This is a genomic window from Microbacterium meiriae (genome assembly GCF_032364335.1).
Lineage (GTDB): Bacteria > Actinomycetota > Actinomycetes > Actinomycetales > Microbacteriaceae > Microbacterium > Microbacterium meiriae.
On record NZ_CP133984.1, the window covers coordinates 2542854 to 2766059 of the forward strand.

The window sequence follows — 223206 nt, forward strand, 5'->3', positions numbered from 1 at the left end:
GCCCAGGGCAGGAACTCCAGCACGGGGAGGTCGCGGATCCCTCCGCGGCCGATCTCGCGGAAGCTGTCGGCCGGGTTGCCCGTGGCCGCGCCGCCCGTCCACCACATCACGCCGCCGAGCAGGGCGAGCATCATGCCCAGCGTCACGATGAACGACGGCACCTTGAGCAGCGTCGTGAGGACGCCGTTGACGAGCCCGACGACGATACCGAACACCACCATGAGCAGCAGCACCGGGAGGGTGCGCGCGTCGTCCTGGCCGACGAGGTTGCCGGCGATGATGACCTGCGCCGTGATGAGCGACCCCTGGGAGAGATCGAACTCCCCGGCGATGATCACGAAGTACTGCCCGATCGCGACGATCGCGATGGGCGCGACGCGCTGCAGGTATCGCATGAACTGGCCGGGCTCGGCGAAGCTCGGGTTGAGCACGGCGACCGCGACGAGCAGGATCACGAGCAGCAGGAAGACCGCCCCGCGGGGGCTGACGAGCGTGCGCAGCGCGTTCATGAGCGTCCTCCTTCCCGCACGGAGGCGGTATCCCCTGCGCTGTCGACGGCGGCGACCTCGATGGTCGGATCGGCGAGTTCGGCGGCCGCCCCCGCCATGTCCCCTTCGGCCGCCTTCGCGGCGTCGTCTCCCCCGGTGCGCGTGCCCCCGGCCCCGAAGCGCGGCCGACGGCGCACGATGGCCCGCCGACTGTAGACGGCGACGGCGGCGACGATGACGATGCCGCGCACCACATCCTTGAGGAAGGGGTTCACCTGCAGCACGCTCATCACGTTGTCGACGACGGCGAGGATGGCGACGCCGCCGATGGTGCCCCAGATCGAGCCGCGCCCGCCGAGGAGCAGCGTGCCGCCCAGCACGACCGCGGCGATGGAGAGCAGCGCGTAGCCGCCCTGCTGACCGACCGTCGGGCTGCCCACGCCGAGACGGCTGGCGAGCAGGAGGCCGGCGAGGCCCGCGAACACGGAGCACAGCACGTGCGCCCAGACCAGCGGCAGGCGGGTGCGCACGCCGCTGAGCCGCGCGATCTCGGGGTCGCCGCCGACGGCGTAGAGATGGGCGCCGGTGCGGGTGCGGTTCAGCAGCACCCACACCAGCACGGCGAGCGCGATCATGATGAGCGTGGACACCGGGATCGGTCCGACCCCGGTCGCGCCGATGAGCTGGAACGTCCACGGGACCTCGCCCGCCGAGCCCTCGAAGTTCGTGTTGAGGATGCCCTGGAGGATCAGCCCGACGCCGAGCGTCGCGATGAAGCCGTTGACCTTGAGCACCGTCACGATGAGCCCGTTCACGAGCCCGATCCCCGCGCACACGAGGAGCGTCACGATCACCGCGAGCGGGATGTTGCCGGCGTTCCCGGCCATCATCGTCGCCGCGAGCAGGCTCGACAGGCTGATGACGTAGGTGACCGACAGGTCGAGCGAGGCGCCGAGCACCACGAGCGTCTGCCCGATGGCCACGAGGCCGAGCACGCTCATCCCGGTCAGGATGTCGCGGATGTTCCCCGGGCTGAGGAAGTTGCGACCGACCGTGGCGACGAGGATCGCGCCGACGACGAGGGTCAGCAGCAGGATGCCGAGCACGATGACGGTCGAATCGATGCGGAGACGGGCTCCGGGGCGGCGGCTCATCGCGCGCCCCCGTTCGTCGAAGGACCGCGATCGGCGCCGGTGGCCGCCGTGAGGATCTCGTGCTCGGCCGCGCCGGCCGGCAGCTCGGCGACGAGCTCGCCGTCGTGCATGACGAGGATGCGGTCGCTCATGCCGATGACCTCCGGCAGCTCGCTCGAGACCATGAGCACGGCCTTCCCCTGCGCCGCCAGCTCGCGCATGAGTTGGTAGACCGCGTACTTGGCCCCCACGTCGATGCCCCGTGTCGGCTCGTCGAAGAGCACGATTTGCGGCTGGGTGAGCAGCCACTTGGCCAGCACCACCTTCTGCTGGTTGCCGCCGGACAGGAAGCGCACCTCCTGGTCGAGACCGCGCGAGGACACCTCCAGCGTGCGGAGCACCCCCGGCACCTCCCGGCGCGACGCCGCGGTGCGCCCCGCGAACACGTTCCGCACCACGAGCAGGGTGTTGTCGAGGATCGACTGCCCCAGCGCGAGCCCCTGCGCCTTGCGGTCCTCCGAGACCAGGGCGAGTCCGGCGCGCACGGCCGCACGCGGCCCCGTGATCCGCACCGGCTCGCCGTCGATCCGCACGGCGCCGCGGGTGAACGCCTGGATGCCGAACACCCCCTCCACGAGTTCCGTGCGTCCGGAGCCCTGGAGCCCGGCCACCCCGACGATCTCCCCGGCGCGGAGCGTCAGCGACACCCCGTCCACGTAGGCGTTCCCGCAACCGTCCAGTTCGAGCCGGGGCGCGCCGACCGCGGTGCCGGCGACCGGGTCGGGGAAGTAGGACTGGATCGACCGGCCCACCATCCGGCGGACGAGCTCGTCGGTGGTCAGGGCCGCGGTCTCGTCCGTGGAGACGAGGGCGCCGTCCTTGAGGATCGTGATCCGGTCGCAGAGGTCGAAAATCTCCTTCAGCCGATGGGAGACGTAGATGACGGCGACACCACGGGAGGTGAGCCGACGGATGATCGCGTACAGCAGCTCCACCTCGCGGTCGCTGAGCGCCGCGGTCGGTTCGTCCATCGAGATCACCTGCGCATCGAACGACAGCGCCTTCACGATCTCGACGATCTGCTGCTCGGCCACCGTCAGCGAGCCCACCCGGGCCTGCGGGTCGATGAAGGAGACTCCGAGGTCGCTGAGCAGCTCCGCGGTGCGCTCGTTCATCGCCCGCACGTCGATGAGTCCCGCGCGCCGTGGCTCCCGGCCGAGGGAGACGTTCTGCGCGACCGTGCGCTCCGGGAGCAGGGTGAACTCCTGGAACACCGTAACGATGCCGGCGTCCATCGCCTGCCGGGGGTGCGCGTGGCGCACCTCCGCGCCGCGGTAGGCGATCGTGCCCTCGTCGGCCGGCTGCACGCCCGCGATGATCTTCATGAGCGTGGACTTGCCTGCACCGTTCTCGCCGACGAGGCCGTGCACCTCCCCCGGTCGCACGTCGAAGTCGATGCCCTTCAGCACCTCCACGCCGAAGAACGCCTTGCGGATCCCGGCCACCTGCAGCACCGGCTGCGTCGTCGTCGCGGTCATGCCGGCACCTCCGTCCAGCGGCCCTCATGGGCGGCGGAATCGAGCACGGCCTCGGTCAGGACCGCCGCACGACGGCCGTCCGCGAACGTCGGCATACCGTCGGGCACGTCGCCCGCGATCGCGGCGTAGACGTCCGCGACGAAGCCGTTGAAGGCGTCCTGGTATCCCATGGCGTGCCCGGCGGGGACGCGCTGCAGCCGGGCGGACTCCGGGTCGGCCGTGGCGGGGTCGCGCAGCAGCAGCCGCGACTCCTCCCGCATGCCGACCCAGAGCTCCTCCGGCCGTTCCTGCTCGAACCGCAGACTCTGCCGCGTCCCGTGCAGCTCCAGGGTGAGGGCGTTCTTGCGGCCCGCCGCCATCTGCGAGATGAGCAGCGTGCCGAGTGCCCCCGCCGAGGTCTCGACGAGCACGGCGACGATGTCCTCCGTGTCGACGGCTTGCCCCGCCCGCTCGGCGAACACCCGGCGGGTGCGGGCGCTGAGGGTCCGGATCCGATCGCCCGTGACGAACTCGAGGAGGTCGCACAGATGCGAGCCGATGTCGGCGAAGGCGCGGGAGGCGCCGCCGGACGAGGAGCGCACCCGCCAGTCGTCGTCGGTGGGCCGCAGCATCCAGTCCTGCAGGTACGAGCAGTCCAGCGTGAGCAGCTCGCCGGCCTCCCCGCGGGCGATGCGCGCCCTGGCCTCGCGCACCATGGGGTGGTAGCGGTACACGAAGGGGACGGCGGCGACGAGTCCGGTCTCGGCGGCGACCTCGGCGAGGGTGGCGGCGTCGGCGGCGCTCGTGGCGAGCGGCTTCTCGCACACGACGTGCTTGCCCGCTCGCAGCGCGCGCAGGGCGAGGTCGGCGTGCGTGGCGTTGGGGGTGCAGATGTGGACGACGTCGATGTCGTCGGCGTCGAGCAGGGCCTCCGCGTCCTGCTCGGCGCGGGCGGCGCCGAGCAGGTGCGCGGCATCCCTGGCGCCTTGGGCGGACCGGGTGGCGACGGCGCGCAGTGCCCCGCCTGCGTCTCGGGCGGCCGTGCGGTGCACGCGGGCCATGAAGCCTCCGCCGAGGATCCCGGTCCGGATCGTCCCGAGACCGGTGTCAGTGACATCCGTTGTCATGCCGGTGAGTCTGACACAGCGCTGAGGACTTTTGCTAGTCCTTCGTCAAAAGTTGTGTGTAACGAATTCGAAGTCGCACCACGGAGCGGAGGAAGTGCTGTGCTTTACTGACGCCATGGTTGACGTGCTGAGACCGCTTGCGACGCCCTCCCCCGGGACCGGCGAGATCTTCCAGATCCTCCGCGACGGGCACGCCCGCACCAAGGCGGAGCTCGCCGCCCTCACCGGACTGGCCCGCTCCACCGTCGCCTCCCGGGTCGATGCTCTGCTGGCCGCCGACCTCCTGCGCCCCGCCGGTGAAGCGGTGTCGACCGGAGGTCGTCCTCCCGCCCGCGTGGCGTTCAACCCGCGCGCCGGGCTCGTCCTGGCCGTCGACCTCGGAGCCACCCACGCGACCGTCGCCGTGGCCGACCTCGCCGGCGTGATCCTGGACGCACGCACGCGCGGGATCGACATCGGCGAGGGGCCGGAGGCCCTCCTCGACGCGATCCTCGCGGAGGGCAGCGCCCTGCTCGCCGCGACCGCCGGCGGCCTCCCCCTCGTGGGCGTGGGCATCGGCGTGCCCGGGCCCGTCGAGCACTCCACGGGGCGCCCGACGAACCCGCCGATCATGCCGGGCTGGGACCGCTTCGACGTCCCCGGCTACGTGCAGCGCACGTTCGACGTGCCGGTCCTCGTCGACAACGACGTGAACATCCTCGCCCTCGGCGAGCAGGCCACGAGCTGGCCGCGGGTGGACGACCTCGTGTTCGTGAAGGTGTCGACGGGCATCGGCGCCGGGATCATCGCCGGCGGGCAGCTCCAGCGCGGCGCCCAGGGGTCGGCGGGCGACATGGGCCACGTCCAGGTGCCGATGAGCGCGGGCTCGGCGCGGCAGCCGGGCGACGAACGGGATCTCGAAGCCCTCGCGAGCGGGTCGGCCCTCGCCGTCGCGCTGCGCGCCGAGGGGCATGACGTGCACACTGCCTCCGACGTCGTCGGCCTCGTCCGCGCCGGCAATGCGGCAGCCATCGAGGCCACCCGTCAGGCCGGCCGCGACGTCGGCGAGGTGCTCGCGACGGTCGTGAACCTGCTGAACCCGTCGATCATCGTGCTCGGCGGCAGCATCGCCCGCGCCGGCGAGCATCTGCTCGCCGGGGTCCGCGAGGTCGTCTACCGCCGCTCGATCCCGCTCGCCACCCAGCACCTCGCGATCGTGCAGTCGCAGGCAGGTGACCGCGCGGCGGTGCTGGGGGCGGCGATCATGGTCGCCCGCGAGGTGCTCTCCCCCGCGAACGTCGACCGCTACGTCGCCGCGAAGGGATCGAAGTCGGCGGGCAGCGCGCCCACCTGATCCAGCGTGCTCGCGACCTCCACGAAGGTGCGCCGCGCCGCCGCCTCCTCGATCGAGAGCAGGGTGTCGAGCACGTGGTAACCGAACTCACCGGTGGCGACGTGCGGCCGGCCCTCCGCGATCGCGCGCGCCATGTCGAGCAGCCCGAGCCCGCGCCCCGCGAGCACGCCCTCCGGCACGACGTCGATGACCTCCTGCACCACCGGCTCCGGCGGCACGAAGTGTCGGGACAGCGGCCGGGTGATCGTGATCGGCCCGCCGAACGTGTTCGGGTCGGGGATGACCAGGGTGCCCTCGGTCCCCGTGATCTCCACGATCCCCTGCCGCACCAGCGGTGAGTCCGTGCTGTAGAGGCTCTGCGCCTGACCGCCGCCCTCGAAGTCCATCAGGACGCTGAGCGTGGACGGGATCTCGACCGGGAACTCCTCCCCGGCGCGGTCGCCGACCTGCACCCGGCGCGTCGGCGACCCCTGCAGCCCGAGCGCGGCCACCGCGGCGACCGGCCCGAAGACGTGGACCAGGGTCGAGACGTAGTACGGTCCCATGTCGAGGAGCGGCCCCGCGCCCTTCGCGTAGAGGAACGCGGGGTTCGGGTGGAAGATCTCCGGCCCCTGCCACTGGAAGGTCGTCTGGCCGAACAGCGGACGGCCGATGTCGCCGCGGGCGATGGCACGCTTCGCGGTCTGCACGCCGGGACCGAGGACGGTGTCCGGCGCGACGCCGACGCGGAGTCCGGCCGCCGCGGCCGCCTCCAACAGGCGTCGCGCCTCCTCGCGGTCCACGCCGAGCGGCTTCTCCGTCCACACGTGCTTCCCCGCGGCGACGATCGCCTCCGAGACGGCGACGTGCGCGGCGGGGATCGTGAGGTTCACGACGATGTCGATGTCGGGATCATCGAGCACCACCTCGACGCCCCCGGCTCGCGGCACCCCGTACGCCGCGGCCTGCGCGCGTGCACGCTCCTCGACGAGGTCGCCGATCGCCCGCACCTCCACGTCCGGAAAGCGCGTGAGGTTCTGCAGATACTGGTCGCTGATGTTGCCCGCGCCGATGAGGCCGACGCCGACGACGTCGCCGCCGCGCACCATCAGCGCGCCGCCTCGGCGTCGAGGAAGACCCGGCTGCGCTCGATGGCGTCGAACAGATCGCCGTCGTAGTGGTCGAACTCGACGATGGCGAGTTCGAGCGCCGGCGCGGCGGCGATGGCCTCCCGGAGCGGCACCGCCCCGTCGCCCGCGGGCACCTGATCCGCGGGCGGGTAGGCGTCCAGCAGCGCGGGGTCGAGGGTGCCGTCCTTCGCGTGCACGGCGATCACCCGCTCGCCGAGACGCTCCACGAGGGTCACCGGGTCGACACCGCCGCGGGCCACCCAGTACAGGTCGACCTCCAACACGACGCGCTCATCGAGGTGCTCCGCGAGAACCTCCAGCCCGGTCACCCCGTCGAACACCGCCTCCAGCTCATGCGCGTGGTTGTGGTAGCCGACCCGGACGCCGGCCTCGGCGCCGATCTCCGCCGCCTCGTTGAGCAGCCGGGCGGTCTCGACGATCTGATCGACCTGTTCCCAGCGCGCGGGCTCGGTGTACGGATCGATCACCGTGTCCATGCCGAGCGCCTTCGCGGCCGCGAAGACCTCCGCCGGCGAAGGGACGGGGGCCGTCGTGCCGGAACCGTCCGGGCGCACGAAGGTCGGCGTGGCGAGGAAGGCATGCCCGGAGGGGGCCGTCAGTCCAGCGGCCGACACCGCGGCCGCCATCGCCTCCGCCCGGCGGACGAAGTCGTAGGGCTCGACCGCGCTGAATCCGCGCGCCGCGACGGCGGCGAGCGTGCCCTCGAGGTCGGCCTCCAGCTGCTCGCGGATCGTGAACAGCTGCAGAGAGGTCTGGATCGTCATCGGTCGTGCTCCTCGGTCGTCGGTGACAGGCGGGCGTCGGGTGCCCCGGAGGCACGCTAGCACTGAATACCTCCACATGGAAGTTTCCTGTCGATAGACTCGGGACATGCCCACGCCACCCCCCGAGGACTCCGAGCGCCCGCGTCCCCGCGGGGCCTACGCCAAGGGCATCGCGCGGCGCCGGGAGATCCTGGACCGTGCGATCGAGGTGTTCGCGGCCCGGGGTGCGGACCGCACGAGCCTGCGGGCGATCGCGAAGGAGGTGGGGGTGACGCATGCCGCCCTCACCCACTACTTCGGGTCGCTGGAGGAGCTGCTCGTCGCGGTCTACGTCGAGAGCAACGCGCCGGAACGGAAGACCGACCCGGAACCTGCGAACCCCGTCGAGGGCATGATCCGGTCGGCCAGGGCCAACCGCGAGGTGCCCGGTCTGGTGCAGCTCTACTCCACGCTCGTCGCCAGCGCTCTCGAGGAGGGCCACCCCGCCGCCCGCAGGTTCGCGACCGAGCGCTTCGCCCGCCTGCGGGCCGACATCGCCGAGACGGTCCGGGAGCAGCAGAAGGACGGAAGCATCCGTACGGACGTCGATCCGCTCGCGGTCGCCGCCCTCGTCGTCGCCGCCTCGGACGGCCTGCAGACGCAGTGGCTCCTGGACGACACCGCTCCGCAGCATGAGGCCCTCGCCCTCCTCGACCGCTTGCTCCGCCCGACCGACGACGCGGGCCGGGAGGAGTCCTCCGCGGGCTAGGCTCGAAGCGTGACGCCCGTGCCGCAGTCCCCGTACGCGAGGGCTCTCGGCGCGCGTCTCACCGAGCTGCATCCCCGGCTGCGGGCCTACTTCCAGGCGGTCCCCGACGGGATGGTCGGCGTCGGCGAAGGGACGTTTCAGCGCGTCGGCACGCCCCGCCGGGCCCTCTGGCCCCTGCTCCGCCGCCTCGAACGGCGCGGGGTGATCGCCGCCCGGTGGGAGCGCGACGTGCCGTTCCGCATCGAGAACCGCACCATCGCCTCCCGGGCGATCGCCGAGCGCACCTTCCGATTCGCGGGCGGGCCGTGGGTGATGCGCGATGCCGTGGCCCCGACCAGGCACGGCCGCATCGTCGACGAGCTCGGCGAGCCCGGCCTGGTCGTGGCCTGCTTCGACGTGGAGCCCCGTGCCGGCGCCCTGCACCTGACGAGTCGCGCGGTGGGCATCCGCGTCGGGCGCTTCCGGCTCCGCATCCCGCGGGTCGTGGCCCCTGTCGTCCGGCTCGTCGAGCGCTGGGACGAGGAGGCCGAGCGGCAGCGCGTGCGGCTGACCGTGGATGCGCCGCTCCTCGGGCGCCTCTACGAATACCGCGGCGACTTCAGCTACATCCTGGAACCGGATCGGAAGGACGACGACGCATGAGCACGGACCGGGTGGTCATCGGCGGAGCGACGGGCTTCATGGGACGGTATCTCGCTGCACGCCTGCGGGATGCCGGGCGCGAGGTCGTCACGATCTCCCGCTCCGGCAGCGATCTGTCCTGGGGCGACCAGGGCGGCATCGATGCCGCCGTCGATGGGTCGTCCCTCGTGATCGGCCTCGCGGGCAAGAGCGTGAACTGCCGGTACACGCCGCGCAACCGGGCCGAGATCTTCCGCTCCCGACTGGACACGACCGCAGCCCTGAGCCGCGCGATCTCCCGCGCCGCCACTCCGCCGCCGCTGTGGGTCAACTCCTCCACGGCCACCATCTACCGACATGCCGAGGACCGACCGATGACGGAGTCATCCGGCGAGATCGGCACCGGCTTCTCGGTCGAGGTCGCCAAGGCGTGGGAGCGCGCGCTCTTCGCCGACGCCCTGCCCGGCACCCGTCGCGTGGCTCTCCGCAGCGCCATCGTCCTCGGCGACGGCGGCGTGCTGGAACCGCTCCGCACGCTCGCCCGACTGGGCCTCGGCGGCCCGCAGTACGACGGGTTCTGGCCGGTCGGCCCCGCGCGCCGGGCCGCCGGGACCGCACACCTCCCCGGCGCCCGTCGCGGTCGGCAGCGCTTCAGCTGGATCCACATCGAGGATGTGGCGCGCATCATCGAGTTCCTCGAGGAGACCCCGGCGCTGGAGGGCCCGGTCAACGCCGCCTCGCCGCACCCCGTCGACAACGCCGCCTTCATGGCCACCGTGCGCCGGGTGCTGGGGGCGAAGGTCGGCCCGCCGATGCCGCGCTGGATGCTCGAGCTCGGCGCGATCGGCATCCGCACCGAGACCGAGCTCGTGTTGAAAAGCCGCTGGGTCCTGCCCGAGAAGCTCACCGCCGCCGGCTTCACCTTCCGCTACCCCGACCTGGAAGAGGCCGTCCGCGCCTCGTTCGCCGTCGCCGACGTGAGCTCCGGACCGCGCGCGGCCTGATCCCGACCGCGTGAAGAGGCCGTCAAGCCGATTCCTGAAGCGTCGGGAACGTCCAGCTGCCGTCGAGCACCTCGGGACGGGGGCGATAGAGCCGGACCAGGTAGTTCCAGCCCTCCGTGATCGGCAGAACGTTCGGCAGGCCTTCCGGGTGGTCGCCGAAGCGGACGGTGAGCGTGCCGTCGTCGTTGCGGACGCCGGTGATGTCGTTGATCGTGTAGGCGTCGCGATCGTTCGGCTCGAAGAAGCCGTCCGCGTTGTACACGGAGATCGACCAGAAGCCGTCGACGGGAACGTCGCCGACCGTGAGCTCGTACCGCCCCACCGGCAGACGCGGGTCGACGCCGATGTAGCTCGCCTCGGACGAGGGAAGCCCTCCCCAGCCCGCCGCCGTGCCGATGAGGTGCCGCACCGGGTCGACCTCGTCCTCGCTGCCGAACATGCGGTCGAAGCCCCGGAGGTTCCGGGCCAACGCGAGCAGCGCCTGGCGGGTCTCGTCGAGGCTGGCGGAGTCGTAGTCCGGCATCGTGAAGGGCGTGGCCGCCCCGCTGCGCAGGGCGATGCGGTCCTGGAGAGCGGTCACCGCCGCCACATCCGTCGGGTCGGTGGGGTCGACGAGGATGCGCACGGCGAGCACGACATACGGCGTCCCGAACTGCGCCGTCGTGAGGGTGTGCTCGCCCGCCTCGTGGAAGATCGCATCCACGTAGTGATGCTCGTTGACGACCATCGCCGAGAGGTAGCGGTCGCCGTGCTCCGGGATCGTGAAGGCGGCTCCCTCGCTGATGTCCAGGACGGCGAAGCTGTAGAGCGTGTCCCGGTTCAGCCGGATCACGGTCTGCCGGTCGATCGCGGCGGGAGCCCTGTTGTGCAGGAACCGATCCACACCCCCGGCCTCCTTCTGGAGGTCGCGCATCATGCGGTGGGTCTCGGCGAGGGCGAAGTTGTCGACGTTCACGAGGATGCTCATGACGGCATCCTGACAGCCCGGAGCGGTCGATCGCTAGGACTGCGGGAGGGCGTCGTCTCCGCGTTCGCGACGGCGCTTCTCGATCTCCTCGCGCAGCCGCCACTCCTCGATCTCGCGGTCGAGGTCCGCGATCTGCTGCTCGGTCGAACGGGTGTCCACCGACGGCGCAGGCCGTGCGACGGTGGCCGTCGGGGCGGACGGACGCTCGGCTCGCCGCATCCGCGGGAGGGGGACGCCGGCGTCCCCGTACTCGCGGCCGATCGCGAACCACAGCGCACTGCCGATCAACGGCAGGAGGATCACGATGATGATCCAGACCATCTTCGGCAGGTACTTCACCTGCGAGTCGTCGCGCGTGATGATGTCGATCAGTGCACCGATCATCAACGCGATGACCAGGAGCGAGAACAGGAACGGCATGGGTTCAGGGTAGACGACGCGCGGGCCGGAGCGGAGGGATCACGGCAGCAGGTGTCCCGCGGCGCGGAAGAGCTCGTACCACTCGGCCCGGGTGAGCACGACATCCGCCCCGGCCGCGGCCTCCTGGACCCGGTGCGGTGTCGTCGTCCCGAGGACCACCTGCATCCCGGCGGGGTGACGGGTGATCCAGGCGGTGGCGATCGCCGTCGGCGTCACTCCGTGGACCCCCGCCAGGCGCTCGATCACGGCGTTGAGCTCGGGGTAGTCCGGGTGCCCGAGGAAGACGCCGCCACCGAAGCCGCTCTGGTACGGCGACCACGCCTGCACGGTGATGCCGTGGATCCGGCAGTAGTCGACGATGCCACCGCCGTCCCGTCCGATGCTCTGGTCGTGGCCCGCCATGTTCGCGGCCACGGGCTGCGCGATGATCGGCGCGTGCGTGAGGGACAGCTGCAGCTGGTTCGCGACCAGGGGCTGCCCCACCGCGGTCTTCAGCAGCTCGATCTGCGAGGGCGTGTGGTTGGACACCCCGAACGCCCGCACCTTGCCCGAGGACTCGAGATGATCGAAGGCGCGCGCCACCTCGTCCGGCTCGACCAGGGCGTCCGGCCGGTGCAGCAGGAGCACGTCGATGCGGTCCGTGCGGAGGGCCGCGAGCGAGCCCTCGACCTGCGCGACGATGTGGTCGTAGGAGAAGTCGAACATGCCCTGCGCCGGCACGATGCCGCACTTGGTCTGCAGCACGACCTCGTCCCGCTCCGCGGCGCTGAGCTGGAGGGCATCGGCGAATCGCGCTTCGCAGCGGTGCATCTGCCCGCCGTAGATGTCCGCGTGGTCGAAGAAGTCGATGCCCGCGCCGCGGGCGGTCGCGTACAGGTCGCGGATCTGCTCGTCGTCGAGGCTGTCGATGCGCATCATCCCGGCGATCAGGGCCGGAGCGGTCGTCGATCCGAAGGAAACGGTCTTCATGCGCCCACGCTACTTCATCGCATCGCCCGGTCCGAGGCGCGAGCGGGCATCGTCTACGGCGCGCAGGGAAGCAGCCGCGTGACGGGGACGCCGAGGACCGTCGCGATCCCCGCCAGATCCTCCATCGTGAAGTCCGCACGCTCGTCGAGGAGGTCGGCCAGCGCGGCCGTCGCGATTCCGGCCCGCTCCGAGAGCTCGATGAACGACACTCCGGCGTGCAGGCGCGCAGCCTCCACCGCCGATGCCACCAGATGACGCAGTTCTGTCCCCATGCGCCTACGGTACCGCCACGCACGGACACTCGTCGGGTCACGAGAGACCAATATGACGGCATCCTGCTCTCGGCCCGCTGCTAAGGTGAGCCGGATGAAGACACCAGCCGAGGATTTCAACGAGGCGGTCGGCCGTCAGATGCGGGCGGAGATCGCGGCGGCACGAAGCAGCATCGCCGCCATGGCACGCGACGTGGGCATCGCCCGGAGCGCGCTGGACAACTACGTGACCGGCAAGCGCGCGATCCCGGTGCCCGTCGTCTACGCGGTGTGCGCCACGCTGGGAGTCGAGCCGCACATCCTCGTCGCCCGGGCCGAGGAGCGTCTGGCCGCCGACGGCACGTCGGCGATCGTCACTCCCCTCCGGCGCCGCACCGATGTCGCCACCCCACGCGATAATGCCCGCGAGGTCGCCTTCGAATCCGGATCCACCGGCGAGACGGACACCGACGACCTCTACGAGTAGACGACACCGACCGGACGGAGGCCCATGCAGCAGCTCCTCCGTCTGGCCGACGACCTCGGGCTCCGCGTGGTCGAGCGCCCCGGGCCCACACCCGGCGGCTTCCAACCCGCCACCCGGACGATCCGGCTCGCTCCGGGGATGAGCAGGCGCACCGCCCGCAGCGTGCTCGCCCACGAACTCGGTCACGCCCACCTCGGCCACGTGCCCACACGGCACCCCGCCTTTCGCGCTCGGCAGGAGCGGCAGGCCGACGAGTGGGCCGCGCGACGCCTGATCACGCCGGCGGCCTACGCGGCGGCGGAGCAGCTGCGCGGCACACATCTGGCCAGCCTCGCCTTCGAGCTGGACGTGACGATCGAGATCGTCCTCGCGTTCCAGCGCGTGCTGAGCCGGGAGCACCTGGCCGTCCCCGCCTGAGGGCCGGGCGCAGCGCCCGACGCTGGTTGAATGACCTCATGGCCTTCCACGTCGCCCCCGCCCCCGTCACTCTCACCGGTGAGCTCGTCGAGCTCCGCCCTCTCGACCGGTCGCACGTCGACGGGCTCGTCGAAGCGGTCACCGAGGGCGACCTGTGGAAGACGGCCTGGTACACCTCTGTTCCTGCACCCGATGGAGTCGCCGCCGAGGTCGACCGGCGCCTGGGCCTCGTCGCCACCGGCGAGATGGTGCCGTTCACGGCCTTCGACGCCGCCGGTCGCGTGCTGGGGCTCACCTCGTACTACGACATCGTCGCCGACGTCCCCCGGCTGCACATCGGATACACCTGGAACCGCCCGTCCGCCCACGGCACGGGTACCAACGCGGAATCGAAGCTACTGCTCCTCCGCCACGCCTTCGAGACGCTCGGGGTCTTCCGGGTCGGGCTGACGACCCAGTGGGTGAACTTCCAGTCGCGCGCCGCGATCGAGCGACTGGGCGCGAAGCAGGACGGCGTGATGCGGGCCATGAGCCGCTACCGCAACGGCGCGCTCCGGGACAGCGTGGAGTACTCCATCATCGAGCCGGAGTGGCCGGCGGTGCGGGCGAACCTCGAAGCGAGGCTCGCCCGGCGACGGTGAGCGCGGGGCGCAGCCCCGCGGCGATCACTCGGTCGGGCTGCCGGTCCAGTTCTTGGAGCGACGCGTGGCGGAACCGCGCTGACGCATCGCGAACCCGAGGGCCAGCGAGACGAGCAGGATGCCGCCGACGAAGGTGAGCGCGGCGAGCGTGTCCGGCATCTCGTGCGCGATCCCCAGCAGCCAGAAGCCTCCGAGGAACATGATCATGAAGAAGAGGAAGCTGAGGATCACGGGATCTCCTGTCGTCGGTGCTCTACCAGGATAGCCCGGACCCGGAAAGGCCCTGTGCCGCCGCCGGGATCTCTGGTGGGGTCGGAGCATGAACACTCCACTCACCGCCGTCGCGATCTCCTGCACGCTCAAGCCCTCCCCCGCGTCGTCGAGCTCGGATCTGCTCGCGCGTCAGCTCCTCGATGCCCTCGCCGAGCACGGCGTGACGGGCGACCTCGTCCGAGCGGTCGATGTCGACATCCGACCCGGCGTCGAGAAGGACATGGGTGACGGCGACCAGTGGCCGACCCTGCGACAGCGCGTCCTCGACGCCGACATCCTCGTGTTCGTCACGCCCACGTGGATGGGACAGCACTCGAGCGTCGCCCAGCGCGTGCTGGAGCGCCTCGACGCCGAGCTCAGCGAGACGGACGAGCAGGGCCGCCCGATCCTGTTCGACAAGGTCGCCATCGCCGGCGTGCTCGGGAACGAGGACGGCGCTCACCACATCTCCGCGATCCTCTTCCAGGCGCTGAACGACATCGGGTACACGATCCCCGCGCAGACCTCGGTCTACTGGAACGGCGAGGCCATGCAGACCGTGGACTATAAGGACCTCGACGAGACTCCGGAGGCCGTGAGCTCCGCGATCACGACGGCAGCCCGGAACGCGGCGCACCTCGCGCAGCAGCTCGCCACACAGGCGTACCCCGCCGAGTAGCGGAGGCGCTCAGTCGGCCGGGCCGTCGATGACCTCGTCCACGAGGCTGATGCCCCCCGACGAGCTCGCCTCGACCATGAGGGCCTGGACCCACTTCACGTTCAGCTCCGGCGTCTCCGGCTCGCCGAAGGTGAAGCGCAGCGGGATCGACGGATGCAGCCAGATCGTCGAGCGCCCCGGCACATCCCCGTCGGGGTGCTTCCAGGACAGCGTGAAGCTCTCGTTCCGACGGAGTTTGGTCGCGATCGCGACCTTCAGATGGGCCAGGGCGCGGTCCTCGATCTGGATCTCGCTGCCGGAGCCGTACTGCATGGTTCCCATCCCACGACTTTACGGCCCCGAGCGGCGCTGACGCGAGGAGCGACACTCTCCCGCATCCGGTATCAGCGGTGGAGACCCGCGCTCACCGCAGCCGTCAACCGGCGGCCCGGCGCTGCAGAAGCCGGCGCACGTGCTCCTCGATCTCGGCGTCGTCGACGAATCCCATACGTGCGTACGGCGATTCCGTCGATGCCGCCGGGAGGGTGACCGGCGCCGGCGGCGCCATCTCCTCGGCACGGGCACGGAGCGCGGCCACTCGGGCGGCCTTGCGGCGCTCCTCCTGCGCATCGATCTCGGCGCGAGCCGCCTGTGCGCGGGATCCTGTGACCGACACCATCGGCTCCGGAAGCGGACGCGGAGTCCAGGTGGCGGGGCCCTGGTCGTGCAGGACCGGGGCCTCTCTCCTCTCGACGGTCTCGACCGCCGCGGCCTGCGGCCGACGGGCGGCGCGCACCGCGACCGACGCCATCCGCTGCAGGACCATGGTCGCCACGAGCGCCGTGGCTCCACCGCTCCAGAGGAGCACGGCGCCCCCGGTGGCGAGGAGCTGCCAGATGCCGAGACCGACGGCGACGAGTCCGAGCACGAGCGCGCCGGTCGCCGCCAGACGCACGCGGCGGCGGGCGCGGGCCTGACGGATCACGGGATCGGCGCGGGTCGCAGCGAGCTCCTGGCGGAGCGCTTCGAGCTCTGCGGCCTCCCGCTCGGCCTGCAACCGCTTCGCGAGCTTCTGCTGCGCGACGACGGTGCGGGCGTTGAGTTCCATGTGCACCTCGCCGGGAGTCTCACTCGTCTCGGCGAGGATCCGCAGCGCCTGATTCAGCCGCACGGCGTTGCGCTCAGCGGCGTTGTACTGGAAGCGGCCACGCCAGGAGGGCAGGAGATACAGCATCCACAGGAGCACGGCGACGAGCACGATCACTCCCCCACTCAGCACCGGCCCGTCCATAGGTCAACGGTAACGGCGGCGGACCGGCCGCGCCGTGCAGTCGGGGCGCGTGTCGCGGCGAGTCCTCCCGCGACGGGGGCGTCAAAGGGTGAGACGGTCCGCCGGCGGGATCGTCGCCGCCTGCGGCGGCACCTGTCCGTGGATCCACCGGGCGAGGACACCCTGCGGAACCTCCTCCTGCGTGAGGGCGAAGGCGTAGTGATCACGCCAGTCCCCGTCGATGTGGATGTACCGGCGGCGCAGCCCCTCGTATCGGAAGCCGAGCTTCTGCACGACCCGCAGACTCGCGGCGTTCTCGGGGCGGATGCAGATCTCCATCCGATGCAGCCCGTACTCCGTGAAACAGGCGTCCGTGGCGAGCGCGACCGCGGTCGGGGTGATCCCCCGACCCGCGAACCGCTCACTCACCCAGTAGCCGATCGTCGCCGAGCACAGCGAGCCCCGGGCGACGCCCCAGACGTTCAGCTGTCCGGCGACCTCGCCGTCGTACTCCATCACGAACGGGTAGCCGCCGCCGTCCCGATACTGCTGGAGCAGGCGACGGATGCTGACCCGCATGTCGAAGGAGACCGCTCCGTGCGGGATGGTCGCCTCCCACGGCTGCAGCCACGCGCGATTGGCGAGCAGCTCCTGCTGCAGAGGCCGCGCGTCCTTCGTCCGGATGAGACGCAGCTCGACCGGTCCGTGCCGCATCCCCGTCGACAGCTCCACGCCGCACCTCCGACGACCGCGAGGCGCCTAGAGGCGCTCCGCGAAGTCCTTGAGCCAGGGGCGGAGCTCGGAGCCCAGGTCGTCACGGTCGGCCGCGAGCTGCACGATCGCCTTGATGTAGTCCACGCGGTCACCGGTGTCGTAGCGGCGGCCTCCGAAGACGACGCCGACCACGCCGGGTCCGCCGTCCGCCGTCGCCAGCTCCTGGAGCGCATCGGTGAGCTGGATCTCGCCGCCCTTTCCGGGTTCGGTGCGCTCGAGGATCTCGAAGACCGACGCCGGGAGCACGTAGCGACCGATGATCGCGAGGTTGGAGGGTGCGTCCTCCTTGGCAGGCTTCTCGACGAGGCCCGTGACACGAACGGCGTCGGAGCCCTCGATCGCCTCGACGGCGGCGGCGCCGTACATGTGGATGTTGTCCGGGTCCACCTCCATGAGGGCGATGACGGCGGCACCCGTGCGCTCGTGCTCCGCGATCATCTCCGTGAGCAGCGGGTCGCGCTCGTCGATGAGGTCGTCACCGAGCAGCACCGCGAACGAGCTGTCGCCGACGTGCGTCCGAGCGCGGAGCACGGCGTGGCCGAGACCCTTGGGCTCGCCCTGGCGGACGAAGTGGATGTCGGCGAGGTCGCTCGACTTCATCACGCGCTCCAGGCGACCGGTGTCGCCCTTCTCCATGAGCTTCACCTCGAGCTCCGGCACGGAGTCGAAGTGGTTGGAGATGGCGTTCTTGTTGCGCCCGATGATCACGAGGATGTCCTCGATCCCGGCGTTCGCCGCCTCCTCGACGACGTACTGGATCGCCGGCTTGTCGACGACGGGGAGCATCTCCTTCGGCATCGCCTTCGTCGCGGGCAGGAATCGTGTCCCCAGCCCGGCAGCGGGAATGACAGCCTTGATCTTCTCGTGAGCCATTCCCACAGCCTACCCGTGGGTGCCGCCCTAGACTCGGACCATGGCTAACGACGTCGAGCACGCCAAGCGAGCCCTCCGCGCGGAGCTGCGCGAGCGGCGTCAGCTCCTGTCCGATCCGCAGCGCGAGGCCGCTGCCGAGGCGATCGGCGAACGCCTCGACGCCCTCGTCGACGAGCTCGGGGCCCGCTCCGTCTCCTGCTTCCTCTCCACCACCACGGAGCCGGGCACCAGGGAGTTCGTGACTCGCGCGGTCCGCCGCGGGATCCGGGTCCTCCTCCCGGTCACCCGCTCCGACGGACTGCTGGACTGGGCCGTCGCCGACGACACCGAGGAGATCGCGGAGGGCCTGTACGGGCTGCCGGAGCCCACCGGCGAGGTGCTCGGTCCGATCGCGGTGAACGATGTCGACCTGATGATCGTCCCCGCCGCCGCCGTCGACCGCTCGGGGATGCGGATGGGCTGGGGCCGCGGCTACTTCGACAAGACCATCGGCTCCATGGAGAAATGCCCTCCGGTGTACGCGGTGATCTATGATTCCGAGGTACTCGACGAACTGCCGCGTGAGGTGCACGACCAGCCGGTCGACGGCATCGTGACCCCGTCGCAGACGCTGCATCTGTCGCCCCGGCGACGCTGACCCGCAAGGACCGCCATGCCCACCTACGCCTATGCCTGCACCGCGTGCGGGCACCAGTTCGACGCCGTCCAGAGCTTCTCCGACGACGCGCTCACGGTCTGCCCCGAATGCGGCGGCGCCCTGCGCAAGCAGTACGGCTCGATCGGCGTGACCTTCAACGGCTCCGGCTTCTATCGCACGGACTCGCGCGCCAAATCCGGGGGTTCGAAGGATGCTTCGGCATCATCGAAGTCGGATTCGACGACGAGCGCCAAACCGGCTGCTGCGTCGACTCCCGCCTCGAACTGAGGCCCAGTCGACTTGGGGGTTTCCATGCTCAAAGGATTCAAGGACTTCCTGCTCCGCGGGAACGTCATCGACCTGGCCGTCGCGGTCGTCATCGGCACCGCTTTCACGGCCGTCGTGACGGCCGTGGTGAACAGCGTCATCAACCCGCTCATCGCGCTCTTCCTCAAGGCCGATGCCGCCGGCAAGTTCGGCATCCAGATCACGAACATCTACGGCGAAGAGGTCACCTTCCCGATCGGCGACCTCATCTCGGCGATCATCAGCTTCCTCGCCGTCGCGGTCGTGGTCTACTTCGTCTTCGTCCTGCCGATGAACACGTTCAAGGCCCACGTCGAGGCCCGCAAGGGCACGCCAGCCGAGGAGCCGGAGGAGGAGCCGGCCGCCGCGACCGAGGCGGAGCTGCTCGTCGAGATCCGCGATCTGCTCAAGACCCAGCAGGGCCCGCGCGGCGTCTGACCGCACCGCCCTCACGACCCACGGCTCTCCTCGGAGGGCCGTGGGTCTTCCTCTTTCCGGTCGCGGACGCGTCAGTAGTGCGGGGGCACGTCGCGGAGGAGCTGGTCGTCGTTGGGGCCCTTCCGGTCGCCGGGCGCCGACCGCTGCGGCGCGCCGCCCTCCGGGACCTCCGGTGCCGGATCGCTGCCCTCGACCGGCGTCAGCCGCGCCCGCCGGGAGCCCGGCACCCGGACGACCCGCTGCCGCGGCTCGTCCCGGCCCTCAGTCATTCCGGTGATCGCCGAGATCGAGAGGCTGCGTGTCGTTCTCCGCGCGCGGGGCCGTCTCGGAGATGCCGAGCACCGTCGCGATCCGGGACGCCACGGTGCGCGGGTCGCTGTAGAGGTCGAACGCGTGCACGCGGACGTAGTGCCAGCCGAGGCGACGGAGCACATGAGGGCGCAGCCGCAGCGTCTCGCGCAGGGATTCTCCCCGGGACTCCGGATCGGACTCGATCACGACCGCCTTGCCGTTGTGCTGCGCCACGAGCGGCAGGAGTCCCCGATAGTCGACGTCGACGGAAGCCCCGAGACGCCGGAGCTCCCTGGCCAGTGCGAGGGTGAGCGGGTCGGCCAGGTCCTCCAGTCGCGCGTCGCGGGCACGGGCCGCGAGACCGCCGAGGATCGACATGAGCGTGGCCGCGCCGTGCTCGAGGCGCCCGTCGTCGAAGGCCGAGGGGCGGATGGACGAGACGATGACCATCGAGCGCCGTGCGCGGGTCATCCCGACGGTCAGCAGTCGCTCGCCGTCGGGCGTCGACAGGTCGCCGAAGTCGCTGAGGACACGGCCGTGCTTCGTGAGCCCGAAGCCGAGGGAGAAGATGACGCGGTCGCGGCTCTCCGCGACGGACTCCTCGAGCGTCAGCACCGCGAACGGCTCCGCGGTGTCGCGGGCGACGAAGTCGGCGACGTCGGAGCGTCCCGCGAAGGCGGCGGTCACGGCGGCGCGCACGCGCTCGGCATGGCGAGTGCTGGCGGTGACGACCATGAGCGATTCGGTCGGGCGATGCACCGCATGCTCGACGACGAGGGTGACGACGCGGGCGACCTCGGCGTCCGGGCTCTCGACGGCGCCCGAGACGGGGTCGGGCGCGCCGGTACCGCCTTCGACGTAGTCGACGGTGAGGCTGCCGCGCCCCAGGTACGAACCGGCCCACGGGAGGGAGACGATCTCGCCGCCGTAGAACGCGTCGTTGATGAGCTCCGCGAGATCCTCGCCGCCGGCCCGGTAGCTGCGGGTCAGGGTCATCACCGGGAACAGCTCGGACAGGCGCTCGAAGACCGAGACGTCATCGAACGGAACCTCCTCCTCCCACTCCTCGGCGGGGTCGACCGCGATGCGGAAGGGAGAGGGACGCTGCGTGACCGGATCGCCGAACGCCACGACCTGACGGGCGCGGCGGATGGCCGGCGCCGCCTCGGCGAGGTTGATGGCCGCGGCGTCGACGAGGAGCACGGTGTCGAACTCCACCGCATCCGGGATCTCCGGCACCAGATAGGGCGACGAGATCCAGACCGGAGCCAGCACGTCGACGAGGGTCGGCGCGGCGCTGACGACCTCCGCGGCCGTCGTCGCGGACTGGGTCAGGGCGCGGCGGAGGTTCTGCGACTGCTCGGGCTCGTCGACGATGGCGATGCGCCACTGGTTCGCGAGCTGCCACGCGAGCAGCGGCCCTGCCATGGCCGCATGGGCCTCGTCCACCAGCCGGAAATCGCGCTCGAGGCGGTCGACCACGGCGGTGTTCGCGCCGAGCAGCGCCCGGTTGTCCTGCAGTGCGCGCTCCAGGAGGGACTGCCACCAGGCGTACTCGAGCTCCTCCCCCACCCGCGCCTCGGAGACGTGCCGCACCGAGAGCTCGGTCAGCAGCGGCTCCAGGCCGAGGAGGGCGAGCTTGTCGCGCAGCTGGGCACGCTCGACGAGGTTCTCGAAGACGTCCGACTTCGCGGCGAGGCCGGCGAGCATGCGCACGAGCCGTGCGACCGGCAGGGACGAGAGGGGCTCGCGGCGGCCGAGGGCGGCATCGAGCTCCGCCAACTCCGCTTCGACCCGCTGCCATGCGGTGGACACATCGGCCAGACCGAGCGGGATCTCCGGAGCGACGCCCGCCTCCACGTACCGCTGCCACTGGGTGCGCTGGGTCTGGATGCGCAGCAGCGCCTCGTGCATCTCCGTCACGTGCACGCCCGGGCGGACGTATTCCTTGGCCAGGCGACGAAGTCGACGACGATTGGCCCCCGACATCCCTGGCGCGTCCCGTCGCGAACCGTGGGCCTGGATGAGCTCCCCGAGCGGCCGCTCGAACACGGTGGGGCTGAAGCGGTCGAGCGTGTCGCGGATGCCCTCCAGCAGACCGAGGTACTCGCCGAGTTCGTCGATCGTCGAGAAGGGCCGCATGTGCGTCTGCGCGATCAGCTCGTACCCGCGCTCGAGCAGGGCGGGCACGCTGTCGGCGTGCAGGCGTCCGGCGAGCTCGTGCGCGGCGCGGGCCGCCTCGGTGCTGCCGAAGGTGACGCCGTACCAGGGCGAGTCGTTCGGCCCGACGCGGAACTCTCCGAGGCGCGCGGCCTGCGCCAGAGCCGCGGCCGCATCCGTGCGGTCCCGCGCCAGCCTGCGCAGCGCATCCACGCTCAACCGCGCTGTCGTCGACGGGGGGACGGGAAGCGAGGCGAGGCGGGTCAGGTGTCGGGTCGCGTCCAGCACGGAGGCGTCGAGACCGGGGACGGGGACGGTCAGCGCGTCGCGGTAGTCGCGCAGCACCGTGCGCAGCCGCACCAGCGCGTCGTCGACCTCGCTGACCTTCGGAGCCGTCGCCTTCTCGTTGCGTCCGATCGCGCGGACGAGATCGCGGCGCAGGCTCCCCGGCGACACCGCGAGGCTGTCCAGCCCGATACCGGCGAGGCGATGACGAACACCGTCGAGCGTGGACCGCCGGGCCGAGACGACGAGGACCTTCTTCCCGGCGCGGACCAGCTCCCCGAGCGCGTTGATGACGGTCTGCGTCCCTCCGGTGCCCGGAAGGGTCGCCACGGTGAGGGAGTGCCCGGCGGCGATGCGGGCCAGCACGGCCTCCTGCTCCGCATCCGCATCGAGCAGCAGGTTGTCCGAGGCGGGCGCACGGTCGTCGGGCCCGACGTGGTGCGGAACGGCGCGGGGTGCCGTGACCTGCTCACGATCGCCGACGTGGCCGCCGAGCGCGTTGAGGACGGGATGATCGAGGCTGCCGCCGTCCTGGGCCATGGCGCCGGCGACGTCGGCGAAGGTGGAGACCACGAGTCGCGGTTCGACGGAGAACGTCTCGATGGATCGGGTCAGCGCGCGCAGGCTGTCGATCACGGGCTGGGGCTTGAAGATGCCGCCGTCGTACGCGAGTGCGGCGAGCGCCGACGCATCGAGGGTCAGTCCGAAGTGCTCGCGGGCGACCCGCACGAGCTCCGGGTTCACCTCGAACGCCCCCTGCAGCTTGAGCTCGAAATCGGTGTGATGGCGGCGGATCGCGAGCGGCCGCAGCAGGACGGGGGCGGCGAAGGTCGCCCCGCCGATGAGCCACCGTGCGACGCCGACGGCGAGGTGGACCGCTTCGATGCCGCGGACGGTGCGCAGCTCGGTGTTCTTGGCCGTGATGCGCTCGGCGGCGAGCCGCGCGGTGCGCAGACCCACCTCATCGCGGAAGAGGTTGGACAGGAGCGTCGACTTGCCGGTGATGAACTGCGGGAGGCTGCCGGGGTGCGCCTTGGAGATGTCGATGCCCGACTCCGGGCCGTCGCGGAAGCTGCTCAACGGCGAGGGTCCACCCAGATCAGCCGCCTCCGCCCGCAGCCGCGTGCGCTCCGCCTCCGCGGCGTGCGCGATGCCGACGCCGGTGGACGAGTCGCGCAGGTCGCCGAGGGACACAGCGTTGTCCACCGCCGTGTTGTTCGCAGACCTGCTTTCCCGTCGCCACACACTGACACCCTAGGCGCGACACCGCCGGAGATCGGTATCCCCGGCGGGTTTCCGGTGAAAAACCGCCGGTGCGGCACTCGCTCGGACTACTCCTGCCCGCATGGTCGTGCGCTCTCGTTGTCCACGGAACGCGCGACGAACCCGGCGACCAGTTCTCCGCCGTCGACCCGGACGGTCAGGATGGGGACATGACCTTCCGCTACGACTTCGCTCCGACGCCCTTCGGCGACGCCCTCGCGGTCTTCTCCGACGACGGCATCGTGCGCTTCGACCTGTCCGAGTCCGCGGATCCGCAGGTGCCGTGGCTGCTGGAGGGCGTGTCTCGGCAGCTCGGCGCCATCCCGGAGCCCGAGCCCGGAGCTGCCGACGAGCTCGTCCCGCTCCTGGAGGCGTACTTCGACGGAGAGCCCGTGCGCTTCGACGAGCATGTCGCTCTCGACTGGCGCCTCGTGGACGGCTTCCACCGGGCGGCGCTGCGCACCGTCTGCGAGATCCCGTGGGGACAGACACTGAGCTACGGGGAGGTCGCGGTCCTCGCCGGCCACCCCGGAGCGGCCAGGGCCGTCGGCACCGCCTGTCGGCTCACACCGTTCTCCCTCATCGTGCCCGTGCACCGGGTGGTGCGGTCCGACGGCTCCGCAGGGCACTACGGCGGTCACCCGGAACGGAAGAGGTTCCTGCTGGACCTCGAGTCCCGGTGAGTCCCCCGCTCCTCGGGTGCGGGCCCGGCGAGTAGGCCGCCGGGCCCGCACCCGAGGGGTGACGCGTCAGTGGTCGACGGCTTTCTCCGCACCGAAGCCGGTGAGAGAGCGCACCTCCATCTCGGCGGCCAGCTGGGGCGACTCGCGCCGGGTGCTGGTGATCGTCCCGAGCCAGCCGAGCGCGAACCCGAGCGGGATCGAGACGATGCCCGGGTTGTTCAGCGGCCAGATCGCGATGTCGATGCCGGGGATCATCGACGTGGGTGTGCCGGAGAACACCGGCGACAGGATGATGAGGATGATCGCCGAGCCGAGCCCGCCGTACATGCTCCACACCGCACCGCGCGTCGTGAACCGGCGCCAGAACAGCGAGTAGAGGATCGTCGGCAGGTTGGCGGACGCCGCTACGGCGAACGCGAGGGCCACGAGGAAAGCGATGTTCTGCCCCTGCGCCCCGATGCCGCCGACGATCGCGAGGATGCCGATGACGATCACCGTCCGACGGGCGACCCGCACCTCGCCGTTGGGATCGGGCTCGACGGGCTTCCCCTCCGCGTCCTGGCGTCCCTTCTGGATGACGTTCGCGTAGATGTCGTGGGCGAACGACGCCGCCGCGGTGATCGTGAGTCCCGCGACGACGGCGAGGATCGTGGCGAACGCCACCGCGGAGATGAACCCGAGGAGCACCGGACCGCCGAGCTTGAGCGCCAGCAGCGGAGCCGCGGAGTTCACGCCCCCGGGTGCCGCCGCGATTACGTCGGCGCCGACGAGCGCGCCGGCGCCGTAGCCGAGCACGAGCGTCAGCAGGTAGAAGCCGCCGATCAGCCAGATCGCCCACACCACCGAACGCCGCGCCTCCTTGGCCGTCGGCACGGTGTAGAAGCGCATCAGCACGTGCGGCAGGCCCGCGGTGCCGAGCACCAGGGCCATCCCCAGCGAGAGGAAGTCCCACGGGTTCGCGCCGTACTGCAGGCCGGGCGCCAGCACCGCCTCTCCCTTGTCGGAGTTCGCCACGGCGGCCTCCAGCAGGGTGTTCAGGCTGAAGCCGTTGATCGCGAGGACCCAGATGGTCATCGCGAGGGCGCCGCCGATCAGCAGCACCGCCTTGACGATCTGCACCCAGGTGGTGCCCTTCATACCGCCGATCAGCACGTAGACGATCATGAGGATGCCGACGACGGCGATGACGACCGACTGCCCGACCCTCCCGTCGATCCCCAGGAGCAGCGACACGAGACCGCCTGCCCCGGCCATCTGCGCGAGGAGGTAGAAGAAGCACACCGCGAGCGTGGTGATCGCCGCCGCCATTCGCACCGGCCGCTGCTGCAACCGGAACGAGAGCACATCCGCCATCGTGAACTTGCCCGTGTTGCGCATGAGTTCGGCCACCAGCAGCAGGGCGACCAGCCAGGCGACGAGGAAGCCGATGGAGTACAGGAATCCGTCGTAGCCGTTGATCGCGATGGCACCGCAGATGCCCAGGAAGGATGCGGCGGACAGATAGTCGCCCGCGATCGCGAATCCGTTCTGAGGTCCGGTGAAGGACCTCCCCGCCGCGTAATAGTCGGCGGCGGTCTTGTTGTTCCTGCTGGCGCGGATGACGATGAACAATGTCACCGCGACGAAGGCCAGGAAGATCGAGATGTTGAACACCGGGTTGATGTCGAGCGCGACATCCTCGGTGGCCGTGCGGATGATGCTCATGCGTCGGCCTGCGCCTTCTCGAGTTCTTCACGGATCTCCGACGCCAACGGATCGAGCTTCCTGTTGGCGAACGCGACATATGCCATCGTGATGGCGAACGTCGTCACGAACTGCCCGAGCCCGAAAAGCAGCCCGACGGTGATATCCCCCCATACGCGCTGCGCCATGAAATCGCGGGCGAATGCGGCCAGCAGCACGTAGACGAAATACCACACCAGGAAGAACGCGGCGAGGGGGAAGATGAATGACCGCTGCGTCCGTTTCAACCGCAGGAATCGAGGGGATTGCTCGACGGCGACGTAATCGATCGCACCGTTCTGAGGGGTCGGAACCTGTTCGCTCATGGGGCCTCCTTGCCACATGTCCGCTGCACGCGCGGCCGTCGCCGCCCGAGTGGTAGGGTCGACGCTACGAAACGGGGAACACCGCCGTCACCCCCGAAAGTAGGTATTCGTGAGCTCTCCGATCACCGTCGAACCCGAGGCGGAGCTCGTCGCCAACGCGGTGCGCGAGCTGGCGCGGCGCACGCGCTTCCCGGTGGCGTTCGGTGGGCTGATCGAAGAGGGCGTCGTGAGCGTCACGAGCATCGTCGGAGCCCGCACACGCGCTCTCGACGGTCTCCGCGTACGCCCCGAGCGCGGTCTCGGCGGGCGGGCCATGATGGAGCTGCGTCCGCGGATGACGAGCGACTACGGCTCCTCCCGCCAGATCACCCACGACTACGACGTCTTCGTCCTCGGCGAAGGCCTGCGGACCCTGCTCGCCCTGCCGATCGTCGTCCAGGGCCGCCCTCGCGGCGTGCTCTATGCCGGCGCGTGGGCGGAGGAGAGGATCGGCGGCGTGACGACGGCCCCGGCCATGCAGGTCGCCCAGTCCGTCGCAGACGAGCTGCGCATCCGCGACGAGGTGCAGCGGCGCCTCCGTGCCGCATCGCCGACACCCGCAGCGGTCGCGCCGGCACAGCGCGAGGAGCTGCGGGAGAGCTTCGCCGAGCTCCGCAGCATCGCCGCGACCGTCGACGACGCCGGCATCCGCGCACGGCTGGCGCAGGTCGAGCGCCGACTGCTGACCCTCGCCGGAGACGACCTGCCGACGACCACGACCGGCCCGGTCCCCGTCGTCCACCTCTCCCCGCGCGAGACGGATGTCCTGGCCTGCGCCGCCCTGGGATCGACGAATGCGGAGATCGCCGCGCACCTCGGTCTGCGGGAAGGGACGGTCAAGGCCTATCTCGGCACCGCGATGTCGAAATTGGATGCGTCGACGCGGCATGCCGCCGTGACCAAAGCGCGTCGCGCCGGCCTTCTCCCCTGAATCGACATTCTCGGCGGCTGCGTCATTGTTCGCCATGACGGAACGGCCTTTGTTGTGCGCATTCCCGCACCCGCGATAAAGTCGGCCCCATGGCGAGACGAATTGTGCACCAGCTGGTCGACGACATCGACGGCACCGTCCTGGAGGTCGGGGAAGGCGAGACCGTGCATTTCTCGCTGAACGGCACCTCCTACGAGATCGATCTGAATTCCGCGCACGCCGAGGAATTGCGACAGGCACTCGAGCCCTACATCACGGCCGGGCGTCGGGCCGGATCGGGAGCGGCGTCCGGCGGCGGACGGTCCTCGTCCTCGTCCTCGTCGCGGAAGCGGCCCTCACGCAACCCGGAGGTCGCCGCGATCCGCGCCTGGGCGAAGGAGAACGGCTACACGCTCTCGGAGCGGGGTCGCGTACCGGCTCCCATCCTCGAGGCCTACCGCGCCGCGCATTGACCCGGTCCCGCCCCACCTCACGGTCGGGCGGGATCTTCTTTCGCACCCTCGAGCGCCCACGCCTCATCGCGGAGGGTGATCTCCTCCGTCATGTCCAGGAGGAAGCGGATCACGACCTCCCGCTCCGCCGCCGACAGACGCGCCGCCGCGTAGAAGCGCTTGGCCTGCTGCCGCCCGACCGTCTCCATCGCGGCGTGCCTGGTCTCGGGGGTGATGGTGATCGCGAGGGCTCGTCGGTCGGTGGGATGCGGCGAGCGCCGGATGTGCCCACCCTTCTCCAGCCGGTCGAGCAGCTTCGTCGTCGCGGCGGTGGAGACCCCGAGATGGTGGGCGATCCCGCTGGGCGTCGCCACGACCGTTCGGTTGTCGCACACGATCAGGTAGTGCAGCGCGCGCATGTCGGTCTCGTTCAGCTGCATGTAGCGCCGGGACGCCTGCGAGAGACGCTGCTCAGCCTCGCGCAGCCCGCCGAGCGCCTCCATGAGGCGTCCGATCTGACGCAGATCCTCCGGGGCGACGCCCGAGCGATCGACGAGCGTACTGCGCGGGTCGCTGGCGTCGACGTCGTAGATGGACCCCTGAGCGAGTTCGTCCCGCTCCGCCGCCGCCGTCGCGTGGGCGACCGGGGTGGTGCGGGGCTCGGAGGGCATGCGATCATGTTACACACGAACAGCTTCATGCTAAGTTGATATTTCGCCAGGTTAGCTAAACGACGAGAGGACGCCATGGACAACGTCACACTCCTCGCCGAAGACGGGACTGCCGTCGGCATCCTGCCCAAGAGCGAAGTCCACACGACCGACACTCCTCTCCACCTCGCCTTCTCCTGCTATGTGCAGGATCGAGAGGGACGCCTCCTCGTCACGCGTCGCGCGCTCGGCAAGCGCACCTGGCCCGGGGTCTGGACCAACAGCTTCTGCGGGCACCCGCAGCCCGGCGAGGACATGGCCGATGCGGTGCGACGGCGCGGCTCCGACGAACTGGGGGTCCAGGTGACCGAGATCCGCCTCGCTCTCCCCGACTACCGCTACCGCGCCGTGGACGCGAGTGGCATCGTGGAGAACGAGATCTGTCCGGTGCACGTCGCGGTGGTCGACGAGCAGCCGTCGGCGAACCCGGACGAGGTGGCGGAGTGGGAGTGGGTCGATGTCGATGACCTGCTCGCCGCGGTCATCCGCACCCCGTTCGCCTTCAGCCCCTGGCTCGCCGAGCAGCTCCCTCTCCTCCGTCGACACGGGGAGGTCTGAGCCATGGCGGTCATGGTGACAGAAGAAGACCTCGGCACCAGGATCGAGGCGGTGCTGCGACGACGGTTCGCCGAGCGCACTGCCGCCGCCGAGCACTACGGGGCGGAGTTCGCCGCCCTGTGGCACACGGCCGCCGAGCACGCCCTCGGCGGGAAGCTCCTGCGCCCGCGCATGCTCATGGACCTGCTGTCCGCACTCGCCACGACCCCCCTCACGGAGAAGGACACGGCGCGGGCGATCGACGTGGCCGCTCATGTCGAGCTGCTGCATTTCGCGTTCCTCCTGCACGACGACGTCATCGACGGCGACCTCACCCGCCGCCGCCGTCCCAATCTCATCGGCTCCCTGGTCTCCCGTCGCCCCGACGAGGCCGGCGATACGGCGCTGCACTGGGGCCGCTCGAGCGCCATCCTCCTCGGAGACCTCCTGCTCTCCACCGCCGTGCTCGGCTTCGCCCGTGCCGACGTCCCCGCGCCGCGACGGGAGCGGCTCCTCGCTCTCCTCGAGACGACCGTGTTCGAGACCGTCGCCGGGGAGCACTCCGACGTCGCCCTCAGCGACGGCATCATCGCGGCCGACCTCCGCACCATCCTCGCCACCAGCGCGTCGAAGACCGCCGCCTACTCGTTCGTCCTCCCGCTCCGCGCGGCGGCTATCCTGTCCGGCGCTCCGACCGCCGCCGAGGAGCAGCTGACCGAGATCGGCGGCCACCTCGGTCTCGCCTACCAGCTGCAGGACGATCTGCTGTCGGTGTTCGGGGACCCGGACGCTCACGGCAAGGACCCGTATTCCGATCTCCGCGAGGGCAAGGAGACCGCGATCATCGCGTACGCCCGGATGACCAGCCACTGGCCCGGCATCGAATTGCGGTTCGGCGAGACCGACCTCAGCATCGACGACGCGGCGGAGATGCGCGACCGCCTCCGCGAGTGCGGCGCGGAGGGATTCGTCCGAGGACTCGTGGAGGAGCAGCTCGCGGCCGTGTCGACGATCCTGGCGGAAGCCGAGGAGGCGGGCACGCTCTCGGCCGACGCCGGACGCATCATCCTCGCTCTGGCCGACCGGATCGAGGGCCGCAGCCGATGACCGCGACCCCTTCCGAGCCCCGCGACGACGCGGCGCTGCGACGCTTCAGCCGGACTGCCGAGATCGCGACATCCGACGTCATCCGCACCTACTCGACGTCGTTCGGACTGGCGACGCGTCTTCTCGGGCGACGCCATCGCCAGCACGTGCGCAACATCTACGCCATGGTGCGCATCGCGGACGAGATCGTCGACGGCGTCGCCGCCGAGGCCGGACTCGATGCGGGTGCACAGGCCGCGGCCCTGGACTCCTACATCACGGAGACCCATCGCTCCATGCGGACCGGCTACAGCAGCGATCTCATCCTGCACGCGTTCGCGCGAACGGCGCGCGAGTGCGGGATCGGCGAAGACCTCACCCAGCCGTTCTTCGACTCGATGAGGGCCGACATCGCCGGCCCGTCCGGCTTCACGGCCTATGACGCCCACGCACACGCCGCGTACGTCTACGGCTCGGCGGAGGTCGTCGGCCTGATGTGCCTGCGGGTCTTCCTGCGCGACGCCACGCGGACGCCGGAGGAGCTCGACATCCTCGACCGCGGAGCGCGTCGGCTGGGCGCCGCGCTCCAGAACGTGAACTTCCTCCGTGACCTCGCCGACGACACCGACCGCCTGCAGCGCGGCTACCTCGGCGGCACGGAACCTCTCACCGACGCCGACCGCGACGCCTGGGTCGACACCGTCCACCGTCAGCTCGCCGACGCGAGAGCCGCGATCCCGCTGCTCCCGAAGGACGCCCGTGCCGCTGTCCGGAGCGCCCTCGCCCTCTTCGCCGCCCTGACGCACCGCGTCGCACGCACGCCGGCTGCGGAGCTGTACCGCCGCCGGGTGCGCGTGCCGGACCCGATCAAGGCGCTGCTCGCTGCGCGCGCCGTCCTCGTCACGGCCCTGGAGCGGGACCGATGAGCCGCGTCGTCGTCATCGGCGCGGGCGTGGCCGGTCTGGCCACGGCTGGGCTGCTCGCGCGCGACGGACATGACGTCGTGGTGCTGGAGAAGAACGACCGCGTCGGCGGACGGGCGGGCACCATCGAGCGCGATGGTTTCCGATTCGACTCCGGCCCGTCGTGGTACCTCATGCCCGAGGTCTTCGACCACTACTTCGCGATGATGGGGACCAGCACCGAGGAGCAGCTCGACCTGACGCTGCTGGATCCGGGGTACCGCGTCTTCCGCTCGCCCGAGTCCGGCGACGACCCCGTGACGGTGCCCGCCGGGCGGGAAGCCGTGTCCGCGCTGTTCGAGTCGATGGAACCGGGCTCCGCCGCGGCACTCGAGACCTATCTCGCCTCCGCCCACGATGCCGGCTCCATGGCGAGGCGGTACTTCCTCTACAATCCGTTCACCCGCACCAGGACGCTCGCCGCTCCCGAGGTGGTGCGCGCGCTGCCGCGACTGTTCTCGCTGCTCGGCACCCGCCTCCAGGCTTTCGCCGCCCGGCGCTTCCGGCACCCGGTGCTGCGGCAGATCCTCGGCTACCCCGCCGTCTTCCTGGGCACCGACCCGCGGACGGCGCCGGCGATGTACCACCTGATGAGCGCTCTCGACCTCGACCAGGGCGTGCTGTATCCGCAGGGCGGCTTCTGGCGTGTCGTCGAGCGGTTGGCGGCGCTGGCCCAGGATGCCGGCGCGCGGATCGTCACGGGCGCCGAGGTCACCGGGATCCGCACGCAGGACGCAGACGGTGCGACCCACGTGACCGGCGTCGGCTGGACGGACCGAGACGGCCATCAGCACGTCGAGGACGCGGACATCGTCGTCTCCGGCGCCGACCTCCACCACACCGAGACGGCGCTGCTGCCTCCCACGCTGCAGTCCTATCCGGAGTCCTGGTGGGCGCGGCGCACGAGCGGACCCGGCGGCGTGCTCGTGATGCTCGGCGTCCGCGGGACCCTGCCCGAGCTCCCCCATCACTCGCTGTTCTTCACCGACGACTGGGATGCGAACTTCGACGCGATCTTCGGTCGCACCCCCGGCGTCCCCACGCCGGCGTCCACCTACGTCTGTCGGCCCAGCGCGACGGACGCGGGGGTCGCGCCGGCCGGGCACGAGAACCTCTTCGTCCTGATCCCGGTCCCGGCCGACGTCGAGCTCGGCCACGGCGGGAGCGACGGCGCCGGCTCGCCGAAGGTCGAGAAGGCCGCGGACGCCGCGATCGACATGATCGCAGCGTGGTCGGGGATCCCCGACCTGCGCGAGCGGATCGTGGTCAGGGAGACGGTGGGTCCGGCCGACTTCCGCGACGACTACCACTCGTGGCGGGGCGGGATGCTCGGCCCCGCGCACATCCTCTCGCAGAGCGCCATGTTCCGCGCACAGAACGCCTCCCGGCGCGTGCGGGGGCTGTACTACGCGGGAGCGACCACCGCGCCCGGCGTCGGCGTGCCGATGTGCCTCATCAGCGCCGAGATCGTGCTCAAGCGCATCCGAGGCGACCACTCGCCCGGCCCGTTGCCGGAGCCGGCCACCCGAACCGCCACACCCGAGAAGGCATGATGGGCGCGATCTACCTGACCGCCCTGCTCGTCTCCCTCGGCTGCATGCTGCTGCTCGACTGGCGGTTCCGTCTCTTCTTCTGGCGGGATGCCGTGGCGGCGGCCATCGTCACGATCGTCGGACTCGCCTTCTTCCTCGTCTGGGACGTGGCCGGCATCGCGGCGAGGATCTTCTTCCGCGGCGAGGCGGCGATCGCCACGGGTATCGTCCTGGCTCCGGAGCTCCCCCTGGAGGAGCCGATCTTCCTGATCTTCCTCGTCGTCTGCACGATGGTGCTCTACGGCGGCGCCGTCCGGCTTCTGGATCGCCGTCGGGTCAGCGCCGGGGAGGGAGCGGCGCGATGACCTACCTGCAGCTGTCCGCCGTGTTCCTCGCCGTCGCCGCTCTGGCCGCGGTCGCCCTCTGCGTCGGAGCGCGGCGCACCCCGCACCTCGGCGCCCTCACGCTCACCGCGCTCGCTCTCCTCGTGCTGACCGCCGTGTTCGACACCATCATGATCGCCACCGGGCTGTTCCACTACGCGCCGACGCAGCTCGCCGGCGTGCACATCGGTCTCGCGCCGCTCGAGGACTTCGCGTATCCGCTGGCCGGGGTGCTGCTGCTCCCCGCGCTGTGGACCGCCCTGCGCGCGCGCCGATCCCGGACGCGCACCGCCGCAGACCGGGAGGAGCACGCATGACGGAGAAGACCTCCCGCGGCGGCGGCATCGGCCACGACATCGCCCAGATCGTCCTCTCGTCCCGGCCGATCAGCTGGATCAACACGGCCTTCCCCTTCGCCGCCGCCTACCTGCTGAGCACCAGGGAGATCGACGCGACCTTCGTGATCGGCACCCTGTACTTCCTGGTGCCGTACAACCTCGCGATGTACGGCATCAACGACGTCTTCGACTACGCCTCCGACCTGGCGAACCCCCGCAAGGGCGGGATCGAGGGCGCGCTGCTGTCCCCGCGCATCCACCGCGCGACGCTGTGGGCGGCGGCCGCCACGAACGTGCCGTCCCTGGTCTACCTCTTCGCCGTCGGCGCCCCGGCGTCGTGGCTGTGGCTCGCCGTGAGCGTCTTCGCCGTCCTCGCCTACTCGGCTCCGGTGCTGCGCTTCAAGGAGCGCCCGTTCCTGGACTCCGTGACCTCCAGCACGCACTTCGTCAGCCCCGCCCTCGTCGGCCTCTCCCTCGCCGGAGCGCCCGTCACCACGACCAGCGTCCTCGTGCTCGTCGCGTTCTTCCTCTGGGGCATGGCCGCTCACGCGTTCGGTGCCGTGCAGGACATCGGGCCCGATCGCGAGGGTGGCATCTCCTCCATCGCGACCGTGATCGGCGCCAGGGCGACCGTCCGGCTCTCCCTCGTGCTGTGGGCCGTCGCCGGCGGTGCGATGCTGCTGACCCCGTGGCCGGGACCGCTCGCCGCCGTGCTGGCGCTGCCCTACATCGTCAACGCCGCGCCGTGGTGGAACGTCACCGACGAGACCTCGGCCGGCACGAACCGCGCCTGGCGCCGGTTCATCGCACTGAACTACATCGCCGGTTTCCTCGCCACGATGATCCTCAGCCTCGCCTGGGTCTCCTGACCCTTCGCGCCCCGCCCCTCTCCCGAAAGGACCCCGATGTCCCGCCCCGCCCCCGCACCGACGCCGCCGACCCGCGAGCGCACCCGACGCCACTCCTGGCTGCGCGTGTTCCTGCCGGTCGCCCTCATCCTGGTGTGGCTGGCGGGTGCCTCCTTCGGCGGTCCGCTGTTCGGCAAGGTCGACGAGGTGTCGTCCAACGATCAGACGACGTACCTGCCGGAGTCCGCGGACGCCACGACGGTGCAGCAGCTCCTCGGTGAGTTCACCGACAGCGACGCGATCCCGGCGATCGCGGTCTTCACCTCCGAGGAGGAGCTGACGCCGTCCGAACTCGAGGCGATCTCCGCCGCCGTGGCGGACGCCCCGGACGTGGAGGGGGTCACTGACGACGTCTCCCCCGCGCTCCCCTCCGAGGACGGCCGGGCCGTGCAGGCCTTCATCCCGATCGACGGCGACGCCGAGCTCAGCGATGCCACCGCCGCTCTCGGCGACGAGCTGCGCGCGGCGGTACCGGACGACATCACGGTCTACATCACGGGGCCGGCAGGCTTCACAGCCGACCTCGCCGCCGGGTTCGCCGGCATCGACGGACTCCTGCTCGGTGTCGCCCTGCTCGCCGTGCTCGTGATCCTCGTCCTCGTCTACCGTTCGTTCCTGCTGCCGCTCGTCGTGCTCTCCACGAGCCTGTTCGCGCTGTGCGTCGCGCTCCTCGTCGTGTGGTGGCTGGCGAAATGGGAGATCCTGCTGCTCAGCGGGCAGACCCAGGGGATCCTCTTCATCCTCGTGATCGGCGCCGCCACCGACTACGCGCTCCTGTTCGTCGCGCGGTTCCGGGAGGAGCTGAGGGTCGCGCAGGACAAGGGCGTCGCCCTCCTCGCCGCGTGGAAGGGATCGGTCGAACCGATCGTCGCCTCCGGGGGCACCGTGATCGCGGGACTCCTGTGCCTGCTGCTCAGCGACCTGAAGTCGAACAGCACGCTCGGCCCGGTCGCGGCGATCGGCATCGTGTTCGCGATGCTCTCGGCCCTCACGCTCCTGCCCGCGCTGCTGCTGTTGTTCGGACGCGCGGTCTTCTGGCCCCGGCGTCCCCGGTTCGAGCCCGAGGTCGTGGCCGAGGAGCACGGCATGCGCACCACCGGCCTCTGGGCGCGACTGTCGGGCCTCATCAAGAAGCGCCCCCGCGTCATCTGGATCGCGACCACCCTCGTCCTCCTCGCCGGCGCGGCCGGCGTCACACAGCTCGACGCACAGGGCGTCCCGCAGTCCGACCTCGTGCTCGGAGCGTCGGAGGCGCGCGACGGTCAGGTCGCACTCGGTGAGCATTTCCCCGGCGGCTCAGGGAGCCCCGTCTCCGTGATCGTGGACGAGGACCGCCTGCAGGATGCCGCCGACGTGCTCCTCGCGAACGACGGGATCGACGGGGTGACCGTCACCGCGGCCGATTCCCCGAGCGGGTCCGCCCCGGTGACGACGGACGGGATCACGGCCGTCGGCCCTCCCGGGACCCCCGCTCCGGAGCCCACGACGGTCGACGGCCAGGTGCTCCTGCAGGGGACGCTGACGGATGCGGCCGATTCCGCCGCGGCCGCCTCCACCGTGCGCGAGCTGCGCGGAGAGCTCGACGACATCGGAGCCGTGGTGGGCGGGGTGACGGCCACCTCGATCGACACGAACGACGCGTCCATCCACGACCGCAACCTCATCATCCCGGTGATCCTCGTCGTCATCATGATCATCCTGATGCTGCTCCTGCGCTCGATCCTGGCGCCGGTGCTGCTGATCCTCACGACGGTGCTGTCCTTCGGTACGGCGATGGGCGTCTCGGCGCTGGTGTTCAACGGCATCTTCGACTTCCCCGGTGCCGACCCCGCGGTCCCGCTCTACGGCTTCGTGTTCCTCGTCGCCCTGGGCATCGACTACAACATCTTCCTCATGACGAGGGTGCGGGAGGAGTCGAAGCAGCACGGGACGAGGGAGGGCATCCTCCGCGGGCTCTCCATCACCGGCGGCGTCATCACCTCCGCCGGGCTGGTGCTGGCGGCGACGTTCGCGGCACTGTCGGTGATCCCGATCCTCTTCCTCGTGCAGCTCGCGTTCATCGTCGCGTTCGGCGTGCTGCTGGACACGTTCGTGGTGCGTTCGCTCCTCGTGCCCGCACTCGCCTACGACATCGGGAAGACGATCTGGTGGCCGTCGAAGCTGTGGCGGCGCGGGCAGCCCTGACGCATGCGGAAGCGGGAGTGCCCTCGACAGGATTCGAACCTGCGACCTGCCCTTTAGGAGAGGGCTGCTCTATCCTGCTGAGCTACGAGGGCGCACAGCCAGTCTACGGGACCACGGCTGCGCGCCCTCGCGCTGGCTCTCACGCGGCCAGGGCGAGGTAGGGCTCCCAGCGGGGGTCGCTGCGCTCCACCCCGCGCACCGTCCACGCCGTCCCGTGCGGCGGGCGCGGCGTGAACCGCAACTGCCACCGCATCTCCTGCGGGGTGCGGTTGCTCTTGAGGTTGTTGCAGCGCAGGCAGCAGGCGACGAGGTTCTCCCAGGAGTCCGCGCCGCCGCGCGAGCGGGGCAGGACGTGGTCGATCGTCGCCGCGGCCTTGCCGCAGTATCCGCAGCGATGCCCGTCACGCCGCAACACGCCGCGACGGGTGACCGGCACGCGACGGCTGAGGGGGACGCGCACGTAGCGGGAGAGGATGATCACCGCCGGGCGATCGTAGACGCCGTGGGTTCCCCAGACGGGGTCGTCCTCGACTCTCTCGATGACCGTCGCCTTGTCGTTCATGACCAGGACGAGGGCTCTCTTGAAGGACACGATCGCCAAGGGCTCGTATCCGGCGTTCAGGACCAGTGTGCGCATTCGTCATCCTCTCGATCCGCCGGGACGGCTTCCCGGCACTCTCGACTCACACGACGTCGTGCAGGAGGAGGAGTGTTCGCAGGGATGAGAAAAGGCGCCGTCTACAGACGGCGCCTTTCGCGCGCGGCAGCACCGCGGCATCCCTGCGGGCAATGCCGAAGGACGTGACGACCGAGAGCGTCCATGGTTCGGATGCTCGGTGTTCGCTCCATCAGCCTCTCCCGCCTGTATGACGACGGGTTCAGGCTAACCCATCCCGCGAGGACCGAGGCGGAACGGGAGATGAATGCTCGAGAACGTGTCCCGGTCAGCCGGCGTTGACGGAGAGCCAGGACATCGGCTCGACGAGGCCGCCGTTGATCCAGACCTCGAAATGGAGGTGATTCGCGGTCGACCGCCCCGTGCTGCCCACATAGCCGATCAGCTGTCCGGCGGCGACGGTCTGCCCGGCCTGCACCTGGCGCGACCCGTAGAGCATGTGTCCGTACGTGGTCTGGACCTGCTGACCGCCCACGACGCTGTCCAGCATGACGGCGACGCCGTAGCCGCCGATGCTCTCGGCGGAGGCGCGCACGACGCCGGCCGCAGCGGCGTAGATCGGCGTGCCGGCGGGCGCGAGCATGTCGGCGCCGTTGTGGCCGCCGCCGACGGTGCGGCTGACGTTCCAGGAGCCGAGCGGCAGCGGGTAGCGGACCTGGCCGGAGCCGGGAGCGACGAGTGCGTAGCCGGCCGTGTTGAAGGTGCCGGACGAGGGTGCGGACGCGGACGCGGAGGCAGCGGCAGCGGCGGCCCGCGCCGCGGCGGCGGCGGCCTCTTCGGCCTTCTTCTTCTCGATCTCCTCCGGCGTGGTCGCGCTGAAGGCACCACGCACGAGCGGAGCGGCCGTGGCCTCCGACGCGACGACGAGCGACTGCGCGTCGACCGCGGCGAGCTGCTGCACGGTCTGCGCCGTGGCGTCCGTCGGCTTGGACGCCGCGTAGGCGGGCAGCGCGACAGCGGCGACGAGAGCGCCGACAGCACCGAAGATCGCCACCGACCGGAGGGGGGCTGCGATCTTCCGAGCACTGACCGGTGCACCGGTGCGCCGGGCGGGTACTCGATCTTCAGATGTCTTCGCGGTCGGTTCGATGTCTGCGGCCAAAACGTGGTCCTCCTGAGCCCTCGCACCTCGGGTGGTGCTGGCCCGTCGACGTTCTGCCCCAGGGCAGAGATGCACTACTCGGGTTCGAGTGCGTCCCTGTCGGGAAGACGACGAGCCGGAAGGCGGATCTTCGCGGTTCGCCCCCAGCGGGCTTCTTCGCTGAGGACCTGACCGAGGTTACCGGAAGATAACGATCATGTCACCCTGGGAAACTGACAATCCTCGGTGAGGCCTTCTCAGGCCGGTTCGCCGACGAGGAAGATGTGCGAGGCCAGCTCCACGGGGAGCTCGAGACCCTCCTCCTTGCCGTCCATCTGGATGAGCACATAGCCCTCGTTGAAGCGGAAGTCGCCGCGGGCCCCGGGCACGACGCCCGCGTCACGCAGCTGCTCCAGGAGCTCCGGGTCGACCTGGGCCGGCTCGGCGAGACGGCGGACCGTCCCCTCGACCGGCTCGCCTGCGGCGTTCAGCCGCTGCACGAGACCGATCACACCCTCGTCGAAGGTGCGGGCGGGAAGGTCGCCGAGCTGGTCGAGACCGGGGATCGGGTTGCCGTACGGCGACTCGGTGGGGTGCCCGAGCAGCTCGACGAGACGACGCTCCACCTGCTCGCTCATGACGTGCTCCCAGCGACAGGCCTCCTCGTGCACGAAGGCCCAGTCCAGCCCGATCACGTCGGACAGCAGGCGCTCGGCGAGGCGGTGCTTGCGCATCACGTCGACGGCCTTCCGGCGCCCGGCGTCGGTGAGCTCGAGCGTGCGGTCCTCGGATACCACGACGAGGCCGTCGCGCTCCATGCGACCGACGGTCTGCGAGACCGTCGGTCCGGAGTGCCCGAGGCGCTCCGAGATGCGCGCCCGCAGCGGCACGATGTTCTCCTCCTCGAGTTCGAGGATGGTGCGGAGATACATCTCCGTGGTGTCGATCAGATCCGTCATGTGGGCCCTCCGGAAGTTCTTAGGCAAGCCTACATTCCTCCGGCGACATCGGACGGGGTCGCGGACGGGAGGAACGGCGGGATCCCCCTAGAATCTAGCCATGGCGATCGAGATTCCCCATGACCTCCTGCCCACAGACGGCCGCTTCGGCTGCGGCCCCTCGAAGGTGCGCGGCGCGCAGCTCGAGGCGCTCGTCACGACGGGGGCCTCCGTCCTCGGGACCTCGCACCGCCAGGCACCGGTGAAGAACCTCGTCGGCAGCGTCCGCGAGCAGCTCGCCGCTCTCTTCCGTCTCCCCGAGGGCTACGAGATCATCCTGGGCAACGGCGGCTCGACGGCGTTCTGGGACGCCGCGGCCTTCGGCCTGATCGAGCGACGCAGCCAGAACCTCGTGTTCGGCGAGTTCGGCGGCAAGTTCGCCAAGGCGGCAGGAGCCCCCTGGCTCGAGGCGCCGGATGTCCGCTCCGCCGAGCCCGGATCGCGGAGCGCGGCCGAACCTGTCGACGGCGTCGACGTCTACGCGTGGCCGCACAATGAGACCTCGACCGGCGTGGCCGCGCCGATCGAGCGCGTCCGCGCCGACGGTGCCCTGACGGTGATCGACGCGACGAGCGCCGCGGGCGGCATCGACGTCGACATGACGCAGGCCGACGTCTACTACTTCGCCCCGCAGAAGAACCTCGGCTCGGACGGCGGGCTCTGGTTCGCCGCCGTGTCTCCGGCCGCGATCGACCGCATCGAGCGGATCGCCGCCTCGGGACGCTACATCCCGGAGTTCCTGAGCCTGAAGCACGCGGTGGACAACTCGCGGCTCAACCAGACGCTCAACACCCCTGCGCTCACGACGCTGCTCCTCCTGGACGACCAGCTGCGGTGGATCCTCGGCAACGGCGGTCTCGCCTGGGCCGCTGCGCGCACGGCGGAGTCGTCGTCGGCGCTGTACGACTGGGCGGAGGCGTCCGCCGTCGCGACCCCCTTCGTCACCGACCCGGCGCACCGCTCACCCGTGGTCGCGACGATCGACTTCGACGACAGTGTCGACGCCGCGGCGATCGCCAAGGCGCTCCGCGCCAACGGCATCGTCGACACCGAGCCGTACCGCAAGCTCGGCCGCAACCAGCTGCGGGTGGCGACGTTCGTCTCGATCGAGCCGGACGACGTGCGTCAGCTCATCCGGGCCATCGACTTCGTGCAGGAGAACCTGGGCGGCTGAGCGTCCGCCTCACTCCTCTTCGTCGCCGGCGTCCGCATCGCGGGCGTCGGCGTCGTCGTCTTCGGAGTCCTCTGCCTCGTCGTCCTCGTCGTCCTCATCGGACGCGTCGAGTTCGTCGTCCTGATCGGACGGGTCGAGCTCGTCGATGTCCACGCCGTCGAGGTCTCCGGCATGGAGGATGTCGGAGCCGTCCTCGTCGAGTTCGTCATCGTCGATGCCGTCGTCGTCGAGGTCGCCGTCGGCGTCCTCTTCTTCCCCGTCGGCGTCCTCACCACCGGCAGCGGCGGCCTCGGCCAGCTCCGCCTGGTGTGCGCGGTACTCGGCGAGGCGTTCCGCCCACGGCACCCACTCCGGGGCCAGCAGAGCACCATCGCCGGGGAGCAGCTCGACCTCGAGGACGGTGGGCTCCTCGTCCTCGACACGGGCGACCGTCACCGTCCAGTACCAGCCGGGGTAGCCGGGGAGCCGGTTCTCGAATCGCAGGGAGACGGATCCGTCCTCCTCCGGCGTGAAGCCGGCAGCCGGCCCGACCGTGGCGGCAGGGGTGATCTCGCGCAGGGCGGCGAGCGCGAGGTCGTGCGCCCCGACGAGCCGCGCGTCGGCGTCAGGCTTCGAGGTCATCGGCGACCTTGCGCAGGACGGCCGCGATCTTGCGGCCGTGGCTCGAGGAGGGGTAGCGGCCGCGGCGCAGGTCGCCGCCGATGCCGTCGAGGAGCTTCACGAGATCCTCGATGATGATCGCCATGTCGTCGGCGGGCTTGCGCTTCGCCTTCGCGAGACTGGGCGGCGCTTCGAGCACCCGGACCGACAGCGCCTGGAGACCGCGCTTGCCGTCGGCCACGCCGAACTCCACGCGCGCACCCGCCTTCACCGCGGTGCCGGCCGGCATCGCGGAGGCGTGCAGGAAGACGTCCTGGCCGTCATCGCTGGCGATGAAGCCGAAACCCTTGTCTTCGTCGTAGAACCTGACCTTGCCGGTGGGCATGGGAGAACCTCGCTGGATCGAATGCGGACGGAGCGCGCTCGTGCGCGTGTCCCCCAGCCTACCGGTCACGGGCGGAACGGAACCGCTCCCGCGCGTGCGAGTAGGCTGGGGCGGATGAGTACGCAGAGTCCCGGACCGGAGGTCCCCATCCGTCGGATCGACCGCATCCTGGCGTTCACCGCGCTCGGTATCGCGGCCGCGTCGGTGATCTGCTTCTTCGTCATCATCATCGGCACCGCGCTCGGCATGGACAGGGCCGCGTTCGGTGAGGGCCTGTGGCCGGTGATCGCCGCGATCCCCTACTGGGGGCTGCCGCTCGCCTTCGTCATGATCATCGCGCTGCTGGTGATGAGCTTCGTGCGGAAGGGTCGCGCCGAGTCGCGTCGCTGAGGCCGCATCGATGAGCACGCACGCACGCCCGTTGGCCGACGACCTGGCCGCGGCGAGCGATGACGAGCTGACGGCGCTGCTGACCGCGCGCGGTGTGCGTCCCGATGTCGCCTGGCAGGATCTCTTCGACGCGGCCGAGGCCCTGCTGGACGCCGCGTCGATCGGCCGTGCGCTGCCCGCCCTGACCGCCGCGGAGGCCGCCGCGCTCGTCGACGCCGTGGCGGGAGACGGAGCCGGCGCCGGCCGCGAGCGTCTGACCGCGCTCGCCCTGCTCCGCGCCGACGGCACACCGCACCCGCCCGTCGCCGAGGCGGTGGCCGGGAGGTCTCGGCCTGCTCCCCTCGACGAGACCCCCGCACCGGCAGCGGAGGAGTCCGTCTCCGCGCACGCCGCGGAGCGCGCCTTCACCACCGTCGGCGTGCTCGCCGACATCCTGCTCCTCGCCAGGGAGCAGCCGTTCACCCTCCTCATGGGCGGTGCGGTGAGCGCGGGCCAGAAGCGTCAGCTCACCGAGACGGGCCTCGATGTCGAGAGCGTCGATCCGCTGGTGGCGCTCGCCGTGCGCGCCGGTCTCGCCGCTCCCGTCGAGCGCCTGCTGCGCACCACCCCGGCCGCTGAGGACTGGCTCCGTTCCCCCGCGCCCGCACGCTGGAACCTCCTGGCCACCGCCTTCCGTGACACGCTCCCCCGCGGGATCCGCACGGCGACGGGAGGGTGGCTGCCGCCGAGTCAATGGCCCCTCGCCCATCCCTGGGATCCGGCCTGGCCGGAGGAGGCGGTTCGGCAGTTCGAGGCCGCTCGTCTTCTCGGCCTCATCGCGGAGGACGGCTCCGAGCCCCCGTGGTCCGCGGCGCTGCGGCGCGGCGAGGCGGCCGAGCCCTCCGCCCTTTCGGCGCTCCTACCCGCGGAGGTGGACCGGATCTTCCTCCAGAACGACCTCACCGCGATCGCCCCGGGCCCCCTGCAGCCTGCACTGGACGTGCGGCTGCGGACCATGGCCCGTCGGGAGTCCGCCTCCCAGGCCTCGTCGTACCGCTTCACCGCGGAGTCGGTCGCACATGCGTTCGCCGCAGGGGAGGACGAGGCCTCGATCCTGGGGTTCCTCGGCGAGATCTCGCTCACGGGCATTCCGCAGCCCCTCGGCTACCTCGTCGCGCAGACCGGCCAGCGCCACGGGCTCGTGCGGGTCTCCGTGGACGAGGAGACGGGGCGCACGCGGGTGGAGAGCACGGATGCGCACCTCCTCGAAGCCATGGCGGTCGACCAGTCGCTCCGGCCGCTCGGGCTCACCGCGCACGTCGGCTCGCTGACGACCAAGGTCGGGCAGGACACGGTCTACTGGGCGCTGACCGACGCCAGGTACCCCGCGACCCTCGTCGATCGCGACGGGACCGTCGCTGTACGCACGCGACACCCGGCTGCCGTACCCGACCCCGCCCCCGCCCCCGACTACGCACCGCTGATCGCGCGGCTGCGCGAACGCCAGGGACCCGACGCGGACGCCGCGTGGCTGGACAGGGAGCTGGAGGCGGCGGTGCGCGCGAAGGCCGTGCTGCGGGTGACGGTCGGCATGCCGGACGGATCCACCAGGGACCTCCTCCTCGAAGCCACCGGGATCGGCGGCGGGCGGCTGCGGGGAAGGGACAGGGCGGCCGATGTCGAGCGCACCCTGCCCGTGTCGAGCATCCGCGCCGCGACCGTCGTCCCGACCTAGGCCCCGTGCAGCCAGGGGCCGGTAGACTGGTCAGCTATGTCTGATGGCCCCCTGATCGTCCAGAGCGACCGCACCGTGCTCCTCGAGGTCGCCCACGCCGACGCCGAGAGCGCCCGCCACGAGCTCGCGATCTTCGCCGAGCTGGAGCGTGCGCCCGAGCACATCCACACGTACCGGATCACGCGGCTCGGGCTGTGGAACGCCCGCGCCGCCGGCCACACCGCCGAGGACATGCTGGAGACGCTCGACCGCTGGTCGCGCTTCCCCGTCCCGCCCTCGGTCGCCGTCGACCTGCGCGAGACGGTCAACCGGTACGGCCGCCTGGTCATCGAGCGCGACGACGAAGGCGTGCTCATCCTGCGCTCGACCGACCCCGCCGTGCTGGCCCAGGTCGCGAACAACAAGCGCATCCAGCCGCTGCTCATCGGGCACCCGACGCCGGACACGTTCGTCGTGGACGCCTGGGCACGCGGTCAGATCAAGCAGGAGCTGCTGAAGATCGGCTGGCCGGCGGAGGACCTCGCCGGGTACACGCCAGGCACGCCTCACGAGATCGAGCTCGCCGAGGACGGGTGGGCCATCCGCCCATATCAGCAGGACGCCGTCGACGCCTTCTCGAAGGACGGCTCGGGCGTGGTCGTGCTCCCCTGCGGTGCGGGCAAGACGATCGTCGGCGCCGGGGCCATGGCGGCCACCAAGACGACGACCCTCATCCTCGTGACGAACACGGTGTCCGCGCGGCAGTGGCGGGACGAGCTGCTCAAGCGCACCAGCCTCACCCCTGAGGAGATCGGCGAGTACTCCGGGCAGGCCAAGGAGGTCAAACCCGTCACGATCGCGACGTACCAGATCCTCACCGCGAAGCGGAAGGGAGAGTACGCGCACCTCGCCCTCCTCGACGCGCTGGACTGGGGCCTCATCGTGTACGACGAGGTGCACCTGCTGCCGGCGCCCGTGTTCAAGCTCACCGCCGACCTCCAGGCGCGGCGCCGGATCGGCCTCACCGCCACCCTGGTCCGTGAGGACGGCCGCGAGGGCGACGTCTTCAGCCTGATCGGCCCGAAGCGCTTCGACGCCCCGTGGAAGCAGATCGAGGCGCAGGGCTTCATCTCCCCCGCCGCCTGCTTCGAGGTGCGAGTCGACCTTCCCCCGGCGGACCGCCTGGAGTACGCGGCGGCCACCGACGACGAGCGCTACCGACTCGCGGCCTCCGCCCCGGCGAAGATCGATGCGGTGCGCGAGCTGATCGCGGCTCACCAGGGCGAGCAGATCCTCGTCATCGGCCAGTACCTCGACCAGCTCGACGCGCTCTCGCAGGCGCTCGATGCCCCGCAGATCACCGGGTCCACTCCGGTCGAGGAGCGGGAGGAGCTGTACCGGGCATTCCGGGAGGGCGACATCTCGCTGCTCGTGGTGTCCAAGGTCGCGAACTTCTCCATCGACCTCCCCGAGGCATCGGTCGCCATCCAGGTGTCCGGCTCGTTCGGCTCCCGGCAGGAGGAGGCCCAGCGTCTCGGGCGCCTTCTCCGTCCGAAGCAGTCCGGCCACACCGCGAGCTTCTACACGCTCGTGGCACGCGACACCATCGACCAGGACTACGCGCAGAACCGGCAGCGGTTCCTCGCGGAGCAGGGCTACAGCTACACGATCATGGACGCCGAGGCGATCGCCGCCTGACGGCGGTGCGGGCACTCAGCCGCGCAGCATCCGCGGGAGCTGATGCGTGCCCGCGGCGCCGTCGGTGATCGCTGCGGTCCGCTCGATGCCCCGGCGGCGGGCCCAGCGGTCGACGACGCCGGCGAAGACGAGCATCGCCAGCGCGGATCCGAGGAGATCGACCGGCGTGCCCGAGGTCGCATTCGCATCGACCACGGCGACGGAGCCGAGCAGGAAGATCAGCAGATTGTTGACGATGTGGAGCGAGATCGCCGCCTCCAGACCGCCCGTGCGCCACGTCAGCCAGGCGGCGACGACGGCGAAGAGGCCGACGCTCGCCGCACCCCAGACGTCGTAGCCGTGCCCCAGCACGAACAGCGGCACCGGCAGCAGGATCGCGAAGGCGGGGTGCCTCAGCCAGCTCCCGACGAGCTGCATGAGGTACCCCCGGAAGACGTACTCCTCCGCTGCGGCCTGGAACGGGATCAGCACGAGCAGGAGCACCACCATGAGCAGCAGCCCCGGGTGGGAGAAGTCGGGCGTCACCGCGTCGCCGGCGGCGGCCGACCAGCCGAGCACCACGGCGAAGTAGACCAGGAACACGGCGAGTGCCAGCACGAGGGTCCGGCCGAGCCACCCCATCCGCAGCCGCCCGGTGACCGAGGAGAGCAGGCCGACGCCCCGCCCCTGCACCACCCGCGAGGCGAGCAGCAGAGCCGGGATCATGAGGATAAGCGGGAGCACCAGCGCCACGAGGAGCCACGGACGATCGAGCTGGAAGTAGGCGGTGGTCCGGAACAGCATCTGCAGTTCCGCCGCCCAGCCCGGGACGAGGGCGGACACGATGACCAGCGGCACGATCACGAGCACGAGGATCGCGAGGTAGAACGCGATGCCGAGGAGTCCGGTGAGCAGCGGCTTCCACCACCGGGGGCGCGGGCGGAGGAGCGCCAGACGGTGGTACTCGAGCCCTCCGTCGGACCCCTCAGGAGACGCGGCGGACGGGGTGACGGGGGCGGCGGTGGCGTCCTCGATCGAACTCATGCCTCGATCCTCCCCCGACCGCCTGTGCAGCACATCCACCTGCCGACGGATCGACCGCATCCACGCCGTTCCGCAGGATAATCAGCCCGCGCATGGCCGAAGTCACCATAATGGGGTCATGACTGCTGCGCGCATCCTGGTCGTCGACGACGAGCCCAACATCCGCGACCTGCTCTCCACGGGTCTCAGCTTCGCCGGGTTCCAGGTGAAGACGGTGGCCAACGGCGCCGCCACGATCTCCGCTGTCCTCGAAGAGGAGCCGGACCTCATCATCCTCGACGTCATGCTCCCCGACATGAACGGGTTCAGCGTGACCAAGCGCCTCCGCGGCGCCGGCTTCACCGCACCCATCCTCTTCCTCACGGCCAAGGACGGTACGGAGGACAAGATCGAGGGACTGAACGCCGGTGGCGACGACTACGTCACCAAGCCGTTCAGCCTGGACGAGATCGTCGCCAGGGCCCAGGCCATCCTCCGCCGCACCATGCAGGCCGACGAGGAGTCGATCATCCGCGCGGGCGAGCTCTCGATGGACCAAGACACGCACGACGTGCACGTCGGCAAGGAGCCGATCGACCTGAGCCCGACCGAGTTCAAGCTCCTGCGCTACCTCATGCTGAACCCGAACCGGGTGCTGTCGAAGGCGCAGATCCTCGACCATGTCTGGGAGTACGACTTCAACGGCGATGCCGGCATCGTGGAGAGCTACATCTCGTACCTCCGCCGCAAGATCGACCCGCACACCGAGGAGTCGCTGATCCAGACGAAGCGCGGCTTCGGGTACATGCTCAAGGTGGGCAAGACGGTCTGAGACCGTCGAGCCCGCAGCCGCCGTCCCCGGACGGCACCGCCGTCGCAGCAGGGAGGACCGCATGGCGCACAAGCCGGATGCGGTCACCGCGTGGTGGCGGCGCATCAGCCTCCGCGCCAAGGTCACCGGCGTCACCGTGGCCGTCCTCGCGCTCGGCCTCCTCGTCGCGGGCATCGGGACCGTACCGCTGCTGCGGAACGCCCTGGTGGAGAACATCAACGCGCAGCTCCCTGCGCTGGTGACCAGCGACCTCGTCAACCGCTACTTCGACACGACGACGATCGACGGCGTCACCACATACACGCCGAGAGACGAGAAGCCGCGTGACTTCTCGTTCGCGGTCTACGACGCGGAGGGCGCCCTCCGCGCGACCGCGCCGAGCGCGTCGGGCCGAGCTCCAGTCTTCCCCGCCGAGTACTCGCTCTCCGACGCCCAGGCGAATGAGGAGCAGGTCCTCGCGCTCGAGGACGCGGACGGCGGCGTCTACCACGCTGCTGCCGCGGTCGTGCAGCAGGAGGGCGACCCGCTCAGCATCCAGATGGTGGCGCTCCCCCTCGCCGAAGCCGACCGCATCATCAGCCAGTACTTCGGCATCTACATCACCATCGCCCTCTTCACGATCTTCGTCGCGGCGCTGCTCACCCGCGGCCTCGTGACGCTGACCTTCCGCCGGCTCGGCCAGGTAGAGCAGACCGCCATGTCGATCGCGGCCGGCGACTTCCGACAGCGGCTCACCGACCTGGAGCCGACCACGGAGGTCGGCCGCCTGAACGCGGCCATCAACACGATGCTCGACCGCGTGGACCGCTCCCTCGCCCAACGCGACCGCACGGTGCAGCACATGCGCCGGTTCATCGGAGACGCCAGTCACGAGCTGCGGACCCCGCTCGTCAGCGTGCGCGGGTACGCCGAGCTGTACCGCATGGGCGCGATTAAGGGCGAGGAGGACACCGCTCGGGCGATGGAGCGCATCGAGAAGGAGGCGATCCGCATGGGCGTGCTCGTGGAGGATCTCCTCGCGCTCGCACGGCTGGACGAGGAGCGCGAGCCGGAGATCGTCCCTCTCGACCTCCGCCCCATCGCCCGCGACGCCGCCCTCGACGTGCGCGCCGCGGCGCCCGGACGCGTGATCTCCGTGATCGACAGGACGGTCGAGAACGTCCCGACCGCCCCCATCCGCACGCCCGTGGTGCCCATCGCCCAGGACCCCGCACCCAAGACCCGGCCCCGGGCCACCCTGTCGCGGCTGCGCCGCCGTCCGCGCACGCCGGAGCAGCCCCCCGCCATCGACTTCACCGAGGTCGCGGACATCCCGGTCCGGACACCGCCGATCGTGCTCGGCGAGGAGAACAAGGTCCGCCAGGTGGTCACGAATCTCCTGGGGAACGCGCGCCGCTTCTCCCCGGAGGACAGCCCGATCGAGATCGTGGTGGACTCGGACCGCGTCGCCGGGACCGCGAGCATCTCGATCGTCGATCACGGCGAGGGTGTCCCCCCGCAGATCCGGGAGCAGATCTTCGAGCGGTTCTGGCGCGCCGACACGTCCCGGGCACGGGAGACCGGTGGATCCGGTCTCGGGCTCGCCATCGTCGCCTCCATCCTCAAGGCTCTGAACGGCGACATCACGGTCTCCGAGAGCCCTGGAGGCGGAGCCACCTTCACCGTGACGCTGCCACTGGCGCCGGCGCGCTCGACCCCGGAGCATCTCCTCGAGGACACGCAGCCGCTCGACCGCCTCGACCTGCCGTAACCGCCTCTTCTGCACAGTCGGCTCGCACCGCGGCGTTCTCCCGTCCGCGGTGCCGCGCTCCCTCTCCGGGCGCCCCGGGACTGCCGCCTGCGTATCGTCGGGGTTTCCTCGAAGGGAGTTCCCATGACCGTCTTCACCGTCGACACCGACGCCGTCCACGCGGCCGAAGCCGCGACGCGCGCCACCATCGAGCGTCTGCGCGCCGAATCCGCCACCCTCATGTCGCAGCTCAGGCACCTGCAGACCGCCTGGGTCGGCACCGCCGCCACGGCGTTCCAGGGATGCGCGGAGGAGTGGCAGGGCGCCCAGCAGCACGTCGAGCTCGTCCTGGACGGTATCGGCACCTCGCTCGGCGCCGTGGCCACCCAGTACGCCGACGCAGATCAGTACTCGGCGAGCCTGTTCCGCTGAGGGACACGCAGAAAGCCCCCGGCCGGAGCCGGGGGCTTTCTGTCGGTGAGACCGGGGTCTCCGATCCTGTCAGAGGATCAGAAGTCCATGCCGCCCGTGGGGTCACCCGCGGGAGCAGCAGCCTTCTCCGGCTTGTCGGCGACGACGGCCTCCGTCGTCAGGAACAGACCGGCGATCGACGCGGCGTTCTGCAGCGCGGAACGCGTGACCTTCGCCGGGTCGATGATGCCCTGTGCGAACATGTCGCCGTACTCGCCGCTGGCGGCGTTCAGGCCCTGGCCCGCGGGGAGCTCGGAGACCTTGTTGGCGACGACGCCCGGCTCGAGACCGGCGTTCAGCGCAATCTGCTTCAGCGGTGCCTCGATCGCGACGCGGACGATGTTCGCACCGGTCGCCTCGTCGCCCTCGAGCGAGAGAGCGTCGAGCGCCTTCGTGCCGGACTGGATGAGCGCGACGCCACCACCGGGGACGATGCCCTCCTCGACGGCCGCCTTCGCGTTGCGGACGGCGTCCTCGATGCGGTGCTTGCGCTCCTTGAGCTCGACCTCGGTCGCAGCGCCGGCCTTGATGACGGCCACACCACCGGCGAGCTTCGCCAGGCGCTCCTGCAGCTTCTCGCGGTCGTAGTCGCTGTCGGTGTTCTCGATCTCGCGACGGATCTGCGTGACGCGGCCCTCGATCTGGTCGGCCTCGCCGGCACCCTCGACGATCGTGGTCTCATCCTTGGTGACGATGACCTTGCGCGCACGGCCGAGCAGGTCGAGCGTGGCGTTCTCGAGCTTGAGGCCCACCTCTTCGGTGATGACCTGGCCGCCCGTGAGGATCGCGATGTCCTGCAGCTGCGCCTTACGGCGGTCGCCGAAGCCGGGAGCCTTGACGGCAACCGACTTGAAGATGCCCTTGAGCTTGTTCAGCACGAGGGTCGCGAGGGCCTCACCCTCGACGTCCTCGGCGATGATGACGAGCTCCTTGCCGTCCTGGATCACCTTGTCGACGATGGGCAGGAGGTCCTTGATGTTGGAGACCTTCTGGTTCGCGATGAGGATGTACGGGTCCTCGAAGACGGCTTCCTGGCGCTCCGGGTCCGTGACGAAGTATGGGTTCAGGTAGCCCTTGTCGAAGCGCATGCCCTCGGTGAGCTCGAGCTCGGTGCCGAAGGTCTGCGACTCCTCGACGGTGACCACACCCTCCTTGCCGACCTTGTCGATGGCCTCGGCGATGAGCTCGCCGATCGCCGGGTCGGCGGCCGAGATGGAGGCGGTCGCGGCGATCTGCTCCTTGGAGTCGATCTCCTTCGCCGTGCTCAGCAGCTCCTCGGTGATCGCGGCGACGGCCTTCTCGATGCCGCGCTTGAGCGAGATGGGGTCGGCGCCGGCCGCGACGTTGCGCAGCCCCTCGCGGACCAGGGCCTGGGCGAGCACCGTGGCGGTCGTCGTGCCGTCACCGGCGACGTCGTCGGTCTTCTTGGCGACCTCCTTGACGAGCTCCGCGCCGATCTTCTCGTACGGGTCGTCCAGCTCGATCTCCTTGGCGATGGAGACACCGTCGTTCGTGATCGTGGGGGCGCCCCACTTCTTCTCGAGCACGACGTTGCGACCACGCGGGCCGAGGGTCACCTTGACCGCGTCGGCGAGGATGTTGAGGCCACGCTCGAGGCCGCGGCGGGCCTCCTCATCGAAGGCGATGATCTTTGCCATGAGTTTTGTCGTCCCTCCTGGACGTAGACGGTGGGTTTAGCACTCAGAGTGAGAGAGTGCTAACGCCATTCTGGCACTCGACACCATCGAGTGCAAGCCGCACAATCCGGGAGGGAGACGGGCGTCAGGGCGCGGGAGTCTCGGGCACCGACGCGGCCCGGTCGACGCCGATCACGATGGTGAGCTGCTTCTGCCCGTCCTCCGTCTGGCCGGCGTAGTAGTCGCTCTGCTGCACCTCGGCACCGCCGATGACGCCGGCGAGGCCCTTCGCCGCCTCCTCGTCCTCGGCGCTGACGTAGTAGACGGTCGTCGTCTCGAAGTCGTCGCTGGCGCTGTCGCTGGCGAGCACGGTCGCCGCCGCCCACCCGGCGTTGATGAGGGTGTCGCGCATCTGATCGTCCAGCCCGCTGTCCGGGGTCGCGTTGAGGATGAGCACCGAATAGCTCGGGTCGATCACCCCGGTCTGCTCAGGCGTGGGGGCCGCGGACGGCGCCGCCTCCGGGAAGAGGTCGATCCGTCCCATGACGGCCAGGGCGCCGAAGATGCCGGCGATGATGAGCACGAGAGCGGCGACGAAGGACCACAGCAGCACGACCCAGCCGTTCATGCCCGGGGCTTCGGCGCGGTGTGCTCCCACGCGTCCGGTGGAACGGGGGACCTCGTCGAAACGGTCACGGGGGGGCTTGGACACCCCTCGATGCTAGCGGCACGTCCCTGGCAAACCGTTCCGCGACGAGCCTGATCGCGTGCCGCGGGTCGGGTCAGCCCGTGAAGCCGGGGACCCGCGCCGATCGCCGGGCGCTCCTGGCATCCCGCAGCCGACGCAGGCGGCCGACGAGGATCGGATCGAAGGCGAGGGCCGCCTCCGAGTCGATGAGCCGACCGAGGAGCTGGTAGTAGCGCGCCGCGCTCATCCCCAGCCGCGTACGGATGACCTCCTCCTTCATGCCGCCGTGGCGCGGCCAGGCGGCCTCCAGGGCGAGGATCGCGCGATCGCGCTCCGTGAGGTGGTCTGCGGGCATGCCCTCAGGTTAGGTCGTGGTCGGCGTTTCGCCCGCGCGCCACTCCCACCGGGCGCCGAGCGGATCGGCTGCGGCGCGCACCCGACCGTCGAGCGCGACGACGAACCCGGGCCACGTCTCCGCGGCGACCGGCGGATCCCAGACGTCGAGCAGGGCGGGCGGGTCGATCGTGACCCAGCGCGCGGGGAGCGCCGCGATCCTCGCGACCAGCGCCTCGCGCTCCGCCCGCGGGATGTGCACGAGAACGCCCGGCGTCGTGATCACCAGCGTGGCGTCCGCCGGGGCGGCCCGCGCCAGGTCCTCCAGGTGGACAGCCGCGTCTCCGGCGACGAGAAGAGGCGGGTCGGCGGCCGCGATGTCGAGAGCGGCCGTGATGCGCTGCTCCCTCCCCTCCTCCCCCGGCCACACGAGAGCGCGCAGCCAGCGCCGATCCTCGTCGTCGGCGGCGTCGAGCGGAGCGAGGTCGATCCCCGCACGCCACACGACCTCGGGCATCCGCAGCGACGGCAGGTCGCCGGAGACGACGCTCTCGAGCACCACCGACGAGGGGCCGTCGAGGGGATCGAGCGCCTGACGGACGAGTCCGTCTCCGTCGATGACGCGATACGAATAGCGATCGGGGTACAGGCAGAGGCCGGCGGAGGCACCGACCTCCAGCAGAGCGAGGGGTCCGTCGATCTCGGAGAGCACCGGGAGCAGCGCGGCGGTACGCAGCGGCTCGTTGGTCTGGAGCGCGCGCCGCGTGCATTCCTCGACGAGCCGGTCGGCGTGCGCGAGGACGAAGCGACGCCACTCCGAGTACGGCCCATGACCGGCGCCGAGCAGGCGGGACACGGCGAAGACGAGGGGAGGCTGACGTCGGGTCGCGGGGATCCGCTGGAGGAGGTGTGTGATCTCCTGGTCTTCGGCGACCCCCGCCGCCCACTCCGCATACAGCGCGCTGCGCGCCGGCGCCTCCATCGCGGCGAATCGGGCATAGCGCTCGTGCACGGCGTCGGTCATTCGTCCATTCTGACGCGGAGCGCCACGAAGGCTCCGCACAAGGGAGAATGGAAGGGACTCAGGAGGACACGATGCCCTACAGCGTGAACAAGACCGAAGACGAGTGGCGCGAAGAGCTCGGCGAGGAGCAGTACGCCGTGCTGCGCCAGGCGGCGACCGAGCGCGCCTGGACCGGTGAGCTGCTCGACGAGGAGCGCGCCGGCCTCTACACCTGCGGCGCCTGCGGTGCGGAGCTCTTCAAGAGCGGCACCAAGTTCGACTCTGGCTGCGGCTGGCCGAGCTTCTACGAGTCGGTCCGCCCGGATGCGGTGGAGCTGCTCGAGGACGACAGCCTCGGCATGGTCCGTACCGAGGTCCGCTGCGCGTCGTGCGGCTCGCACCTCGGCCACGTCTTCCCCGACGGCTTCGGCACGCCCACCGGTGACCGCTACTGCATGAACTCGATCGCACTGAACTTCACGCCCGACGAGTCGTGAGCGCCCTCGACGCCGTCCGCGCACGGCAGTCCTGGTCGAAGGTCGGCGACACCGCTCCCGGACGTGAGGAGCTGGTGACGCTCGTCGGCGCTGCGGGCCGCGTCGCCGACCACTCGTCGCTGCGCCCCTGGCGTCTGATCGAACTCCGCGGCGCGGACCGTGAGGCGCTCGGCGCCGCGATCGCCGAGGCGCAGGGGGACGCGGAGCCGTCCACGAAGCCGCTGCGTGCTCCGCTCCTCATCGCGGTGGTCGCGAGCTACCGCCCGAGCGAGAAGGTACCGCGCTGGGAGCAGGAGGCGGTGGCTTCCGGCGTCGCCCATGTGCTGAGCCTGCTGCTCGATGAGGCGGGGTGGGGCGTCATCTGGCGCACCGGGCACTACACGCGCTCGGAGCCGGTCGCGCGGATGCATGGACTGGGTCCGGACGAGGAACTCCTCGGCTGGCTCTACGTCGGCGCGAAGCCGGAGGGCAAGAGCCCGGGCCGACGCAAGACCGTCGACGCCCGCGCCCTCCTGACCCGCCCGCCGAAGCTCTCCACCGAAGCCCGGGCGGCTGCGGAGGAAGCCGCGCGGGAGGCCGCGGACAAGAAGGCCGCCACGGCGGAGAAGAAGGCCCGCAAGAAGGCGAAGAAGAAGGCGAAGAAGGCCGCCAAGAAGAGCGGTTCCTAGAGCCGGCGGCGACGCCAGGGCACCGCGACGAGGACTGAGCCGACCGCCACGATCACCATCGCGATCACCTGCCACAGTGCCGGTCCCGCCTGCGCCGGCCAGAGCAGGTCGATCACGACGGACGTGACGAGCTGCCCGAGCACCGAGCCCAGGCCCATCAGCAGCACGCCCGTGTGCGCGACGATGAACGCGCCGAGCAGGATGTAGCCGGCCCCCAGGAAACCGCCGAGATAGAGCCAGGGCTCGGTCGGCAGCGCGGCCGGCCACCCCCGCACCGCGACGCTGGTGCCGGCGGCGACCGCCAGCACCAGGGTGCCAGCGATGAAGCTCATCAGGGTGGCGGCGATCGGCGACTGCACGCGCTGGGCCAGCCGCCCGTTGGTCGCCGCCTGCCAGGCGATGCCCACGCCGGCGGCGAACGGAAGCAGCAGCATCCACAGCGGGGCGGTCGCGAGCACATCGCCGGAGAGGGAGATGCCGACCGCGGCGAGGGCCAGCACGCCGCCCATCACGCGACCGGGGGTCACGGCCACGACGCCGGCCGGGCCGAAGCCGATGCGGTCGAGGACGAGGCCGTGCAGGGTCTGTCCCGCGACGACGCCGACGGTGAAGAGCGAGACGCCGAGGATCCCCGCCGTCAACCCCTGAGTGGACACGGTGAGCGCACCGCAGGCACCGCCGAGGAGCATCCAGAACGGGATGCTGCGCTCCCGGATCCCCCGTCCGAGGCGCATTGCGCCGCGCCGGGCGAAGGGCAGGAACGAGATGACCACGGCGAGCGCCACGAGCCCGACCGCGAAGGACAGGAAACCGGCGACGATGCCGTTGTCGACACGCACGCCCAGCACGCCGTTGATGCGCGCCTGGACCGCGGTCATGACCCCGATCGCGACGGCTCCCCCGAGGGCCAGAGGAGCGGGGAGTCGGCGGGCGGGGGTCACCTGTCGACACTATCGGAGCGACGCAGCCCACCCGTCCTCCCCCACACGGTCCTCCCGGAGGACGATCCCACCGCTTCCGGGAATCGTCCTCCGGGAGGACGCGCCGCGACCCGCCGATCCGTAGCGTGGAACCCATGATCACCGCAGAAGGCCTCACCAAGAGATTCGGGGACAAGACCGCCGTGGACGGCGTGTCCTTCACCGTGCAGCCCGGCAGCGTCACCGGCTTCCTCGGACCGAACGGCGCAGGGAAGTCGACGACCATGCGCATGATCGTCGGGCTCGACCGTCCGACGGCCGGGACGGCGACCGTCGCCGGGCGGGAGTACCGCAAGCTCCGCGCACCGCTCACCGAGGTGGGCGTGCTGCTGGACGCGAAGGCGGTGCACACCGGACGGACGGCGCGCGATCACCTCCGCGCGATGGCCGCCACGCACGGCATCCCCACCTCCCGCGTCGACGAGGTCATCGAGCTCGCCGGCATCGGCTCGGTCGCCCGGAAGCGCGCCGGGAAGTTCTCCCTCGGCATGGGGCAGCGCCTGGGGATCGCCTCCGCACTGCTGGGCGATCCGCACACCCTCATCCTCGACGAGCCCGTCAACGGCCTCGACCCGGAGGGCGTCCGCTGGGTGCGGCAGTTCGTGCGACACGCCGCCTCCGAGGGCCGGACGGTGCTGCTGTCCAGTCACCTCATGAGCGAGATGGCGCAGACCGCCGACCATGTCATCGTGATGGGACGGGGCAAGGTCCTCGCCGATGCCCCGCTCGCCGAGCTGGTCCGTTCGTGGACGACCAACCGAGTGCGCGTGCGGACGCCGCGCCCGACCGACCTCGTGGCCGCCGTGGGCGGTCCCGACGTGGAGATCGTCAGCGCGGCTCCCGATCTGCTCGACATCGCGGGGCTCCCGGCGGCGCGCATCGGCGACCTCGCCGCGGAGCGGGGGATCCCGCTGCACGAACTCACCCCGACCACCGGATCCCTCGAAGAGGCCTACCTCGCCCTCACCGGCGACGCCGTCGAGTACCGCACGAAGGAGCTCTCATGACCGCCGCCCCCGCCGTGACGACCCCGGCCGTCGCACCCCCCGTCGCCGACTCCGGCCGGCGCCTCACGTTCGCGCGCGCCGTGCGCGGCGAGGCCATCAAGCTCACCACCCTCCGGTCGACGTGGTGGTCCATCGCGATCGCCGCCGTGCTCACGATCGGCATCGCCGTCCTCATCGCCCAGGCGATCGACGCCCCCGGGTTCGACCCGATCCAGGCCGTCGTCATGCCTATCCAGTTCACGATGCTGCTCGCCGGTATCATCGGCGCGATCTCGGTGACCGGGGAGTACTCCACGGGCATGATCCGCTCGACGCTGACAGCCGACCCGATCCGCGGGTCCGTGCTGCTGGCGAAGTCGCTCGTGCTCGCGGGCTTCCTGTTCGTGTCGTCGCTGGTCATCTTCGGTGCCGCGGCGGCGGCCGTCTCCGCCGTGGTCGCGGGACGCGAGCGGGGCATCGACTGGTCGGACCCCTCGAGCTCCGTCCTGCCGATCGTGGTCGCCTCGCTCGCCATGGCCGTCTTCGCGCTGATCGGTGTGGCCTTCGGCTTCATCCTGCGCTCGGGCGCCGGGGCGATCGCGGCGACGGTCGGTCTGCTGTTCGTGCTCCCGATCGTCGCGAGCTTCTTCTCGATGGCCGGCGAGGCCTGGGCCTGGGTGATCGACGCCTCGGCCTACCTGCCGGTCGCCGCCGCGCAGAACGCGATCCTGCCCGGTGACACGGCGACGCTCGACGCTCCGGTCGCCTACCTCACGCTGGGCTGCTGGGTGGTCGGCGGCCTGCTGGCCGCCTGGGCCGTCCTCCGCACGCGCGACGCGTAGGAGACCGGGTGCCGGCGACGCGACGCAGAACGGACACCGTCCGGGAGGACGAGGGGCTGCGGCTCCCTCGTCCTCCCGGGGTGTTCCGTCGTTTCTGGGCGCGCCATCCCGTCCTCGCCGACGTCCTGCTCACCCTGCTCTGCATCATCCTCACGATCACCCCCGCCGCGCGCATCGATGACGCCGACCGCGGGCCCGTCGGGCTCGTGCTCGCCGCCCTGCTGCCGCTGTGCGTGATCGCGGCGTGCGCCACCCTGCTCTGGCGTCGACGGAAGCCCTGGCTTCCCGCGGTCGCGGCGATCCTGCTCGAAGCCTTCCTCCTGTTCACCGCCCTGCCCGGGAGCAGCCCGCTCCTGCTGATCGCCGGTTACTCCCTCGCCGTCTACCGCTCCGCCCGCGCGGCGTGGACGGCCTTCGGCATCGGGGTCGCGACGACCGCCTCCGGGGCCGGGCTCCTCCTCTGGGCCGGCGTCTTCACCCTTCAAGAGGCGGTCAACGCGCTCCTCGGCACGGTCGTACTCGGGCTCATCGGCACCCTGATCGGCGCGAACGTGGGCAACCGCAAACGCTATCTGGACGCCGTCATCGATCGCTCGCGGCAGCTTCTCGTGGAGCGGGATCAGCAGGCGCAGCTCGCCGCAGCCGCCGAGCGCGCGCGGATCGCGCGGGAGATGCACGACATCGTGTCGCACTCCCTGACCGTGGTCGTGGCGCTGTCCGAGGGAGCGGCCGCCACCCCGGACCGAGAGCAGGCCCGCGCAGCCGCCACCTCCGCGGCGGACACCGCCCGCAGCGCGCTCACCCAGATGCGGGCGATGCTCGGCGTGCTGCGAGACGACGACGCGCCGCTGCTCCTCGCGCCGGTGTCTCCCGCGTCACCGCAGGAGACCGTCGCGGCGGCGCAGCGGACCGGGTATCCGGTCACCCTCGCCACAGCCGGTCAGGCGGAGGTGTCGTCCGACGTGGCCCATGCCCTCGGCCGGATCGTGCAGGAGGGGCTGACGAACGCGATGCGGCACGCGCCGACGGCGACCACGGCGTCCGTGCGCCTCGAGTACACGCCCGCTACCGTGAGGGTGGAGATCGTCAACGACGGCGTGGCCGGGGCTCCCACTGAGGGCGGCTTCGGACTACGAGGGCTCACGGAGCGCGCCGCGCACGTCCGCGGCACCCTGGAGTCCCGGCCGGATGGCGAGGGGCGATGGACCCTGCGGGCTGTCCTGCCGACGTCGGCCGAGGCCCCGGCCGTGTCGCCGGGCGGAGAGGAGAACACATGACAGCGCCGATCCGCGTGCTCCTGGTCGACGATCAGGAGCTGATCCGTCTGGGTTTCCGCATGGTCCTGGAGGCGGAGCCCGACATCGTCGTCATCGGAGAAGCCGCCGACGGGAACGCCGCGATCGCCCAGAGCGCTGCCCTCGCCCCTGACCTCGTGCTCATGGACATCCGCATGCCGGAGCTCGACGGGATCGCCGCGACGAGAGCCATCGTCGGCGCGCATCCCGAGACGAGGGTGCTCGTCCTCACGACGTTCGATCTCGATGAGTACGCCTTCGGTGCGATCCGCGCCGGCGCCAGCGGCTTCCTCCTGAAGGACGCCCAGCGCCACGAGATGCTCTCCGCGGTCCGTGCCGTGCACCGCGGTGACGCCGCCCTGGCGCCGCGGGTGACCCGCATGCTGTTGGAGCATGTCGGTCCGCAGCTGGGAAGCGCCGCGCCGACGGCCGAGGCAGTCGACGACGCCGGATACCGTTCCCTGACCGACCGCGAGCAGGAGGTCTTCTTCGCGATGGGAAGGGGTCTCTCCAACGCCGAGATCGCGGCGACCCTCTACGTCGGCGAGTCCACGGTCAAGACGCACGTCGGCCGCATCCTGGCCAAGCTCGGGGCACGGGACCGGATCCACGCCGTGATCCTCGCGCACCGGCTCGGGCTCGTCGGGCGGTGAGGCCGGGTCAGCTCTGAGGCGGCGTCCAGGCCGACACGCGGTTCAGGCGCTCGACCTCCTCGGACGACAGCTCCAGCCGCGCTCCGGCGAGCAGATCCGGAACCTGATCCACCGTCCGAGCACTGGCGATGGGCGCCACCACGGTCGGCTGCGCCCGCAGCCAGGCCAGAGCCGTCGCGGCGACGGATGCGTCGTGCGCGGCGCCGATCTCATCCAGCGCGTCGATGATCCGAAGTCCAGCCGCGGTGGCGTACTTCGCGGCTCCGGCGGCGCGCGGCGACCCTTCTCCCCCGGCATCCGTCGAGCGGTACTTGCCGGTCAGGAAGCCGCTCGCCAGCGCGTAATACGGCACGAGGCCCAGCCCGAACTCCTCGGCGACGGGGATGATGGTGTCCTCGACGTCGTTGCGGTGCACGAGGTTGTAATGCGGCTGGATGGCGACGGGGCGCGCGACGCCGAGCCGGTCGGCGATGTCGATCCACTGCCGGATGCGGTCGGCCGTGTAGTTCGACACCGCCACGTGCCGCACGAGTCCGTCCGTGACGAGGGCGCCGAACGCCTCGACCGTCTCCTCCAGCGGCACCGACTCATCGTCGAAGTGCGCGTAGTAGAGGTCGATCTCGTCCACGCCGAGGCGAGCGAGGGACGCCTCCGCCGCGCGGCGGACGTTCCCGGCCGAGAGGCCGCGGAAGTCGGGATGCTGGCTGACCTTGGTCGCGACGACGACGCCCTGGGGCCGCCGCGACGCGAGCCACGCCCCGATGATCGTCTCGCTCTCGCCGCCCTCGTTGCCCGGCACCCAGGCACTGTAGGAGTCCGCCGTGTCGATGAAGTCGCCGCCCCCGTCGAGGAAGGTGTCGAGGACGGCGAACGACGCGTCACGGTCGGCGGTCCAGCCGAACACGTTGCCGCCGAGGGCGAGGGGGAAGACGTCGAGGTCACTGGAGCCGATGCGGGTCATGTCCGAGACAACCGCAGCGAGCGGCGCGAACATTCCCACGGGGGATCGGAAAAGATGCGCAGGTGGCCGGGGCGGGGTGCCGACCACCTGCACCCCAGTAACATAACACCCTCCGACGTGCTACGCGATATGCGGGCGCGCAGTGCGCCTCGGGGTCAGACGTTGCCGAAGTTGAGACTCACCTTCGCCACCTTCGTCTGACTCACTCCGCCTTGTGGACTGCGCGCGGCCACAAAGAGGTGGTTTCCCGACGGAACCGGAATCATGGTGCTGAATTCAATCTGAGCGATTCCCCCGACGACACCGGGGAAGGTGCCTGCGAACCCCCCGCTATAGACACCGGTGGACGCGTTGAGCAGGTAATACTGAAGAAGCAGGGTCTTCTCGGGCGTGAGGCCCGTGAAGTACGCATGTGTCGTCACCTGGTAGAGGCCGGCGCCGCCCGCTCCGGCGGCCATATCGAACACTCCGGATGAGAAGTAGAGTCGCGTGTTCGCACTCGTGCCGATAGGGGCGGTGTATTCGCCCTGGCGGCGATGGTAGATGGGCACGATGTCCTCCGGTTGTGTAGATGGCGGTGTGTTCGATCCCGTGTATTCCCAGTGCCACGCCTCCGGGTGGGCTCCGGCCGGCTCAGCCCATGCCGGGTGAGTCCACCCATAGGCTGCCGCGTGGCCCTTCATCCAGACGTAGATCGGATTCGTCCAGGCGGTCCGGGGCACGCCGATGTCGATTGCGAGGGCCCAACCGTGGTTGGACGTTCCGGGAACAGCCGCGAACCCGCAGTTCCCCTGGCTGCACCAGTAGTTCCGCGCCTCGACCTGGCCGGCATAGTCCCTGTACGCATCGTTGAGCGGCAGGTCTCGACCAAATGCGGCGCGAAACGCCTTGTTGAGTTCACCCAACGCCTGAACCGCATCCGAGCGGAGTCGACGCGCCGTGTTCCATGGCACTGTCGAGAGCGATGAAAGCGGGATCCTCCCGTTCGCGTGCCCTCCCCACGCTCCGCTCCGCAGCAGAAGCGGGGCGGCGGTTGCGGGCGTTGCCAGCACCGCGTTCGCGCCCAGCGACCCAGTGGCAATCGCTAGACCTGCGGTTGTCAACAAGCCGCGTCGCGAGATTCCGTGAAGAGTGAGCTTCGGTACCGTCATCGACGGAGAAGATTCGGCGTCAACCATCTGTGGCTCGCATTCGTCGTAGGTCGGTCTGATCGTGTTCACATGTCGCCGTAGTCGAAGGCAGGCGCCTGCAGCTGGGCGACGGCGGCATCCGCCAGACGAAGTCGCACGAAATCGAGCCCGACCGCGCCCGGGCGCGTCAGCGATTGTGCAGAGGGGACCTCGCGGATCGAGATCCCCAAGGAGTCATCTCCTTCGCCGACGTCCACGGCCCCGGCGGCCACTGCCGCTGCACGAACGGCACCGACGGACACACCCTCCAACGTGCCGATCTCGACACCGCCCACGGAGGCTTGTGAAACCGATACTGTCGCGCCGGCGCCCATCGGCTTGAGCACGCGAATGCCGTCCCAGTCGAAGTAGGTCACTTCGTAGCCGTTGGGATCCTCCGTCACCGCGGGTGCGCCACCGAGGATCCCGCCGAGGGCAACGACGAGGGCATCGGCGTCCTCATAGATGAAGGTCTCCTCCTGGCCGCCCGAGACAAAGGTGATCGCTCGATTGCCTAACGTGAGAGAAGTCATGCTCGAAGCGTATGGATGGCGAGCCCATCCTGTCTGTCCCCACTTCGGCCTACAGACAAGTGCCGCCGGTGCCGATACGGTCAAAGGGATGGTTATGAATCTGCTAGACCATCGAGCATCTCGATCGACTAGCGACCCTCTCACGCGCACACTTCTCCACCGGGCCTGACGAGACCTTCTGCTGAGGCACGCGTCGAAGGCATACTCGTTACAGCCCTTCGAGCACTGGAAACTAGAGAGCCGACTACGGGACTCGAACCCGTAACCCCCGTATTACAAGTACGGTGCGCTACCAATTGCGCCAAGTCGGCGGATGCCATCACAGCTTAGCGATGGCGGGGACGCGCGGCGGTCTACTCCGCCGGCGCCGAGGTGGCGGTCGGGGTCGGCGTCGGGGACGTCGACTCGTAGTACGCCTCGCTGGCGACGGACATGACGAACGTCGACAGCTCCTGCGGGTCGTCCAGCGCGCCAACATAGGCCTCGCCGTTGACGACGATCATCGGAGCGGCGGTGAGCACGAGGTCGTCGGAGCCGGGGAGCGGCCCCTTGAGCGCACGCGTCGTCGCCTCCTTCGCCCAGTTGACGTAGTCGCCGTCCTCGATGCACGAGCGCACGGTCTTCCCATCGTCCACGCCGACGGCGCCCGCGAGGTTGGCGAGCTCCTCGTCGGACATCCCGTCGCTGCCCACGTCGGGCTGGTCGTCGAGGAGGTCGTGGTTGAACGCGTAGAACTGGTCCGGCGAGTGCGTGGCGACGCAGGCGGCGGCAGCAGCGGAGCGCAGCGAGTACTTGGTGCCGTTGGAGCTGGCGGTGAGCAGGGCGACCGGGTGGTAGCTCACGGTCGCGGCGCCGTCCTCGATCCACTGCGCGAGCAGGCGGGCGTTGGCGCGCTCGAACTTGCCGGCGTCGGGTGAGAGGTAGTCGACGTACACGTGCACGTCCACCGCACCGGCCGCGGTGGGCTCCGGTGCCGGGGTCTCGGTCGCACCGGCCTCCGTGGGCTCGGGCTCCGGCGTGGCGGATGCGCTGCCGGCGATGGCGGCGGAGGCGATGTCCGTCACCACGACGCCGTCGGCCTCCATGCCGCTCGGGCTGAGCTGCGGCTTGGACGTCTGCGAGGTCACGGCGAGCGTCACCGCGGTCCCGATCGCGCCGACCGCGATGATCGCGACCGCGCCGATGATGATCCGTCGCATCAGACGCGCCCGCGACTGCTGGGCGTGAACCTTCTGTGCCTTCTCCCGCACGGCCTCGCGCGAATTGCGAGGGGCGGGGACGTTCGGCGTTTCGTCGCTCGACATCGTTCCTCTTGAGTCTCAGGGGGTCCGGGTTGGCCCCGACCACCGTCGGGCGGTGATCGCCGCTGCGCACGGCCGGATTCGATGCTAACCAGTGAGGCTGAGAAATACCCAGGTGCGGCCGTTCGTGCCATACTGATCCCGACCCGATGGAGGGTCACGGCGGGTCGCTCCGCCGCTTCATTCACTACGGATCGTCCGGCACGTACCTGCCGGTGAAGGAGAAACACGATGGCATCTGTGACTTTCGACGAGGCCACCCGCCTGTACCCCGGCGGCACCCGTCCGGCTGTCGACAAGCTCAACCTCGAGGTGGGAGACGGCGAGTTCCTCGTCCTGGTCGGTCCCTCCGGTTGCGGTAAGTCCACCTCCCTCCGCATGCTCGCCGGCCTCGAAGAGGTCAACTCCGGCCGCATCCTCATCGGCGACCGCGACGTCACCGATGTGCCGCCGAAGGACCGCGACATCGCGATGGTGTTCCAGAACTACGCGCTGTACCCGCACATGACCGTCGCCGAGAACATGGGCTTCGCGCTCAAGATCGCCGGCGTGGGCAAGGAGGAGCGTGCCGCACGCGTCCTCGAGGCCGCGAAGCTCCTCGACCTGGAGCAGTACCTCACCCGCAAGCCGAAGGCGCTCTCCGGCGGTCAGCGTCAGCGCGTCGCCATGGGTCGCGCGATCGTCCGTCAACCCCAGGTCTTCCTCATGGACGAGCCGCTGTCGAACCTCGACGCCAAGCTCCGCGTCCAGACCCGTACGCAGATCGCATCGCTGCAGCGCCGCCTCGGCGTCACCACGGTCTACGTCACGCACGACCAGACCGAGGCGCTCACCATGGGTGACCGCATCGCCGTGCTGAAGGACGGTCTGCTCCAGCAGGTCGGTTCGCCGCGCGACCTGTACGAGAAGCCGGAGAACGTCTTCGTCGCCGGCTTCATCGGCTCGCCCGCGATGAACCTGTTCTCGGCCGACCTGGCGGACGGCGGCGTGCGCTTCGGTACCGAGGTCGTCCCGCTCGACCGCGACACCGTTGGCCGTGCCAACGGCTCCCAGGTCACCGTGGGCGTCCGCCCCGAGGACATCACCGTCGGCCCGGCCGACGGTCAGGGCCTCTCGGTCGTCGTCGACCTCGTCGAGGAGCTCGGCGCCGACGGCTACCTCTACGGCCACACCGAGATCAACGGCAAGCGCACCGACCTCGTCGCCCGCGTCGACGGCCGCAACCACCCGAACGCCGGGGAGACCGTAACCCTCGCCGCGAACCCGGGTCACGTGCACGCGTTCGACCTCGAGTCCGGCGACCGCCTGAACGACAAGCCGGTCGTCTCGGCCTGATCGGACACCTCCACCGCGGCGCGGGCTGACTTCGGTCGCCCGCGCCGCGTCTTTTCCCCGGCACCCCTCAGGAGTCCCCATGCAGGAATCCCTCCGGATCACCGCCAAGACGGTCGACCCCGGGCTGCTCGCCCTGCCGTGGTCGACGCCCCTGGAGAAGTGGCCGTCCGAGCACATCGTCTCCCTCCCCAAGGGCCTCTCGCGCCACCTCGTCCGCTTCGCGGACCTCTCGGGTCGCGTGGTGGCCGTCAAGGAGACGACGACCGAGATGGCACGGCGGGAGTACGAGATGCTCGGCAACCTCGCGCGCCTCGACGTGCCGTGCGTGGAGCGGGTCGCGGTGATCGCCGGCCGCACGGACTCGTCGGGTGATCCGTTGCCCGCGGCGCTGGTCACCTCGCACCTGCGCTTCTCGATGCCCTACCGGGCGCTCTTCACCCGGGTGCTCCGCCCGGACACGGCCACCCGCCTCGTCGACGCGCTGGCCCTGCTGCTCGTGCGTCTGCACAACGTCGGCTTTTACTGGGGCGACGTCTCCCTCTCCAACACCCTGTTCCGCCGGGACGCCGGAGCGTTCGCGGCGTACCTCGTGGACGCGGAGACCGGGGAGCTGCACGAGGAGGGCCTGACGGACGGACAGCGCGCCTACGATCTCGATCTCGCCCGCACGAACATCGCCGGTGAGATCATGGACCTCGCCGCGGGCGGTCGCCTGGAGCACGGCGTCGACGCGGTCGCCATCGCGGACGGCATCGTGTCCTCCTACCGCTCGCTGTGGGCCGAGCTCACCGCGCAGGAGTCCTTCTCCGCCGCCGAGACCTGGCGCATCACCGAGCGGGTCGAGCGGCTCAACGCCCTCGGCTTCGACATCGACGAGATGTCGATGTCGACGACCGCGGACGGCACCGTGGTGGAGATCCAACCCAAGGTCGTCGACGCGGGACACCACCAGCGCCGACTCATCCGCCTCACCGGTCTCGACGTCGAGGAGAACCAGGCGCGACGGCTCCTCAACGACCTCGACGAGTTCCGTGCCCGCTCCACCAAGCAGTGGGCGGACGAGGAGATGTACGCGCACGAGTGGCTCACGCGCGTCTTCGAGCCCGTCGTGCGCGCCATCCCGTACGACCTGCGCGCCAAGCTGGAGCCGGCCGAGGTGTTCCACCAGGTGCTGGAGCACCGCTGGTATCTGTCGCAGGCGCAGGGACGCTCGGTGTCCCTCGCGGAGGTGCTGACGAGCTACATCAACGACGTGCTCCGCCATCGCCGCGACGAGGCCACCATCATGGGACCCCCGACGGAGACGATGGGCCTGCCCGTCGTCACCGGCACGCTGGCGCTCGGCGACGACGACGAGGTGGACTGGCGCGACCTCGTCTGAGGCCGCCCCTTCGGTTCCGGACGGCGTCAGTAGCCGACGGTGAACCGCTCGCGGTGGTGGTTGCCCTGCTCGATCTCGTCGACGATCGCGACGGCGAAGTCCGCCCCGGAGATGTAGGACTTGCCGTCCTCATCGCGGACGAGCACGTCACCGCCGTCCCGATAGCGACCGGTGCGCTCCCCCTCGGCCCACGGTCCGAAGACCTCGGCCGGGTGCACGAAGAACCAGTCCAGGCTCTCGGCCGTGCGCTCCAGGAGCGCCAGCGAGTCGATGCCGACCTGCGCCTCGTGCTTGTACTCCTCCGGGAAGCCCTGATCGAACAGACGGGGACCGCCCGGCGCGACGAGGCTGCCGCCCGCGCCGCCCACGACGCCGAGCCGCGTCTCGGTGCCGTCGATCAGCGCGACCACGTTCGTCAGCGCCTCGAGGACGCGGTCCTCCATGTCACCGCGCGGCGAGAGCGCGGAGACCACGGCGTCCGCTCCCGCGAACGCCTCGGTCAGCGTCGCGGGGTCGAGCGCCGACCCCTGCACGTAGGCCGCACCCGCGACCGGATCCGCGGGGGTCGAGCGCGAGATGGCGACGACCGCGTGATCACGGCTCACCGCCTCCGCGACGATGTGGCGTCCGGCGTAGCCGGTTCCTCCCAGGACGATGATGCGGGCCATGCGTGTTCCTCTCGGTCAGTCCGCGGCGCGGACGGTCGCGACCTGGTACAGCGCGACCGAGGCCGCGATGCCCGCGTTCAGCGACTCGGTCGCCGCGGAGATGGGGATGGAGACGATCTGGTCGCAGGTCTCGGTCACGAGGCGGGACAGGCCCTTGCCCTCCGAGCCCACGACGATGACGACGGGGCGGTCCGCCAGCTCCAGCGCCGGCAGCGACACGTCGCCGTCGCCGTCGAGCCCGAGCACGAAGACGCCCTGCTTCTTGAACTCCTTGAGCTGGGTGGTGAGGTTCGATGCCAGGGCGACCGGGATGCGCGCCGCCGCGCCCGCGCTCGTCTTCCACGCCGCGGAGTTCACGCCGGCGGAGCGACGCTGCGGCAGGATGATGCCGTGGCCGCCGAACGCCGCCGTCGAGCGGATGATCGCGCCGAGGTTGCGGGGGTCCGTGATGCCGTCGAGGGCGACGAACAGCGGCATCTCGCCGCGGTCGATGACCTCCTCCAGCAGGTCCTGCGGGTGGGCGTACTCGTACGGCGGCACCTTGAGCGCCACGCCCTGGTGCACGCCGTCGAAGCCGGCCATGCGGTCGAGCTCCTGGCGGGTGACCTCGAGCACCGGGATGTCGCGGTGGGTCGCGATCGACAGCATCTCCTTGACCCGGTCGTCCATCTCGACGCGCTGCGCGATGTACATCGCGGTCGCCGGGATCTTCGCCCGCAGCGCCTCGAGCACCGAGTTGCGGCCGGTGACCGTCTCGGTGTCGTTGGTGTTGTCCTTCGACCTGGCGGTGCGGTTCGGGTTGCCCCCGGAGGCCGGACGCCCGCCGGGCTTGCCCTTGCCCCCGGCCGCGGCGAAGCGCTCGGCCGCGGCCTTGCGCTTACCGGCGGGGTGCCACGCGCGGTCCTCCGCCTTCGGCGTCGGGCCACGCCCCTCGAGCGCCTTGCGCCCGAGACCTCCCGTGCCCTTGGTGGGGCCCTTCTTGTTTCCCTTGCTCGCGCCGGGGCGCCCTGGCTTAGCCATCGATACTCCAATGAGTTCCGGCCGGAGTGTCCTCCAGCGTGATTCCTGCGGCGGCGATCGCGTCTCGGATGCGATCCGCCGCCGCCCAGTCCTTCTCCGCGCGCGCGGTGGCGCGCTGCGCGATCATCTCCTGCACCAGCGCATCGAGCGCCGCTGCCTGCGCATCCCCGGCCTTACGGGAGCCCGCGTCCTCGACGAGGCCGAGCACACCGGTCATGCCGAGCACCGCCCGCGCCGCGTCCAGGGCCGTTGCGGTGTCGCCCGCGTCCAGAGCCGAGTTCCCGGCCCGCACGCTCTCGTGCACGACGGCCAGCGCCTGCGGCACACCCAGGTCGTCGTCCATCGCATCGATGAACGCCGAGGGCAGGCTCTGCGCGTCATCGGCGCCGATCCCGTCGCCGGCCGCGCGGAGCGCCCGCTCCAGGAAGGAGCGGATGCGGCCGAGCGCCGCCTCCGCTTCCGACCAGGAGGATTCCGAGAGGTCGAGGCTCGATCGGTAGTGCGCCGCCGCGAGGGCATAGCGCACGACGAGCGGATCCCGCTCAGCGAGCACGTCCCGCGCGAGCGTGAAGTTGCCGAGCGACTTCGACATCTTCTGTCCGTCGACGGTCACGAGGCCGTTGTGCACCCAGTACCGGGCGAAGCCGTCGCCCGCTGCACTCGACTGCGCGAGCTCGTTCTCGTGATGCGGGAACCGCAGGTCCAGTCCCCCGCCGTGGATGTCGAACTCCGCACCGAGGTACCGCTTCGCCATGGCCGAGCACTCGATGTGCCAGCCGGGGCGCCCGGCACCCCACGGCGACGCCCAGGTCGCGTCGGCGGGCTCGTCGGCCTTGGCACCCTTCCAGAGGGCGAAGTCCTGCGGGTTGCGCTTGCCGCGCGGGTCGGCGTCCTGCGCCGCTTCCATCGCGTCCACGGACTGATGGGTGAGGTCGCCGTAGGACGGCCAGGAACGCACGTCGAAGTACACGTCTCCCGAACCATCGGGGGCGGGGTACGCGTGGCCTCGGTCGATGAGCAGCGCGATGAGCTCCTGCATCTGCGGCACGGAGGCCGTCGCACGAGGTTCGTAGGTCGGCGGGAGGATGCCGATGCCGGCGTAGGCGGCGGCGAACTCCTGCTCCATCCGGTAGGCGAGTGCCCACCACGGCTCGGAGTCCGAGGCGTTCGCGAGGACCTTGTCGTCGATGTCGGTGACGTTGCGCACGAAGGTCACGCGCCCGTGGCGGTATGTCAGCCACCGGCGAAGGAGATCGAAGCTCAGAGCAGCTCTGACGTGACCGATGTGCGGTCCGGACTGCACCGTGGGTCCGCAGACGTACATCGTGATGTTCTCGGGATCGAGAGGCACGAAGTCGCGCAGCAGCTGTGCGCGGGTGTCGTAGAGGCGGAGAGTCACCGCTCAAGCCTACTCGGCGGGCGCTGGGAGACCCCGCTCCGGTCGCGGGATGACGACCGCGACGGCCGTGACCGCGATCCCCTCGCCCCGCCCGGGGAACCCGAGACCGTCCGTCGTCGTGGCCGTGACCGTCACCGGGGCGCCCCCGAGCGCCGCCGACAGCGCCGCCTCGGCCTCCCCGCGGCGCCCGCTGAATCGCGGACGGTTGCCCTGGAACTGGACGGACACGTTGCCGATCGCGAACCCCGCCTCCGCCAGGAGCTCCCCGGTGCGGGAGAGGAAGACGTCCGCGTGAGCCCCCGCGTACTCCGGATGGGCCGTGCCGAAGTGCTGCCCGATATCGCCGAGCCCTGCAGCCCCGAGCAGCGCGTCGACGATGGCGTGGGCGACGGCGTCTCCGTCGGAGTGCCCGGAGAGCGCGGGCTCCCCCGGCCATTCCAGCCCCGCCAGCCACAGCGCCCCGTCGCCGCCGAAGGCATGCACGTCCGTGCCGATCCCCACGCGGGGAGCGTCGACCACGACCGCCGACGGCCGCGCCGCCGCGGAGGGCGCCCCCGGAGTCGTCGCCACGAGGAGGCGCGCGCGCTCGAGGTCGGCGGGGGTGGTGATCTTGAACGAACGCTCCGAGCCGGGCACCAGCCGCACCGCATTCCCGACTGCGGCGAAGAGCGCGGCGTCATCCGTGTACTCGGCGCCCTGGGCTGTCGCCTCCGCGTACGCCGCTTCCAGCAATCGGCGCGGGAATCCCTGCGGCGTCTGCGCGGCCGCGAGCTCCGCGCGATCCACGGCGCCGACGACGAGGCCGTCGGCCACCCGCTTGAGCGTGTCGACCACGGGCAGACTCGGCACCGCTCCGGCGTCGCCGACCACGGCCGCCGCCACGGCATCGATGACGGTAGGCGGCGTGAGGGCGCGTGCCGCATCGTGCACGAGGACCGTCGTGATGTCCCCCCACAGGGCGGCGAGCCCCGCGGCGACCGACTCCTGCCGCGTCGCTCCTCCCGTGACCACGCGGCCCAGGTCGGCGCGATCGCCGGCGGCCGCCAGCAGCTCCGTCTGCGCGTCACCTTCGTAGCCCGCCGGGGCGACCACCACGACCTGCATCGGGGCCGCCGCGAAGACACCGTCGAGGGCGTGCCGCAGGATCGTGCGCCCGTCGATGCCGACGAAGGCCTTGGGCGCCCCCGCCTCGAGACGGGTGCCGGAGCCGGCGGCGACGACGATGATCGCGGTGTGCGGGACGGGGAGGATGCTCACAGCTTCACGTTACCCGCGGGAACGACGAAAGGCGGGTGCCGCAGCACCCGCCTTTCGTGGAGGACGTCTCAGGACGCGAGGACCTCGTCGAGCAGTGCGCCCGCCTTGTCCTCATCGATCTTCTCGGCCAGCGCCAGCTCGGAGATGAGGATCTGCCGGGCCTTGGCCAGCATCCGCTTCTCACCCGCGGACAGGCCGCGGTCCTGGTCACGGCGCCAGAGGTCGCGCACGACCTCGCTCACCTTGATGACATCGCCGGACGCGAGCTTCTCCAGGTTCGCCTTGTATCGGCGCGACCAGTTGGTGGGCTCCTCCGTGAACGGCGCGCGCAGCACCTCGAACACGTGGTCGAGGCCCTCCTTGCCGATCACGTCGCGAACGCCGACGAGGTCGACGTTCTCAGCCGGGACCTCGATGATGAGATCACCCTGCGTGACGTTGAGCTTCAGGTACTTCTTCGCCTCGCCCTTGATGATGCGCTCCTTGACCTCGATGATGGTCGCAGCGCCATGGTGCGGATAGACGACGGTCTCGCCAACCTCAAAAAGCATAAAAACATGTCCTTTCGGCAACCTCAAGGATACCACAGGGGATATGCGCTAAGGTTCGCGCTCCCTGTTCCCTGCGCGCTCCGGACTTACCCATAGAATGGGGAGGGATATCCCGTCGGACCTCAGGAGGACCCGTGAAATCGCGCCTTGCCGCGTCTGCCGCCATCAGCGCCCTCGTTCTGCTCGGCGCGACCGGGTGCACGTTCATCACCCCTCAGGCGACGAAGACCGAATACGCCGCCTCCGACGGCGTGAACGTCTCCGATCAGGACGGCCCCATCGCCGTGCGCAACGCCCTGATCATCGCGAACGAGGACGGCTCGGTCGGCAACTTCGTCGGCGCCGTGGTCAACCCGTCGCAGGACCGCGCCACCCTCACGGTCTCGCTGGAGGGCGGCGACCCCTTCCAGATCACCGTGCCTGCCGGCGGAAGGATCAGCTTCGGCGCCGACGAGGAGCCCGTGGAGATCACCGGCCTCGACACGATGCCCGGCGCGACCGTCGCGATGCACTTCCAGTCCGGCGACTCCGCCGGTGTGACGACCGAGATCCCGGTCCTCGACGGCACGCTGCCGTACTACTCGGACCTCGCTCCGCAGGACTGAGTCCGCAGACAAACAGAAGAGGCCGGCACCCGCGGGTGCCGGCCTCTTCTGTCTGTCGTCAGCCCTCGAAGCGATATCCCAGGCCGCGGACGGTCACGAGCATCACCGGCTCGCTGGGGTTCTCCTCGATCCGCGAGCGGATGCGCTTGATGTGGACGTCGAGCGTCTTGGTGTCGCCGAAGTAGTCGCTCCCCCAGACGCGGTCGATGAGCTGGCCGCGCGTGAGCACCCGACCGGAGTTGCGCATCAGCACCTCCAGAAGCTCGAACTCCTTCAGCGGCATATTGATCTGCTCGCCGGCGACCGACACCGTGTGCCGATCGATGTCGAGCGAGACGCGCCCGCCCTCCAGCACCCGTTCGTCCAACTCGCCCTCGGCCTGCACGACGCGTCGCAGCACCGCCCGCATCCGGGCGAGGAGCTCCCGCGACGAGTAGGGCTTGGTGATGTAGTCGTCGGCGCCGAGCTCGAGCCCGACCACGATGTCGACCTCGGAGTCCTTGGCGGTCAGCATGATGATCGGCACGGCGGACGTCGAACGGATCTGACGGCATACCTCGGTCCCCGGCATCCCCGGCAGCATGAGATCGAGCAGCACGATGTCGGCGCCGCGCTCCCGGAACGCCGTCAGCGCACCGGGACCGTCCTCGGCGATCTCGACCTCGTAGCCCTCGCGGCGCAGCAGGTACGCGAGGGGGTCGGCGAGGTCGGGCTCGTCTTCGACGAGAAGGATGCGGGTCATGCGGTCTCTCCGTTTCGGACGCGCGTCGCCCCGGTCGCGGGGGCGCCCTTGCGTGCGCGCTTCTTCTTGCTCTTCTTGCCCTGCCCGCTGTTCGCGGGGGCGTCGATGCGAGGCAGGCGGATGGTGAACGTCGATCCTCGGCCGGGGCGCGACCACAGCCGCACCTCTCCCCCGTGCCGCTGAGTGGCGTGCTTGACGATGGACAGCCCGAGGCCGGTACCGCCGGTGCGCCGCGAGCGGGCTTCGTCGGCACGGTAGAACCGCTCGAAGATGCGCTCGCGATCGGCCTCGACGATCCCGATGCCCTGGTCGGACACGGCGATCTCCACGACGTCGTCGTCCGCCTTCACGCCGACGCCCACCCGGGAGCCGCGGGGCGAGTAGACGATCGCGTTGGCGATGAGGTTGCCGACGGCCTCGATGAGGATCTGTGCGTCGCCGCGGACCCACACGCCGCGGTCGCCGCCGCGGGCGAGTTCGACGCCGGCCGAGTCCGCCTGCACGACATGGGCCTCGATCGAGGCGGCGATGACCTCGTCGATCGAGACGGGCGCGACCTCGGTCAGCCCGTCCTCCGCCTGCAACCGCGACAGGCTCATGATGCGCCCGGTGAGCTGGCCGAGCCGGCCGGCCTCCGCCGAGATCCGGGAGGCGAACGCACGGACCTGGGCCGGATCGTCGGCGGCGGACTCGATGGCCTCGGCGAGCAGGCTCACCGCGCCGACGGGAGTCTTGAGCTCATGGCTCGTGTTGGCGACGAAGTCGCGGCGCATCTGATCGAGGCGCTCCTGCTCCGTCACGTCGCGGATGATGAGGAGCACGAGGCGCGTGCCGATCGCGCTCGCCCTGGCCGACACGAGCCGGGGGTCGAGACTGAGACCGCCGCGGGTGATCCGCATCGAGGCCGTCGCCGTCTCCCCCGTCGAGCGCACACCGCGCACGAGCTGCCGGAGCTCGGGATTGTCGAGCGTCGACCCGACCTCGATCCCGAAACGCGCCGCGGCTTTCGAGGTGGCCAGCACGAGCCCCGAGACGTCCACGACGCACGCGGCATCGTCCATGCTGCGCAGCACGTCGGTGATCCCCGTCGGGATGACCATCGAGGTCTCCTCCTCCGCCCGCGCCCGGGCACGGTACGCCCAGACGACGAGGAGCGAGAGGCCCACGCCGATCGCCAACCCGATGGCGAGGGAGGACAGCGCGAGCTGCGGCAGGGTCATGACTCCAGCGTAGAGCGCGTTCACCGTCGATCCGGCGGGTTTCCGCGCCATCACGGGGAGCGGAGACGTACTATTCACTCGCTGGGCACCGTTCGTTAACCTTCGGAGCAGACAATCGCTTCAGGCCTGCGCGCGCGCAGTCCTCCCCCATGCGGACGCCCCGCCGCCCCGCGCTGGACCGTCAGCCGGGATCCGAACGAAAGGTTGCGCCCACCATGCGCGAAGTCTTCCACCAGTCCCTCGAGGACCTGCAGTCCCGCCTCGTCGAGATCGCCGAGCTCGTGACGGTCTCCATCGACAAGGCCACCCGCGCCTTCGCCACGAGCGACGTCGCGCTGGCCGAGGAGGTCATCGCCGACGACGCCAAGATCGACGAGCTCGCCGTCGCGCTGGACGAGCAGGCCATCGAGATCCTCGCCCGGCAGCAGCCAGTCGCGCGGGACCTCCGCATCGTCGTCACCGCGCTGCGCGTCAGCGCCTCGCTGGAGCGGATGGGAGACATGTCCGAGCACATCGCCCAGCTCGCGCGGCTGCGGTTCCCGGAGCGCGCGATCCCGAAGGGCCTCAAGGGCACCTTCGTGAAGATGGGCGAGCTCGACGTGGAGATCTCCCGCACGCTCGCCGAACTCCTGCGCACGCAGGACCTCAAGTTCGCGGACGCCATCCGCAACGCCGATGACGACGTCGACGAGCTGCACGCCAGCGTCTTCGAGAAGGTGCTCAGCGACAACTGGAAGGGCGAGGCTGTCGCCACGGTCGACGCGACGCTCGCCAGCCGCTACCACGAGCGGTTCGCTGACCACGCGGTCGCCGTCGCCAAGAAGGTCGTCTACCTCGCGACGGGCGACTGGCACGTCGAGGAGGAGGACATCGCCCTCGCGGTGGAGCAGCAGGAGCAGCTCGGTCACGCCTGACCCGAAACCCCGCCTTATCGTCGAGACCCCCTGCTGCAGTCGACTGCAACAGGGGGTCTCGACGTGAAACCGGGGTCTCGGTTACTTCTTGCCCTGGGCGGCCACGGCCGCGGCACCGGCGGCGGCGGCCTCCGGGTCGAGGTAGCGGCCGGGACCGGTCGGCGCGTTGTTCTCGTCGAGCTCGTACACGAGCGGGATGCCGGTCGGAATGTTCAGGCCGGCGATGTCGTCGTCGCTGATCCCCTCGAGGTGCTTGACGAGGCCGCGCAGCGAGTTGCCGTGTGCCGTCACGAGCACGGTCTTGCCGGCTTCGAGGTCGGGGACGATCTCCGCGTCCCAGTACGGCAGGAGGCGGTCGATGACGAGCTTGAGCGATTCCGTGCGCGGCACCTCGCCGTCGATGCCCTCGTAGCGGGCGTCGCCCACCTGGCTGAACTCGCTCGCGTCGTCCAGCGGGGGCGGCGGGACGTCGAACGAGCGGCGCCACAGCTGGAACTGCTCCGGGCCGAACTCCTCGAGGGTCTGTGCCTTGTCCTTGCCCTGCAGAGCGCCGTAGTGACGCTCGTTGAGGCGCCACGACCGCTTCACCGGGATCCACAGCCGGTCGGCCGCATCCAGCGCGATGTCGGCGGTCTGGATGGCCCGGCTCAGCAGCGACGTGTGCAGCACGTCGGGCAGGATGCCGGACTCGGCGAGCAGCTCACCGCCGCGACGGGCCTCGCCCTTGCCCTGCTCGGTCAGGCGGACGTCCACCCAGCCGGTGAAGAGGTTCAGTTCGTTCCACTCGCTCTGGCCGTGGCGGAGCAGGATCAGGGTGCGCTTCGCAGTCATGTCGCCAGTTTATCCGGGGGCGCGGAGCGGGCGCAGCGGCGGAGGAGGGAGGATGGACGCATGGCGTCATCTCCCCTCGGTCGGCCGACCCGCGGCACGACCGGGACGAACCGGCTGCGTCGGAACGACCGGTGGATCGCCGCCTCCCCCGCCTTCCGTCGCGCCGCGGACCCGCTCGTCGTCGACCTCGGGTTCGGGGCGAGCGGGGTGACCGCGTTCGAGCTGGCCGCACGACTGCGACGAGTGCGGCCGGACGCGGAGGTGCGCGGTCTGGAACTCGATCCGGAGCGGGTGTCCACCGCAGAGCAGCAGCTCGGCGAGGTCCGAGCCGGCCGGACTCCATTCCCCGCCGACCTCCGCGTCTCCTTCGCCCGCGGCGGATTCGAGGTGCCGCTCCCTGACGGCCGGCGCCCCGCCGTCATCCGGGCGATGAACGTCCTGCGGCAGTACGACGAAGCCGAGGTCGCGGGCGCCTGGCGGACGATGGCGCACCGCCTCTCTCCGGAGGGCCTGCTGGTGGAGGGGACCTGCGACGAGATCGGGCGCGTCGCGAGCTGGGTGGATGTCGATCCCGTCGGCGCTCCCCTCCGTTTCTCCATCTCCCTTCGCCTCCGCGGACTCGAGGTCCCGAGCATCGTCGCGGAGCGGCTGCCCAAGGCCCTCATCCATCGCAACGTCCCCGGCGAGCGCATCCACGCACTGCTCGTCGACCTGGACCGGGAGTGGGAGCGCGCCGCTCCCCTGTCGACCTTCGGAGCCACGCAGCGCTTCCTCGCCGCGGTGGCCGCCCTGCGCGCGCAGGGCTGGCCCGTGCAGGGCGGACGGAGCCGCTGGCGACTGGGAGAGCTCACCCTGCCGTGGGAAGCGGTGGCACCGGCCTGACGGTGCGTCCCCGCGGCATCCGTGTTGTATACCGGTGCACACCGAACCGCAGGCCCATGCACCGCTAGCGTCATACGCGGCGGGCCGTACCGACGCGTGCGCCGACTCGATCGCCATGCGTTCCCAGGGCAGGAGAGGCGATGGCGACGAGAGCGCGAAGGCGGAAGGATCCGCGGAGGCACAGGAGAACGACCGCGAACGGCTCGGCGACGTCTTGACGTCGGCACAGGACTTCGCACACGAGCAGTCCGGCTACCGGACAGCGCTGAAGGCGCGGCACCTGCAGATGATCGCTCTCGGCGGCGCGATCGGGACCGGCCTGTTCATGGGCGCCGGCGGACGACTGAACACCGCAGGCCCCCTGCTGGCCGTCTCCTACCTCGTGTGCGGGGTGTTCGCGTTCTTCATCCTCCGCGCCCTCGGGGAGCTCGTCATCCACCGTCCTTCCTCCGGATCGTTCATCTCGTATGCGCGGGAGTTCTACGGCGAGAGGCTGGCGTTCGCCGCCGGCTGGCTGTACCTGCTGAACTGGGGCATGACGGCCATCGTCGACTCCACGGCCGTGGCGCTGTACGTCCACTACTGGTCGGCGTTCCGCGTCGTCCCCCAGTGGCTCCTCGCGCTGATCGCCCTGGTCGTCGTCGTCGGCCTCAACCTCGTCTCGGTCCGGCTGTTCGGAGAGATGGAGTTCTGGTTCTCGCTCGTGAAGGTCGCCGCGCTCGCACTGTTCCTCGTGGTCGGCGTGGTGTTCCTCGCGGCCGGCTGGCAGACCGACCAGGGAGCGACGGGGATCGCGATGCTCGCCGCACACGGCGGGTTCGCACCGGAAGGCGTCCTTCCCGCCGTGATCGTCATGCAGGGGGTCGTCTTCGCCTACGCCTCGATCGAGCTCGTCGGGACCGCCGCGGGCGAGACGGAGAACCCGGAGAAGGTGATGCCCCGGGCCGTCAACTCGGTGATCCTGCGCATCGCGGTGTTCTACGTCGGGTCGGTGCTGCTCCTCGCCCTCCTGCTGCCGTACACGGTGTACCGGGCTGGCGAGAGCCCGTTCGTGACGTTCTTCTCGCACGTCGGCGGACCGGACGTCGGGACCGTGGCCGGCAGCGCCATGAACTTCATCGTGATCACCGCCGCGGTCTCGGGCCTGAACGCCGGCCTCTACTCCACAGGTCGGGTCTTCCGCTCGCTCGCCGCCTCGGGGGCCGCACCTCGCGCGACCGGACGGATGAGCCGCCGCGGCGTTCCGATCGTCGGCATCCTCGTCACCGCCGTGTTCGCGCTCACCGGCGTGCTGCTGAACGCGATGGTGCCGGGTCAGGCCTTCGAGATCGTGCTGAACATGTCCGCACTGGGGATCGTCGCGGCCTGGGCGACCATCATCCTCTGTCAGCTCCGCCTGTACCGCCTGTCGCGACGCGGCCTCGTCGAGCGGCCGTCGTTCCGGCTGTTCGGCACGCCGTACACGTCGTACGTGACGCTGGTGTTCCTCGCGTCCGTCGTCGTGCTCATGGCCTTCGACTACCCGACCGGCACCTGGACGGTCGCCAGCCTCGGCGTGCTGATCCCTGCGCTCATCGGCGGCTGGTTCCTGGCCCGAGGACGGATCGCGGAGCTCGCCGCGCAGCGCTCGACGGCCGGACCGGAAGACGTGGGCTGACCGGCGCCCGTCAGCTCAGACTCCGGCGTCGCGAGGATCCGGCGCTGTGGGACGGCGGGACAACCGCGTCAGTCGCGGCACATCCGCGGTGGCGCCGGCGTCCGCGGGCACGATGATCTGCTGGGACGCGGCGATGTCGATCCCCTCGGCGCGGACGACGAGGTCGCCGACGGGGGCACGGCGGGACAGGAGGGCGAGGGCGATCGGCCCGTCCTCGTGATGCCGCGCGGAGGAGGTGATGTGCCCGACCTCGTCATCACCCGCGAACACCGGAGCACCGGGTTCCGGAAGCACGGCGTCGCTGCCGTCGAGCTGGAGCAGGGCGAGACGCCGCGGCGGATGCCCGAGGTTGTGCACCTTCGCGACCGTCTCCTGGCCGCGGTAGCAGCCCTTGTTCAAGTGCACGGCACTGCGGAGCCAGTCCGACTCGTGCGGCAACGACCGCTCGTCGACCTCGGCCGCCCAGCGCGGACGCCAGGCGGCGATCCGCAGGGCCTCGGCGGCGAGCAGCCCGGCGACGTCCTCGCGGTCGAGGTCCGCGGCGAGTGCGCGCGCCGCCGTCTCGGGCACGATGCCGATCCGCCAGGCGAGGTCCGCCCCCGGGTGGGAGGGCACAGCGGCGTACTGGTGGCCGCCCACGCTGATGCGCTGCCAGGGGTCGACCCACACCTGCGCACCGTCGAGGCCCCGTACGCGGTCGGCAGCGGAGCCGCCGTCGACGAATCCGAGCAGCGCGAGGTCGGGGCGCAGCTCGACGGTGGCCTGGGTGCGGAACTTCATCCGTGTCAGCCACGTCGCGAGCCCCTCGGCGTCGCCGGCATCCGCGAGGAGCCAGGTCGAGATGCCGTCGTCGAGGACGCCGGCCGCGTGCTCCACCCGCCCCTGCGGGTCGAGCACGAGGAGCTCGGTGCTCTCCCCTGCGCGCAAGCCGCTCACCGCCTGGGACGTGATGGAGTCGAGCCACGGGAGGCGTTCGGGGCCGGACACCTCGATGACCGTCCGATCGTCGAGGGGCGCGATCGCCGTTCCGGCCGCGAGACGCCGCTGCTCGCGGAAGGGGTCGCCGAAGTGGGCGATCCCGCGCTCACCCGTGATCGCTCCGGGGACGCCGTCGAAGACGCTGCTGCTCACGGTGTGCTCCGTTCAGACGCGGGCGAGACGCGCCGAGGCGTGCGCCCGCAGAGGTGTGCCGAGCGCCGCGATGTCCCACGCCCACAGCAGGTGCCCGTCGACGAGCCCGTACATCCGCGAGGCGGAGGCGTAGTCCTTGGCACCGGCGCCGCGCACGATGGCGTCGGACGAGAGGTCGACACGAGGACCGTTGATCTCACCGACGTAGTACTCGAGCATGCCGTCCGAGCGGGCCAGCGACACCTCGAGTGGGAAGGCGCCGTTGGGCGATCGCAGCGTCTCGACGTCGTCGACGGTGCGGGTCACGGGCGTCGCCGTCGGCGGGAGCAGGGCAGGACCCGCATCGGTCGCCGCAGCCGGTCGCGCCAGTCGCCAGAACCCGGACTCGGCGGTCAGCGGGACGGCGGGTGCGGCATCGTCGCCGACGAACGTCGCGGTCGCCGCGTAGTTGAGGAACGGTCCGCCGTCATGGCTGAAGCTCACGCGATGGGTGAACTCCCCCTGCAGCCGCTCCTCCCCGACGGGGTAGTCGATCACCCCGGAGCCCTCCCACACGCCGATCAACCACGCCAGCGGGGCGAGGTCGGCGGGGAGGTCTGTGGGGAGCTCGATCACGATGTCGTCAGCGCTGGCCGCGGAAGAGGTTGCGCAGCACCACGGCCGAGACGAACACGATCGCGAGGCTCGCCAGGCCCAGCAGGCCGATGAAGAAGATTTCGAGCGCCATGATGTCCATGACCTCCACCTTACCCCCGGCGATCCGGCTCAGGCAGGGATGAGGGCGGCCAGGCCGAAGCCGACGGAGATGATCCCCATCAGCAGCAGGGAGCCCGTCACGCTGCTCGCGACGCGGAAGATGAAGCCCTGCGTGCGGCCGTACCAGAGCTGCACCGCGAAGGAGAGGAGCACGACCGCACCGAAGCCCACGAGCATCCAGGGGATCCGCCACTCCTCCGGGGCGAGGATCCCGATGACGACGCTGCCGACGAACGCGGTCGCCCAGACCGCGATCACGCCGGTGAAAGCGTTGCGGGGCGCGAGAGCCGGTTCTGACATGTCACCATTCTTGCGCATCGGCGGCCGCTATCATGGCGGCACGGCGTCGATCCCCCCGCCGGTGAGGAGTGCGCGTGGCCCTGGTGCTGGTTCTGACCAATGCTCCGCTCTCGGAGCAGGTGCTGCCCGCCCTCGAGCTGCTGAGTCATCGCACACGACAGATCCCCGCGGAGCCGGCGCAGCTGATCAACGCCCCGGAGTACGACATCGTGATCGTCGACGGCCGTCACGACCTCGTCGGGGCGAAGTCGCTGTGCCGTCTGCTGCGGGCCACCGGGCAGGATGCACCGCTCCTGCTCGTCGTGACCGAGGGCGGCATGAGCGCGCTGTCGGGCGAGTGGGGCATCGACGATGTGCTGCTGGCCACCGCCGGCCCCGCCGAGATCGACGCCCGCGTGCGCCTGGCGCTCGCCCGACGGGACGAGGTCGCGGAGCCGGCGCGCGTGCAGGCCTCCGGGGTCACGATCGACGAGCAGTCGTACTCGGCGAAGCTGCACGGGCGACCGCTCGACCTCACCTACAAGGAGTTCCAGCTCCTGCACTTCCTCGCGACCCATCCCTCGCGGGTGTTCACCCGTGAGCAGCTGCTGAGCGAGGTGTGGGGGTACGACTACTTCGGCGGTACCAGGACCGTCGACGTGCACGTGCGGCGGCTGCGCGCCAAGCTCGGCGATCAGGAGCAGATCATCGGCACGGTGCGCAACGTCGGTTACCGCTTCAACGTCTACGAGGACGACAGCCTGGTCGGCTCGCGTTGACCGCTGTTCACACGTGCGACACCTGCCGGTGCTTAGATGTACCCCATGATCGATCCCGCACTCGCCGACGCCGGCCTCGGTGACGCCGAAGACGACGACTTCGACGACGCCGTCGAGGCGCCGGACTCGCAGCTCCCCGACCACCGCTATCTGGACCGCGAGCTGAGCTGGCTCGCGTTCAACCAGCGCGTGCTGGAGCTCGCGGAGGATCCGTCGCTGCCGGAGCTGGAGCGGGCGAACTTCCTGGCGATCTTCGCCAGCAACCTCGACGAGTTCTTCATGGTGCGTGTCGCCGGACTCAAGCGGCGCATCATGACCGGTCTCGCCGTGCCGACCAACATCGGGCGCTCCCCCGTCGACGCCCTCGCCGACATCTCGCGGGAGGCCCACGCGCTCCAGCTCCGCCACGCGGACGCGTGGACGACGCTCGTCCGTCCCGCTCTCGCCGACTCCGGCATCGAGATCACCGAGTGGTCCGATCTCACCGACGACGAGCGCCGGGCGCTGTCGGACTACTTCGGGGCGCAGGTCTTCCCGGTGCTGATGCCGCTCGCGGTCGACCCGGCGCACCCGTTCCCGTACATCTCCGGCCTCTCCCTGAACCTCGCCATCCGCATCCGCAACGCGCGGACCGGCCGGCAGGAGTTCGCGCGTCTCAAGGTGCCGCCCATGCTCCCCCGCTTCGTCGAGGTGCCGGGCGGCGGGGAGATCAAGCGCTTCCTGCGGCTGGAGGAACTCATCGCCAACCACCTCGGCGACCTCTTCCCCGGCATGGAGGTGCTGGACCACCACGCCTTCCGCCTCACCCGCAACGAGGACGTGGAGATCGAGGAGGACGAGAGCGAGAACCTCATCCAGGCACTCGAAGCCGAGCTGCTGCGTCGTCGGTTCGGCCCTCCGATCCGGCTCGAGATCACCGATGACATGGACGATGTCACCATGGACCTGCTGGTCCGGGAACTCGACATCACGGACCTGGAGGTCTATCGCCTCCCTGGTCCCCTCGACCTGCGCGGCCTGTTCGACCTGTCGCGGATCGACCGTCCGGACCTGCGGTACCCGCCGCACCTGCCCACCACCGCCGTCGCCTTCCAGCCCGCGGGGTCGAGCAACCGAGCCGACATCTTCAAGGCGATCCGCAAGTCCGACGTCCTCGTGCACCACCCGTACGAGTCCTTCACCACGAGCGTGCAGGCGTTCCTCGAGCAGGCCGCCCGCGACCCGCACGTGCTCGCCATCAAGCAGACGCTGTACCGGACCTCCGGAGACAGCCCCGTCGTGCAGGCCCTCATCGACGCGGCCGAGGCAGGCAAGCAGGTGCTCGCGCTCGTCGAGGTGAAGGCGCGATTCGACGAGGCGAACAACATCGTCTGGGCGCGCAAGCTGGAGAAGGCCGGCGTGCACGTGGTGTACGGCCTGGTCGGCCTCAAGACGCACTGCAAGCTCGCCCTCGTGATCCGCGAGGAGGACGGCAAGCTCCAGCACTACTCGCACGTCGGCACCGGCAACTACAACCCGAAGACCAGCCGCATCTACGAGGACTTCGGGCTGTTCACCGCCGACGCCCAGGTCGGCAAGGATCTCACGCGGCTGTTCAACGAGCTCAGCGGCTACGCGATCGAGAAGAAGTTCAAGCGTCTGCTCGTCGCCCCGCTCCACCTCCGCAAGGGGCTCGTCCGGCTGATCGACGCGGAACGCCGGATCGCCGAGTCGGGAAAGCCCGCGCACATCCGCATCAAGGTCAACTCGATGGTCGACGAGGAGATCATCGACGCGCTGTACCGCGCCAGTGCCGCCGGGGTGAAGGTCGACGTGTGGGTGCGCGGCATCTGCAGCCTGCGGACCGATCTCGACGGGATCAGCGACAACATCACGGTCCGCAGCATCCTCGGCCGCTACCTCGAGCACTCCCGCATCTTCACGTTCGAGAACGACGGCGACCCGCAGGTGTACATCGGCAGTGCCGACATGATGCACCGCAACCTCGACCGTCGCGTCGAGGCCCTGGTGCGGGTCACCGACCCCGCGCACCTCAAGGAGCTGACCGCCTTCTTCGACCTGGCGATGGACGACCAGACCTCGTCGTGGCATCTCGGCCGCGACGGAGTGTGGGAGCGCCACGCCGTGGATGCCGATGGCAAGCCGCTCGTCGACCTGCAGGATAAGACCATGGGGATGATCCAGCGACGTCGTCGGGCGCGGGCGGTTCGATGACGGCGCGGCAGGTCCAGCTCCCGGCGTCCGCGGCGGACGCGAAGTGGGCGGACAAGGCCGTGTACGCGGCCGGGGCCGTCGTCTGGCGTCTGGTCGACGGCAAGCTGCGCATCCTGCTCATCCACCGCACCAAGTACCGCGACGTCACCCTCCCGAAGGGCAAGGTCGACCCGGGCGAGATGCTCGCGGAGACCGCCGTGCGCGAGGTGCACGAGGAGACCGGCATCCGGGTGGCCCTCGGCGTCCCCGTCGGGATCAGCCGCTATCACCTCGCGTCCCGCAAGCAGAAGGTCGTCCACTACTGGGCGGCCGAGGCCACGGATGCCGCGATCCGCGCCTCGACGTTCGTGCCGAACCGCGAGATCGCCGCCCTCGAGTGGGTCAGCGTGAAGAAGGCGCGTGCCGCGCTGAGCTACCCGGTGGACCTCGAGATCCTCGATGCGTTCGCGGCGCTGGTGGACGACGGCGTGCTGCGGACCTTCCCGGTGATCGCCCTCCGGCACGCGAAGGCCCTGCCCCGGTCGGAGTGGGACAAGGCGGACGCGGCCCGGCCGCTCACCGACCGCGGGAAGCGGCAGGCCAAGGCCATCGTCGGACCGCTCCGCGCTTTCGGCGTGCGCAAGATCGTCACCAGCGACGCGGTGCGCTGCGTGCAGACCGTCACCCCGCTCGCCAAGGCCCTGGACCGCAAGCCGGTCCTCACCGAGAAGATCAGCCAGGACGCATGGGAGGACGGCGTCGCCGACCTCCGTTCCGTCGTCGGTCGCCGCATCCGTGCAGGCAAGCCCGCGGTGCTCTGCAGTCACGGCCCCGTGCTCCCCGCGCTCCTCTCAGAGATCGCCCTCGCGACCGGCACCGTGCACGGCTCCTACGTCAGCAGCGCCGCCGATCTGGAGACCGGCGCGTTCTCCGTGGTGCATGTCTCGGCGACGAACCCCGGCTCCGGCATCATCTCGATCGAGACCCACGCGCCGAAGGTCTGACCCCTCCCTCGTTCGAGTCGCTCACGTGGCTGCATCCGGGCCGGGGATGGCGCACAGTGGGCGATTCGAACGGAGGAGGCGCCCCTGGGACCCGCACAACGACGGGGATCGGCCCCAGAGAGTCGCTGGCCGTTCACCTGCCGTTCACCTGCGCGGGAGAGTCTCGTTAACCGTCGCCCCTAGCGTCACTGTGTGCCCTGCACCGGGCCCCACCCCTCCAAGATCGAAGGATCCACAGTGAAGATCTCCCGAATCGCACGAATCGGCGCCATCGGCGCCGTCGCCGCTCTCGCCCTCGCCGGCTGTGCCGCGAACGAAGGCGGAACCGGCGGCTCCAGCGAAGAGCCCTCGGAGTCCACGCTCTCCGGCACGATCGACGCGACCGGCGCGTCCTCGCAGACCGCAGCCCAGGAGGCCTGGGTCGCCGCCTTCCAGACGGCCAACCCCGACGTGACGGTCAACTACGAGCCCACCGGCTCCGGCACCGGCCGCGAGAACTTCCTCGAGGGCGGCAGCAACTTCATCGGCTCCGACCGCGCGTTCAACGACGAGGAGATCGCCGCCGGCGGCTTCGGCGCCTGCACCACCGACGACATCGTCGAGGTCCCCCTCTACATCTCCCCCGTCGCGGTCGCCTTCAACCTCGAGGGCATCGACACGCTGAACCTCGACGCCGCCACGATCGCGGGCATCTTCGCCGGCACGATCACCAACTGGAACGACGAGGCCATCGCGGCCCTCAACGACGGCGTCGAGCTGCCCGACCTGGCCATCTCGCCGGTGCACCGCTCCGACCCTTCCGGCACGCAGGAGACCTTCGCCAAGTACCTCAGCGCGACGGCCCCCGACGTCTGGACCTACGAGGTCTCGGACGAGTGGCCGATCCAGGGCGGCGAGGCTGCTCAGGGCACCTCGGGTGTCAAGCAGGCTCTCACCGCCGGCAACGGCGCCATCGGCTTCCTCGACGCCTCGCAGGCGGACGGCCTCGGCCAGGTCGCCGTGGGCGTCGGCGAGGACTTCGTCGCCTACTCGGCCGAGGCCGCCGCGAAGCTCGTCGAGGGCTCGCCGCTCGCCGAGGGCCGTGGCGAGGGTGACCTCGTCTTCGACGTCGACCCGGCCGCTGCCGCGGACGGCGCCTACCCGATCGCCCTGGTCAGCTACCTCATCGGCTGCGAGCAGTACGAGGACAGCAACGTCGCGGAGCTCGTGAAGGAGTACTTCACGTACGTCGCGAGCGCCGAGGGCCAGGATGCCGCCGCGGAGAACGCCGGCAGCGCCCCGATCTCGGACGGCCTGCGCGAGCAGGTCCAGGCCGCGATCGACCTGATCCAGGTCGGCTGATCCTGCCGATCCACTGACGACGGTGCCCCCGCGTCCCCGAGCGGGCGCGGGGGCTCCGCCAGGTCAGCACCCGATCCATCTCCACCCGGCCCGAAACAGGGAGATCATGAGCACGACCGCGCAGGAGCCGACAACGGCACCGGCACCGACACCGGCGCCGCCCACACCGATCAAGGCCAAGCAGCGCCTCGGCGACCGGGTCTTCTCCGGCACCGCGCTGGCGGCCGGCATCATCATCCTGGTCGTGCTGGCGCTCGTCGCCGCCTTCCTCGTCATCCAGAGCCTGCCGGCCTTCCAGCTCGACACCACCGACAACCACATCCTCCGGGGCGAGTCGTTCTGGGTGTACGTGTGGCCCCTCGTCTTCGGCACGCTCTGGGCGTCGTTCATCGCCCTCCTGATCGCCGCGCCCATCGCGATCGGCATCGCCCTCTTCATCTCGCACTACGCGCACCGCCGACTCGCCGCCTTCCTCGGCTACATCATCGACCTGCTCGCCGCGGTGCCCTCCGTGGTCTTCGGCCTCTGGGGCGGCCTCGTGCTCGCGCCCATGCTGCAGCCGATCTACGTCTGGCTCAACGAGAACGCGTCGTGGGTGCCGTTCTTCGGCGGTCAGGTCTCCGCGACCGGGAAGACCATCCTCACCGCCGCCCTCGTGCTCGCCGTGATGTGCATCCCGATCATGACCGCCATCTGCCGCGAGGTCTTCCTGCAGACCCCGAAGCTCCATGAGGAGGCGGCCCTCGCCCTCGGCTCCACCCGCTGGGAGATGGTCCGCATGGCCGTCCTCCCCTTCGCCCGCGGCGGCATGGTGTCGGCCGCGATGCTGGCCCTCGGCCGTGCGCTCGGCGAGACCATGGCCGTGACGATGGTGCTCTCCCCCTCCGCGGTGGTCAGCTTCCTCGTGCTCACCGCCACCAACCCCACGCCGATCCCCGCCAACATCGCGCTCGCCTTCCCGGAGGCGCACGGCACCGGCGTGAACACGCTGATCGCGACCGGCCTCATCCTCTTCGTCGTGACCTTCGCGGTCAATGCGGTGGCGCGCTGGATCGTCGCCCGCCGCGCCGAGTTCTCGGGAGCGAACTGACATGACCGCCCTCACCAGCGCTCCGCCCTCCGCGAGCACCACCGCCCTCACCTCCGGCCGTCTTCCGAAGTGGGCGCCGTGGGCCCTTCTCGGCGTCTCCTTCGTCGTGTCCGCCGCGGTCTTCGGCGTCGCCGCCGCCGGGTCCGACACCCCGCTCGCCGACTTCAACATCGCGGGCACCGTCATCGTCGGCATCCTGCTCTACATGGTGATCATCACCGTGATCTCCTCCATCGCGGAGAGCCGCCGGAAGGCCGTGGACCGCCTGATGACGGCCCTCGTCGCCACCGCCTTCCTCATCGCCCTGCTGCCGCTGATCTCGCTGCTGTGGACCGTGGTGGCGAACGGCATCGAGCGCTTCGACGCCGAGTTCTTCTCCTACTCGATGCGCAACGTCGTCGGCGACGGCGGCGGCATCGTGCACGCGATCTGGGGCACCGTCCTCATCACGCTCACGGCCACGATCATCTCGGTGCCGGTCGGCCTGATGACCTCGATCTACCTCGTCGAGTACGGCCGCGGCAAGATCGCCAAGGCCATCACGTTCTTCGTCGACGTGATGACGGGCATCCCCTCGATCGTCGCCGGTCTGTTCATCTACGCGGTGTTCGCGCTCCTGATCCGCCCCGGCATCTCGATGGGCTTCATGGGCGCGCTCGCGCTCGCGGTGCTGATGACCCCGGTGGTGGTGCGAGGCAGCGAGGAGCTGCTGCGGATCGTTCCGAACGAGCTGCGCGAGGCCTCCTACGCCCTGGGCGTGCCGAAGTGGCTCACGATCCTCAAGGTCGTGCTGCCCACCTCGATCGCCGGCATCATGACCTCGGTGATGCTCGCCATCTCCCGCGTGATCGGCGAGACCGCCCCGCTGCTGCTCACCGCCGGCTTCACGCAGAGCCTGAACACGAACATCTTCGACGGCCAGATGATGACCCTCCCGGTGTTCGCCTACAACCAGTACATGAACCAGGGCACGAGCCCGGACGCCGCCGTCGCGCGCGCCTGGGCCGCCGCCCTCACCCTCATCCTCATCGTCATGGTGCTGAACCTGCTCGCGCGCCTGATCGCGAAGCTGTTCGCCCCGAAGGTCAACGGCCGCTGAGCGCCCGACCACTCAGAATAGGAATCCACGTGTCCAAGAGCATCGAAGTCAACGACCTCAACGTCTACTACGGCAACTTCCTCGCGGTCGAAGGCGTCTCCCTCGACATCCAGCCGCGCAGCGTCACGGCCTTCATCGGCCCGTCCGGCTGCGGCAAGTCCACCTTCCTCCGCACCCTCAACCGCATGCACGAGGTCATCCCCGGCGCCCGTGTGGAGGGCGAAGTGCTCCTCGACGGCAAGGACCTCTACGGCGCCGGCGTCGACCCCGTGCTCGTGCGTCGCCAGGTCGGCATGGTGTTCCAGCGCCCGAACCCGTTCCCCACGATGTCGATCAAGGAGAACGTGCTCGCGGGTGTGAAGCTCAACAACAAGCGCATGTCGAAGAGCGAGCAGGACGACCTCGTCGAGAAGTCCCTCACCGGCGCGAACCTGTGGAACGAGGTCAAGGACCGCCTCGACCGTCCCGGCTCCGGACTCTCGGGCGGCCAGCAGCAGCGCCTGTGCATCGCCCGCGCGATCGCCGTCTCCCCCGAGGTGCTGCTGATGGATGAGCCGTGCTCGGCGCTCGACCCCATCTCGACCTACGCGATCGAGGAGCTGATCGGCGAGCTGAAGAACGAGTTCACGATCGTGATCGTCACGCACAACATGCAGCAGGCGTCCCGAGTCTCCGACAAGACGGCGTTCTTCAACATCGCCGGCACGGGGAAGCCCGGCAAGCTCATCGAGTACGACGACACCACCAGCATCTTCACCACTCCGTCCGTGCAGGCCACCGAGGACTACGTCTCCGGCCGCTTCGGCTGACCCGCACTCTCTCGACCTTCGGGCCCGGACGCCTCGCGTCCGGGCCCGAACCTGTCCCCCGCCCCGTCCCCGGGCCCGTCCCCCGCCCCGTCCCCGGGCCCGTCCCCGGGCCTGTCCCCGGGCGCAACTTCGGAGATGCCGCGCGACACGCCGTCGCCCGGGCTCCGGCCACGGCGTGTCTCCTTCGATCTCCGAAGCTGTGCACGAGTCGGGGCTCCTGCACAGATCGCGAGTCGGGAGGACCGTCCACAGGCGGTGGGCTACCGAGGCGAGTCGCGGCCGGGGAGGCCGAGACGGCGCGAATGATGGCGGGATGTGCACGGGGCGAGGGACGCAGGTGTGGACGTATGCCGCGCTCCGCTCACGACACGGACGACGGCAGATCGAGCGTCGGGTGCGCGGCGGCACCCTCCTCCGGGTGCGGCGCGGGGTCTACGCAACGGACCGCGCCTGCGTGGAGGTCGTGACCGCCGCCGCCCACGGCGGGGTCCTCGGCTGCGAGTCCGCAGCGCGGCATCTCGGGCTCTGGGTGCTCGACGAGCCGGCCCTGCACGTCTGGATGCACCACGACCGCCATCAGTATCCGCACGAGGGCTGCCGGTGCGTGACGCACTGGGATGCTGCGATGTCGAGCAGTGCCTTCGAGCAGCCGGGGGTGCCCCTCGTGCTCCGGCGGATCTACGGCTGCCGAGGGCCGGAGGCGTTCTTCGTCGCCGTGGAGTCCGCCCGCCGGCTCGAACTCATCGACGAGGTCGGGCTGCGCCGGCTCGGTGACCGGCTCGGAGCCGAGGGACGCGACCTCATCGCGTTCTCGCGGGCCGACGCCGACAGCGGGCTGGAGTCTCTGGTGCGGCTGCGGATCCGGCGGTATGGGTGGCGCGTGCGGACGCAGGTCGGCGTGGTCGGAACAGGCCGGGTGGACCTCCTCATCGACGGCTGGCTCATCATCGAGACCGACGGACGCGCCAACCACGAGGAGAGCTCGCTCCGGCACCGCGATCTGGTCCGCGATGCGACCGCTGCGGGCTGGGGTCACCCCACGCTCCGCTTCGACTACGCGATGGTCCTCCATGACTGGCCCCTCGTCGAGCGCGCCATCGTCGAGACCATGGGTCGCCGCCCCTGACCCCGACCCAGCATCTTGCCGCCCTGTGCCGTGCACAGCTTCGGAGATCATCGAGGACACGCCGGTATCGGGCGGTGAGTGTCGGCGTGTCGTCCGGGATCTCCGAAGCTGTGCCCGGGAACCCAGGGACCTCAGTCGCGCGGGGAGAGGAGGTAGGTGTTGAGGTCGTCGGTGAGGGCGGTGTCCACGGGAACCGGCGTGCCGTCGATCGCGGTGATGGCGGTCGCGAGACGCACACTCGACACGAGCCACGCGGCATCGGCCTGCGTCAGATCGGCGGCGGGGATGCGATCGTAGCCCACTTCGAAGCCGCGTGCGAGGAGGTGGTCGTAGACGCTGAGCTGCGTGGTCCCGTGCAGGATGCCGCCGTTCGGGGCCGGGGTCGTGAACCGGTCGCCGACGCGCAGGATGAGGGAGGCCGTCGGAGCCTCCAGCACGAAGCCGTCGCTCGACAGGAAGATCGCGTCGTCGGCTCCGCGGCGCTTGGCCTCGCGCAGGGCCGCCATGTTCACGGCGTAGGACAGCGTCTTGGCCCCGAGCAGCAGCCAGGGGGCGCGTTCCGCGGCGCCGAGGTCGTATCCGCGGTCCAGGGTGACGACCTTGACGCCGTTCCGCCGCACCGCCGCGAAGTCCGCCGCCGGAGCCGCCGTGACCCACGCGGTCGGCGTCGGACCGTGCTCGACGCCGCGGCTGAGGATCAGCTTGATGACCGACTCCCCCGCCCCGAGCTGTGCTGCGGCCTGCTGGATCGCCTGACGCCACTGCTCCTGGTTCGGCACCGGGAGGTCGCAGAGTCGCGCCGAGTGCGCAAGGCGTTCCAGATGCGGGACGACCTCCTGCGCATGTCCGTCGATCACGCCGATGGACTCGAACACGCCATCGCCCCGTTGCGTGCTCAGCTCGCCGACGCTGAGGGCGGGGGCCGCGGCGTCCACCTGCGTGAACGTGTCGGCGTAGTCGTCACGCTGCTCGTAGGCGGCGACGGGATCGATCATGAGGGCGAAGCGACGGGTCATGTGACGAGCCTAGGCCGCCGGGAATACCCACCGCGTCCTCGCGTTACACTGGAGTGGCCGGGCCGCATAACCCCGGGCTCCAATTTTCGCCGCTGCGAGCGGCCTTCCGCCGAGAGGCGTTCTTGCGGCCCGGTCTTTCTCTGTCCGGATGCCGTCCCGACAGAGCCGAACTCAGGCCAGCGCTCCGGTGCGCCACAGAGCCGCCGACGCTGCGAGGTCCTGGGCATAGCTGCTCAGCCGCTGCGCCCGCGTGGTGAGCTCGCTGGCACGGGCGGGCTCCGTCGGCTCGTAGTCGTCGGCGGTGTGCGTCGCGCCGGAGGCCTGGACGCGGCAGAACGCCGCCGCGCGCTCCAGCGCGACGGCGAAGTCGCCGCGGAAGGCGCCGCGCAGGATCGTGTCGATGAGCGCCACGAGCTCGTCCGGGCTCGCCGGCACCGGCGCTCCGGCGACCACGGCATCGGCCGACGGCAGCTCGACCCGCCCGCGGTCGTAGAGGAGGGCCGCCGTGCGCGGATCGCCGTGGATGGCGAGCTGGAGGACGTACAGCCGCCACAGCGACCCCGGGAGGGTGCGCGACGGCGCCTTCGACCACAGTTCGGCGATCTCGTCGATGCCGTGCTCGCTCGTGAAGGCGATCAGCCGTTCGACGCTCGCCCCGCTCTCGTCCTCGCGGACGCGGGTCAGCAGCGCGGAGGCGGTGGCGTGCGCGACGCGCGTCTCCTCGGCGGGGTCATGGGCGCCGACGATGTTGTCGAAAGCGCTCGTCGGTCGACGCACGGGACGGTGGTGCTGCTCGGGCATCCCTCCAGGGTACGCCGGACCGGGGCCTCTCAGGCCGTCGGGATGACGATCACCGGGTCGGTCGTGGGCAGTCCGGACGGCGATCCGCCCTCCTGCTCGATCGTCACCGCGATGGCATCGCCGACCTGCATCTCGCCCTCGAGGAGCGCGGTGGCCTCCCCACCGTCGACATCGAACACGCCGGCGGCGATCGGGTCCTCCCCGCGCACGAACCACAGCTCGTACGTCTTCCCGTCCGCGACCTCGGGCAGCCCATCCGTGACCAGCACGGCCTTGCCGACCGAGCCCGACCAGTGCGCGGTGGCCGTCGCACCGTCGTCGAGCTCCACCGTGGCCTTCTGCGCATCGCCCGCGGATTCGATCTCCTGCAGCGCGACGACGCTCTCCGGCCGGTTCAGCTGATCGTTGAGGGCGACGGCACCGATACCGACACCCACCAGGAGCGCGAGACATGCGGCGAGCGCGAACGCGAGCCGGGTCCAGCGTCGGGGCGTGCGGGGCGCCGTCTCATCGGCGGGAATCGAACTCGCCGCCGCCGGGACCTCCGGGTCGGCCTCGGGGTCCGTGGCGTCATCCTGCGGAGTCTTGGCGATCTGGGCGAGCAGGGCCGCGCGGATGCCGGCGGGCGGAGCGACCGGAGCCATGCCGTCAGCGAGGAGAGCAGCAGCCTCGGCGTCGGCGTCGTGCTGCGCCGCCCACTCCGGATGCTCGGCGAGGGCGCGTCGGTACCGACGCTCGTCGTCCGCCGACAGCGCGTGGAGCGCGGCACCTGCCGCGAGTTCTGCGAAGTCCTTCTCGTTCATGCCGTCACCCCCATCGCCGTGCGGAGCCGGGTCAGCCCGTCTCTCATCCGTGTCTTGATCGTGCCGAGCGGTGCTCCCACGAGCGCCGCGATCTCGTTCTGACTGTAACCGCCGTAGTAGGCGAGGACGAGCGCCTCCCGCTGCGCCTCGGGAAGCCCCGTCAGCGCTGCGACGACCCGCTCTCCCTCGATCCCCAGTTCGACCCGTTCCGCCACGCTGTCGTGCGCGACGCCGAGGTCTCGATAGCCCGCACGCACGTCCCGGTCCGCACTCGACTGCGAAGCCCGCACCCGATCCACGGCCCGGCGATGCGCGATCGTCATCACCCAGGTTCGTCCCTGTCCCTTGTTCGGAGCGAACCGGGAAGCGGATTGCCAGATCTCGAGGAACACCTCCTGCAGCACCTCCTCGCTCTGCGCGCGGTTCACGAGCACGCGGAGGATGAGGCCGAACACACGGGAGGAGAGGGAGTCGTACAGCGCGGCGAAGGCAGCCTGATCACCGGAGGCGACGCGGACGAGGAGGTCGGCGACAGCATCCTGCGGCGCCGCCCCGTCCTCGGGGACGTCCATCCCATCGATGACCATCTCCATAAGCATGCCGTATCTCCTCCCTCTTCCCGTGCAGACGTCACCCGAATGTGAACGAATACACCTCGACGCCGGTGGGGACCTCGAGCGTGAACGTGCCCTTCTCGATGTCGCCCTCCTCGAGCAGGCCGTACGAACGCGGCGTTCCGTCGATCCGGATCGTCTGTTCGTTCCCGTCGGCGTCCGTGACCACCACCTCACCCGACCCCGCGACGACCATGCGCACCTCGGCCGCGCGATACTGCAGCCGGATCCGCGCGTCGTCAGCCGTCGGCGTCACGTACTGGGTGTCCACGGTCCAGTCCCCGTCCAGCGCGAAGCTGTCGTCCGGCTGGTCGTCGGGGAAGGTGAAGCTGCCGTCGCCGCGACGGTACTCGCCGCCGCCGCCGTAGTTGACGTCCTTCGAGGAGCCGAGGAAGGTCTCCCGGGTCGTGGCGCCCACCTCGGGGGTCTCGTCCTTCACGTCCGTGGCCGCGGGAAGCTCGACGTCGGGGTCGGCGTCCTGCAGCAGCTCCCTGATCATCTTCTCGGTCGCGGCGTAGTTGCCCTCACCGAAGGAGATGTGGCGCACGGTGCCCTCCGCGTCGATGAGGTAGTGCGCGGGCCAGTACCGATTGCGGTAGTTGGTCCAGGTGGAGAGCGAGTTGTCGAGCGCGACGGGGTACTCGATGCCGAAGTCGCGTGCGCCGGCGGCGACGTTCCCCGGATCCTTCTCGAACGCGTACTCGGGCGAGTGGACGCCGATCACCTGCAGCCCCGCATCACGGTAGGTCTCATCCCAGGCCACGACGTGCGGGATGGAGCGCTGGCAGTTGATGCAGGAGTACGCCCAGAAGTCGATGAGCACCACCTGCCCGCGCAGATCCTTCAGATCGATGGCCTCTCCGTCCGGCGTGTTGAGCCACTGCTGGATGCCCTTGATGGACGGCGCCGTTCCGCAGGACTCGAGTTCGGTCGCGCCGTTCGTGCACTGGTCGAGGTCCTTGTTCTCCTCGTTGACGAGGCCGCCGAGATCGAGGGCGTCCTGCACCTGCTCGGAGTCGGCGATCTGCTCCTGCAGCGGCGCGGTGTAGTCCGGGAGCAGCCGCTGCAGCGCCTGGGGGACGTTGAAGACGAGACCCACGGCGAGCGCGATCATCGCCACCCCGGCGGCGATCCGGAGCGCCCGTTCCTTCGTGCGGAAGGCCCGGATGCGCTCGATGACGCTGCGACCGGCGAGCGCGAAGACCAACAGGGGCACGGCGACGCCGATCGCGAAGGAGACGGTGAGCAGCACGGTGCCGACGCCGATCTGCCCGGTGGAGCCCGCGACGATGATGGCCGCGAGGACAGGACCCGCGCACGGGACGAAGACCGCCCCGAGGGCGAGACCGACGCCGAACCCGTTACCGCGGTTCTTCACCTCTCGCTGCCCGAAGCGCTGAAACGGCCGCTCCAGGATGTGCTGGAACCGCGGCACGATGAGTCCCACCCCGATGATGACCAGCACCGCGATGCCGACCCAGCGGATGATGTCCTGCGGCAGGTTCAGCAGGCCCAACAGGAGCGACCCGGCGAGCGTCACGAGCGTGAAGCTGAGCACGAGCCCCGCGATGACGAAGTAGGGGCGGCTGCGTTTCGCCGGCACCGCCTCCCCCTCGTACGACGCCGACTGGGCTCCGCCGGTGAGGAAGATCACCGGGAGCACGGGCAGGATGCACGGCGAGATGCCGGTAATGAGCCCGCCGAGCAGGCCGATGATGATCAGGTCCATGAGGTCCTCGTCTCTGTCGGGTGCTGTTCGCGCCGACCCCCCGCAACGGATTGGATCGGATCCGATTTCGGAGAATCTCGAAATTCTTCCCATCCGATCCGCGGAGGCTTCCGAACAGCCCTCGACGCCACGGAGAGGCCGTGGCCGGAGTTTCGAAGGAGCTCGACATGTTCAGCACCAAGAAGAAGGTCACCGCAGCAGTCACCCTGGGTCTGGCGAGCGCATTCCTGCTCTCGGCATGTTCCATGGGCAGCGGGACGAGCACGGAGGAGTCGTCGGAGCCGACGACGCCGGAGTCGTCGGAGTCGACGCCGATGGAGATGGATCCCGCCGCGAACCTCGTCGGTCCCGGCTGCGCGGCGTACGCCGAAGAGGTCCCGGACGGCGCCGGTTCGATCCAGGGCATGTCCCAGGACCCGGTGGCGGTCGCCGCCTCGAACAACCCGATGCTGACGACGCTCGTCTCGGCCGTCAGCGGTGAGCTGAACCCCGACGTGAACCTCGTCGACACGCTCAACGGCGACGAGTTCACCGTGTTCGCACCGGTCGACGACGCCTTCGCGAAGATCGACGCCGCGACGATCGAGACCCTGAAGACCGACAGCGACCTGCTGACCTCGATCCTCACGTACCACGTGGTCCCCGGCCAGATCGAGCCGTCCGACATCGAGGGCATGCACACCACCGTCCAGGGCGCCGACCTCGAGGTGACCGGCAGCGGTGACGAGTGGATGGTCAACGACGCCAACGTCATCTGCGGCGGCGTGCAGACCGCGAACGCGACCGTGTACCTCATCGACTCGGTCCTGATGCCCCCGGCTGAGTAAGCCAGGGACGGTGCCGGTGACCCGACCGGCACACGGCCTCCCCTGTTGTCAGGAGGGACACGGGGCAGGTGAAGGGGCCGTCGGCGGCTGTGGCGCCGACGGCCCCTCGTCGTGCGCCCCCTAGACTGGGAGCACGGGCCTCTAGCTCAGTTGGCAGAGCATCGGACTTTTAATCCGCGGGTCGTGGGTTCGAGCCCCACGGGGCCCACCGCATCCTCAGTCGTCGCCGCCGGCGTTCCCGGCGAGCAGGTCGTCGCGGATCCCGGCGACGCCGTCCGGCAGCGTCTCGCCGTGCATCACGAAGTCGGGAGCGTCAGGGCTCCCCCCGATGCCGCAGACGGCGACGTTGTCCTGACCGTCGATCGTCTCCGGGACGGCCACGAACCACACCGCTGACTGTTCCAGCCACTCGGTGGTCGCCATGTCGGCGAAGAACGTGGCGTTCGGCGAGATCGTGCGGATCTTGTCGGTGCAGAGGGAGACGAGCTGCACCTTCGTGAAGGCACCGGCGGCCGGCGGCGACGACGTCTCCGCGGGCGTCGGGGTCGGCGTGGGGGCGGGCGAGGACGACGGCGTCCCCGTGTCGCTGGAGGTCGCGGTCGGCGTCGGTTCCGGGGCCGGCGTGCAGCCGGCGAGGACGACCAGCACCGGCAGGAGGAGGAGAGCGGGACGGAGGCGCATGTCTGGATCGTATCGAGTCGCCGATGCCCTTCCCTCCAGCGCGGCCGCTCTGTATCACCGTCGTCTCCGGCTGGCCACCCCCTGGCGACGCCCGGAGCCCTGCGAGAGGCTCGAGGAGTCCCCGGAACAGGGCGACTTCCCACCGAAAGGACGGACCATGACTCTCACCGGAAACCGCGTGGCATTCCTGGCGACGGACGGCTTCGAGGACAGCGAGCTCACGAGCCCCTGGGAGGCGGTGACGACGGAGGGCGCGAGCGCCACTCTCATCGCGCCGGACGGTGCCGCGATCACCGGCAAGAACGGACACGAACAGGCTGTCGACCTCAAGGCCGCCGACGCCTCCGCCGACCAGTTCGACGCGCTCGTGCTGCCGGGCGGCGTGGTGAACGCCGACCACCTCCGCATGGATCAGGCCTCCATCGACCTGGCCCGTGCGTTCTTCGAGCAGCACAAGCCCGTCGGCGTGATCTGCCACGGCGCCTGGATCCTCATCGAGGCCGGTGTCGTCGACGGTCGGACGATCACGAGCTACCCCAGCCTGAAGACCGACCTCCGCAACGCCGGAGCGAGCTGGGTGGACGAGGAGGTCGTGGTCGACGAGGGTCTCGTGTCGAGCCGCACCCCCGACGACCTCCCGGCGTTCAACGCCAAGCTCGTCGAGGAGATCGGCGAGGGCAAGCACGCGGGGCAGACCGCCTGACGCTCAGCTGACGCGCGCCCGATGGCGCCGCACGGCCGCCCGGTTCGCGCACCTCACGGAGCAGAACCGCTGGCGGCCGTTGCGCGTCACATCCGCGACGACGTTCGTGCACGGCGGAGCGTCGCAGCGTCCGAGACGGTTCATCCCTCTCGTCACGAGGTGCAGCGCGGTGCCGAGGTTGATGATCGCGCGCAGCACGAAGGGCAGCGAGCGCACGTCGTCGCGATAGTGCAGATGCCACCCCTCGTCATCGTGGTTGGTGAGCCGCGGATAGGCCCCAGCGGCGGCGAGCTGATCGTTGAGCAGAGCGGCCCGTGCATCGGCGTCCGGTTCGTCGACGATGGCCAGCCAGTCGTCGATCACCGCGCGCACCTGCGCGTGGTCATCGGGTGCCGGGGGAAACGTCTGCGTCATCCCCAGCGCGAGCGTGCGCTCCTCGATCCCCGCGCGGTCCTCCGGCCAGTCGTTCGCGAGGGAGGTGGCGAGGAGCACCGCATACTCGCCGTAAGGGTTGAGATGCATAAGACCATTACACCACGCTGGTCCCATGACCTCCTCCGACACCCTCCCGATCCCCCGGCTCGCCTCCCCCGCCGACACCCACGAGCACGCCTGGCTCGTGGAGTCGCGCCATCCCACGAGCGAGGGCGTCGTGATGTACGTCCGTTGCGTCGGCTGCGATTCCCGCCGGGTCGACCTGGCCGCGCACGCTCAGGTGCCACCGGCCGCGCTGAGCCGCGCGGCGGTCATGCCGTCAGGGCGATGAGCTTCCGCACGGTGCGCAGGTTACGGGCCGTCCCGGCAGTCCCGAGCGCACGGTCGAGCACCGCCTTCGTGAGTCTGGTCGTGTGCACTCCCCCGGCGGCGTAGTCGATCCACAGATCGTGCCCGACCAGGGCGAGACGCTCGCCCGGCACGAGACGTCCCTGCAGGGCGTCGAGGGCGCCGGCCGCCGGAGCACCCTCGAGGAACATCGCGTGCACCAGCTTCAGATCCCCCTCCGGGAAGGGCTGGGCCGCCTCGGAGTCGGCGAGCTCGGCGTGCGTGCGGTGGATGACCGGGGTGTCGACACCGAACTCGGCTGCGATCAGCGCGCGCACCGTCGCGCAGGACGCCGCCGGGTCTCGCGGGGTCGCGCAGACGATGTTGCCGCTGGCGATGTAGGTGGAGACGTCCTGCAGGTCGGTCTCGGCGTCGAGGACTTCCCGCAGCCGGGCCATGGGTACGCTGCTGCGTCCGCTGACGTTGACCGCGCGGAGGAGGAGGACGCTGCGACTCACGCCTCCGCGCTCTCGAGGAGTTCGGCACCGGCATGCGCGAGTTCGGCGAGGGCCGCGGCGCTCGATTCGGGGGCGACTCCGGCGATCAGGTCCGTGAGGATGCGGACGTGGACACCGTGGGCGATCGCGTCGAGCCCCGAAGCGCGGACGCAGTGGTCTGTGGCGATGCCGACGACGTCCGCCGTGACGACCCCCGCGGCGCTGAGGACCGCGGCGACCGTCGCGCCGTCGTCGGACACCCCCTCGAACATCGAGTACGCCGGGCGCCCCTGACCCTTGCGCACGTGATGGGTGACGCCGTCCGTCACCAGCAGCGGATCGTAGTCCGCCCCCGCGGTGCCGGCGACGCAGTGCACGGGCCAGGAGTCGGTGTAGTCGGGGGTGGAGGAGAAGTGCCCGCCGTTGTCGCCGTCCGCGTCGTGCCAGTCCCGGGAGGCCACGATGACCTCATAGTCGGCGGCGTGCGACGCGAGGTGGGCGGATATCGCGGCGGCCACCGCGTCACCACCCTGGACGGCCAGGGCGCCGCCCTCGGTGAAGTCGTTCTGCACGTCGACGATGAGAAGCGCTCTGCTCATGCTCCGAGCGTACGCCCCACGGCCGGGCCCGGAGACGAGGAAACCCCCGGGACCACGAGGGTTCCGGGGGTTTTCCTGAGCCGCTTGTCAGAATCGAACTGACGACCTTTTCATTACGAGTGAAATGCTCTGCCGACTGAGCTAAAGCGGCGTGCGACGCGTGAGCGGCGCGATCACCGATATTACCCTGTCTCGCGCTCGCTCGCGAATCGAGGCGCGCTCACTCGCAGCGCAGGCCGTCCTCCGGCACCACGTCTTCGAGCAGGAAGGCCTCCACCGCGTCATCCACGCAGACGTTCCCCTTGTTGTAGCCGGTGTGCCCCTCGCCCACACGGGTGATGAGGACGCCCTCGGAGAGCTGGTCGGCGAGCGACTCCGACCACTCATACGGGGTCGCGGGATCGTTGGTGGTGCCGACGACGACGATGGGCCCCGCGCCTTCCGCGGTGATCTTCTCGCGAGTGCCGGTAGGCGGATACGGCCACACCTCGCACGGGTCGGGTCCCGACCAGTACGGAGCGATGGTCGGCGCCCCCTCCGCGATCTTCTTCTCGGTGGCCGCCTCTGCCGCAGGGTCGTCCTCGACCGGGTAGTCCATGCAGTTGTACGCACGGAAGGCCTCGGTCGAGTTGTCGATGTAGGCGCCGTTCTCCCGACCGTTGTAGAAGTCGGTGAGGCGGAAGGCCGTCGACGGGTCGCCCTGCAGCGCCTCGTCCAGGGCCTGGGTCAGGATCTCCCAGCTGTCCTCCGAGTACAGCGCCGCGATGATCGCCGTCATCAGGGTGTCGGCGCCCATGAGCCGGCCGTCGCCGTTCTTCAACGGCGTGCGGTCCGCGCTCGCGAGCAGGGCGCCGAGATCGGCCATCGCCTCGTCGACCGTCCCGCTGAAGGGGCAGGAGCCGGAGTCGAGGCAGTTCTGCATGTAGGCCCGCAGTGCCGACTCGAAGCCGAGTGCCTGCGTGGCGCCGACCTCGAGACCGGGCACGGAGGGGTCGATCGCCCCGTCGAGCACGAGCCGTCCGGCCTTCTCCGGGTAGAGCTTGGCGTAGGTCGCGCCGAGGAACGTGCCGTACGAGTACCCGAGGTAGTTGAGCTCCTTGTCGCCGAGGACGGCGCGGAGGAGGTCCATGTCGCGGGCGGCGTTGACCGTGGTGATGTACGGCAGGATCCCCTCGCTGTTCGCGTCGCACGCCTCTCCGAAGGCGCGAGCGGAGTCGAGCAGCTCGGACTCCCACTCCGGGGTGCCCCGCGGCGCGGCGGGGATGCCGTAGAGGTAGTCGTCCATCTCCTTCGCGTCGTAGCAGGTGACGGCGGTGGAGGCCCCGACACCGCGCGGGTCGAAGCCGATCACGTCGTAGTTCTCGATGAGCGCCGGGCCGACCGCGTAGTCCAGGCTGCTCTGGATGAGGTCGACGCCGCTGGAACCAGGCCCTCCGGGGTTCGTGAGCAGCGAGCCGATCGCCTCGCCCTCGGCGCGGTGCCGCACCACGGCGAGCTCGATCTCTCCCGCGCTCGGGTCCTCCCAGTCGAGCGGCGCGGTGACGGTCGTGCAGTCGAAGCCCTGACCGCAGTCGGTCCAGTCCAGCTCCTGGGAGTAGAAGGGCAGCAGATCCTCCGCGACGCCCTCGGTGTCCGGCGTCTTCTCCACGGCCGGCTTCGAGGACTGCTCCGGGATCATGGCGTAGAGGCATCCGGAGAGCGCGACCGAGGCCGCGGCCAGACCGGCGATGAGCGCCGCGGTGCGACGGAGGCGGGGCAGGGATCGAGTCTTCACGGTTTCCTCCCGCTCGTGACGGTCACGAGCAAACTCTCGAGCGCGAGCAGCGGGGCGACGTTGCGCTCCAGCGCCTCACGGGTCTCGGCCAGGTGGTCGAGCACGACGAGCGTGCGCTCCACGCTCCATGCGGACGCGAGCCCGGCCAATTCGGCATGGAGCTCGCGGTTGATGAGGTCGTCGCCGCGACCGTACTGCAGCATCACGACATCGCGGAAGAGCGACTGGAGGTCGGTGAGGACGCGGTCGATGCCGTCCCGCAGACTCCGCGTGGCCCGCTTCTTCTGATCGTCCTCCAGCGCCGACACCTGAGCGCGCAGCGCCGGAGGCACCGCCTGACCCTCGGCGACCCCCACGGTGCGCAGCAGGGCGGCGCGTTCGGCCGCGTCCCGCTCGGCGGTGAGGGCCTTGGCGTCTTCCGTCGCCGCTTGGATGATGCGCCCGGCGACCTCGACGGCGTCGTTGACCCCGCGCACCCCCATCACGGCACGGAGCGTCTCGTCGCGGCGTCGGCGCGCGGCATCGTCGGTGGCCAGACGCTGAGCCATGCCGATGTGCCGCTGCGCGTGTCGAGCCGCCTGCTCGGCGACCGCCTCGTCCACACCCGTGCGGAGGCTGATGAGGCGGGACACGTCCGCCACGTCTGGTTCGCGGAGACGGAGCGACCGCACGCGCGACCGGATCGTGGGGAGGAGATCGGCCTCACTCGGCGCGCACAGGATCCAGACGGTCTGCTCCGGCGGCTCCTCCAGTGCCTTGAGCAGCACGTTGGAGGTGCGCTCCACCATCCGATCGGCGTCTTCCACCACGATGACCCGGTAGCGACCGGCGGACGGGGCGAAGTAGGAGCGTTCGACGAGGGCGCGCGCCTCGGCGATGGTGATGATCACCTTGTCGGTGCGCAATGCGGTCACATCGGGGTGCGTCCCGGCGAGGACCTGCCGCATCGTGGCCTCGTCGTCGGGGCCCTCGGCGATGAGCGCGGCGGCGAAGGCATAGGCGAGGGTCGACCGTCCGGACCCCGGAGGGCCGGTGATCAGCCAGGCGTGCGAGAGTGCGGCCGGATCGGATGAGGCGGAGCGCAGCGTCTCGACGGCGGCTTCCTGCCCCCAGACGTCTGCCCACGGAAAAGGCGGGGCGAGGGTTGAGGGCATGCACTCAGCCTAATCGGCACCGCCGACGCTCCCACCACCCGGCGGCGACTCTGCGTCCGTCCGGATGACGATGTCTCCGGGGAGGATCAGTCGAAGAGTGCGGAGACCCGGGCGCGGATGCGGTCGGCGATGCGCTCGGGTGCGTCAGCGGCGTCGATCACGAGGAACCGCCCAGGCTCCGCGCGGGCCAGGTCGAGATAGGCCTCGCGCACGCGGGAGTGGAAGGCCTCCTTCTCGGCCTCCAGCCGGTCGAACGGCTTGTCGGCCGAATCGAGGCGCATGCGCGCGGTGGCCGGATCGAGGTCCAGCAGGACGGTGAGATCCGGAAGAGCCCCTTCGGCGGCCCAGAGCGACAGGTCGCGGATCTCCGTGGCGTCCAGAACACGTCCGGCGCCCTGGTAGGCCACCGAGGAGTCGAGGTAGCGGTCCTGCAGCACGATCTCACCGCGAGCGAGTGCGGGTCGGACGACCGTGGCGACGTGGTGTGCGCGGTCGGCGGCGTAGAGCAGCGCCTCCGCACGCGGGGCGATGTCGCCGCGGTGGTGGAGCACGATGTCGCGGATGAGTTGCCCGACCTCGGAACCTCCCGGCTCCCGGGTGCGCACGACCGTCTGACCGCTCTGCTCCAGCCAGGTGGCCAGGAGGTTCGACTGGGTCGTCTTCCCGGAGCCGTCCCCGCCCTCCAGCGTGATCCAGAGGCCGGAGCCTGCGGTCACGAGTCCGCCTTCTCTGCCGCCTTCGCCGCCGCGTTCGCCGCCCGGGTCGCCGCCGCCTTCTTCGCCGCCGCCGAGCGGGCCGCGGAGGTGGTCGACGTCTTCGCCGTGGACTTCTTCGCGGTGGAGGCGGCCGTCTTCGCCGGAGCCTTCTTGGCTGGAGCCTTCTTCGCGGGGGCCTTCTTGGCCGGTGCCTTCTTGGCCGCTCCACGCTTGGGCGCCGGACCCTTGTCGCGCTTGTCCGCGAGCATCTGCACGGCGATCTCGAACGTGATGTCGTCCGGGGTCTGTCCGCGCGGGATCGTGACGTTCGTCTCACCGTCGGTGACGTACGGCCCGAACCGGCCGTCGCGCACACGGATAGGCTTGCCGCTCACCGGGTCGGCGTCGAACTCGGCCAGCGCGCTCGACGCCCGGCGGGCGCCGTACTTGGGCTGCTGGTAGATCTCCAGAGCCTGCTCCAGAGTCACCTCGAAGATCTGCGACTCGCTCTCGAGCGACCGGGAATCGGCGCCCTTCTTCAGATACGGACCGAAGCGCCCGTTCTGCGCGGTGATCTCGTCACCCGTCTCCGGGTCGACGCCGACGACGCGCGGCAGGCTCAGCAGCTGCAGCGCGGTGTCGAGGTCGATCGTGTCCACCGACATCGAGCGGAACAGCGAGGCGGTGCGGGGCTTGGGCGCCGCTTCCTTCTTCGCGCCGCGCTTCCCCTTCGCGCTGGGTGCCTGAGCCTGTCGAAGGTCGACGACCTCACCGGTGGCCTCGTCGACGGCGGCATCCTCGGAGACCGGATCGTTCTCCTGCACGTAGGGACCGAAGCGTCCGTCCTTGACAACGACGACCTTGCCGTTCTCCGGGTTCACGCCGAGGACGCGGTCACCGGCGACCGGCGCATCGATGAGCTCCTGGGCCTTCTCCGCCGTGAGCTCGTCGGGCGCGAGGTCTTCGGGGACGTTGACGATCCGCGGCTTGGCCTCCGGATCCTTCGGGTCCGCCACCTCGAGATAGGGACCGTACTTGCCGAAGCGCAGCGTCGCGGTGTCGGTGATCCGCGTCGAGTTCAGCGCGCGGGCGTCGATCTCGCCGAGGTTGTCGACGACCTGGCGAAGACCCACGTGCGAGTCGGAGCCGAAGTAGAACGACTTCAGCCACTCCACGCGGTTCTGCTCGCCGCGCGCGATGGTGTCGAGATCGTCCTCCAGCGCGGCGGTGAAGTCGTAGTCGACGAGCTCGGCGAAGTGCTCCTCGAGCAGGCGCACCACGCTGAACGCGAGCCATGTCGGCACGAGGGCCTGTCCGCGCTTGACCGCGTACCCGCGGTCGAGGATGGTCTCCGGGATCGTGGCGAAGGTCGAGGGCCGGCCGATGCCCTTCTCCTCGAGCACCTTCACCAGCGAGGCCTCGGTGTAGCGCGGCTTCGGCGTGGTGCGGTGCCCCTTCGCCTCCGCGGCGGACACGGCCAGCTCATCCCCGACGGAGACCGCGGGCAGGGACTGGTTCTCGGCGGCGTCCGCGTCGCTGCGCTTCTCGTCACGCCCCTCTTCGTACGCCTCCAGGAAGCCCTTGAAGGTGTAGACGGTGCCCGAGGCAGTGAACTCGGCGGTCTGGCCGTCCGCCTCGACTGCGATGGTGACGGTCGTCGTCTCGTACTTCGCGTCCGACATCTGGCTCGCGACGGTGCGCTTCCAGATGAGGTCGTAGAGCCGCTGCTCCTCGCGGTCGAGCTCGCCGGACAGCGAGGACGGCGTGCGGAAGTTCTCCCCCGAGGGACGGATCGCCTCGTGCGCCTCCTGGGCGTTCTTGCTCTTCGACTTGTACACGCGCGGCTTCAGGGGCACCGCGCTGTCGCCGTAGAGAGCGACGGCCTGGCTCCGCGCCGCCTGCACCGCCTGGGTGCTCAGCGCCGTGGAGTCGGTACGCATATAGGTGATGTACCCCTTCTCGTAGAGGCGCTGGGCGACGCTCATCGCCTGCTTCGCACTCATCGAGAGCTTGCGGCCCGCCTCCTGCTGCATGGTGGAGGTGGTGAACGGCGCGTAGGGGCTGCGCGTGCCGGGCTTGGCCTCGACCTTGGTGACGGTTCCTGCCCCCGCGGCGTCGACGGCTCGCGCCAGGGCAGCCGCCTTGGCCTCGTCGAGGACGACGACCGCCTTCTTGAGCTTCCCGGTGTCGTCGAAGTCGGACCCCCGGGCGAGCTGTCCGCCGTCCACGCGCACGAGGCGGATGCGGAAGGAGGTGCCGGTCGCCGCGGCGTCGGCATCCACGTCCCAGTACTCCGCGGACACGAAGGCCATGCGCTCGCGCTCACGGTCGACGATGAGGCGCGTCGCGGCGGACTGCACCCGGCCGGCGGAGATCCCCGTCTTGACCTTGTACCAGAGCACGGGCGAGACGTCCCACCCGTAGAGGCGGTCGAGGATGCGCCGGGTCTCCTGCGCGTCGACGAGGGCATGGTCGAGCTCGCGGGTGTTGCCGACCGCGGCCTGGATCGCGTCCTTGGTGATCTCGTGGAACACCATGCGCTTGACCGGCACCTTCGGCTTCAGCGTCTCCAGCAGGTGCCACGCGATCGCCTCGCCCTCGCGGTCCTCATCAGTGGCGAGCAGGACCTCGTCGGCGTGCTTGAGCGCGCGCTTGAGTTCGGCGACCGTCTTGGTCTTGCGGTCCGACACCACGTAGTAGGGGTCGAAGCCGTTCTCGATGTCGATGGAGTACTTGCCGTACGCCTTCTTGTCCTCGGCCGGGATGTCCTTCTTGTCGGCGAGATCGCGGATGTGGCCGACGGAGCTGAGCACCTCGTAACCGTCGCCGAGGTATCCCTGAATAGACCGCATCTTCGTCGGGGACTCGACGATGACGAGCTTCTTGCCTTCAGCCAAGGGGCGTCCTTTCTTCGAAGCACACCATACACACCGCTATTCGGGGTCGTTCACAGCGGGCGAGGGGTAAGGCCGTCGTCATGATTCCTCGGGTGGCCCGGCGCGGGCTCGGGAGACGGCGGCGAGTCCAGCGTACGCCGCCTCCACAGACACGGTCGCCACATACCCTTCCAGCGAACAGCTCGTCAACGCCGCCCCGCCTGCCGCGGCGACCCTCGCCGCGAGCGCGCACGGCTCATCCGCCGTCGCCACGGCACCGCTGGCGGCATCGGCCGCGGCGAGTGCGGCGGCGTCGGCCGCACCCGCCGCGCGCTGTGCCGTGACCGCCGCACCGCCCACCGCCGCGAGCCCGACGGACAAGGTCGCGCTCACGACGAGGAGGGCGGCCGCGAGCGCCGAGCCCGCCATCAACGGCCCCCATCGAGAGCGCAGCTCGAGGCGCGCAAGGGGAAGCTGATGACGGCGCCGACCGAGACCCGGACGGTCGCCGTGGCGCACACCAGGTCCCCGGTGGAGGCGAACGAGGCCCCGGCGCCGGGGACCGCCGCGTGCACGATGCGCGCAGCCGTCGCCGTGTCCTCGCCCCGTCCGAGCAGGCGGGCTGCGTCCGCTGCCGCATCCTGGAGCGCCACCTGCCGGGACGCGGCCGCGAGAGCCCCGGCCCCGAGCAGCAGCACCAGCACGACGGCGGGCAGCGCCATGGCGAGCTCCGCCGCGACGGCGCCTCGTTCGCTCCCGCCCCGCGGTCGCTCGCGAAGGGCCGTCACGACACGGTCAGGGCGCGGCGGACAAGCCCCGTGAGGATGCCCCGCACCTCATCCGAGCGCATGATGGCCACCAGCAGTCCCGCGAACGCGACAGCGGCCATCGTGGTGATGGCGTACTCGGCGGTCGCCGCGCCGGTGTCGTCCCCGAAGAGAGCGAGGGCGCGGCGTCGGTTCAGGGTGGGAAGGGTGTCATTCATCTTCGGTACCTCTTTCTTCATCGGTGTGGAGGGGGTCGTCAGGTCGGCAGCGGTGTGGCGGCGAACACGCTGAGCAGCAGCGGTGCCACGCCGAGCAGGAGGAATGCCGGCAGTGTGCAGACGCCGAGCGGAAGCAGCAGGCGCGTGGAGAGCCGAGCAGCGCGAAGACGACCGTGGACCCGTGCCCGGTGCCGGTCCTGCGCCGCGGTCGCGCGGAGGAGTTCGACGGCGGGGACGCCGGCCGCGCGGGAGAGATCGAGCACCTCTTGCACACGGTCGCGTCCGGCCGCATCGACCACCCTCGTCTCTGCCACCAGTTCGACAGCGCGGTCGATCGGTGCGCCTCCCGCCAACGCCACCCCCACGAGCTCCGCAGCCATCCCCGGGGTCCCCGGCTGCGGCCGCGCGCGGCGCAGCAGAGCCTGCGTCCAGAGCCGGGCGAGGACGACGAACAGCAGACCGGTGACGACGCAGGCGGCCCCCAGAGGGTTCCCGACGATGACGCCCCAGGCGTCGAATCCCAGCGCGACGCCGAGCAGCAGACCGGCCAACGGCATCCAGAGCAGCAGGCGCGCCGTGCCCGCAGGCTCGGCGAGCGCGACCCGCACGTCGTCAGCGGCGGATGCGGCGTCGCGCAGAGCCTCGGCGATCGAGCGCAGCACATCGGCCAGTGGGGCCCCGACGGTGGTGGCGATCTCCCACGCCGCCGCCAACTCCGTCCACATCCCGCCCTGCTCCTCGATCGCGGAGACCAACGGCACACCCTTTTCCGTTCGTGCCAGCACCGCCACGGCCACCGGGTCTCCGGTGCGCGCCAGATGACGCCAGGCGACGAGCGGGACCGCGCCGGCCTGGAGCAGCACCGCGAGCGTCTGCACGGAATCGGCGACGTCGGATCCCTGCTCCGCCGACGGTGCGTGCGCGACGAGCCTCACCACGGCTGCACCTCCTCGATCGCGAGACGATCCCTCGCCATCACGAGCCGGCCGGCCTTCGCGAGTCGCCGCGTCCCGCCCGGCGCCCGCTCGAGATGGAGCACCATGGTGAACGCGCTCACCGCCTGACGCCCGAGGGCCACCGCGTCCATACCGGCGAGCGCTCCCAACGCCTCCAGCCGCGCCGGCACGTCGGCCAGGCCGCTCGCGTGCAGTGTGCCGGCCCCGCCGTCGTGTCCGGTGTTGAGAGCAGTGAGGAGTTCTCGTACCTCCTCGCCCCGGCACTCTCCCACCACGAGCCGATCCGGTCGCATCCGCAGGGACTCCCGCACCAGCCGCGCGAGATCGATCCCACCCGCTCCTTCCAGGTTGGCCTGACGCGCCTCCAGCGCCACGTGGTGCGGATGCCGGGGTCTGAGCTCCGCCACGTCTTCGATGGTGACGATCCGCTCACCGGGTGGGGCGGCGGAAAGGAGCGCCGACAGCAGCGTCGTCTTTCCGGTTCCCGTCCCCCCGGTGAGGAGGAGGTTCGCCCGGTCGCGCACGAGTCCGCCGAGCCATCGCTGCTGCCGGGCGTCGAAGGCTCCGCGTTCCGCCAGGGCGTCGAGGTCAGCCACGTGTACGCGAGGAACCCGGATAGAGATGGCGGTGCCCTGCGCAGCGATAGGGGCCAATGCGGTATGCACGCGCACCCCGGAACCGAGCCGCACATCGACGCACGGCGTCTGGTCATCGAGATGGCGGCCGCCGAGGGCCACGAGGGCGACGGCGAGGTCACGGACTTCACGCTCCGTGGCGCGCCAGGACGGCACGCGCTCCGCGCCGCTTCCCCGGTCCACGAACAGCGTGTCCGCGCCGTTCACGAACAGGTCCGTGACGTCCTCGTCGAGGAAGGCGGCGAGCGGAGCGAACGCCGGCTCGTTCCGGAGCGCCTCCTGCGGGGCGCGCACCGGATCCGTGGGCCCTGAGGGCCGCGGGTGGATGACGAATCGATCGGGCATACGGCGACGCTAGGCGGCCTGCGGACCTCAGCCAGCGGACGTGCGCGGGCGCTCACAGAGCATGTGCACAACCCCACAGACCGATCCGCAGTGGAGGAGCGAGCGGAGGGCATCGAACCAGAGAGAGCGCTCCCATGAGAAAGGGCGGCACCTCACGGGGGGAATGAGATGCCGCCCACGGCAGCTCTCGATCGGGGGAATCGGGCGCGCCAGGGCCGGAATGAGATTTCGGCTGTCGTCGAGTGTACGCAAGGCGACCGTCCTGACAAAACCCATCCGAGTACCGACTTTCGGCAGTATTCGGCGGTCAGGGGCGGGGATAGATTCGCCCTGACCTGGTCGCACTCCCCCTGCGGCCATGCCTGCATGACCCGAACGCCGCAAAGGAGCGCCTGCCGATGAGCAGTCAGATCGATCACCTTCTCGACGAGACCCGGCGCTTCGCGCCGTCGGAGGAGTTCGCCGCCCAATCCGTCGCCTCGCAGGAGCTCTACGAGCGCGCAGCCACGGACCGCGAGGGCTTCTGGGCCGACCAGTCACGCGAGCTCGTGCACTGGCACAAGCCCTTCACGCAGGTCCTCGACTGGAGCAACCCGCCCTTCGCCAAGTGGTTCGACGACGGCGAGCTCAACGTCGCGTACAACTGCCTCGACCGTCACGTCGAGGCCGGCAACGGCGACCGCGTCGCGCTGTATTGGGAGGGCGAGCCCGGGGACAGCCGTCGCATCACCTACGCCGAGCTGACCGATGAGGTCAAGCGCGTCGCGAACGTGCTCGAGGGGCTCGGCATCGGTCAGGGCGACCGGGTCGCGGTCTACCTGCCGATGATCCCCGAGGCGATCGCCGCGATGCTCGCCGTGGCCCGCGTCGGCGCCATCCACTCGGTCGTCTTCGGCGGCTTCAGCGCGGACAGCCTGCGCTCCCGGATCGACGACGCCGGCGCCAAGCTCGTCATCACCGCGGACGGCGGCTACCGCAAGGGCCGCGTCTCGGCGCTGAAGCCGGCGGTCGACCAGGCCCTGGCCGACCGCGGCGAGGGCGAGCAGCAGACCGTCGAGCACGTGCTCGTGGTCAAGCGCGGCGAGAACGACGTGGAGTGGACGGACGGCCGTGATCTGTGGTGGCACGACGTCGTTCCCGCGGCCTCGGCCGACCACACCGCCCAGGCTTTCCCGTCCGAGAACCCCCTCTTCATCCTCTACACCTCGGGCACGACGGGGAAGCCGAAGGGAATCCTGCACACCTCCGGCGGCTACCTCACCCAGGCGGCGTACTCGCACAAGAACGTCTTCGACCTGAAGCCGGAGACCGACGTCTACTGGTGCACCGCCGACATCGGCTGGATCACCGGACACAGCTACGTCACCTACGGCCCCCTCGCCAACGGCGCGACCCAGGTGCTGTACGAAGGCACCCCGGACACCCCGCACCCGGGCCGCTGGTGGGAGCTCATCGAGAAGTACAAGGTCTCGATCTTCTACACGGCCCCGACCGCGATCCGCTCCTTCATGAAGATCGGCCGGAGCGTCCCGCAGAAGTTCGACCTGTCGTCGCTGCGTCTGCTCGGTTCGGTCGGAGAGCCCATCAACCCCGAGGCGTGGATGTGGTACCGCGAGGTCATCGGCGCCGGCACGGCCCCCATCGTCGACACCTGGTGGCAGACCGAGACCGGCGCGATCATGGTGTCCGCCCTCCCCGGCGTCACCGCCACGAAGCCGGGCTCCGCGCAGGTGCCGCTGCCGGGCATCTCGATCGACGTGGTGGACGAGCAGGGCGTCGAGGTCGGTAACGGCAACGGCGGTCTCCTCGTGGTCACGGAGCCCTGGCCGAGCATGCTGCGCGGCATCTGGGGCGACCCCGAGCGCTTCCGCGAGACGTACTGGGAGAAGTTCGAGGACAAGGGCTACTACTTCGCCGGCGACGGCGCCCGGCTCGACGAGGACGGCGACCTCTGGCTGCTCGGCCGGGTCGACGACGTGATGAACGTCTCCGGCCACCGGTTGTCGACCGCGGAGATCGAGTCCTCCCTCGTGGCACACGAGGCCACCGCCGAGGCCGCGGTCGTCGGCGCATCGGACGAGACCACCGGTCAGGCGGTCGTGGCGTTCGTCATCATCAAGGAGAGCTACCTCTCCGCCCACGACCCGGCCGGACTCGCGCAGCAGCTGCGGCTATGGGTGGGCGAGCAGATCGGCGCGATCGCGCGTCCCCGCGACGTGTACATCGTGGGCGAGCTGCCGAAGACCCGCTCCGGGAAGATCATGCGACGCCTGCTGCGCGACGTCGCCGAGGGCCGCGAGGTCGGTGACACCACGACGCTCGCCGACACCGCCGTGATGAGTATCATCTCCGCCCAGGTCAAGTAACGCGAGACCCCGGGTTCACGTCGAGACCCCCTGCTGCAGATGTCTGCAGCAGGGGGTCTCGACGTTTGCGCGGGGTCTCGGCGGGCCGGGCGCGGGGACTACGCGAGGCGGAACGTGACCTCGACCTCGACGGGGCTGCCGAGCGGGAGCTCCGCGACGCCGACAGCAGCGCGAGCGTGCCGTCCCTCCTCGCCGAAGATCTCGCCGAGCACCTCGCTCGCGCCGTTGATGACAGCAGGCTGTCCGGTGAAGCCCTCCGCAGAGCCGACGAAGCCGCCGACGCGGACGACGCCGGCGATCCGGTCGACACCGCCCGCGACATCGGCGGCCGCGGCGAGCGCGTTCAGGGCGCACGTCCTGGCGTACGCCTTCGCGTCCTCTGCGGAGACCTCCGCGCCGACCTTGCCAGTCGCGGGGAGGGCGCCGTCGACGAACGGGAGCTGGCCCGACGTGTAGACGAGTCCGCCGTGCACGACCGCCGGCACGTAGGCGGCGACCGGAGCGGCGACGGCGGGCAGCTCGATGCCGAGCTCGGAGAGACGGGCGGCGACGCTCATGCCTGGCCTCCCTCGAACTGGCGCGAGGCCTCGGCGGCAGCGGCGAGACCGGCGTTGGCCGAGCCGTCCGTCGTCACGGGGCGCTTGAAGTAGGCGACTAGACCACCTTCGGGGCCCTGCACCACCTGGACGAGCTCCCAGCCCTGCTTGCCCCAGTTGTTGAGGATGGCCGCGGTGTTGTGGATCAGCAGCGGCGTGGTGAGGTACTCCCACGTGGTCATGGCACTCCTGTCGATCAGGGCGCGTCCAGGGCAGACCGGGCCGCGCTCATCAAAGCCGGTATTCAGGGAACTCCCCTACGATCAAGCGTATGCCCCAAAAGAACCGCACGGTGAAGGGCGTGCTCGGCGGTCTCGTCGGGCTCGTCGGACTGAGCGCCATCGCCGGTCTGCTGGTCACCGCCAGCGTCACCCCCGTCCTCGCGATGACCGGCGTCGCCGGCTCCACGGCACTGACGATCTTCGATGAGCTGCCCGAGGTGCTCAAGGTCGACACCCCGATGGAGCAGTCGACGATCTACGCGACCAACCCCGAGGGCAAGCCGGTCGTGCTGGCGTCGTTCTACGAGCAGAACCGCGTGCCGGTCACCTACGAGCAGGTCGCACCGGTCCTCTACGACGCGATCCTCTCCAGTGAGGACAAGAACTTCTACACCCACGGCGGCGTCAACCTCGGCGCGACCGTGAAGGCCCTCGTCGACAACGTGCGGGGCACCTCCAGCCGCGGCGCCTCGACGATCAGCCAGCAGTTCGTGAAGAACGTCCGCATCCAGCAGTGCGAGCAGAATGTCAACACGGCTTCGGAGACGTACGCGGACGAGCTGCAGCAGTGCTGGCAGGACGCGACCAACGCCTCCGGCGTGGACGGCATCGAGCGCAAGCTCCAGGAGATGCGCTACGCCATCCAGATCGAGAAGGACTACTCGAAGAACGACATCCTCCTCGGCTACCTGAACATCGCGAACTTCGGCGGCACCGTCTACGGCATCGAAGCCGCCGCGCGCTACTACTTCTCGACCTCGGCGGCGAGGCTCACCGTCGGCCAGGCCGCGACGCTCGCCGGCATTGTGCAGAACCCGAACACGTACCGCATCGACAAGCCCGGCGGGACCTACACGACCGACGACGGCGTCGCGCACAACTCCGCCGAGGACGGCTACAAGGACGCCAAGGATCGCCGCGACTACGTGCTCGGGCGCATGCTCACCGACGGCAAGATCACCCAGGCCCAGCATGACGAGGCAAAGGCCGCGGCGATCGAGCCTGCCATCAAGGTCCCCACCCAGGGATGCGCGGCCGCCGGCCGCAACGCGTACTTCTGCCAGTACGTGAAATCGATCGTCGAGAACGACGAGGCGTTCGGTGCGGACATCCAGGAGCGTCGTGACCTGCTCCGCCGCGGTGGTCTCAAGATCTACACGACCCTCGACTTCCGCGTGCAGGACCCGGCGGCCGAAGAGATGGCCAACGTCGTCCCGGCGAACTTCGACAACAAGTACTTCGGTGCTGCCGGCGTCTCGATCGAGGTCGGCACCGGCCGCATCCTCTCGATCACGCAGAACACCAAGTTCGCGGAGACCCCGACCACCGACCAGCAGTACTCGTCGCTCGTCTTCGCGGGCGACCAGAAGTACGGTAAATCCGGCGGCTTCCAGGTCGGCTCGACCTACAAGCTCTTCACCCTCATCGACTGGCTCGAGAAGGGCCACTCCGTGCGGGAGAACTTGAACGGCACCGTGCAGTCCAACCTGCAGATCCCGGTCTGCGGCAGCCCGCAGCCGACGGACACCGCGAAGATCGGCAACTTCGGCCGCAGTCGCGGCTATCCGGGGACCCCGATGACCTTCACCGCGCAGTCGCTCAACAGTGGCTACTTCGCGATGGCCTCCAAGCTCGACGTCTGCGACATCAACAAGGTCGCCGACAAGATGGGCGTCACCCTGGCCAGCGGCGAGAAGGTCACGGAAGAGAACGTCCCCTACGACGTCCTCGGCCCGAAGAACATCTCCCCCATCGCGATGGCCAACGCCTACGCGACGGTCGCCAGCGGCGGCACATACTGCACGCCCCGCGCGATCGACAAGGTGATCGACGCCGAGGGCAAGGAGCGACCGCTCCCCAAGGCGTCCTGCACCGAGGGTGTGCTCTCGAAGGAGGTCGCGGCGACCGCGGCCTATGCGCTGCAGGGCGTCATGGCCGGCGGCGGCACGGGTGCGCGTGCCAACCCGTTCGACGGCACCCCGCTGATCGGAAAGACGGGAACGCACGACCTCTGGTCCACGATGATGATCGAGTCCAGCACCAAGGTCGCGACCGCGGTGTGGGCCGGCCGCTCGAACGGAAACCACGACAACGTGTTCAACGTCTGGACGGGCAGCCACCTCCTCAACGAGGTGCGGTACCCGCTGGCGCGAGCCGCGCAGCACGCCGCGAACCAGGCCTACGGCGGCGACCGGTTCCCGGAGCCGGACGGCAACCTCATCCGGCAGATCCGTGTCGACGTGCCGGATGTCGTCGGGCAGACCGTCGAGGAGGCGACTGCGAACCTCGAGCGCGCCGGTTTCGATGTCTCCGTGGGCGCCCCCGTGGACAGCGACAAGGCGACGAACATCGTCGTCGAGCAGAACCCGTCCGGCCAGGCGGCCGCCGGAGCCACCATCACGATCTCGCCCAGCAACGGCAACGGCGCGACCGTCCCCGATGTGACGGGGCAGAGTCCGACCGAGGCGAACGCCGCCCTCGTCGCCGCCGGCTTCACGACGGTCGAGCGAGAAGGATCCTGTAACGCGGAAGGGGCGACCGTGACCGCGACGACCCCCGCTGCGAACTCCGCGGCCACGAAGGCCACGCCGATCCGAGTGTCGTGCAAGTAGGCGCGTCCCGCGCGGCGCACCCGGCCCTCATCGCGCTCGGCGCGGTGGGGGCCGTCGGTGCGGCCGCGGCGATCTGGGGTATCGGTATCGAGCGGCATCTGTTCACGGTGCGGGAGGTCTCGGCAGAGGCGCTTCCGTCGGGCGCGGCGCCGCTGCGCATCCTGCATCTCTCCGATGCGCACATGGCGCCCTGGCAGCACCGGAAGCAGGACTGGCTCGCGTCCCTGGCCGACCTGAAGCCCGACCTCATCGTCAACACGGGCGACAACCTCGGGCACGAAGAGGGCTTGCAGGGCATCCGCCGGGCGTTCGCCCCCTTCGCCGGCATCCCTGGCGTGTTCGTGCACGGCTCCAACGACGTCAACGGCCCCTCCCCCCGCAATCCGCTGCGGTACTTCTCCGGGCCGTCGCAGAAGCACCGCGAGCCCACGCTGCTCGACACGGCCGGGATGGACCGCTACTTCACGGACGAGCTCGGCTGGGCCGACCTGAACAACGCGGCGACGCGCCTCACGGTGCGGGGCGCCGCGGTCGACCTGTTCGGCGTCGACGACGCCCACCGCGACTGGGAGCGGCTGGACGTGCTGCCCGCGGCCCTCGAGGCGCTGGGCCCGCGGACGGATGCGACGCCGGTGCTCGGAGTCACGCACGCGCCGTATCAGCGCGTGCTCAACGGCTTCGTCGACCTCGGTGCGGACGCCGTCCTCGGCGGCCACACGCACGGCGGACAGGTCTGCCTCCCCGGCTTCGGGGCCATCGTGGCCAACTGCGACATCCCGCTGAAGCAGGCCAAGGGGCTCAGCACCTGGACGCACGGCGACCGTTCCGTACCCCTGAACGTCAGCGCCGGCTGTGGGCACTCGATCTACGCGCCGGTCCGCTTCGCGTGCCGTCCCGAGGCGACACTGCTCACCCTGACCCCGCGCGCCTGACCCGCGAGACGGATCCGCCACGCGGATGGGAGCGCTCGATTCGGTGCTGGAGGCATTTCGCTGTAGACTCGGAGGGTTGCAAAACGGGGTGTGGCGCAGCTTGGTAGCGCGCTTCGTTCGGGACGAAGAGGTCGCAGGTTCAAATCCTGTCACCCCGACCAGTGACACGAGAAGGCCGCCCGCAGGGGCGGCCTTCTCTGTATCGGGATGTCGTGCGAGAGGGGAACGCATGGGGAGGCTCCTGCCACCGCCGCGACGTTCGACGCGCGTGTGGGCCGTCGCCCTCGGACTCCCTTTCCTCATCGGCGTGGCCCTCCTGACCCTCACGCCTGCCCGCGTGGAGCAGACGATGCCCAATCTGCTCGACCTCCTCCTTCGCGCGATCCGGCGGCTCGGCTGGACGAGCCTGGACTTCACGCGCCTCGAGGTGCTGGCGAACATCGCCGTCTTCATCCCCGTCGGCGTCCTCGCCTTCCTGCTCGTCCCCCGTCGCGCCTGGCCGCTGTCGCTGCTCGTCGGCCCCGCGCTCTCCCTCGCCATCGAGACCGCGCAGTACGTGGCCCTCCCCCATCGCGCCGCCACCGTGAGCGACGTGGTGGCCAACTCCACCGGCGCGACCATCGGCGTCGTCCTCGCGATATTCTGCACGCTGCTCGCCGCCACACCGTCCTCCCGGCCGCGAACACCTACAGTGGAGGCATCATGACATCGCCCTCTCTCGTCGCCTTCGACCTCGATGACACGCTCGCGCCGTCCAAGGGCACGATCGACCCGCAGATCGCCGCGCTTCTGGGTGAGCTGCTGCGGTCGGTGGAGGTCGCGATCATCTCCGGCGGCAACGAGGCGCAGTTCCGCTCGCAGGTCGTCGCTCAGCTCGCGGATGCCGATCCGGAGGCGCTCGCCCGCCTGCACCTGCTGCCGACGTGCGGCACGCGCTACCTGCGGCATGACGGCACCGACTTCGTCGCGGTGTACGCGCATGACCTGAGCGACGACGAGAAGACCGCCGCCCTCACCGCCCTGCGCGAGGAGGCGGAGCGCCTCGGACTGTGGGAGGCGGAGCCCTGGGGGGAGATCCTGGAAGACCGCGGCTCGCAGATCACGTTCTCCGCGCTCGGTCAGCAGGCGCCGCGCGACGCGAAGCACGCGTGGGATCCGACGGGCTCGAAGCGCGGGGCGCTTCGTGATGCGGTGGCCGCGCGGCTTCCGGGCCTCGAGGTGCGCTCGGGCGGCTCGACCTCGATCGACATCACCCGCGCCGGGATCGACAAGGCCTTCGGCATGCGGCAGCTCGCCACCCACACCGGCATCGATCTGACCGCGATGCTCTTCTACGGTGACCGCCTCGACGAGGGCGGCAACGACTACCCGGTCCTCGCGCTCGGAGTGCCGTCCGTGGCCGTCGAGGGCTGGGAGGACACGGCCGCCCGCCTGCAGGAGCTGCTGCCGACCCTCTCCACCCGGGTCTGACACGCTCGCCCGCACGACTTCGACACGCCTGCACGACGAGAGGGCGGAGTCCGTCGTGCAGGCGTGACCTGGCCGTGCAGGTGGGTCAGTGCACCTCGACGCCGGCGGCGCGGGAGACGGGCACCAGGCGCGTGAGCTGGGTCACGTGGGCCGGCTCGAGCTCCGCGAGCGACGCGACGCCGAGCAGCCGCATCGTGCGCTCGATCTCGCTGCGCAGGATGGCGATCGTGCGGTCGACGCCCTGCCGTCCGCCCGCCATCAGGCCATACAGGTACGCGCGGCCGATAAGCGTGAAGTCGGCGCCCAGCGCGACGGACGCCACGATGTCGGCGCCGTTCATGATCCCGGTGTCGATCATGACCGTGAAGTCGTCGCCGACCGCACGACGGACCTCGGGCAGGAGGTGGAACGGGATGGGCGCGCGGTCGAGCTGACGTCCGCCGTGGTTCGACAGGACGATGCCGTCCACGCCCGCATCCCGCAGGCGCACGGAGTCCTCGACGTTCTGCACGCCCTTGATCACGATCTTGCCGGGCCAGATGTCGCGGATGACGGCGAGGTCGTCGTAGCTGATGGTCGGATCCATCGCCGCGTCGAGGAGCTCGCCCACGGTGCCGCCGGTCGTGCTCAGCGACGCGAACTCCAGCTTCGGGGTGGTCAGGAAGTCGAACCACCACCACGGCCGCGGGATCGCGTTGATGATCGTGCCGAGCGTGAGCTGCGGCGGGATGCTGAAGCCGTTGCGCTTGTCACGGAGACGGGCACCGGCGACCGGGGTGTCGACGGTGAACTGCAGGGTGTCGAAGCCGGCGGCCGCGGCACGACGGGCGAGCTCGTAGGAGATCTCGCGGTCACGCATCACGTAGAGCTGGAACCAGTTCCGACCGGGCACGGGCCCCTGCGGCTCCCGGATCGTCGCCGCCTTGACGTCCTCGATCGACGTGGTCCCGAGGGTGGACAGGGTGAACGGGATGCCCGCGGCGGCCGCGGCTCCGGCGCCCGCGACCTCGCCCTCCGTCTGCATGAGGCGGGTGAAGCCGGTCGGCGCGATGCCGAACGGGAGCGCGGAGGGGCCACCGAGGATGTCGACGGCCGTGTCCACGTCCGGGGCCGGCTTGAGGATCCCGGGGTGGAACTCGACGTCCTGGAACGCCTGGCGGGCTCTGCTCAGCGACAGCTCGCCCTCGGCGGCACCGTCCGTGTAGTCGAAGGCGGCCTTCGGCGTGCGGCGCTTGGCGATCTTCCGCAGGTCGTCGATGGTGAGCGCGGCGTCGAGGCGCCGCTTGCGCCCGTCGAGCTCCGGCTTCTTGAACTTCATGAGCTCCAACAGCTCGGCGGGGTTGGGGAGCTGGCGCTGGACCATGTTCTGCCTCTCAGTTCTGCGGTGTGATGGCGCGGGTGAGACCCGCGGCGGTGTAGTAGCCGGTGATATGGGCGCGGACGAGACGGCGGGCGGTGTCCGCGTCGCCGTCGTCGATCGCCGCGACCAGAGCGCGGTGCTCGGAGCGCAGGCGGGCGGCCATCCGATCCCAGTCGTCGACGGTCGCGGCCCCGGCGAGCACGTAGGACTCGATGGAGGAACGGAGCCCCGCCATCATCGCCGCGATGACCGTGTTGCCGCTGCCCTCGGCGAGGGAGAGATGCAGCTGCGCATCGAGGGCCAGGAACTCGGCCGGCGTGAGGGCACCGTCATCCATCGCGGTGAGCAGCTCGTGTGCCCGGGAGGTGTCGCGGTCCGAGGCGGCGGCCATGGCCTCGACGACCGCGTCCTCCAGCACGAGACGCGTGCGGACCACGTCGTCGAGCGGGAAGCCCTGCGCGGCCACCTGGAGCCGCAGGAGCGCGGACATGCCGCCGGTGGGCGTGGCGATGACGATGGCGCCCGACTGGGGGCCGGAGCCGGTCGCGGTGCGGATGAGTCCGAGCACCTCGAGCACCCGGAAGGCCTCCCGCACGCTCGATCGCCCGACGCCGAGGTCGCTGGCGAGGTCGCGCTCCGACGGCAGCCGGTCGCCCGGGCCGAGGCGACCGTCGAGCAGATCACGCTCGATGTGCTCGAGCACGAGTCGCCATGCACGCGCCGGCTGCTCCGTCATCCCGCCTCCTGTGGTCAGACCACAGGTTAGCGCGTGTGGTCAGACCACGCAATGCGGGACCACTGCGCCGCCGACCCACCCCTTTTCGTGCGCCCCGGCCGCTTGCGTACGCGCGCAGAGGGGTGGGTCGACCGGAAGGGGGTGGGTCGGAGGTGGGATCAGCCGAGACGGCCGCCGGACTCCTCCAGGTAGCAGGTGCCGCACAGCGACTCGTAGGTCGTGAGTTCGGGCGAGGAAGAGCCGTCGGCACCCTCGTCGATCGCGACCTGGTCGCCGTCGAACACGAACCGGCCGCCGACCACCCGCCCGTTGAACACCGCCTTGCGCCCGCAGCGACAGATCGTCTTCAGTTCCTCGAGCGAGTGCGCGATGGCGAGGAGCCGGGCCGATCCGGGGAAGGCGTGCGTGCGGAAGTCGTTGCGGATCCCGTAGGCCATCACCGGGATGCCGTCCTCCACCGCGATCCGGAAGAGGTCGTCGATCTGGGTCGGAGTCAGGAACTGCGCCTCGTCGACGAGCAGGCAGGCCACGTCGACGGGCCCCGTCGGGATGAGCTCTTCCTCCGTCGACCGACGCAGGCGCTCCCGATGGATCGCGAAGAGCGCGCGGGCGTCGTCTTCCGGTCCGATGAGGACGTCGACCGGACGCGTGACCCCGAGGCGGCTCTCGATCTCCCCCGCACCCTTGGTGTCGATCGCGGGCTTGGCGAGCAGCACGTGCTGGCCGCGCTCCTCATAGTTGTAGGCAGCCTGCAGGAGGGCGGTCGACTTGCCCGAGTTCATCGCGCCGTAGCGGAAGTAGAGCTTCGCCACGGTCCCGGGTCAGGCGTTGAGGCCGAGGACGGCGGCAGTGGCGGTGGTGGACTCCTCCGCGAGCTCCGCGTCACCGTTGAGCTTCCGGCCGAAGGTGGGGATGAGTTCGCGCAGCTGCGACTCCCAGCCCGGGTACTCGCCGGGGAAGCACTTCTTCAGCAGGTCGAGCATGATCGGCACGGCCGTGGAGGCGCCGGGCGACGCACCGAGGAGGCCCGCGATCGAGCCGTCACCGGCCGCGACGACCTCGGTTCCGAACTGGAGCACGCCGCCCTTCTTCGGGTCCTTCTTCATGACCTGCGCCCGCTGACCGGCGTCGATGAGCGTCCAGTCCTCGTCCTTCGCGGTGGGCATGAAGGTGCGGAGGCTGTCGACCTTCTTGCGGTGATTCTTCATCAGCTCGCTGATGAGGTACGTGATGAGGTCGGGGTTCGCGAAAGCCACCCGCACCATCGGCCAGAGGTTGTGCGGACGGACCTGCGTGACGATGTCGAGCATCGACCCGTTCTTGAGGAACTTGGGGCTGAACGTCGCGAACGGGCCGAACATGAGCGAGGCCTCGCCGTCGACGACACGCGTGTCGAGGTGCGGGACCGACATCGGCGGCGCGCCGACCGAGGCCTGCGAGTAGACCTTGGCCTTGTGCTGCGCGACGATCTTCGGGTTGGTCGTCTTGAGGAACTGTCCACCGATCGGGAAGACGCCGTAGCCCTTGATCTCGGGGATGCCGGAATTCTGCAGGAGCTTGAGCGCCCACCCGCCCGCGCCGACGAACACGAACTTCGCCTTGATCTCGTTCGGAGTGCGGCCGATCGTCGTGCGGTACTTGATGAGCCAGGTGCCGTCCTTCTGACGCGTGAGGGACTTGACCTCGTGGTTCGTGCGGACCGAGACGCCCGAGTCGCGGAGGTGGCCGAAGAGCTGATGCGTGAGCGCACCGAAGTCGACGTCCGTGCCGGCGGGCACCCGGGTGGCCGCGAACGGCTCACCCTTGCGGCGCTTCTGCATGAGCAACGGCGCCCACTGGTTGATGACGCGGGAGTCCTCGCTGTACTCGATGCCCGCGAACAGCGGCTGCTCCTTGAGCACCTCGTAACGCTTCTTGAGGTACGCCACGTCCTTCTCGCCGCGCACGAACGTCATGTGCGGTGTCGCGTTGATGAAGGTCGACGGCTCGTCCAGCACGCCCTTCTCGACGAGGGAGGACCAGAACTGGCGGCTCTGCTGGAACTGCTCGTTGATCGAGATCGCCTTGGCGGGGTCGAGCGGCGCGTCACCCTGCTGCGGCATGTAGTTCAGCTCGCACAGCGCGGCGTGCCCGGTCCCGGCGTTGTTCCAGGGATTCGAGCTCTCCTGCGCCACGTCCGACAGCCGCTCGAAGGCGACGATCTTCCAGTCCGGCTGCAGCTCGTGCAGCAGGGTACCCAGGGTGGCGCTCATGATGCCACCGCCGATCAGGACGACATCGACGTTTTCAGTCACTCGAACAGTCTAGTTCGCGGGCAGGACACCGCAGACCATGCGGCCGTCAGGAGACCGGGGCGAGACGCTCCGCGAGCACCTCGGCGATCTGCACCGCGTTCAGCGCCGCCCCCTTGCGGAGGTTGTCGTTGCTGATGAAGAGCACGAGGCCCTTGCCCTCCGGAGCCGACTGGTCGGCGCGGATGCGGCCCACGAAGCTCGGGTCCTTGCCCGCGGCCTGCAGCGGGGTCGGCACCTCGTCGAGCACGACACCGGGCGCCGCGCTCAGCACTTCCCTGGCGCGGTCGGGCGTCAGATCGCGGGAGAACTCGGCATGGATCGACAGCGAGTGGCCCGTGAACACCGGCACCCGGACGCACGTGCCGGCGACGCGGAGGTCGGGCAGCTCGAGGATCTTCCGGCTCTCGTTGCGGAGCTTCTTCTCCTCGTCGGTCTCGTTGTCCCCGTCGTCCACGAGGTTGCCCGCGAGCGGGATCACGTCGAAGGCGATCGGGGCGACGTACTTCTCGGGCTCGGGGAAGTCGACCGCGGAGCCGTCGTGGACCAGGCGGAGGGTGTCGCCCTGCGCGAGCACGCCCTCGACCTGGCCGAGCAGCTCCTGCGCACCGGCGAGTCCGGACCCGGAGACCGCTTGGTAGGTGGACACGATCAGGCGCTCGAGGCCGGCCTCGGCGTCGAGGACCTTCAGCACCGGCATCGCGGCCATCGTGGTGCAGTTCGGGTTGGCGATGATGCCCTTGGGGCGGTCGTCGATCGCGTGCGGGTTGACCTCGCTGACGACGAGCGGGACCTCGGGGTCCATGCGCCAGGCGCTGGAGTTGTCGACGACCACGGCGCCGGCCTCGGCGAAGCGCGGCGCGTATGCCCGGCTGGCGGCGGCACCGGCGGAGAACAGGGCGATGTCGATGCCCGACGGGTCGGCCGCCTCGACGTCTTCCACGATCACCGTCTGCCCGCCGAACTCGATCGCCGTGCCGGCGGAACGCGCCGACGAGAACAGCCGCAGCTCGCGGATCGGGAACGAACGCTCCGCGAGAATCTCGCGCATCACGGTGCCCACCTGGCCGGTGGCGCCGACGATGGCGACGGAGAGTCCTGATTCGGAGATGCGGGTCATGATGTTCCTTGGCTTCGTGCGGTACGGCGTACGAGGCTTCGGGCGCGGCGTCGGGATGCTGAGGCTGCGCCTGGCGCCGGTGTCAGGGTTTCCGCGAGTCTATCGCGCCACGCTCCCCTCGGCTCTCCTCGTACGCCGCTCGCGAGAACAGGCTGACACGCGGGCACAGGCGAGCGTGGGCGACAGAGCCTGCGTCGGCGCGAAAGCCTGCGTAGGCGCGGGTGCGGGAGATCAGGCAGACCCGCGGAAACAGGCGAGCGCGCGACAGCAGGCGAGCGTGGGCAGCACGGCCTGAACAGGCGCGAAAGCCTGCGGTGGCGGGAGAAGAGGGAGCTCGTGAGGGGGTCAGCGACCGGTGCCGGCGTGGACCGTGGCCTCCGCGTCGCCGTCGAGGCCGTAGGCGGTGTGCACCGTGCGGGCGGCCTCGGTGAGATCGGTGTCGCGGAGCACGACCGAGATGCGGATCTCCGAGGTGGAGATCATCTCGATGTTGATGCCGCCGGCGGACAGGGCCTCGAACAGGGTCGCCGAGACGCCGGAGTGCGTGCGCATGCCCGCGCCGACCACGGACAGCTTGCCGATCTGGTCGTCGTGGATGAGGTTCTGGAAGCCGACCTCGGTCTGCTCGCCGGCGAGGGCCTTGAGCGCGGCAGCGGCGTCGGCCTTGGGAACCGTGAAGGAGATGTCGGTGCGTCCCGTCGCCGACACGTTCTGGACGATCATGTCGACGTTGGCGCCGGACTTCGCGACGATCTTGAAGATCTCGGCGGCCTTGCCAGGGACGTCCGGCACCCCGGCGACGGTGATCTTGGCCTGGCTGAAGTCGGTGGCGACGCCGGCGACGATCGGTTCTTCCATGACTGCTCCCTCGGCTTCGCGAGGGTTCTTCATGCCCTCGCCCAGAACGTATGTGCCCTCGGCCGACGAGAACGTCGACCGGGCGTGGATGAGGACGCCGTGCCGGCGGGCGTACTCCACGGCACGGATGTAGAGGACCTTGGCACCGTTGGCGGCGAGCTCCAGCATCTCCTCGCTGGAGACGTGGTCGAGCTTCTGCGCCTTCGGGATCACGCGCGGGTCGGCTGTGAAGATGCCGTCGACGTCGCTGTAGATCTCGCAGACATCGGCGGACAGCGCGGCCGCCAGCGCGACCGCCGTCGTGTCCGACCCGCCGCGGCCGAGGGTGGTGATGTCGCGGGTGTCGCGGTTGAAGCCCTGGAAGCCCGCGACGATGACGATTGCGCCCTCGTCGAGCGCCTCGCGGAGCCGGACGGGCGTGACGTCAACGATGCGCGCCGCGCCGTGCTGCGAGTCGGTGATCATGCCGGCCTGGCTGCCGGTGAACGACCGCGCCTCGAAGCCCATGGAGTGGATCGCCATCGCCAGCAGCGCCATCGAGATCCGCTCGCCGCTGGAGAGGAGCATGTCGAGCTCGCGCGGAGCAGGGATCGGCGCGACCTCGTTCGCGAGGTCCAGCAGCTCATCGGTCGTGTCGCCCATCGCGCTCACGGCGACGACGACGTCGTGACCGGCGCGACGGGTGTCGACGATGCGCTTGGCGACGCGCTTGATGCTCTCTGCGTCGGCGACGGACGAGCCGCCGTACTTCTGCACGATGAGGGCCACGTTCACTCCCTGGGATGTCGGGCGGATCCGCCCACGGTCATTCTACGATCGGCGCGCATGCCGCCCCGCGCATGTGACGGCTCAGGCCGGCGCGGGCGGAACGGGCGTCACCGGACGCAGGCGTCCTCCGGTGGCGGCGAACCAGCAGCCGATGATGATCAGCGGGAATCCGAGGAGGAGACCAGGGGTGAGGGGTTCGGCGAGCACGATCGCGCCGAGGACGATCGCCACGACGGGGTTCACGTAGGTGAACAGCGGCGCCCTGACCGGCCCGACCTCGCGGATCAGCGCGAAGAAGGCCAGGAAGGCCAGCGCCGTGCAGATCACGGCGAGGGCGAGCAGGGCACCGATCGACGGGAGCGTCGGCACCTCATGCTGCGTGAGCAGACCGATCGGGAGGTAGAAGAGGCCGATCATGAGCAGCGACAGCGTGATCGTGCCGAGTGAGGGGACGTCGTTCAGCTTGCGCGCCACGATGAACGGCGCGATCGCGTAGAGCACCGCGACGAGCAGCACCTCCCCGGCCGCGAGCAGGCTCACCTCTCCCCCGAAGAACCCGGGACCCGCCACGACGATGGCCACACCGATGAAGCCGACCAGAAGACCGATGCCGCGGGCGGGACGCAGCACGCCGCGGTCGCCGCCGCCCAGCGCGATGAGGGCGGCGAACAGCGGCACCGTGGCCACGAGGAGTCCGGTCATGCCGGAGGGCAGTGTCATCTCGGCGTGTCCGAGGAGGAGGAACGGTCCGGCCATCTCCACGGCCCCGAACGCCAGCACCCATGGCCAGTGCCGGAGCGCCGCACGGAGGGCGCCGCTGCGCAGGGCGAACGGCAGCAGGAGGAGCGCGGCGATCAGCGTCCGTCCAGCGACGATCGCCGGCGGGGAGATCGAGTCCACCGCCACGCTGATGAAGAGGTAGGGCACGCCCCACAGCAGGGCCATGGCCCCGAAGAGCAGCCAGCCCCGGCGGGAGAAGCCGGACTGCGGGGTCACAGCACGCGCCGGCCCTCGAAGGCCCGGCCCAGCGTCACCTCGTCCGCGTACTCGAGGTCGCCGCCGACCGGGAGGCCCGAGGCGAGCCGTGAGACCGTGATCTGCATCGTCGTGAGGAGCCGGCTCAGATAGCTCGCCGTCGCCTCCCCCTCCAGGTTGGGGTTCGTGGCGATGATGACCTCCTGCACGGTGCCGTCGGCGAGCCGCGTCATGAGCTGGGCGATCCGGAGGTCGTCCGGCCCGATGCCCGCGATGGGGCTGATCGCGCCGCCGAGCACGTGGTACAGGCCGCGGAACTCCCGCGTGCGCTCGATCGCCGCGACGTCCTTCGCGTCCTCGACCACGCAGATCAGCGCCTGGTTGCGGCGGGGGTCGCGGCAGATCGCGCACCGCTCCTGCTCCGCGACGTTGCCGCAGATCTCGCAGAACCGGACGCGGATGCGGATCTCGGTCAGCAGCTCCGCGAGACGGGCGACGTCGAACGTCGGCGTCTGCAGGATATGGAACGCGATGCGCTGCGCCGACTTCGGGCCGATGCCGGGAAGGCGGCCGAACTCGTCGATCAGCTCTTGGACGATGCCGTCGTACATCAGGAGAACCTCGTGGGGGGCTCGTAGGGCTCTTCGCGAAGGAACGTCGCGCCGAGCACCTGGCGGATCACGGCCTCACCGTAGCGCTGCACGCCGCCCGCGGCGGGGGTGCGCTCGATGACGACCGGCGGAGCAGCCGCGGGGGCCGTGCGCGCGGCAGCCTGCGGGGCCGCCGTCGGTGTCGTCCGCGGGGAGGGAGGGCGGTCGTACGGAGCCGGGGGCTCGTAGGCCGGATCGTACGGCGGCTCCTCGTCGAACGCGGGAGCGTCGTCATCGCCGGGCAGCGGCGGCTCGTCGCGGTCGACCCTGCCGTCGGCCGGCGGGGTCGGGGCGGCGGAGGCGGCCTCGACCTCCTCCGGCTCGTCGTCGACGGCGAGGGGCGCCGCGGGGGCGGCGGCCGGTGTCGCGGCATCTGCGGTCGGGATGGGCGCGACCGCCCATTCCGTCACGGGAGCCGTGGCGGCGCGCGTCTGCGGGCGGGAGGGCCGTGCTGACGCAGGCTCCGATGCGGGAGCGGCGTCGGCCGGCGCGGTGGATCCGGACGAGGCCGGCTGCCGCGGCGCACCGCCGGGTGGCATCGGTGCCGGGAGGTACTTGACACGTACCCCGACCTCCTGCTCGATGGCTGTGCGGAGGTGGTCGGAGGGGCCGGATCCCGGCGTGGTCCCCTTGAACTTCGCGACGTCGTGCTGGCTCGTGAACCCGAGGGTCAGCACCTCGGAATCGCCGTCGTAGGCGAGGGGCTGCACGGCGGTCGCGAGCAGCCAGGACGTGCGACTGATGCCTTCCAAACGCTTCAGCACGGCCGGCCAGGCGTCGCGGACGCGCTCGAACGTGACGGGAGCGGACGGCGCGGAGGACGACTGCGGGGACGGGGTCGGAGCGGGCTGGGGCTCCGGAGCGTGGCCGGGCTCGGGAGTGCTCTCGGGCTCCGGGGTGCGCTCAGGCTCCGGAGCGGGCGCAGGCTCGGGCGCGTCTGCAGGGGCGGTCGGAGCAGATGGAGCCGACGCCGCGGGCGTCGAGGGCGCCGCCGGAGCGGGCGTCCTCCCCGTGTCGGATGCGACGGTCGGAGACGGCGTCGCGGTCGCCGGCGGGACCACCGGCGGGTGCGTGGTAGCCGGCGGGTGCAGCGCGCCCGACGCGGCGGTGCCGGACGCCGCCGAGCCTCCGGGTGCGGCGGCGAGGACACGAGCGACCATGAGTTCGAGGTGGAGCCGCGGCGATGTGGCTCCGGACATGTCGTCCAGTGCCGCGCTGACCACGTCGGCGGTACGCGAGAGGCGCGCGGCGCCGAACGACTCGGCCTGCCGGCGCATCCGGTCGAGCTCGTCCTCCGCGATGCCGCGGAGGACGGCGGAGGCACCGGAGCCGACGGCGGCGATCACGATGAGATCGCGCAGGCGCTCCAGCAGGTCGTCGACGAAGCGCCGCGGGTCCTGGCCGGTCTGCACGACGCGGTCGATGGCGGGGAAGGCGGTCGCGGCGTCGCCCGCCGCCAGCGCATCGACGATCTCGTCGAGGAGGGCCCCGTGGGTGTACCCGAGCAGCGCCACCGCGCGCGCGTAGCCGACGGTGACGGTCTCCGAGCCGGCCGGGGCGTCCGAGCCCGCGATGAGCTGGTCCAGCAGCGACAGCGTGTCGCGGGGCGAGCCTCCTCCGGCGCGGACGACGAGCGGCAGCACACCCTGCTCGACGATCACGCCCTCTTCCGCACACAGCTTCTCGACGTACTCGAGCATCGCAGCGGGCGGGACCAGTCGGAACGGATAGTGGTGGGTTCGCGAGCGGATCGTGCCCAGCACCTTCTCGGGCTCCGTCGTGGCGAAGATGAACTTGACGTGCGGCGGGGGCTCCTCCACCAGCTTCAGCAGCGCGTTGAAGCCCTGCGGGGTGACCATGTGCGCCTCGTCGAGGATGAAGATCTTGAAGCGGTCGCGGCTCGGAGCGAAGGTGGCCCGTTCCCGCAGGTCGCGGGCGTCATCGACGCCGTTGTGGCTCGCCGCGTCGATCTCGACGACGTCGAGCGATCCCCCGCCCGCCCTGGACAGCTCGACGCAGCTCGGGCACGTCCCGCAGGGGGTGTCGGTCGGCCCTTCCGCGCAGTTGAGGCAACGGGCGAGGATGCGCGCCGAGGTGGTCTTGCCGCAGCCACGCGGACCGGAGAACAGATAGGCGTGACCCACACGGTCGCCGCGCAGCGCGGTCATGAGCGGATCGGTCACCTGCGACTGCCCGATCATCTCGCCGAACGTCTCGGGTCGGTAGCGGCGGTAGAGGGCTGTGGTCACCCCTCCAGCCTACGGCGTGCCACCGACGTTGCTCCCCTCTCGCTCGACCCGGCCTCTTTCACGCGAACCACCCCGTTGCGGACGCCCGCAACGGGGTGGGACGCACGCAACGGGGTGGGTCGGCGGTCAGTCGATCGGCTCGATGACGGGGATGGCGCTCGTGATCACCGGGACCGAGGCGGAGAGCCGGGTGCCGTCGTCGCGGCGGGCGTCGGCGAACTCCTGCAGCGTCGGGCGACCGGGGATCACGGGCCCCTGGTTCGCGAGGGGGACGATGACGTCGTCCTCCAGGGTCGCGATGTAGGCGTTGTCGCGCACGCTGAACGGCACCGGAGGACCGCTGCGCACCTGCACCCGCAGCTCGTGCCGCGTGACGGTCACCTGCATCGCCGTGCCCTGCCACTGCAGCGGGAACGACAGCGAGGGCCAGGACTCCGGGAGCCGCGGGTCGAAGCTGAGGTCGCCGCCGTAGTCGCGCATCCCACCGAAACCGCACACGAGCGCCGTCCAGACCCCACCCGCCGAGGCGACGTGCACGCCGTCGGCCGCGTTGTGGTGCAGGTCGTGCAGATCGACGAACAGCGACTGCTCGAAGTACTTCTGCGCGAGGTCCTGGTAGCCCACCTCCGCCGCGAGGATCGACTGCACGACCGCCGACAGGGTCGAATCGCCCGTCGTCAGCGGGTCGTAGTAGTCGAAGTCGGCCTTCTTCTCCTCGGGCGAGAAGTGGTTGCCCTGCAGGAACAGCGCCAGCACCACGTCGGCCTGCTTGAGCACCTGGAAGCGGTAGATCACCAGCGGGTGGAAGTGCAGCAGCAGCGGGCGCTGATCGGCCGGGGTGTTCGCGAGGTCCCAGACCTCCCGCTCCAGGAACAGCGAGTCCTGCGGGTGGATGCCGAGGCTCTCGCTGTACGGGATGTACATCGCCTCCGCCGCCCGCTCCCACGACTCCGCCTCACCGGAGCCGAGGCCCGTCCGCTCCACGAGGGCCGCGTAGTCCTCCGGGTAGCTGTCGCGGATCTCCCGGACGACCTTGGCCGCATAGCGGAGGTTGTACCGCGCCATGACGTTCGTGTACAGGTTGTCGTTCACGACGGTCGTGTACTCGTCCGGGCCGGTGACGCCGTGGATGTGGAACGTCTGGATCCCTTCGCCGGCACCGGACTGCTCGACCAGACGCGAGCCCCGCCAGAAGCCGAGGGTGGCCCAGAGCCGCGCGGTCTCGATCGCGACGTCGGCACCCTCGCGACGCAAAAACGCCTCGTCCCCGGTCGCCCGCACGTACTTGCCCAGCGCGAAGCTGATGTCGGCGTTGATGTGGTACTGCGCCGTGCCGGCGGCGTAGTACGCCGAAGCCTCCTCGCCGTTGATCGTGCGCCACGGGAACAGTGCGCCGGCCTCGTTGAGCTGGGCGGCCCGGCGACGCGCGGCGGGGAGCATCTTCACCCGGGCCCGCAGCGCGTTGTAGGCCCACCGCGGCGTCGTGTAGGTGAGGAAGGGGAGCACGTAGATCTCGGTGTCCCAGAAGTAGTGGCCGCTGTAGCCGGAGCCGGTCAGCCCCTTGGCGGGGACGCCGGCGCCGTCGGCCCTTGCCGAGGCCTGCGCGAGCTGGAACAGGCACCAGCGGGTGGCCTGCTGCAGGTCGTCGCGCCCGCCGATCTGCACGTCGCTGCGCTCCCAGAACGCGTCGAGCCACTCGCGCTGACGCCGGAACACCGTCTCCACGCCCTCGTCCGCGGCCCGGTCGAGGGACCGACGGCAGCGGTCGACGAGCTCCCGCGGGGGCACCCCGCGGGAGGAGTGATAGCTGACGAGCTTGGTGATCGTGATGGGCACGCCGGCCTTCGCCTGCACGCGGAAGACGTTCTTGGCGATGTCCGGCTCGATGAGCGTCCGGACGTTGTAGTCGTTCTCCGTCTCGATGATGTGATCGGCCACGACGGCGACGGTCATCCCGGACGCGGCGACCCGATACGACAGGGCGGAGCGCAGACCGTCCTGCCAGTGCTCGGCCGGCTGCAGCACACGGTCCGCGATGCGCTCGGCCTTGCGCGGGTCGAAGGCGGCGCCCTTGGTCGTCATCGGAGAGCCGGCATACACGCCCGCCCCGTCCTGACGGTTGAGGAGCTGGCAGCTGATCGTGACCGGGGCGTTGGCGTTCTCGACGACGACCTCGAGCCGCAGCACCGCGAGGTGGCGCTCCTCGAAGCTCACGAGACGCTGATCCCGCATGCGCACCCGCTTGCCGGAGGGAGTCTCCCAGACCACGCGCCGTTCGAGCACCCCCGTGCGCATGTCGAGCGTGCGGGCGTACTCGCGCACGTCCGCGTCGTCGAGGGAGATCGGCTCGTCGTCGACGTAGAGCCGCATCACCTTGGCGTCGGGGGCGTTGACGATGGTCTGGCCGACCTCGGCGAAACCGTAGGCCTGCTCGGCGTGCCGGATGGGCCAGGTCTCGTGCAGACCGTTGATGAAGGTGCCGTGCTCCTGCGCGCCACGCCCCTCGATGTGGTTGCCCCGGAGCCCGAGGTAGCCGTTGCCGACCGAGAACAGCGTCTCGCCGACGCCCTCCTCCGAGTAGCGCGTCTCGATGAGACGCCACGGGTCGACGGGGAAGCGGTCGCGGTCGATCATGCGTTCTCCGGGGTGTCGGTGCGGGTGGCGGGAAGCAGGACGCCGAGGTCGTCGACGACGTGGGTGGCTCCGGCGGCCCGGAGGGCGTCGGCGCCCGCTCCGCGGTCGACGCCGATGACCACGGCATACCCCGCCGCGGCGGCGGAGGCGGCACCGGAGGTGGCGTCCTCGACGGCGATGCTGCGGGCCGGGTCGACGCCGAGGGCCGTGGCGCCGGCGGCGAACATGTCGGCAGCGGGCTTGGAGGCGAGGTGCTCGCGCTCGGCGACGACGCCGTCGATCACGACGCGGAAGAAGGAGCGGATGCCGGCGGCCGCCAGCACCTCCTCGGCGTTCTTCGAGCTGGAGACGACGCCGAGCGGGATCCCGGCGGCGTGCAGCGCCTCGACGACGGCGAGGGAGCCGGGGAACGGAGCGATGCCCTGGCTGCGGAGGGACGTCGCGAACGCGGCGTTCTTGCGGTTGCCGATCCCGCAGATGGTCTCGGCCGACGGGTCGTCGTCCACCGAGCCCCACGGCACCTCGACGTTGCGGCTGCGCAGCAGACTCGCGACGCCGTCGTAGCGCTTCTTGCCGTCGACGTAGGCGAAGTAGTCCTCGTCGGTGTACGGCGGGGTGATGTCCCAGCGGGCGAAGACGTCGTCGAAGACCGCCTTCCAGGCGCGCATGTGCACCTCGGCGGTCGGCGTGAGGACGCCGTCGAGGTCGAACAGCACACCGTCGGCGTGGAACAGGTCGGGCAGCGCGTGTGGCACAGAGCCTCCAGGAGAAGGACGAGGGTCGGGTCGGCACCTCTCCGTGCCACTGTGCAAGCGTAATGGCGGTGGCGCGCGCGGGGTAACCCCGGACCGGTATCAGAGCAGCTCGGCGGTCTGCCTGGCGATCTGCAGCTCCTCGTCGGTGGGGACGACGAGGACCGTCACGGCGGACGCATCCGTGGAGATGACACGGATGCCGCGCTCCTTCGCCTCGTTGCGGGTGGCATCGATCTCGATCCCCGCGAAGCCGAGCGTCGCCATCGCCGCTGCCCGCACAGGGGCCGCGTTCTCGCCCACGCCGGCGGTGAAGGACACGACGTCGACCCCGCCGAGCTGAGCGATGTAGGCGCCGGCGTAGGCCCGGAGACGGTGGACGTACACGTCGAAAGCGAGTGTCGCGGCCTCTTCGCCCGCAGCGACCCCGGCGAGGATGTCGCGCATGTCGCTGCGACCGGCGAGGCCGGCCAGCCCGCTGCGGGTGTTCAGGAGCGCGTCGAGGTCGTCGATCGTGTAGCCGGCACGGCGCGACAGGTGCACGAGGGCGGCCGGATCGAGGTCGCCCGAGCGCGTCCCCATGACGAGCCCCTCGAGCGGGGTGAGTCCCATCGACGTCTCCACCGAGCGGCCGCCGTCGATCGCGGTGACCGAGGCGCCGTTGCCGAGGTGGAACACGAGCTGCCGCAGGGAGCCGAGATCGCGCCCGAGGAAACGCGCGGCGGCCGCGCTGACGTACTGGTGGCTCGTGCCGTGGAAGCCGTATCGACGGACCCGGTGCGCGGCGGCGAGCTGCGCGTCGATCGCGTAGGTGTAAGCCGCGGGCGGGAGCGTCTGATGGAACGCCGTGTCGAAGACCGCGACGTGCGGGACGTCGGCGAACACGGCGCGGGCCGCCCGGATGCCGGCGAGGTTCGCGGGGTTGTGCAGCGGCGCCAGCACGGCGAGCTCGTCGATCTGCCGCTCGACGTCGGAATCGATCAGGGTCGGCGCGTAGAAGCGCGCCCCACCGTGCACGACCCGATGCCCCACCGCGACCGGCGGATGGGCATCGAGCGAAGGACCGTGCGCGGCGAACTGCGCGCGCATGACCTCGAAGGCCGCAGCGTGGTCGGGGATGGGCTGCTCGTCGCGGTAGGTGGCGTCGAGCATCGTGGCCGACGGTCCGTCACCCGGCTCCGGGCGCACGGTGTGGGCGACAGGGCTGGACTCCTGTCCGATGCGCTCGATGAGCCCGGTGGCGAGTTCGTCCTCGTGCGCGGTGTCGATGAGGCTGTACTTCAGCGAGGACGACCCGCTGTTGATGACGAGGATCGCGCTCACGCCCCCTCCCCCGATCGCTCGTCGCCCTGGGCCTGGATCGCCGTGATGGCCACCGTGTTCACGATGTCGTCGACGAGCGCACCGCGGGACAGGTCGTTGATGGGCTTGTTGAGTCCCTGGAGCACTGGACCGATGGCCACGGCGCCGGCGGAGCGCTGCACCGCCTTGTAGGTGTTGTTGCCGGTGTTGAGGTCGGGGAAGACGAACACGGTCGCCCGCCCCGCCACCGCCGAGTCCGGCAGCTTGGCCTTGGCGACCGCCGCGTCGGCGGCGGCGTCGTACTGGATGGGGCCCTCCACCAGAAGTTCGGGAGCGCGCTCGCGCACGAGTGCCGTCGCCGCCCTGACCTTGTCGACGTCGGCTCCCGACCCGGACTCACCGGTGGAGTACGACAGCATCGCCACGCGGGGGTCGATGCCGAACTGCCGGGCGGTGGTGGCGGACGAGATCGCGATGTCGGCGAGCTGCTCGGCCGTGGGATCGGGGATGACCGCGCAGTCGCCGTACACGAGCACGCGGTCGGCGAGGGCCATGAGGAACACGCTGGAGACGACGTTCACACCCGGCTTCGTCTTGATGATCTCGAAGGACGGACGGATCGTGTGCGCCGTGGTGTGCGCGGCACCGGAGACCATGCCGTCGGCGAGTCCGAGGTGCACCATCATCGTCCCGAAGTAGGAGACGTCCGTGACGGTGTCGGCGGCCTGCGCGAGGGTGATCCCCTTGTGGGCGCGCAACCGGGCGTACTCGGCGGCGAAGCGCTCCACGAGGGCCGGGTCGGTGGGGCTCACCACGTGCGCACCGGCGATGTCGAGGCCGAGCTCCGCCGCCCGCGCACGGATCGCGCCGTCGTCGCCGAGGATGGTGAGCTCCGCCACCTCACGGGACAGCAGCGCCGCCGCCGCGCGGAGGATGCGGTCGTCGTCGCCCTCGGGGAGGACGATGTGGCGGCGGTCGGACCGCGCGCGTTCCATCAGTCCGTACTGGAACATGAGCGGCGTGACGACGTGCGACTCGGCGAGCCCGAGCTGCTCGGTGAGCTCGGCCACGTCGACATGCGCCTGGAAGAGCCCGAGTGCCCGGTCGTAGCGACCGCGCGAGTCGGCGGAGATGCGGCCGCGGGTGCCCATCACCCGTACCGCCGTGTCGTAGGTGCCGAGGTCGGTCGTGATGATCGGCACAGAGGAGGCGAAGCCGTCGAGCAGCTGGAGGATCGGTTCGGGCAGGGGGAAGGGACCGTTGAGGATGATCCCGGCGATCCGCGGGAACGTGCCGGAGGAGTCGGCGAGGAGGGCGGCGAGCAGCACCTCGGTGCGGTCGGCGGGGATCACGACGACGGCCTCGTCGGTGAGACGCGGCAGGACGTTCACCATCGACATCCCGGCCACGACGATGGACAGCGCGACCGCGGTCAGGCGATCCTCGTCGCCCTTGAGCAGCGTCCCGTCGACGGCGGAGACGATGCCGCGGATGGACGGTGCGACGAGCGCGCGGTCCTCGGGCAGCGCCCAGACCGGGGTGCCGGCGGGCAGGACGGCGCGCACCGCGTCGACGATGGCATCGAGCCCGTCCGGGTCGGCCCTGTTCACGGCCACCGCGAACAGTTCCGCGCGCTCCTCGGCGAGTTCCGGCAGCGCGAGGGCGGCGATCTGGCCGACGGCGGCGGGCACCCGCGCGGTCGTGGTGCCGAGCTGCTCGGCCTGCCGCTGCTGGTCGCGCCCGCTCAGCACGAGCAGGACGGGGGCGCCGAGGTTCGCCGCGATCCGGGCGTTGAAGCCGAGCTCGGCCGGGCTCGCGACGTCGGTGTAGTCGCTGCCGACGATCACCACCGCGTCGCACTGCGCCTCGACGGCCTTGAAGCGGGCGACGATGGTCGACAGCGCGCCCTCCGGATCGGCGCGCACATCGTCGTAGGTGACGCCGATGCAGTCCTCGTAGTCGAGCTGGACGCCGTCATGGGCGAGCAGCAGCTCAAGGATCTCGTCGCGCTCCGCGACCGCCCGGGCGATCGGGCGGAAGACCCCGACGCGCGGCGACACGCGCATCAGCGCGTCGAGCGCCCCGAGGGCGATCGTCGACTTCCCGGTGTGGCCTTCGGCCGAGGTGATGTAGATGCTCCGCGACACGGCTCCAGCTTAGGCGGGCACCCCGACACCGCACCCCACAGCTGCCGTGACAAACGCGGGCGTCACTCGCACGGGCCGGAGAGCACGTCGACGACCGCCGTCGCGTCCTCCTGATACCGCGTGTAGTAGTCCCGATCGGTGTTCACCTGCACCCGGTGGATGGCATGCGAGGGCGCCATCGACGGCCAGTCGGGCACGCGTCCGAGGCGCTCGAAGAACAACCGGGCGGCGGTGGCCGGATCCATCCGCTGCTCCACGCTCCCCCACCAGTCCTGCTGCTGGAAGAGGCCGATGCTCGTCGTGCGCGAACCGTCCGGATTGGTCCACCCGCGCGTCTCCCAGTCGCCGTAGTCGATGTTGCGCAGGCTGCTCTCGCCCATCGCGGTCATGACGCCGAGGATCTGGCCGTCCCGCGCGAACCCGAGCTCGTCGGCGGTGCGGATGATGGTCGCGGCGTTCTCGAGCTGTTCACCGCTCCATCCGGCCACCCCCGCCTGGGGGAAGGTCGACGGCCGGTCGAGGCAGACCGGCGCCGGATCCCTCGCCAGCCCCAGCGGGATGAGCACGAGCAGCGCCGCCACCGCGGCCACCACGGCAGCCGACACGGCGACGCGTCGCAGGATCCGCTTCCGTTGTGCGCGCCGGGCGGCCCGACGGCGAGCCTCACGGCGTCGGCGGTTGGCCGCCTCGCGCGTCGCGGCGGGCCGCCTGGTCGGCGTGGACCTCTTCGCCGTCGTCCCTCCCGTGCGCGGAGCGGTCATCGTCCGACGGCGCGGCGGTGGTCGGGACGGCGTCCGGCGAGCGCGGCCGCACCGCCTCCGATGGCGCCGAAGAGGTGCCCCTGCCAGGACACGCCGTCCGCCACTCCGAACACCCCGGCCAGCATGGTGCCGCCGTAGAGGCCGATCACGACGACGGCGATCACCGCGTAGAGGATGCGATGCGCCACCCGGCCCGGGGCGAACACCCGCATCACCACGTAGCCGAAGTAGCCGAACACGAGTCCGGAGGCGCCGACCGTCAGCGTGCCGGGCGCGTTCACGAGCCAGGTCCCGAGCCCGCCGACGACCGCGACGATCACGGTGACCGCCCAGAATCGGCGCGTGCCCTCGACGGCCACCAGGCAGCCCAGCACGAGGAACGGGACGGAGTTCGCGATCAGATGCGCCCAGCTCGCGTGCAGCAGCGGCGCGAACACGATCCCGAGCAGCCCGGCGGGATCCCACGAGCGGATGCCGAGGCCGCTGAACGAGCCCGGCAGCACGGCGTCCGCGAACTGCACCGCCCACATCGCCGCGAGCAGCAGCACGGGCGACGCGAATCGCCGCAGCGGATGCTCGGGTCTGGCCGGCGGAGGAACGGTCACCGCTCGATTGTCGCAGGAGCACCCTGGGGCCGGCTGGACGCGGGCAAAAGAAAAGACCCTCCGCGCACCCAGCAGAGCCCGGTTACCCTTGCTGCGTTTCCGCCCTGGGGGAATTGGCCTGGATGCCGCCACGCGGAGAGCCGTCGTCCACTCTACCCGACGCCGACCGGCGCGATGACACACCGCACTCTTTGAGAGACTGTGCAGGTCATGGATCCGCTCGCCCACCCGCTCTCGTCGTGGCGGTTCCGCGGACCGCTGCGCACGTACCAGGCCGAGGTGCTGGAGCGCATCGAGGTCGGCTCCGACGAGAAGATGCACGTCGTCGCACCGCCGGGTTCCGGCAAGACCCTGCTCGGACTGCTGCTCGCCGCGCGGGAGGGACACCGCACGCTCGTCCTGACTCCGACGCTCACCATCCGCCAGCAATGGCTCCGGGAGGCGCGGAAGCTCGCCCCCGAGGACGACGCCGTCTCGGACGATCCGCGGCGGCTCGGAGACCTCACCGTGCTGACCTACCAACTCCTCAGCGTCACCGGCGACGGTTCGCCGTTCGAGGAGCTGGCGCGTCATCGGTGGATCGCCGAGCTCGCCGAGACCGATCGGTCCGAGGCCGATGCGGCGACCTGGCTCGCCACACTCGAGGTCGACAACCCCGACCGCTACCGCTCAGGACTGCGGCGGCGGGTACGTCGGGTGCGCCGCTCGTTCTCGCAGCAGCGCCCGGAGGAGCTGGCCCGGGTGCTGCACCCCAACGCCGTGGCGCTCATCGACGCGATCGTCGCCGCCGGAGTGCGCACGATCGTCCTGGACGAGTGCCATCACCTGCTCGACCACTGGGCGCTGGTCGTCGCCTACCTGGCGGCGCGCATCCGGGCCGCGGGATCGCCCCCGGTCCTGATCGGCCTGACGGCGACGCTCCCCTCCCCCGACGACGGTGTCGAGTACGAGAACTACACGCGCCTGCTCGGAGACGTGGACTACGAGGTGCCCGCCCCCGCGGTGGTGAAGGAGGGCCACCTCGCGCCCTATCGGGACTCGATCTGGTTCACCCAGCCGGACCCGACCGAGGCCGCCTTCATCCGCCGGCACGAAGCCCTGCTGGCGGATCTCGTCGGGCAGGTGCTGTCCTCGCCGGACGGCGTGGCGTATCTGGAGGCGACGTTGCAGCCGGAGCCGGCGGCGGGCTCCGTGCCACCGACGGGGACGGACGACCCCGACATCGCGCGGCGGGCACGGCTGGAGCACGCGCTCTCCACGGACTTCACCCTCACCCGGGCCGCCGGAGTCGTCCTCAAGACGGTGGCGCCGTGGCACCCGCTCGGCGCGCTCCTGCCGCCGGTGCTGTTCGGCCGCTGCACGACCGACGACCTCCTCACCGTCCTCACCCGTTTCGCGCAGACGCGCCTGCTCACCGACCCCACCGCCCTGCGCCAATGGGAGCACGTGCGCGGAGCTCTCGCGGATTTCGGCCTGCACCTCACCGATCGGGGGCTGCGACGCGGCCGGGACCCGGTGGAGACCACACTGACGTCTTCGGTGGCGAAGGACCGCGCAGCCGTGGACATCCTGCGCCGCGAGCTGAGCGGAGAGGCCGGCGCCCAGATGCGGGCGGTGGTCGTGACCGACTTCGTCGAGCACGGGAGCCGCCGCGGGCTCACCGGGCAGCCCGCCGGCGCACTCCGCGTCTTCGACCTCCTGGCCGCCGACGAGGTGACAGGGACGCTGCGTCCGGTGCTGCTGACCGCCCATCATCTGCGGGTGCGGGCCGTCGATGCCGCCGACCTCGCGGAGCAGCTGTCCGCGGTGCTCGGGGACGAGGTGACGGTCGTCGACGGAGCAGGAGGCGCGCGGGATCTCCGCGTCGCCGAGGCCGGACGGGGCCAGGTCGTCGCGGCCGTCTCGGAGCTGATCCGACGCGGCACCGTGCGGGTGCTCGTCGGCACCCGAGGACTCCTCGGCGAGGGGTGGGACTGCCCGTCGGTGAACACGCTGATCGATCTGACCGCGGTGGCGACGAGCACCGGCACCCAGCAGCTCCGGGGGCGCACCCTGCGTCTCGACCCCGCATGGCCGGAGAAGGTGGCGCACAACTGGTCGGTGGCGTGCGTCATCCCCGCGTCCGTCGACCTGGACAGCCCCGCCGAGACGCAGCGCCTGCGACGACGACACGGACACCTCTGGGGGCTCAGCGCCGACGACGGCACCCGGATCGTCTCGGGACTGGACCACGCGCTCCCCTCCGCCGCGATCGCCGCACTCGACGCCGTCCTCGAGAAGGTCCCCGGCGCCACGATCGAGAGGATCAACGAGGAGACGCTCTCGCGGCTCCCCACCCGCGCCCGGACCAGAGCGGACTGGCGGATCGGCGAGCCTCACGACTCCCGGGAGCGCGACGTGGTCTCCGTCCGCACGACGCCGGAGGCCCGCCTGCTGCGGACGGGACCGACCCTCGCCGCTGCCGTGCCCCTGACATTCGGATTCAGCGCGACCGGCATCGCCCTCGGAACGGCGGCGTTGGGGGCGATCGGCGCAGTCTCCCTCCCGCTGGAGGCGGGCGTCACCGTCGCGGCGCTCGGCGGCGTGCTGGCGACCGCTGTGGTGTGCGGGTCCAGCGTGCTGCGCGCGTTGCACCGCCTCCGTGACCCCGCTGCTCTGTACGGCGGCGCCGCGCTGGCCATCGCCCGGTCCCTCCACGACGCCGGACGGGTGGGGCCCTTCGATGCCTCGACCGTCCGGGTGCGCAACCGCTCCGCCGCCGACTTCTGGATCGAGATCGCCGGACCGCGGAGCGACCGCGCACTGATCGCCGACGCCCTGCAGGAGCTGTTCGCCGTGGCCGAGAGCCCGCGCTTCCTCCTGCGGGTCGACCAAGGGATCTTCGGCCGGCCCGGTCCCGTGCTCGACCGCATCCGCTCGATCGTCGACCGCGCCGTCCCCGGTCGTCGTCTGCTGCCGGTTCCCGCAGCGCTCTCGCGCCGCCGAGCCGACGCCGAGGCTTTCGCCGCGCGGTGGCGGGAGACGGTCGGGCAGTGCGAGCTCCACGAACTCCGGGGGACGACGGGTCTCGCGCTGCTCCAGGTCGCCCGCCTCACCCCTGCGCTGCTCGACCCCGCGGAGCCGCGGTACCGGATCTGGGGCTGACGGCCGACCCTGCCGTCCCCGCAGACCGGCCAGCCCGACATGGTCCCGCAGGCCGTGCGGAGCGTACGATCGATGCACGCGCATCGTTGCGCCGGACGAGAGGGAACGCATGCCAGAGAACGCCCCCCTGAGCCCGGTCGCGATCGACGCCGACGGATTCGCCGCACAGACGGCGGCCATCCTCGGCTCGATCAGCCAGGTGATCGACGGGAAGCCCGAGGCCGTGCGCAGCGCCCTCGTCTGCCTGCTCGCCGAAGGCCATCTGCTCATCGAGGACGTGCCCGGGGTCGGGAAGACCATGCTGGCGCGCGCCCTCGCCGCCACCGTCGATGCCACCGTCCGGCGCATCCAGTTCACCCCGGATCTCCTTCCCGGCGACGTGACGGGCGTGTCCGTCTACAACCCCGTCGACCGCGAGTTCGAGTTCAAACGCGGCGCCATCTTCGCGAACATCGTCATCGCCGACGAGATCAACCGCTCGTCCCCCAAGACCCAGTCGGCGCTGCTGGAGGCCATGGAGGAGGGGCAGGTCACGGTCGACGGCTCCACCCACCGGCTGCCCGATCCGTTCCTCGTGGTCGCCACGCAGAACCCGCTGGAGATGGAGGGCACGTACGCGCTCCCCGAGGCGCAGCGCGACCGCTTCATGATGCGCATCTCGATGGGCTACCCCGATCCCGCGGCCGAGGCCCTCATGCTCCGGCAGCGCGACGTCGTGAATCCGCTGGCGACCGTCACCCCCGTCGCGGACGCCGCCGCGATCTCCCAGCTCATCGCGTGGGCGCGCGCCGTGCACGTGGCGCCCGCCCTCGAGGAGTACGCCGTCTCCCTCGCCCAGGCGACGCGGAACGACCCCAGCCTGCACCTCGGCGCCAGCCCGCGGGCCACGCTGCAGCTCGTCCGCGCCGCGAAGGTCTGGGCCGCGCTGGACGGCCGCGACTACGTCATCCCGGACGACATCACCGACCTGCTGATCCCCGTGTTCGCGCACCGGCTGCTCCCCGCCCGCGGGGCCCACCGTGCCGGCGCGCAGCCGGTCGAGGCCGCACTCACCCAGATCGCCGAGCGCGTCCGCGTCCCCGTCGCGACCCGCTCCTGAGGACGCGATCATGCGCCGACGTCGACTGCTCACGCCGCGCGGCACCGGTGCGCTCGTCGCCGCGCTCGGGTGCGTGATCGCGGCCAACGTCCTCGGCGCCAGGATCCTCCTGTATCTCGGGATCCTGCTGGCTGCGCTCACGCTGTTCGCCGCCCTCGCCGTGCGTCTCCCGCGACGCTCCGGAACGGTCAGCCGACAGATCTCGACCGACCTGCTCACGGTCTCGGAGACCTCGCGGGTGACGGTCCGCTTCACGCTGCGCGCCCTCCGGGTCCCGCACGGGCTCTGGCACGACGTCCTCCCCACCGCGGTCGCCGGCGACTCGGGGGGCGAGTATCCCGGGGACACACCCCAGCTGAACTACCTCATCACCGGCGTCCGCCGGGGTGTCTGGCCGCTGGGCCCCCTCCTGCTGCGCACCGTCGACCCGTTCGGTCTCGCCCAGCGCGAGCAGGCCTTCGGCGACACGCGCACCATCACGGTCGTGCCGGAGGTCTTCGCGCTCACCCCGCTCGCCGTGCGGATCGGCGCCGCGGGCGGGACCGCGCACACCTCGTCCACCCGCCTGGGCCAGGGCAGCGACAACCTCTCCCCCCGCGGCTACGCACCGGGTGACTCGATGCGACGCATCCACTGGAGGGCGACGGCGCACCGCGGCGAACTCATGGTCCGGCAGGAGGAGGAGGAGTCGAGCCCCGACGCGGTCGTCGTGCTCGACCGCGCCGCCGGCGGCTGGACCACGGGGACCGATGCCGTCGACCCGGCATTCGAGGCCGCGGTCTCCCTGTGCGCGTCCGCCGCCGTGCACCTCGCTGCGGAGGGGTACAGCGTCGACGTGCTGGACAGCGCCGGCACGCTCCTCGGCGTGCTCCGCGGACACGAGGACGACAGGGACGGCCTGCTGGTCGCCCTGGCGATGGTGACGCCGCGCGGCGAGAGGCGCGACCTCGCCGCGCTCCTGGGCGGGACACCGCCGGGGCCGCTCGTCTACGTGACTGGTCGGCTGGACGAGGAGGACGCCGCGCTCCTGCGTCCGGCGGGGGCCGCAGCACCGCTGCTGTTCAGCACCGATCCGCTCCCAGGAACGGAGGACGCCGCCCGCCAGCACGGCTGGACCGTGACCCGGCTCGGCGTCGACGTCGCGGATGCCTGGGACGACGCGCTGTCGGCGCGGACGGGAGCCGCCGATGTTCCGCGCTGAGCGCACGCGACCCGCCCCCGTGCCCGCCGACACCCGCGCACGCTGGCATCGTGACCGGGAGGAGCCGCCGTCCGGTGTCCTCGCTCCGGCGGCCCTCGCCGGCCTCGCGGCCCTCACGGCGCTGTGGCCGTTCACCGCCGTCATCGCTCCGGGGACCTGGTCGTTCGTCACGACCGTCGTCATCATCGCGGTCGTGGGGGTCGGCGCGCTCGTGCGTCATCTCCTGCGCGGGCGTTCGGAGGGTATCGCCGGGCTGCTCGCCCTTGTGGCGCAGGTCATCGTGGCGGTCGGCGTCCTCACGCTGCTCCTCGCCGGAGGCACCGCGATCGCGGGGGTCGTGCCGACGCCCCGCACCTTCGGCCTGTTCCAGGCCCTCGCCTCCGCCGCGGCGGAGGAGATCGTCTTCGGTTCGGCCCCGCTGGAGGCCTCCCCGGGGCTTGCGGCCGCCCTCGGAGCGGGCTTCGCGGTCGTCGCGATCCTGCTCGATCTCCTGATCGCGAGTCGCTCCGCCGTGCTCACGACCGTTCTGCTGGGCGTCACCGGTGCGGTGCCCATGATCATCACCCTGGGTGCCCCGAATGTGGCCTGGTTCGCCCTCGCGGCGGTCGTGGCGCTCCTCGTGTTCCGCTTCACTGCACGTCGGCATCCGGAGTCACCGCGCCGCGCGTCGGCCGGCGTCGCGGTCGCCGTCGGTGCCGCCGCCCTCGCGACCACCCTCGTCGTGACGCCGCTGCTCCCGGTCGGCTCGACCATCACCGGCACCGGGGTCGGCGTGACCGTCGATGCCTCGCTACGGCTGGGCGACGATCTGCGGCAGCCGAGTCCGGTCGAGGTGCTGACGGTGGCCGCGAAGACCGACACCGCCCCGTATCTCCGCCTCACGACGCTCTCCCGGTTCGACGGCCGCGTCTGGCAGCCGGATCGCGGGGACCTGCAGTCTCAGGTCGACGGCTTCGGGGATCCGGAGTGGGGGGACGACATCACCACCGCAGAGCAGACGACCTCGATCCGGGTGCTGCGCATGTCGAGCTCCTGGCTCCCGCTGCCGTATCCGGCCACGGAAGTGCAGGGTCTGAGCGCCGCGTGGCGCGTGTCGCCCGAGAACCGCACCCTCTTCTCCCGCCGCGCCGATGCGGTCGGCAACGACTACACGGTCACCTCGCTCCGCGTGACGCCGACCCTGGAGCAGATCCGCGCCGCGGAGGCCGCCCCGCCCCTCGCGGACGCGGAGGACGAGGACGTCGAGCTTCCGGGGATCATCTCCCGGCTGGCGACGGAGGTCACCGCGGACGAGGAGACCGACTACGACCGCCTCGTCGCCCTGCAGAACTGGTTCCGGTCGCAGTTCGAGTACTCGCTGGAGACGCCGGTCGACGAGGGGTTCGACGGGACCGGCGCGGACGCGGTGGCACGATTCCTCGAAGAGCGGTCCGGATACTGCGTGCACTTCGCCGGCTCCTTCGCCCTCATGGCCGAGAGCCTCGGCATGCAGGTGCGCATCGTGGTGGGCTACCTCCCCGGGTCCCTCACGGACGAGAAGCGCGGAGACGAGTCGATCTTCTCGGTGTCGAGCGATCAGCTGCATTCCTGGCCCGAGGTGCTGTTCCCCGGGATCGGCTGGGTGCCGTTCGAGCCGACCGCCTCGCTCGGCGTCCCCACGGCCTTCCGGGCGGGCACGACCGCAGGCGGGACCGGCGGAGGCCCCGCCACTCCTGCGCCGACGACCGCACCCCAGACGGAGGAGACCTCCGGCCCCGAGGTCGATCGGCGGGATGCCGATGCCGGCTCGACGGACTCCGGAGAGCTGCGCCGGCTGGACCCGACGCCGGTGGTCCTCACCGTGCTCGGCATCGTGGCGCTCCTCCTCCTTCCCGCGCTCGTCCGGCTCGTCGAGCGGCGCCTCCGGATGCGCCGTGCCGCTCGCGGAGACGCCGCCGCGGCCTGGGCGGAACTGCGCGACACCCTGATCGATCTCCGGATCGCGGTCTCGGATGCGGACAGTCCGCGGATGCGGGCCGCCGGTCTCGTCAGGGATGCGGGAGCCGACGAGGCTGCGCTGGGGCGGCTCATCGCGGCAGTGGAGCGCGCCAACTACGCCCGCGCGTCCGCGGCGGAGGACGACCTCGGCGCGCCCTTGCAGTCCGTGCTCGCCAGTCTCCGCGCGCATGTCGACGGGTCGACGCGGGCACGCGCACTGCTGCTGCCGCGGTCGCTCTACGCTCCGCGCGGATCAGACGCCCGGCTCCTGGTGTGACCGTCGTCGTCGCGCCGCTCAGGCCCGCGTCGGCACGGTGGCCGCATGCGCGGGGCACGCGACGGCCTCGCAGTCCGCGCAGACGACGGACTGCACGCGGCACGACGGGTCAGGGCAGTTGGCGGTGCGCTTGGTCGCCGCGCCGCATCCCACGCACACACCGATGACCCGCGCGTGGTCCGAGAAGTCGACGGATCCACGCCCGTCGAAGACGTAGAGCGATCCGTCCCAGAGGCCGTCGTCGCCGAAGGTCTCCCCGTAGCGGACGATGCCGCCCTCCAGCTGATACACCTCGCCGAAGCCGCGGGCGACCATGAGACTCGACAGCACCTCGCAGCGGATGCCGCCGGTGCAGTACGTGACGACGGGCTTGCCCTTCAGGTCGTCGTAGGTGCCGGAGTCGAGCAGGCGCACGAAGTCCCTGGTGGTCTCCGTATCCGGCACGACGGCGCCGCGGAAGCGTCCGATCTCGGCCTCCAGCGCGTTCCGTCCGTCGAAGAACACGACCTCGTCCCCGCGCTCGGCGACCAGGGCGTGCAGCTGTTCGGGGGTGAGCCGCACGCCCCCGCCGACGACGCCGTCCGCGTCGACCCGCAGCTCGTCCGGGGCCCCGAACGACACGATCTCGTCGCGCACCTTCACACTCAACTTCGGGAAGTCGAGGCTGCGACCCGACGCGTCGAGCCCGGTGCCCTCGCTCCACTTGATGTCGGCGTCGCGGAAGGGCGCATAGGAGCGGAATGACCGCACCCATTTCTTCAGCACCGGGAGGTCGCCGCCGAGAGTGCCGTTGATGCCCTGCGACGAGATCAGCAGCCGACCGCGCAGCCCCAGCGCCTCGCCGAGATCGCGCTGCCAGACGCGGATGGCCTCCGGGTCGGCGAGCGGGGTGAACGCGTAGAAGAGGAGGATCTTGGGGGTGGCCACCCAGGAATCCTACGTCGCCTCCCGCGGGCCTAGGTCACGTCCCGCCGCAGGAACACGGCCGATCCCGCCCCCACGGCGAGGAGGATCCAGCCCGCCGCGATCGGCACGGCCAGCAGCCCGAGTCCTCCGCCCGCCGGGATGCCGACGGCGGACCCGTCGAACCGGAAGGCGTCGAGCAGAGCAGGAAGAGGCAGGTAGACGGCGCCGGCGCTCCAGAACATCGCCACGAGCAGCCCGACCCCCATCGAGAACGCGGTGACGAACAGCGCCGCGAGATGCGCCTGCACGACGATGCCGACCCCCAGGCCCCAGAGGGCGGCGGCCGCGCCGAGGGCGAGGGCGGCCATGACGGCGGACGGATGCACGGGGATCCCGCCCATCGTGACGAACAGCGCCGCGCGGCCGCCGAGGACGGCCGCGACCGCGACGACCGCGCCGCCCAGCGCCGAGGCAGGCATACGGACGACGAGCATCGCCCACCGGGACTCCAGCATCAGTCGCTGCGCGACGACACCGTCCCGCCGGTCGATCGTGTAGCGGAAGGAGCCGTAGACGGCGGCGAGGATGCCGGCGTAGGTCGCGAGCACGGCGTCGAACGGGGCCACCAGTCCTTCCCGCGCCTCCCGTGGCGCATCGCCGAGCTCCGCCGGGATGCTGGTCGCCAGGGACAGGGACAGCACGAAGGCCGCCAGCGCCATCCCGAGGAGGACGACATCCCCGGCCGCGCCGCGCGCCTGCGCCCGCAGCGCCCGACCGATCACGCGACGCTCCGGCGTCCTCGGACGGCGGCGAGCGCGACGAGGCCGATGGCCCATGCCACCCCGATGCCGAGGGCAGGCACGAAGGCGAGCAGTCGTCCCTGGTACTCCGGCACGCTCAGCGCGGCGATGGCCATCCCGGGTGAGAACCGCGCGACCTCCGGTGCCGTCCGCAGCAGCGCGAACTCCAGCGCCATCGGGAAGACGAGGACGATGATCGCCGTCGCGTAGTAGTTCCGGGTGATCCAGCCGATCGCCCCGCCGATGAGAGCACCGAGGACGACCCCGGTCACGGCCCCGGCGATGATCCGCCATGCCTCGGCGGTGAAGACGAGCGCGAGCCCGTGGCGCGCGAGCAGGAGGGAGATCGCGAGCGTCCATAGCAGGAAGACGACGCCGGCCAGCGCCAGGGCGATGAGGACGCCGGCGACCAGTTTCCCTCGGAAGGCGCGACGGAAGCCGACCGCCGTGAGCGTGCGGTCCATGGAGCCGTAGTAGTACTCCCGCGTCACCGGGTAGGCACCGACGAACGCCGCCGAGATGACCGACCACGCGAGCGGCTCCAGCAGTCGAGCCGTCGCCGCGCCGGGGTCGAGGCCGTCGAGAGCGAAGCGCGAGCCGTCGGAGAAGAGCACGAACGTCGGCATGAGGACGGCGACGAGGTACACGGCGAAGATCGACAGCCCGCTCACCGCGCGCAGCAGCTCGCTGCGGATCAGGCCGCTCACGCCGGGGCTCCCTCGACGAGGTCGAAGTACCGGCTCTCGAGCGAGTCGGCCCCGCCGGTGACCAGATCGTCCAGCCGTCCGGCGAAGAGCGCCCGACGCTTGATCACGACGACCTCGTCCACGACCTGCTCGAGTTCGGGGAGCTGATGACTGGAGACGAGGACCGTGCCGCCGCGTTCGGCGAAACCGCGGAGGAACCGGCGCAGCCAGCGGATGCCGTCGGGATCCAGCCCGTTGGCCGGTTCGTCGAGGATGAGCGTCCGCGGCGCGCCGATCAATGCGGCGGCCAGCCCGAGCCGCTGGGCCATGCCCGTCGAGTACGTCTTCACGCGCCGACGCGCATCGGCGGCCAGGCCGACCTCGGTGAGGACCTCGTCGACGCGGTCGCGGGGCGCCCCGGCGGCGAGTCGGCAGATCTCCAGATGCCGTCGCCCCGAGATGCCCGGCTCGAAGCCGAACCCGTCCATGTGGACGCCGACGTGCGCAGCGGGGTTGTCGAGCGCACCGAACGGCGCCCCGTCGATGAGGGTCTCTCCGCCGGTCGGGCGCACGAGGCCGACGATCGCCCGCAGCGTCGTCGACTTCCCTGCGCCGTTCGGTCCGAGCAGCCCGACGATCGCTCCGCGGGGCACGGCGAACGACAGGTCCTCGACGGCGGTGCGGTGTCCGAACCTCTTGGTCAGGCCGCGCACCTCGATGGCGTGCTGATTCATGGTCATCCTCTCTCCTCCTCGCTCGTGGGGGTCGCCAGCGGCGACACGGCCGCCGCCCAGAGCGCATGCCACAGCGGGGTCGTGCCCAGCTCGACCCGCGCCTGTCCGGCTGCCGGCAGGGCGCTCCTGTCCCCGGTCACCTCGACCTCCGCAACGGCCGTCGCCGCGACAGTCACCCCGGGCACCCTGACCGGGTACAGCGCCTCGATCGGGACCTCGGCCTCCGCCGCAGGGCGGACCGCGGTCCTCCCCTCGCCCCGGTACTCGTTCGCGAGGATCCCCCGCGTCGACAGGATGACGCGTGCACCGTCCGGGATGTCTGCACCGGCGTCCGCTCCTCCGCGGACCAGGACCACGCGGTCGTCGTCCACCCGGAACCCGAGTGTCGCGGCCGTCGGGACCGGGATGAGGATGCCGGCGGCCACCGTGCCGACGGCGAGCGCGGCGGTCACCGCGACGAGACGAGTCCGGGAGACACCGGATCGCCGCACACGGATCAGTGCGCGCACCAGGAGGGCGACGCCCACCACGACCACGACGCTCTCCAGGCCGAGCACGACGAGGCTCGCCCCCGGCCCGCCCCCGGCGAGCAGCTGTGCGGTCCGCACGACCGCGAACAGCACCATCACGACCGGCGCCGCCAGGCAGCACAGGCCGAACGGCACGCTCCACCACCGCTCCAGCGCCCGAGGCTGCCGCGGGCCGCCGAACAGGACACGGGCGAGGAAGCCCCCGCCGTCGCGAACCGTCCTCCCCCGGAGGTTCGGTTCGTCCAGCGCGCTCATCAACGCGATGTACCCGTCGAACCGCACGAACGGGATCAGGTTCACGAGGACGACGACAGTGCAGGAGATCGCGAGGAGCAGCAGCGTCTCGCGGGCCGTCGACGCCGGCAGGCCGAGAGCCGCGAGCATCGCCACCGCCGCCGCGGTGGCGTGGACGGCCGGACCGGCGAGCGCGATCGCCACACGATGCCGACGGTCGGCGAGCCGCCATCCGTCCGTCACATCGACGAAGAACGCGGGCGTGAGGTAGAAGAGCATGAATCCGGCGCGTCGGGGCCGGCCGCCCAGCCGGGTGAGGGTGAGCCCGTGCGCGGCCTCGTGGAACAGCGTCGCGAGTCCCAGCGCCACGACGACGACGATGAAGCCGGTGAGCGGTAGGGGGCGGGTGAGCACGTTCCCCAGATCGCCGGCCTGCAGGATCGCGGCGACGACCCCGGCGACGAGCACCGCGGCGACGGCCGCGAGGGTTGCTCGACGCGGGACGGGGACGACCAGCCGGTCCAGGCGCGCGAAGAGGGCGGGCGCACGGAGCGTCGCGAACTGCAGTGTGAACGGTGGCCGGTAGGCGACACGGCCGGGTGGGCGTGACGCGCCCCCGTCCAGGAGCCCGTTGTCACGGAAGCGCTCCACCAGTCGCAGCACGCTCTCGTCGGTCGCCTCCGGCGCGAAGCGCGCCTGCAGCGCGGAGACCGGGGTCCGGCCGTCCATCGCCGTCAGCAGGTCGACCACCGCGCGGGACAGCCGCGCGGACGGCACGCCCTGCACCGTGGCGAGCCACGCGGAGCCCTCGCCGGTCGGCTCGAAATCCACGCCGGTCGCAAGAGCGGGACACGTCTCCGCGGTGAGGGGAGCCCGTCCTCGTCCGCGCTGTCGCCACAGGGACCGGGAACCCGCGGTGGTCATCGCGCACCCCCTCGATCCCCGGAGGGAGACGTCGTGAGGAGCAGGATCTCCCCGGGGACCGGCGTCCGCACCGGAGAGATCCGGGGGGCCGTGAAGCCGGCCGCGACGAGTTCGTCGGCCAGGATCTCGGGGCTCAGCACATGCAGACGACTCGTGAGCACCGACACCTCCGCGCCCGGGGCGATGTCGGCGAGACGGACCCAGTTGACCACCCGTACGGCGCCGTCGTCCTCGATCTGCTGCGCGAACAGGTAGGGCTCGTCTCCGGCGCTTCCGGGAACCACGATCTCGCGGTCGGCCGTCACCGCGAGGCGGTCCGCCGACGCTCTGCCCGCGACGGTGAGGGCGAAGACACCGGTGGAGTCGAGATGACGTCGGACACCCGCGTAGAGACGCGCCCGGCCCTCCCGGTCGAGCACCGTGATGGAGGTCGCCCCGAGGATGACCAGACCGTACCGCCCGTCGAGCGCGAGGTCGCGCATGTCCGCGACGACGCACTCGACCGTCCCGCCGTGCGGAACGGCTCCGCGGAGGCGCGCGAGCATGTCCGCCGAGAGATCGACCGCCGTGACGTGATGCCCGGAGCGCACGAGCGGCACCGTCAGCCGTCCGCTCCCGGCGGCGAGGTCGAGGACGGGACCGGGGACCGCGCGCGCGAGCGCCAGGACCTCCCGGACCTCCGCTCGGTCCGGGCCGACGAGCCGGTCGTAGAAGTCTGTGCCGGCCCCGGCGTACAGATCCTGCCCGCGGGCGGTCGCGCCGACCAGGTCGAGCCGTGCCGCCACGGTCTCGGTGATCAGGGATGTCATCCGTGCATCGCCTCTCCTCGCAGGGATGGTCGGGGGGTGCGGGCGGACGATCCCGCCCGCACCCTCTGTCAGGTCGCGATGGCGGCGGCTCCGCCGATGATCGCGATGATGTAGCTCGCGTGCTCCCACCACTCGAGCGGGGTGTCGATCTGTTCGAGTTCCAGGAACTCCAGCGACGTGGTCTGCAACGTGCACCTCCTAGGTCAGAGCGAGAATTCCGATGATCACGCCCACGGCGAAGCCGCGGATGTAGTCGTCGGCATCGCCCGGCGCATCCATGGCCTCGAGTTCGGTGAACTCGAGCGCCGGCAGTGCTGCGGTCATGCGTCCCTCCTTCCTGTGTCTGATCCGGATGCGGCTGGACGGCATCAGGTGGCGGCTGCCGCGCCGATCCCGATGAGGACCAGCGCACCGATCACGCCCTGGTAGAAGCTGTCCCAGCTGGGCGCCTCCATCGGGTCGAGCTCCTGGAATCGGATGCTCATCTCCGTGCTGTCGTTCATTCACATCACCTCCTCTCGGCCGTTCGGGGCCGGCGATCGCCGACCGGGGGCGTGCTCCACCGGGAGTCGTGGAGCACGGCGCGGATGTCCGTGGCACGGATTCCGCGCAGCATGGGTCGGTGGTCTCCCCAGGCGGTCTCGACCGCGGCGGCGATCCGATCGATCTCCCGTGCGCTCGGGCGCGGCGGTGACGGGAGGTCTGCCTGATCGACGAGCGCGGCGATGCCGGCGGCCGGGTCACGCGGCAGTTCGGTCGCGCCCACGACGCCTGTCCAGAAGGCGTCGAGGCTGGCGCGGTCGCCCCAGCGGAGATCTCCCGCGCCGATCCGACGCCAGACCGCGGCGATGACCGCCGCGGTGGCGGTCATCTTGCGGACGCCGAGATGGAAGGCGATCTCGTTCGCGAGGTACCAGTGGCGGGCACTGTACGGATCGGGTCCGCGGAGCGCTGCCGTGCGCTGGGTGGCGGCACTCAGGCGCGCGAGACGCAGGCGCCCCGCCGCCGATATCGCTTCGCCGGCTGCGGCCTCGAGGAGAGCGCCGCCGAGCAGCCTCGCGTCGCGCTCCGCTCGCTCCGTCCGCGGGCTCGTCGACGCTCCGGCCACCCGGAGGAAAGCCTCCAGCGCCCCTTCCCGCACGACAGCGGGGCTGAGCGTGGCGAGCCGTTCGGGATCGAGGACGGCGTGACGCGGGCGCAGCGGTCGACCGATGAGGAGCCGGGACCCGTACCTGTTCCGGAGGACGGCGACGCTGTTCGTCTCCGAGGACGTGCCGAGTGTCGACGGCATCGCGATGATGTCGACGGGCGGAGGCGCGTCGGGCAGGACCGTGAGCGCTGCCGTCGCCGCGTGCCGGAGGGCGAAGTCGAAGAGGCGTCCGGGGCTGAGCGCCAGGGCCGCGATCTTGCTCGCATCGAGGACGCTTCCGCCTCCGACGGCCACGATGACCTCGGGCGGGCGCCGGATGATCTCGTCGGCGAGCAGGAGGACCCCGACCTCGTCCACCGCGGAGGCGTCCACCGTCATCCTCCGCACCTGCTGTGCGGTCGGAAAGGTGTGCGCGACGGCCGCGTCGGCGATCACGAGCGTGTCCCGCCCCGCCGTCAGACGCCCTGTCGTCTCTCGGGCGCGGGGCCCGTGCCACAGTGTGGGGACGCGGCCGGCGAAGGGCGCGCTCATGCCGCCGCCTCCCGCACGCGCGCCAGACCGGCCCGCACGGCACGATCGGTCTCGGCCAGTTCCGCCGGCGAGAAGCCGTAGGCGGGGATGAGCTGGAAGGAGCTCGGACCGGGGTGGACCACGACGCCGCTGTCGGAGATGGCGGACACCACCTCCAGGACCTCGGTGCCGGAGAGCGGGGAGTCGTCGGGCCGGCGGAGCCCCAGGCCGACGAAGCAGCCGGAGCCGGTGACATCGGTGACGATGCCCTCGTCCTGCCAGCTCCGGGCGAGGCGGTGCAGCGCGGTCGCCAGTGCCTGGGCCGTCGCCTCGACGTCGATACGGCGGAGCTCGTCGATCACGGCGAGGATCGCCGCGGCGCAGGCCGGCGTGCCCGCCTGCGTCTCCCCGTGGACGAAGGTCCACCCGCCGCGCGCGTAGGCCATCGCGATGCGGTGTCCGACGAGGAGCACGGCGGCCCCCATCGCGCCGTTCGTCAGCGCCTTCGACAGGATGAGGACGTCCGGAGCGGACGCCCAGCGGTCGGTGGCGAACAGCGAGCCGGTGCGGCCGAAGCCGGTCGCGACCTCGTCCGCGACCAGCAGGAACCCGTGCCGCTCCCGCAGCTCCAGGAGACGGTGGACGAAGGCGTCGGACAGGGCGTGGGCGCCGCTGCCCAGGACCGGCTCCACCACGACCGAGGCGACGCGGGACCCCTCGCGCTCCAGCAGCGCCGCGAGTTCCTCCCCGTCGTCGGAGTGCGACACGTGCCGCACCGTCCGCCGGTCGACGCCGTAGACGGACTGCAGCAGGTCGTCGCCGCTCAGCACGTGACTGCCGTACATCGTGCCGTGATAGCTGCCGCGGAGACCGACGACGAGGGATCGAGAGCCCGCGCCCTGCTGCGCCCAGTACTGCCGCGCGAGCTTCATCGCGGCATCGTTGGCCGCCCCGCCCGACGTGGAGAAGATCACGCGGCGGTAGCGCTCGGAACCCGCGAGGGCGATGAGGGCGTCGGCGGCATCCTCGGCGTACCGGTGCGGTGCGCGGAACAGCGACAGATACGAGGCGTTGTGCGCGGCCCTGTTCACCGCTTCGGCGACCCGGGGGTTGCCGAAGCCGAGGGGGACGTTCCACAGCCCGCTCGTCGCGCACAGACGGTGGGAGCCGTCGGCGTAGGAGATCCGATGCCCGGAGGCGCCCACCGCCACGCGATCCGGAGGGAAGGCGGTGTCGGCGGGGAGCATGGATGTCCACAGCGCGTGCGGCACGCTCATCGGGTGCCGCCGCTCTGGCCGCTCTCGACCGGACGGCCGAGATGGAGGCCGAGCACCTCCAGCGCCTCGAGGCAGAGTCGCCGCGCATGCGCGTCGGGCACTCCGCACGCCCGTGCCACGCGAGCCGCCGCCAGCCCGCGCGTCCGCGAGGTCTGGATCGCGTCGACCACGGTGGCGGTCAGCGGGGACAGCAGGTGCCGGCGCCGCGTCCCGACATCGGCGAGCAGGAACCCCTCGGCGGTGTCGAGCAGAAACGGATCGGTGGCCTCCGGCTCCGCATCCGCCAGACCGTCGTCGAGGAGCGTCCACCCGAAGCCCGCGATCCGGCCGGTGCCGTTCGGCAGGCGGAGCATCTTCCGGAGATCAGCCGCATCGAGGTATCGGCCGATCCACAGCCGGGCGTCGAGTTCGGTGATGAGGTCGGCCGAGCCGGGCACGCCGCCCAGCGCCGATGCCTCGGGCATGGCCTGCCCGAGGACGGCGGGGAGGTCGCGCACGTGACCGATCTCCTGCCCCTGCAGCCCGAGGTGCACGCCACCGTCCGCGTCGATGCGCAGGGCGCTCGGAGTCTCCACCTCGTGTGGCCGCGCGAGAACGTGGCGACCCGCGAGCAGCACCCGGGGATCGAGCATCGCGGCGGCGAAGACCCCGGTGCTGCGGGCGAGATCGGCGTCGTCGAGGAAGGCGCGCCAGCTCGCCTCGTCGAAGAAGCGCACGGCCGTCGGTCCGATGATCTGAACGAACGAGGCCGCGATGTAGTCCTGGAGCTCGACGCCGCGCTCCCCCAGGAAGAACTCGTCGCCGAGGTCGGCGAGCATTCCGCTGTAACCGACGATCCTCGCCGTCCCCGGCCGCGACGTCGATTCGAGGGGCTGGAAGATCACATCCTCGGGCCCTGCCGCCGCAGCGACAGCCTCCGCCCCCGCCTCGGTCTCCCGCAGGAACACGCGGGTGCGGGCCTCCCGCGCTCCCGTGACCCACGCCCGCAGGGCGTGCGGGCCGAGGAGCGGGTCTTCGCCCGTCGGTCCCTCGTCGCGTCGTGCCGTCCTCGCACTCGTCCCCATGATCCCCCCAGAGAACCGGATCCGCCTGACGCCTTTGCGTCTTCATATGAAGATATCTAGACCTCTGATGACGTGCAATATAACAGCTTTCACCGCCGCGCCCGGTGATCGCCGGTATGTCACGAGGTCGGCGGGACATCGGATAGGATGGACAGGTTGTTCCCTGGTGACGTGTCCGAGCGGCCGAAGGAGCACGCTTGGAAAGCGTGTGTTGTGCAAGCAACCGCGGGTTCGAATCCCGCCGTCACCGCCACAGACGAAGAAGACCTCCGCATCGCGGAGGTCTTCTCTCGTTTCGGGTGCCGTCAGCCGTCGAAGCGCACCCCGTACGTCAGACCACCCGGTCCGGACGGCAGCCGGGTCATGCCGAGCCGCTCGTAGAAGGCGGCCGCGCCGCTGTTCGCGGGGTCCATCCCCAGATGCAGGGCAGGGACACCGCGTCGGCGCAACTCGGCGAAGAGCGTCTCGATGAGACCGCGCCCCAGCCCCTGCCCCTGGGTCTCCGGCAGCAGGTCGATGTGCAGATGCGCCGGATACTCCGCCGCGTTCGGCTCGACGCCCGGCTCCCTCGTGTACCCGTACTCGATCAGCTTCTGCTCGCGTGTCTGCGGGTCGGCCGACCGCGGATAGCGCGCGTGAAGGGTGGGCCACCACTCATCACGGAACCAGGCGTAGAACGCGTCGGTGTCGTCGGTGGCGACGATGTAGCCGATGGTGCGCCCGTCCTCCGCTTCCACGACCCAGGCGAGGTCCGGGTGCCGCTCGACGTACGGCACCGCGAAGAGGTTCCCCCAGAGCTCGTCATCGGACAGCACCCCGGTGGCGTCTCCCCCGGCGTCGGCCGTCCGCAGGCAGATCTCGAACATCGCCGCGCGATCGGTCGGACGGTAGGGACGGATACGCGACACGGAGGCTCCTCGGGCAGGTCAGGTTCCGCTCAGCCTATCGGCGCGTGCGGTCGCCTCGACGTCGCGTCGCACCCACGGCACCAGCCAGGCCGCCAGCACAAGGACGACCCCGGCCCCGACGAACGCACCCCCGAGCGTGTCCGTCGCCCAGTGCACCGACAGGAAGGTGCGCGACAGAGCCATGAGCACGATCCATGCGGCCCCCACGATCGCCACCCACACCCGCGGGAAGAGCACCCACAGCACGAGGGCGATGGTCGCCGCGTTCGCGGTGTGCCCGGACGGGAACGAGCCGTAATCGCTCACGACGAGCATGTCGTGCGGTCGGGCACGGCCGAAGATGTTCTTCAGGAGCTGCACGGCGCCCGCGCTGACGAGGAAGCAGAGCGCGGCGAACAGCGCACCCCGCCATCGCCGCAGGAGCAGCAGGACGAGGATCGTCCCCAGCGGCACGGCGAGGATGGCGACCCAGCCGCCGCCGATCCAGTTCAGCGCGAGGGCGAAGCTCAGCATCCAGTCCGCGCGGACCGCGGCGATCGTGTCGTTCCACCACTGGTCGAGGCCCGGCGTCTGCGGATACACGAAGACGACGAGAGCGCCGAGGGCAGTGGCCAGGAGGAGGCAGGCGACGCCCCACCACAGCAGCATCCGTCGATTCATCGTCCCATTGTGACGGACGCCCCCGCGATCGCGGGTCGGCGTGCCGGTCAGCGGGCGATGCGGGCGAGCCCCTCCTCGAGATCCGCGATGAGGTCGGCCACGTCCTCGATGCCGACGGAGAGACGCACGACGTTCTCCGGGACGGCGAGCTCGGTTCCGCGGACCGACGCGTGCGTCATCTCCGGCGGGTAGCCGATGAGCGACTCCACGCCGCCGAGGGACTCGGCGAGCTGGAACACGGTCGTGCTCTCGGCGAAGACCCGGGCAGCGTCCGCACCCGCGGCGAGGCCCAGCGACAGCATTCCGCCGAAGCCGCTCATCTGCCGCGCGGCGATCTCGTGACCGGGGTGCGAGGCGAGGCCCGGGTAGAACACCTGCGCGAACTCCGGCCGCGCCTGCGCCCACTCGGCGATCGCCTGCGCGTTCTCGGAGTGCTGCCGCATCCGCACGGCGAGGGTCTTGATGCCCCGGGTCGTCAGCCAGGCATCCAGCGGCGCCGAGACCGCGCCCACCGCGAACTGCTGGAACTTCACGGCCTCGACGAAGCGGTCGTCGCCGAAGACGACGGCGCCGCCGAGCACGTCGGAGTGCCCGCCGAGGTACTTCGTCGTCGAGTGCACGACGAGGTCGGCGCCGAGCGCGAGCGGCTGCTGCAGAGCCGGCGAGGCGAACGTGTTGTCGACCACGACGAGCACCCCGGCCGCGTGCGCCACCTCGGCGATGAGTGCGATGTCGATGACCTTCAGCAGCGGGTTGCTCGGCGTCTCCAGCCACACGATGCGGGTCTCGGGACGGATGGCCGCCCGGATCACGTCGACGTCGGAGAGCTCGACCGTGGTCGTGTCGATCCCCCACGGCGCGAGCACCTTCGTGAGCAGGCGGTAGGTGCCGCCGTAGACGTCGTTGCCGAGGAGCACGTGGTCGCCGGGCTTGAGGATGCCGCGGAGCAGACCGTCCTCCGCCGCGAGCCCCGAGGCGAACGACAGGGCCCCGACCCCGCCCTCGAGAGCGGCGAGCTGCGTTTCCAAGGAGGAGCGCGTCGGGTTGCCCGCGCGGTTGTACTCGTAGCCCTCGCGGAACCCTCCGATGCCGTCCTGCACGTGCGTCGACGCCTGATAGATCGGCGGGATGATCGCCCCGGTGATCGGGTCGGGCGCCTGTCCGGCGTGGATGGCTCGTGTGGCGAAGGCGTGGGCGTGGTCGGACATGCTCTCAGCCTACGTCCGGGTCCGCCGACGGGTCCCGGCCTGTTACGTCCCGCGTCACCGCGAGAGGTAGCCGAGCAGATCCTGCCGGGTCAGCACCGTGTGCGGCTTGCCGTCCTCGGTGACGAGGAGGGCGTCGGCGTCGGCGAGCGCGGCCCGTGCCTGCGCGACCGGCGCATGGATGCCGATCAGCGGCAGCCGCTCCCCCACGTGCGCGCCGACGGCGTCGCTCGGCTCGGCGTCGCCACGGAAGAGCAGGTCGAGCAGGCCCTTCTCGTCGACGGTGCCGACGACCTCGCCCATCATCACCGGCGGCTCGGCGCTGAGCACGACGAGCTGCGACACCTCGTACTCCGTCATCATGCCGATCGCCTCGAGCACCGTGTCGGTGGGGTGTGCGTGCACGAGGTCGGGAAGGCCGTGGCGGGAGGACCGGGCCGCGAGCACGTCGGCGACCGTCTCCCCCTCCTCCACCTCGCTGAAACCGTAGGAACGCATCCACCCGTCGTTGAAGATCTTGCCCAGGTAGCCGCGCCCGCCGTCCGGGAGGAGCACGACCATGACCGCGTCCGCCGGGAGGTCCTTCGCCACCCGCAGCGCGCCGACCACGGCCATGCCGCTGGAGCCGCCGACGAGGATGCCCTCCTCGCGGGCGAGGCGCCGCGTCATCGCGAAGGACTCCGCGTCGCCGACCGCGACGATCTCGTGCGGGACCGCGGGGTCGTACGCCCCCGGCCAGATGTCCTCGCCCACGCCCTCGACGAGGTAGGGCCGGCCGGTGCCGCCGCTGTACACGCTGCCTTCGGGGTCGACACCGACGATCCGCACGGCATCGTCTGACACCTCGCGCAGATAGCGGCCGGTGCCGGTGATCGTGCCGCCCGTCCCCACGCCGGCGACGAAATGGGTGACCCGGCCGTCGGTGTCCCGCCAGATCTCCGGTCCCGTCGTCTCGTAGTGGCTGCGCGGCCCGTTCGGGTTCTCGTACTGGTTCGGCTTGAACGCCCCGGGGATCTCCCGTGCCAGCCGGTCGCTCACGCTGTAGTACGACTCCGGGCTGTCAGCCGGGACCGAGGTCGGGGTCACGACGACCTCCGCGCCGTACGCGCGGAGCACGTCGATCTTGTCCTCGCCCACCTTGTCCGGGAGCACGAAGACGCAGCGGTAGCCGCGCTGCTGGGCGACGAGGGCGAGCCCGACGCCGGTGTTGCCGCTCGTGGGCTCGACGATCGTCCCGCCGGGCTGCAGGTCCCCCGCGGCCTCGGCGGCGTCGATGATCCGGGCCGCGATCCGATCCTTCGCCGACCCGCCCGGGTTCAGGTACTCGAGCTTCACGAGCACCGTGCACGCGATGCCCTCGGTGACGTGCTGGAGCTTCACCAGGGGCGTGTCGCCGACGAGGTCGACGATGGAGTCTGCGTACTTCATCTGTTCAGGGTACGGCGAGGCGTCCCGCCGCCGGGGCTGTGTTTCACCCGCGCTTCGACAGGCTCAGCGACCCACGACGTGGGTCACTGAGCCCGTCGAAGGGCCCTGAGCCCGTCGAAGGGCCTGAGCCCGTCGAAGGGTCAGCCCTTCGTCGCGCCGGCCAGCAGGCCGCGGACGAAGAAGCGCTGCAGGGCGAAGAACACGATCAGCGGGACGATGATCGAGATGAACGTTCCCGCGGACTGCAGGAACCACTTGTTCCCCCAGGTCCCCGAGAGCGAGTTCAGCGCCTGGGTGATCGGCAGGGCGCCGGGCGAGGCGAAGATCGTCGCGACCAGCAGGTCGTTCCACACCCAGAGGAACTGGAAGATAGCGAAGGACGCGATCGCCGGAGCCGCCAGCGGCAGGATGATCCGGAAGAACACCTGTCCGTGTCCGGCACCGTCAACGCGGGCCGCCTCGATGATCTCACCCGGGATCTCGGAGATGAAGTTGTGGAGCATGAACGTCGCCAGCGGCAGCGCGAAGATCGCGTGCGCGATCCAGACGCGGGCGAAGCTGTACTGCACCTCGTTCAGCCCGAACCCCGGGAAGATCGGCACGTCGTTGATCGTCAGCCCGTCCGAGAACAGGCTCAGCAGCGGTACGAGGGCCATCTGCAGCGGCACGATCTGCAGCGCGAACACGAAGATGAAGAGCATGTTCCGACCCTTGAAGTCGATCCATGCGAACGCGTACGCGGCCAGCGCCGCCATCACGATCGGGAACACGGTGGCTGGGATCGTGATGGCCAGCGAGTTGATGAACGCGGTCGCGAGGGTCGTCGAGGTCCCGCCCGAGTTCCACGCCTGGACGTAGTTGTCGAACGTGAACTCCGGGTTGGAGAAGACCGTCCACCAGCCGCTGTTCTGCGTGTCGGCGCCCGGACGGAACGACGTCACGAAGAGGCCGAAGGTCGGGATCGTCCAGAAGAGCGCGATGACCGCGGCCGCGATCGTCGCCCCCTTCGAGGTCAGCTTCTTGTGGGCGGTCGCCTCATTACGACGCGTGTCGCGCGCCACCTGGCGCTTGGTGCGGTTGTCCACGACGGTGGCCTGGGTTGCACTCATCAGCGGATCTCCCTCTGCTTGGCCATCGATCGGGCGTTGTAGACGATCAGCGGCAACACGAACAGGAACAGCACGACGGCGAGCGCCGACGAGTGCCCGTAGCTCTGGAACCGCTGCTGCTGGTTGACCATCTCGAAACCGAGGACGCTGGTCTCGTCACGACCGCCGGTCATCACGGCGACGATGTCGTACACCTTCAGCGAGGCGATCGTGATGGTCGTGAGGACGACGATCAGCGACGACCGGATGCCGGGCACCGTCACGTTGCGGAAGCGCTGCCAGGCGTTCGTGCCGTCGAGCTCGGCCGCCTCCATCTGCTCGATCGGCACGGCCTTGATCGCGGCGGAGAGGATGACCATCGCGAACCCGGTCTGGGTCCAGATGAACACGATGAGCAGCATGAGCGTGTTGAGGATCGGCTTGATGGCCAGCCACTGCACGGGGTCGCCGCCGAAAGCGGTGACGATGGCGTTGAGGAGACCGATCTGGTCGCCCTGGCGGGCGTCGTACATGAACTTCCAGATGATGCCCGCGCCGACGAACGAGATCGCCACCGGCATGAACACGAGCACCTTCAGGAACTTCTCACCGCGCGCACGGTCGATGAAGACGGCGTACGCGAGACCGATGACCACCGAGATCACCGGAGCGAGCAGCGCCCAGATGATGGTGTTGATCACCGACGACGTACCGACCGGGTTGGTGAAGACCCAGATGTAGTTCTCGAGTCCGACGAACTGGTTCCCCGACTTGTCGAAGAAGGACTTGAAGATCGTCGAGATCGCCGGGTAGATGAGGCCCAGCAGCAGCATGATCGCCGCGGGAGCCATGAACAGCACGAGCTGGAACAGGTAACCGGCTCCCTGTCGGGCGCGGAAGTCGGCGAAGAAGAGGAGCGCACCGACGAGCAGTGCGATCGCGACGACGTACACCACGGCGTTCGCGTAGGGACGAAGCAGCAGCAGGGCGAGCACCGGGATGACGAGGCACGCGACCAGCCGCATGATCGAGTAGCCGCGACCGGGGCGGGGCGCGAACTCGATCAGCACGAGGATGATCGCCACGACCACGCCGAACACGAGCAGCACGGCGGGGATCTGCACCAACGGATTCAGACCGCCCAGCCACAGGAAGAAGCTGTTGAGCGAGAACCCGATCGTGATCCGCGAGGACTCCTCGGTCGGGGCGGTGAAGACGAGGAGGAGAGCGAGGGCGGCGACGACCACGAAGCCGATCGCGAGGACCGTCCGCGTGGCCTTCCTCCCCTTCTCGTCGGTGCCATGCGTCGTCGGCGGCGCGTCAGCCTCGACGGGTTTCTCGATGGTCGCGTGCGACATGAACGTCCCCTTCTGGATCGTGCTGGGTTCCCGCGCAGTACGGATCGGTGGAGCGGGGCCGGGCTGTGCAGCCCGGCCCCGCTCTGCCTACGAAGATCGCGTCGAGGCGATCAGTTCTCGTAGCCGGCCTGGATGTCGGAGAGCACCGTGTCGGTGTCCTTGCCGTCGATCCAGTCGACCATCCCCTTCCAGAACGAGCCCGAGCCGACGGTCGACGGCATCAGGTCGGAAGCGTCGAACCGGAAGGTCGTCGCGTCGTCCTGCATGATGGTCATCGCCTCCTGGAGGAACTCGCTCGAAGCGAGGCTCGGGTCGGCGTTCTTGTTGGCGGAGATGACGCCGCCGAGCTCGACACGCGCGTCGGCGAACTCGGGCGATGCCATGAACTCGAGCACCTTCTGGGTGGCCTCGTCGTCCGAGAACGCCGCGACGAACTCGCCGCCGCCCTCGACCTGGAGCTCGCCCGCGGTCTCGCCCGGCATGATGAACGCGTAGACGTCGCCGTCCGGCGCGACCTCGGGGACGTTGCCGTCCGCGGTCTCCGTGTCGAGGAAGTTCGCCGACAGGAACGAGGCCTGGTGGGTCAGTGCGCAGTCGCCCTTGGCCACCGCGTTGGCGACGTCACCGAAGGCGGTCGAGTTGATGCTCTTGACGTCGCCGTAGCCGGCGTTGACGTACTCCGGGTTGAGCAGGATCTCACCCACGGCGTCGAAGGCCTGCTTGATCTCGGGATCGGTGAACTTCACGTCACCGGCCACCCAGTCGTCGTAGACCTCGGGACCCGACTGACGCAGGACGAGGTCCTCGATCCAGTCCGTTCCCGGCCAGCCGGATGCCGCCTCGGAGGAGAAGCCCGCGCACCAGGCCGGACCGCCGGTCTTCTCGACGATCGTGTCGGTGAGGGCGATCATGTCGTCCCAGGTCTCCGGGACCTCGACGCCCCACTCGGCGAACTGCTTCGGCGAGTACCAGACGTAGCCCTTGAGGTTCGCCAGCATCGGCGCCGCGTAGAAGGTGTCGTCGAACGTGCCGTACTTCTTCCAGTCCTCGGACCAGTTCTCGTCGACGGCGGACTCGACGGCCTCGGGTGCCGGCATGACCTTGCCGGTGTCGACGAGGGTCTTGAGCAGACCGGGCTGCGGGACGATCGCGATGTCCGGGGCGTCTCCACCCGTCACCTTGGTCACGATGTTGCCCTCGAAGCCCTTGTCGCCGGTGTACTCGACCTTGATACCGGTGTCCTTCGTGAACTGCTCGAAGGACGCGTTCAGGTCGTCGGCCTCGACGCCCGTGATGCCGCCGGAGATCCGGACGGTGTCCTTGGTCTCTCCGCCCTCGTCGCCCCCGCCCTCGGCGCAGCCGGCGAGCGCGAGAGACGCGACGCCGACGAGTGCGATGGGGGCGAGCAGGCGGTATCGCTGTGACAAAGCCATGTACTTCTCCTCTTCAGGTGGATCTTCAGTCCGCCCAAGGAGAGCAATCGCCGCAACCATTGGGGAACCGATTCCAGGCCAACCTACTCGGGTTCCTTCTCGCCGTACAACTGGGGAAGGTTACAAGATCACAACCCTTTGACATCCGAGTGGACGACAAGGTGGGAGCGCTCCCAGTCCGGCGCGCCTGGAACCGGTTCCTCCCCCGGTGTGTAACGGCTACGATGGCTCCCGGCGAGTGCCCGATCGCTCGCCGTCGTGGAACCGGGTCGAGGAGGACACGATGAGCACGATCGCCGACGTCGCGATGCGCGCCGGTGTGTCCAAGGCGACCGCGAGCCGCGCGCTCAGCGGCCGCGGCTACGTCTCGGAGGAGACCAGGCAGCGAGTGGAGGAGGCGGCGCAGGACCTCGCGTACGTCGCGCACTCCTCCGCCACGAGCCTGGCCACGGGGCGTACCGGCACCATCGGCCTGGTGATGCCGCCGGTCGATCGGTGGTTCTTCGCCGAGCTGCTGGCGGGCGTGCAGGAATCGCTGCTCGCGCTCGACTACGACCTCTCGCTCTACGGGGTCCCCGAACGCTCGGAGACCAGGGAGCGGCTGTTCGAGAGCGTGCTGCCGGGCCGGAGGTTCGACGGCATCATCGCCGTCGGCATCCAGCCCAGCGCCCGCGAGCTGGAACGGCTGCACCATACGGGGCGACCGCTCGTGAGCGTGGGGCCCTACAGCGCGGGGTCGAGCGCCGTGTCGATCGACGATGCGGCCGCCGCCCGGATCGCCACCGAGCACCTCATCGACCTCGGGCACACCGACATCGCGTTCGTGGGCGGTGCCACGGATGACACCGACCTCAGCTACGGCGACGCCCGCCGCCTGGCCGGCTACCGGGAGGCGCTGCACGCGGCGGGACTCACGCCGCGGGCGCGGGTCGCCGGTTCGGCTCCCACGATGCCGGGCGGCTACGCGGCGGCGGCGGGACTCCTCGGCGACCGGCGGCACCGTCCGACGGCCATCGTCGGCGTGTGCGACGAGGCGGCCATCGGCGCCGTGATCGCGGCTCGCCGCCTGGGCATCGCGGTGCCGACCGAGCTCAGCGTCGTGGGGATCGACGACCACGAGCATGCGGAGATGTTCGCGCTCACCACCATCGGGCAGTCGCCGCGGGATCAGGGACGGGAAGCCGTGCGCCTGCTGATGCGGCGGATGAGCGAGCCGGATGCTCCGGTCGAGCGCGTCGAGGCCGCCTCGGCGCTCGTCGTCCGCAGCTCGACCGCGGCGCCGCGCTGACCCCCGCGGACGCACGAAGGCCCCGGGCGGAACCCGGGGCCTTCGCAGAAGCGCTGGTGCGCTGGAATTACTTGAGGGTGACGGTCGCGCCGGCCTCTTCCAGAGCAGCCTTGGCCTTCTCGGCCGTCTCCTTGTTGGCGCCCTCGAGGACGGCCTTCGGAGCACCGTCGACGACGGCCTTGGCCTCGCCGAGGCCGAGCGAGGTGAGCTCGCGGACAGCCTTGATGACCTGGATCTTCTTGTCGCCGGCAGCCTCGAGGATGACGTCGAAGGAGTCCTTCTCCTCCTCGGCCGCGGCCTCGCCTGCGCCGCCAGCGGCACCGGCGACGGCGACGGGGGCAGCAGCGGTGACCTCGAACTTCTCCTCGAACGCCTTCACGAACTCGTTGAGCTCGATGAGGGTCAGGCCGGCGAACTGCTCGAGCAGCTCCTCGGTGGAAAGCTTCGCCATGATGTATCTCCTAGATAGATGGGGTTTGTAGACGAGATCGCCGGTCGCTTACGCGGCCTCGGCGGTCTCCAGCTTTTCGCGAAGCGCGTCGATGGTGGCCGCAGCCTTGCCCATCGTCGCCTTCATCATGCCCGCGGCCTTCGCCAGCAGAACCTCGCGGCTCTCGAGCGAGGCGTACGTGTTGACCTCGTCGGCGGTGAGGGCCTTGCCCTCGAAGATGCCCGACTTGATCACGAGAAGCGGGTTGGCCTTGGCGAAGTCACGCAGAGCCTTGGCGGTGGCGACGAAGTCACCGTGCACGAACGCGACAGCCGACGGCCCCTTGAGGTCGTCGTCCAGCGCGGAGATGCCGGCCTTGTTGGCGGCGATCTTGGTCAGCGTGTTCTTCACCACGGCGTACTCAGCGTCCTGACGGATGCTGTTGCGCAGCTGCTTGAGCTGGGCAACCGTCAGACCGCGGTACTCGGTCAGCAGGACGGCGTTCGAGTTCTCGAATGACTTCGTGAGCTCGTTGACCGATGCATCCTTCTGCGCCATGGTCACTCCTTGGTGTGTACGAGGCGCCGCACGGTGGTGGGGCGCCGGCCTCCGACCCCCTGCAAAAGAGAAGAGCTCCGGCGCAAGCGCACGGAGCTCGGAAGTTCGTGACACCTGCGCGGGCCCCTGCGATGCAGAGCTTCGATCCTGTGCACTCACGCGCACACGATGACCAGCGGTCTTCGGTTATGACCACTGTACCCCACGCTCCCTCTCCCCCCAAATCCCCCTCCTCCTCCGCCGCCCCACCCCTTTTCGCGCGTCCCGGCCCCTTGCCGCTGCACGCAAGGGGCCGGAGGGCACGGAAGGGGGTGGGTCAGCGACTCAGCGGGCGAAGAGGCCGAGGGCACGGAAGTGCGTGTCGGCCGCGGCGAGCGAGGCGACGTCCGCGCTCGTCACCCGGACCACCCGCCAGCCGGTGGTCCCGCGCACCCAGTCCTCGCGGATCTTCTCGTCGAGCACGACCTGTGACACGGGCCGGCCGCCGCGGAGGCCCTCGTCCAGGTACTTGTCCCGGCCGTCACACTCCACGAAGGTGCGGGATTGGTCGACGGCGATGTCCATCCAGAATCGCCCGCCGCGGGGTCCGTCCACCGGCACCTGCAGACGCGGCCGACCGAAGCCGAGCTGATGGAGCCGATACCGGGTCACGCTCTCCAGCGGCAGCTGTGCGCGACCGTCGGCGAGGCTCACGATCCGACGAGCCTGCACGATGCCGCGGAGCCGTGGATGGCGGACCCGATCCGTGAGGTCCGCACGGAGAGCCTGCTCCGCGGTGTCGTCGAACTCCCACGGGTCGCCGCCGACGAGGGCGAGCGCGGCATCTGCAACAGCGAGCGCGGCTTCCGGCGCGATCGTCCGAGCGAGGTCCACCACGGTCCGGGCGAGGGAGGTGCAGCGGATCCCGTCGCGCTCCACGATGTCATCCTCCGGAACCTGTCCCTCGTGCCGCAGTATCCCCGGGGTGCTGTGCCGACGGTCCGGTGGCGCTGTCACATGCACCCTCGTCGGCCGCACCCGATATAGCGGCAGCCCCCACAGCACCGCGGCCGAGGCGTGCGAGAACACGGGCCGTGTCCCCGGGGCTGCGAGGTCGGCGGCCACCACCTCCGCACGGTGCCGGGACTCCGGGGCGAGCTCGCCCCAGGTCCGCTGCGCGAGGTACCACCCGCGTCGCACGTGATGCAGCCGCCGCCCCTCCACCGCGGCGCGAAGAGTCCGAGACCCCCAGCCCTCCTCCTCCAGCCGTCGGCGGCCGAGGAGCATCACCCTGATCTCGTCCACACTCACCTGTCTCATGCCTCGAGTCTCCGTACCCGGTCCCCTTGGACTCCCTCGTCCGTGAGTTCCTCACACCCCTCTCCTCCTTCCCCTTCTTGTGCAGGAATCGTCCGTCCTCCTCGACCCACCCCTGTGCGTGCGCCCCGGCCCCTTTCGCGCGCACGCAGGGGGCCGGGACGCACGCAAGGGGGTGGGTCGGCGGGAGGGCGGGAGGGGCGGCGTGTACGGCGGGAACGGGGGTGGGGGAGAGTTAGAGTCTTCTGGTGACCCCGGAACTCCAAGCTCGCATCGTCGCGGACTCGCGCGACCGCGTGGCGTGGATGAGGGCACGGTCCCGCGGCATCACGGCCACCGACGTCGCCGGACTCACCAGCGAACGCTCGATCGCCCGTGCCGCCGACGCCAAGCTCGGCGGGGGGCCGCGGTTCGGCGGCAACGCCTACACGGACCACGGTCGACGCCGCGAGCCCGAGATCGCCGCCTGGGTCGCCGCGACGCACGGCATCTTCCCCTCCTCCGCGTTGTTCCGCGCCGAGGTCGAGCACCGCCACCTGGCCACCCCCGATGGCATCTCGGTGGACGCGGACGGTCGCGTCAGCCTCGCGGAGATCAAGACCACCAACAAGGCCTTCCGCGGCATCCCGCGCACGTACCTGCGCCAGGTCTGGTGGCAGCAGCACGTGCTGGGCGCCGAGCGCACCCTGTTCGTCTGGGAGGAGCACGTCGACTTCTCCCCCATCCACGACGAGCCCCGCTGCGTGTGGATCGACCGGGACGACCGCGAGATCGCCAAACTCGTCGGTCTCGCGACCGACCTCATCGACGAGCTGTACCGTCGCACGACGGGACGCGCGGTGCCGACGCGCTCCGCCGCCCCGGTCGACAGCCGCCGCGAGCAGCTCCGCGAGCGCGACGCCTTCCGCGCCCTCGCCCTCGCCGACTGAGCGGACGCCGAAGGCTCCGGGACGACCACGCCCCGTCAGGGTTCGCGAGCGAGCACGCGACGCGCTTCTCCCGCGACCTCGGCCGCGATCGTGTCCAGCAGCGCGGAGCGCAGGTTCCACTGCTGCCAGTACAGGGCGACGCGCAGGGTCGGACCGCCGAGCGCGACGAGCCCGGGGACCTCCTGCAGTCGCGGCACCATCCCCCAGCCGAGGCCGAGGCCGACCGCGAGCGCGTAGTCGTGCGACGCCGGGACGTAGTGTCGCGGAACGCCCGCCGCCGGCACTCCCCGTGCCGCCAGCCACTCGTGCTGCAGGGTGTCCCGGCGGTCGAAGTCGACGAACGGCGCGTGCGCCAGCGCGGCGGGCGTCACGCCGTCAGGGAACCATCGACGGGCATAGGCAGGCTCGGCCATGGCGCGGTACTCGAGCACGCCGAGGGGCGTGACCGTGCACCCCGCGACCGCCGTGGCCTCGCTCGTCACCGCGGCCATGACGGTCCCCGATTCGAGCAGTCGGGCGGTGAAGTTCTGATCGTCGCGGTGCAGGTCCAGGTCGATGTCGTGCGCGGCGGAGAGGCGCGCCATCGGCGGGAGGAACCAGGTCGCCAGGGAATCCGCGTTGACGGCCAGGGGCACCGTGATGCGGTGTCCCCCGCCGTCCTCCTCGATGCCGACCCCGGCGAGCGCAACCTGCTCCAGGAGCGCGATCTGCCGCGCGAGGCGCACGACGGACTCCCCGGCCTCGGTGAGGCGGACCGGCTTGCTGCGCACGAGGAGGATCCGCCCGAGTTGCTCCTCGAGCGCCTTGAGCCGCTGGCTGACCGCGGACGGGGTGACGCGCAGGCGGCGGGAGGCGGCGTCGAGGGTCCCCTCGTCCGCGACGGCGGCGAGCGTGGCGGCGAGCTCCGGGTCGATCCTCACATCAGTGATGCTAATGGCGGGAAAGGAATCTTCGCTGCAACTCATGGCCAGCATCCCTAGGCTCGATGCATGCTCACCGTTCTCGGCGGCCTCGGCCTCGGCCTGTCGCTCATCGTCGCGATCGGCGCGCAGAACGTGTTCGTGCTGCGACAGGGCATCCGGCGCGAGCACGTCCTCGCCGTCGTGATCGTCTGCGCCCTCTCCGACGCCGTGCTGATCATCGTCGGCGTCGCCGGGCTCGGCTTCGTGCTGTCCGCCGCTCCCTGGCTCGTCGTCGTTGCCCGCTGGGCAGGGGCGCTGTTCCTCCTCGGCTACGGGGTGCTCGCGGCGCGACGGGCCTGGCGTGGCGGCGAGGAGCTGGTGGTCGACGGGGGCGACGCTCCGGTCCTCGAGGCGTCCGGTGGCACCGGGACCCTCACCCGCACCCGCCTCGCCCCGGTGATCCTCACGACACTGGCGTTGACCTGGCTGAACCCGCACGTGTACCTCGACACGGTGCTGATGCTCGGCTCGATCGCCGCGACGCACGGCGACGAGCGATGGCTGTTCGCGGCAGGGGCGGTCATCGCGAGCCTCCTCTGGTTCACCGCCCTCGGCTTCGGTGCCCGCTACCTCGGACGGTGGCTGCGCACCCCGCGCTCCTGGCGTCTCCTCGACGCGGTGATCGCGGTCGTGATGATCACGTTGGCGGTGAGCCTGGTGCTCCCGGTGCTGGACGCCTAGCCGCTCACGCCGCGTCGATCTGCGCCATCCGCGCCCGGACGAGGGCCCGGACCGCGTCCTCCGGCAGCGGGTGCTCCGGCTGGAACCGGATCGTCCCCTTGTCGACGCTGATATCGGGATGACCGTCGAGGAGGCCCGCCACGGCAGCGACCGCCTCGGGGCTGAACGGGTAGACGCCGATGTGGTTCTTCGCACGCATCACCGAGAGCAGAGGCTTTCCGGCGAGCACGAGCGCCGGCATCCCATACCCCTTGCCCTGCTCCGCATCCGGCACCTCCTCCGTGGCGATCGCGTACACGCGATCGATCACTGCGCGGTCCGCCGCGTCGAGGTCGGTCAGGTAGTCGTCGATGGTGCCCACGCACCGCATCCTGCCACCGATCGCCCTCGGGGTCGAGGGCTCAGGCGCCGTCGAGCGGACGCAGGATGCGGGTGAGGAACCGCTGCGTGCGCTCGTGCTGCGGGGCGCTGAACAGCTGGGCGGGCGGACCCTGCTCGACCACGACACCGCCGTCCAGGAAGAGCACGTGGTCGGCGGCCTCCCGGGCGAAGCTCAGCTCGTGCGTGACGACGGCCATCGTCCAGCCCTCGTCGGCGAGTTCCTTGATGACGAGAAGCACCTCGCCGACGAGCTCCGGGTCGAGCGCGCTCGTCGGCTCGTCGAACAGCAGCAGATCCGGCTGCAGAGCGAGGGCGCGCACGATGCCGACGCGCTGCTGCTGCCCTCCGGAGAGCTGATGCGGCCGCGCGTCCACCTTGTCGGCGAGACCGACCCGCGCGAGCAGCGTCTGCGCTTCGGCGACGACCTCGGCCTTCGGACGGCCCTGCACCCGCCACGGCCCTTCGATGACGTTGTCCAGCACGGTCAGGTGCGGGAACAGGTTGTGGTGCTGGAACACCATCGCCGACCGGTCACGCAGCGCCAGCCGCTGCTGCTTCTCCACGCGCGGTTTCGGGCGCACCTCCGGTGCGAAGTCGATCTCCGGTCCCCCGGCCATCACGATGGTCCCCGCGTCCGGCGTCTCCAACCCGTTCAGGGCGCGCAGGACGGTCGTCTTACCCGAGCCGCTGGGCCCGATGAGCACCACGACCTCGCCCCGATGCAACGTGAGGTCGAAGCCGCGGAGCACCTCGGTGGTGCCGAAACTCTTGTGCAGGCCGCGTGCGGTGAGCAGCGGCTCCGCCGTGGGGTCAGTGCGCGACACGACTGTCCAGCCTCCTCTCCAGGGCGCTCTGCCCGAAGGAGAGCAGCAGGCAGATCACCCAGTACACCAGGGCCGCGGCCAGGTAGACCACCATGAACTCGAGAGTCGTCGCGGCGATCTGCTGGGCGACCTTGAAGAGCTCGGTCACGAGGATCAGCGAGGTGAGGGAGGTGTCCTTCACGAGCGAGATGAACGTGTTGGACAGCGGCGGCACCGACACCCGCGCGGCCTGCGGCAGGATGATGCGGGTCAGCGTGCGGGTGCGGTTCATCCCGACCGTGTATGCCGCCTCCCACTGCCCCTTCGGCACCGACAGGATCGCCGCCCGCACGACCTCGGCTCCGTACCCGCCGACATTGAGCGAGAGGGCGATGATGGCGCTGGGCCAGGGGTCGAGCGTCACCCCGATGGACGGCAGGCCGAAGAAGATCACGAAGAGCTGCACGAGCATCGGCGTGCCGCGGATCACCGAGATGTAGAACCGCGCGATGCCGGACACGACCGGGTGCACCGAGATCCGCATCAGCGCCATGCCGATCGCGATCACGAGCCCCAGGACGAACGACACCAGGGCGAGCGGGATCGTCGCCGTCAGCCCCGCCCAGGCGATCGGCCCGAGCGAGGTGAAGAAGAGCTCCCAGGGATTCTGCATCGCCTACTGCGAGACGTCCTCGCCGAAGTACTTCTCGCTGATCTCGGCCAGTGTGCCGTCGGCACGGAGCGTGTCGAGCGCCTCGTCGACCGCATCGACGAGCGCCTCCTTGCCCTTCGTGAACACGAAGGCCTGCTCGCCGGCGTCGTCGGTCTCCGCGGCGATCTTCAGGCCGGTCGGGCTGTTGGTCGTCTCGTAGTCGAGGAAGGTCAGCTTGTCGTTGACGGTGGCGTCCACCCGGCCCTGGCGGAGGAGCTCCACGGCCTGCGCCCAGCCCTCGACGCCTTCGACCTTGGCGCCGGACTCGGTGGCCAGCTCGTACCAGTTGCTCGTGAGGGACTGCGCCGTCGTCTTGCCCTCGAGGTCGTCGAACGACGAGATGGAATCGTCGTCCTCCTTGACCACGATCACGCCGGGCGACACCGTGTACGGGGTGCTGAAGAGGTACTTGGCCTCGCGTTCGTCGTTGATCGACACCTGGTTCGCGATCACGTCGAAGCGGCCCGCGTCGAGCCCCGCGAAGATCGCGTCCCACTGGGTCTCCTGGAACTCGACCTTCAGACCGAGCTCGTCGGCGACGGCCTGGATGATCTCGACGTCGTAGCCGGTGAGGTCGCCGGAGCCGCCGTCGCCGTGGAAGCTGAACGGACGGTAGGTGCCCTCGGTCGCGACCGTCAGCGTGCCGTCCTTCACCAGGCCGAAGTCGGAGCCCGCGGCGCTCTCGCCGTCCGTGCTCGCGGGCGTGCTCGAGCCGCTGCACGCGGTCAGGGCGGCAGCGGCGACGACGAGTGCGGTGACGGCGATGAGACGACGGGACATGGACCCTCCTGGGGTGAGAAGCGCGGGTGCGAGTTTACGCGACGACCGCGGGAACTCCCCCACAGTACGCGTCGCTCCGGGCGTTCCCCCCATCGGATGACGCCGGATGTCGCGGGCGGCCCGGGAACGCAGAACGCCCCCGGGCGGACCCGGGGGCGTTCGGTGCGACAGGTGCGAACCCGTCGACGCGTCAGATGGCGTTGACGTCCAGCGGGATGCCGGGGCCGAACGTGGTCGACACCGCACCCTTCTGGATGTAACGGCCCTTAGCGCTGGACGGCTTGAGGCGGACGATCTCCTCGAGAGCGGCGTCGATGTTCTCGTTCAGCTGCTCGGCCGAGAACGAGGCCTTGCCGATGACGAAGTGCACGTTGGCGTGCTTGTCGACGCGGAACTCGATCTTTCCGCCCTTGATCTCCTCGACGGCCTTGGCCGGGTTCGGAGTCACGGTGCCGGTCTTCGGGTTCGGCATCAGGCCACGGGGACCGAGCACCTTGCCGAGACGGCCGACCTGGCCCATGAGCTCCGGGGTCGAGACCGCGGAGTCGAAGTTGGTCCAGCCGTCGGCGACCTTCTGGATGAGCTCGGCGCCGCCGACCTCATCGGCGCCGGCAGCGATCGCCGCCTCGGCCGCGGGGCCGGTGGCGAACACGATGACGCGGGCGGTCTTACCGGTGCCGTGGGGCAGGATGACGGTGCCGCGCACCATCTGGTCCGCCTTGCGCGGGTCGACGGCGAGCTTCAGCGCGACCTCGACGGTCGAGTCGAACTTCGCCGAACCGGTCTCCTTCGCGAGCGCGACGGCCTCGGACGGCGTGTAGAAACGGTCTGCCTCGATCTTCTCGGCGGCAGCCTTGTAAGCCTTGGACTTGGTAGCCATGATTATTCTCCTCAGCCCTCGACCGTGATGCCCATGGAACGGGCGGTGCCGGCGATGATCTTCGAGGCGGCCTCGATGTCGTTCGCGTTCAGGTCGGCCTGCTTCTGCTCGGCGATCTGACGGACCTGGTCCTTGGTGATCTTGCCGACCTTGACGGTGTGCGGGGTGGCCGAAGCCTTCTGCACGCCGGCGGCCTTCTTGATGAGCTCCGCCGCGGGCGGGGTCTTCAGGACGAAGGTGAAGCTGCGGTCCTCGTAGACGGTGATCTCGACGGGGATGACGTTGCCGCGCTGCGACTCGGTCGCGGCGTTGTACGCCTTGCAGAACTCCATGATGTTGACGCCATGCTGACCGAGCGCGGGGCCGATCGGCGGCGCCGGGTTGGCGGCACCGGCGTTGATCTGAAGCTTGATCAGGCCGGTCACCTTCTTCTTCGGTGCCATTCTCTTTCCTTTCCCTCGAGGCGGATGCGAGCATCCGCTTCTCCCACGGCTCCGGCCTCTCCGGCCCGTGGTCGTCTCTGTGCACGCCGAAGCGGCACACAAACCACGCAAGTCTACCTGATCACTCCCCTACTCGCGAGCCGGCCCCTTGCGTGCGAGCCGGCCCCGTGCGTGCGTCCGTAAAGGGCCGGGAGGCACGGAACGGGGTGGGTCGGGGAAAAGAAAACGGCCGCCCCGGAAGAGGCGGCCGTTCTCGTGACAGTGTCAGATCATCTTGGTGACCTGGTCGAACGACAGCTCGACCGGGGTCTCGCGCTCGAAGAGGGAGACGAGGACCGTGAGCTTGCCGCTCTCCGGCTTGATCTCGCTGATCGAACCGGGAAGACCCGCGAACGAGCCCTCCTTGATCGTGATGGTCTCGCCGACCTCGAAGTCGACCTCGGCGGGAAGCGGACGGGCGACGGCGACGCCGCCCTTGGCCGCGATGTTCTTGGCGGTCGGGACGTCCTTGACCTCGACGAGGGACTTCAGCATGTTGAAGGCCTCTTCGAAGCGCAGCGGCGTCGGGTTGTGGGCGTTGCCCACGAAGCCGGTGACGCCGGGGGTGTGCCGCACGACCGACCAGGTGTCCTCCGTGAGCTCCATGCGCACCAGCACGTAGCCGGGGATGCGCACGCGGGTGACCATCTTGCGCTGGCCGTTCTTGATCTCGACGACGTCCTCCATCGGGACCTCGACCTGGTAGATCTCGTCCTCGACCTCGAGCGTCGACTTGCGCTGCTCGATGTTCGCCTTGACCTTGCGCTCGAAGCCGGCGTACGAGTGGATGACGTACCACTTGCCGGGGAGCATGCGCAGGTCCATGCGGAAGGCCTCGTACGGGTCTTCCTCGGAGGCCGACTCGTCTTCGTCGGACTCGGCGGCCGGACGGTCGTCCTCGCCGTTGACGTCGGGCCCCTCGTAGGGAGTGACCTCGTCGGCGGCCTCGGCCTCCTGCTCCGCGACCTCTTCGGCCACGGAATCGTTGAGGACCTCGGCGGCGGCTTCGGACTCCGCGGCTTCGTCCAGGTTCAGAGCGTCGTTCACGATGGCGTCCGCCTCCGGGTCGTCGATGTCGATGTCGATGTCTTCCGTCTCCTGCTCGCCGTCCTCGTCCTCGACGTGGACCGCGACGTGCTCGGCAGAGGTGACCGAGAGCTCCTCGGCGGCGAGCACGTTGCCCTCCTGGGCCTCGTCCTCCTCGCTGGACTGCTCTGCGGCGGTCGCCCAGTCGGCGTCGTCGGAATATCGTTCAGACACGTTGCTTCTTCTCCATAGCTGCGGCCGATGCCGCGGGGGTCATCAGCCAGGGATTCCGAACACGTAGTGCGTCAGGAGCCCGAAGACGTAGTCGAGACCGTAGACGATGCCCATGACGATCAGGACGAAGACGAGCACCACACCCGTGAACTTGAAAAGCTCCTTGCGGGTCGGGGTGACGACCTTGCGCAGTTCGGCGATGACCTGGCGGATGAACAGGGCGATGCCCCCGAAGAACCGGGAGAAGGGGTTGCCCTTCTTCTGGCGCGTGGCGCCGGCCGCGACGACGTCGCCGCGCGGTTCGTCCTGATCCATCCTGAATGTACCTTTCGTGTGTCAGCGTGCGCTGACGCGCAGGGCGGACAGGAATCGAACCTGCAACCTGCGGTTTTGGAGACCGCTGCTCTGCCAATTGAGCTACCGCCCTAGAGACCCGGAGGTCTCGGGGATGCCCTCCCCACCCTGCCACCGGCCGATGTCGAAGACGCCAGGCACGGCGAAAGAATGCAGAGAACAACTGCTCACCAAGCATACGGCATCGATCCCGTGGTGCCGAACAGGAAGCGGAACCCGCGTTGTTGCTAGGCTCGGCGGGCGGACGAAGCAGGAAGGGACGCATGTGAGTGGGGATGTGCAGCAGTTCCAGGTGGACCTGCGCGGAGTCGTCGATCTGCTCAGCCGGCACGTCTACTCCAGTCCCCGGGTCTATCTGCGGGAACTGCTCCAGAACGCGAGGGACGCGATCGCCGCGCGCCGTGAGGTCGACGGCGGGGGCAGCCGCATCCGGATCACGCCGCTGACCGCGCAGTCGGGCGAGTTCGTGCTCCGCGACGACGGCGTGGGATTGACCGCCGCCGAGGTCGCCGATCTGCTCGCGACCGTCGGGCGCAGCTCCAAGCGGGACATCTTCGACCTCCCCCGGAGCGACTTCCTCGGCCAGTTCGGCATCGGGCTGCTGAGCTGCTTCATGGTCGCCGACACCATCGTCATCCGCTCCCGCAGCGCCAGAGGCGGATCCGCGGTGGAGTGGACGGGCAGCGCGGACGGCACCTTCCGCGTCACGGAGATCGATGACGACCTCCCGATCGGCACCAGCGTGCACCTCGTGCCGCGCTTCGACGCCGACGAGCTGCTGCGGCCGGCGGCCGTGCACGAGCTCGCGGCCACCTTCGGGGAGTTCCTGCCGGTGCGGGTGACCATCGACGCGCCCGGCGGGGACATCGATGTGACGCGCGAGCCTCCCTTCCTCGACCCCGCCTCCGACGTCGAGGCGGCCGTGCAGTACGGTCGCGACCTGCTCGGGGCCGCCCCGCTGGACGTGATCCCGCTGAGCGAGCCGGCGACGGGAACGCAGGGCCTGGCCTACGTGCTGCCCTTCGCTCCTCCGCCCGGCGCCCGGCAGGCGACCCGCATGTACCTCGGGCGCATGCTCCTGTCCGAGCGCGTCGACGACGTGCTGCCCGACTGGGCCTTCTTCGTGCGCGCCGTCGTCGACTCCACCGGCCTCGCGCCGACCGCGAGCCGCGAATCCCTCGTCGAGGACACGGCCCTGGAGCACGTCCGGGAGCAACTCGGCGCCGGGATCCGCCGCTGGGTGCTCGAACTCGGGCTGCGCGAACCGCATCGTCTCGCGCAGTTCGTCGCCGTGCACGAGGTCGGACTCAAGTCCCTGGTGCGCCACGACGAGGAGCTCGCGCGCTTCATCACCCGCTGGCTCACCGTGGAGACGACGCACGGCACGCTGCGGATCGGCGAGCTCGTGGAGCGTTACCCGCACGTGCGCTACGCCCAGACCGTCGACGAGTTCCGCCAGGTGGCGGGCATCTCCCCCTCGGACGAGGTCCTCGTCAACGGCGGCTACCTCTATGACGCGGATCTGATCCGCCTGCTCCCCGACCTCTACCCGCAGGTCACGGTCGAGAAGGTCGACGTGGCCGGGGAGCTCGATCGCCTCGACCCGCCGCCGCTGGACGACCGGGACATCGCGATGGCGCTGGAGTCCCGCGCCGGCGCCGTCCTGCAGTCCTCGGACTGCGCCGTGGTCGTCCGGGCGATCGACCGCCCGGAGCTGACCGGACTGTACGTGGCGGACCCCGAGGTGCTGCGGACGATCGACCGCGGGCGCACCAAGGGCATCGCGAGCACGCTCTGGGGCGGGGTGCTCGACCGCATAGACCAGACGCTCTCCTCTTCGCGGGACGACGACCTCACGGCGCGACTGTGCCTGAACTGGTCGAACCGCGTCGTCCGGGCCCTCGTCCGCGTCGAGGACGACGCCGTCTTCGCACGCACCGTCCAGCTGCTCTACATCCAGGCGCTTCTCGCGGGGCACCACCCCCTCTCGGACGCCGATCGGGCGCTCATGACCAGCGCCCTCTCCGACCTCGTCTCACTCTCCGCCGGTATCGAGGGGGACACTCTCCCCTTCGACGCGCGCTGACACCCCCCGACTACCCGAAGGGCCCTCCATGGCACGTCCGAAGAAGCGCTTCCAGCAGCTCATCGAGGAGATCGATCGCACCCCGTGGGGCCCGGCGGAGCAGGCCCTCGTGGCGGAGGCGGTCGCGCTGGCCATCGAGATCGGCGACGAACGGCTGGAATACGAAGCCCGGATGCGGCAGACCGCGTCGGCGAACATGGTCGGCGCCACCGACGTCATGCTGAACTCCTTCGCCTGGTGCCTCGCGCATCACGACGCCGACCCGCAGCGGTTCCCCGCCGACCTCGACAACGGCGGCGCCGACCTGATGTGGCAGTTCAAGTGGATGGCGTCTTCGCTGCGCTCCTCCCCCGCCTTCTCGCAGGAGCAGATCGCCGCGGTGCTCGACGACATGGAGTCGCACTACCGTGCCGCAGGACTCGGCCTCAGCGGCGTGCTGACCGCCCGCTTCGAGGACGCCTGGGACGCCGGCCGGTTCGACGCCGCCGAAGCCCTCCGCGTGCAGCTCGAGGCCACGCCGCGCGACGAGCACAGCCACTGCGACGCGTGCAGCCGCAGCCAGTTCGCGGGATTCTTCGCGGAGACCGATCGCGACGCCGACGCCATCCGGCTCGTCGAGGAGATGATCGAGGGCGGTTTCTCCTGCGGCGAGGAGCCGGAGCACGCGCTCTCCCGCGTCCTCCTCCCGTACCTCCGCGCCGGACGCACGGAAGATGCGAAGACCGCGCACCTGCGCAGCTACCGACTGGCCAAGGACAACCCCGACAACCTGCGCATCGTGGCCAACAACATCGTGTTCGCCGCGATCACCGGCAACGAGGCGCGGGCGCTGGCCCTGATCGAGAAGCACGTCGCGTGGCTCGCCCACGACGGCCTCAACGTCGACGCGCACTTCGCCGCCCTCACGGCGTTCGCGGTCGCTCTCGACCGCGTCACCGCCGCCGGCCACGGCGACACCCCGGTCCGCGGTGCCGACGCCCCTGCACTCGTGCCGCTGCTCGGGGCCCACGACGGCCCGTGGAGCGCCGCCGACCTGGCAGCGACCGCCTGGTCGACGGCGGAGCGCATCGGCGCGGACTTCGACGAGCGGGACGGCACCGACGGCCACGCCCGCAGCCTCGCCCGGATGCGCGCTCTCGCCGACGAGCGCTACGACGTCCCGATCCGCTCCGATGCGTTCGTCGCGCCGACCCCGGCCGCCACTCCGGCGGATCCGGAGGCCTGGTACGAGCGGGCGATGCAGCTCGCGCAGTTCGGCGCCGAGCAGGAGACCCTCGCCGCGCTCCCGCACGCCCTGGAGGTCGACGACGCCGCCCAGCGCGCGCAGCTCCTGTCGATGCACCTCGGCATCCTCGTCGCGCTCGATCGCGTGGACGAGGCCGAGCGCCTCCTCCCCGAGCGGATCGCCGCCCTGCGGGCCGCAGGGAACGACGCGCAGGCCGACCTCGAGGAGCGTCTGAAGCTCGCGACCTTCGGGCTGCACACCGACGAGACCATGGCGGCGCTCGAAGAGGAGTTGGCCGCGGCCGACCGTCTGCCGGCCTGGTCGCGCGGCGACCTGGCCATCAGCCGCGCGTCGCTGCACCTCAGGGCCGAGGAGCCGGACGCGGCCCTCGACCTCGCCGAGCTCGCGGCCCGCTCGTTCGCGGAGGCGGAGGACACCAGGCTGTCCAACACGACCACCCTTGTGGCGATCGGCGCCGTGCTGAGCAAGGGCGACCTCGACGCCGGCCGCACGCTCCTCGACCGCTTCCTCGCCCAGGACGACCTGTCCGCCGGTCATCGGGCCCACGCGCTGCAGACTCGGGCCCGCGTGCGGGGCGGCACGGGCGCGTACCAGGATGGGGCGACGGACGCCGACGAGGTGTGCCGGCTGCTCGCCGAGCTCGGCGCCACGCGGGCTCTCGCCGACGCCCATGTGCTCGCGGGCGCGCTCTGGGAGGACGCAGAGGAGCCCGAGAAGGCCGTCGCCCGCTACCGTCTGGCTGCTCGGCTGCACGATGACGGCGATCGCACCGGCGTGGACTTCCGGTTGGCCAGGGCGATGCTCCGCGCGGGAGACGCCGAGGAGGCCGCGGAGCTCTTCGGCGACGTGCTCCAGCGTGAGGAGGGCGCCGAGACGCCCGCCGGCTCCCGTGCCATGACGGCCTCTCTCCTCGCCCGGTCTCTCGCCGAGTCCGGAGAGTTCGGCCAGGCGGTCGGCGCACACGGCTACGCCGCCGAGTTGTTCGGACAGGCGGAGGCGCACGCGGACCAGGCCATGGCGATGACGGAGCAGGCGAAGATCCTCGCCCGCTTCGAGGAGCACGACGACGCCGTGCGGCTGCTGGAGGGCGCAGCGGAGATCGCTCGTCGCGCCCCCGAGGCCGTCGGCGCGCTGTCCGAGGTGCTGCACAGCCTCGGCCAGGCCTACGGCGGTCGCGGCGACGAGCGCGCCTTCCCGCTCTTCGACGAGGTCGCCGCGCTCGCCCAGGAGCATGAAGCCGGCTGGCTGCTCGCCGACGTGACCGACTCCCGCGGCCGCGCCCTGGCCCAGCTCGGCCGGATCGACGAGTCCGTCGCCGCCGCCCTCACTGCCGCCGATGGTTTCGCCGCGCTCGGGGATCAGGGCGCCGCCGGGAGCTCGGAACTGTTCGCGGGGCGCGTCCTCGCGGGGAATGACCGTCCGGCCGACGCCGTACCCGTCTACCGGAGCGCCCTGGACCATGCCGAGAGCTTCCCGCCGCTGCGTCAGGTCGCGGCACTGGAGCTCGGCGATGTGCTGGAGGCACTGGGACGGCACGCCGAGGCCGCAGAGGTCAGGGCCCTCGTCGAGAGCTGACACGCCGCCGGCTCGGGATCCACAGGGGGTCCCGAGCCGGCGTCGTCGCGGTGGTGAGCCGCGTCAGAACAGCTGACGCCAGTTCGCCCGTGCGAGGTCGAGCAGCTCGTCCCCGCGGCCCGACATGACCGTGCGGATCGCGTAGAGCGCGAAGCCCTTGACCTGCGCGGCCTCGATAGCCGGCGGCATGGACAGCTCCTGGCGCTCGGTCACGACGTCGAGCAGCGCGGGACCGTCGTGCGCGAGGACCTCCCGGACGGCGTCCGGCAGATCCTCGCTGCGCTCCACCCGACGGGCGAAGATGCCCATGGCCTCGGCGATCGCCGCGAAGCTCGGGTTGTCGAGCCCCGTGCCGTAGGTGACGAAGCCGGCGGCCTTCATCTCCAGCTCCACGAAGTTCAGCGATGAATTGTTCACCACGATCGTCTTGACCGGGAGACCGTTCTGGGTGAGCGTGAGCAGCTCGCCGAGCATCATCGCGAGGCCGCCGTCGCCGGCGAGCGCCACGACCTGACGATCCGGATGTGCGACCTGCGCGCCGATGCCGTGCATCAGGGCGTTCGCCATCGAGCCGTGCGTGAACGACCCGATCAGCCGGCGTCCCTCGGTCATGGACAGGTAGCGCGCGGCCCAGACGGTCGGCGAGCCCACGTCGGCGGTGAAGATCGCGTCGTCGGCGGCGTACTCGTCCAGCAGGCGTGCCAGGTACTGCGGGTGGATGGGGCGTGCGCCCTTCGCCGGCACCGCGAGCTCGTCGAGCTTCTTCCGCGTCTTCCGGTAGTGGGCCACGGCGTCGTCGAGGTGGCCGCGGTCGTCCTTCCGGGCGAGTCGGGGCAGCAGGGCCTCGGCGGTCGCCTTCACGTCGCCGACGAGCCCGAGGTCGAGCGGGTGCCGCTTGCCGAGCTGCGAGCCGCGGATGTCGACCTGGATGGTGGTCGCGTGCTCCGGGTAGAACTGCTCGTACGGGAAGTCGCTGCCGAGGACGAGGAGCGTGTCCGCCGCCTCCATCGCCCGATAGCCCGACGCGAATCCGAGCAGCCCCGTCATGCCGACGTCGAACGGGTTGTCGTACTCGATGAACTCCTTGCCGCGCAGCGCGTGGACGATGGGGGCACCGAGTGCGTCGGCGAGCGCGATCACCTCGTCGTGCGCGCCCTCCACGCCGGCCCCGGCGAGGATGGTGACCTTCTTGGCCGCGTTCAGCATGGTCGCGGCCTTCTCCAGCTCCGGACCGCTGGGCTGGATCAGCGGGCGGGTGCGCTCGATCACCACGGCGCGGTCATCCGCGATCTCGGACAGCGCCACATCACCGGGGATCACGAGGACCGCGACGCCGCGCTGCTCGATGGCCGCGCGCATGGCGATCTCCATCAGCCGCGGCATCTGCGACGGGTCCGCGACGTATTCGACGTACACGCTGCACTCGCGGAACAGCTCCTGCGGATGCGTCTCCTGGAAATATCCGGTGCCGATCTCGACGGTCGGGATGTGGGCGGCGATGGCCAGCACCGGTACCCGGGAGCGCTGCGCGTCGTACAGGCCGTTGATGAGGTGCAGGTTGCCGGGGCCGCATGAGCCCGCCACGACGGCGAGGTCCCCGGTGGTGCCGGCGTCGGCGGCGGCGGCGAAGGCGGCGGACTCCTCGTGGCGCACGTGCACCCAGCGGATCCGGCCGTCCTTGCGGAGGGCGTCCGTGAGTCCGTTCAGGGAGTCGCCCGGGATGCCGTAGACCCGGTCGACTCCGTTGGCGTTCAGAGTCTTGACGATGTTCTCAGCGACGTTGGCCATACCCCGACCCTACGCCCGCCGAGGCCTCCCCGGGCCGGGCTCAGTACTCCTGCGGCCCATCCCGGTCGGGCTCCGGATCGCGCCGGAACGCACGGCCGGACACCGATGCCGGAGCGATGCGCACGTACACGCGCTTGTCGGTCGGGATCCACGGGCGCAGACCCGCCGCCTCCGCCCGCTCGATGTCGGCGTCGGTCTCCAGAGCCTCCGCACGTCCGCGCACGATGACACTCCAGGCCGCGGTGTCCGTGTGGTCGTCGACTTCGAAGAGCACGTCGGCGGTGACCGTCAGCTCGAACAGCTTGCTCCCGGGGGCGGTGCGGAACAGCAGGCCTTCGCCGTCCACCGCATAGTTCACGGGGAAGATGTCGATGGTCTCGCCGACCCGGGTCACGAGCCGCCCGAGCTCCTGGCTGCGCAGGTGCTCCCAGCTCTGCTCCGCGGTGAGGGTCTGGACCGGATCCGTGTGCGCGCTCATGCCGCCATTGTGCCTCGTCCGCCCTCGACGCGCACCCCCGTCGACCCGGCCCCTCTCGTGCGAGCGGCCCCCTTGCGTACGCACGTAAGGGGGCCGCTCGGCCGCAAGGGGGTGGGTCGACGATCAGCCGATGCGGATCAGCTTCTTGTTGACGAACTCGTCGGCGGCGAGGTGGCCCAGCTCGCGTGCCGTGCCGCTGCGCTTGATGCCGCCGAACGGGAGCTCCGGGCTGTCGGCGAGCACGAGGTTCACGTAGACCATGCCCGCCTCGATCCTGTCGGCCACCCGCTCCGCCTGCGCCTCGTCCGTCGTGAAGACGTAGGAGCCGAGGCCGAACGTGGTGTCGTTGGCCAGCGCGACCGCCGCGTCCTCGTCCGCGACGCGGTACACGACCGCCGCGGGACCGAACAGCTCCTCGCGGTAGACGTCCATCTCCGGGGTCACGTCGGCGAGCACGGTCGGTGCGAAGAACGCCCCGTCGCGCGTGCCGCCCGTGAGCAGCGTCGCACCCTGGGCGACCGCCGTGTCGATCTGCTTCTGCAGGTTCTCCGCGGCCGCCTCCGACGAGACCGGGCCGAGGACCGTGTCGTCGAGCGTGGGGTCGGTCGCCTCGACGGCCGCCATCGCCGCCGTGAACTTCTCCACGAACGCGTCGTAGAGGTCGTCGACGATGATGAAGCGCTTGGCGCCGTTGCAGGCCTGACCGTTGTTGTCGAGCCGCGCGTCGACACCCGCCTGCACGGTGGCGTCGAGGTCGTCGGTGGAGAGCACGATGAACGGGTCGGACCCGCCCAGCTCCAGCGCGACCTTCTTGAGGTTGCGCCCCGCCACCTCGGCGACCGCGGCGCCGGCGCGCTCGGAGCCGGTCAGCGACACCCCCTGCACCCGCCGGTCCGCGATCATGGCCGCGATCTGGTCGTTCGTCGCGAGCACGTTCTGGTACGCGCCCTTCGGGAAGCCGGCGTCGTGGTAGATCGCCTCGATCGCGCTCGACGACTCCGGGCACTGCGGCGCGGGCTTCAGCAGGATCGTGTTGCCGACGATCAGGTTCGGCGCCGCGAAGCGCACGATCTGGTAGGCCGGGAAGTTCCACGGCATGATGCCCACGAGCGGTCCCAGCGAGGAGCGGCGGATGATCGCCGACCCCTCCCCGAGGATCTTGATGGGCTGGTCGGCCATGATGTCCTCGGCCTGGTCCGCGTAGTACTCGGCGATGTCGGCGGCGAAGTCGACCTCGCCGAGTGCGGCCTCCCGGGGCTTGCCCATCTCGCGCACGAAGATGTCGGCCAGCTCCTCGCGGCGTTCGCGGTGCAGCTCGGCCGCACGGCGCAGAAGCGCGGCACGGTCGGCGACCGTGGTGGAGCGCGACCACTCGCGGTGCGCCTCGTCCGCGGCAGCGACGGCCTCCTCGATCTGCGCGTCGGTGAACGTGTCGTACGACGCCAGGGTCTCGCCGGTGGCGGGGTTGACGACGGCGTAGTCGGTCATGTCTCTCCTCCTCTTGCCGTGCCGGTCAGGAGACCGGGATCAGCGTGTACTTGGTGGACAGGTATTCGTGGATGCCCTCGAAGCCGCCCTCGCGGCCGACGCCGGACTGCTTGACGCCGCCGAAGGGAGCCGCCGCATTCGAGACGACACCCACGTTGAGACCCATCATGCCCGTCTCCAGCGCGTCGATCATCCGCTGACCGCGCTGCAGGTTCTCGGTGAACACGTAGGAGACCAGGCCGTACTCGGTGTCGTTGGCGAGACGCACGGCCTCGTCCTCCGTCTCGAAGGTCGCGATCGCGAGCACCGGGCCGAAGATCTCCTCGCGGAGGATCGCGGAACCGGGGACGACGTCGGTGAGGACCGTGGGCTCGTAGAACGTGCCGGTGCCCTCGAGCGCCTTGCCGCCCGCGAGCAGGGTCGCGCCGCGCTCGACGGCGTCGTCGACGAGCTCGCCGGCCTTGGCCACGGCGTCCTCGTCGATGAGCGGGCCGATCGCCACGCCGTCCTCCGTGCCGCGACCGATCTTCATGCCGTTGACGCGCTCGGTGACGCGCTTGGCGAACTCGCCCGCGACGTCCTTGTGCACGATGAAGCGGTTCGCCGCCGTGCAGGCCTGACCGATGTTGCGGAACTTCGCGGCCAGCGCGCCCTCCACGGCCTTGTCCAGGTCCGCGTCGTCGAACACGACGAACGGGGCGTTGCCGCCGAGCTCCATCGACACCCGGAGCACGCCCTCGGCGGCCTGCGCGATGAGCTTGCGGCCGACCTCGGTCGATCCGGTGAAGGAGAGCTTGCGCAGACGCGGGTCGGCGATGATCGGCGCCGACAGGGCGCTCGACTTCGAGGTCTGCACGACGTTGACGACACCCTTGGGCAGACCGGCCTCTTCGAGCAGCGTCGTGAAGAAGATGGTCGTGAGCGGCGTGAGTGCCGGGGGCTTGATCACCACGGTGCAGCCGGCGGCGAGGGCCGGGGCGATCTTGCGCGTGGCCATCGCGAACGGGAAGTTCCACGGCGTGACGAAGAACGACGGTCCCACGGGGCGCTGCGACACGATCATGTGACCGGTTCCCTCGGGGTTCAGGCCGTAGCGGCCGCTGATGCGCACGGCCTCCTCGCTGAACCAGCGGAGGAACTCGCCGCCGTAGGCGACCTCGCCGCGGGCCTCGGCGAGGGGCTTGCCCATCTCGAGCGTCATCAGCAGCGCGAGGTCCTCCTTGCGCTCCTGCACGAGGTCGAACGCCCGGCGGAGGATCTCCCCGCGCACGCGCGGCGCGGTCGCGGCCCACTCGTCCTGTGCGGCGACGGCGGCGTCGAGCGCCCGGATGCCGTCCGCGGGGGTGGCGTCGGCGATCGTGCGGATCACCTGGTTGGTCGAGGGGTCCTTGACGTCGAAGGTCGCGCCGGTCTCCCCCTCGATCCACTCCCCGCCGATGAAGAGGCCGGTGGGGATGCTGTCGAGCAGCGCCTGCTCGTTCTGAGTGCTCATGGATTCTCTCTCTTTCAGACGGACGTGGGACGACGACGGCTGGGCGGAGCGTCCATACCCAGCGTCTCACCGCGGAAGAAGGCGGGGCGGCGGATGGCGTTCCAGATCATCACGGCGATGCCGACGACGATGATGAGGATGCCGAGGATGAAGACGATCCCGATGCCGCCGATCTCCGACCCGGAGCCGTAGGCCGGGTCCATGGAGTCGATCAGCGTGGTGAAGAACAGGATCGCCAGGATGATGCCGCCCACCAGCGGGAACAGGAAGGTGAAGAAGACGTTCCGCGCCGAGTCGAACCACTGCTTGCGGAAATACCAGACGCAGGCGAACGCCGTGATCCCGTAGTAGAAGCAGATCATCATGCCGAGCGTGAGGATCGTGTCCCACAGGGTGTCCTCGCTGACCACGCGCATCACGGCGTAGAACGCGGAGGCCACGATGGCCGACACGATGGTGGCGTAGCCCGGGGTGAAGAACCGGGGGCTCACCTTCGCGAACGACTTCGGCAGCGCGCCGTAGTGACCCATCGCGAGCAGGGTGCGTGCCGGGCCGACGAACGTCGACTGCAGCGACGACGCCGAGCTCGTGAGCACCGCGAGCGACACGAGGAACGCGAGCGGCCCGAGGATCGGCCCGGAGAGGTGGAAGAACACGTTCTCCTGGATGTCGCCGTTGCCGAGGCCGAGCTCCCCCGTACCGACGCCCGCGAACATGATCATCGCGACGGCGAGGAGCAGGTAGAGCGAGACGATGGTGAGCACCGTGACGGTGGCCGCGCGACCCGGGGTCTTCTCCGGGTCCTTCGTCTCCTCGTTCATGGTGAGGGTGACGTCCCAGCCCCAGAAGATGAAGATCGACAGCGACAGACCGGCGGCGACCGCGCTGAACGACGAGATCGCGAACGGGTTGAACCAGTTGAGGTCGAACGGCTGGTAGTCGAAGCCGTTGCCGCCCACGGCCTGCACGATCGCGGCGACCGCGAAGAACACGAGCACGAGGATCTGGAATCCGACCAGCCAGTACTGCAGCTTCTGCGTGGTCTGCATGTCGCGGTACGACACCCACGTCGCGCCCAGCATGAAGAGCAGGCACACGCCGATGTTGATCCAGGTGACGCCGGCGAGATCGGCGATCTCGGCGTTGCCCGTGATCTGCGACAGCAGCAGGAACAGGAAGTCGACCGCGACGCCGGCGAGGTTGGAGAGCACGAGGATCGTGGCGACCACGAGGCCCCAGCCGGCCATCCAGCCCACCCACGGCCCGAACGCCCTGGCTGCCCAGGTGAAGGAGGTGCCGGAGTCGGGCATGCGGTTGTTGAGCTCGCGATAGCCGAAGGCGACGAGGAGCATCGGGATGAAGCCGACGAGGATGATCGCCGGGATCTGCGCGCCCACCTCGGACGCGGTGGGGCCGACGGCGGCCGTGAACGTGTAGGCGGGGGCGATGCACGAGATGCCGATCACGACGGCGCCGATCAGGCCGACGGTGCCGGCGCTCAGGCCCTTCGTCGAGATTCCGGTCGTGACGCCGGATGCGGGCTCCGTCGCCCGGTTGGTGCTGCTCATCAGCGGTCTCCTGCTTCGATGCGGGTGCGCGGGACGACGATCATGGGGACGGGCAGCTCGTGCAGCATCTTCGCCGCCGTGGAGCCCAGGAAGAGACGGCGTGGCTGCGCCAGCCGGCTGGAGCCGACGAGCACGACCTCCCCGGGGAGCCAGGAGAGTCCGGCGACGGCGTCCTCCACCGTCTCGCCCGGCGCCTCCTCGACGACGGCGCCGAGGCCGTCCGGCAGGCGCTCGGCCGCCACGGCCAGCACCTGGTGCGCGTGCTCGCTGCCGGCGAGGCGAATCGCGCCGGTGTCGAGTCCCGGCGGCACGTCGAACGGCACGAGCGACACCAGCCGGAGGCTCACCTCGGCCGCGCCGGCGAGGGCGACGGCCTGGTCGAGCACGCCCTCCGCGCCGGGACGCGTGCCGACGGCGACCGTGACGCGCGGAAGCACGTGGTCGTCCTGCTGGGCGAGCCCGGAGGGTGCGAGGGCCACCGGGATCGGCGAGGAGTGCAGCAGCTCCGATGCGACGCTGCCCAGGCGATGTCGGCCGAAGAGGCCGCCGCCGGCCGTGCCGATCACGATGACGCTGGCGTCGAACTCCTCACCGGCGGCGATGAGGCCCTCGGCGAACGACTCGGAGAAGCGCACATGGCCGCTGCGCACCAGCTCCTGCGGGAGACGCACGACCGCGTCCTGCAGCCAGCTCCGCGCCTGCTTCCGGATGACGTCCTCGTAGGCGCGCTCCGGTGGCACGGCGGCGCTCCGGGTGCCCTCGGTCGGCAGCACGATCACGAGGTGGAGGGTCGCACCGATGCTGCGCGCCAGACGTGCGCCCAGCGCCGCCGCGTCCGCCCCCGCATCCGTCGCCGTGTAGCCGACGACGACCGAGCCGGTCATCAGCCGATGCTCTCGGGAGCGCCGGCCTCGCGGCGGGCGTCGACGATGTTCGCCGCGACGAAGTGGCCCATGCGGATCGCCCCGTCGACGTGCTGGTAACCCGCTCCTGCCATGTCGCTGCAGGCGAAGTGGATCGGTCCGACGGGCGTGCGCAGGTCGGCGCCGTAGCGGTGCAGGCCGCCCAGGTCGAAGCTCGCGGCGTAGGCGCCACGCGTCCACTCCTCGCTGCCCCAGTCGCTCTCGTAGTACACGACCGGGTTCTTCGCCTCGGGACCGTAGTAGTGCGACAGCGACTCGAGGATGCGCTCCTTGCGCTCCTCGGCGGACAGCTCGAACACGCCGTCGGCGTTCGCATCGGACACGAAGCCGACCAGAGTGCCGCGCTCGTCGCCGTGGTTGCTGTTGTCGTAGGCCTCGTGCGAGAGCTCGTACGGGCTGAACGCCGTGCCGCTCAGGCCCTGCTCGCGCCAGAACGGGCGGTCGTAGACGGCGTGCACCTTGATGACGAAGCCCATCGAGAGGTGCTGGTGCAGCTGGTGCTGGCGACGCGGCAGCGGCGGGACGAAGGAGATGCGGTTGTAGAGGATGGGGGCGTGCGCGAGGATCGCGTACCGCGCCCGCACCGTGAGGTCGTCGGTGGTCGCCACGACCCCGTCATCCGACCACTCCAGGCTGCGGACGGGCTGGTTCAGCAGCACGTCCTCGCCCAGGCGCTCGGCGAGGCGCAGCGGCACCTGCTGGAGCCCTCCCACGACGCGCTTGTCGAGGATGAAGTCGGCGTCGACGAGGTTCGAGTACGAGCCGGCCGAGGCCGCCATGAGCAGCGACTGCAGCAGCGAGAAGGCGTGGGTCGGCTTGGTCAGCATCGCCGAGCCGGTGGCGAAGGCGAGGTTGCGCACGGCTTCGTCGTCGTCGGTCTGCGAGCGCAGCCAGGCGTCCCAGGAGATCGAGTCCCACTCGGCCGCGTTCGGGTGCTCCCACGGCTTGTCCGGGTCGATCTCGGCGACGAGGGCGTCGAGGATGCCGGTGATGCGCGCGATCACGGCCTCGGTCTCCGCCGACACCGGGAACATCTCGCCCGTGAAGCGGTGGGCCTGCCCGTCCGGGCCGACGTAGACGCTGTCGCCCTCGCGGTACCGGCTGTAGGTCTCGAGCCCCAGCTCCTCGATCGTGTCCTTGAGCGCGTCCTGGTCGGGCGAGACCCACTGGCCGCCGATCTCCAGCATGGCGCCGTCGATCACGTCGGTCCACAGGCGGCCACCCACGCGGTCGCGGGCCTCCAGCACGGCGACCGACAGCCCGGCCTTCCGCAGGTCGTTGGCCGCCGTGAGCCCTGCGGCTCCGGCGCCCACGATCAGCACGTCGCGGGTGATCTCAGCCATCTGCAACTCCTTCGTCGTCGGGGGATGCGGGGGATGAAGTACCGGTCGCGTCCCGAAATCCCCCGATCCGGGGACGCGACCGGACAGGGTGTCAGGCGCCGGCGAGCGCCTCGGCCACGACGTCGAGGCCCTCGTTCAGCAGCTCGTCGCCGATGGACAGCGGCGGGAGGAAGCGGATGACGTTGCCGTACGTGCCGCAGGTGAGGACGATGACGCCCTGGGCGATGCACGCCTTGGCCACAGCAGCCGTGAGTGCGGCGTCCGGAGCGTTGGTCTCCGGGTCGACGAACTCGGCGGCGACCATCGCGCCGTGACCGCGGACGTCGCCGATGCGGGCGTCCTCGGCCTGGAGGGCGGTGAGCCGGCCGAGGAGGATCTCGCCGATCTCGCGGGCACGCTCGATGACGCCGTCGTTCTCGAACACGTCGATGGCCGCGAGCGCCGCGGCGCACGCGATGGGGTTGCCGCCGTAGGTTCCGCCGAGGCCACCGGAGTGCGACGCGTCCATGATCTCGGCGCGGCCGGTCACGGCGGCGAGCGGCAGCCCGCCCGCGATGCCCTTGGCGGTGGTGATGAGGTCGGGCTCGATGCCGAAGATCTCGCTGGCGAACATGTGTCCGGTGCGGGCGAACCCGGTCTGCACCTCGTCGGCGATGAAGACGACGCCGTTCGCGCGGCACCAGTCGACGATCGCGGGGAGGAAGCCGTCGGCGGGGACGATGAAGCCCCCCTCGCCCTGGATCGGCTCGATGATGACGGCGGCGAGGTTGTCGGCGCCGATCTGCTTCTCGAGCTGGAGGATCACGCGGGCCGCGGCCTCGCCGCCCTCGAGCCCGTCGCGGAACGGGTACGACATCGGCGCGCGGTACACCTCGGGGGCGAACGGACCGAAGCCGCTCTTGTACGGCATCGACTTCGCGGTCAGCGCCATGGTGAGGTTCGTGCGGCCGTGGTAGCCGTGGTCGAACGCGACGACGGCCTGACGACCGGTGTGCTTGCGGGCGATCTTGATCGCGTTCTCGACAGCCTCGGCGCCGGAGTTGAACAGGGCGCTCTTCTTGGCGAAGTCGCCGGGGGTGACGCGGTTGAGCGCCTCGGCGACGCCGACGTACGACTCGTACGGCGAGATCATGAAGCAGGTGTGCGTGAACTGCGCGGCCTGCGCGGCCACGGCGGCGGCCACCTTCGGGTGCGCGTTGCCGACCGTGGTCACGGCGATGCCGGAGCCGAGGTCGATGAGCGAGTTGCCGTCGGCGTCGACGACCACTCCTCCCCCGGCTGCGACGGCGGCGACCGGCACCGTGTGACCGACACCGGCGGCGACCGCGTCCGCCTTGCGGGCGAGGACCTCGGCCGACCGCGGGCCGGGGAGTTCCGTGACGAGGCGACGCTCCTGCGGGAGGTCGGGGCCGCCGAGGGGGACTGCGGGTGCTGCGGTGTCGAGGAGAGCCATGTCGCGAGCGTACGGCGGCAGCGGAGACGCCCGCATTCGCCGGGTCGTACAATCGGAGAATTGATTTCGCCGTCTCGTACAACCGGAGATCGTATGGCTCCCGCCGATCCCTCCACGCTGTCCGCCCTGCTGCGCCGCCGGGATCTCGACCTGCGCCTCGTCTCCACCGCAACGGATCTGCCGGACGGCGCGCTCGACCGGCCGCTGCGCTGGGTGCACAGCTCCGACCTCGCGGACCCGACGCCCTTCCTCGCGGAAGACCTCGTCCTCCTCACCACCGGCACGCAGTTCGACGACGCGGAGGCCATCGCCCCCTACGTCGTCCGGCTCGCCGAGCGCGGCGTGCTGGGGCTCGGATTCGGGACCGACGTGCATCGCTCGGGAACACCGGAAGAGTTGATCGCGGCGTGCGCGGCGCAGGGCATCCCCCTGTTCGAGGTGCCGTACCGCACGCCGTTCATCGCCGTGGCCCGCGCACACTCCGAGGCGATCGCGGCGCAGGCCTACGCCCGGCGCACCTGGGCGCTGGACACCCAGCGCGCCCTCGCCCTCGCCGCCCTCCGGCCGCGCGGGCTCGAGGCGATCATCACCGAACTCGGCCGTCGACTCGGCGCCTGGGCCGGGATGTTCGATGCGACCGGAGACCTCCTCTTCGCGCACCCCAGGGAGGCCCTCTCGGCTGCGGTCCGGGAGGAGCTCGGCGCCCGGGTCCGGGAGATCCTCGACCGAGGACTCGAGGCCGGGCAGTCCCTCACCCTCGACACGCACACCTTCATGCTGTTCACGGTCGGCCGCGGCGGCCACCTCCGCGGAGTGATCGCCGTCGCGGCCGACGCCCTCGACCAGGAGGCCAGGGCCGTCGTCACCTCGGTCATCGCGATGGCGGGACTGGCGCGTGAGCAGAGCGAGCAGCTCGCCCGCGGCCGACGCCGGCTGCACACGCAGCTGCTGCGCTCGCTCCTGGGCGACGACCCCGGCCTCGCGCGCCGTGTCCTCGGCAGCCTTCCGCCCGCCCCCGTGGTGGTGGCGGTGACCGGGGATGCCCCGGCTGAGCCTCTTCTCGACTGGTGGGAGCGCCGACGCCTTGAGCACGGAACGCCGGCCTTCCTCGCAGACTCCGAGGACGGCGTGGTCATCTGCGTCTCCGCGGCCGACGAGCCGCTCCTCGACGACGTGGCCGCGCGGTTCAGCGCGCGCGTCGGCGTCTCCACCCCGGAGGGGTACGACGCCTTCTCCCGCGCGCACGCCCAGGCGCTCATCGCTCTCCGACAGCCGGGCACGAGCGGCGCCGTCCGGTACGCCGACACGGTCGGATCCAGCCTGCTCACGGCGCTGGCGACGGATGAGGCCCGGCTCGTCGCGGAGTCGCGGCTCGCTCCGCTCCGGGAACACGACGCCGCCCACGGCACCGCGCTCGAACACGCGCTGCGTACCTGGCTCGACCACGACACGCGGGCCGAGCAGGCCGCGGCCGCCCTCGGCATCCATCGGCACACCCTCCGCTCCCGGGTCTCCCATGCCGGCGCCCTCCTCGGGGCCGACCTCACGACCTTCCCCGCCCGGGCCGAGGTGTGGGCGCTGCTGCAGACCGCCCGCGACTGACCCGGCCCCTTCCCGTCCCCGCCTCTCCCCCGCGACGCCTGCACGACCGCGCGACGCCTGCGCGACGGATCGGCCCGCCAGGTCATGCCCCCGGACCGAGGCCGTGCAGCCGGAACCGGACATCAGCCGCCGTCGGCTCCTCGCGTCGCCTCACCCTGCACGATCCGGCGACGGATGCACGACACCCCCGGCCCTCAGGGCGGTGCACGCGCAACACGGTCGTGCATGCGGACCACGTACGGGACGGGACGGGCGGATTCAGACCGGGGTCGAGCGGAGCGGCCAGGCGGGCCACCAGCCGTCGTCGAGCCCGCGCAGCAGGGCGGCCGTGCGCTCTCGCGCCTCCGGGGGCATCTCCGGAGCGGGGCCTGAGCTGCTCTCCCGCCGGTCGCCGTCCGGCGACCGGATCTCGGTGTACAGCCACGCGCGGCGACCGACGGGATACTTCTCCCGGAAGCCACCGGCGGCGACCGACAGCAGGATCCGCTCCAGCTCGTCCGCCGCCGTCTCGGCGGTCTCGTCGCAGGCATCGCAGATGCACGACGGCACGATCGCGTGGAAGTGGGCGCCCGCCTCGACGCTGACGGAGGGAACGGTCGGCGTGATGACGACTCGCGCACCGCGCGCCGGTTCGAGCACGACGCGTTCCGTCCCGTCCTCCCCCGACTCTCGCCGCGCCTCGACCTCGTACTCGCGGGAGAGGTGCGCGACGAGCGCGTCGACCACGAGAAGCAGCGGTGCGAAGCGCTCCGGGTGGCTCTCCCGAGAGTACGACTCCTCCGGCGCGATGCCATCGGGCCAGCGGCGTCCGTAGCGGATGACCTCGCCGCGGTCGTCGTGGAAGGTCAGGGGCGGGAGAGCGGGCCGGACATACGCGCGCGCCGGGACGACGACGACCGCGGGAGCGGAATCCTCCGCGGACAGCGCTCTCATCTCCTCGTCATCGATGTCGTCCTGCTCCCACGACGCGAGCATCTGCAGGAACGCATCCCGCTGGTCGGGCTGCTGCACCATCCCCTGCACGAGACCCGCGACCGGGATGGAGAGGGTGTTCGTCCCGATCTCCGGCTCGCTCGTCATCCGCCAGGTCGCGGCCGGGTGCACGACCGCGATGACGTTGCCGACGAAGCGCGCGGCGGCCGCCGCGAGGTCCGGGCGGTCGAGGATCTCCGGACGCGCTGCCACCACATCCCACGTCGCCGCGAGGTCGTCGGCCAGCAGCGCGGGGTCGATCCCGAGGCCCCGCAGGAAGTCGGCGAACGGCTCGAAACCGTCGACGAAGCGGACCGGCCGCGGGGCCTCCGCCGGCGGGGGCATCCACAGGATCGCGGCGGCACCCGCCTCGGGCATCTGGCCGAAGGGGCCGGGGAAGACGGCACTGCTCATCGACCGAGCGTACCGAGCGGGATCACCGGGGCGCGTGGGACTCCAGGAACTCGTACACATCGGTCGTGTCCACGCCGGGGAAGGCACCGGTGGGCAGCGTCGCCAGCAGCGTGCGCGGGGTCTTCACGTTGGGCCAGGAGTTCTCGCGCCACCGCTCCTCCAACTCGGCGGGAGCCCGACGGCAGCACACCTCGACCGAGTGCTTCGACACACCGCGGTGCGGGGTGTCCCTGCCGACGAACCACTTCGTGTCATCGAACCGCACCCCGACGCTCACCGAGTGCAGACCCTCGCTCGATGCCTCCACACGGGCGGTGCACCAGTAGGTGCCGTTCCCGGTGTCGGTGTACTGGTAGTACGGGTTGAAGCGGTCGTCCTCGTCGAACACCACCCGGGAGGTCCACCGGCGGCAGCACATCTGCCCCTCGATGGCGCCGAGCCGGTCGGTCGGGAAGTTCACGTCGTCGTTCTCGTACGCCTTGGTGATGGTGCCCGACTCATGCACCTTGAGGAAGTGCACGGGGATGTCGAGGTGCCGCGTCGCGAGGTTCGTGAACCGGTGCGCCGCCGTCTCATACGACACCGAGTACGCGTCACGGAGGTCTTCGATGGAGATCGCCCTCCGCTGCTTGGCATCCTGCAACGCGGGGACGACGTGCGCCTCCGGGATGAGCAGGGCACCGGTGAGGTAGTTCGTCTCCACCCGCTGCCGGAGGAACTCGGCGTAGCTGCGCGGCTCGGAGTGCCCCAGGATGCGGCTCGACAGCGCCTGCAGCACCGCGGTGCGTGCGTCTCCCTTCGCCGGGACGCTACTCGACAGGTACAGCCGGCCGTTGGCGAGGTCGGCGACGCTGCGGGTCGTCTGCGGCAGGTCGGGAGCGTAGTGGAGGGTGAAGCCGAGATGGGCCGCGATCTCGGAGGCGGTGCGCTGGGTCAGCGGTCCCCCGGGATGGCCGACGGCCGCGAGGATCTCGGCCGCCTTCGCCTCCAGCTCGGCGAAGTGGTTGTCCTGCCGGCGCATCAGATGCCGCAGTTCGACGTTGGCGCGCCGGGCCTCCTCCGGGGTCGCGGCGCGCTCGTCCTTGAGTCGGTCGATCTCCCCCTGCAGCGCCAGCAGCGCCTTCAGCGCCTCCGTCGGCACGCTCTTGGCGATGCGGAACGGCTCGATGCCCAGCGCCTGGAACGTCTGCCCCTTCATCGCGCGTTCCAGGGCGATCTCGATCGCGCTGCGCTCGTCGAGCGGCTCCCCCGTGAGCAGCGCGTCGATGGTCACCCCGAGCGCGCGGGCGATCGCCTGGAGTTGCGTGAGCTTGGGCTCGCGCTTGCCCGTCTCGATCATCGACATCTGGCTCGGCGCCCGCTCGACCGCGGCCGCGAGCTCTTCGAGTGTCAGGCCCCGCGCGGTGCGCAGCTGGCGGATGCGCCGCCCGACAGTGAGGGCGTCGGTCTCTTCCGTGGCGTCGTCCATGTCGGCTCCTCTCAGCCGCACCGCCGTCCGCGTCGGTGCGGGATCGGGAACGCTCCTCGCGAGGCCGGGCCGGGGTCCTTCCTGATACCGCGAGGCCGCGTGAGCGGTGCGTGCGGGCCGAGTCTGTCACGAAAACAGAAATTCAGGCAAACTTCTCCTCAATTCGACACCGGACAGGTGCAGAACTTCACACACAGTGGAGGCACGCCATCGGCACCGACGCCGATTCCCATCCGAGGAGACACCATGACGAACACCGCAGCGACCCCCACCCCGCGCCCCGCCGGCCTGCGCGCCGGCGATCAGGTCCAGACGGCGGCGGAGCTCCAGGAGATCTGGGACACCGACCCCCGGTGGGACGGCGTCGAGCGCACGTACTCCGCCGAAGACGTCGTCCGCATCCGCGGCTCGGTCCGCGAGGACGCCACCCTCGCCCACCGCGGTGCGGAGAACCTCTGGAACCTCCTGCACACGGAGGACTACATCCGGGCGCTCGGCGCCTACACCGGCGGCCAAGCCGTGCAGCAGGTGCGCGCCGGCCTGAAGGCCATCTACCTCTCCGGATGGCAGGTCGCCGCCGACGGCAACCTCGCCGGACAGACCTACCCCGACCAGTCGCTCTATCCCGCGAACTCGGTTCCGGCGGTCGTGCGTCGCATCAACAACGCCCTGCTGCGGCAGGACCAGCTCGAGCACGCCGAGGGCGAGATCACGCAGGACTGGCTCGCGCCGATTGTCGCCGACGCCGAGGCCGGCTTCGGCGGACCGCTGAACGCCTACGAACTCGCGCAGTCGCTCATCCAGTCCGGTGCCGCCGGCATCCACTGGGAGGACCAGCTCGCGAGCGAGAAGAAGTGCGGCCACCTCGGCGGCAAGGTGCTGGTGCCCACCCAGCAGCACATCCGCACGCTGAACGCGGCCCGCCTCGCGGCGGACGTCGCCGGCGTGCCGACCGTCATCATCGCCCGCACCGATGCCCTCGCGGCCGACCTGCTCACGAGCGACGTCGACGAGCGGGACCGGGAGTTCACCACCGGCGAGCGCACCTCGGAGGGCTTCTACCGGATCCGCCCGGGCATCGAGTCGGTCATCAGCCGCGGCCTTGCATTCGCCCCCTACGCCGACCTGCTCTGGGTCGAGACCGGGGAGCCGGACATCGCGCTGGCGCGGGAGTTCGCCGCGGCGATCCACGCACAGTTCCCCGGTAAGCTCCTGGCCTACAACTGCTCGCCGAGCTTCAACTGGAAGCGCCACCTGTCGGACGCCGAGATCGCGACGTTCCAGCAGGAGCTGGCAGACCTGGGCTACAAGTTCCAGTTCATCACCCTGGCCGGGTTCCACGCCCTGAACCACTCCATGTTCGACCTCGCCCGCGGTTACGCCGAGCGCGCCATGAGCGCCTACGTCGAGCTGCAGGAAGCCGAGTTCGCCGCCGAAGCCGACGGGTACACCGCCACCAAGCACCAGCGCGAGGCGGGCACCGGCTACTTCGACGTCATCTCCACCGCGCTCAACCCCGACAGCGCCACCCTCGCCCTCGCCGGCTCCACCGAGACCGCCCAGTTCCACTGACCCCCGTTTTCTCCCCCCCACTTCCCCCGAGACCCCAGGTACTCGTCGAGACCCCGCCCCGCACACGCCGGGAGCCCGGGGTCTCGACGACAACCCGGGGGCTCGGCATAAGGCAAAGGACAACATCATGACCACCGCACCGATGCAGACGACCCGACAGGGCCCCGCGATCGAGATCGCCGGGCCCATGCGCGACCGCTACGACGAGATCCTGACCCCGGAGGCGATCGCCTTCCTCACCGAACTCCACCACCGGTTCGCCTCCCGCCGCCACGACCGGCTGGCCGACCGGATGCGTCGCCGCTTCGAGATCGGCAACGGACACGACCCCCAGTTCCGAGAGGACACCGCGCACATCCGCCAGGACACCACCTGGCGGGTCGCCGGCGCCGGACCGGGACTCGAGGACCGCCGCGTCGAGATCACCGGGCCCACCGATCCGAAGATGACCGTCAACGCCCTGAACTCCGGCGCGCGCGTCTGGCTCGCCGACCAGGAGGACGCCACGAGCCCCACCTGGAAGAACGTCATCGAGGGGCAGCTGTCCCTCCGCGACGCGATCCGCGACGAGCTCTCCTTCACCTCCCCCGAGGGCAAGGAGTACCGGGTCACCGCCGAGCGCACCCCCACGATCGTGATGCGCCCCCGTGGCTGGCATCTGCCGGAGAAGCACCTCACCTTCATCGACCGCGCCGGCCGGCCCACGTCGGCATCCGGCTCCCTGGTCGACTTCGGTCTCTACTTCCTGCACAACGCGCAGGCGCTGATCGAGGCCGGCCGCGGACCGTACTTCTACATCGCCAAGCTCGAGTCCAGCGAAGAGGCGAAGCTGTGGGACGACGTGTTCTCCTTCAGCGAGGAGTACATCGGCATCCCGCACGGCACCATCCGCGCGACCGTGCTGATCGAGACCCTGCCGGCCGCGTTCGAGATGGATGAGATCCTCTACGAGCTGCGCGATCACTGCGCGGGCCTCAACGCCGGACGCTGGGACTACATCTTCTCCATCATCAAGAACTACCGCGGCCGCGGCGCCCGCTTCGTGCTCCCCGACCGCAGCGAGGTCACGATGACGGTGCCCTTCATGCGGGCGTACACCGAGCTCCTCGTGCAGACCTGCCACAAGCGCGGAGCCTTCGCGATCGGCGGCATGAGCGCGTTCATTCCGAACCGCCGCGACCCCGAGGTGACGGCGCGCGCGGTCGAGAAGGTGTCGGCTGACAAGAAGCGCGAGGCCGGCGACGGCTTCGACGGCACCTGGGTCGCCCACCCCGACCTGATCCCGACGGCGCAGGCCGAGTTCGACGCCGTGCTCGGCGACCGCCCGAACCAGGTCGACCGTCAGCGCGACGACGTGCACGTGGAGGCGCGCGACCTGCTCGACCTGCACATCGGTCGGCCGATCACCGCGCAGGGCGTGCGGGACAACGTGTCCGTCGCCATCCGCTACCTGGAGGCGTGGCTGCGCGGACTCGGCGCCGTGGCCATCGACAACCTCATGGAGGACGCCGCGACCGCGGAGATCAGCCGCTCGCAGGTGTGGCAGTGGATCCATCAGGACCGCACCACGCAGGACGGCACGGCCATCACGGTCGAGTACGTCGAGGGGCTGATCGCGGAGGTGCTCAGCGAGGTCGACAGGCGCGAGGGCGACCGCTTCGACGACGCCGCCGAGATCTTCCGCGAGGTCGCGCTCCGCGAGGAGTTCCCCACCTTCCTCACCCTGGGCGCCTACAGCCGGTTCCTGGTCGACGAGGACTGACGACGCGAGGATGCCGCAGGCCGTGGGGTCTGCGGCATCGCCGCGTCGTGCCCGGCCCGCCCCCTCCCCGCCGGGCGTAGCCTGGAGCCATGAGCGACGTATGGAGCAGCATCGCCGAGGAGTTCCTGCACCTCTATCCACGCGGACGACGACTGCTCGCGGTCGCCGGCGCCGATGCCGAGCGCTCCCGCGCAGCCGCGGACGACCTCGCGACAGCCCTGACCACGGCGGGCCAGACCGTCGAGCGTGCGCACACCGCTGACGGGGACGAAGCCGCCCTCCGCGCCGACGTGGTGGGCCCCTTCCGTGCCACGGACAGCGGAGCTGTGCTCCTCGTGTCCGGCCCGGGCCCGATCGTGGCTCCGAGTACGCGCGGGATGTGGAACTACGTCCTCTGGCAGCTCGCGGGAGACGAGCCCCCGCATACCGCGGCGAACGCCCTGGTCGACGTGACCGATCCGGCCCATCCCACCCGGCGTTTCGCCGACTACTGCGCGGTGCCGTCCTCGTTCGAGACCTGAGTCGCCGCCCGCCGACTCAGTGGAACGACGCGGCGACCGAGTTGCGGTGGTAATCGAACACGATGCTCGTGCGGGTCGACGCCACGCTGCTCTGCGCGGACAGGTGCTCGAGCACGAACTCGCGCATCTCCGAGGAGTCGGCGACGGCGATGTGCAGGAGGAAGTCGTCGTCACCGCCGAGGAAGAACACCTGGATCACCTGCGGCAGCGCGCGCACCCGATCGGCGAACTCGACGATGCTCTCCCGTCGGGCGGCCGGACGCAGGCTGACGCCGATGATCGCCTGGAGTCCGGCGCCGAGCTCGCGTTCGTCGACGCTCGCATGGAAGCCGGTGATGACCCCGCGCTCGATCAGCCCACGCAGCCGTGCGTGCGCCGTCGACGGCGCGACTCCCAGTCGCCCGGCGAGTTCCGCGTTCGTCATCCTCCCGTCGGCGGTGAGGAGCTGCACGATCCGCGCGTCGGTGGGGTCGAGAGCAGGCGCCCGAACGCTGTTCGGCTCGGGCGACGCGGAGGCGGTGGTCATACGAAGCATTATTCAGGATTGGAGCACTCGCCGAAGAGTCTTCATCGAATCTGTCGATGTCTCGACGTTTCTGCGATCCTTGTCTGCACCCTGCGCCCCCGAGACCTGGAGGATCGATGAAGATCGGCGTCCCGACCGAAGTCAAGAACAACGAGAACCGCGTCGCTCTCACCCCGGCCGGAGCCGATCGGCTCGTGCGGGAAGGCCACCGGGTGCTCGTGCAGTCGGGAGCCGGCGTCGGGTCGAGCATCGATGACGACGCGTACCGCGCGGCCGGGGCGGAGATCGTCGCGACCGCCGCCGACGCGTGGGGCGAGGCCGACCTTCTCATCAAGGTCAAGGAGCCCGTGGCCGAGGAGTACGGCTTCCTCCGCCCCGACCTCACGCTCTTCACCTACCTCCACCTCGCAGCCGACCGCCCGCTGACCGAGGCGCTCGTCGCGGCCGGCACGACCGCCGTCGCCTACGAGACCGTGCAGCTGCCGGATCGCACGCTGCCACTGCTCGTGCCGATGAGCGAGATCGCCGGCCGCCTCTCCGTCGTCATGGGGTCCCACTCGCTGCTGCGTTCGCAGGGCGGCCGCGGCATGCTGCTGGGCGGCATCGCCGGCACCCCGCGGGCCAAGACCGTGGTGATCGGCGGCGGCGTCGCGGGCGAGCACGCCGCCGCGAACGCGCTCGGACTCGGGTCGAAGGTCACCGTCGTCGACGTGGCGCTCCCCCGCCTGCGCGAGCTCGAGCACCGCTACGGCGGCGCCCTGGAGACGCGCGCGTCGAGCCGGTACGACATCGCCGAGGAGCTGACGACGGCGGACCTCGTGATCGGCTCGGTCCTCATCCCCGGCGCCGCGGCCCCCAAGCTGGTGACCGACGACATGGTCGCGGCCATGAAGCCGGGGTCCGTGCTCGTCGACATCGCGATCGACCAGGGCGGCTGCTTCGAGGGCTCCCGTCCGACGACCCACGACGACCCGACCTTCGCCGTGCACGACTCGATCTACTACTGCGTCGCGAACATGCCGGGGGCCGTGCCGACGACCGCGACCCGGGCCCTGACGAACGCCACGCTCCCCTACGTCTCCGCGATCGCCGCCAAGGGCTGGGAGCGGGCGGCCTCCGACGACGCTGCCCTCGCGAAGGGGCTCAACGTGCAGGGCGGGCGCATCACGCTGGACGCCGTCGCGCAGGCTCACGGCCTCTCCACCGACTGACCTGTCGAACCCGAAAGAACCTCGGATCTTGGCGGCATCCCACACCTCATCCGCCGCATCGACCCGAGTACGCTCGTAACCGTGACCGAACGCGCTCCTCTCTCCCGCAAGCTGTCCGCCATCGCCGAGTCCGCGACCCTCAAGGTCGATGCCAAGGCCAAGGCCCTCAAGGCCGAGGGCAAGCCCGTCATCTCGTATGCCGCGGGCGAGCCCGACTTCGCCACGCCGCACTTCATCGTGGACGCGGCGGCCGAGGCACTGGCCGACCCGGCGAGCTACCGGTACACCCCCGCTCCCGGACTCCCGGCGCTCCGCGAGGCGATCGCCGCCAAGACGCTCCGCGACTCCGGACTCGAGGTCTCCCCCGGTCAGGTCATCGTCACCAACGGCGGTAAGCAGTCGGTGTACCAGGCGTTCCAGGCGGTCGTGAACCCCGGCGACGAGGTGCTGCTCCCGGCCCCGTACTGGACGACCTACCCCGAGGCGATCCGTCTCGCCGACGGCACCCCGGTCGAGGTCTTCGCCGGTGCCGATCAGGAGTACAAGGTCACCATCGAGCAGCTCGAGGCCGCCCGGACCGACCGCACGACCGTTCTCGTCTTCGTGTCGCCGTCGAACCCCACCGGCTCCGTGTACACGGCCGAGGAGACGAAGGCCATCGGCGAGTGGGCCGTGGAGCACGGCATCTGGATCATCAGCGACGAGATCTACCAGAACCTCACCTACCCTTCGACGGGCTCAGGGACCGCGGTGACGGCGACCTCGATCGTGAATGCCGTGCCGGAGGCCGCGAACCAGACGATCCTCGTCAACGGCGTGGCCAAGACCTATGCCATGACCGGCTGGCGCGTGGGCTGGATGGTGGGCCCGGCCGACGCCATCAAGATCGCCGGCAACCTGCAGTCGCACCTCACGAGCAACGTCAACAACGTCGCACAGAAGGCGGCGATCGCGGCGCTCAACGGTCCGCAGGACGAGGCCGAGAAGATGCGCGAGGCCTTCGACCGCCGCCGTCAGCTGATCGTGTCGGAGCTGTCGAAGATCGACGGGCTCGTGGTGCCGAACCCGCTCGGCGCGTTCTACGTCTACCCCGATGTGCAGGGCCTGCTCGGCCGCACCTGGGGCGGCGTGACCCCGACGACGTCCCTCGAGCTCGCCGACCTCATCCTCGACCAGGCCGAGGTCGCTGTCGTTCCCGGAGAGGCGTTCGGTCCGTCCGGCTACATCCGCATGTCGTACGCGCTCGGCGACGACCAGCTCCTCGAGGGCGTCCAGCGCCTCCAGCGCCTGTTCTCCTCCTCTTCCTCCTGACCCTGAGACCCCGCTTTACCGCCGAGACCCCCTCGTACCTGCGCAGCTAGGAGGGGGTCTCGGCGTGAACCCGGGGTCTCGGGTCAGTCTTCGGGGTGGAAGCCGATCAGCCAGCGGATGCCGTAGCGGTCGACGAGGGTGCCGTCGACATCTCCCCACGGGCGCTGCTGCAGCGGATCGATGACGCGGCCGCCTGCCGCCAGCTCGTGGTACCAGCGGGTCAGCGTTCCGGGGTCGGCTGTTCCGAGGAGCGAGAGGAACATCCCGCTCATCTGGACGGCGTCGTCATCGGCTCCCGCGTCCGCTCCGGCGAGTTCGACCGGACCGCCGAGCTGTCCGTGCGCGACCGCGTCGCCCGGGCCGTCGTGGCGGCCCGCGCTCGCGTAGTCCATCAGCTGGAGCTCACCGCCGAACACATCGCGGTAATGGCCGAGGGCTTCGGCGGCGTTGCCGGGGAACAGCAGGTACGGGATCAGTCCGCTCATCCCGCGAGCGTAGTCCGCGGCGGCTCCGGTCACCACCTGCCGAGAACGACGGACGGCCGCCACCCGGAGGTGACGGCCGTTCGTGCGAGCGAGGTCAGGAGACCGGGATCACCGCGTACAGCACCCAGGTCAGCACGAATCCGGAGACCCCGAGCACCGTCGTCAGAGGCGTCCACGTGCGCAGGCCGTCCTTGACCGAGAGGCCGAGGTACCGCGTGACCACCCAGAAGCCGGAGTCGTTCACGTGGCTGAGGCCGAGGCCACCGTAGCCGATGGCGACCGCGAGCAGCGCGGTGTGCACGGTGTCGAGTCCCATCGCGGAGACCGAGGGCAGGAGGAGGCCCGCGGTCGTCGCGATAGCGACGGTGGCCGACCCCTGAGCCGCACGCATGATGAGCGAGATGAGGAAGGCCGCGAGCAGCAGGGGCATCCCGCTGGAGGCGAGCACCTCGGCGACCGCGCCGCCGATCCCGGTCTCGGTGAGGACGCGGCCGAACGCGCCACCGGCACCGGTGACGAGGATGATGACCGCCGCGGCCGGCAGCGCCGACTCCATGACCTCGCCGAGGTGCGCAGCCGACCAGCCGCGGCGCACGCCGAGCAGGTACATCGCGGCGGCGATCGCGACCATGAGCGCGAAGATCGGCTGGCCGGCCATGCTGAGGAACCCGTTCCAGAACGTGCCTGCCTCGAACAGCGGAGCCACCGCGGTGCCGAGCATGATGAGCACGAGCGGCAGGAGGATGAGGCCGAGGACCGTGCCCGCGCCCGGCGCCTTCTCGCCCTCGCCGAGCCCGCCGGCGAGCGTCGACTTCTCCGTGCCGAAGTTGTCGTACATCTCCTTGGTGGCCGCGAGCATCGCGAACTCGCGGGTGTTGATCCACTTCGCCACGAGGTAGGACAGGACCGCGAGCGGTACGGAGATCGCGAGCGCGAAGATCGTCACCCAGCCGATGTCGGCACCGAGGATCGCGGACCCGCCGACGATGCCCGGGTGCGGGGGCACCGCGACGTGCACGGCGAGCATGATGCCGGCGACGGGGAGCCCGAACTTGATCGGGTTGAGGCCGGCCACCTTCGAGAAGGCGAACACGATGGGGACGAGGATGATGAAGCCGGCGTCGAAGAACACGGGGATCGCCAGGATGCCGGCGGCGATGACGAGCGCGATGCCGACGCGCTTCGGGCCGAGCCAGCCGGTGAAGCGCCCGGCGAGCGACTCGGCACCGCCGGACAGCTCGATGATCTTGCCGAGCATCGACCCGAGGGCGACGAGCACCGCCACCGAGCCGAGTGTGCCGCCGACACCGGCGATGATCGCCTGGATGACACCGAGCTGCTCGGGGGTGTCGCCGTCGGCGGGGATCGTGGTCAGCGGCAGACCTGCCGCGATGCCGACGATGATCGATACGAGGATGAGGGCGTAGAACGCCTGCATCTTGAACCGGATGATGAGCAGGAGCAGCAGGCCGAGGCCCGCCAGGCCGATCAGGATGAGGATCGGAAGAGGAAGCATCTCTGGATCTCTTCTTTCAGTGAGGGCGCGACGTCGCGCTCAGGACAGTCGTTCGGGTGCGACGACGCGGATGACGGCGGAGTCGTCCAGGGCGCCGAGGCCCTGCGCTTCGCCGAGGAGGAACAACTGCTCGGCCGCGGCGGCGACCGGCGTGGACAGGTGCGCACGGCGCGCGGCGTCGCCGACGATGCCGAGGTCCTTGACGAAGATGTCGAGGCGGCTGAGCACCTCCGCGCCGTCCTCGTCGTACGCCTGCAGGGCGCGCGGGCCGCGGTTGCCGAGCATGAAGGAGTTGGCAGCCCCGGCGGTCAGCGCGTCGAGTGTGCGGGCGCGGTCCAGGCCGAGGGCGTCCGCGAGGGCGAGCGCTTCCGCGGCCGCGGCGATGTGCACGCCGCAGAGGAGCTGGTTGACGGTCTTCAGCGCCTGGCCGTCGCCGGGCATGTCGCCGACGATGGACAGCGTGGAGGCGAGCTGGTCGAGCACCGGGCGCGCCGTCTCCAGAGCGCTCGGGGTGGCGCCGACGACGATGAGGAGGTCGCCCTCCCCCGCCCGGACCGGACCGCCGGAGAGCGGGGCGTCCACGAGCTGCGCACCGTGCGCGGCGAGCTGGGTGGCGATCGCGTCGATGCCGTCCGTCCCCACCGTGCTGGTGAGGATCACGACCGCACCCTCGGCGAGGTGCGGGGCGAGCCCGTCCTCACCGAAGAGCAGCGCCTCGAGCTGCGCACCGGTCCGGACGGCGACGAGCACCGCGTCCGCACCGTCCACGGCGTCGGCTGCGGACGATGCCGGCGTCACGCCCGCCTCCGCCGCGAGAGCGATGCGTTCGGCGGCGATGTCGAAGCCGCGCACGGCGAAGCGCTCGGCGAGGCGGGTGGCCATCGGCAGCCCCATGGCGCCGAGTCCGATGACAGCGACGGTGGATGTCATGAGTGTCCTTCCGGGTTGTTTCCATCGTCTCCTGCGAGAGTGGCGACGACGGTGGCGAGGGAGTCCGCGTCGCCGACGTTGCCGGCGAACACGACGTACGGGATGCCGACCGCGGGGCCGGTCTCCGGCTGCCACAGCGACACGAGGCCGGGCAGCATGGGGCCGAGCACGGTGGCCCGGCGGATCTCGAGCGCTTCACTGGCGACGTCGCTCGACGTGATGCCGCCCTTCGCGATGACGAAGCGGGGCGGCGCGATGGCGAGCACTCGACGCACGAGGTCGACCACTCCGCTGGAGATGCGGCGGGCGATCGCGAGGCTCTCGTCACCGTCGGCGCCGGTGACGAGCTCGCGGGTGGTGTGCACGATCACGGTACCCGTGGCGAGGGCGTCGGCGACCGCGTGCGCCTGCGTCTCGAGGTGGGTCTCGCGATCGGGCCCGATGAGGGCGCGCACGTCGAGCTCGATCGTGCGGGTGTTCGGTCGAGCTGCCGTGAGGGCCTCGAGCTGGGCGGTGGTGAGCGGCACGTGGCTTCCGACGACCACGAGACCGCCGCGGTCGTGCGCGAAGGGGATGTCGTCCGCGCGCACCGGCTCGGCGATCTCCTGCCCGATGTGCGCGCGCACGTAGGGCGGGCCGACCCGGAGGAGCACGTCGCGGTCCCGCAGACGGTGCAGTGCGAGCGCGACCACACGCATATCGGACTCCTCGACCACGTCGACCGCGACGACCGTGCCGTCGGTCAGGGTTGCGAGGAAGCCGGCCACGGCGTCCACGCCCGCGCGGATGGTGCGGATGTCGAGGCCCGCGACCGCGGACGCCGGGATGCGGCCACCCGTCTTCTCGGCGACCCATTCGCGCAGGTCGGAGGACGCGTAGCCGAAGGTCGCATCGGCCGCGAAGGGGGTCTCGCCGACCGGAGTGGCCTCGCCGTCGGTCACCCAGTAGTGCACGGAGTCGACCGTGATCCGGCCGGCGTCGGGGAAGGCGGGCACGAGCAGGGTCAGCGCGGGGGCGCGACCGGTGCGGGAGCCGATCTCCGCGGAGAGGACGTCGGTCTCGAGCGGGAAGTGCCCGCGCAGCGTCGAGTCGCCGCGCGAGACGAACGTGACGCGCCGCCGCTGGGCCTCGGCGGCGGCGAGAGCCACGTCGACGATCTCGCGGTTGCGGGCGGCCGCGGCGTCTTCGTCGAGCGACCGGGTGTTCGTGAGCACGTATACCGCGGCGGCGCCGGTGGCGAGCGCCTCGTCCAGGTCGGCACGCTCCCACCGGGTGAGGACGGGGAGGTTCGCGACTGACTGCGTGCCGGTGGGGTCGTCGTCCAGGACGACCAGCACATCCGTGGGATCGACCTCTGCACGGACGTCGGCGGCGGTGACGGCGACAGGTGCAGGCAGGGGGGCCAGCAGGGCGTCGATGTGCACACGAACTCCTTCGTTCCGGGAGATGGTCCGTGGTGGGGGCCACGGACCAGGGGAATCTGCATCGTTATCCGATATCAGATAACGACGAGCGTACCTCACGATCATCGTGGCTCCAAACCGACGGGGAGCGCGCGGATCAGCGACCGTGAACGAAGTGCAGCAGGTCGTCGCGGGTCTGGCGCATGTGACTGCGCATGGCCTGACGAGCGGCCGCGCCGGAGCCGGTTCGCATCGCCTCCAGCACCGCCGCATGCTCGGCCAGCGCGTGCTCGCGGATCTCCGGGATGGCGCTCGTCTCACTGCGGGTCGCCTGGAGCATGGTCGTCAGCGGGCGCATCGAGGCGACGAGGATGCGGTTCTCCGCCGCGCGGATGATCACGTCGTGGAAGGCGAGGTCCGCCGCCACGAAGCCGTCGACGTCGGCCCGCTCATGGGCCGTCTGCATCTCCTCGAGGAGCGTCGCCATCTCGGCGAGGTGCTCGTCGGTGCGCCGGCCCGCCGCGAACTCCGCTGCTCCGGTCTCGAACATCATGCGCATCTCGAGCATCTCCAGCGACGAGCGCTCACGAGCGCCCGCGCTCTGGGCGTGCCGGACGACCGCGTCGAGGCCCGTCCACTCGTCGGTCGGCGCGATGCGGTGTCGGGTGCCCGGAACGGCGACGATCACGCCCTGCGCCTGCAGGAGACGGACACCCTCGCGCATCGTGAGACGGGAGACCCCGAACTGCTCCGCCAGCTCCCCCTCGGGAGGCAGCGGCTGCCCGGCCTCGAGCCGGCCCGCGATGATGGCGTCGAGCAGTCCGTCCACGACCGCCTGCGTCCGCGACACCCGCTCGACCTTCGTCACAGGTCGACGCCCACCAGCACGGGCTCCGGCTGCAGCACGAGGCCGAACTCGGCGTGCACGCGGTTCTGGATGAAACGGGCGAGCTCGGCGACCTCGGCCGCCGTGGCACCACCCCGGTTGGTGAGGGCCAGCGCGTGCTTGGTCGAGACGGACGCCCGCGAGCGGGGCAGCTTGAACCCCTTGCGGATGCCCGCCTGCTCGATGAGCCACGCGGCGCTCACCTTCACGTCGGGGGCCTCGGTCTTCGTCGGCGGCACGTGCCCGTCGTACGAGGCGAGGGGGATGACGGTGACCGCGTCGAGGTCGGGGGCCACCGGCCACCGCGGGCACTCCGGCGGGAGGGACCGGGCCTGAGCGGCCGTGACGATCGCGTTCTGGAAGAAGGAGCCGACGCCATGCGTGTCCGGGTCGTCCGCATCGAGCAGCATGCCCTTCGATGCGCGGGTGGCGAGGATGCGCTCGCGCACCCAGGTCAGCGGCACCGGGGTGTCGTCGGTCAGGCCGAGGGCGCGACGCAGCTGCTCCCCGCGCACCACGCGCTCGCGGGCGACCAGCAGATCGACCGTGACGGACAGGATCACGGCACGACGCTGCGGCTCGCTGCCGTGGTGATGCTTGAGCACCGAGGTGCGGAATCCGAGCCCGAGCTCCGTCGCCGGCACGGTGGAGATCTCGTCGGAGGCCTCATCGATCAACTCGACCTCGACGAGGGTCTCCTGGATCTCCTGGCCGTAGGCGCCGATGTTCTGCACGGGTGACGCGCCGACCGTGCCGGGGATGCCACTCATCGCCTCCAGCCCGGCGTACCCGCGCTCGACCGCGTACGCCACCAGGTCGTCCCAGCCGTGTCCGGCCTGCACGCGCAGGCGGATGCGGCCGGCGTGCGGGGACGGGAGCTCTTCGATGCCCCGGGTCCGGATGCGGATGACGGTGCCCTCGAACGGCTCGTCGCCGACGAAGAGGTTCGAGCCCCCTCCGAGCACCAGCCAGGGGTCGCCCTCCGCCCAGGTCTCGCGGAGGACCGAGACGAGCTCCGCCGTCGTCGTCGCCTCGCGCATGTGCGCAGGCGCAGCGCCGGTGCGGAGCGTGGTGAGCTCGGCCAGGCGGATCGGCTCGACCTCGCTCATCGGACGGCGACGCGCAGCTGCGCCTTGACGAGCACGGTGGTGTCGCCGGTCGTGACCTTGAGGTCGATGCGCGCGGAGTCGTCGTCCACGGCGCCGACCGTCGCGACGACGTGCACGTCGGCGCCGGTCTCGGGGTCGACCACCACGGGCTTCGTGAAGCGCACGCCGTAATCGAGGATCCGGGTCTGCGGGTCGAGCGCGGCCACGACCACCGACGAGGCGATGCCCATGGTCAGCATGCCGTGCGCGAGCACGCCGGGAAGGCCCACCGCGGCGGCGACGTCGTCGCGGTAGTGGATCGGGTTGAAGTCGCCGGAGGCTCCGGCGTAGCGGACGAGCGACTCCCTCGTCAGGTGCACGGTGCGCACGGCGAGCACGTCTCCCACGGTGAACGCGCTCATGCGGCCTCCTCCTCGGCGCCGACGAGCAGGACGCTGGTGGCGGTCACCACGTGCGCGCCCGCTTCGTCGGTGATCTCGGCCTCGCTCGTGATCATGGCGTTCCCGCCCATCATGCGGATGCCGGTGACACGCAGCTGCGCGGTCAGCTCGTCTCCCGCGACGATGGGTCGCGTGTACCGGAACCGCTGCTCGGCGTGGATCGTCCGGGCCAGCACGATGCCGGAGTCGGACTCGGCCAGCAGCTGCTGCAGCGTGAGGTCCTGCAGGACCATCGCGAAGGTCGGCGGCGCGACGACGTCGGCGAAGCCGGCCGCGCGGGCGGCGTCGACGTCGGTGTGCTGGGGGGCGTCGGCGAAGACGGCGCGCGCGAACTCGCGCACCTTCTCTCGCCCGACGAGGTAGGGGGCGGTCGGCGGGAACTCCCGGCCGACGAGTTCTTGGTTCACTGCCACCCGTCGATCCTACCGAGGCCGACCGACGGCCCGCGGCGCGCGGGCCGTCCGTAACCCTCAGGCGGCTCTGGCCGACATCGCCGAGCCGAGTAGGACGAGACGCATGGTGCGCTCGGCAGCATCACGGAGCAGCTCCTCCCCGTGCTCCACCGCCTCCTCCAGCGGCATCGGCACGGTGAGGATGGAGGCGATCGCGTCGATGCCGATGTCGTGCACGGCCGGGGCGCCGCGTCCGAGCGAACCCGCCAGACCGAGCACCGGCACCCCGGCGACGCGGGCGCGCATCGCGATCTCCGCCGGAACCTTGCCACGCGGCGTCTGGAAGTCGATCGCGCCCTCCGCCGTGATCACGAGGTCCGCCTCCGCCATCAGCGCGTCGAGGTCGTGCGGCATCAGCCCGCCGTCGAGGAGCACCTCGAAGCGAGGTGCGAGCCGGGCGCCGAAAGCGGCGGCGAGCCCCGCACCGAGTCCTCCCGAGGCGCCGGTCCCCCCGCCGGTACGCACGTCCATCCCGCCTCCGAAGGGGCTCTGCTCCTCCAGCAGCGTGGCCCAGGCGTCGAGCGCGTCCGAGAGCCGATCGACCTCCGCCGGCGACGCCCCCTTCTGCGGGCCGAACACCCTGGCCACGCCGCGGGGGCCGCAGAGCACGTTGTGGATGTTGCAGGCGAGGACCATCTCGACCTCGGCGAGCCGCGGGTGCACGCTCGAGAAGTCGAGGGACGCGGCCTCCGCAAGGTGTCCGCCGCCCGCCGGAACGACACGGCCCGCCCGGTCGAGGATGCGCACGCCCAGCGCCGTCAAGGCGCCCGCTCCCCCATCACTCGTCCCGGAGTCCCCGCAGCCGACCACGACGCGCTCGACGCCGCCGTCGAGGGCCGCGGCGATGAGCTGTCCGACCCCGGAGGTCGTGGTGGCCGCCGGATCGCGACGATCCCGCGGCACGAGTCGAAGCCCGGCCGCGGCCGCCATCTCCACCACCGCGGTCCCGCGCGCCGCCCCTCCGAGCCGCGCCCAGTGCGCCACCACCGGTTCCCCGACGGGTCCGGTCACGGTCGCGGGGACGAGCGCGCCCCCGGTGCTCGCGGCGAGCGCGGCGGCGGTGCCCTCTCCCCCGTCGGGTACGGGGAACTCGTCGACGCGCACGCCGGGGATGACGCGGCGCACGCCGGCCGCGATGGCTCGCGCCACGGCGTCAGCGCCGAGGCTCTCCTTGAAGCCGCTCGGGGCGACGAGGATGCGCTGGGGAGCGTGGATGGACATGAGGACCTCCTTCTGCGCCCGGGGGCGCGACAGCCCGGATGCGGGCACGACGGACACCGGTGCGCCGGCGGCGCACGCGGAACAGCGGTGACGGTGGTCAGCGCAGCAGCGGCAGACCCTGGAGCGGCCAGATCCAGAGGGCGAAGACGGCGACGAGGACGAACATCGCCGGCGCCAGGACCACGGACAGCCGGCGCAGGTCGGAGGCATCGAAGCCGCCGGAGACGACCTCGGGGTCGGCGAACATCGCGACCGGCTTGGCGGAGCTCGGCAGGGTGTGGCAGAAGCCGGCCGCCGCGGTCGAGGCGTAGGCCGCGGCCATCGGCTCCACGCCGAGTCCCGGCGCGAGGGCGATCACCGCGGGGATGATCGCGGCCGACCGTGCGGAGCGGGAGGGGATGAGCAGGTGCGCGAGCGTGGACAGGGCGATCACCGCGAGGACGAAGCCGACGGCACCCGCCACTCCGAACCCGCGCATCGGCTCGAGGGCGGCGGTGCTGAGCCAGGCGGCCGCCCCCGAGTCGGTGAGCGCCGTGGCGAGCGCGAGCGTCGCGGCCAGGAACAGCAGCAGCGACCAGGGCACGCGCGCGACCGCGGCCGGGAGGGTGGTACAGCCGATGCCCGGGGCGACGGCGGCGACAGCTCCGAACAGCGCGACGAGCGCCGGGGGGATCCCGTGCAGAGGCTCACTGCTCCACAGCACGATCGCCGCGCCGACGAGGAGGGCCGCGCGGCACTCCAGCGCGGTGAGGGGACCGGTCACCTGCCGGCCTGCGGCCTTCTCGATGTCGTCCGTGGTCACCCGCACCGGTGCGGTGCGGTCGTCGCGGTCGACGAAGCGCCAGAGGATGAGCTCCGCAGCCAGATGAGACGAGACCACCGCGAGCGGCAGGCCGAGCCACAGCCACGACAGGAAGGAGAAGCCGGACTCTCCCGCCGCCCGCAGGAGCTGATCCGTGATGATGTGCGCTCCGGCGCCGAGCAGCGAGGCGACGGCGGAGAGGAGCACCACCGTCGGCATGAGCAGCGCGAGGGCCCGGATCACGCGCCCTCGCCCGTCGAGCGCCGTCGACAGGGCTCCGAAGACCGGGACCGCGAGCGCCGCCCTCCCTGATGTCGCGGGTACGGCGAACGCCGAGAGGGTGAGCGCGACGGTCGTGAGGTGGAACAGGCTGCGGGGGCCGCGAGCGAACCGGACGAGGTGCGCGGCTGCGCGCAGCGGGAGCCCGGAGGTCGACACCGCGGCCGCCATCACGAACGCGCCGATCAGCAGCCAGATCGTCTCGTCTCCGAGGGACGCGAAGAACTGCTCGACCGGGAGGACCCCGGCGACGATGAGCGCGATCGCCGCGAGGAACGCGACCAGCGTGTCATCGAGGCGCGTCGCGCTCCACGCCCAGACCGCGAGGAGGAACACCGTCAGCGTGACGGCGATCGGCACCGTGATCCCGCGCCCGCTCGCCTCCGGGTTCAGCGCGCCGATGACCATCGCCGCGCCCATCGCCACGACGAGCACGAGACCGATGAGGGGAAGTGCGCGTCGCGGCTTCGCCGCATCCGGACGGCTGATGATCGGGAGGGGGCCGGTGCGCCGCGGCGGGACGGTCGCGAAGCGGGTGCGCGCCGTCGAGGCGGGAGGAGCGGCGGGATCGTTCATCGGAACCGGTACCCCGCTCCCCGCACCGTCTCGATGCGGTCGGTCCCGATCTTGCCGCGGAGCGCGCGCACGTAGACGTCGACGACGTTCGACGCGGGATCGAAGTCCATACCCCACACATGGCCGATGAGCTGGTCGCGGGAGAGCACCTGACCGGGGTTCTGCAGGAACACCTCCAGCAGCGCGAACTCGCGTGAGGTGAGCTCGCGCACCTCGCCGGCGACGGTCACCGTCCGCGACCGCACGTCCACGCTGACGTCACCGTGGGCCAACGAGGCCCCGCCGCTGCGCCCTTCCCCGTCGCCGATCCGCAGCCGCACCCGGGCGAGCAGCTCCGCGAACTGGAACGGCTTGGTCATGTAGTCGTTCGCACCCCCTTCGAGTCCCCGGACGGTGTCGATCACGGAGTCCCGTGCCGTGAGGATGACGACCGGCGTGGAAACCCCCTCGCCGCGGAGGTGGGCGAGGACGTCGAAGCCGTCCATCCCGCCGAGGCCGATGTCGAGGACGACGAGGTCGAACAGCCCGCTGCGGGCCATGAGCAGCGCGGTGTGACCATCGGTCGCGTCGGCGGTGTCGTAGCCGGCAGCACGGAGTCCGCGGCGCACGAAGGACGTGATGTGCGGATCGTCCTCCGCGATGAGGATGCGGCGCATGTCAGCTCTTCCCTTCGATGGGGTCCGTGTCTTGGACGGGTGCGGGCAGGTCGATCCCGAATGCGGCCCCCTCGCCCAGCACGCTGTCGACCCAGGCCGAGCCGCCGTGCCCGTCGGTGATGGCCCGCACGATCGCGAGGCCGAGCCCCGAGCCGCGGCGCGCACCCGCACTGTCCCCGCGGGTGAAGCGGTCGAAGATGCGCTCGGCGTCGGCCGGTGCCACACCGGGACCGGTGTCCTGCACCCAGAGCCGCAGCCGCCGCTCGGGGCCGTCCCCCTCGAAGCGCGAGCCGATCCGGATCGTGTCGCCGTCTGCGGTGACCTGGACCGCGTTGGCGGCGAGCTGGAGCACGGCCTGCGTCACGCGCTGCGGGTCGAGGGGGACGACGCCCTCGGCGACCTCCATCAACTGCCAGCGTCGTTCGCCCAGCATCTGCGCCTTCGCCTCGACGTCGAGTGTGAGGGTCGCGATGTCGCACGCGGCCAGGCGCACGAAGTCGGGCTGCTCCGCGCGCGCCAGCACCAGGAGGTCCGTGACGATACGGCTCATGCGGTCCAACTCCTCGCTGACGAGGCGCAGGGTCGCCGCGCGCTCCTCGGGGTCTTCGCTGAGGAGCTCGAGGTGACCGCGGACGATCGTGATCGGCGTACGCAGCTCATGACCCGCGTCGTCGACGAAGCGCTGCTGCGTGGCGTGCACGGCCTCCAGCCGGTCGAGCATCTGGTTGAACGTCGTGGCGACGGCGGCGATGTCGTCGCTCCCCTCGACCGGCACGCGAGCGGTGAGGTCGTGCTCGCCGATGTCCCGCGCCACCCGGTAGACCTCGCGGACCGGCGCGAGGATCTGACCGGCGACGAGCCAGGCGACACCGGAGCTGAGGAGGACCCCGATGAGGGCGACCCAGGCGATCGCCCCGAAGCTGCGGTCCACCTGCGCACGCGGCTCTGCGGTGAACTGCACGATCAGCACCGCCCCGTCCTGTCCTCCGCCCGTGAAGTCCATCCGCCCCCAGCGGACCGGGCCGGTCTCGGGCGTGGCCAAGGCTCCGGAGACCGCGATGTCCGTGAGCATCCGCTCCACCAGCGTCGCGTGGGTCTCCAGAGTGCGCGCGCCGCCGTCTTCGGCGACCGCCACCGGGATGCCGTCGAGGGCCGCGATGACGACCTCATCCTCGTGCACGGACTGCCGTGCGACGTACTCCCGGAGCAGCTCCTCGGCGGTCGTGAGCCCTCCGGATGCGGCGTCCTCCGCGAAGCGGGCGAACTCCGCCGCCTCCTGCTCGATCTCTCCGTTCGCCGTCTGCTCGACCGCGGCGAGGAAGACGCTGCGGCCGATGAGCCCGATCGCCAGCACGGTGATCATGGTGCTGAGGATGATCCAGAGCGTGATCCGCCAGCGGGCGGGAAGCGCGCGGCGGCGCAGGGTACGCAGCGGGGCGCCGGGTCGCTGCGCGGCCTGGGGCTCAGTCATCGTCGCCTCCGTCGTCGTCATCGTCATCGTCCACCGGTGGAGCCGGCGCGGGAGCCGGCGCGGGAGCCGGCGCGGGAGCCGGCGCGGGCGGCGGGGCGGGTGCGGGGACGACCGACTCCGTGGGTGTCGGCGTGGGAGCGGGCGTCGGAGTCGGCGTCGCGAGCTGGACGATGAGCGGCGTCTCCGGCAGCCGGGGGGACGCCGGCATCTGCGCGAGCGCGACACTCCCGATCGCGAACGCCACGGGCACCGCGATCAGTGCGCCGGGGATCAGGATGCGTCGTGCGGTGCTCATGCCTCCATCGTGCCCGGGGCGGATGAGGAGGAGATGAGGTGAGGATGAAGATCCCTTCATCCTCACGGACGGTCAGCCGCGCCGGCGGCCGCGGACGGCCTTGAGGGCCATCTGCACGGCGATCACCATGAGATACGCGGCGAAGAGGAGGTTCCCGACGGTCGGGTCGACGATGGTCGCCAGCCACGCGCCGAGGGCCGTGGTGGTGCACGCCGAGACGCCGATGAGCAGCGCGGCCAGGAGGTCGACGTTGCGGTTGCGGAGATTGCCGACCGTGCCGGAGAGAGCGGTCGGGATCATCATGAGCAGCGACGTGCCCTTCGCGACGAGGTCGCTCGTCCCGAACGCGAGCATGAGTACCGGGACCACGATGACACCGCCGCCGACGCCGATGAGTCCGGCCAGGACGCCGGTGCCGATTCCGACGACCACCAGGGCGATCCCGGTCAGCCAGGTGAGCTCGAAGACGGCGTCGCGCGAGGGGATCACGAGGAAGAGGCTCACGATCACGACGACGAGGAAGCCGACGAAGCCCCAGCGGAGCGCGGTCTGCGAGATCCGCGGGAGCAGGCGGGTACCGATCTGCGCGCCGACCACGGCCCCGGCGGCGAGGATCAGCGCCGGGATCCAGGCGACGGAGCCCGATGCGGCGTAGGAGATGACGCCGACGGTCGCCGTCGGGACGATCGCCGCCAGCGAGGTTCCGGCCGCGAGCCGCTGGTCGAACGCGAGCAGGAGCACCAGCAGCGGGACGATGACCGTGCCGCCGCCGACGCCGAAGAGACCGGAGAGGAGGCCGGCGAGGAGGCCGATGCCGATGAATGCCGCGTAGGCGCGAGGCCCGCGTTTCAGGACCGTCGCATCGTTCACCGGATCAGCCTACTCCCGGCCTCTCCCCCGCTCGAATCGTGCCGGGACAGACCTCCGAGTCCGCTTTGACGGGCACCGCGATGGACTCCGTGAGCGCCTGCTCGTAGCGTCGCTGCCGGCGCCGCAGCCACAGCCCGCCGGCGATGAGCAGCGCGAGGATGACGTAGGCGACCGCGGAGAACGGCTGCGCGATGAGCGTCGTCAGGTCGCCCTGGCTGAGCTGCAGCGCACGACGGAGCTGCTCCTCCCCCATCGGCCCGAGGATCATGCCCACCACCAACGGCGCCACCGGGAATCCGTACCGCCTCAGGAAGTAGCCGAGGACGCCGATGATCAGCAGGATGAGGATGTCGACGACCGCGAAGTTCAGCGCGTACGCCCCGAAGGCGGCGAACAGGAGGATGCCGGCGTACAGGTACGGCCGCGGGATCTGCAGGAGCTTCACCCACATGCCCACCAGGGGCAGATTCAGCACGAGCAGGATCACGTTGCCGATGTAGAGGCTCGCCACCAGCGCCCAGACGAGGTCCGCCTGTCCGGTGAACAGCTGCGGCCCGGGCTGCAGGCCGTAGGTCTGGAACGCGGTGAGGATGATCGCCGCCGTCGCCGTCGTCGGCAGGCCCAGCGTCAGCAGCGGCACGAGCACGCCCGCGGCGGCCGCGTTGTTCGCCGACTCCGGGCCCGCGACACCCTCGATGGCCCCGCGGCCGAACTCGTCCTTGCGGCGGGAGAGCTTGCGCTCGGTGGCGTAGGACAGGAAGGTCGCCACGTCGGCCCCGCCGGCCGGGATCGTGCCGATCGGGAAGCCGATGGCGGTGCCGCGGAGCCAGGGCTTCCACGACCGACGCCAGTCGTCCTTCGTCATCCAGCTGCGCCACCCACGGGAGACGGGGATCACGTCGATCGCGCCGTGACGCAGCCGGGCCGCGACGTAGAGCGTCTCGCCGACGGCGAAGAGCCCGACCGCCACGAGCACCACGTCGATGCCGTCCGCCAACGGGAGCAGGCCGAGCGTGTAGCGCTGCTGCCCCGAGAGCCAGTCGGTGCCGACCAGGCCGAGGAACAGACCGACGCCGAGCGACAGCAGGCCACGCGACACGGAGGACCCCATGAGCGCACCGACCGTGACGAAGGCCACGACGATGAGGGCGACGTAGTCGGCCGGCCCGAGGTTCACGGCGAACTGCGCGAGTACCGGGGCGAGCAGCGTCAGGCCGACGGTCGCCAGGGTGCCCGCGACGAACGACCCGAGCGCCGCGGTGGCCAGCGCCGCCGCTCCCCGCCCGAGCTTGGCCATCTTGTTGCCCTCGATCGCCGTCACGATCGACGACGACTCCCCCGGCGTGTTCAGGAGGATGCTCGTGGTCGACCCCCCGTACATCCCGCCGTAGTAGATCCCCGCGAACGTGATGAGCGCTGCGGCGGGTTCCAGCGTGTAGGTGAGCGGGAGCAGCAGGGCGACCGTCATCGCCGGCCCGATCCCGGGAAGGACGCCCACGGCGGTGCCGATCAGCACGCCGAAGAAGGCGAAGACGAGGTAGTGGGGCTGCAGCGCGGTCGCGAACCCCTCGAGGAGCAGACTCCAGCTGTCCATCAGAACATCCTTCCCAACCAGCCGAGCGCCGGTCCCCACGGGAGCGACAGCCCGAGCAGACCGCCGAACACGACCTGCACGACCAGCGCGATGATCGCGCCGATGAGGAGCGCCATCCACCAGCGCCGCGCGCCGAGCGCCCAGGCGACGCCGCCGAACAGCAGGGCCGCGGCGGGTGCCCAGCCGAGCGGTTCGATGAGGAGCAGGTGCGCGACCACCAGCGCCACGATCTTCACGAGCGTCAGCCAGTCGGTCGGGAGGCTCTGATCGACGTCCTCTCCGTCCTCCGGCACACCGCGGTGTCCGCGGAAGATGCTCACGACGACGGCGAGCGACGAACCGAGCAGCAGCACGGAGACGAACAGCGGAAAGACCGTCGGCCCCACCTGGCCGCCTGCGGGCACATGGATGGTGAAGACCCCGGCGAACGCGAACACGCCGAGGGCCACCATGAGCAGGGCGAAGACGAGCTCCCCCCGCGGGAGGGACGCGACGAGGCGTGCGGACCGACGGGCGTCGGTCCGCACCTCCTCGCCGGGTCCGGAAGACCCGGTCGTCATCTCAGCCGACCAGCCCGATGTTCTGCAGCGTCGTGGTGACCTCGGCGATGTTGCCGTCCAGGAACTCGTCGAACTCCGCGCCCGTGAGGAACGCGTCCGCCCACCCTCGCGTCTCCAGCTCGTCCTTCCACGCGTCGGACGCCTCCAGCTCGGTGACGAGGCGCTCGAGCTCCGAGCGCTCGGCGTCGCTGATCCCGCCCGGGGCGATCACACCGCGCCAGTTGGTGAGCACGACGTCGTATCCGGAGTCGGTGATCGTGTCGACGTCCGGCAGCTGTGTGACCGGCTCCTCCGACGAGACGGCGAGGGCCTTCATGGTCCCGGCCTCGATGTGCTGCAGGAACTCGCCGACACCGGAGATGCCCGCCGAGACCTTGCCGCCGAGGATCAGCGACGTCGCCTCGCCGCCGCCCGAGTTGGGCGTGTAGTTCAGCTTCTCGGCGATCTCCGCGCCGTCGAGCCCCGCCTCCTCGAGCAGCAGCCCGGCGAGGATGTGATCGGCTCCTCCCGCGGAACCGCCGGTGATCGTGACCTCCTGGCCCTTGTCCACGACATCCTCGACGAGGTCTTCCAGCGTGTCGTACTCCGAGTCGGCGGGCACGACCACGACGAGCGGTTCATCCGTGAGCCGGGCGATCGGTGTCATGTCCTCGATGCGCACGGCGGAGGCGTTGGTCTCCACCGCTCCCACCATCACGAGGCCCATGACCATGAGCGTGGCCGGGTCCTTCTCGTTGGCGAGCTGTGCGAGGCCGACCGTGCCGCCCGCGCCGCCGACGTTGGTGACGGGCGCCGAGCCGACGATGTCCTCCTGCGTGAGCAGCTGCGACAGGGCCCGGCCCGTCTGGTCCCACCCTCCGCCCGGGTCGGCGGGGACGACGATGTTCACGTCGGTGATGGCGACCGCCTCATCGCCGTCCGAGCCGGCGGCTCCGCCGTCGGTCGTCGAGCACGAGGTGAGGACGAGGGCGGTCGCGGCGACGGCCGCGGCGAGAGTCCCGATGCGGGCATGATTCATGGCGCTCCTCCTTGAGCGTTCGGATGCAATCCGTCCACTGTCGAGGCGCAGATGCGCACGCTCAACCTTCGGAAACCATTGGTCGCGTTCCGTAACTATTGGTCGCGAACACCTCTGCCGGCGGCTCGCGGCCCGGGAACCCAGCCGGGAGAATGGACCCGTGGCCTCGAAGATGACGCTCCGCGTGCAGCTGCTCGCGCTGCAGGCGCTGATCGTGTTCCTGGTGACCCTCGGCACCGGCATCGCCGCCGGAGCGTTCCAGGAGAACGCGCTCCGCGAGGCCTACAAGGACCGCATGCAGGCGGTCGCCCAGTCCGTCGCCGCACTCCCCGTCGTCCTCGATGCGTTCGACGACGAGGATCCGGCCGCCGCCATCCAGCCGGTCGCCGAGGTCATCCGCGAGGCCTCCGACCTCGCCTACGTGGTGGTCGCCAACGACGAGGGCATCCGATACTCGCATCCGAACACCGACCGCATCGGGGAGCGGGTGTCCACCGACCCGTCGATCCCGCTGGGCGGGGAGGTCTTCGTGGGCACGCAGACCGGCACGCTCGGGACGTCGTGGCGGGTGAAGGTGCCCATCCGCGACGAGGACGGCGCGGTGATCGGCACGGCCTCGGTCGGCATCCTGGAGTCGGAGCTGAACGAGGAGTTCACCAGCAACCTCGTGGGACTCATCTCCGCCATGCTCGCTGCGGCGGTGCTCGGGGTCTTCGGCGCCGCGTGGGTGACGTCGTTCATCCGTCGCCGCATCTACCGTCTCGAGCCGCACCAGATCGCGGCGCTCGTCAAGAACCAGGAGACGACCCTGCACGGGCTGAGCGAAGGCGTCGTGACGGTGGACGGGGCCGGGCGGATCACCCTGGTCAACGACGCGGCCGCACGATTCCTCGGTCGCGATGCCGCCGACCTCGACGGCGCTCCCGCGGACGAGGTCCTCGGCACCGAGCTCGCCACGGTGCTCCGCGAGGGCGAGGCCGCGGGACGCCCCGTGATCGTCGGCTCGCATGTGCTCGTCGCCCGGAGCACGGCGTCCGGGAACGGCTCCGCCGATGTGGGGGCGACACTCCTGCTCCGCGACCACACCGAGCTGCACGACGTCGTTCGCCGGGTCGAGGCGGCCGACGCCATCATCGCCTTCCGGGAGCGCTACGGCCTCCCGAAGGGACTGAGCGCGGAGACGCTGGAGCGGGTCTCTGCTGCCCTCGCGGCCCGGCCCGACGCCTCGGCGACCGAGATCGGCGACGACCTGGCCATCTCCCGCGTCAGTGCCCGCCGCTACCTGGAGCACCTCGCGGCGACCGGACAGGCGGTGCGCTCGCTGGACTACTCCACGAAGGGACGGCCAGGGGCACGCTACCGGATCACCGCCCCTCGATGAACGACGAAGCCCGCCACCCCGGAAGGGGCGGCGGGCTTCGTGGGGAGAGAGGTCCTTACTCGGACTTCTTCTCGACAGCGTCCTCGGCGGCGGCCTCGGCGGCCTCGCCCTCGGCCTGCGACTCGGCGCCGGCCTCGGCAGCCGTGTCGTCGGCGGGGGTCTCGTCCGCGGGAGCCTCGACGGTCTCCTCGGCGGGAGCCTCCTCGGCGGCGGGCTTCTCGTCCTTCGGAGCCGCGGCGGCCTTCTTGGTCGACTTCGCCTTCGGGGTGACGGGCTCGAGGACGAGCTCGATCACGGCCATGGGAGCGTTGTCGCCCTTGCGGTTGCCGACCTTGGTGATGCGCGTGTAGCCACCCTCGCGGTCCGCGACGAGCGGAGCGATCTCGTTGAACAGGACGTGCACGACTTCCTTGTCACCGATGACCGACAGCACGCGACGGCGGGCGTGCAGGTCGCCCCGCTTGGCGAAGGTGATGAGGCGCTCGGCGAGCGGACGCAGGCGCTTGGCCTTCGTCTCGGTCGTCTTGATCGACTTGTGGGTGTACAGCGCAGCGGCGAGGTTGGCAAGCAGCAGGCGCTCGTGGGCGGGGCCGCCTCCGAGGCGGGGACCCTTGGTGGGCTTGGGCATAATCGTCTAACTCCTGGTCAGAAAGGGTCGGGTATCAGAAGGACTCGTCTTCGCTGCCGCCGTAGAAGTGGGCGCCGTCGAAACCGGGCACCGAATCCTTGAGCGACAGACCGAGCGAGATGAGCTTGTCGCGCACCTCGTCGACCGACTTCTGGCCGAAATTGCGGATGTTCATGAGCTGCGTCTCCGACAGGGCGACGAGCTCAGAAACGGTGTTGATGCCCTCACGCTTCAGGCAGTTGTACGAGCGGACCGACAGGTCGAGGTCCTCGATCGGCATCGACAGCTCGCTGGAGTTCACAGCCTCCACCGGCGCCGGGCCGATCTCGATGCCCTCGGCCTCGACGTTCAGCTCGCGGGCGAGACCGAACAGCTCGGTGAGCGTCTTGGCAGCCGAGGCCACGGCGTCGCGCGGGCTGATCGCCGACTTGGTCTCGACGTCGAGGATGAGCTTGTCGAAGTCGGTGCGCTCACCGGCACGGGTGGCGTCGACGCGGTAGCTGACCTTGAGCACGGGCGAGTAGATCGAGTCGATCGGGATCTGACCGGCCTCGGCGTACTCGTTGCGGTTCTGCGTCGCGGAGACGTAGCCACGGCCGCGCTCGATGGTGAGCTCGAGCTCGAACTTGGCGGTGTCGTTGAGCGTCGCGATGACGAGCTCGGGGTTGTGCACCTCGACACCGGCCGGAGCCGAGATGTCGGCGGCGGTCACTTCACCGGCACCGGTCTTGCGGAGGTACGCGGTGATGGGCTCGTCGCGCTCGCTGGAGACGACCAGCTGCTTGATGTTGAGGATGATCTCGGTGACATCCTCCTTCACGCCGGGGATCGTGCTGAACTCGTGCAGCACACCGTCGATGCGGACGCTGGTGACAGCGGCACCGGGGATCGACGACAGCAGGCTGCGGCGCAGCGCGTTGCCGATCGTGTAGCCGAAGCCGGGCTCCAGAGGCTCGATGATGAACCGGCTCCGGTTCTCGACGATCTTTTCCTCGGTCAGTGTGGGACGCTGTGCAATAAGCACTCTGTGTTCCTTTCGATCACATGCCCGCTATATGACATGTGGTGGGGTGAGGTCTTGAGTTGTGGAAGTCGATGCCCCACGCGGGGCGCCGAGCCGCTCGACCCGAAGGACGAGCGGCTCGGCACACGCATCAGACGCGGCGGCGCTTCGGCGGACGGCAGCCGTTGTGCGCCTGCGGGGTGACGTCCTGGATCGAACCCACCTCGAGGCCGGCGGCCTGCAGCGAGCGGATCGCGGTCTCGCGGCCGGAGCCCGGACCCTTCACGAGGACGTCGACCTTCTTCACGCCGTGCTCCGCAGCCTGGCGGGCAGCGGACTCCGCTGCCATGCCGGCGGCGTACGGGGTCGACTTGCGGGAGCCCTTGAAGCCCACGCCACCCGACGAGGCCCAGGCGATGACGGCGCCGGACGGGTCGGTGATCGAAACGATGGTGTTGTTGAACGTCGACTTGATGTGGGCCTGGCCCAGCGCGATGTTCTTCTTTTCCTTGCGGCGCGGCTTGCGCGCGGCGGCCTTGGGTGCAGCCATGAAAGTGTTCTCCTAGTCCCTGGCCGCTGCTTAGCGGGCCTTCTTCTTGCCGGCGACGGTGCGCTTCGGGCCCTTGCGGGTACGGGCGTTGGTCTTGGTGCGCTGACCGCGGACCGGGAGACCACGACGGTGGCGGATGCCCTCGTAGGAGCCGATCTCGACCTTGCGGCGGATGTCTGCGGCGACCTCGCGGCGCAGGTCACCCTCCACCTTGTAGTTGCCTTCGATGTAGTCGCGGAGGGCGACGAGCTGGTCGTCGCTGAGGTCCTTCACGCGGATGCTCTCGTCGATGTCGGTCGCCTTGAGGATCTCGACGGAGCGGGTACGGCCGACGCCGTAGATGTAGGTAAGGGCGATCACCACGCGCTTGTCGCGCGGGATGTCAACGCCGGCAAGACGTGCCATGCGGTTCTCCTGGGTGTTGTGGAGGTGTGGAGCAGGATCGGTGCCCGGGCCTCCGCCCCGAGGTGTCAGCTCCGCGTCGTCCGACAGGCGGGAACCTGGGTTCCTGAGCCTGTCGAAGGATCGAAGCGTCTGATCCTGCCGTTTCGTATTGAGTTATGAGATTGCGAGAGCGGCGCTCACGCAGCGGGGGCGCTCAGCCCTGGCGCTGCTTGTGACGCGGGTTGCTCTTGCAGATCACCATGACGCGGCCGTGGCGGCGGATCACCTTGCAGTGGTCGCAGATCGGCTTGACGCTGGGGTTGACCTTCATGATGTTTCCTGTTCGCTGTCTTCACCGGGCAGGCGCGAAGCCTGGGGTGTTACTTCTCGACCGATCAGCGGTAGCGATAGACGATGCGGCCGCGGGTCAGGTCGTAGGGGCTGAGCTCCACGACCACACGGTCCTCGGGGATGATGCGGATGTAGTTCTGCCGCATCTTTCCGGAGATCGTTGCCAGGACCTTGTGTCCGTTGCTGAGCTCAACGCGGAACATCGCGTTGGGGAGAGCCTCGGAGATCACGCCCTCGATCTCGATGACACCGTCTTTCTTAGCCATAGCCTCGCTGACGCTTCTGCAGATCGGTCGATCTGCGGTGGGTGGGTGGTGTGCGGTACCGGGCCGGATCGGACACGCCGAACGCATGGCACAAGGCACCAAAGATCTATGTTATCCGACGACGCCCCATCCGGCAACTTGGCCGGACGGGGCGTCGAGCGGATGGGCGGGTGTCAGCCGAGCAGGTCGGTGAACCGCTTCATGTCTTCCTGGTTCTGCAGGTCGAGGCGCTCTCCGTCGATCTCGACGGTCGGCGTGCCCTGGATGTCGTTGCTCTTCGCCTGTGCGGCGCCGAACTTGCGGTACGTCTCGTCCGTGATGCAGGACACGACGTCGTCGCCGGCGCCGACCTGGGTGGCGAACTCGGCGAGCTGTTCGTTCGTCAGGCCGGGGGTGTTCTCCGCCGGCTGGTTCTCGAACAGGACCTTGGCGTAGTCGAAGTACAGGTCGGAGTCCGACTCGGCGACGCAGAACGCCGCGCCGGCCGAACGGGAGGAGAACTCGGTGCCCTGAGAGAAGCGGTCGAGGATCGCGATGGGGTGCTGCTCGAGCGTGATCTCCCCGCTCTGGGCCTTCGCCTCGAGCGCCGCACCGAACTGGTCCTCGAAGGACTTGCAGACCGGGCACTGGAAGTCGAGGAAGACCGACACGGTCGTGTCGCCGTCGCCCATGGAGACGGAGCCGGCCTCGGCGTCGAAGTTGTCGCTGGCGGACGGGGTGGCGCCGGGAGACGTCGCCTGGTTGTTGAGGAACACCACGAGTCCGCCGAGGGCCACCAGGACCACGACGACGGCGATGGAGACGCCGATCGCGAACCAGTTGGTGTTGCTCTTCGCCGCTGCCATTACTTTCCGATCTCTCGAGGCTCGACCCCGAACGGGGCGAGTCCGGCTCTTCCACCATCGGGCGCGGTGAGCACCCAGATGCCCCCATCATGCAGGGCGACGCTATGTTCCCAATGTGAGCCGTCGGTGCCGTCGACCGTGGTGACCGTCCAGTCGTCGTCCTCCACGAACGTCGCCTCACCCCCGGCGGTGACCATCGGCTCGATGGCGAGCACGAGTCCGGGCTTCACGTCCGCGCCGCGGTCCGGTGTCCGGTAGTTGAAGACGCTGGGGGCCTCGTGCATCTTCCGACCGATGCCGTGACCGACGTACTCGCGGAGGATGCCGTAGGGCTCGCCGCTCACGGCGGACGGCCCCTGCGCCTCGATGTAGTCCTGGATCGCGGCGCCGATCTCGTCGATCGAGGACGCCGAGGCCATCGCGGCGATCCCCGCCCACATCGACCCCTCCGTCACACGCGAGAGCTCCTCACGGCGGGCCACGAGCTCAGGGTGTTCGGGATCCGGGACGACGACGGTGATCGCGCTGTCCCCGTTCCAGCCCTCGAACTGGGCTCCGCAGTCGACCGAGACGATGTCGCCGGGCTGGAGGACCCGCTCCCCCGGGATGCCGTGCACGACCTGCTCGTTGACCGAGACGCAGATCGTGTGGTGATAGCCCTTGACGAGCTGGAAGTTCGACTCCGCACCCCGCTGCAGGATGGCGCGGTTCGCGGCGGCGTCGAGCTCGATCGTCTTCACCCCCGGCTTGATGAGGGCGCGGACGGCGTCCAGGGCCTCGGCGGTGATGAGTCCGGGTTCGACCATGGCTCGTAGCTGAGCCGGGGTCTTGTAGATCGAGCGGCGGAACATCTCAGGCGGCGGAGGCGGGGGAACGCAGCCCGCGAGCGGCCAGAGCGGCGGCGATGCGCTCCGTGATCTCCTCGAGCGAGCCCACACCGTCGATGCGGTCGACGATGCCCCGGCTGCTGTAGACCTCGATGATCGGCGCCGTCTCCTTCTCGTAGATGTCGAGTCGGTGCGCGATGGCCTCGTCGGTGTCGTCGGAACGCCCCTGCTCCGCAGCGCGAAGGGCGAGGCGGGCGATGCTCTCCTCCCGCGGGACGTCGAGGAGGATCACCGCGTCCAGCGCCTCGCCGCGTCCTTCGAGGAACGCATCGAGGTGCGCCACCTGCGCGGTGTTGCGGGGGTAGCCGTCGAGGAGGAAGCCGTTCTCCGCGTCCTCCTGGCTCAGCCGGTCGCGCACGATCTCGCTGGTCAGCTCGTCGGGCACCAGGTCGCCCTTGTCGAGGATCGCGGTGACCTGCTGGCCGAGCGGCGTCCCCTCCTTGATGTTCGCGCGGAAGATGTCGCCGGTCGAGACGACGGGGATGCCGTAGGACTCGGCGATGCGCACACCCTGGGTGCCCTTGCCGGAACCCTGGGGGCCGACGATGAGCAAACGGGCAGTGGGTCGGCGCCCTTCGACGGGCTCAGGGACCAGGTGGGGCACTGTCATCGGAGAAGTCCTTCGTAGTGTCGCTGCTGCAGCTGGGCGTCGATCTGCTTGACCGTCTCGAGACCCACGCCGACGATGATGAGGATCGACGCGCCGCCGAACGGGAAGTTCTGGTTGGCGCCGACCGTCGCAAGCGCGATGAGCGGGATCAGGGCGATCAGGCCCAGGTAGAGGGAACCGGGGAGCGTGATGCGGGTGAGCACGTAGTCCAGGTACTCCGCGGTCGGACGGCCGGCCCGGATCCCGGGGATGAAGCCGCCGTACTTCTTCATGTTGTCGGCGACCTCGACCGGATTGAACGTGATCGCGACGTAGAAGTAGGTGAACCCGATGATCAGCAGGAAGTACGCCGCCATGTAGATCGGGCTGTTGCCGGTGGTGAAGTTCGCGCTGACCCAGCTGACCCACGCGGGCGGGGTGGAGCCGTCCTGCGGGGTGTTGAACTGGGCGATGAGCGCGGGGATGTACAGCAGCGACGAGGCGAAGATGACGGGGATCACACCGGCCATGTTCACCTTGATCGGGATGTACGTGTTCGTGCCGCCGTAGGTGCGACGGCCCACCATGCGCTTCGCGTACTGCACGGGGATGCGCCGCTGCGACTGCTCGACGAACACCACGAGTCCCATCACGATGATGCCGACGAGCAGCACGAGGAGGAAGACCTCGAAGCCCCGGGTCTGCCAGATGATCGACATCGCGCCGGGGAACGTCGCGGCGATCGAGGTGAAGATCAGCAGCGACATGCCGTTGCCGATGCCGCGCTCGGTGACGAGCTCGGCGAACCACATGATCAGACCGGTACCGGCCGTCATCGCCATGATGATGAGCACCTGCGCCCACCAGACGTCGTTCGTGAGGAGCTGGGTGCACGCGCCGATGTCGGTCGTACCGAAGAGCTGGCCGGTGCGAGCCACGGTGACGAGCGTCGTGGACTGCAGGAGCGCGAGGGCGATCGTGAGGTACCGCGTGTACTGGGTCAGCTTGGCCTGCCCGGCCTGGCCTTCCTTGTGCAGCGCCTCGAAGTGCGGGATGACGACGCGCAGGAGCTGGGTGATGATCGTCGCGGTGATGTACGGCATGACGCCGAGCGCGAAGATCGACAGCTGCAGCAGTGCGCCGCCGGAGAAGAGGTTGACGAGTCCGAGCAGACCCTCGGTGCCGGCGTTGGCCGCGAGACACTGCTCGACGTTCGGGAAGTTGACGAACGGCGCGGGGACGTTCGAGCCGAGGCGGTAGATCGCGATGATCGCGAGAGTGAAACCGATCTTCCGACGCAGGTCGGGCGTGCGGAAGATCCGCGCGATGGCGCTAAACAAGAACGTTCCTCCTGAAAAGGTGGCCGAACCCCCGAGGGGCGGCTGAAACACCAGGGTAACCCACTCCGAGGCCGGGGGAATGCGTGCGGTCGGCTTCTCCCCCGCCGAACCAGAAGAGGGGCCGGAGAATCTCCGACCCCTCTTCCGCAGTGGTTACTTGACGGATCCGCCCGCAGCCACGATCTTCTGCTCGGCAGAACCCGAGACCTTGTCGACCGCGACGGT

Annotated in this window: 224 protein-coding genes, 7 tRNA genes and 1 other RNA gene (2 of these 232 running past the window's edge); 76 read left to right on the top strand and 156 right to left on the bottom strand. The window is 70.5% G+C overall.

Going from position 1 to position 223206, the window contains the following annotated elements; translation table 11 throughout:
* The 4 genes in view from RI211_RS12230 to RI211_RS12245 are tightly spaced (each overlapping or abutting the next) and all read right to left on the bottom strand, a layout consistent with a single transcriptional unit that may run on beyond the window.
* Positions 1–509 carry the 5' end (the start) of an ABC transporter permease gene (locus RI211_RS12230; RefSeq protein WP_232089058.1) on the bottom strand. The gene continues 541 nt to the left of window position 1, outside the view, so only the first 509 of its 1050 coding nucleotides appear in the window; its start codon is at positions 507–509; its stop codon lies beyond the left edge, outside the window.
* Positions 506–1642: an ABC transporter permease gene (locus RI211_RS12235; protein ID WP_315637913.1), complete on the bottom strand. Its 1137-nt coding sequence runs from the start codon at positions 1640–1642 to the stop codon at positions 506–508. Before RI211_RS12235 ends, RI211_RS12230 begins: the two co-directional genes overlap by 4 nt.
* The gene (locus RI211_RS12240; protein ID WP_315637912.1) at positions 1639–3159 is read right to left on the bottom strand and encodes a sugar ABC transporter ATP-binding protein; all 1521 of its coding nucleotides are present in this window, start codon (positions 3157–3159) and stop codon (positions 1639–1641) included. Before RI211_RS12240 ends, RI211_RS12235 begins: the two co-directional genes overlap by 4 nt.
* The gene (locus tag RI211_RS12245; RefSeq protein WP_315637911.1) at positions 3156–4265 is read right to left on the bottom strand and encodes a Gfo/Idh/MocA family protein; all 1110 of its coding nucleotides are present in this window, start codon (positions 4263–4265) and stop codon (positions 3156–3158) included. Before RI211_RS12245 ends, RI211_RS12240 begins: the two co-directional genes overlap by 4 nt.
* A gap of 115 nt (positions 4266–4380) precedes the next feature.
* Here RI211_RS12245 and RI211_RS12250 point away from each other — a divergent pair, with 115 nt between their 5' ends.
* Positions 4381–5598, top strand: a complete 1218-nt coding sequence (locus RI211_RS12250) for an ROK family transcriptional regulator (protein WP_315637910.1) — start codon at positions 4381–4383, stop codon at positions 5596–5598.
* Here the strand turns inward: RI211_RS12250 and RI211_RS12255 are convergent.
* Both RI211_RS12255 and RI211_RS12260 read right to left on the bottom strand, forming a co-directional pair.
* Entirely contained in the window at positions 5550–6686 is a 1137-nt protein-coding gene (locus RI211_RS12255) for a Gfo/Idh/MocA family protein (RefSeq protein ID WP_315637909.1), read from the bottom strand. The genes RI211_RS12250 and RI211_RS12255 overlap by 49 nt on opposite strands.
* Positions 6686–7492 carry a sugar phosphate isomerase/epimerase family protein gene (locus RI211_RS12260; protein WP_315637908.1) on the bottom strand — a complete coding sequence of 269 codons (807 nt, stop codon included), beginning with the start codon at positions 7490–7492 and terminating at the stop codon, positions 6686–6688. The genes RI211_RS12255 and RI211_RS12260 overlap by 1 nt, the downstream gene beginning before the upstream one ends.
* A 106-nt stretch (positions 7493–7598) precedes the next feature.
* On the opposite strand from RI211_RS12260, the gene RI211_RS12265 reads away from it, so the two are divergent.
* From RI211_RS12265 to RI211_RS12275, 3 genes are read left to right on the top strand one after another with little or no spacing between them, the layout of a single operon-like run.
* Positions 7599–8240: a TetR/AcrR family transcriptional regulator gene (locus RI211_RS12265; protein WP_315637907.1), complete on the top strand. Its 642-nt coding sequence runs from the start codon at positions 7599–7601 to the stop codon at positions 8238–8240.
* Between the two features lie 9 nt (positions 8241–8249).
* Positions 8250–8882, top strand: coding sequence for a DUF4166 domain-containing protein (locus RI211_RS12270; RefSeq protein WP_259951455.1), 633 nt, complete (start codon positions 8250–8252; stop codon positions 8880–8882).
* A complete protein-coding gene (locus tag RI211_RS12275; RefSeq protein WP_259951454.1) occupies positions 8879–9865 on the top strand; it encodes an epimerase in 987 nt (328 codons plus the stop codon). The genes RI211_RS12270 and RI211_RS12275 overlap by 4 nt, the downstream gene beginning before the upstream one ends.
* 22 nt (positions 9866–9887) lie before the next feature.
* Here RI211_RS12275 and RI211_RS12280 read toward each other — a convergent pair whose 3' ends face one another.
* The 4 genes from RI211_RS12280 to RI211_RS12295 are packed head-to-tail and all read right to left on the bottom strand — an operon-like array spanning position 9888 to position 12493.
* The gene (locus RI211_RS12280) at positions 9888–10832 is read right to left on the bottom strand and encodes a DUF1214 domain-containing protein (RefSeq protein WP_315637906.1); all 945 of its coding nucleotides are present in this window, start codon (positions 10830–10832) and stop codon (positions 9888–9890) included.
* Positions 10833–10865: 33 nt separating this feature from the next.
* Positions 10866–11252: a PLDc N-terminal domain-containing protein gene (locus RI211_RS12285; protein ID WP_315637905.1), complete on the bottom strand. Its 387-nt coding sequence runs from the start codon at positions 11250–11252 to the stop codon at positions 10866–10868.
* 39 nt (positions 11253–11291) lie between these two features.
* A complete protein-coding gene (locus tag RI211_RS12290) occupies positions 11292–12221 on the bottom strand; it encodes an aldo/keto reductase (protein WP_315637904.1) in 930 nt (309 codons plus the stop codon).
* A gap of 53 nt (positions 12222–12274) precedes the next feature.
* Positions 12275–12493 (bottom strand): helix-turn-helix domain-containing protein, encoded by a 219-nt coding sequence (locus RI211_RS12295; protein ID WP_315637903.1) that lies wholly within the window; start codon positions 12491–12493, stop codon positions 12275–12277.
* Positions 12494–12587: 94 nt separating this feature from the next.
* On the opposite strand from RI211_RS12295, the gene RI211_RS12300 reads away from it, so the two are divergent.
* Genes RI211_RS12300 through RI211_RS12310 form a run of 3 tightly spaced genes read left to right on the top strand, consistent with a single transcriptional unit; the run spans position 12588 to position 14017 of the window.
* A complete protein-coding gene (locus tag RI211_RS12300; protein ID WP_315637902.1) occupies positions 12588–12959 on the top strand; it encodes a helix-turn-helix domain-containing protein in 372 nt (123 codons plus the stop codon).
* A 24-nt stretch (positions 12960–12983) separates the two neighbouring features.
* The gene (locus RI211_RS12305) at positions 12984–13376 is read left to right on the top strand and encodes an ImmA/IrrE family metallo-endopeptidase (RefSeq protein WP_259951447.1); all 393 of its coding nucleotides are present in this window, start codon (positions 12984–12986) and stop codon (positions 13374–13376) included.
* A 38-nt stretch (positions 13377–13414) separates the two neighbouring features.
* Positions 13415–14017, top strand: coding sequence for a GNAT family N-acetyltransferase (locus RI211_RS12310; RefSeq protein WP_187662039.1), 603 nt, complete (start codon positions 13415–13417; stop codon positions 14015–14017).
* Between the two features lie 24 nt (positions 14018–14041).
* Here the strand turns inward: RI211_RS12310 and RI211_RS12315 are convergent, their stop codons facing one another.
* Positions 14042–14248: a hypothetical protein gene (locus RI211_RS12315; protein ID WP_025105563.1), complete on the bottom strand. Its 207-nt coding sequence runs from the start codon at positions 14246–14248 to the stop codon at positions 14042–14044.
* 88 nt (positions 14249–14336) lie between these two features.
* Between RI211_RS12315 and RI211_RS12320 the strand changes: the two genes are divergently transcribed.
* Positions 14337–14948 (top strand): flavodoxin family protein, encoded by a 612-nt coding sequence (locus RI211_RS12320; RefSeq protein ID WP_259951445.1) that lies wholly within the window; start codon positions 14337–14339, stop codon positions 14946–14948.
* A 9-nt stretch (positions 14949–14957) separates the two neighbouring features.
* Here RI211_RS12320 and RI211_RS12325 read toward each other — a convergent pair whose 3' ends face one another.
* The 4 genes from RI211_RS12325 to galU form a co-directional block, all read right to left on the bottom strand.
* Positions 14958–15269 carry a DUF7882 family protein gene (locus RI211_RS12325; protein ID WP_187662041.1) on the bottom strand — a complete coding sequence of 104 codons (312 nt, stop codon included), beginning with the start codon at positions 15267–15269 and terminating at the stop codon, positions 14958–14960.
* Between the two features lie 94 nt (positions 15270–15363).
* Positions 15364–16218, bottom strand: coding sequence for a hypothetical protein (locus RI211_RS12330; RefSeq protein ID WP_187662042.1), 855 nt, complete (start codon positions 16216–16218; stop codon positions 15364–15366).
* A gap of 81 nt (positions 16219–16299) precedes the next feature.
* On the bottom strand, positions 16300–16911 hold the full coding sequence (locus RI211_RS12335; protein ID WP_187664199.1) for a GNAT family N-acetyltransferase: 612 nt from the start codon (positions 16909–16911) through the stop codon (positions 16300–16302).
* Positions 16912–16956: 45 nt separating this feature from the next.
* The gene (gene galU / locus RI211_RS12340; protein ID WP_187662043.1) at positions 16957–17844 is read right to left on the bottom strand and encodes a UTP--glucose-1-phosphate uridylyltransferase GalU; all 888 of its coding nucleotides are present in this window, start codon (positions 17842–17844) and stop codon (positions 16957–16959) included.
* A 40-nt stretch (positions 17845–17884) separates the two neighbouring features.
* Between galU and RI211_RS12345 the strand changes: the two genes are divergently transcribed.
* From RI211_RS12345 to mscL, 3 genes are read left to right on the top strand one after another with little or no spacing between them, the layout of a single operon-like run.
* Positions 17885–18481 carry a 5-formyltetrahydrofolate cyclo-ligase gene (locus RI211_RS12345; protein ID WP_187662044.1) on the top strand — a complete coding sequence of 199 codons (597 nt, stop codon included), beginning with the start codon at positions 17885–17887 and terminating at the stop codon, positions 18479–18481.
* A gap of 15 nt (positions 18482–18496) precedes the next feature.
* Positions 18497–18769, top strand: a complete 273-nt coding sequence (locus tag RI211_RS12350) for an FmdB family zinc ribbon protein (protein WP_025105556.1) — start codon at positions 18497–18499, stop codon at positions 18767–18769.
* 24 nt (positions 18770–18793) lie between these two features.
* On the top strand, positions 18794–19225 hold the full coding sequence (mscL, locus tag RI211_RS12355) for a large conductance mechanosensitive channel protein MscL (RefSeq protein ID WP_315637901.1): 432 nt from the start codon (positions 18794–18796) through the stop codon (positions 19223–19225).
* A 71-nt stretch (positions 19226–19296) separates the two neighbouring features.
* On the opposite strand, the gene RI211_RS12360 is transcribed toward mscL, so the two are convergent.
* The gene (locus RI211_RS12360; protein ID WP_315637900.1) at positions 19297–19494 is read right to left on the bottom strand and encodes a hypothetical protein; all 198 of its coding nucleotides are present in this window, start codon (positions 19492–19494) and stop codon (positions 19297–19299) included.
* On the bottom strand, positions 19487–23167 hold the full coding sequence (locus RI211_RS12365) for an AAA family ATPase (protein ID WP_315637899.1): 3681 nt from the start codon (positions 23165–23167) through the stop codon (positions 19487–19489). Before RI211_RS12365 ends, RI211_RS12360 begins: the two co-directional genes overlap by 8 nt.
* Positions 23168–23394: 227 nt before the next feature.
* On the opposite strand from RI211_RS12365, the gene RI211_RS12370 reads away from it, so the two are divergent.
* Positions 23395–23907: a methylated-DNA--[protein]-cysteine S-methyltransferase gene (locus tag RI211_RS12370; RefSeq protein ID WP_315637898.1), complete on the top strand. Its 513-nt coding sequence runs from the start codon at positions 23395–23397 to the stop codon at positions 23905–23907.
* 66 nt (positions 23908–23973) lie between these two features.
* Here RI211_RS12370 and RI211_RS12375 read toward each other — a convergent pair whose 3' ends face one another.
* Positions 23974–25611: a monocarboxylic acid transporter gene (locus RI211_RS12375; RefSeq protein WP_315637897.1), complete on the bottom strand. Its 1638-nt coding sequence runs from the start codon at positions 25609–25611 to the stop codon at positions 23974–23976.
* Positions 25608–25955 carry a DUF485 domain-containing protein gene (locus RI211_RS12380; protein ID WP_060921784.1) on the bottom strand — a complete coding sequence of 116 codons (348 nt, stop codon included), beginning with the start codon at positions 25953–25955 and terminating at the stop codon, positions 25608–25610. The genes RI211_RS12375 and RI211_RS12380 overlap by 4 nt, the downstream gene beginning before the upstream one ends.
* A gap of 109 nt (positions 25956–26064) precedes the next feature.
* On the opposite strand from RI211_RS12380, the gene RI211_RS12385 reads away from it, so the two are divergent.
* Entirely contained in the window at positions 26065–26925 is an 861-nt protein-coding gene (locus tag RI211_RS12385; RefSeq protein ID WP_315637896.1) for a LuxR C-terminal-related transcriptional regulator, read from the top strand.
* A gap of 89 nt (positions 26926–27014) precedes the next feature.
* Positions 27015–27377: a histone-like nucleoid-structuring protein Lsr2 gene (locus tag RI211_RS12390; RefSeq protein ID WP_268776767.1), complete on the top strand. Its 363-nt coding sequence runs from the start codon at positions 27015–27017 to the stop codon at positions 27375–27377.
* Between the two features lie 17 nt (positions 27378–27394).
* Here RI211_RS12390 and RI211_RS12395 read toward each other — a convergent pair whose 3' ends face one another.
* Positions 27395–28027 (bottom strand): MarR family winged helix-turn-helix transcriptional regulator, encoded by a 633-nt coding sequence (locus RI211_RS12395; RefSeq protein WP_187662052.1) that lies wholly within the window; start codon positions 28025–28027, stop codon positions 27395–27397.
* Between the two features lie 75 nt (positions 28028–28102).
* Between RI211_RS12395 and idi the strand changes: the two genes are divergently transcribed.
* The 8 genes from idi to RI211_RS12435 are packed head-to-tail and all read left to right on the top strand — an operon-like array spanning position 28103 to position 35996.
* The gene (idi, locus tag RI211_RS12400; RefSeq protein WP_315637895.1) at positions 28103–28624 is read left to right on the top strand and encodes an isopentenyl-diphosphate Delta-isomerase; all 522 of its coding nucleotides are present in this window, start codon (positions 28103–28105) and stop codon (positions 28622–28624) included.
* A 12-nt stretch (positions 28625–28636) separates the two neighbouring features.
* Entirely contained in the window at positions 28637–29710 is a 1074-nt protein-coding gene (locus RI211_RS12405) for a polyprenyl synthetase family protein (RefSeq protein ID WP_315637894.1), read from the top strand.
* Positions 29707–30615, top strand: a complete 909-nt coding sequence (locus RI211_RS12410; protein WP_315637893.1) for a phytoene/squalene synthase family protein — start codon at positions 29707–29709, stop codon at positions 30613–30615. The genes RI211_RS12405 and RI211_RS12410 overlap by 4 nt, the downstream gene beginning before the upstream one ends.
* Complete coding sequence (gene crtI / locus RI211_RS12415; RefSeq protein ID WP_315637892.1) at positions 30612–32204, top strand: phytoene desaturase family protein; 1593 nt, start codon at positions 30612–30614, stop codon at positions 32202–32204. Before RI211_RS12410 ends, crtI begins: the two co-directional genes overlap by 4 nt.
* A complete protein-coding gene (locus tag RI211_RS12420) occupies positions 32204–32548 on the top strand; it encodes a lycopene cyclase domain-containing protein (RefSeq protein ID WP_315638023.1) in 345 nt (114 codons plus the stop codon). The genes crtI and RI211_RS12420 overlap by 1 nt, the downstream gene beginning before the upstream one ends.
* A complete protein-coding gene (locus RI211_RS12425) occupies positions 32545–32883 on the top strand; it encodes a lycopene cyclase domain-containing protein (RefSeq protein ID WP_315637891.1) in 339 nt (112 codons plus the stop codon). The genes RI211_RS12420 and RI211_RS12425 overlap by 4 nt, the downstream gene beginning before the upstream one ends.
* On the top strand, positions 32880–33773 hold the full coding sequence (locus tag RI211_RS12430) for a prenyltransferase (RefSeq protein WP_315637890.1): 894 nt from the start codon (positions 32880–32882) through the stop codon (positions 33771–33773). The genes RI211_RS12425 and RI211_RS12430 overlap by 4 nt, the downstream gene beginning before the upstream one ends.
* Before the next feature lie 36 nt (positions 33774–33809).
* Positions 33810–35996, top strand: coding sequence for an MMPL family transporter (locus RI211_RS12435; protein ID WP_315637889.1), 2187 nt, complete (start codon positions 33810–33812; stop codon positions 35994–35996).
* An 18-nt stretch (positions 35997–36014) separates the two neighbouring features.
* Here RI211_RS12435 and RI211_RS12440 read toward each other — a convergent pair.
* From RI211_RS12440 to RI211_RS12455, 4 genes are all read right to left on the bottom strand, one after another.
* A tRNA-Arg gene (locus RI211_RS12440) sits at positions 36015–36088 on the bottom strand.
* A 47-nt stretch (positions 36089–36135) separates the two neighbouring features.
* Positions 36136–36633, bottom strand: a complete 498-nt coding sequence (locus RI211_RS12445) for an HNH endonuclease (RefSeq protein WP_060921795.1) — start codon at positions 36631–36633, stop codon at positions 36136–36138.
* 307 nt (positions 36634–36940) lie between these two features.
* Positions 36941–37666 carry a M23 family metallopeptidase gene (locus RI211_RS12450; RefSeq protein WP_232089064.1) on the bottom strand — a complete coding sequence of 242 codons (726 nt, stop codon included), beginning with the start codon at positions 37664–37666 and terminating at the stop codon, positions 36941–36943.
* 344 nt (positions 37667–38010) lie between these two features.
* Positions 38011–38712: an iron-dependent transcriptional repressor DtxR gene (locus RI211_RS12455; protein ID WP_025105536.1), complete on the bottom strand. Its 702-nt coding sequence runs from the start codon at positions 38710–38712 to the stop codon at positions 38011–38013.
* A gap of 100 nt (positions 38713–38812) precedes the next feature.
* Between RI211_RS12455 and serC the strand changes: the two genes are divergently transcribed.
* Entirely contained in the window at positions 38813–39925 is a 1113-nt protein-coding gene (gene serC, locus RI211_RS12460) for a phosphoserine transaminase (RefSeq protein ID WP_315637888.1), read from the top strand.
* A 9-nt stretch (positions 39926–39934) separates the two neighbouring features.
* Here the strand turns inward: serC and RI211_RS12465 are convergent, their stop codons facing one another.
* Together RI211_RS12465 and RI211_RS12470 are read right to left on the bottom strand one after the other, a co-directional pair.
* Positions 39935–40546: a DUF3027 domain-containing protein gene (locus tag RI211_RS12465; protein ID WP_315637887.1), complete on the bottom strand. Its 612-nt coding sequence runs from the start codon at positions 40544–40546 to the stop codon at positions 39935–39937.
* Positions 40530–40910 (bottom strand): cold-shock protein, encoded by a 381-nt coding sequence (locus RI211_RS12470; RefSeq protein WP_025105533.1) that lies wholly within the window; start codon positions 40908–40910, stop codon positions 40530–40532. Before RI211_RS12470 ends, RI211_RS12465 begins: the two co-directional genes overlap by 17 nt.
* 114 nt (positions 40911–41024) lie before the next feature.
* Here RI211_RS12470 and RI211_RS12475 point away from each other — a divergent pair, with 114 nt between their 5' ends.
* From RI211_RS12475 to RI211_RS12485, 3 genes are read left to right on the top strand one after another with little or no spacing between them, the layout of a single operon-like run.
* Positions 41025–41300 carry a multidrug ABC transporter ATPase gene (locus RI211_RS12475; protein WP_187662063.1) on the top strand — a complete coding sequence of 92 codons (276 nt, stop codon included), beginning with the start codon at positions 41025–41027 and terminating at the stop codon, positions 41298–41300.
* A gap of 10 nt (positions 41301–41310) precedes the next feature.
* A complete protein-coding gene (locus tag RI211_RS12480) occupies positions 41311–43014 on the top strand; it encodes a helicase-associated domain-containing protein (protein WP_315637886.1) in 1704 nt (567 codons plus the stop codon).
* A gap of 36 nt (positions 43015–43050) precedes the next feature.
* Positions 43051–44691, top strand: coding sequence for a DNA repair helicase XPB (locus RI211_RS12485; RefSeq protein WP_315637885.1), 1641 nt, complete (start codon positions 43051–43053; stop codon positions 44689–44691).
* Between the two features lie 15 nt (positions 44692–44706).
* Here RI211_RS12485 and RI211_RS12490 read toward each other — a convergent pair whose 3' ends face one another.
* Positions 44707–45714, bottom strand: a complete 1008-nt coding sequence (locus RI211_RS12490) for a CPBP family intramembrane glutamic endopeptidase (protein WP_315637884.1) — start codon at positions 45712–45714, stop codon at positions 44707–44709.
* Between the two features lie 118 nt (positions 45715–45832).
* Between RI211_RS12490 and RI211_RS12495 the strand changes: the two genes are divergently transcribed.
* The 3 genes from RI211_RS12495 (at position 45833) to RI211_RS12505 (ending at position 48686) form a co-directional block, all read left to right on the top strand.
* Positions 45833–46525 carry a response regulator transcription factor gene (locus RI211_RS12495; protein ID WP_025105529.1) on the top strand — a complete coding sequence of 231 codons (693 nt, stop codon included), beginning with the start codon at positions 45833–45835 and terminating at the stop codon, positions 46523–46525.
* Positions 46526–46586: 61 nt separating this feature from the next.
* Positions 46587–48275 carry a sensor histidine kinase gene (locus tag RI211_RS12500; RefSeq protein ID WP_315637883.1) on the top strand — a complete coding sequence of 563 codons (1689 nt, stop codon included), beginning with the start codon at positions 46587–46589 and terminating at the stop codon, positions 48273–48275.
* A gap of 123 nt (positions 48276–48398) precedes the next feature.
* Positions 48399–48686: a WXG100 family type VII secretion target gene (locus tag RI211_RS12505; RefSeq protein WP_187662068.1), complete on the top strand. Its 288-nt coding sequence runs from the start codon at positions 48399–48401 to the stop codon at positions 48684–48686.
* Between the two features lie 77 nt (positions 48687–48763).
* On the opposite strand, the gene groL is transcribed toward RI211_RS12505, so the two are convergent.
* From groL to RI211_RS12525, 4 genes are all read right to left on the bottom strand, one after another.
* A complete protein-coding gene (gene groL / locus RI211_RS12510; RefSeq protein WP_025105526.1) occupies positions 48764–50383 on the bottom strand; it encodes a chaperonin GroEL in 1620 nt (539 codons plus the stop codon).
* Between the two features lie 124 nt (positions 50384–50507).
* Positions 50508–51074, bottom strand: coding sequence for a LytR C-terminal domain-containing protein (locus RI211_RS12515; RefSeq protein ID WP_311198669.1), 567 nt, complete (start codon positions 51072–51074; stop codon positions 50508–50510).
* A gap of 70 nt (positions 51075–51144) precedes the next feature.
* On the bottom strand, positions 51145–51405 hold the full coding sequence (locus RI211_RS12520; protein WP_259951423.1) for a DUF3263 domain-containing protein: 261 nt from the start codon (positions 51403–51405) through the stop codon (positions 51145–51147).
* 9 nt (positions 51406–51414) lie between these two features.
* Positions 51415–52407 (bottom strand): DUF2332 family protein, encoded by a 993-nt coding sequence (locus RI211_RS12525; protein ID WP_315637882.1) that lies wholly within the window; start codon positions 52405–52407, stop codon positions 51415–51417.
* A gap of 71 nt (positions 52408–52478) precedes the next feature.
* Between RI211_RS12525 and msrB the strand changes: the two genes are divergently transcribed.
* Positions 52479–52883 (top strand): peptide-methionine (R)-S-oxide reductase MsrB, encoded by a 405-nt coding sequence (msrB, locus tag RI211_RS12530; protein ID WP_101848572.1) that lies wholly within the window; start codon positions 52479–52481, stop codon positions 52881–52883.
* A complete protein-coding gene (locus tag RI211_RS12535; RefSeq protein WP_396654944.1) occupies positions 52880–53551 on the top strand; it encodes a nitroreductase family protein in 672 nt (223 codons plus the stop codon). The genes msrB and RI211_RS12535 overlap by 4 nt, the downstream gene beginning before the upstream one ends.
* Here RI211_RS12535 and RI211_RS12540 read toward each other — a convergent pair.
* Entirely contained in the window at positions 53548–54462 is a 915-nt protein-coding gene (locus RI211_RS12540; protein ID WP_187664202.1) for a DMT family transporter, read from the bottom strand. The two genes, RI211_RS12535 and RI211_RS12540, sit on opposite strands and share 4 nt — an antisense overlap.
* A gap of 164 nt (positions 54463–54626) precedes the next feature.
* Between RI211_RS12540 and RI211_RS12545 the strand changes: the two genes are divergently transcribed.
* The 4 genes from RI211_RS12545 to RI211_RS12560 are packed head-to-tail and all read left to right on the top strand — an operon-like array spanning position 54627 to position 58307.
* Complete coding sequence (locus RI211_RS12545) at positions 54627–55538, top strand: ABC transporter ATP-binding protein (protein WP_187662071.1); 912 nt, start codon at positions 54627–54629, stop codon at positions 55536–55538.
* Positions 55535–56359 (top strand): ABC transporter permease, encoded by an 825-nt coding sequence (locus RI211_RS12550; protein ID WP_315637881.1) that lies wholly within the window; start codon positions 55535–55537, stop codon positions 56357–56359. Before RI211_RS12545 ends, RI211_RS12550 begins: the two co-directional genes overlap by 4 nt.
* Before the next feature lie 8 nt (positions 56360–56367).
* The gene (locus RI211_RS12555) at positions 56368–57636 is read left to right on the top strand and encodes a sensor histidine kinase (protein ID WP_315637880.1); all 1269 of its coding nucleotides are present in this window, start codon (positions 56368–56370) and stop codon (positions 57634–57636) included.
* The gene (locus RI211_RS12560) at positions 57633–58307 is read left to right on the top strand and encodes a response regulator transcription factor (protein WP_315637879.1); all 675 of its coding nucleotides are present in this window, start codon (positions 57633–57635) and stop codon (positions 58305–58307) included. The genes RI211_RS12555 and RI211_RS12560 overlap by 4 nt, the downstream gene beginning before the upstream one ends.
* A 7-nt stretch (positions 58308–58314) precedes the next feature.
* On the opposite strand, the gene RI211_RS12565 is transcribed toward RI211_RS12560, so the two are convergent.
* From RI211_RS12565 to RI211_RS12585, 5 genes are all read right to left on the bottom strand, one after another.
* On the bottom strand, positions 58315–59268 hold the full coding sequence (locus RI211_RS12565) for an aldo/keto reductase (protein ID WP_315637878.1): 954 nt from the start codon (positions 59266–59268) through the stop codon (positions 58315–58317).
* Between the two features lie 155 nt (positions 59269–59423).
* The gene (locus tag RI211_RS12570) at positions 59424–60488 is read right to left on the bottom strand and encodes a M15 family metallopeptidase (protein WP_315637877.1); all 1065 of its coding nucleotides are present in this window, start codon (positions 60486–60488) and stop codon (positions 59424–59426) included.
* On the bottom strand, positions 60485–60970 hold the full coding sequence (locus RI211_RS12575; protein WP_315637876.1) for a hypothetical protein: 486 nt from the start codon (positions 60968–60970) through the stop codon (positions 60485–60487). Before RI211_RS12575 ends, RI211_RS12570 begins: the two co-directional genes overlap by 4 nt.
* Before the next feature lie 238 nt (positions 60971–61208).
* Positions 61209–61281: transfer RNA gene (locus tag RI211_RS12580), tRNA-Thr, on the bottom strand.
* A gap of 42 nt (positions 61282–61323) precedes the next feature.
* The gene (locus RI211_RS12585) at positions 61324–62274 is read right to left on the bottom strand and encodes a DsbA family protein (protein WP_315637875.1); all 951 of its coding nucleotides are present in this window, start codon (positions 62272–62274) and stop codon (positions 61324–61326) included.
* Positions 62275–62502: 228 nt separating this feature from the next.
* On the opposite strand from RI211_RS12585, the gene RI211_RS12590 reads away from it, so the two are divergent.
* Positions 62503–63606 carry an ABC transporter ATP-binding protein gene (locus tag RI211_RS12590; RefSeq protein WP_187662078.1) on the top strand — a complete coding sequence of 368 codons (1104 nt, stop codon included), beginning with the start codon at positions 62503–62505 and terminating at the stop codon, positions 63604–63606.
* Positions 63607–63685: 79 nt separating this feature from the next.
* Positions 63686–64987: a DUF4032 domain-containing protein gene (locus RI211_RS12595; protein WP_259951412.1), complete on the top strand. Its 1302-nt coding sequence runs from the start codon at positions 63686–63688 to the stop codon at positions 64985–64987.
* 26 nt (positions 64988–65013) lie between these two features.
* Here RI211_RS12595 and RI211_RS12600 read toward each other — a convergent pair whose 3' ends face one another.
* From RI211_RS12600 to RI211_RS12620, 5 genes are all read right to left on the bottom strand, one after another.
* Positions 65014–65655, bottom strand: coding sequence for an NAD(P)-dependent oxidoreductase (locus RI211_RS12600; protein WP_187662080.1), 642 nt, complete (start codon positions 65653–65655; stop codon positions 65014–65016).
* 15 nt (positions 65656–65670) lie between these two features.
* Positions 65671–66675, bottom strand: a complete 1005-nt coding sequence (rlmB, locus tag RI211_RS12605) for a 23S rRNA (guanosine(2251)-2'-O)-methyltransferase RlmB (protein ID WP_315637874.1) — start codon at positions 66673–66675, stop codon at positions 65671–65673.
* The gene (gene cysS / locus RI211_RS12610; protein WP_315637873.1) at positions 66668–68074 is read right to left on the bottom strand and encodes a cysteine--tRNA ligase; all 1407 of its coding nucleotides are present in this window, start codon (positions 68072–68074) and stop codon (positions 66668–66670) included. Before cysS ends, rlmB begins: the two co-directional genes overlap by 8 nt.
* Before the next feature lie 9 nt (positions 68075–68083).
* The gene (gene ispD, locus RI211_RS12615; RefSeq protein WP_315637872.1) at positions 68084–69331 is read right to left on the bottom strand and encodes a 2-C-methyl-D-erythritol 4-phosphate cytidylyltransferase; all 1248 of its coding nucleotides are present in this window, start codon (positions 69329–69331) and stop codon (positions 68084–68086) included.
* Positions 69332–69399: 68 nt separating this feature from the next.
* Complete coding sequence (locus tag RI211_RS12620) at positions 69400–69882, bottom strand: CarD family transcriptional regulator (protein WP_045255828.1); 483 nt, start codon at positions 69880–69882, stop codon at positions 69400–69402.
* Positions 69883–70016: 134 nt separating this feature from the next.
* On the opposite strand from RI211_RS12620, the gene RI211_RS12625 reads away from it, so the two are divergent.
* A complete protein-coding gene (locus RI211_RS12625) occupies positions 70017–70487 on the top strand; it encodes a DNA modification methylase (protein WP_315637871.1) in 471 nt (156 codons plus the stop codon).
* Positions 70488–70545: 58 nt separating this feature from the next.
* Here RI211_RS12625 and RI211_RS12630 read toward each other — a convergent pair whose 3' ends face one another.
* Both RI211_RS12630 and RI211_RS12635 read right to left on the bottom strand, forming a co-directional pair.
* On the bottom strand, positions 70546–71229 hold the full coding sequence (locus tag RI211_RS12630; protein ID WP_071328841.1) for a response regulator: 684 nt from the start codon (positions 71227–71229) through the stop codon (positions 70546–70548).
* Positions 71226–72449 carry a sensor histidine kinase gene (locus RI211_RS12635; protein ID WP_315637870.1) on the bottom strand — a complete coding sequence of 408 codons (1224 nt, stop codon included), beginning with the start codon at positions 72447–72449 and terminating at the stop codon, positions 71226–71228. Before RI211_RS12635 ends, RI211_RS12630 begins: the two co-directional genes overlap by 4 nt.
* Before the next feature lie 215 nt (positions 72450–72664).
* Between RI211_RS12635 and phoU the strand changes: the two genes are divergently transcribed.
* A complete protein-coding gene (gene phoU, locus RI211_RS12640) occupies positions 72665–73363 on the top strand; it encodes a phosphate signaling complex protein PhoU (RefSeq protein WP_187662086.1) in 699 nt (232 codons plus the stop codon).
* 81 nt (positions 73364–73444) lie between these two features.
* Here phoU and RI211_RS12645 read toward each other — a convergent pair whose 3' ends face one another.
* Complete coding sequence (locus RI211_RS12645) at positions 73445–74194, bottom strand: phosphoglyceromutase (protein ID WP_101848551.1); 750 nt, start codon at positions 74192–74194, stop codon at positions 73445–73447.
* Positions 74195–74254: 60 nt separating this feature from the next.
* Here RI211_RS12645 and RI211_RS12650 point away from each other — a divergent pair, with 60 nt between their 5' ends.
* Both RI211_RS12650 and RI211_RS12655 read left to right on the top strand, forming a co-directional pair.
* Positions 74255–75076, top strand: a complete 822-nt coding sequence (locus tag RI211_RS12650; RefSeq protein ID WP_187662087.1) for a class I SAM-dependent methyltransferase — start codon at positions 74255–74257, stop codon at positions 75074–75076.
* Between the two features lie 115 nt (positions 75077–75191).
* Complete coding sequence (locus RI211_RS12655) at positions 75192–76733, top strand: amino acid permease (protein WP_315637869.1); 1542 nt, start codon at positions 75192–75194, stop codon at positions 76731–76733.
* A gap of 15 nt (positions 76734–76748) precedes the next feature.
* Here the strand turns inward: RI211_RS12655 and ygfZ are convergent, their stop codons facing one another.
* The 3 genes from ygfZ to RI211_RS12670 all read right to left on the bottom strand — a co-directional run bounded on the left by ygfZ (position 76749) and on the right by RI211_RS12670 (position 78920).
* Positions 76749–77864 carry a CAF17-like 4Fe-4S cluster assembly/insertion protein YgfZ gene (ygfZ, locus tag RI211_RS12660; RefSeq protein ID WP_315637868.1) on the bottom strand — a complete coding sequence of 372 codons (1116 nt, stop codon included), beginning with the start codon at positions 77862–77864 and terminating at the stop codon, positions 76749–76751.
* Between the two features lie 12 nt (positions 77865–77876).
* Complete coding sequence (locus RI211_RS12665) at positions 77877–78479, bottom strand: nitrobindin family protein (RefSeq protein ID WP_259951404.1); 603 nt, start codon at positions 78477–78479, stop codon at positions 77877–77879.
* A gap of 150 nt (positions 78480–78629) precedes the next feature.
* Entirely contained in the window at positions 78630–78920 is a 291-nt protein-coding gene (locus RI211_RS12670; RefSeq protein ID WP_315637867.1) for a hypothetical protein, read from the bottom strand.
* A gap of 74 nt (positions 78921–78994) precedes the next feature.
* On the opposite strand from RI211_RS12670, the gene RI211_RS12675 reads away from it, so the two are divergent.
* From RI211_RS12675 to RI211_RS12710, 8 genes are all read left to right on the top strand, one after another.
* Positions 78995–79678: a winged helix-turn-helix transcriptional regulator gene (locus RI211_RS12675; protein WP_025104297.1), complete on the top strand. Its 684-nt coding sequence runs from the start codon at positions 78995–78997 to the stop codon at positions 79676–79678.
* 45 nt (positions 79679–79723) lie between these two features.
* Positions 79724–81892, top strand: a complete 2169-nt coding sequence (locus tag RI211_RS12680) for an RNA degradosome polyphosphate kinase (protein ID WP_187662091.1) — start codon at positions 79724–79726, stop codon at positions 81890–81892.
* Positions 81889–82875, top strand: coding sequence for an NUDIX hydrolase (locus RI211_RS12685; protein WP_187662092.1), 987 nt, complete (start codon positions 81889–81891; stop codon positions 82873–82875). Before RI211_RS12680 ends, RI211_RS12685 begins: the two co-directional genes overlap by 4 nt.
* 237 nt (positions 82876–83112) lie before the next feature.
* Complete coding sequence (locus RI211_RS12690) at positions 83113–84216, top strand: phosphate ABC transporter substrate-binding protein PstS (RefSeq protein WP_187662093.1); 1104 nt, start codon at positions 83113–83115, stop codon at positions 84214–84216.
* A 106-nt stretch (positions 84217–84322) separates the two neighbouring features.
* A complete protein-coding gene (gene pstC / locus RI211_RS12695) occupies positions 84323–85306 on the top strand; it encodes a phosphate ABC transporter permease subunit PstC (protein ID WP_187662094.1) in 984 nt (327 codons plus the stop codon).
* 1 nt (position 85307) lies between these two features.
* The gene (gene pstA / locus RI211_RS12700) at positions 85308–86405 is read left to right on the top strand and encodes a phosphate ABC transporter permease PstA (RefSeq protein WP_268776741.1); all 1098 of its coding nucleotides are present in this window, start codon (positions 85308–85310) and stop codon (positions 86403–86405) included.
* A 29-nt stretch (positions 86406–86434) separates the two neighbouring features.
* Positions 86435–87214, top strand: a complete 780-nt coding sequence (pstB, locus tag RI211_RS12705; RefSeq protein ID WP_025104291.1) for a phosphate ABC transporter ATP-binding protein PstB — start codon at positions 86435–86437, stop codon at positions 87212–87214.
* 313 nt (positions 87215–87527) lie between these two features.
* Complete coding sequence (locus RI211_RS12710; protein WP_315637866.1) at positions 87528–88340, top strand: hypothetical protein; 813 nt, start codon at positions 87528–87530, stop codon at positions 88338–88340.
* A gap of 131 nt (positions 88341–88471) precedes the next feature.
* Here RI211_RS12710 and RI211_RS12715 read toward each other — a convergent pair whose 3' ends face one another.
* The 5 genes from RI211_RS12715 to RI211_RS12735 all read right to left on the bottom strand — a co-directional run bounded on the left by RI211_RS12715 (position 88472) and on the right by RI211_RS12735 (position 93303).
* Entirely contained in the window at positions 88472–89356 is an 885-nt protein-coding gene (locus tag RI211_RS12715; protein WP_315637865.1) for an aminodeoxychorismate lyase, read from the bottom strand.
* Positions 89357–89527: 171 nt separating this feature from the next.
* On the bottom strand, positions 89528–90157 hold the full coding sequence (locus RI211_RS12720; protein ID WP_315637864.1) for a DNA-directed RNA polymerase subunit beta: 630 nt from the start codon (positions 90155–90157) through the stop codon (positions 89528–89530).
* A 29-nt stretch (positions 90158–90186) separates the two neighbouring features.
* Positions 90187–90960, bottom strand: a complete 774-nt coding sequence (locus RI211_RS12725) for an anti-sigma factor (protein ID WP_315637863.1) — start codon at positions 90958–90960, stop codon at positions 90187–90189.
* On the bottom strand, positions 90957–91559 hold the full coding sequence (gene sigK, locus RI211_RS12730) for an ECF RNA polymerase sigma factor SigK (RefSeq protein WP_187662098.1): 603 nt from the start codon (positions 91557–91559) through the stop codon (positions 90957–90959). The genes RI211_RS12725 and sigK overlap by 4 nt, the downstream gene beginning before the upstream one ends.
* A 31-nt stretch (positions 91560–91590) precedes the next feature.
* Positions 91591–93303, bottom strand: coding sequence for a cytochrome c biogenesis protein DipZ (locus tag RI211_RS12735; RefSeq protein ID WP_315637862.1), 1713 nt, complete (start codon positions 93301–93303; stop codon positions 91591–91593).
* A 167-nt stretch (positions 93304–93470) separates the two neighbouring features.
* Here RI211_RS12735 and RI211_RS12740 point away from each other — a divergent pair, with 167 nt between their 5' ends.
* Entirely contained in the window at positions 93471–94130 is a 660-nt protein-coding gene (locus RI211_RS12740; protein WP_187662100.1) for a fasciclin domain-containing protein, read from the top strand.
* Positions 94131–94265: 135 nt separating this feature from the next.
* Positions 94266–94338: transfer RNA gene (locus RI211_RS12745), tRNA-Lys, on the top strand.
* An 8-nt stretch (positions 94339–94346) separates the two neighbouring features.
* Here RI211_RS12745 and RI211_RS12750 read toward each other — a convergent pair.
* A complete protein-coding gene (locus RI211_RS12750; RefSeq protein WP_315637861.1) occupies positions 94347–94811 on the bottom strand; it encodes a hypothetical protein in 465 nt (154 codons plus the stop codon).
* Positions 94812–94968: 157 nt separating this feature from the next.
* Between RI211_RS12750 and RI211_RS12755 the strand changes: the two genes are divergently transcribed.
* Complete coding sequence (locus RI211_RS12755) at positions 94969–95514, top strand: type 1 glutamine amidotransferase domain-containing protein (RefSeq protein WP_025104283.1); 546 nt, start codon at positions 94969–94971, stop codon at positions 95512–95514.
* A 3-nt stretch (positions 95515–95517) separates the two neighbouring features.
* On the opposite strand, the gene RI211_RS12760 is transcribed toward RI211_RS12755, so the two are convergent.
* Entirely contained in the window at positions 95518–96036 is a 519-nt protein-coding gene (locus RI211_RS12760) for a CGNR zinc finger domain-containing protein (RefSeq protein ID WP_315637860.1), read from the bottom strand.
* 25 nt (positions 96037–96061) lie between these two features.
* Between RI211_RS12760 and RI211_RS12765 the strand changes: the two genes are divergently transcribed.
* Positions 96062–96280, top strand: coding sequence for a hypothetical protein (locus RI211_RS12765; RefSeq protein ID WP_315637859.1), 219 nt, complete (start codon positions 96062–96064; stop codon positions 96278–96280).
* Here the strand turns inward: RI211_RS12765 and RI211_RS12770 are convergent.
* The 12 genes from RI211_RS12770 to RI211_RS12825 form a co-directional block, all read right to left on the bottom strand.
* Positions 96261–96794: a DUF1697 domain-containing protein gene (locus RI211_RS12770; protein WP_259951396.1), complete on the bottom strand. Its 534-nt coding sequence runs from the start codon at positions 96792–96794 to the stop codon at positions 96261–96263. The two genes, RI211_RS12765 and RI211_RS12770, sit on opposite strands and share 20 nt — an antisense overlap.
* Positions 96791–97372, bottom strand: a complete 582-nt coding sequence (locus tag RI211_RS12775; RefSeq protein WP_187662105.1) for an isochorismatase family protein — start codon at positions 97370–97372, stop codon at positions 96791–96793. Before RI211_RS12775 ends, RI211_RS12770 begins: the two co-directional genes overlap by 4 nt.
* A gap of 78 nt (positions 97373–97450) precedes the next feature.
* Positions 97451–97523 (bottom strand) — tRNA-Thr (locus RI211_RS12780).
* Positions 97524–97592: 69 nt separating this feature from the next.
* Positions 97593–99146: an alpha/beta hydrolase gene (locus RI211_RS12785; protein WP_315637858.1), complete on the bottom strand. Its 1554-nt coding sequence runs from the start codon at positions 99144–99146 to the stop codon at positions 97593–97595.
* Positions 99143–100300: a DNA polymerase III subunit delta' gene (locus RI211_RS12790; RefSeq protein ID WP_187662107.1), complete on the bottom strand. Its 1158-nt coding sequence runs from the start codon at positions 100298–100300 to the stop codon at positions 99143–99145. Before RI211_RS12790 ends, RI211_RS12785 begins: the two co-directional genes overlap by 4 nt.
* Positions 100301–100386: 86 nt before the next feature.
* Entirely contained in the window at positions 100387–101016 is a 630-nt protein-coding gene (tmk, locus tag RI211_RS12795; protein WP_187662108.1) for a dTMP kinase, read from the bottom strand.
* Positions 101013–103892, bottom strand: a complete 2880-nt coding sequence (topA, locus tag RI211_RS12800) for a type I DNA topoisomerase (protein ID WP_315637857.1) — start codon at positions 103890–103892, stop codon at positions 101013–101015. Before topA ends, tmk begins: the two co-directional genes overlap by 4 nt.
* A gap of 78 nt (positions 103893–103970) precedes the next feature.
* Positions 103971–104300 carry a helicase gene (locus RI211_RS12805; RefSeq protein WP_187662110.1) on the bottom strand — a complete coding sequence of 110 codons (330 nt, stop codon included), beginning with the start codon at positions 104298–104300 and terminating at the stop codon, positions 103971–103973.
* Positions 104300–104593 carry a TadE family type IV pilus minor pilin gene (locus RI211_RS12810; RefSeq protein WP_315637856.1) on the bottom strand — a complete coding sequence of 98 codons (294 nt, stop codon included), beginning with the start codon at positions 104591–104593 and terminating at the stop codon, positions 104300–104302. Before RI211_RS12810 ends, RI211_RS12805 begins: the two co-directional genes overlap by 1 nt.
* Before the next feature lie 62 nt (positions 104594–104655).
* A complete protein-coding gene (locus RI211_RS12815; protein WP_259951391.1) occupies positions 104656–104856 on the bottom strand; it encodes a DUF4244 domain-containing protein in 201 nt (66 codons plus the stop codon).
* Between the two features lie 38 nt (positions 104857–104894).
* A complete protein-coding gene (locus RI211_RS12820) occupies positions 104895–105794 on the bottom strand; it encodes a type II secretion system F family protein (protein ID WP_315637855.1) in 900 nt (299 codons plus the stop codon).
* Positions 105788–106792 (bottom strand): TadA family conjugal transfer-associated ATPase, encoded by a 1005-nt coding sequence (locus tag RI211_RS12825; protein ID WP_315637854.1) that lies wholly within the window; start codon positions 106790–106792, stop codon positions 105788–105790. The genes RI211_RS12820 and RI211_RS12825 overlap by 7 nt, the downstream gene beginning before the upstream one ends.
* A gap of 398 nt (positions 106793–107190) precedes the next feature.
* On the opposite strand from RI211_RS12825, the gene acs reads away from it, so the two are divergent.
* Positions 107191–109158 (top strand): acetate--CoA ligase, encoded by a 1968-nt coding sequence (gene acs / locus RI211_RS12830; RefSeq protein ID WP_315637853.1) that lies wholly within the window; start codon positions 107191–107193, stop codon positions 109156–109158.
* Positions 109159–109256: 98 nt separating this feature from the next.
* Here the strand turns inward: acs and RI211_RS12835 are convergent, their stop codons facing one another.
* A complete protein-coding gene (locus RI211_RS12835; RefSeq protein WP_187662153.1) occupies positions 109257–109715 on the bottom strand; it encodes a RidA family protein in 459 nt (152 codons plus the stop codon).
* A complete protein-coding gene (gene sp36, locus RI211_RS12840) occupies positions 109712–109936 on the bottom strand; it encodes a Sp36 family protein (protein ID WP_060921874.1) in 225 nt (74 codons plus the stop codon). Before sp36 ends, RI211_RS12835 begins: the two co-directional genes overlap by 4 nt.
* A gap of 89 nt (positions 109937–110025) precedes the next feature.
* On the opposite strand from sp36, the gene RI211_RS12845 reads away from it, so the two are divergent.
* From RI211_RS12845 to RI211_RS12865, 5 genes are all read left to right on the top strand, one after another.
* Entirely contained in the window at positions 110026–112587 is a 2562-nt protein-coding gene (locus RI211_RS12845) for a transglycosylase domain-containing protein (protein WP_315637852.1), read from the top strand.
* Positions 112578–113519, top strand: coding sequence for a metallophosphoesterase (locus RI211_RS12850; RefSeq protein ID WP_315637851.1), 942 nt, complete (start codon positions 112578–112580; stop codon positions 113517–113519). The genes RI211_RS12845 and RI211_RS12850 overlap by 10 nt, the downstream gene beginning before the upstream one ends.
* 84 nt (positions 113520–113603) lie before the next feature.
* Positions 113604–113680: transfer RNA gene (locus tag RI211_RS12855), tRNA-Pro, on the top strand.
* A 68-nt stretch (positions 113681–113748) separates the two neighbouring features.
* Positions 113749–114225 (top strand): VanZ family protein, encoded by a 477-nt coding sequence (locus RI211_RS12860; RefSeq protein WP_315637850.1) that lies wholly within the window; start codon positions 113749–113751, stop codon positions 114223–114225.
* Positions 114222–114989: an HAD-IIB family hydrolase gene (locus RI211_RS12865; RefSeq protein ID WP_187662156.1), complete on the top strand. Its 768-nt coding sequence runs from the start codon at positions 114222–114224 to the stop codon at positions 114987–114989. The genes RI211_RS12860 and RI211_RS12865 overlap by 4 nt, the downstream gene beginning before the upstream one ends.
* Positions 114990–115074: 85 nt before the next feature.
* Here RI211_RS12865 and RI211_RS12870 read toward each other — a convergent pair whose 3' ends face one another.
* The 16 genes from RI211_RS12870 to ffs form a co-directional block, all read right to left on the bottom strand.
* Positions 115075–116352 (bottom strand): alpha-hydroxy acid oxidase, encoded by a 1278-nt coding sequence (locus tag RI211_RS12870; protein WP_268776719.1) that lies wholly within the window; start codon positions 116350–116352, stop codon positions 115075–115077.
* 10 nt (positions 116353–116362) lie between these two features.
* Positions 116363–117085, bottom strand: coding sequence for a FadR/GntR family transcriptional regulator (locus RI211_RS12875; RefSeq protein WP_315637849.1), 723 nt, complete (start codon positions 117083–117085; stop codon positions 116363–116365).
* Between the two features lie 158 nt (positions 117086–117243).
* Positions 117244–117897, bottom strand: coding sequence for a thymidine kinase (locus RI211_RS12880; protein ID WP_315637848.1), 654 nt, complete (start codon positions 117895–117897; stop codon positions 117244–117246).
* Positions 117898–117906: 9 nt separating this feature from the next.
* Positions 117907–119379, bottom strand: a complete 1473-nt coding sequence (locus tag RI211_RS12885; protein ID WP_315637847.1) for a malate:quinone oxidoreductase — start codon at positions 119377–119379, stop codon at positions 117907–117909.
* Positions 119380–119425: 46 nt separating this feature from the next.
* On the bottom strand, positions 119426–120496 hold the full coding sequence (locus RI211_RS12890; RefSeq protein ID WP_315637846.1) for an aspartate-semialdehyde dehydrogenase: 1071 nt from the start codon (positions 120494–120496) through the stop codon (positions 119426–119428).
* 345 nt (positions 120497–120841) lie between these two features.
* Positions 120842–122122, bottom strand: a complete 1281-nt coding sequence (locus RI211_RS12895; protein WP_025104257.1) for an aspartate kinase — start codon at positions 122120–122122, stop codon at positions 120842–120844.
* 81 nt (positions 122123–122203) lie between these two features.
* Positions 122204–123118 (bottom strand): DMT family transporter, encoded by a 915-nt coding sequence (locus RI211_RS12900; RefSeq protein WP_315637845.1) that lies wholly within the window; start codon positions 123116–123118, stop codon positions 122204–122206.
* Positions 123115–123708, bottom strand: a complete 594-nt coding sequence (recR, locus tag RI211_RS12905; RefSeq protein WP_025104255.1) for a recombination mediator RecR — start codon at positions 123706–123708, stop codon at positions 123115–123117. The genes RI211_RS12900 and recR overlap by 4 nt, the downstream gene beginning before the upstream one ends.
* Positions 123708–125996 carry a DNA polymerase III subunit gamma and tau gene (locus RI211_RS12910; protein WP_315637844.1) on the bottom strand — a complete coding sequence of 763 codons (2289 nt, stop codon included), beginning with the start codon at positions 125994–125996 and terminating at the stop codon, positions 123708–123710. The genes recR and RI211_RS12910 overlap by 1 nt, the downstream gene beginning before the upstream one ends.
* A gap of 126 nt (positions 125997–126122) precedes the next feature.
* Positions 126123–128630 carry a glycoside hydrolase family 65 protein gene (locus tag RI211_RS12915; RefSeq protein ID WP_315637843.1) on the bottom strand — a complete coding sequence of 836 codons (2508 nt, stop codon included), beginning with the start codon at positions 128628–128630 and terminating at the stop codon, positions 126123–126125.
* Positions 128627–129385: a beta-phosphoglucomutase family hydrolase gene (locus tag RI211_RS12920; RefSeq protein ID WP_268776714.1), complete on the bottom strand. Its 759-nt coding sequence runs from the start codon at positions 129383–129385 to the stop codon at positions 128627–128629. The genes RI211_RS12915 and RI211_RS12920 overlap by 4 nt, the downstream gene beginning before the upstream one ends.
* A gap of 99 nt (positions 129386–129484) precedes the next feature.
* Entirely contained in the window at positions 129485–130705 is a 1221-nt protein-coding gene (locus tag RI211_RS12925) for an acetate/propionate family kinase (protein WP_315637842.1), read from the bottom strand.
* Entirely contained in the window at positions 130702–132831 is a 2130-nt protein-coding gene (gene pta, locus RI211_RS12930) for a phosphate acetyltransferase (RefSeq protein ID WP_315637841.1), read from the bottom strand. Before pta ends, RI211_RS12925 begins: the two co-directional genes overlap by 4 nt.
* A 62-nt stretch (positions 132832–132893) precedes the next feature.
* A complete protein-coding gene (locus RI211_RS12935; protein ID WP_315637840.1) occupies positions 132894–133436 on the bottom strand; it encodes a hypothetical protein in 543 nt (180 codons plus the stop codon).
* Between the two features lie 152 nt (positions 133437–133588).
* Positions 133589–134197, bottom strand: a complete 609-nt coding sequence (locus RI211_RS12940; protein ID WP_315637839.1) for a rhomboid family intramembrane serine protease — start codon at positions 134195–134197, stop codon at positions 133589–133591.
* Positions 134198–134245: 48 nt separating this feature from the next.
* An RNA gene (gene ffs, locus RI211_RS12945) (signal recognition particle sRNA small type) lies at positions 134246–134342 on the bottom strand.
* A 65-nt stretch (positions 134343–134407) separates the two neighbouring features.
* Between ffs and RI211_RS12950 the strand changes: the two genes are divergently transcribed.
* From RI211_RS12950 to RI211_RS12965, 4 genes are all read left to right on the top strand, one after another.
* Positions 134408–137341: a DEAD/DEAH box helicase family protein gene (locus RI211_RS12950; protein ID WP_315637838.1), complete on the top strand. Its 2934-nt coding sequence runs from the start codon at positions 134408–134410 to the stop codon at positions 137339–137341.
* 109 nt (positions 137342–137450) lie between these two features.
* A complete protein-coding gene (locus tag RI211_RS12955; protein WP_315637837.1) occupies positions 137451–138440 on the top strand; it encodes an AAA family ATPase in 990 nt (329 codons plus the stop codon).
* A gap of 10 nt (positions 138441–138450) precedes the next feature.
* Entirely contained in the window at positions 138451–139641 is a 1191-nt protein-coding gene (locus tag RI211_RS12960; RefSeq protein ID WP_315637836.1) for a DUF58 domain-containing protein, read from the top strand.
* The gene (locus RI211_RS12965) at positions 139628–141895 is read left to right on the top strand and encodes a transglutaminase TgpA family protein (protein WP_315637835.1); all 2268 of its coding nucleotides are present in this window, start codon (positions 139628–139630) and stop codon (positions 141893–141895) included. The genes RI211_RS12960 and RI211_RS12965 overlap by 14 nt, the downstream gene beginning before the upstream one ends.
* Before the next feature lie 18 nt (positions 141896–141913).
* Here RI211_RS12965 and trhO read toward each other — a convergent pair whose 3' ends face one another.
* From trhO to mpaB, 12 genes are all read right to left on the bottom strand, one after another.
* Entirely contained in the window at positions 141914–142822 is a 909-nt protein-coding gene (trhO, locus tag RI211_RS12970; RefSeq protein ID WP_280568585.1) for an oxygen-dependent tRNA uridine(34) hydroxylase TrhO, read from the bottom strand.
* A gap of 29 nt (positions 142823–142851) precedes the next feature.
* Positions 142852–143583: a hypothetical protein gene (locus RI211_RS12975; RefSeq protein ID WP_315637834.1), complete on the bottom strand. Its 732-nt coding sequence runs from the start codon at positions 143581–143583 to the stop codon at positions 142852–142854.
* Positions 143580–144308 (bottom strand): ABC transporter permease, encoded by a 729-nt coding sequence (locus tag RI211_RS12980; protein WP_315637833.1) that lies wholly within the window; start codon positions 144306–144308, stop codon positions 143580–143582. The genes RI211_RS12975 and RI211_RS12980 overlap by 4 nt, the downstream gene beginning before the upstream one ends.
* Complete coding sequence (locus RI211_RS12985; RefSeq protein ID WP_315637832.1) at positions 144305–145027, bottom strand: ATP-binding cassette domain-containing protein; 723 nt, start codon at positions 145025–145027, stop codon at positions 144305–144307. Before RI211_RS12985 ends, RI211_RS12980 begins: the two co-directional genes overlap by 4 nt.
* Positions 145024–146709 carry a daptide biosynthesis intramembrane metalloprotease gene (gene mpaP, locus RI211_RS12990; RefSeq protein WP_315637831.1) on the bottom strand — a complete coding sequence of 562 codons (1686 nt, stop codon included), beginning with the start codon at positions 146707–146709 and terminating at the stop codon, positions 145024–145026. The genes RI211_RS12985 and mpaP overlap by 4 nt, the downstream gene beginning before the upstream one ends.
* Complete coding sequence (gene mpaM / locus RI211_RS12995; protein ID WP_315637830.1) at positions 146706–147518, bottom strand: daptide-type RiPP biosynthesis methyltransferase; 813 nt, start codon at positions 147516–147518, stop codon at positions 146706–146708. The genes mpaP and mpaM overlap by 4 nt, the downstream gene beginning before the upstream one ends.
* Positions 147519–147586: 68 nt before the next feature.
* Positions 147587–147706, bottom strand: coding sequence for an MpaA3 family daptide-type RiPP (gene mpaA3, locus RI211_RS13000; protein ID WP_292788270.1), 120 nt, complete (start codon positions 147704–147706; stop codon positions 147587–147589).
* Between the two features lie 10 nt (positions 147707–147716).
* Positions 147717–147842: an MpaA2 family daptide-type RiPP gene (mpaA2, locus tag RI211_RS13005; RefSeq protein ID WP_257721411.1), complete on the bottom strand. Its 126-nt coding sequence runs from the start codon at positions 147840–147842 to the stop codon at positions 147717–147719.
* Positions 147843–147886: 44 nt separating this feature from the next.
* Positions 147887–148021 carry an MpaA1 family daptide-type RiPP gene (gene mpaA1 / locus RI211_RS13010; RefSeq protein WP_259951368.1) on the bottom strand — a complete coding sequence of 45 codons (135 nt, stop codon included), beginning with the start codon at positions 148019–148021 and terminating at the stop codon, positions 147887–147889.
* A gap of 5 nt (positions 148022–148026) precedes the next feature.
* Positions 148027–149199 (bottom strand): daptide-type RiPP biosynthesis dehydogenase, encoded by a 1173-nt coding sequence (gene mpaC, locus RI211_RS13015; protein WP_315637829.1) that lies wholly within the window; start codon positions 149197–149199, stop codon positions 148027–148029.
* The gene (mpaD, locus tag RI211_RS13020; RefSeq protein WP_315637828.1) at positions 149196–150455 is read right to left on the bottom strand and encodes a daptide-type RiPP biosynthesis aminotransferase; all 1260 of its coding nucleotides are present in this window, start codon (positions 150453–150455) and stop codon (positions 149196–149198) included. The genes mpaC and mpaD overlap by 4 nt, the downstream gene beginning before the upstream one ends.
* A complete protein-coding gene (gene mpaB / locus RI211_RS13025) occupies positions 150452–151519 on the bottom strand; it encodes a daptide biosynthesis RiPP recognition protein (protein WP_315637827.1) in 1068 nt (355 codons plus the stop codon). Before mpaB ends, mpaD begins: the two co-directional genes overlap by 4 nt.
* Positions 151520–151684: 165 nt before the next feature.
* Between mpaB and RI211_RS13030 the strand changes: the two genes are divergently transcribed.
* Positions 151685–151772 (top strand) — tRNA-Ser (locus RI211_RS13030).
* 52 nt (positions 151773–151824) lie between these two features.
* On the opposite strand, the gene RI211_RS13035 is transcribed toward RI211_RS13030, so the two are convergent.
* From RI211_RS13035 to RI211_RS13065, 7 genes are all read right to left on the bottom strand, one after another.
* Positions 151825–152427: a GNAT family N-acetyltransferase gene (locus RI211_RS13035; RefSeq protein ID WP_187662180.1), complete on the bottom strand. Its 603-nt coding sequence runs from the start codon at positions 152425–152427 to the stop codon at positions 151825–151827.
* A gap of 18 nt (positions 152428–152445) precedes the next feature.
* On the bottom strand, positions 152446–153087 hold the full coding sequence (locus tag RI211_RS13040; RefSeq protein ID WP_232089083.1) for a phosphatase PAP2 family protein: 642 nt from the start codon (positions 153085–153087) through the stop codon (positions 152446–152448).
* A 47-nt stretch (positions 153088–153134) separates the two neighbouring features.
* Positions 153135–154295: a cystathionine gamma-synthase gene (locus tag RI211_RS13045; protein ID WP_315637826.1), complete on the bottom strand. Its 1161-nt coding sequence runs from the start codon at positions 154293–154295 to the stop codon at positions 153135–153137.
* A gap of 54 nt (positions 154296–154349) precedes the next feature.
* Complete coding sequence (locus tag RI211_RS13050) at positions 154350–155720, bottom strand: cystathionine beta-synthase (protein ID WP_187662182.1); 1371 nt, start codon at positions 155718–155720, stop codon at positions 154350–154352.
* Between the two features lie 140 nt (positions 155721–155860).
* Positions 155861–156829 (bottom strand): carbohydrate ABC transporter permease, encoded by a 969-nt coding sequence (locus RI211_RS13055; protein WP_187662183.1) that lies wholly within the window; start codon positions 156827–156829, stop codon positions 155861–155863.
* Positions 156829–158166 (bottom strand): carbohydrate ABC transporter permease, encoded by a 1338-nt coding sequence (locus RI211_RS13060; RefSeq protein WP_187662184.1) that lies wholly within the window; start codon positions 158164–158166, stop codon positions 156829–156831. Before RI211_RS13060 ends, RI211_RS13055 begins: the two co-directional genes overlap by 1 nt.
* Before the next feature lie 110 nt (positions 158167–158276).
* A complete protein-coding gene (locus tag RI211_RS13065; protein WP_315637825.1) occupies positions 158277–159599 on the bottom strand; it encodes an ABC transporter substrate-binding protein in 1323 nt (440 codons plus the stop codon).
* A gap of 283 nt (positions 159600–159882) precedes the next feature.
* Between RI211_RS13065 and RI211_RS13070 the strand changes: the two genes are divergently transcribed.
* Positions 159883–160887 carry a LacI family DNA-binding transcriptional regulator gene (locus RI211_RS13070; RefSeq protein WP_268776698.1) on the top strand — a complete coding sequence of 335 codons (1005 nt, stop codon included), beginning with the start codon at positions 159883–159885 and terminating at the stop codon, positions 160885–160887.
* A 67-nt stretch (positions 160888–160954) separates the two neighbouring features.
* On the opposite strand, the gene rplL is transcribed toward RI211_RS13070, so the two are convergent.
* The 3 genes from rplL to RI211_RS13085 form a co-directional block, all read right to left on the bottom strand.
* A complete protein-coding gene (gene rplL / locus RI211_RS13075) occupies positions 160955–161338 on the bottom strand; it encodes a 50S ribosomal protein L7/L12 (RefSeq protein ID WP_025104227.1) in 384 nt (127 codons plus the stop codon).
* Positions 161339–161386: 48 nt separating this feature from the next.
* Positions 161387–161875: a 50S ribosomal protein L10 gene (gene rplJ, locus RI211_RS13080; protein ID WP_025104226.1), complete on the bottom strand. Its 489-nt coding sequence runs from the start codon at positions 161873–161875 to the stop codon at positions 161387–161389.
* A 324-nt stretch (positions 161876–162199) separates the two neighbouring features.
* Positions 162200–163174, bottom strand: coding sequence for a type IV toxin-antitoxin system AbiEi family antitoxin (locus RI211_RS13085; RefSeq protein WP_315637824.1), 975 nt, complete (start codon positions 163172–163174; stop codon positions 162200–162202).
* 245 nt (positions 163175–163419) lie between these two features.
* Here RI211_RS13085 and RI211_RS13090 point away from each other — a divergent pair, with 245 nt between their 5' ends.
* Entirely contained in the window at positions 163420–164100 is a 681-nt protein-coding gene (locus RI211_RS13090) for a YqaJ viral recombinase family protein (RefSeq protein ID WP_315637823.1), read from the top strand.
* 35 nt (positions 164101–164135) lie between these two features.
* Here the strand turns inward: RI211_RS13090 and RI211_RS13095 are convergent, their stop codons facing one another.
* The gene (locus RI211_RS13095; RefSeq protein ID WP_315637822.1) at positions 164136–165020 is read right to left on the bottom strand and encodes a LysR family transcriptional regulator ArgP; all 885 of its coding nucleotides are present in this window, start codon (positions 165018–165020) and stop codon (positions 164136–164138) included.
* Positions 165021–165089: 69 nt separating this feature from the next.
* Between RI211_RS13095 and lysE the strand changes: the two genes are divergently transcribed.
* Positions 165090–165743 carry an L-lysine exporter gene (gene lysE, locus RI211_RS13100; protein WP_315637821.1) on the top strand — a complete coding sequence of 218 codons (654 nt, stop codon included), beginning with the start codon at positions 165090–165092 and terminating at the stop codon, positions 165741–165743.
* A gap of 4 nt (positions 165744–165747) precedes the next feature.
* Here the strand turns inward: lysE and RI211_RS13105 are convergent, their stop codons facing one another.
* From RI211_RS13105 to RI211_RS13145, 9 genes are all read right to left on the bottom strand, one after another.
* Positions 165748–166104 (bottom strand): iron chaperone, encoded by a 357-nt coding sequence (locus RI211_RS13105; RefSeq protein WP_315714246.1) that lies wholly within the window; start codon positions 166102–166104, stop codon positions 165748–165750.
* A 40-nt stretch (positions 166105–166144) separates the two neighbouring features.
* On the bottom strand, positions 166145–166948 hold the full coding sequence (locus tag RI211_RS13110; protein ID WP_315637819.1) for an amino acid ABC transporter ATP-binding protein: 804 nt from the start codon (positions 166946–166948) through the stop codon (positions 166145–166147).
* The gene (locus tag RI211_RS13115) at positions 166935–167600 is read right to left on the bottom strand and encodes an amino acid ABC transporter permease (RefSeq protein WP_280564717.1); all 666 of its coding nucleotides are present in this window, start codon (positions 167598–167600) and stop codon (positions 166935–166937) included. Before RI211_RS13115 ends, RI211_RS13110 begins: the two co-directional genes overlap by 14 nt.
* 3 nt (positions 167601–167603) lie before the next feature.
* On the bottom strand, positions 167604–168419 hold the full coding sequence (locus RI211_RS13120; RefSeq protein ID WP_280564715.1) for an amino acid ABC transporter substrate-binding protein: 816 nt from the start codon (positions 168417–168419) through the stop codon (positions 167604–167606).
* A gap of 190 nt (positions 168420–168609) precedes the next feature.
* Positions 168610–169299 (bottom strand): 50S ribosomal protein L1, encoded by a 690-nt coding sequence (gene rplA, locus RI211_RS13125; RefSeq protein WP_025102336.1) that lies wholly within the window; start codon positions 169297–169299, stop codon positions 168610–168612.
* A gap of 11 nt (positions 169300–169310) precedes the next feature.
* Positions 169311–169742, bottom strand: a complete 432-nt coding sequence (rplK, locus tag RI211_RS13130; RefSeq protein ID WP_025102337.1) for a 50S ribosomal protein L11 — start codon at positions 169740–169742, stop codon at positions 169311–169313.
* 264 nt (positions 169743–170006) lie between these two features.
* Positions 170007–171041, bottom strand: coding sequence for a transcription termination/antitermination protein NusG (nusG, locus tag RI211_RS13135; RefSeq protein WP_025102338.1), 1035 nt, complete (start codon positions 171039–171041; stop codon positions 170007–170009).
* A 42-nt stretch (positions 171042–171083) separates the two neighbouring features.
* Positions 171084–171356: a preprotein translocase subunit SecE gene (gene secE, locus RI211_RS13140; RefSeq protein WP_025102339.1), complete on the bottom strand. Its 273-nt coding sequence runs from the start codon at positions 171354–171356 to the stop codon at positions 171084–171086.
* Between the two features lie 39 nt (positions 171357–171395).
* Positions 171396–171468 (bottom strand) — tRNA-Trp (locus tag RI211_RS13145).
* 192 nt (positions 171469–171660) lie between these two features.
* Between RI211_RS13145 and RI211_RS13150 the strand changes: the two genes are divergently transcribed.
* Positions 171661–173481, top strand: coding sequence for an HSP90 family protein (locus tag RI211_RS13150; RefSeq protein WP_315637818.1), 1821 nt, complete (start codon positions 171661–171663; stop codon positions 173479–173481).
* 28 nt (positions 173482–173509) lie between these two features.
* Complete coding sequence (locus RI211_RS13155) at positions 173510–176302, top strand: hypothetical protein (protein WP_315637817.1); 2793 nt, start codon at positions 173510–173512, stop codon at positions 176300–176302.
* 63 nt (positions 176303–176365) lie between these two features.
* On the opposite strand, the gene poxB is transcribed toward RI211_RS13155, so the two are convergent.
* From poxB to gabT, 8 genes are all read right to left on the bottom strand, one after another.
* Positions 176366–178090, bottom strand: coding sequence for a ubiquinone-dependent pyruvate dehydrogenase (gene poxB / locus RI211_RS13160; protein ID WP_315637816.1), 1725 nt, complete (start codon positions 178088–178090; stop codon positions 176366–176368).
* A 40-nt stretch (positions 178091–178130) separates the two neighbouring features.
* Complete coding sequence (locus RI211_RS13165) at positions 178131–178568, bottom strand: pyridoxamine 5'-phosphate oxidase family protein (protein WP_315637815.1); 438 nt, start codon at positions 178566–178568, stop codon at positions 178131–178133.
* 123 nt (positions 178569–178691) lie between these two features.
* A complete protein-coding gene (locus RI211_RS13170) occupies positions 178692–180056 on the bottom strand; it encodes an NAD-dependent succinate-semialdehyde dehydrogenase (protein WP_280564703.1) in 1365 nt (454 codons plus the stop codon).
* A 25-nt stretch (positions 180057–180081) separates the two neighbouring features.
* Complete coding sequence (locus tag RI211_RS13175) at positions 180082–181548, bottom strand: NAD-dependent succinate-semialdehyde dehydrogenase (RefSeq protein ID WP_187662198.1); 1467 nt, start codon at positions 181546–181548, stop codon at positions 180082–180084.
* A 14-nt stretch (positions 181549–181562) separates the two neighbouring features.
* Positions 181563–183116, bottom strand: coding sequence for an APC family permease (locus RI211_RS13180; RefSeq protein ID WP_315637814.1), 1554 nt, complete (start codon positions 183114–183116; stop codon positions 181563–181565).
* Positions 183116–184000: a universal stress protein gene (locus RI211_RS13185; protein ID WP_315637813.1), complete on the bottom strand. Its 885-nt coding sequence runs from the start codon at positions 183998–184000 to the stop codon at positions 183116–183118. Before RI211_RS13185 ends, RI211_RS13180 begins: the two co-directional genes overlap by 1 nt.
* Entirely contained in the window at positions 184000–185382 is a 1383-nt protein-coding gene (locus RI211_RS13190; RefSeq protein ID WP_101848465.1) for a flavin monoamine oxidase family protein, read from the bottom strand. Before RI211_RS13190 ends, RI211_RS13185 begins: the two co-directional genes overlap by 1 nt.
* Positions 185383–185473: 91 nt before the next feature.
* Positions 185474–186835 (bottom strand): 4-aminobutyrate--2-oxoglutarate transaminase, encoded by a 1362-nt coding sequence (gene gabT, locus RI211_RS13195; RefSeq protein ID WP_268776686.1) that lies wholly within the window; start codon positions 186833–186835, stop codon positions 185474–185476.
* A gap of 93 nt (positions 186836–186928) precedes the next feature.
* Here gabT and RI211_RS13200 point away from each other — a divergent pair, with 93 nt between their 5' ends.
* Complete coding sequence (locus tag RI211_RS13200) at positions 186929–188437, top strand: PucR family transcriptional regulator (protein ID WP_315637812.1); 1509 nt, start codon at positions 186929–186931, stop codon at positions 188435–188437.
* A gap of 258 nt (positions 188438–188695) precedes the next feature.
* Here RI211_RS13200 and RI211_RS13205 read toward each other — a convergent pair whose 3' ends face one another.
* On the bottom strand, positions 188696–189823 hold the full coding sequence (locus RI211_RS13205) for a DUF6226 family protein (protein WP_315637811.1): 1128 nt from the start codon (positions 189821–189823) through the stop codon (positions 188696–188698).
* A gap of 22 nt (positions 189824–189845) precedes the next feature.
* On the bottom strand, positions 189846–191291 hold the full coding sequence (locus RI211_RS13210) for a helix-turn-helix domain-containing protein (protein ID WP_315637810.1): 1446 nt from the start codon (positions 191289–191291) through the stop codon (positions 189846–189848).
* A gap of 246 nt (positions 191292–191537) precedes the next feature.
* Here RI211_RS13210 and aceA point away from each other — a divergent pair, with 246 nt between their 5' ends.
* The 3 genes from aceA (at position 191538) to RI211_RS13225 (ending at position 195146) form a co-directional block, all read left to right on the top strand.
* Entirely contained in the window at positions 191538–192863 is a 1326-nt protein-coding gene (gene aceA / locus RI211_RS13215; protein ID WP_315637809.1) for an isocitrate lyase, read from the top strand.
* Between the two features lie 127 nt (positions 192864–192990).
* On the top strand, positions 192991–194625 hold the full coding sequence (gene aceB, locus RI211_RS13220) for a malate synthase A (protein ID WP_315637808.1): 1635 nt from the start codon (positions 192991–192993) through the stop codon (positions 194623–194625).
* Positions 194626–194714: 89 nt separating this feature from the next.
* Complete coding sequence (locus tag RI211_RS13225) at positions 194715–195146, top strand: hypothetical protein (RefSeq protein WP_187662220.1); 432 nt, start codon at positions 194715–194717, stop codon at positions 195144–195146.
* A 16-nt stretch (positions 195147–195162) separates the two neighbouring features.
* Here RI211_RS13225 and RI211_RS13230 read toward each other — a convergent pair whose 3' ends face one another.
* Complete coding sequence (locus RI211_RS13230; RefSeq protein ID WP_247641300.1) at positions 195163–195681, bottom strand: Lrp/AsnC family transcriptional regulator; 519 nt, start codon at positions 195679–195681, stop codon at positions 195163–195165.
* Positions 195682–195788: 107 nt separating this feature from the next.
* Here RI211_RS13230 and ald point away from each other — a divergent pair, with 107 nt between their 5' ends.
* Positions 195789–196883, top strand: a complete 1095-nt coding sequence (ald, locus tag RI211_RS13235; RefSeq protein ID WP_315637807.1) for an alanine dehydrogenase — start codon at positions 195789–195791, stop codon at positions 196881–196883.
* Between the two features lie 81 nt (positions 196884–196964).
* The gene (locus tag RI211_RS13240) at positions 196965–198194 is read left to right on the top strand and encodes a pyridoxal phosphate-dependent aminotransferase (RefSeq protein WP_315637806.1); all 1230 of its coding nucleotides are present in this window, start codon (positions 196965–196967) and stop codon (positions 198192–198194) included.
* Between the two features lie 83 nt (positions 198195–198277).
* Here the strand turns inward: RI211_RS13240 and RI211_RS13245 are convergent, their stop codons facing one another.
* The 17 genes from RI211_RS13245 to RI211_RS13325 form a co-directional block, all read right to left on the bottom strand.
* Positions 198278–198679: a VOC family protein gene (locus tag RI211_RS13245; RefSeq protein WP_315637805.1), complete on the bottom strand. Its 402-nt coding sequence runs from the start codon at positions 198677–198679 to the stop codon at positions 198278–198280.
* A gap of 94 nt (positions 198680–198773) precedes the next feature.
* Complete coding sequence (locus tag RI211_RS13250) at positions 198774–200195, bottom strand: GntP family transporter (protein WP_315637804.1); 1422 nt, start codon at positions 200193–200195, stop codon at positions 198774–198776.
* 39 nt (positions 200196–200234) lie between these two features.
* The gene (locus RI211_RS13255; protein WP_315637803.1) at positions 200235–201125 is read right to left on the bottom strand and encodes an NAD(P)-dependent oxidoreductase; all 891 of its coding nucleotides are present in this window, start codon (positions 201123–201125) and stop codon (positions 200235–200237) included.
* Positions 201122–202549 carry a four-carbon acid sugar kinase family protein gene (locus RI211_RS13260; RefSeq protein WP_315637802.1) on the bottom strand — a complete coding sequence of 476 codons (1428 nt, stop codon included), beginning with the start codon at positions 202547–202549 and terminating at the stop codon, positions 201122–201124. The genes RI211_RS13255 and RI211_RS13260 overlap by 4 nt, the downstream gene beginning before the upstream one ends.
* A gap of 136 nt (positions 202550–202685) precedes the next feature.
* Positions 202686–203396, bottom strand: a complete 711-nt coding sequence (locus RI211_RS13265) for a FadR/GntR family transcriptional regulator (protein ID WP_315637801.1) — start codon at positions 203394–203396, stop codon at positions 202686–202688.
* Positions 203393–204523 (bottom strand): UDP-N-acetylmuramate dehydrogenase, encoded by a 1131-nt coding sequence (locus RI211_RS13270; protein WP_315637800.1) that lies wholly within the window; start codon positions 204521–204523, stop codon positions 203393–203395. Before RI211_RS13270 ends, RI211_RS13265 begins: the two co-directional genes overlap by 4 nt.
* Positions 204520–204924 carry a MaoC/PaaZ C-terminal domain-containing protein gene (locus RI211_RS13275; RefSeq protein ID WP_315637799.1) on the bottom strand — a complete coding sequence of 135 codons (405 nt, stop codon included), beginning with the start codon at positions 204922–204924 and terminating at the stop codon, positions 204520–204522. Before RI211_RS13275 ends, RI211_RS13270 begins: the two co-directional genes overlap by 4 nt.
* A complete protein-coding gene (locus tag RI211_RS13280) occupies positions 204921–205376 on the bottom strand; it encodes an FAS1-like dehydratase domain-containing protein (RefSeq protein WP_315637798.1) in 456 nt (151 codons plus the stop codon). The genes RI211_RS13275 and RI211_RS13280 overlap by 4 nt, the downstream gene beginning before the upstream one ends.
* Before the next feature lie 57 nt (positions 205377–205433).
* Entirely contained in the window at positions 205434–206636 is a 1203-nt protein-coding gene (locus tag RI211_RS13285) for a glycerate kinase family protein (protein WP_315637797.1), read from the bottom strand.
* Between the two features lie 97 nt (positions 206637–206733).
* Positions 206734–208293 (bottom strand): SLC13 family permease, encoded by a 1560-nt coding sequence (locus RI211_RS13290; protein ID WP_315637796.1) that lies wholly within the window; start codon positions 208291–208293, stop codon positions 206734–206736.
* Positions 208290–208949 carry a response regulator transcription factor gene (locus RI211_RS13295; RefSeq protein ID WP_315637795.1) on the bottom strand — a complete coding sequence of 220 codons (660 nt, stop codon included), beginning with the start codon at positions 208947–208949 and terminating at the stop codon, positions 208290–208292. Before RI211_RS13295 ends, RI211_RS13290 begins: the two co-directional genes overlap by 4 nt.
* Before the next feature lies 1 nt (position 208950).
* Positions 208951–210420 (bottom strand): sensor histidine kinase, encoded by a 1470-nt coding sequence (locus RI211_RS13300; protein ID WP_315637794.1) that lies wholly within the window; start codon positions 210418–210420, stop codon positions 208951–208953.
* Positions 210413–210715: a hypothetical protein gene (locus RI211_RS13305; protein WP_315637793.1), complete on the bottom strand. Its 303-nt coding sequence runs from the start codon at positions 210713–210715 to the stop codon at positions 210413–210415. The genes RI211_RS13300 and RI211_RS13305 overlap by 8 nt, the downstream gene beginning before the upstream one ends.
* A gap of 72 nt (positions 210716–210787) precedes the next feature.
* Positions 210788–211585 (bottom strand): sulfite exporter TauE/SafE family protein, encoded by a 798-nt coding sequence (locus RI211_RS13310; RefSeq protein ID WP_259954433.1) that lies wholly within the window; start codon positions 211583–211585, stop codon positions 210788–210790.
* A 4-nt stretch (positions 211586–211589) separates the two neighbouring features.
* Positions 211590–213179, bottom strand: a complete 1590-nt coding sequence (locus tag RI211_RS13315; protein WP_315637792.1) for a tripartite tricarboxylate transporter permease — start codon at positions 213177–213179, stop codon at positions 211590–211592.
* The gene (locus tag RI211_RS13320) at positions 213179–213739 is read right to left on the bottom strand and encodes a tripartite tricarboxylate transporter TctB family protein (protein WP_280564622.1); all 561 of its coding nucleotides are present in this window, start codon (positions 213737–213739) and stop codon (positions 213179–213181) included. Before RI211_RS13320 ends, RI211_RS13315 begins: the two co-directional genes overlap by 1 nt.
* 1 nt (position 213740) lies before the next feature.
* Complete coding sequence (locus tag RI211_RS13325; RefSeq protein ID WP_315637791.1) at positions 213741–214757, bottom strand: Bug family tripartite tricarboxylate transporter substrate binding protein; 1017 nt, start codon at positions 214755–214757, stop codon at positions 213741–213743.
* A 160-nt stretch (positions 214758–214917) separates the two neighbouring features.
* On the opposite strand from RI211_RS13325, the gene RI211_RS13330 reads away from it, so the two are divergent.
* Entirely contained in the window at positions 214918–216138 is a 1221-nt protein-coding gene (locus RI211_RS13330) for a PAS domain-containing protein (protein WP_315637790.1), read from the top strand.
* A gap of 55 nt (positions 216139–216193) precedes the next feature.
* Here RI211_RS13330 and rplQ read toward each other — a convergent pair whose 3' ends face one another.
* The 11 genes from rplQ to rplO all read right to left on the bottom strand — a co-directional run.
* A complete protein-coding gene (gene rplQ / locus RI211_RS13335; protein ID WP_187662241.1) occupies positions 216194–216766 on the bottom strand; it encodes a 50S ribosomal protein L17 in 573 nt (190 codons plus the stop codon).
* A gap of 34 nt (positions 216767–216800) precedes the next feature.
* Entirely contained in the window at positions 216801–217790 is a 990-nt protein-coding gene (locus tag RI211_RS13340; RefSeq protein ID WP_025102386.1) for a DNA-directed RNA polymerase subunit alpha, read from the bottom strand.
* Between the two features lie 130 nt (positions 217791–217920).
* Positions 217921–218319 carry a 30S ribosomal protein S11 gene (gene rpsK, locus RI211_RS13345; RefSeq protein WP_017829189.1) on the bottom strand — a complete coding sequence of 133 codons (399 nt, stop codon included), beginning with the start codon at positions 218317–218319 and terminating at the stop codon, positions 217921–217923.
* Between the two features lie 30 nt (positions 218320–218349).
* The gene (gene rpsM, locus RI211_RS13350) at positions 218350–218724 is read right to left on the bottom strand and encodes a 30S ribosomal protein S13 (protein ID WP_187662242.1); all 375 of its coding nucleotides are present in this window, start codon (positions 218722–218724) and stop codon (positions 218350–218352) included.
* Positions 218725–218917: 193 nt separating this feature from the next.
* On the bottom strand, positions 218918–219034 hold the full coding sequence (rpmJ, locus tag RI211_RS13355; protein ID WP_005050492.1) for a 50S ribosomal protein L36: 117 nt from the start codon (positions 219032–219034) through the stop codon (positions 218918–218920).
* Positions 219035–219098: 64 nt separating this feature from the next.
* A complete protein-coding gene (gene infA / locus RI211_RS13360; protein ID WP_017201569.1) occupies positions 219099–219320 on the bottom strand; it encodes a translation initiation factor IF-1 in 222 nt (73 codons plus the stop codon).
* A gap of 173 nt (positions 219321–219493) precedes the next feature.
* Positions 219494–220165, bottom strand: a complete 672-nt coding sequence (locus RI211_RS13365) for a DsbA family protein (RefSeq protein ID WP_187662243.1) — start codon at positions 220163–220165, stop codon at positions 219494–219496.
* Positions 220165–221016, bottom strand: coding sequence for a type I methionyl aminopeptidase (gene map, locus RI211_RS13370; protein WP_187662244.1), 852 nt, complete (start codon positions 221014–221016; stop codon positions 220165–220167). The genes RI211_RS13365 and map overlap by 1 nt, the downstream gene beginning before the upstream one ends.
* Before the next feature lies 1 nt (position 221017).
* The gene (locus RI211_RS13375; protein ID WP_315637789.1) at positions 221018–221662 is read right to left on the bottom strand and encodes an adenylate kinase; all 645 of its coding nucleotides are present in this window, start codon (positions 221660–221662) and stop codon (positions 221018–221020) included.
* Positions 221659–222981 carry a preprotein translocase subunit SecY gene (gene secY / locus RI211_RS13380; protein WP_187662246.1) on the bottom strand — a complete coding sequence of 441 codons (1323 nt, stop codon included), beginning with the start codon at positions 222979–222981 and terminating at the stop codon, positions 221659–221661. The genes RI211_RS13375 and secY overlap by 4 nt, the downstream gene beginning before the upstream one ends.
* A gap of 153 nt (positions 222982–223134) precedes the next feature.
* On the bottom strand, positions 223135–223206 hold the end of the coding sequence (gene rplO, locus RI211_RS13385; RefSeq protein ID WP_259954467.1) for a 50S ribosomal protein L15. It continues 546 nt past the right edge of the window; the window shows 72 of its 618 coding nt (coding positions 547–618); the start codon falls outside the window, past its right edge — the gene reads right to left on this strand; it ends in the stop codon at positions 223135–223137.

Bases quoted from the DNA above. Each gene is read 5' to 3' on its own strand.
- RI211_RS12545 (WP_187662071.1), top strand. From the start codon at position 54,627: ATGATCACCGCAGAAGGCCTCACCAAGAGATTCGGGGACAAGACCGCC.
- RI211_RS12240 (WP_315637912.1), bottom strand. From the start codon at position 3,159: ATGACCGCGACGACGACGCAGCCGGTGCTGCAGGTGGCCGGGATCCGC.
- RI211_RS12465 (WP_315637887.1), bottom strand. From the start codon at position 40,546: ATGACCTCGAAGCCTGACGCCGACGCGCGGCTCGTCGGGGCGCACGAC.
- RI211_RS12790 (WP_187662107.1), bottom strand. From the start codon at position 100,300: ATGCCCTCAACCCTCGCCCCGCCTTTTCCGTGGGCAGACGTCTGGGGG.
- serC (WP_315637888.1), top strand. From the start codon at position 38,813: ATGGCGATCGAGATTCCCCATGACCTCCTGCCCACAGACGGCCGCTTC.
- RI211_RS12430 (WP_315637890.1), top strand. From the start codon at position 32,880: ATGACGGAGAAGACCTCCCGCGGCGGCGGCATCGGCCACGACATCGCC.
- gabT (WP_268776686.1), bottom strand. From the start codon at position 186,835: ATGGCTCTCCTCGACACCGCAGCACCCGCAGTCCCCCTCGGCGGCCCC.
- mpaB (WP_315637827.1), bottom strand. From the start codon at position 151,519: ATGGGGACGAGTGCGAGGACGGCACGACGCGACGAGGGACCGACGGGC.
- RI211_RS13325 (WP_315637791.1), bottom strand. From the start codon at position 214,757: ATGAATCATGCCCGCATCGGGACTCTCGCCGCGGCCGTCGCCGCGACC.
- RI211_RS12585 (WP_315637875.1), bottom strand. From the start codon at position 62,274: ATGTCGAGCGACGAAACGCCGAACGTCCCCGCCCCTCGCAATTCGCGC.
- RI211_RS12250 (WP_315637910.1), top strand. From the start codon at position 4,381: ATGGTTGACGTGCTGAGACCGCTTGCGACGCCCTCCCCCGGGACCGGC.
- RI211_RS12390 (WP_268776767.1), top strand. From the start codon at position 27,015: ATGGCGAGACGAATTGTGCACCAGCTGGTCGACGACATCGACGGCACC.
- RI211_RS13070 (WP_268776698.1), top strand. From the start codon at position 159,883: ATGAGCACGATCGCCGACGTCGCGATGCGCGCCGGTGTGTCCAAGGCG.
- RI211_RS13205 (WP_315637811.1), bottom strand. From the start codon at position 189,823: ATGAGCAGTGCCGTCTTCCCCGGCCCCTTCGGCCAGATGCCCGAGGCG.
- RI211_RS12375 (WP_315637897.1), bottom strand. From the start codon at position 25,611: ATGAGCATCATCCGCACGGCCACCGAGGATGTCGCGCTCGACATCAAC.
- RI211_RS13275 (WP_315637799.1), bottom strand. From the start codon at position 204,924: ATGAGCGCGTTCACCGTGGGAGACGTGCTCGCCGTGCGCACCGTGCAC.
- RI211_RS12455 (WP_025105536.1), bottom strand. From the start codon at position 38,712: ATGACGGATCTGATCGACACCACGGAGATGTATCTCCGCACCATCCTC.
- aceB (WP_315637808.1), top strand. From the start codon at position 192,991: ATGACCACCGCACCGATGCAGACGACCCGACAGGGCCCCGCGATCGAG.
- RI211_RS12325 (WP_187662041.1), bottom strand. From the start codon at position 15,269: ATGGGAACCATGCAGTACGGCTCCGGCAGCGAGATCCAGATCGAGGAC.
- RI211_RS13040 (WP_232089083.1), bottom strand. From the start codon at position 153,087: ATGAATCGACGGATGCTGCTGTGGTGGGGCGTCGCCTGCCTCCTCCTG.
- rplJ (WP_025104226.1), bottom strand. From the start codon at position 161,875: ATGGCGCAGAAGGATGCATCGGTCAACGAGCTCACGAAGTCATTCGAG.
- RI211_RS13185 (WP_315637813.1), bottom strand. From the start codon at position 184,000: ATGACCGGCTCGGTCGTCGTCGGCTACACGGCGACGGATGCGGGGGCG.
- RI211_RS13365 (WP_187662243.1), bottom strand. From the start codon at position 220,165: ATGGCAGCGGCGAAGAGCAACACCAACTGGTTCGCGATCGGCGTCTCC.
- RI211_RS12280 (WP_315637906.1), bottom strand. From the start codon at position 10,832: ATGAGCATCCTCGTGAACGTCGACAACTTCGCCCTCGCCGAGACCCAC.
- RI211_RS12870 (WP_268776719.1), bottom strand. From the start codon at position 116,352: ATGGTCCAGCGCCAGCTCCCCAACCCCGCCGAGCTGTTGGAGCTCATG.
- RI211_RS13245 (WP_315637805.1), bottom strand. From the start codon at position 198,679: ATGAGCGGACTGATCCCGTACCTGCTGTTCCCCGGCAACGCCGCCGAA.
- RI211_RS12445 (WP_060921795.1), bottom strand. From the start codon at position 36,633: ATGCGCACACTGGTCCTGAACGCCGGATACGAGCCCTTGGCGATCGTG.
- sigK (WP_187662098.1), bottom strand. From the start codon at position 91,559: ATGCTTATGGAGATGGTCATCGATGGGATGGACGTCCCCGAGGACGGG.
- RI211_RS12485 (WP_315637885.1), top strand. From the start codon at position 43,051: ATGTCTGATGGCCCCCTGATCGTCCAGAGCGACCGCACCGTGCTCCTC.
- mpaM (WP_315637830.1), bottom strand. From the start codon at position 147,518: ATGACATCCCTGATCACCGAGACCGTGGCGGCACGGCTCGACCTGGTC.
- RI211_RS12235 (WP_315637913.1), bottom strand. From the start codon at position 1,642: ATGAGCCGCCGCCCCGGAGCCCGTCTCCGCATCGATTCGACCGTCATC.
- RI211_RS13290 (WP_315637796.1), bottom strand. From the start codon at position 208,293: ATGAACGATCCCGCCGCTCCTCCCGCCTCGACGGCGCGCACCCGCTTC.
- RI211_RS12955 (WP_315637837.1), top strand. From the start codon at position 137,451: ATGCCAGAGAACGCCCCCCTGAGCCCGGTCGCGATCGACGCCGACGGA.
- RI211_RS12410 (WP_315637893.1), top strand. From the start codon at position 29,707: ATGACCGCGACCCCTTCCGAGCCCCGCGACGACGCGGCGCTGCGACGC.
- RI211_RS12600 (WP_187662080.1), bottom strand. From the start codon at position 65,655: ATGGCCCGCATCATCGTCCTGGGAGGAACCGGCTACGCCGGACGCCAC.
- RI211_RS12630 (WP_071328841.1), bottom strand. From the start codon at position 71,229: ATGACCCGCATCCTTCTCGTCGAAGACGAGCCCGACCTCGCCGACCCC.
- lysE (WP_315637821.1), top strand. From the start codon at position 165,090: ATGCTCACCGTTCTCGGCGGCCTCGGCCTCGGCCTGTCGCTCATCGTC.
- RI211_RS12635 (WP_315637870.1), bottom strand. From the start codon at position 72,449: ATGACCCTGCCGCAGCTCGCGCTGTCCTCCCTCGCCATCGGGTTGGCG.
- RI211_RS13230 (WP_247641300.1), bottom strand. From the start codon at position 195,681: ATGCTTCGTATGACCACCGCCTCCGCGTCGCCCGAGCCGAACAGCGTT.
- RI211_RS12845 (WP_315637852.1), top strand. From the start codon at position 110,026: ATGCCCCAAAAGAACCGCACGGTGAAGGGCGTGCTCGGCGGTCTCGTC.
- rpsK (WP_017829189.1), bottom strand. From the start codon at position 218,319: ATGGCTGCACCCAAGGCCGCCGCGCGCAAGCCGCGCCGCAAGGAAAAG.
- RI211_RS12370 (WP_315637898.1), top strand. From the start codon at position 23,395: ATGACCTTCCGCTACGACTTCGCTCCGACGCCCTTCGGCGACGCCCTC.
- RI211_RS12380 (WP_060921784.1), bottom strand. From the start codon at position 25,955: ATGAGCGAACAGGTTCCGACCCCTCAGAACGGTGCGATCGATTACGTC.
- RI211_RS12310 (WP_187662039.1), top strand. From the start codon at position 13,415: ATGGCCTTCCACGTCGCCCCCGCCCCCGTCACTCTCACCGGTGAGCTC.
- RI211_RS12320 (WP_259951445.1), top strand. From the start codon at position 14,337: ATGAACACTCCACTCACCGCCGTCGCGATCTCCTGCACGCTCAAGCCC.
- RI211_RS12685 (WP_187662092.1), top strand. From the start codon at position 81,889: ATGACGGCGCGGCAGGTCCAGCTCCCGGCGTCCGCGGCGGACGCGAAG.
- RI211_RS12710 (WP_315637866.1), top strand. From the start codon at position 87,528: ATGTGCACGGGGCGAGGGACGCAGGTGTGGACGTATGCCGCGCTCCGC.
- poxB (WP_315637816.1), bottom strand. From the start codon at position 178,090: ATGGCCAACGTCGCTGAGAACATCGTCAAGACTCTGAACGCCAACGGA.
- RI211_RS12245 (WP_315637911.1), bottom strand. From the start codon at position 4,265: ATGACAACGGATGTCACTGACACCGGTCTCGGGACGATCCGGACCGGG.
- rplL (WP_025104227.1), bottom strand. From the start codon at position 161,338: ATGGCGAAGCTTTCCACCGAGGAGCTGCTCGAGCAGTTCGCCGGCCTG.
- infA (WP_017201569.1), bottom strand. From the start codon at position 219,320: ATGGCTAAGAAAGACGGTGTCATCGAGATCGAGGGCGTGATCTCCGAG.
- RI211_RS12595 (WP_259951412.1), top strand. From the start codon at position 63,686: ATGCAGGAATCCCTCCGGATCACCGCCAAGACGGTCGACCCCGGGCTG.
- RI211_RS12765 (WP_315637859.1), top strand. From the start codon at position 96,062: ATGACCTCCTCCGACACCCTCCCGATCCCCCGGCTCGCCTCCCCCGCC.
- RI211_RS12720 (WP_315637864.1), bottom strand. From the start codon at position 90,157: ATGCCCGAGCAGCACCACCGTCCCGTGCGTCGACCGACGAGCGCTTTC.
- RI211_RS12620 (WP_045255828.1), bottom strand. From the start codon at position 69,882: ATGCTTTTTGAGGTTGGCGAGACCGTCGTCTATCCGCACCATGGCGCT.
- RI211_RS12425 (WP_315637891.1), top strand. From the start codon at position 32,545: ATGACCTACCTGCAGCTGTCCGCCGTGTTCCTCGCCGTCGCCGCTCTG.
- RI211_RS13320 (WP_280564622.1), bottom strand. From the start codon at position 213,739: ATGACGACCGGGTCTTCCGGACCCGGCGAGGAGGTGCGGACCGACGCC.
- RI211_RS12470 (WP_025105533.1), bottom strand. From the start codon at position 40,910: ATGCCCACCGGCAAGGTCAGGTTCTACGACGAAGACAAGGGTTTCGGC.
- RI211_RS13085 (WP_315637824.1), bottom strand. From the start codon at position 163,174: ATGAGACAGGTGAGTGTGGACGAGATCAGGGTGATGCTCCTCGGCCGC.
- mpaA1 (WP_259951368.1), bottom strand. From the start codon at position 148,021: ATGAACGACAGCACGGAGATGAGCATCCGATTCCAGGAGCTCGACCCG.
- RI211_RS12575 (WP_315637876.1), bottom strand. From the start codon at position 60,970: ATGACTTCTCTCACGTTAGGCAATCGAGCGATCACCTTTGTCTCGGGC.
- RI211_RS12825 (WP_315637854.1), bottom strand. From the start codon at position 106,792: ATGCCCGATCGATTCGTCATCCACCCGCGGCCCTCAGGGCCCACGGAT.
- RI211_RS13170 (WP_280564703.1), bottom strand. From the start codon at position 180,056: ATGACCGACTACGCCGTCGTCAACCCCGCCACCGGCGAGACCCTGGCG.
- RI211_RS12725 (WP_315637863.1), bottom strand. From the start codon at position 90,960: ATGAACGAGAAGGACTTCGCAGAACTCGCGGCAGGTGCCGCGCTCCAC.
- RI211_RS12505 (WP_187662068.1), top strand. From the start codon at position 48,399: ATGACCGTCTTCACCGTCGACACCGACGCCGTCCACGCGGCCGAAGCC.
- RI211_RS12525 (WP_315637882.1), bottom strand. From the start codon at position 52,407: ATGACCGACGCCGTGCACGAGCGCTATGCCCGATTCGCCGCGATGGAG.
- RI211_RS13045 (WP_315637826.1), bottom strand. From the start codon at position 154,295: ATGTCCGACCACGCCCACGCCTTCGCCACACGAGCCATCCACGCCGGA.
- RI211_RS12290 (WP_315637904.1), bottom strand. From the start codon at position 12,221: ATGAAGACCGTTTCCTTCGGATCGACGACCGCTCCGGCCCTGATCGCC.
- RI211_RS13300 (WP_315637794.1), bottom strand. From the start codon at position 210,420: ATGACTGAGCCCCAGGCCGCGCAGCGACCCGGCGCCCCGCTGCGTACC.
- RI211_RS12255 (WP_315637909.1), bottom strand. From the start codon at position 6,686: ATGGTGCGCGGCGGCGACGTCGTCGGCGTCGGCCTCATCGGCGCGGGC.
- RI211_RS12590 (WP_187662078.1), top strand. From the start codon at position 62,503: ATGGCATCTGTGACTTTCGACGAGGCCACCCGCCTGTACCCCGGCGGC.
- RI211_RS13065 (WP_315637825.1), bottom strand. From the start codon at position 159,599: ATGGCTTTGTCACAGCGATACCGCCTGCTCGCCCCCATCGCACTCGTC.
- rlmB (WP_315637874.1), bottom strand. From the start codon at position 66,675: ATGGCTAAGCCAGGGCGCCCCGGCGCGAGCAAGGGAAACAAGAAGGGC.
- acs (WP_315637853.1), top strand. From the start codon at position 107,191: ATGAGCAGTCAGATCGATCACCTTCTCGACGAGACCCGGCGCTTCGCG.
- RI211_RS12405 (WP_315637894.1), top strand. From the start codon at position 28,637: ATGGTGACAGAAGAAGACCTCGGCACCAGGATCGAGGCGGTGCTGCGA.
- RI211_RS12300 (WP_315637902.1), top strand. From the start codon at position 12,588: ATGAAGACACCAGCCGAGGATTTCAACGAGGCGGTCGGCCGTCAGATG.
- mpaD (WP_315637828.1), bottom strand. From the start codon at position 150,455: ATGAGCGTGCCGCACGCGCTGTGGACATCCATGCTCCCCGCCGACACC.
- RI211_RS12275 (WP_259951454.1), top strand. From the start codon at position 8,879: ATGAGCACGGACCGGGTGGTCATCGGCGGAGCGACGGGCTTCATGGGA.
- RI211_RS12435 (WP_315637889.1), top strand. From the start codon at position 33,810: ATGTCCCGCCCCGCCCCCGCACCGACGCCGCCGACCCGCGAGCGCACC.
- aceA (WP_315637809.1), top strand. From the start codon at position 191,538: ATGACGAACACCGCAGCGACCCCCACCCCGCGCCCCGCCGGCCTGCGC.
- RI211_RS12500 (WP_315637883.1), top strand. From the start codon at position 46,587: ATGGCGCACAAGCCGGATGCGGTCACCGCGTGGTGGCGGCGCATCAGC.
- RI211_RS13375 (WP_315637789.1), bottom strand. From the start codon at position 221,662: ATGACAGTGCCCCACCTGGTCCCTGAGCCCGTCGAAGGGCGCCGACCC.
- RI211_RS12810 (WP_315637856.1), bottom strand. From the start codon at position 104,593: ATGGCGCTGCCCGCCGTCGTGCTGGTGCTGCTGCTCGGGGCCGGGGCT.
- RI211_RS13255 (WP_315637803.1), bottom strand. From the start codon at position 201,125: ATGACATCCACCGTCGCTGTCATCGGACTCGGCGCCATGGGGCTGCCG.
- rplK (WP_025102337.1), bottom strand. From the start codon at position 169,742: ATGGCACCGAAGAAGAAGGTGACCGGCCTGATCAAGCTTCAGATCAAC.
- recR (WP_025104255.1), bottom strand. From the start codon at position 123,708: ATGTACGACGGCATCGTCCAAGAGCTGATCGACGAGTTCGGCCGCCTT.
- RI211_RS12655 (WP_315637869.1), top strand. From the start codon at position 75,192: ATGCGTTCCCAGGGCAGGAGAGGCGATGGCGACGAGAGCGCGAAGGCG.
- mpaP (WP_315637831.1), bottom strand. From the start codon at position 146,709: ATGACCACCGCGGGTTCCCGGTCCCTGTGGCGACAGCGCGGACGAGGA.
- mscL (WP_315637901.1), top strand. From the start codon at position 18,794: ATGCTCAAAGGATTCAAGGACTTCCTGCTCCGCGGGAACGTCATCGAC.
- RI211_RS12650 (WP_187662087.1), top strand. From the start codon at position 74,255: ATGGCGTCATCTCCCCTCGGTCGGCCGACCCGCGGCACGACCGGGACG.
- RI211_RS12750 (WP_315637861.1), bottom strand. From the start codon at position 94,811: ATGCGCCTCCGTCCCGCTCTCCTCCTCCTGCCGGTGCTGGTCGTCCTC.
- RI211_RS13250 (WP_315637804.1), bottom strand. From the start codon at position 200,195: ATGCTTCCTCTTCCGATCCTCATCCTGATCGGCCTGGCGGGCCTCGGC.
- galU (WP_187662043.1), bottom strand. From the start codon at position 17,844: ATGGCTCACGAGAAGATCAAGGCTGTCATTCCCGCTGCCGGGCTGGGG.
- RI211_RS12805 (WP_187662110.1), bottom strand. From the start codon at position 104,300: ATGGCGGGCTCGGCGCTCGCGGCCGCCCTCCTCGTCGTGAGCGCGACC.
- RI211_RS12475 (WP_187662063.1), top strand. From the start codon at position 41,025: ATGAGTACGCAGAGTCCCGGACCGGAGGTCCCCATCCGTCGGATCGAC.
- RI211_RS12960 (WP_315637836.1), top strand. From the start codon at position 138,451: ATGCGCCGACGTCGACTGCTCACGCCGCGCGGCACCGGTGCGCTCGTC.
- RI211_RS13210 (WP_315637810.1), bottom strand. From the start codon at position 191,291: ATGGACGACGCCACGGAAGAGACCGACGCCCTCACTGTCGGGCGGCGC.
- RI211_RS12890 (WP_315637846.1), bottom strand. From the start codon at position 120,496: ATGACCCGCATCTCCGAATCAGGACTCTCCGTCGCCATCGTCGGCGCC.
- secE (WP_025102339.1), bottom strand. From the start codon at position 171,356: ATGGATCAGGACGAACCGCGCGGCGACGTCGTCGCGGCCGGCGCCACG.
- RI211_RS13225 (WP_187662220.1), top strand. From the start codon at position 194,715: ATGAGCGACGTATGGAGCAGCATCGCCGAGGAGTTCCTGCACCTCTAT.
- msrB (WP_101848572.1), top strand. From the start codon at position 52,479: ATGCCCTACAGCGTGAACAAGACCGAAGACGAGTGGCGCGAAGAGCTC.
- rpsM (WP_187662242.1), bottom strand. From the start codon at position 218,724: ATGGCACGTCTTGCCGGCGTTGACATCCCGCGCGACAAGCGCGTGGTG.
- sp36 (WP_060921874.1), bottom strand. From the start codon at position 109,936: ATGACCACGTGGGAGTACCTCACCACGCCGCTGCTGATCCACAACACC.
- RI211_RS13315 (WP_315637792.1), bottom strand. From the start codon at position 213,179: ATGGACAGCTGGAGTCTGCTCCTCGAGGGGTTCGCGACCGCGCTGCAG.
- RI211_RS12495 (WP_025105529.1), top strand. From the start codon at position 45,833: ATGACTGCTGCGCGCATCCTGGTCGTCGACGACGAGCCCAACATCCGC.
- RI211_RS12480 (WP_315637886.1), top strand. From the start codon at position 41,311: ATGAGCACGCACGCACGCCCGTTGGCCGACGACCTGGCCGCGGCGAGC.
- RI211_RS12490 (WP_315637884.1), bottom strand. From the start codon at position 45,714: ATGAGTTCGATCGAGGACGCCACCGCCGCCCCCGTCACCCCGTCCGCC.
- RI211_RS13115 (WP_280564717.1), bottom strand. From the start codon at position 167,600: ATGCAGAATCCCTGGGAGCTCTTCTTCACCTCGCTCGGGCCGATCGCC.
- RI211_RS12735 (WP_315637862.1), bottom strand. From the start codon at position 93,303: ATGGACCTGATCATCATCGGCCTGCTCGGCGGGCTCATTACCGGCATC.
- RI211_RS12815 (WP_259951391.1), bottom strand. From the start codon at position 104,856: ATGAATGACACCCTTCCCACCCTGAACCGACGCCGCGCCCTCGCTCTC.
- RI211_RS12775 (WP_187662105.1), bottom strand. From the start codon at position 97,372: ATGAGCAGAGCGCTTCTCATCGTCGACGTGCAGAACGACTTCACCGAG.
- RI211_RS13120 (WP_280564715.1), bottom strand. From the start codon at position 168,419: ATGTCCCGTCGTCTCATCGCCGTCACCGCACTCGTCGTCGCCGCTGCC.
- RI211_RS12260 (WP_315637908.1), bottom strand. From the start codon at position 7,492: ATGACGATCCAGACCTCTCTGCAGCTGTTCACGATCCGCGAGCAGCTG.
- ald (WP_315637807.1), top strand. From the start codon at position 195,789: ATGAAGATCGGCGTCCCGACCGAAGTCAAGAACAACGAGAACCGCGTC.
- RI211_RS12875 (WP_315637849.1), bottom strand. From the start codon at position 117,085: ATGACGGAGCAGCCGGCGCGTGCATGGCGACTCGTGCTCGAGCACATC.
- RI211_RS12985 (WP_315637832.1), bottom strand. From the start codon at position 145,027: ATGACCATGAATCAGCACGCCATCGAGGTGCGCGGCCTGACCAAGAGG.
- RI211_RS12550 (WP_315637881.1), top strand. From the start codon at position 55,535: ATGACCGCCGCCCCCGCCGTGACGACCCCGGCCGTCGCACCCCCCGTC.
- RI211_RS12295 (WP_315637903.1), bottom strand. From the start codon at position 12,493: ATGGGGACAGAACTGCGTCATCTGGTGGCATCGGCGGTGGAGGCTGCG.
- RI211_RS12865 (WP_187662156.1), top strand. From the start codon at position 114,222: ATGACATCGCCCTCTCTCGTCGCCTTCGACCTCGATGACACGCTCGCG.
- pstA (WP_268776741.1), top strand. From the start codon at position 85,308: ATGACCGCCCTCACCAGCGCTCCGCCCTCCGCGAGCACCACCGCCCTC.
- pstC (WP_187662094.1), top strand. From the start codon at position 84,323: ATGAGCACGACCGCGCAGGAGCCGACAACGGCACCGGCACCGACACCG.
- RI211_RS12305 (WP_259951447.1), top strand. From the start codon at position 12,984: ATGCAGCAGCTCCTCCGTCTGGCCGACGACCTCGGGCTCCGCGTGGTC.
- RI211_RS13180 (WP_315637814.1), bottom strand. From the start codon at position 183,116: ATGAGCAGCACCAACCGGGCGACGGAGCCCGCATCCGGCGTCACGACC.
- rplA (WP_025102336.1), bottom strand. From the start codon at position 169,299: ATGGCTACCAAGTCCAAGGCTTACAAGGCTGCCGCCGAGAAGATCGAG.
- RI211_RS12670 (WP_315637867.1), bottom strand. From the start codon at position 78,920: ATGTCAGAACCGGCTCTCGCGCCCCGCAACGCTTTCACCGGCGTGATC.
- RI211_RS13190 (WP_101848465.1), bottom strand. From the start codon at position 185,382: ATGGCTGAGATCACCCGCGACGTGCTGATCGTGGGCGCCGGAGCCGCA.
- RI211_RS13060 (WP_187662184.1), bottom strand. From the start codon at position 158,166: ATGTCGCACGCGACCATCGAGAAACCCGTCGAGGCTGACGCGCCGCCG.
- RI211_RS12285 (WP_315637905.1), bottom strand. From the start codon at position 11,252: ATGCCGTTCCTGTTCTCGCTCCTGGTCATCGCGTTGATGATCGGTGCA.
- mpaC (WP_315637829.1), bottom strand. From the start codon at position 149,199: ATGAGCGCGCCCTTCGCCGGCCGCGTCCCCACACTGTGGCACGGGCCC.
- RI211_RS12860 (WP_315637850.1), top strand. From the start codon at position 113,749: ATGGGGAGGCTCCTGCCACCGCCGCGACGTTCGACGCGCGTGTGGGCC.
- RI211_RS12740 (WP_187662100.1), top strand. From the start codon at position 93,471: ATGTTCAGCACCAAGAAGAAGGTCACCGCAGCAGTCACCCTGGGTCTG.
- RI211_RS12760 (WP_315637860.1), bottom strand. From the start codon at position 96,036: ATGCATCTCAACCCTTACGGCGAGTATGCGGTGCTCCTCGCCACCTCC.
- RI211_RS12715 (WP_315637865.1), bottom strand. From the start codon at position 89,356: ATGACCCGTCGCTTCGCCCTCATGATCGATCCCGTCGCCGCCTACGAG.
- groL (WP_025105526.1), bottom strand. From the start codon at position 50,383: ATGGCAAAGATCATCGCCTTCGATGAGGAGGCCCGCCGCGGCCTCGAG.
- RI211_RS12420 (WP_315638023.1), top strand. From the start codon at position 32,204: ATGGGCGCGATCTACCTGACCGCCCTGCTCGTCTCCCTCGGCTGCATG.
- RI211_RS12360 (WP_315637900.1), bottom strand. From the start codon at position 19,494: ATGACTGAGGGCCGGGACGAGCCGCGGCAGCGGGTCGTCCGGGTGCCG.
- RI211_RS12350 (WP_025105556.1), top strand. From the start codon at position 18,497: ATGCCCACCTACGCCTATGCCTGCACCGCGTGCGGGCACCAGTTCGAC.
- RI211_RS13270 (WP_315637800.1), bottom strand. From the start codon at position 204,523: ATGAGCGAGGTCGAGCCGATCCGCCTGGCCGAGCTCACCACGCTCCGC.
- idi (WP_315637895.1), top strand. From the start codon at position 28,103: ATGGACAACGTCACACTCCTCGCCGAAGACGGGACTGCCGTCGGCATC.
- RI211_RS12915 (WP_315637843.1), bottom strand. From the start codon at position 128,630: ATGATCGACCGCGACCGCTTCCCCGTCGACCCGTGGCGTCTCATCGAG.
- map (WP_187662244.1), bottom strand. From the start codon at position 221,016: ATGTTCCGCCGCTCGATCTACAAGACCCCGGCTCAGCTACGAGCCATG.
- RI211_RS12520 (WP_259951423.1), bottom strand. From the start codon at position 51,405: ATGCCCGCAGACCACCTCACGGAGCGCGATCGCGCGATCCTCGCCCTG.
- RI211_RS12950 (WP_315637838.1), top strand. From the start codon at position 134,408: ATGGATCCGCTCGCCCACCCGCTCTCGTCGTGGCGGTTCCGCGGACCG.
- RI211_RS13055 (WP_187662183.1), bottom strand. From the start codon at position 156,829: ATGAGTGCAACCCAGGCCACCGTCGTGGACAACCGCACCAAGCGCCAG.
- RI211_RS13155 (WP_315637817.1), top strand. From the start codon at position 173,510: ATGGCACGTCCGAAGAAGCGCTTCCAGCAGCTCATCGAGGAGATCGAT.
- RI211_RS12965 (WP_315637835.1), top strand. From the start codon at position 139,628: ATGTTCCGCGCTGAGCGCACGCGACCCGCCCCCGTGCCCGCCGACACC.
- RI211_RS12345 (WP_187662044.1), top strand. From the start codon at position 17,885: ATGGCTAACGACGTCGAGCACGCCAAGCGAGCCCTCCGCGCGGAGCTG.
- RI211_RS12395 (WP_187662052.1), bottom strand. From the start codon at position 28,027: ATGCCCTCCGAGCCCCGCACCACCCCGGTCGCCCACGCGACGGCGGCG.
- RI211_RS12265 (WP_315637907.1), top strand. From the start codon at position 7,599: ATGCCCACGCCACCCCCCGAGGACTCCGAGCGCCCGCGTCCCCGCGGG.
- RI211_RS13305 (WP_315637793.1), bottom strand. From the start codon at position 210,715: ATGAGCACCGCACGACGCATCCTGATCCCCGGCGCACTGATCGCGGTG.
- RI211_RS13165 (WP_315637815.1), bottom strand. From the start codon at position 178,568: ATGAGCGCGCACACGGATCCGGTCCAGACCCTCACCGCGGAGCAGAGC.
- RI211_RS13175 (WP_187662198.1), bottom strand. From the start codon at position 181,548: ATGAGCACTCAGAACGAGCAGGCGCTGCTCGACAGCATCCCCACCGGC.
- RI211_RS13200 (WP_315637812.1), top strand. From the start codon at position 186,929: ATGGCTCCCGCCGATCCCTCCACGCTGTCCGCCCTGCTGCGCCGCCGG.
- rplQ (WP_187662241.1), bottom strand. From the start codon at position 216,766: ATGCCCAAGCCCACCAAGGGTCCCCGCCTCGGAGGCGGCCCCGCCCAC.
- RI211_RS13295 (WP_315637795.1), bottom strand. From the start codon at position 208,949: ATGCGCCGCATCCTCATCGCGGAGGACGATCCGCACATCACGTCCTTC.
- RI211_RS12835 (WP_187662153.1), bottom strand. From the start codon at position 109,715: ATGAGCGTCGCCGCCCGTCTCTCCGAGCTCGGCATCGAGCTGCCCGCC.
- RI211_RS12330 (WP_187662042.1), bottom strand. From the start codon at position 16,218: ATGGACGGGCCGGTGCTGAGTGGGGGAGTGATCGTGCTCGTCGCCGTG.
- RI211_RS12335 (WP_187664199.1), bottom strand. From the start codon at position 16,911: ATGCGGCACGGACCGGTCGAGCTGCGTCTCATCCGGACGAAGGACGCG.
- RI211_RS12565 (WP_315637878.1), bottom strand. From the start codon at position 59,268: ATGACCCGCATCGGCTCCAGTGACCTCGACGTCTTCCCCCTCGCCCTC.
- phoU (WP_187662086.1), top strand. From the start codon at position 72,665: ATGCGCGAAGTCTTCCACCAGTCCCTCGAGGACCTGCAGTCCCGCCTC.
- RI211_RS12645 (WP_101848551.1), bottom strand. From the start codon at position 74,194: ATGACTGCGAAGCGCACCCTGATCCTGCTCCGCCACGGCCAGAGCGAG.
- RI211_RS12680 (WP_187662091.1), top strand. From the start codon at position 79,724: ATGATCGATCCCGCACTCGCCGACGCCGGCCTCGGTGACGCCGAAGAC.
- RI211_RS12560 (WP_315637879.1), top strand. From the start codon at position 57,633: ATGACAGCGCCGATCCGCGTGCTCCTGGTCGACGATCAGGAGCTGATC.
- rpmJ (WP_005050492.1), bottom strand. From the start codon at position 219,034: ATGAAGGTCAACCCCAGCGTCAAGCCGATCTGCGACCACTGCAAGGTG.
- crtI (WP_315637892.1), top strand. From the start codon at position 30,612: ATGAGCCGCGTCGTCGTCATCGGCGCGGGCGTGGCCGGTCTGGCCACG.
- RI211_RS13285 (WP_315637797.1), bottom strand. From the start codon at position 206,636: ATGTCCATCCACGCTCCCCAGCGCATCCTCGTCGCCCCGAGCGGCTTC.
- RI211_RS13050 (WP_187662182.1), bottom strand. From the start codon at position 155,720: ATGAAGTACGCAGACTCCATCGTCGACCTCGTCGGCGACACGCCCCTG.
- mpaA2 (WP_257721411.1), bottom strand. From the start codon at position 147,842: ATGACCGCAGCACTGCCGGCGCTCGAGTTCACCGAACTCGAGGCCATG.
- RI211_RS12755 (WP_025104283.1), top strand. From the start codon at position 94,969: ATGACTCTCACCGGAAACCGCGTGGCATTCCTGGCGACGGACGGCTTC.